A 230,686-nucleotide genomic window follows, 5' to 3' on the forward strand; every position below is an offset into this window, starting at 1 on the left:
AATAATATCATATCTTGGTATTATGAAGGTATTTCCAACTTCCATACATTTATTTAAAATTTCTTGTTTAAAGTTACCATCATATTTAGATTTTTTATATCAATTCGTACCTATTCTACAGCTTAAACAGGAAATAAAATTCTAGCTATGTATATAGCCGATGTAAGTGTAACAGCACTATAAATAGTTGATGCCATTACCTCCTGAGATGCAAAGTCCTGATTATTATGGCATTCAACAGCAATTAAAGCTGTATTGACAGCTGTTGGTACTGAATAAGAGATAAATGCTGTCTGTGCAATAACTCCTTTAAACCTGAATACATATATTAAGCCCAATGCAAGCACAGGTCCTATAATAAGCCGTGCAAAAACTGCTGTATTTACATTGTTGTCTCTAAAATCAAATTTAGTCTTTGAAAGCTGGGTCCCTAACGTTATTAACGCCATTGGCACCAGCCCGCCTTTTATATATTCAATTGCAGGCCATAATGGTGTTATAGTTATGTCAATTTGAATATATTTAAGCAGCAAAGCAATAAGTATTACATATATGGATGGCATAGTAAATATTTGGTGCATTGAATCTTTTATATCCATATTGGCTCTTCCTGCATTGTAGAAACCAATTGTATTCATTGTAATATTCATAAACACAAGAATCATAATCTGAGCTGCAAGGGCTTGACTCAAATAAGGTGTCTTACCATCAATTACAAAAGGTGCACTCCCAAAAATAAGAGTAACAAGAGATACACCTATATTTCCTGTATTATTAAACATAATGGAATTTTTAAAGGCATTTTCCTGGCTCAAATCATATTTGCGAATTTTAGAAATAACTCTAGCTATTAAATCGTTGATTATTAGATTCACCATACAAAAAAGTAAAATCATAAGCATACCATAAGATAAATTAGTTGTATAAAGATTATAAAATATAAATCCAGGTATAAATATGTAAAAATTTAATTTACTAAGTGTAAATACGCTTAGTTCAAATTTTTTGTTTATTATAAATCCTAATCCAATTAACATGAAAATAGGTATAATATTATTTCCTAGTATATATAAAAAAATAGACATTGTTATATCCCCCATTGTATTTTGCTGGCATTTCAAAAAAACCAAAACAGCAAATCCTTCTAAAAAATCATCTCACCCGGTTTATAACCCTCAGGCAATTCTTCTTCACTTAAAAACTTGAAATTGTCATCACCCAGTATGGGTAAAAATGCTTCATATGGAATTCTGGAAAACTCACAGGCATAATTACTGGCTCCGAACCATTTGCCCTCTTTGCTGCTCAGGTTCAAATCCCTGGCAAATTTTGTATAGTTCGAGCAATCATGAACCACTAAATCCCACTTTTCTTCATCGGCTGTTTTCATGAATTTCAGAGTTAATTCTCTGCTCCAAATTGGAGATATGTATCCCTGCCTGGAAATATACATGTCTTCCCCATAATAATTGTTTATGTTATTCTCATTTAAATGTAATTCTGCACAATTGATAAAATCAAGTTTTGTATCCAAGATGGCCTGCTTTTTTTCAAAAAAAATTTCGAAAAACTCGGGAGTCATTGGGGTTTCAATACCTACACTTTTAATATATTTTTTCGCTGTTCCGATATTTTCAATCACCTTGTCTGAACACTCAGAAGCACCCAGGTTGAAACGTATCTCGTCAAGGCCGGCTTCACCTAATGCTTTCAATGTCTCCTCTGTAGCTAAAATACCATTTGTATACAGATGTTGATGAACTTGAGCATCACTAAATTTCCTTATTACCGGATAGTATTTTTCAATTTCCATGAATGGCTCTAAATAAACATAGCAAATGCCAGTGGGTTTCTTCTGAATGGAAAGAAGCAGATCAATATCCTTATCATAAAATCTTGTGCCTCCAATTTCCCACATACCTTCGCCAATTGGAGGAATATCTTCCAGCTCTCCATAATCATAACAGAACTTACACTCCATGTTACACTTGTTGGTTTTTCTGATTGCATTCAGACCAGTACCCAGCAGACAGGAACGACACCCCTGGGGAAATTTACTTTCATTTCCCACAAAAAAAGTTCTGTTCTTCAAAGTTTTCAAACTCTTAATGTTCGACATCAATATATCATTTCTATTATCAACGGCTGCCTCAATTTGTGCAAAAGCAGAATAAACTATCTCCTGCTGTTTTGTCATAATTTCCTCTTCCTCAGGCAGTGTTGAAAAAAATTCAAACCATTTCAGCGCATCTTTCTTTGAAATCTTCATAATATATCCTCCTCTATCACACAAAAACTAGCTCAATATCAACATACCAAGCTAGTTTCACTTTAGAATTTTTTCAATCCATTTAGGCATATTTTTACTTTTCCATTTAATAGTCCCATTAATCAAATAAGCTATTTTGTTGATTTATTTTCTCAATAATAATTCTCCAGCAAATAATATTTTATTATATTATAGCCTAATACATCACTTATATAAACAACTTTCCCGGTAACAAAATATATTTTCCGGCATAGTATGGTAAATGAGAGATAAATCTCCATATTAATTTTATAAAGGGAAAATTTTTATGAGATATAATTATTACAGGCAGTGTTCTGCAAATCATTATCCTTATACCATACAGCCAGGTGATACTTTATACAGTATTTCACAGAGATTGGAAGTAAGTCTGGAAAGGTTAATTGCTGCAAATCCCGGAATAAATCCATATTATCTTCAGGTAGGCCAGATTATATGCATACCAGCTTGTATGCCAAGTTATACTCCAAGAATAATTCGGCCAGGTGATACCCTGTATAAAATTGCCCGGGAATACAACGTGAGTATAGGCAGTATACTGGAGGCAAATCCGGGTATTGATCCAAATTATTTGAGGGTAGGCCAGCGCCTGTGCATACCATCGGCAAACGGAGAATGCTCAAATTGCCGGGAAACTGTAGAAGCACTACAGGAAGATGTTGATATGCTTATACCTGAAAGCAGTGTCCAGCAGACCCATGAATCAAATTACGGGGATTCCACTCAAACAACTGCCGTGCTTATGGTAAACAGCAGTAAAATACATTTTGATGCGGTACCTGTAATTTTTTCCGGCAATTACACTAGACATTATACAGAGGATAAAAGTTATCCTTATTATGCTGATGCAGCTTCAGGAGGCCAGCGAGGCATAAATGTAAAGGATAATTTTGGGGTATGGCATTCTTTTGGATATAGAGTACCTATAGCTTAATATATGTATTCATGAGATTACTTATCGGTAGATGGGAGCATACCAATTCCATCTACCGCCTCATTTACAAATGGTAAAATCAGCCCTCTTTTTTAGTTGAGAGGGCCTATTATGTGTTGCTTATATATTCGTATTAAACATATTAATTACTATTTCTATTTTTACAATTTTATTATTTTTGTTGCAACATTCTCACAAAATGCAATATCATGCTCAACAAACAAAATTGTCGGTTGATATTCAATCAACAATTGCTCAATCTGCATACGGGAAATGACATCGATAAAATTCAGCGGTTCATCCCAAATATACAAATGTGCCTGTTCACACAAGCTTTTTGCAATCAATACCTTTTTCTTCTGTCCTCCACTAAAATCCTCGATATTCTTTTCAAACTGCTCTCTTGAAAAATCAAGCTTTCTAAGAATTGATTTAAATAAACTTTCTTCAATACAATACTTCTCTGCATACTCGGATAAGTTACCATATAAATCTGATGTATCTTGTGAAACATACGAAATAATTAACTGACGATTTTTTCTCACAATTCCATTATACGGGATGTCTTCTCCATAAATCAACTTCAATATACTTGATTTTCCGCTTCCATTTTTCCCTTGAATAGCAATTCTTTCACCTTGCTCTATGGTGAAGCTTACTGCTTCACAGACAATTCTATTATCATATTGAATTGAAAGATCCGCAAGTTCCACAAGCTTTTTATCATGGAAAGTAAGCGGTGCTATTTTCAAGCTTTCGTTAGATTCAATATTTTTAAGAAGCCTTGATTTTTCCTCAATCATGTTCTGTTGTCTGGCTTCTATATTTTTAGCACGCTTCATCATTTTTGCAGCTTTATGTCCAACATATCCTTTATCTAATTTACTCCCAGAATTAGTAGTTCCATATTTGCTGCTTTCAACACTATTTGACCATGCAGATGTACGTTTTGCCGAACTGGAAAGCCAGCTAATATCTTTCTTCAATCTTTCGTTTTCTGCCAGTTCAAAACCATCTTGTAATTCTTTGTTTCTCCACCATGAAGAAAAGTTTCCCTTCTGTATTTCAATATTACTTTTATTAATGGCCAAAATATGATCAATACAATTATCCAGAAAATACCTATCGTGTGAAATCAGAATGAATCCTTTCTTTTTTTTCAAGTAATTACTTAGTTTTTTTCTAGCTTGAGCATCCAAATGATTTGTAGGCTCATCAATAAGCAAGAAAGAATTCTCCTTCAAAAACATAGCGGCTAACAATACTTTGGTCTGCTCTCCTTTAGATAGTGTATAAAATTGCCTGTATAAAGCATCCGAATCCATATCTAATAATGATAATTCTTTAATTATTTCCCAATCCATTGAATTTGGACTGATTTCCCTTATGATATCTATTGCAAAATTTTCTTGTTCATTCACCTTATAAGGAAAATATTCAAAAGTCACATCAGCTGAAATGTTTCCATTATATTCATACTTCCCAAGTAAAAGATTTAGAAAAGTAGTTTTTCCTCTTCCATTTCTTCCGGTAAATCCCAATTTCCAATTTGTATCAATTTGAAAGCCTACATTTTCAAAAATATTATCATAACTACCTTCATAGGCAAATGTTAGGTTCGTAACATTTATTAAAGACATATTTTTGTCCTCCTTTGTAATAATATAAATAACAAAGTCGGAACAACAAGCGACTTTTTGTTATTACTCCATATAAATGTCGCTTTCAGTATCCGGCTTTATATGGAGATTATCATGTGTTAGCAAAGTGTCTTTATCTTTCATAATATTAATTATCCTCCTCATTCTAATTATCTACAAAAATAATAGCATACTATTGTAAAATATCAAGTTTAAAAGTCAGGCACTTAAATTTCATCCAAAGATTTCTGTTTTGTTTCAACTCCTAACACAGCAATAACAAATGCCACTACTACAAGTATACAGCCAAGCACTATAAAAACAGTTCTGGTATCATAGTTTTTAAGTATCCATGCTACTCCATAAGGGCTGAATATAGTTGCCAGCCTTCCTACTGCATTACAAAATCCTGAACCTCTAAGTCTTATGTCTGTAGGAAACAGTTCCGGGACATAGATAGCAAGTCCGAGTGTAAGAAGTATATATATAATTACAGTGAGGAAAAAACCCATAGTCAATATTACATCCATAGTATTTTGTGAAGCATATGCATATCCAAGTGCTCCTGCTGCAAGCATAAATACAGTAAGACACCATTTACGCCCCAATTTGTCCACAATAAAACTCCCAATTAACGCTCCAAGAGGTGCACCTATCATCATTATAGTTGTATATCCTAATGATTTAGAAACATTTATGCCTTTTCTCAGGAAAAATGTAGGTGCCCAGCTTACAAAAGTATATATCAAAGTATTTATTGCAATCAGTACTACACAACCTACAATAGTTCTCGAGATCATATTTTTACTGAATAAATCACTAAACTTCCCCGATTCTTTATTATGTTCCTTCCTTATGACATTAGGTTGTGCTATAGAATTATCAGCTTCCTTTTCTGCCTCATCGTAAAATATATTTACAACATGCTGTGCATTTTCTTCCATTCCTTTGGATTCATACCATCTTGGGGATTCAGGCATACTTTTTCTCATATACCATACAATTACGGAAAATACACCTACAAATACAAACATCCATCTCCAGCCAAACCGTGGTATTATAAGATATCCCAGAAATGCAGCCGCCGGTGTAGAAACATTTGTTATAAGCGAAAGCATGGACACCCACTTTCCCCTGGTTTTTGAAGGCACAAATTCTGCAAGTAATGCATATCCTGTAACAATTTCAGCACCAAGTCCAATTCCCATTATTCCCCTGCAGGCTATTAAAAAAATCATATTTGGGGAAAATGCAGCTACAAGGGATGCTCCACCAAATATCAAAAGGTTCAGCTGATAAGAAAATTTACGTCCAAAACTGTCTCCTAAAAGTCCAGTGATAAGCGACCCTATCAAAAGTCCTAAAAAAGTTACAGAAATAAAAACAGCATTTAAGCTTATGCTCGACCATCCACTTTTTAACAGCACACCTAAAACTCCACCTGCCAGATATACATCAAATCCATCTAAAAATATTCCAAGACCGATGAGCCATAAAATTTTATAGTGTAATTTGGATATTGGAACATAATCCATTTTTTCAGAAATATAATTGACTTCTTCCATTAAAATACCTCCATTTAGTAAACAAAAATTTAATATTTTTAATATATAATTTCACTGGCCAGTAAAAATTATTTTCCAAAATTAAGCATAAAAAATAGACCTTTCCATGGGGCGAAAGGTCTATCGCGGTACCACCCAAATTTATAGCTTGAATATTTTAACGGCATCATTGCCGGCAGAATCCTACTAATTTTCAGACTGCAGTTTAAGGGCGAGTTTCAATACAGTATAAATGTGCTTTTTCACCATGAGCACTCTCTTTAAAAGTATATCCATATTTACTTATCCCTTGCATTACTTTTACAATATTAGGTTTTCATCAAAATAAAAAAGCGGTATTGCTTCTCTTGGAGCGAGAAACAATACCGCGGTACCATCCAAATTTTTTTCTTTATAAAATAACGGATTCACCCGATACAGCCTACTTGTATTTCAACCGATAACTCAAGGACGAGTTTTCAATATATGAGTATTGTGAATTTGCAGCAAACATCACTCTCTTTAAATATCATATATTTACTTGATTCCTGTCATAGTTCCTAAATTTAATTTTTTCTAAATTATAGTACTAATTTTATGTATTGTCAAGAATTTAGAACTGTCCAATCTGCTGCATGCATTCTAGCATCCCAAAGGTTCTTATAAGTACCCGATTTTTTAATCAATTGCTTATGTGTTCCATGTTCAGCAACTCTTCCATTCTCCATTACAAGAATCTGATCTGCATCTCGAATTGTAGAAAGTCTATGAGCAATGACAACCACCGTCTTATTTCTAACAAGCTCATTTATGGCTTTTTGTATCTGTTGTTCATTCTCTGGGTCCAGGCTGGAAGTCGCTTCATCCAGAAGTATTATTGGAGCATCTTTTAAAATAGCACGTGCAATGGATATTCTCTGTTTTTCACCGCCAGAAAGATTTCCGCCTCCTTCATCTACAACCGTGTCATAGCCATCATCCAGGTTCATTATGAATACATGACAACGAGCTTTCCTTGCTGCTTTTATTATGTCTTCTCTTGATACATTTGGATTTCCAAATTTAATGTTATTTAAAATACTATCATGAAAAAGATAAACATTTTGAAATACCATTGTAATATTTTGAAGCAAACTATCACAAGTCATATTTTTCACATCAACTCCACCTATTTTTACTGAGCCTGACTGAACATCCCAAAATCTTGCAATCATACGCATAATAGTTGTTTTCCCACAGCCTGATACTCCCACAATAGCAGTCATTGTGCGTTCAGGAATTTTAAAAGTTAAATCAGATAAAATATTGTTTTTGTCTTCATATGCAAAAGAAACATTTTCAAATTCAATATCATGTTTTAAAATAGGAATATTACCTGCTCCTCTATCTATTTCAGGAAAATTTTTAACTTTTTCTACTCGCTTAAGAGATGCTTCCAACATATGCATCATGCTATATATACCGCCTATTGCTTCAATTGGAGCAAATATACTGAATGTTGCAATAACAATTATCAACATCTTCACAACAGACATTTGTCCATTTAATGATAAATAAGCTGCAGTAAATATAATTACTCCGCATATAATTTTAAGAATACTCATAAATAAAATGTTAAATGGTACAAACTTTAATTCTATTTCACAAGATTTTTTATCATAAGTTTCATAAGCCTTTTTTGTACGATTAGTATGATTACTTCCTATATTAAATAATTTAAAAACTGATATGCCTTGAATAAACTCCAGTGTTGCAGAAACTGCTTCTGTCTCAGCAAATTTTTGTTTTGGAAAAAGTTGTATGGATTTTTTTTGCATTATATTTATAACTATTAATGATAATAAAAGACCTATTATAAATAATATCCCTATTCTCAAATCAAAGATGCAAATAATAATACTCGTTGCTAATACATTTATAGTACAGTTTGAAATTTTATCCAATAGAAATGCTGCGTGTTTTTCTATATACTGCAAATCAGTTGTAATTGTTGTTGTTATCTCCCCCAGATTGTTCTGATTAAAAAATCCCATAGGAAGTCTTCTAAGTTGATCCCCTATTTTTAGTCTTTCTTTTGCTACCATACTATATCCTGCTGTTCCCTGAAATCGATATGCAAAATATTTAAAAATAATTCTTCCAATCAGGCCACAAAATAATATGCCTATACTAAGCCATATAGTATTACTTGAAAGCTGTATATTTTCTCCTATAGCTTTTTCAATACCATCAAACAAATAAAATATTGCTAGAATAGGAAATGATTCAAAAATTCCATCAACAGAGCAGAATAAAAAACTTACCTTGATTTTATTGGCATAATTCCCGGAAAGATCTAAAATTCTCTTTACTATTTTCCACATATTGTTTTTCCCCCTTCATTCATACTCCAGCTTCTTGCACCAATATGAGATTGCCACATTGAGTTGTAAAGTTCAGACTTCTTCAGCAATTCACCATGTGTACCTTGAGATACAATATTCCCATTTTCAAGAACTACTATATTATCTGAGTTAACAATGGTAGCTAATCTATGTGCAATGATAATCAAGGTTTTATTTTTTGTCAGATTATCAATAGAATGCTGTATCTTATCTTCACTTTCTGCATCCACAAATGCTGTGGCTTCATCTAAAACAATAATCGGAGCATCTTTTAATATAGCCCTTGCAATAGCAATTCTCTGACGTTCTCCCCCCGATAAACGGTTTCCTGCATCACCAACTCTTGTATCATATCCCTCTGAAAATCGTGAAATAAATTCTGTGCACTCAGCCTTTTCAGCAGCCTCTTCCACTTCTTTATCTGTAGCCTGAAAATTTCCTAATCTTATATTTTCACGAATTGATACATCAAATAAATAATTATCCTGAGATACAAAGCTAATGTTATCCATAAGCTGTTTAATTGGTATTGTATTAACATTTACACTACCTATTAATATGCTTCCCCCATTAACATCCCAAAATCTAGCGATTAGTTTTGCGATTGTAGATTTTCCTGAACCTGAAGGTCCAACTAATGCGGTGGTAGCATTAGGTTTCACTAAAAATGATATTGAATGAAGAACCTCTTTTTTTTCATAACCAAATGTAACATTTTGAAAAACAACTTCATTACTACATATGGAAGCCTCATTTAATGGTTGTTCTAATTCATTTTTTGATAAAATATCATATACTTTATTTTCCATAAACATAATTGTTGGTAGATTATCAGTAAATTCTACTAATTTCATTAGTGGAGGTGCAATTCCTAAAGATAGTACCATGCACATTATAAAATCCGAAATATTTATTACCCCATGTTGATAAAGTACTGAGCCTATAGGCAAAACAAAAGCTATGCTAGCTGGCATGATAACATTATATCCACTCAAATAAGGCCAGCAGTGGGCAAACCACTTAGTCATTACATCTCGAAAATTATTTACTGCATATTTAAATTTTTCCATAGAAGATGCTGTTTGATTGAAAGCTTTGACCACTTCCATACCATTAACATATTCAATAGTAGTTGAATTTAAAAGAGCACTGCCCGAATTATATTCTTTAAATACTTTCATTGCTCCTCCTTTCATCATCATGGCTATAATTAAGATCCCGATAAATATAGAAATTAAGCCAGCAATAGCCATACGATAATCTATTGTTAGCAAATAAACTATTACAATAATTGGAGCTAGTGCATTAGAAATAATCTCTGGAATAGCATGAGCCAACGGATATTCTAATTTTTCCACATCATCCATAATAAGCTGCTTGTAATCTCCAGATATCTGACTTTGCAAATCTCCCATAGATATTCTTGATAATTTTTCTACTATAGCTATACGAATATTTTTAAGTATTTCATAGGTGGATTTATGAGATAATGCGGTTGCTAAATTATAAAAAACGATTTTAAGCAGGTAACCAGCTGTTATTAAAACTGAACATAGCAAAATATCATGAATAGTTGCTGTGGAAAGTATCATATCTGATAATATTTTAGCCGTCATAACATAAGGGAAAAATCCTGCTGCGACACTAAAAATAGATAAAATAGCAGACAAACTCATTTGTTTTTTATATCCATCTGCAAAAGAAATAATACCTGAAATAACATTATGTTTTTTATTTTGCATAATATAATCCTCCTCTGTTAAATGACTATTTTTATATATTTAGTCATTTAATGATTTTAGGTTAGCATTATATAACCTGGCTGTCAAGTGTTTGACAAGATAAAAATTGTATGATATTTTATAAATGACTAAAACCAACTATTAATTCATATAAAAAGGAATGAGGAAAATTATGCCTCAAATATTTGATGAGGAAAAAAGAGCAGCTTTAAGGAAGCAGATGCTTGAAAATGGATTTGAACTAATAAAGCGATATGGATATAAAAAAACCTCTGTTGAAGACATAACAAAAATGTCTGGAATTTCCAAAGGAACATTTTACAATTTTTTTACTACAAAAGAAGAATTTGTACATGAAATCATTGTGCATAAGAGAGATTGTGTTAAAAATGAATTTCAGAAATTGCTGGATAAAGAAGGGTATTTGGATAGAATATCCTTCAAGAAATATTTAAAAAAAATCGTTTTTAATGATAATAACCTATTTACATATTTGAATGAAGACGAAATTGCAATCTTAAATACTCGTTGGCCAAAAGAATATTTTATTAATGATACCAACGATGAGAAAACAAGTACTTGGATTTTAAGTCATATAACTGGACTTTCTCCAAAATGTGATTGGAGAATTTTTGCTAATTACATGAAAGCAATTGCTATTTTTCAAGCTAACAGCCAAAAATTTATTCAAGAAGCTTATATTGAAACTCTAAATTGTCTAATTGAAAATGTATTAGACTATGTTTTTAAATAAATAATTAGTTCCATCTTCATTTTGAATAAAATTAGCATGGCAGAATAATCAAAAAGTATGTAAAATTTTTTCAGGCTCGGCTCAAAATTCACCTATTAATTTCCAAATCCTTAAATTTATACCATTCTTTTTCTACATTAAATCTTATGACTGCATCCTTAAATCTCCTAAAAGCTCCCTTTCCATTTAATGCATTCAATAGCTTATTGGATATTTTATCATTATCTATTGATTATCTTATCTGCAATTCCTATGTTTCCACTTATTATGGAAGTAAATGTCAAAGATATTATATCCTGCTTTGTAAGTTCCATACCTGTTCATTGATTTCCATTCTATACTAAAATATAAAAACAAATACTATTATAACAGTCAATTAACTGGCTATAATGTTGTAATAGAGGGAGGAATTATTGATGTTAAAAAAAGTAAAAGGAACCGATTTATTTTACCAATATTATTCACAATGGATTACAGTATACAAAGATGGTGCTATAAGAAAAGTAACCATGGATAAGTATCTTATGACGAAAAAGTGGCTCAAAAAACTTATTCCAAATCTTATAATTTCCGATTTGAATCGTATAACTTACCAGCAATTACTTAATGACTATGCTGCGTGGCATGAACGTCAGACAACAATGGATTTTCATCATCAATTAAAAGCCGCAATTTTGGATGCGGTGGATGAAGGTCTAATTGATAGAGATCCTACGCGAAAAGCAATAATCAAAGGGAAACCTCCAAAAGATAAAAAAACAAAATATCTTAATCAATTTGAGCTGCATACTCTATTAAGCAATCTTGATTTAAAGTCTGAAGTAAACTGGGATTGGTTTATACTATTAGTTGCAAAAACCGGGATGCGATTTTCGGAAGCATTGGCGCTTACTCCTAAAGATTTTGATTTTTCACATCAGATTCTTTCAATTAGTAAAACATGGAATTATAAAGGAAACGGCGGCTTTCTTCCGACAAAAAATCAATCCTCTGTACGCAAAGTAGCAATAGACTGGCAAACAGTAATTCAGTTTTCTGAGTTACTAAAGGGATTGCCGGAAGATAAACCTATATTTACAGAAAACAAAGTATATAATTCAACTGTTAATGATATATTAACAAGACACTGTAAGAATGCAAAGATTCCAGTAATTTCAATTCACGGATTACGGCACACCCATGCCTCTCTTTTGTTATTTGCCGGTGTGTCAATTGCAAGTGTTGCCAGAAGGTTAGGGCATGCTAGTATGACAACAACCCAAAAAACCTATTTACATATCATTCAGGAACTTGAAAATAAAGACGTAGATTTGGTTATGCGTTCATTGTCAGGGTTAAGTTAACTGGAAATCATTATCAGAAATGACTCACGCTGATGAAGGGTGATAAGATCGTCAAGATCAATAAAAAATGTGCCTATCTTCTTCTGTTCTTCATAACTTGGTAACACTACTTTAATAGTATAAAATTCAGAATGGTTCAAATCTGGTATTGTAGACGTTCCCGCTCTAGATAAAATTTCTTTTTGTATACAGACTGTATTTAAAAGATAATACAAAAACATTTTGTCATACTTTGAATGATTGAAATCAATCTTAAAAAAGTTATTATGATAGGCACCACTCACATTTGTAACTATTTTCCCAGTATTTCCCGTTCTAGTCATTAATATATCATCTTTTGTTGCTAATACATTTTTAGGTGGATTTTTAATGTAATATTTTTTATTGCTTTTAGGATTTAGAAATTCATTTGTAATGTAAAAGTATTTACTACCATCTATATTTTCTGTATATCTTTTACTTATTGCAATCTGTAGCCCTTGTGATAATTTTGTAAAATCTTCAAACTTACGCTGTTCCCAAGCAAGTGTTGGAAAGTAAATGTATCAGCTCCAAATTCAATTTTAAACTGATCGAATTCGACCAGTTTAAAATTGGGTATAATCATACTTCTAAATTCGTTTATCCGTTTAACTGTCTCGATAAGCACTGTGGAATTCATAGTATCGCCATTTTCTCAAACATAATAATAAACATCTACTATAAAAGTAAGTACCTATTTATGATTCAGTTCCTTAAAAGCTTCTATATTTTCTTCAATAATTTTATCTGCAATCCTATCAAGGGTCTGTTCTTCAGATACAGCTTCTTTAGTGAATTCTTCGAAGTCCAAAACCACATAAATTGGAGTTTCTTCTTCAAAAGTGTGAACATAACGTGATAACGTGGAATATTCAAGTTAAACTCATTTTACCCGATTTCCTCAATTGATGTCACATGGGCATTATTTAACGTCATATTGTTATATAGAACAAACTGTCCTAAAAATCTTTTATATAATAAGTTTCACTTATAACTTCATTTTTAGCCTTCTACGAAGATTCTAATAACCCTATCTGTTACCTCTTTTATTTTTTCTTCATTCAAATGCCCAATTTTATACAAAACTATATCCCTGTCAGCCGTAAATATCTTATTAGGTCTGATATTACTATTTTTTATCAATGATCCCTCTTCAAAGTCACTATTCTTCAATTTTATTGAATATGAATCAAATACATTTTGACTTGTTATTTGGGAAAGAATTAAATCATATCCTTCTAGATCAGCTAATACTAAGGCCGGTCTCTTCTTCGATTGCGATAAATCTGAAAAGGGGAAAGGTACAACGACTACGTCACCCTTTATAAGTCTTTCCATGCTTTATCCTCCTCAGGTTTAAGCCAATCTTTTGCTAGATTCTCTTCACTTGCTAATGTTATATCATCTATCTTTAAGTTGCTTTTTCTATTTTTTTTAAATTCTATATAATCTATATAATCAGCTACTTCCTGCAATAAGTAAGGTGGTAATGTTTCAATTTTTTTTACTAAGACATCCTTATTAATCATATAAATCACCTTCCTGTATATTCTTTATTTTACTATTATTATACCATATTAACTAAAATATCATTGTCTAACTTCGTTGGTTTCATATTACAATGCCGTACCTTTTTTCGGAATATAGAAAAAATCCTGATATTCCCTTTCTATCTTTAATAACTCTATTTTTCTGTCTATGTCGCCTGCATATCCCGTAAGGAACTTACCACCACTCACCAATGTTATTTTTCCAAGTGGTGAATTATATCTTTCTATATAATTTCATATTCTACACCTCGTCCATTTTCCCGTTTTTATTGTTCCAACGGGAAAAAGTTTGAAATCCGTATTCTTTTCAGTTACTTTATCTGAAATTGCACCTAACTTACACTGTTCCCAGCACCAGCAAATCTAAATTTTTACACCTAAAATCTTCAATTTTTCATTAATCTTTGCTTCAAGTTCTGCAATTTCTTTATTGTCTTGCTCTAACTGCTTATTTACTTCTTCCAAATCAATTGGAGCTTCTTCTTCAAAAATATCAACATAACGTGGAATATTCAAGTTAAACTCATTTTCCCTGATTTCCTCAATTGATGCCACATGGGCATATTTATCAACATCTTTGCGTTCCTTAAATGTATTGATGATTTTATCTATATTTTCATCATTCAAGTTATTTTGATTCTTTCCCTTTTCAAAATCATTGCTTGCATCAATAAATAATATGTCTTTAGTTTTACGATTCTTCTTAAATACTAAAATGATTGTAGGTATACTTGTCCCATAGAATAAGTTAGCTGGCAGGCCAATAACCGTATCAAGGTAATTTTTTTCAATGAGAGTCTGACGGATTTTGCCTTCTGCTGCACCACGAAACAGCACACCGTGAGGCAAAACAATAGCCATTGTGCCAGTGTTGTTTATATGATATATACCGTGCAATACAAAAGCATAATCTGCTTTTGAGGCCGGTGCCAATTTCCCATAATCGCTAAAACGTGGATCTTTTAATTTGGTTTTATCATTATCCCATTTCGCAGAATATGGCGGATTTGCAACTACTGCATCAAAACTGCGCGGGTGGTCAATCCCTTTTCCATCTGGTCCATCCGGCCAATCGTTTTCCAGAGTATCAGCATTATTTAGTGTCATATTGTTATAAGACACATTGTGCATCATCAAGTTCATACGAGCCAGATTATACGTTGTTGTATTCAACTCCTGACCAAAATACTTCATAGGAGTACCATCAGGCAATTCTTGTCCAACAGTAAGCAGCAAGGAACCCGAGCCCATTGCCGGGTCATATATATTGAAAAATTCATCTGATTTTTCTACACCTCTGGTGACTATTCTAGCCAAAATCTTACTTACTTGATGAGGTGTATAGAATTCCCCACCCTTTTTACCAGCACTTGCAGCAAATTTACCGATTAAATATTCATAGATTTCACCTAGAACGTCTTTTCCATCATCTCCCTTGTATTCAATTTCATCCACTAATTTAACTACATTGTTAAGTGATTTTGCCCGTTCATTTGTAGAACTTCCAAGACGTGAATCTCCCAGGTTAATATCGTTGAATATACCACGAAAATCCTTCACTGCTTCTTTATTTAATTCCGCATTTTTATTAAAGTTATCAAAAATAGTCTGGTAGTCGCTGGGAATAACTTGTGAATCATTAATTTTATTAATCAAAGACTCCCATGTATCATTTGGCGCAATTGCATACCCCAAACTTGATGAAATATCCTGTAAATAGTCATCCAAATCTGCACCTGCCGCCTGTTTTAGATAAGCATCATTGATAGATTCTCCCTCTGCAATGTCAATAACATTATTTTTCACTAAATACTGCTCTTGATGTTCCGAAAGATATCTATAAAACATAAATGCCAGAATATAGTTTTTGTACTCTGATGCATCCATTGTGCCGCGCAGTTCATTTGCCATAGCCCAAAGTTTACTTGTAATTGTTTGTAGATTATTGCTCATTGTTTTAATTCCTTTCTTTTAAATTATTTCATATAAACATCTGTTGTAGTAATGCTTTCTTTTGTTCCTGCAAATGATTTAACTTACGTTGATGAATCGTAATGAGAGTGTCAAATTGTTCAAAGAAGTATCCAATTTTTTTCTGTTCTTCCAAATTGGGAAATGGTATTGGCATTTCTTTAAAAACAGAATCTTTAATCGCAAAACGATCAGCACGTGCTCCCGAATCTCCATTTATTTTCATGAATCTATGCCAGCAAGTTGCATCGAAATAATGCTCTAAGTAGGTTTTATCAATATCGTGTGTTCGGAATACATAGTAAAGTGGCGACATTACACCTGTTCTTGCTAATTTATTCCTTTTTATTGGTCCCACAGGGGCAAAATTTGAAATTCGTGGATTATAAACAAAATCATCGTTTTGAACTACATAATATCCATTCAAATTCTTTGTATTGGAGATATCTTTGTCAAAAAAATATCTTTGGGTGACAATACCAAACTCTGCTGAATTAGTAAAAGTTTCATTATAAAAATTTTCCGTATTTTTTTCAGTTACCTTATCTGAAATCTCCCCCAACTTACGCTGTTCCCATGGGTCAGTAAATCCCGGGAAACGAAGTTCTGGAAAATTTTCGCCATTTTTAGGGAACATTTTTTGTAACAAACCTTTCTTCTTATCCTGCAGGTGGTTTAACTTACGCTGATGAAGGGTGATAAGTTGGTCAATATTATTGAAAAATCGTCCGATTTTCTCTTGTTCAGCCTTATCTTTTGGTATTGTTAATTCTGTTTCAAAGAAATCTGAAGCGGCAATATTTAATAGGCCATGATTTCTTGCTCCCTCAGCTGCGTGTTTTGAAACCTCATGATACCAGTATGTCGTATCATAGTATTTTGTCAAGAAATCACTATTCACATCAGTTAGCTTGAAAACGATGTAAAGCGTTGATAATACGCCCATATCATAACGATCAAGACGTTTAACTGCACCCCAAGGATAACCATTTGAATATGATTTGTTATAAGCAAATTCACCATTTTTCACTAGATAATATCCACTTACATCACGACTCGCAATAGTCTTATTAAAGAACATGTTTTGGTCTACTAATCCATCTTGTGCAGAAATTGTTAGCGGTAATGTTGACTCTAAATCTTTGTTCTTTCGAGTAACACGTTCAGCAACTTCACCCAACTTACGCTGTTCCCAAGGGTCGGTAAATCCTGGAAATCTTATTTTAGGTACATTAGCTTTATTTTTATCCATTTTATCTCCTATCTTAACTGTCAATTGATAATTAGCAGTTCAATAATTAATTTTAAAGTTTTATTAGATATAAATTAGCTTTCAGCATGCTCATCAGCCAATTCATAGATGGCTTTACGCAAACCATTACGGTACTTGATTTTAGACAAAGATTGTATCTTTTCGTCATGTGCCAACGTCTTATAGTCAACGCTTGCTTTGGCAATTATATCCCGTATTTGACCAGCATCATCTAAATCCTGCATACCATAACGATGATGACTAAATAATTCACGCATCTGGGCACTTGTGATAATATCTGTAATTCCCCACTTCACCCGAAAATCCAGGAACATTCTATCAAGGCTGACATTGTTGGCCGCTTGAATAATTTGTTCACTATCTCTCAATTTTACTGGATATTTAAGATTAAAGCCTTCCGGTGGAAAATGCCCTTTAATAATAGCGATTGCTGCATTCATGACCTTTACAGCATAATTTCTGTCTTCCAAACCAGTGGCAAACTGATCAATTTTCTCTTTCGTAGCTTGCGCCTCCTGGCTCTTGCCCTCATGCACCTGGTTTAATAATTGTTCAACCAGTTCAGTTAGATAATCATAATCTATTTTCACATCCTTCACATGGGTCATTTTCAACTCAATTTGATAAAAAGGAATTTTCTTTTTCTTTGACATATATTGTTTAAGCTCATTGGTTAAAACTGTGGTAAGCATGGTTTCCTGAGCACTTGTCATACCTAATTTTTCAACTAATTCATCAGGGTTGTCGTAATTGAAACCTACTGTATTTCCATCAACTTCTTCAGGGGTATATTGTTTTAATTTAGCCATGCCAGCATTATAATCACGCAGCAAATCAAACATATATTCTTTTTGTTTCTCAGAATATGGTAATTGCTGGAATTCATTAGTTAAGCTGTCTAATTTCTCAACAAACTTTTTAACTTCATTAAACTCATCTTCAAAAGGTTTAGCGATAATACCATCTTTTTGATTGGATTTACGCTGCTCATTTTCTGATAAAATTGCGGAATCTTTATTGGCATAAATTGCGAGAGCTTCATTCATCAGCTTCTCATTTTGAGCAGGCCAGCGATAATTTATAATACGCCCCCAGGGTTTTTCCTGCATGTCAGCAATACGGTTTGTTCTTGAATAGGCTTGAATAAGTCCGGCTCCTTTAAGTGTTCTATCTACATAAAGTGTATTAAGTTCCGGTGCATCAAATCCAGTCAAAAGCTGATCTACCACAATCACAATATCCAGGAAGTTCTTATCTGTAGCAGTTTTATTCAAACGACTAGTAACATCTTGTGTATATCCAGCTGCATCATCCATTCCAAAGCTTGTACCAAATTCTTTGTTATAGGCCTCCATAGCATTATATAAACCTTGATTGGCGGCAAGCATACTATCATTATTGGATGCGTTCTGGCTGAATGTAACTGCTACTTTTAATGTCTGACCACCACTTTTTCTATTCTCATCATTTACCCGCTGAAATTCATTGAAATACATCATTGCCATTGGAGTACTGGCTTTCCCGCCGCCAACATGAGTGGTAAAGAGGGCATTATACCTACCTTCATTTGAACGATTTCTCCAGTTCTTGAAAATATCTTCAACTACTAATTTGATATGATCCGGATTTTCATCATAAAAGCTTGGTTCAACCGCGTCATCCATATCTTCCTGACTTAGATTATTGATCTTATCTTTAATTTGTCGTTCAGTCCACTTCGAATAGCGTTCCCGGTAGAAATTTGGCAGATATTTGGTTTTCATCTGCTCTTCATCAATGGTGGTTTCAAAATCCACTTTAAAACCTAAAACATTTCTGTCTGCAATTGCTTCACGAATAGTATAGGCATGTAGCAGTGGTCCAAAAATATCTTTAGTTCGCAAACCGCTGGTAGTTTCATCGAACATGGGTGTCCCTGTATAACCAACCCAGGCGGATTTCCTGAAAGCCTTTTGTATCTTTGCAAAACTTTCGCCGCCAGTTGAACGGTGTGCCTCATCCACGATAAATACAATATTTTTATCAGGTGCTTTAAAAGATTTACGTTTCACTAAAGTATCAAGTTTTTGAACAGAAGTAACAATGATACTATTATCTTTGCTCTTTAATTTACGGCTTAAATCAGTAGTATTATTGGTATCTTGAACACTTCCAATCATATCTTCACCAGCATCCGGGTCATAGGCCCTGTAATTTTCATTTGTCTGTTTCGTTAAAGCAATTCTATCTACTACGAAGACAACTTTGTCAACTTTGGGCATGCGGCTTGCAAGCCAGGCTGTTTTAAAGCTGGTTATAGTTTTGCCGGAACCAGTGGTATGCCAAACATAACCCACTTTATTCGTACCAAGTTCAAAATCAACTTGCTTTAATTTTTCAATTACATTCTGAGTGGCATATACTTGATACGGACGCATTACCTTTAACATTTGTTTGTTTTTTGTGCCATCCAGAATCATATAATTAGTAGCCATCTGATGTGCCATTGGAATACTTAGCATTGAATCAGCAAACTCCTTCCAATTGCGAACAATAGTATTATCACTTTTACGCTGCCAGTTAAAAGCAAAATCCTTATTGAACTTATCCGGCGTGGTATTTGCCATATACTTCACGTTATTTGGCGTAATTGCCACCAATATCTGCAATGTGGAAAATATATCACCATATTGGTTTTCTTCGGAATATTGATGCATTTGATTCAGCGCTTCATTGACATCATGTGTATCACGTTTTTCTTCAATTTGTATGATAGGCAAACCATTAATAAGAAGTGTAGTATCAAAACGACGATTTTGTTTCCCTGCGATAACTGCAGGGCGTCCAATTTGATTAACTACCTGATACACTGTATCTCCGGCACCAATTTGTTTTTGATCAAAAACTGTTAAAAATACGTGACGACCGTCATCCAAATCAATCTCGATCTGTGATACACCATTGAGTCCATATAAAAATTGTCCAGCTTCATATGGTGTTTGAATATCAGATATAATCTTTTTAACTTGATTAAATTCCACAATACTCAGTGGATGATCAAGTGTATTTTGATTGTGCCTCTCAAGAATCTCTTTGAAGTTATCCCAGAGCTTTTCTGTAGTTTTAATCTCTGATTCATACTTCCACAGCTTTGTTTTCACACAGTAATCGGCAGGTTTTTCACTAACCATAAAATCTCTGGTTCCTTCCAGGTGTTCAGGTTTAGTTATGGTTCCACTGGTAATATATTGTATTAGTTCACTTTCAAATTGCTCTTCGTTCATCCCTCACTTGCCCCCTCTAACTTGTATAATACGATTTTTGTTTCAAGTTCTGCTGCCCTATTTTTAAGGGTTTGCAGCCTTAACTGATTAAAATAGACTTGTCCTATAATTTTTTGCTTATCTATGGGAGGCATTTTCGGCATTTTAAGCTCTTTAAGCTGCTTGAGAGTATATTTTAAAACCTGCGAACCCTGCAGTCCCAATACAAACTGTTTTTTGATTGTTTTGTTTTCATTAATAAGATAGACCAAAAACTTGGGATCAATGTTATTGCCAGGTAATAGCTTAACATAGTTTTGCGTGTAAACATATCCTTCATGCTCTTTTCTTACCATCGCTGCAGTTCCCGTGATTAAACTAAACACCACATCACCATGGCACAAGGTATTTACTTTATCATTGGTTCTGACTTGTTTATTGTCAGCACCGTTTGAAACAATACCTGCCAGATCATCTGCTAAATCCGTTTGACTATAATAGGTAAAAAGCGGTGTTTTCTCATCAAACACTTCAGTAATCCTAAATTGGGGAGATCCACTTACTAATTCAACTAATTCGCTCAACTTTTTCATAAAATATTGTGCCTTTCTAAAATTAACTTTATTTGCTATGATGTAATCATATCACAGGAGGAATTTTATTGCAATTACTAAAAGTGTAATTTTTAAAAATTACACTTTTAGTTGAATTTATTCTTGACACAAACAATTTTGAAAAGTTATTGACAAGTGCAATTAAATTGTATACAATTTAATTGTTTGCAATGAAGGAGGAAAATATGATAAAAATAGCAGTAAGATATTATACAAAGACAGGCAATACAAAGAAACTGGCAGATGCCATAGCAGAAGCGGTAGGTGTAGAAGCAAAAACAGTAAACGAAAAACTAGCGGATGATGTGGATGTACTGTTTCTTGGAAGCTCTGTATATGCTGCAGGCGTGGATGTCCAGGTTAAAAAATTTATTGAGGATGTAGATGTTCATGTTGGTAAGATTGTAAATTTCAGTACCGCAGCAATCATTAAGTCCACTTATTCACAAATAAAAAAACTTGCAGATAAAAAAGGAATAAATGTAAGTGACAGAGAATACCACTGTAAAGGTTCATTCGGCCCTCTTCATAAGGGGAAACCAGATGCTGCTGATTTAAAGAAAGTAAGTCAATTTGCAAAATCGTTTTTGTAGAAAAATGACAAATTTAATTGTATATAATACAATAATACTATAAAAGGATGGAGTACATATATTGTGAAAGATAGATATGACATTTTAAAATTAGAAAATCAATTGTGTTTCCCAATTTACGCATGTGCAAGGGAAATAGTTAAAAAGTATAAACCATTTCTTGATAAAATGAACCTGACATATACACAATATATCACTATGATGGTAATGTGGGAAAGAAAAAAGTTGAATGTTAAGGAACTTGGAGAATATCTTTACCTCAATTCTGGTACCCTGACACCGGTTTTAAAAAAACTGGAATCTAAAGGATACATTACACGTACCCGTTCAAAAGATGATGAAAGAAACCTACTGGTTACACTAACTGAACATGGAGATAAACTTAAAAATCAAGCAGTTGAAATTCCCGCACAAGTTGGAAAGTGTGTGAAACTTAAGGTAGAAGAAGTAAGGGAACTATATAAACTTCTTTATAAAATGCTGAACAATATGGCAGAATAATCAAATCCTATTTTTACATTCTCCTTTTACCACGTTTCCGGATATGAACCTGCCTTTCAAACCCCGCCGATTCATTTATTGTGCTGACTGGCAGCTGGTATCATCCCCACTTTTAACTATTGTTCTAGAACAATAGTTACGATAAATGCAATCAACATACTGGTCAAGGTACCCACCAAATATTTCTCCGCAAAATTTTTATCTTCAAGCTGCTTGTAACGTGCAATACTTTTTGCAGTCAACACAAATCCAATTGCTCCAAATTGATTATATAAAATTAAAACTGAAACAATGATTCGTTCAAGCTTTCCAATTATACGTCCTGCTTGAGGATCATTCTCTTCCTGATCACTGCTGTTTTCATCAATAATATACGAGAATAATTTCTTTATAAAAACTGCTGCAGGATCCCATATTATCACAAATATCAATGAGCAAGCAACTAAACTGTTAAAATGCCGCCATTGCTGTATATGTCCGTATAGTGAGGTTGTTTCTTCACCTAAACCAAACGTATAATATAAGACGGCAAGAATCAAAACGTGTAAAACTTGATCCACTATAAAAGAGGCAAATATACTTGCTTTCCTACTAAATTTCTTATCTACACGCTTTCTTGTCCAATCAATAAAAAAGTGTGAACTTATAATTATTATGTAAGGTAAAATGGCTTTTTCGAATTTTACCAAAGGAAAAATTGTCATTAAAAATATGACAGCATAAATTAGTGCATGATATAAAAGATATTTGAAATTATCACGTTTCCTCTGTGCCAATTTTGCAGTCTGAAAGGTAAAATCGGCAAGGAAATGAGCTATAAGCAAGAAATATATAATCATATTTTACCTCTTATAAGTACTTATCCATAAATTTTAAAGCTACAATAGTTAAATTTCTGGCTTCGTAGATATTGGCCGTTTTAAAAGTTTTTTCAATACTTTGTCTACTTATATTTAAAATTTCAGCTAATTGTGTAGTCATTCCTCTTTTCTTTCCACTGGAAACATAAAAATTACCATCATCATTAGCTGCATCTATTGGAATAGGCTCTAAATTCATAAATTCAATTTCATCGAAGGGATATCTTTTTACCGATTTACTTTTCTTATAATACGTATAATAATGGAGTTTGTTTTTTGATGCTGCAAGTTTTGAAATGAGGTTAATTTTACTATGATCAATCACCTGGCGATAATCAACAGGATACAGCAATTCTGAAATTAGCATAAGTTCATTTTGGTATTCACTATGGTTACCGGTTAATACAAAAGAAGTATTAATTAAAGCGTTTAAAAATAAATCAGCCTCAGTTCCCGAGTAAATAAGTACGGAATATCCTAGTGAATCCTTTATGTTTTGAATGGCATTACGTGCATTATGATATACCGGACCATCTTGAGCAGTGGTGCTTGCATTTTCAATTTTTATATTCCACTCGCCTATGCCAATTCCCGCTCTGATTTCCACAGGAGAAACAAGCATGCAAAACATTCTAAAATAGAGATATGCAGATTCTGGAGAAATGAACAAGCCTTGGATCTCATCTCCTGCACTGAACTCCACATCTCTGGCCAATGAACTTGAAAACACCTCGTTTAATTTTTTGATTACTATGATAATGTAGTTCTGTATAGAATTTCTATCTTCAACTAAATATGATCGAGACTTTTTCAGATCCATTATCAATACAGTGTAATTTTTCATAACATCACTCCTGACAATCATTGTAACACAATTTAGCAAAAATGCAATCGATATAGGTTGCGTTTTTAAAAAGCAACCTATATTGATTGTATAAGAGCGACTATATTTCCTCTTATGTTTATTCTTTTTGACTTTTATCTCTTTAAGTATATATTTTGCTATATTGTATCCTAATATAGTACTTTCATAAATCACTTTTAAAATAAACTTCTGCAAAAGTTATAAGAATTGTTCGTGAACCTGTTCCAAAAACTTCTCCATATCTTTTGATTTTTGTCCAATATCGATTTCAACTTGTTCTTCAAAGTGTTTCTGCCTGGAATGATCAAAGTCGACCAGTTTTTCCAGAAATCGTCGAAACGCTGCGATTTCTTCTTTCGTAAAACCTTTAAAAAGATCCAGAAAATACCGGTTGGAATAAAGTGTGTTTTTTCGCATCATGGATAACCCTTCTTCAGTGATACTAATATTGACGCTTCTCTGATCCGTTGGACTGGGTATGCTGCAAAGGTATCCTGCTTTCACCAGACAACTTACGAGACGGGTCACGTTCTGCTTGCTTGTTCCAAGAGTATTGGCTATTCTTATAATTGTTGCTTCCTGAGGCTCCAGATGGGCGATTGCAATCATCAGCATAAGTTGCCTTAATGTAAGATTCTCCAGATGAGAATCCGCTTCTACCTGTATTTTATTGATAGCAATAAATAAAAGGCTATATGCTTGGTGCATATCGTCCAAAATCTCAAGTTCTTTTTGATAATGACTGTTGTCCATTTTAAGTCCCTCCAACATTTCGTGCCGTCAAACAGGCTGTATTGTTACATTCAAGAGGAAACTGGAAACGTAGCATAGATCAAAATGGCCTTGTTATCCGTCATTACGGTCAAATGCATACAACAAAGGATACAGTGAAAAAAGTAGAAGAACTGGACGCAGACGATAAATATGATTTGATTTTTGTGACTATGCAGTACAACCAAGTGCTGGATATCCTACCGCAAATTGCAAAGAATGTAAGTAGACACATCGTGCTCATGGGAAACAACATGACGCCCTCGCATTGTCAGGAACAGATTAGGAATCAGTTGGACGTGCAAAAAGAAATTGCTTTTGGATTTCAGGGAACCGGTGGTTATAGAGAAAGTAAAAAAGTAGTTAGCATGCATCCGTTTCATGTTGGAATGACAATCGGCGGACTAAGGGAGCATCTGACTTCAGATTTTCAAAAGAACATCTTTACCGCATTTGAGAGCACGGGATATCAACTGACATGGGAACAAAATATGGAAGGATGGCTACTGTCTCACGCGGCACACATCTTACCGACTGCATACCTTTGCTACAATCTGAATTGTCATTTGAGACGCGCAAGTAAAGAACAAATCCAATTGGCCGTTGATGTAATCGCGGAGGCTCATAAAATGCTTAAAAAGCTTGGGTATCCGATCCGACCGGATGGAGAAGAGGAAGCTTATAACGAGAAGCGTAAGAAAAAGCAGAGAGCACTTTATTGGATGGTAAAAACTCCAGCTGGGAAATATGTCATTAGCACTCACTGCGCTCATGCAGTCGCGGAAATGACTGCATTGGATCAAAATTTTGAGAAGTTAAAACAAAAAGCAAACGTGTCCATGCTAGCCTGGGATAAACTCCATACAGGAGCAATGTCGGTCATAGGTAATGGTTGATAATATTGATGTCAACTCAAATTCATATAAACGTCACAGCATCTGTCATCTTTTCAAATTTTCTCAAGCTTCTCGACTGTCTTATCGTTTAGTACATTGCCAGTATTCAATGTACTTTTGGGTTCGATTAAAAGCACATGAACTTCTTCGTCAGCAACAGGCATATGATCAGTCCCCTTTGGTATAATAATGCTTTCCCCTTCTTGTAAGCATATATCCTTATCCCTTAGCTTTACTGTTAATATGCCTTTGATTATATAGAACATTTCATCTTCATTTTTATGATTATGCCAGGTAAATTCTCCTTTGAACTTGGCAATTTTCACATAAGAGTCATTAAATTCTCCAATAATTTTAGGACTCCAATATTCATTAAAAAGCTGAAATTTTTCTTCCAGATTAATTTTTTCCATCTTCATACCCCTTATTATAATTAATTTTTAAAATTTCGCTACTACCCGACAAGGCAATCCAGTCGTAATTGAAACTGTCAAATCAACAAACATTAATTTTACCTCTTTCCTTTTGACAATAATTCTATTTGCTTTCCTAAATACGTGTTAAATTCTTCAAAAAACATACAGATTTTAGATAGCTCATCTTCTGAATACTTATGAAAAAATTCGGAGTCTCGCTTTTCCCATATTTTGTGCCGTTTTTTTATGCTCGTTAAATAATTTTTCTCCTTTATCAGTTAATCGAAAATAAACTTCTTTTTTGTTGTTCTCTAAGAAATAACTTTCAATTAATTCCTTGGCCATTAGTTTTTTAGACATTCTACTAATTGCACCACGTGTCATATTCAAACGATTGGCAATATTTGTGACATTTGGTTTGTCCAATGTACCAATTGCATCAATGCAGTGTATTTCAGAGTAACCATGGCCATGAAGAAATTCTTTTTCTGTTAGCTTGGATAATAAATCTTGTTTTTCAAGATGTTCAGCCAGCAACGCAAGAATTGGAAAATTCATAAGCTCCTCCTAAAATTGTTTCATTGACGACATTATAATAATTTTTTGGTGCATAGTCAACAATAATTATGATTATTATTCTATACAAACACTTTTATAATATATAAGATTCATGTAAAAGTACATGTATCATTATAAACATCTACCTATTCATTTTTGTTTTGGAGATGAAAAAAGAGCCCTGTTATGCGCTCTCAAATTAATCATTTTGCCTATCTATATCAAGTATTTCTCCAATAATTATCCTATAAATTATAAAAAGGAGATCTATGAAATTATTGTCCAATGGTGGTTGCATTTAAGTTTATCGTGTCCTGCAACCACAGGCACCAGTCTGGTAATTACCATTACTTTTTCTCATGTATGTAAATCTATTATTTTCATTTCCTCTAAGGTATTTCCTTAGGACACTTATTATAATATAGGTTTTATGTTACAGCTTAACGTCATATTAATTAACTATTTATTTAATTTTTTAAGATCTTATAAACAATATGAATGAGTATAAAAATAGACATTCATTTCTGAACGTCTAAAAATAAAGAAGTGGATACCGTTTTTTTACTTGACATCCATATGGGTTTTGAATCAAGTCATGTCATCTCTAAGTGCATCGATGATGTTTTCCTTTTTGATCTTGCTGACGGCATACATCATGGTGACAAAGATGACAAAAAGCACACTGAACACACTGATTGCCATACTGCCCCATAGAAATACAAAATCGATATTCTCCGCCCCACCGACAACCATCCCTTTGTAGATCAACCAGGAGAAGATAATTGCCAGGGGAAGGCCGACAAGCAGTGCCCTCATTCCATAAAAGGCACACTCAAAACACATCATTTTATTGAAATTGCGGTCGGACATTCCCACAGAGCGGAGCATGGCAAGCTCACGCCGGCGCAGCTTGATATTCGTGGAAATCGTGTTGAACACATTGGCAACCGCAATCAGCGAAATCATAATGATAAAAGTATAAGCGAACACGTTGGCAATGAATATCATATTGCGGTTCTGATCAAGCATTTCAGACGTATTCAAAATGATGTACGAGACTGTGATTCCCGCGCCCTCAATCATCGTTTTCATCTGAGACACTGACTGCGATGGATTCTTTGACTGAAAGGTCATACCCTTCACCATGATATCCGGCGAGATATCTGAGGGAGCAAGCTTCTCCTTGAGCGAATAGGGAGCCATCACATTAAAAGTGTATGGCCTCCGCCTGGAGGTTTCTGTCATCGGGGGTGTATCAGGCGGCACGATATTGACAAACGTAATTCCTACGTTTTGCCCATGTTCTGTTTTCGGCTCGCCATTTGTTTCAGGAGTAATGGTAAAGTTCATGGAAGAACTTGTGAATACATCGGGAAGCTGGTCGACCTTCTCCTGATTGCCGCGCACTTGCATTTTGGCAACAGCAATTATTTTTGCATTTTGTCCGGTGTATTCCTCATTGGACAAACCTAGTTCTTTGATAATATTCAGATAGGTACTGTCATCAAGAAACTGGATTGTCATTGGCAGATTTACCGTTTCGTCCGACGAATGTAACCCTGCGGATTTTCTGTAAGCGTCTGAAAGGTCGCTGCCCTTGGCAGCGCAGAAATACTTCATAACAACTTGATACGAGCTTTCGTAAACGCCATCGGCGGTTTTTAATTTGTTGTAAAGCTGCAGCATTTCGCTGTCGTTCATATCATGTGTGCCAAAACCGATATCATAAGTAGTACCCTCCTTTGCACCAGCGGACGCCTGTTTCAAATCTGCTACAAATGCACTGGTGGATATAAATAGCACTACGCTTAAAACAAGTGACAGAACAATGCTGCGGTGGCGCTTTTTATTTCTCTTAAAGTTCTTTAGTGCAAGAGTTCCCTCCAAACCGTAAATATGCTCCGCTAACTTTGAAATTTTCACGGCTTTGGATTCGATTTTGACCTCATTCGTCTGGCGAATACAATCCATCACGGGCGTATTGGCAGCCTTGCGAGCTGGAATATCAGCCGAAACCAGGATTGTGATCATGCTGGTGACCACTGCTGCGAGGATTGCGGGAGCGGACACCGTCAAAGTCAAAGGTACATCGGCGTAGAGAATATTTGCGAAGTTCTTGGCGACAACGCCAATCACAAGTCTGATGCTGGCTATGCCGACGATAACACCAATCGGGATGCCAATGGTGCTGATACAAAGCCCTTCGAACAGCACCGAATAGCGCAGTTGCTTTGCTGTGGCTCCCACCGACGATAGAATCCCGAACTGGTGTGTGCGCTCGTTCAAGGATATGTTGAATGAATTGTAAATTAGAAAAATCGAACCAATCATGATGATAAGAACTACAATACCACCGACTGAGTACAGGAGTGCATTGAACACCTTATCACCCGGATCATCCGAAAGACCCATGAAGCGCAGCACATCATTATTCAAGATGTAAGTATGGCTTCCAGCTGTACTTTTTGCGTAAGCATGAACTTCATGCGGTTCTTTCAGTGTGACAAACAAGCTGAGATCATCCGCCGTGTCTGCTGCATCTGCGGTTGTGATCAATGTATATCCCGGCGCAGAATCTTCATCAAAGTGGGGAGTTTGGCAGATACCGACCACCGTGTAAGTCATCTCTGCTTTTGGCATAAAAGTTTCTTTCCCGGAAATGTAAGGGTCGTGTTGACCGAGACTTTTGTTGACCTCCATGCGGTCCCCGACAGCAAGGGTAATCGTCTCGCCTACCTGGAACTGAACACTGCTCTTTGTCATGACACTCCCCGGAACAATAATCTCCCCGCTGTTTTTCGGCAGTCTGCCGGAAAGCAGCGTGATAGGCAGAGAATTAAAGGTTTTCTTGCTGAATCCTGCAATAAAAAAATAGGGCTTGTCGTGATTTCTCCCACCGTCAAGTTTTGCATAGCCTATATTTTCAAATGTTTCGATGTTTGCAACTTTGTCGTTACTTGCCTGTTTCGCTGCGAAAGAAGAATCCACATCCTCAAATTTGACGTGCCAGTCGCCGTATTTTTGAGCTGCGCCGTTTGCCATATAGTTCAGCAGTGAAACGCCAAAGGTAGTGACTGCCGTAATCAGGGCGGCAGACAGGACAACTCCGATTACCGTTACAATCGTTCGTGTATGGCTCTTTTTCATACTTTGCATGGTGATTTTGTTAAAAATATTCATGTTCTCACCTTCTCGTCTCGTACTACTTTGCCGTCTGATATGCCGATAATGCGGTCTGCCTGCAAAGCGATGTTTTCATCATGTGTAACGATAATAAGGGTTTGATTGTATTTTTTATTGCTTTCTTTCAGCAGTTTGATGATTTCACATCCATTTCGTTTGTCCAAACTGCCAGTGGGTTCATCGGCAAGCATGACCGCCGGGGCATTCATCAAAGCGCGCCCGATAGCGACACGCTGCTGCTGACCACCTGAAAGCTGATTGGGTAAATGTGTTTTTCGGTCTTTTAGCCCAAGCAGTTCCAATAAGTCATTCAACCGTTCCTCGTTGACTTTCCGTTTGTCCATCAGAATAGGCAAAGTGATGTTTTCCACCACATTCAGAGTGGGAATGAGGTTGTGAAACTGGTAAATCAGCCCGACCTGCCTCCTTCGAAAGATGGCGAGCTTTTCATTGCTTTGGGCATATACATCCTGCCCGTCTAAATACACCTTTCCGCTTGTCGGCACGTCCACGCCGCCGATAATGTGAAGCAATGTGGATTTGCCTGAACCGGAGGAGCCGATGATTGCGGTAAACTCCCCTTTTTGGATTGTAAGCGAAACATGGTCAAGTGCAGTAACCTTATTTTCACCCTTGCCGTAGACCTTGCATAAATCTTCTGTTTTTAAAAACTCCATTATGTGATCCTCCTTTTTCATAGCTTACCCATATAATAGAACTTTCAACTTACATGTCTGTGACTTTCAGGTGAGAGATCCGTCACTTTGGAAAACGAATAAAAAATATCGCACCGCCCTGCGGATGATTTTTTGCAGTAATCGTTCCTCCCTGCCGTGTTATAATCATCTTGCAGAGAGACAATCCGATCCCGTATCCCGTAGCGTTTGTTTTTTTCCCACGATAAAACCTGTCAAATAAGTATGGTAAATCTTCTTTTTCAAAACCTGCGCCGCTGTCGTGGATAGTAATCTCAGTAAACAATGGATTGCTATCACAAACGATCTTGATTTTTCCGTTATAACCTGCACTTTCCATGCAATTTTTGAGGATGTTTTGAATTGCTTCCGAAAGCCAACGTAAATCGCCCTGAATAATAATTCCTTTCGGTGCATCTATTTGCAAATCAACACTGTGCAGTTCCATTGGGATTAGGAACGGGCGAAGTGCGGAGCATATCAGGCTGTTGACATCTATTTGCTCGTTTTGAAATATCACAATGCCAGCATCCAGACGGGATATTTTCAACAGGGAAGTAAGCAGCCAATCCATATGTACAAACAATTCCTTTGTTTCCAGTATTAATGTTTTCCGTTCATTTTCGTCCGGGTTATTTTCTAACAATGACAAAATAAGGTTTACGGATGTGAGAGGGGTGCGGAGTTGGTGGGCTATGTCAGCCAGCGAATTGGCAAGATGTTCTTTTCCTTCTTTCAGTGCGTCGTTTTGCTCCCGAATACGCAGCGTCATTTTTGTTATCTCGCTTTGTAGAATGGAAAGTTCGCCCTCCTCCGATTCACCAATATACAGACGGTCAGCGTTATGAAGCACAAGATCGATTTGATCTGAAATCTGTGCAATACTTTTATATCGGGCTTTGGTAAACGCAAAAAACATTGTTCCAAAGGCGGCGGCGGAAGCAATAGCAAGGATTCCAGCCGACATATTGATTGCAAATCCAAGCGTCACAACAACGGCAGCTATTAAGGAGAACAAAATGACAAGCTGCCGGAATTCTCTATTTCGAAGCATACCTATCTCCCAATCTATATCCCGTCCCGCGAACGGTCAGAATTATTTGTGGGCTTGCTGGGTTGTTTTCTATTTTTTCACGCAAGCGTTTGATGTACACGGTCAATGTATTGTCATTGACAAACTCGCCTGCAGCATCCCACAATTCGTCAAGCAGCCTGCTCCTTGTGATAATACTTTTAGGGTTGTTGATAAATACCAACAACAAGCGATATTCTAAAGCTGAAAGAAAAACCTCTCTGCCGTTCTTTTTCACAACACCGCTTGTCATATCCACATAAATCCCGCAGATTTCGAAAGTTGATGGAGAACGTCCGCTTTTTCTCAGGGTCGTTCTGATTCGTGCGATCAGTTCACGCGGACGGAAAGGCTTGGTGATATAATCGTCCGCCCCCATGTTCAGCCCGGTAACAACACTTGCTTCATCGCCGGAAGCCGTCAGAAAAATAATGGGAATATCCTGCGTTTCTTTGATTTCCGTGTAAACCGTAAAACCATTTCCGTCAGGCAAAGAAATATCAATCAACGCCAAGTCAAATTTATTTCCAACAAGTGCAACAAAGGCGTAACCACGCGTAGAGGCATGGGTAACTGTAAATCCCTCTGAGCGAAGCAAAAGCACAAGGTTTTTGGCAATTGCCTTATCGTCCTCAACCAAAAATATCCGTTTCATTTATTTTCATCATCCTTTGCTCTACTGGTTTTATACCTTCCATCAGCTGCTTTTTCCAATACTTCTTTCGTCGTTATATAATCCACGCATAACACCTCCATAATTTTATTATACTTCTTTTCACGGGAATGTATAAGCTCAGGTATTTCTAATACATTTATTTTAAATTTCCTCCTAACTATTACGCACTCAACATGCCAGTAGCCAAGCTATTGATAATGAATCTTCATTTAATGTAAAAATTCTACTTTAATACTTTCCTTATCAATTCAATTTCATCAATGTTCAAATCTGCCAGTTCTTTTATTGTTTCGTTGTCCATACCTTTTTTAATAGCTCTCTTGATTATCTCTATAGTTTTTTCTTTTTTCCCCTCATCTTTTCCTTTTTCAATTCCTTCATCTATTAAGCTTTTGCCAAGTTCAGTCATCTTCAATTTCTCCCTCTATAATCTTTAAATTTCTTTAATATACTAACTTATTCTTAGATTTTCATAATTGACAAAGTAGAGCTCCTTATATAATTCTAAAATTTCACAGACTTTTTCAAAAAATCTTTCCCTAACAGAAGCTGGAGAAATAATCTTGATATTTCTTCCATACTGCAGCAACCAATAATACAGACCCTCGCCATCCATAACATTTACAGTAAGCTGATAGAGGCTGCTCTTCATCCGTCAACCACAAGATTTCCAATATTTTAAGCAGCTTTAATTTCGCATTTGCTAATATACTTCACCTACTTTTGATTACATTATAACGCAAGATGCATACCAAAAATGGTATGCATCTTGCGCTATAAACGAAATAATTAAAAGTTTTCTTATTTAGTATTTTAATATCTTCATCTATTATGTTTCCTATTCCCGCGAGTACAAATCTATACATATTCTCTCATTCTTTTATATCTGTCTACAATTGTGGCAATGGCCCGGGCAGCACGTTTTAATTCATCCTTGTTGTGAGTTGACATCAAAGCTACACGAAGCCTTGCGCACCCTTTCTTAACAGTTGGATAACGAATTGCCGAAATATAATAACCTTGTTCAAATAATTCCCTTGATATCTCCATGGCACTTTTTTCATCACCTATAATAATAGGAATAATAGCAGTCTCAGAATCTGCTTCAATTCCTGCTTCTCTTAAACATCTGCAAAAATATTGAATATTTCCCTGTAATGCCTGTACTCTCTGTGGCTCATCCATGATTAATTCAATGGATTTTATTGAAGCCGCCATAACAGCTGGAGATAACGACGTGGAAAATATAAAACTGCGGGATTTATTTTTTAGATATTCAATCAATTCTTGTTTCCCACAAACAAATCCTCCCTCGCTGCCAATGGCCTTGCTTAAAGTACCCATTATAATGTCAGGATTTCGCGTCATATGAAAATATTCCATTGTTCCACGGCCATTTTCTCCAATTACTCCTGTGGAATGTGCTTCATCAATCATAGAAAATAATCCATGCTTGTTCGCAATTTCTACCAATTGCGGCAAATTCACAATATCTCCATCCATGCTAAATACGGCATCACTTACCACTAAACCCTTACTACATGGATTTTGTTTAATTTTATTCTCCAAGTCATTCATATCATTGTGGCGATACACTACAATTTTTGCCTTACTTAAACGACATCCATCAATTATACTGGCATGATTCAACTCATCACTAAAAATAACATCATCTTTTGAACACAGCGCAGAAATTATCCCTATATTTGCCATATACCCAGTATTATAAACTAAAGCTGCCTCTGTTCCTTTAAATACCGACAGAAGCTCCTCCAATTGATTGTGTAAGTTTATAGTTCCAGTAGTTAGTCTGGAGCCGCCAGAACCAGCACCATATTTTTCCATAGCTTTTAGTGAATAAGCTTTCACCTGTGAATCATTAGACATATCCAGGTAGTTGTTAGAGGCCATCATAATCATTTCTTTTCCCTGGAAAGTGACATGTGCACTTTGTGCTGACTTAATCTCATTCATAGTTCGGTACAAATTATTATATTTTAAATTATCCAATGCCTTATCTATAAAATTCCATTTATTTTTTGTACTTTCTTCCGTTTTATACGGCTTATTTAATATGGAAGATACATTTTTAACCAATACCTTCCGTTTTTCTATATAATCAATGCAATCTTGAACTTTGGAACAATCTCCCCTATAAAGAAAAATCCGTCCCCCCTCCTCACTTCCCATTTCCTTCAATTTGGTAATGCGCATATATCCATTTTCCTTTGATGCCACATAACCTGTTACATAATCAGGATCATCGGAAATGCAGATTTCACCAATAATATTAGGCGCATATGCTACTTTAGTAGCTAATACAATTGCTTCATTGTAGTGATCCTTTGTATCCTTTTTTTTCATAACAGAATTAACTTCATCCATATAGGTAGCTCGAATTCCTCTGTCTTTATCAGGTTCCAATCTTTCTAATGTATCTACGTTTAATAACATAGCACCCCGCATATTATAAGTATCCTTTAATTTTTCTAAAACAGCAGAAGCATTAGTAATGCCTATTTTTTCTAACATAGCTAATAACTTTTGAATGCCCTCCTGGTAACTGCTTACATTTACCGTAGTAACAGGCAATGCATCAAGAAATAAAATATCTTCTCGATTTACTTTTTCGATTTTCATATTTATAAAATCTGCTTTGCCTTTTGAGTGATATAATGCCCTAGTCAATAAAGCTTTAGAATATATATAAAGACTGTCTTCTACTGTTATTTTTTCTGCACCTGAAATATGTTTCTCTATTCCATCTTGACTTTTACTTGCCCTCATTTTTAAACTATATAAATCCATTGAATTCACCTTATCCACATTAGTATTTAAATTTAAATATTTGACACTGCATAAGAATATAATTAGTATAAATATATTTTACATATTTGTCAACCTTGTAGTGCATATATGGTTGACAATTGGAGCCTCATTTTGTTCCAATGTTTTCTTAAACTCTTTCAAACGGCGTTTAATATTGTGGTTATCCACTAGAAAATTTGGTTTATTGCAAAAATTTGTGTTAAGGCAGAAAAGGTATGGTAGAATAAAATTATAAAAGTTACAATTTTAGATGTAAGTATATTTAAATTAAATATAAATAAAGGGGAAACACAGATGCCTAGCTATCATTTTTTGAGCTTTAGGAAATCGATTACAAACTATTATTTATATTTAGTGAAACATACTGGGATAAGTATTTGCAATTTCCTGAAGCAATTAAAGAAATGAAATCAACGAAGAAAATTTAAAAGCAACTAATGCAGATACTTCAAGAATTACATCCTTGGTAGTATCTTTTACAAATACCTCTCTGAAAGAACAGAGTCATATATGGATGATCTGCTGCCGCTAGCGGTGACGATGAATGACGGCTAAAAAAGGGTTGCTGAATGGAATGGAGGAATATACCATGAAATATGAAAATGCCGGCCAGATGAATTTTCTCTTGGAAATATCAGAACGTCAAATCTCAGCACGTGAATTCTTCAGTAACGTTCTGCTGGATTCTCTGGATAGAAATTTCGGCTTGGGAAAGGTACTGATGTTGTTCTTTGATACGCATGGAAAATTTCTTTCATGGATAAACTCGAACGGTATTCTGGTCGACTGTAAAGAACATCCATACAGGAAATTTATTGCGAACGATATAATCAGGCATATAGTTTATGAGGATGCGGTTCGTGACCATTTGACTTATTTTAATGTCATCTCTAGACTGTATAAATCCACAGACATAATCAATCCCGTTGACTATGAGCACTCTGCATATGTTCGCTTTCTAGAGGAAAACTTTCATGCTCACTACAGTGTGACTATGGCTTTTGGCATCAATGCCTACATCCAAATTATTTTTTTCAAGTGTGTGGAGAAAGGTGATTTTACAGATGAAGAAATTGAGGCACTGAATAAAATATATATTTATGTAGCCAATTCCTATAAAAATTTCAAAAAGTATGAACAGGCAAAGATAGTATCAAACATTCAGAGCGAAATCATTTCCTCAGGTGAAAAAGCTTATCTTGTGACTGATGACTTCATGCACATCATGAGCTATAACAAGACGGCGCAGAATTATTTAAAAGATATTCTGGGACCGTCCATCGACAAACGGATTAGCAGCATAAGCTCTTGCAGCTGGCTGCCTTTTCTGCTGGGAGGTGAGGAAGATAACATTACGGAAAATCGTGTTTATACACGTGTTATCAGAAATTATATTTTTAAAATATATACCTATGATCAGCACTATTCGCACGGAATCATAGACAGATATCACTGGATTACTATTTCCAGGAAGGAGCAGGGAAAGATTTCGCGCTATTCAGGGACAAAGCTACCTCTGACACAGGCAGAACAGAGAGTGGCGGAGCTTATGTACAACGGCCTGACCTACAAGGTCATCGCCGATGAACTTGTGGTTAGCTACCATACCGTTAAAAAGCATGTACAAAATATATATACCAAATGTGGAGTAAAAAGTCGTTTTGAATTATATAAATTGCTTGATAATAAAGAACAATAATTGCTATATCCGAGCTACTCTTACAATACAAAATAGGGAATATTCCCTATATAAAATAGTACGGATGCCCTATTCTTTTTTAATATTGGTTTTGATAAGCTTTTCATAGAATAGTTGTTCCGGAGCAATTATTTTAATAGCCTGCTCTATTTGCTTTTGGCCAAAGAAACAGAGTTCAGATATTAAACAGAAAGGAAGATTCAAGTGAATTCTAAAGCAAAAGCTTACTGGGCTATCTGGGTTGGCATCTGGACAGTAACTTATCTCCTTTTTTATCTTGTCAGTCCGTTAGCAAAATACGGAATTATCTGGTGTAGCTTTATAGCCAATTCGCTTTCTTGCGGCTCCTTTACAATCACTTGCTGTGGGAAGCAAACTGATGAGATAATTATGTATTGTATCGGCTACCAAACCATCAAAGGGGATCAGTGGATTCCGCCCGAAGCTCAACTTTGGTCCACCGATCGTTCTTCCCGGACTTTGTGTAGATCCTGTTTCCTATAAAGCAAATATTGCTCGTCTTCAGAAGATGAGAGAAGAGTACAATGCAAAGATGCGGTAGGAAGAATGACTTATTTTTTGAAAATGAATATCTAACTATATCAATATAAGGAAATAGCAGTTACTGTTATTTGAGGGAGGGGATCAATTGTCACAGCAAGGAATTATATTCAATATTCAGCGCTTTACAATCCATGATGGACCGGGTATACGTACAGAGTTGTTTTTGAAAGGATGCCCATTAAGATGTGAATGGTGCAGCAATCCCGAGAGCTGGATGGCTTATATACAACCGGGTGTATATAAAACCAAATGTATTTCACGTAAAAAATGTGACTTGTGTGAGGAGGCTTGTCCTGAGAAGGACATACTGAATTTTACCCGCGGTAAACTCACTTCTATAAATCGTAGTAAATGTACGAATTGCCTTGCCTGTTATAATGCCTGTCCTTCAGACGCAATCAAGCAATGGGGTAAGTCTATGTCGGTTGAAGAGTGCATGAAGGAGATACTCAAGGATAAAGGATATTATGAACGTTCTGGAGGCGGTGTTACGGTTTCAGGTGGAGAACCTCTGCTTCAAAGTGACTTTGCCGCAGAACTTTTTAAGGTTTGTAAAGACGAAGAAATCCAGACTTGCTGCGAATCTACTTTCTACGCTGACTGGAAAGAAATCGAAAAGATTTTGCCTTACACGGATATTATAATTTCAGATATAAAACATATGGATACAAATATCCATAAAAAATATATCGGGGTGCACAATGACAGGATTTTGGAAAATCTGAAGAGGCTGACAAGTGAAAAACGAGAGCTTATTTTACGAATTCCGATTATTCCAAATGTAAATGATAATATGGATAATATGGAAGCCACGGCTGATTTTATCATCCATGAGCTCGGCAGTCGTGTCAGAACGCTGCAGCTTTTGAGCTTTATGCGTCTTGGTGAAGAGAAATATTGTTCATTGGGCATACCTTATAAAATGGAGGATGTGAAGGTCAACAGAAAATCATTTCAGAAGCATGTCAATGAGCTTGCAAATTATTTCAATAGTCGAGGCATCCACTGCCTGGTAGGCACGAAAGAAAAACAGTAAAACAATTTTGTAAATAGGAGAGAGTCATATGAAACTGTTGCAGGTAGTACCTGAAATTTATAAGTTTGACAGCACTAAGGAATTTGTACAATTTTTCAATATTGGAAAAGGTGACCTGATATTGACCAATGAGTTCTTATACAAGCCATTTCTGGAGAAATATGAAAAAGGAGCATATGTTGTATTTCAGGAGAAATATGGTAATGGAGAGCCATCTGATGAAATGATAAACGAAATAATCAGGAATATAGGAGATAAGAAATATGACAGGGTAATTGCTTTAGGTGGAGGTACGGTTATAGATATATCCAAATTATTGGGACTCAAGTATACAAAGGATTCCTTGGATTTATTTGATGGAAAAGTCCCTCTGGTAAAAGATAAAAAGTTGATTATAGTACCTACAACTTGTGGAACAGGATCGGAAGTTACAAATGTATCTGTTGCCGAACTTAAATCAAAACACACTAAAAAGGGAATTGCAGGAGAACAGTTATATGCAGATTATGCGGTACTCATACCTGAAGTTGTAAAAGGTCTGCCTTATAAATTTTTTGTGACTAGTTCTGTAGATGCTCTTATTCATGCATCTGAATCCTATTTGTCTCCAAAAGCTACTCCTTATACAGAGATATTTAGTGTAGAAGCTATAAAATTGATATTGAATGGATACATTAGTATATTGGAAAAAGGACAGGATTATAGAACAAAGATAATTGAGGATTTTGTTCTTGGAAGCAATTATGCTGGTATTGCTTTTGGAAATGCAGGTTGTGCAGCTGTGCACGCACTTTCCTATCCAATAGGAGGCAACTATCATGTACCTCATGGAGAAGCCAACTATCTTTTCTTCACTGAAATATTCAAAACTTATATAAAGAAGAATCCTGAGGGTAAAATCAAAAAGCTGAATAATCTATTATCAGACATATTACAATGTAATGAAGATAGTGTATATGAAGAATTGGCAAAGGTTTTGGATAAATTATTACCGAGGAAGCCTCTTAGAGAATATGGAATGAAAGAAGAGGAAATCGAAATTTTTACTGATGAAGTTATAAAAAGGCAGCAGAGACTACTTGTAAATAGTTATGAGCCTTTTTCAAGACAGGATATAGTAGGGACGTATAAAAAATTATATTAGGAGGGATTTCAATGAGTTTCAATAACACAAATGCATGTGGGACAGAGCCTTTTGATCATACTTACAGTCTGGGTTATCAGGTTCATCATAAAGACTGGTCTCCATTTCCGCGCGTAAATTATCTTAGACAGAAATTTTTGGACAGACCATATGAGATTGATGTTGAGAGATTAAGATTAGTCACAGAGGCTTATAAGAAACATGAGGTATGTCCACGCAAGCTTCAGTGCGCATATGCCTTTGAGAATATCCTGCTGAATACAAAGCTGTACATCCATGAGGAGGATCTGATCCTGGGCGAGATAGCTGCACCGGCCAAGGCATCACCGATATATCCGGAGTTCTCTGTAAACTGGATCATTGATGAAATACTGCATTCCCCATTTGAGGAGCGTGCACATGATCAGTTCTATATAAGAAACGATGAAGAAAGAAAAGAAATCGTAGAGCTTTGCAGATATTGGGAAGGCAAGACAGTTGATGATCTTATCAATTCAAGACTTGAAGAAGATCAGTTCAAGGGTTCCGAAGCAGGCAAGAAGATATTCCAAACAAATCTTTATCATTATGCAGGTACCGGCCATTTGGCTATAGATTATGCAAAGCTGATGAAAGTCGGCTACAACGGCCTGATTGAAAATGCCAAGGCAGCTTTTGGAAAGCTGAGCAAGGAGGACCCGGAATATGCTGATAAGAGAGATTTCTATATGGCAATGATTATTATGCATGAAGCTGCTAAAAAGTATATTGAACGTTATGCAAAGCTGTCTGAAGAGTATGCCGCAGAAGAAAAGAATCCTAAGAGAAAGAAAGAGCTTGAAACCATGGCAATTAACTGCCATGAGATAGCAGGAGGTCCCGCAAACACTTTCTGGCAGGCGCTGCAGTTATTCAATTTCGCAACGACACTCATTCAGATTGAAAGTAATGGACATTCAATTTCCTACGGCCGTATGGATCAGTGGCTGTATCCATACTATGAGGCTGATATGAAAAGTGGTACTCTTGCCAAGGAATTTGCTCTTGAGCTTATCGAAGTTGAATATGTTAAGATGAACAACCCAACCAAGCTGAAAGATAAAGGTACTGTAGTAGTACGTAATGGCCGTGGTTTCGGTGGCGAGAGCCTTACTATCGGCGGAGTAGATCGTGATGGCAATGATGCCACTAACGATCTGACTATGCTGATGTTGGAAGGTTCTGCACATACACGTATGATGAATCCATGGGTTTGTGTACGCATGCATGAAAATACACCTTATGAATTAAAGGTTAAGACGGCTGAGTGTATCCGCGCAGGTTACGGACATCCGAAAATTTTTAATGATGGTCCAGCTATCAAAGGTATGATGAGAAAGGGAATGACTCTTGAGGAAGCAAGAGACTATTGTGTTGTAGGCTGTGTAGAAATTGATCTTCCTGGTAAAGAATATGGTTGGCATGATGCTGCTTATGTGAATACAGCGAAGATGATGGAAATGGTACTTAATGGCGGACGTTGCCTGGATTGTGGTCCTCATTGTTCAAGATGGGAAAAATGTGGAGCTCTTGGAAAACACCTTAGCCCCGATACCGGTAGTCTGAATACTTATAAGAGTTTCGATGAGGTTCTTGAGAGTGTTGACAAGCAGTTTGCTTACTGGACCGATCAGATGTGCAGCAGTCTGAATATTATCGACAATGCACATAGAGCACTCAAGCCTATTCCATATGTTTCTGCATTTTATGAGGATTGTATTGAGGCCGGTAAGGATCTGACAGAAGGTGGAGCTAAGTATAATGGCACTGGACCGCAGGCCAGCGGCATAGCTACCTGTGCAGATACTCTGTCCACTATCAAGCAGCTTGTGTTCGATGAAAAGCGTTATACCGGTGCTGAACTACTTCAGGCAGTTAAGAACAATTGGAAAGGTCACGAAAAGATCCATGCTCTTGTAAACAGCTCAAAGGTTCATCACTATGGTAATGATGACGATTATGCAGATGAACTGTTCAAGTACATGTTCGAGTGCTACTGCAGACATATTAGAGGAAGAAAAAATCCTAGAGGCGGTGAATTTAGTCCGGGAGTATACTCTGTAAATGCAAACGTAGGTATGGGCTTGAATACCAACGCTTCCATTGATGGCCGTAAGGCAGGCGAAGCTATATCTGATAACATGGGACCGGTTCATACTGATGGTGGTTCTCACGATATTTACGGACCCACTGCTATTGTAAATTCCCTGACTAAGGTTGATCACAGTCTTGCGACCAACGGTACTCTTATGAACCTTAAATTCCCGCAAGAAGCTGTTGCAGGTATAGAAGGGAGAGACAATCTCGTAAGTTTTATTGATGAGTATATTGCTAAGCAGGCAATGCATGTTCAGTTCAATGTTATGAGTGCTGCAACGATGAGAGCTGCACAGAAGAAGCCAGAAGATTACAAAGATATGCTTGTACGTGTCGCTGGATACAGTGCGTACTTTGTAGAACTTGGCAAACCATTACAGAAGGATTTGATTCAGCGTACAGAGCTTCATTTTTAATTATCCTTATCCAAATCACAAATTACTACTACCCCTTTTACCAAATGTTCTGAAAGAGACGTAATCATTGAAAACATGGACTCTCAGTTCTCTCTAGTAAAGAGGAACTGAGGGGTCTGAGAAAATATTTATATAAGTGAGAATATAATTGCCACCAAAAAATAAAAAGCGGTGGCAAATGAGTGGCAAAAGATGATATTTTTACTATTTAATTTCTTCTAATCATTGGTATTTCTTACTATTTTCACAATACACTCAGCAGTAGACTGCTGCCAATCAGCCATCGCCTTAACTCGTCTTCTTGGGCAGTCCTTGCATGGTCAATTGTAAACTACTTACGTCGTCTTTTCAATCCTAATAAGCAGAACAACTGTCTCAACGTGCATTAATGCTACTATAAGAAGATAATTTATTTAGCTTCTACTTCATGAAAATGTACTTCATATAAGTTTTTTCCGTGAATCTTTACTTCTGCTTCTGCAACCTTCATAAATATATCCAGACTAAGTTTCTTAACTTTATCACTTAAACCACTCGAATTTATTATTTTCTTTATATCATTTAAATTTCTATGATGATGTCCATGCGTATGGATATGACCTTCGTGGCTATGTTCATATAGATCTTGTTCTGGAATATGTATATTATCTTTTAACATAACATCTACCCTAGTTCCTGTTATTCCAAGTTTCATAGATTTCTCAACTTTTATTTCATATTCAAAATTTAGATTAAGCTTTGAAAGTTGTTGGATTAAGTATTCTTCAGGAACTCCCAAATCTATTAATGCCGCCAAGTTCATATCACCGCTTATTCCACAGAAACAATCATAATATAAAATCTTCATGTTTATAGCTTCTCTCCTTCTCATCATTTCAATTTCAGATGTTATTTTATTTATTAACGATTTTCGAATGTACGTGCCACTTCTTCTAAATTTTTTGTAATCTCAATATGCTGAGGACAGATTTTCTCACATTTTTTACATTTAATACAATCAGATGCTTTACCATATATTTTCGTATAATTATCATAATACACATTGTGTATTGAAAATTGCTGTTTCAATGACTGTTTTTCCGCATTATATAGTGCAAAGTATTTCGGTATTGCAATATTCTTTGGACATCCATCTACACAGTATTGACAGGCAGTACAAGGTATTGCAATGGCTTTATTAATAATTTTGACCGCTTTGTTTACAATCTCGTATTCTTCTGGAACAAACGGCTTAAATTCCTGCATATATTTGGCATTTTTGTAGCTACTGTAAAAGAATTTCTTGGATGACGTTTTACTAATGCTTCCTTTAAAACAACTTCACTTTTAAAATTATGGTACATGTAAGCCGTATCAAAATAAGTAAACCCCCTTTCCAGAAAAGTATCCACCATTTTATTCAATTGCTCAAAATCAATACTCGTCTGATCTTCTTTATCTATAATTGGTAAGCGCATAAATCCGAATCCTAATTTTTTAGCCATAATTGACATCCTTTCTGTTCATAACTTGCAATTTTATAATCCGGGTACTGCAGCATTTTCTTTTTCTACATATCCCCTATTATAATTACCAGCTGCTCATGCTGTTCAATTAAAAGTTTTTTCTTGTTTCGATAGTTTCATTATCCTGCTGAGACATATCAACATATTCAATCAATACTTCAATGGGAAGACCCTCATTTTGCATAGATTTGATAAAGCCTATCCAATTTCATCCAGCCATTTTAAAACATCTTCTTTAACATTTTTTATGCTGCTGCCTGAGATTGCCAAAGCATTCAAAACAGTTGATTGAGGGCAACTTCTTTTAATATCCTCAACACTACTGCCTAAACCACCACCACCATGTGTACAAAACGGTATAATAGTTTTTCCTGAAAAATTATATTTTTCAAAGAGGCTAAATATTATCATAGGTATAGTTCCACACCAATTGGAGTAACCAACGAAGACGGCATCATAGGAATCCATATTCCTGATCTCTGTTTCAATTTGTGGCCTGTAGTCATTTTTTTGTTCCTGACTTGCTCGATCCACCACTGCACTATAGTCATTAGGATATGGATTCACCGGTACAATTTCAAATATATCACTATCTGTAATCTCATGAATTTGATTGGCAAGCACTGCGGTACTTCCAGAATGTGAAAAGTATGCTACTAACTTTTTCATAAATTTCCCTCCTATAATTCTTTTTATTTTTTAACTTCAATTTGTCAATTATTTTCCTCTTATAAAATGAGCTCATATGAAGAAATATCAACCTACCTAAATTTATACAATCTCTGTATTTTACTTCCTTTTATGCAGTTTAAATTCAGATAAAGATTTAACTCCACCTCCTGAATTTAAGAATTCTTTATACCGCTTAACCTTCTCTTCTCTATCGTTATATTCTACAATAATTTCAAAGATTTTTCTTCATGAATTATAATTTATACAAACCTCCCAGAACAGAAAAAGCTCCATACTTATACATAGCAACTTGGATACTGTGGCTAATATAGAACTTTTTCGAATAGTACTATAATGAATTTAGATATTTATAATCTCATACTCTCTTACACCGATACCATGTGCAGCAGCTGTTTCGACCGTATGAATTGCGTTTCTGGAATTCATTCGTTCAATGAGCGCAGCTTTACCCGGATCCGGTGAATTAACAATAGCATCGTAGCAGGCCTGATCAATGGCTACCGGGTCTGTTGATGCAAAGATACAATATCCGCCATCTCTGGCTTGTGTGGATGACTGTCGCAGTCACAGCCAACAGACAATCTGTTGGCTACATTGATGTATACGATATTCTCACTGCCCATATATTCAACTACCGACTTATCCGCATCTGCCATACTCTCTAAAAAGGAATCATGATCAGCTGTCCATATTTTCTCCAACTTACCAACACCATGGATATTTGCCTTTCCATGAGAGGATGCCACCCCAATGGACGTATTCTTAAGAGCTCCACCAAAGCCTCCCATAAGATGTCCTTTAAAATGAGATAGCATCAACATGGAATCATAGCTTTGTAAATGAGAACCAACGAAGTTTTCCCTCAGATGAGTTCCATTGATGACAGGAATGGAAATTTCACCATCCTCATCCATGATATCACATGGGGCTATTTCAGGAAATCCATGTTCATGGATAGCCTTCCAATGCTCCTCTGTAGTATTTCGCCTACCTTCATAGGCTGTGTTGCACTCTACAATTGTACCCTCTAGTTCCTGCACAAGATTCTTAATCAGGGACGGCTGCAGGAAATTATGTCCACCCGGTTCTCCGGTGGATATCTTAATGGCCACCTTTCCTTTCAATTTCACATCCATTACATGATATATCTCCTGTAAAGACTCCGGTGCAATCTCTGTGGTAAAATAAACCTTTGATTTTTCCATAAAAACCTCCTTCTTATTGTTCAAAACGGATATTATAAAGCCTATACACTTCCTCCAGGCTTACAATAACCAGTATTAAACTTTTTCCCAAATCTATGCTTTCCACCCGTTGCATGTCTTGTGATATAAGGTTAAAGTCATCTATATCAAAATTCTACTCTATCCTCTCTTCATGAACAGATTTTGGAATAGCAATGATATTACTTTGTCTGAGCCAGCGTAAAATCACCTGTGCCGGTGTCTTATTATACATATTTCCTATTTCAGACAGCTCCTTATTTTGAAAAATTCTTCGATTACCATCTGCAAACGGAGCCCACGCCATTGCCTTAATATCATATTTTCTCCATGGCCTTACGAAGCTTCTTCTGCTGGCAGAACGGATGCAGTTCTATCTGGTCCACTACTGGGACAACAGAATTATTCAATATCAAGTCCACCAACCGATCTTGTAAGAAATTACATACTCTAATCGCTTTTATTTTTCCTTCCTTATACAACTCCTCCATTGCTCTCCATGAACCATAATAATATGGATAAGATACAGATGAAATTATCGTCTTGCCCGACAAATCATATTCGGATAAAAATGTTACAACTGCCGGTGCATATGTATACCACCACACCGGTATACCCAAGATAATCGTATCATAATCTTCTAGATTTGCAGAAAGCGGCTTGATCGCTGGTTTATATCCACTGTCTACTTCCTGTTTCCCCCGGTCTACTACTGAATTGTAATCCCCTGTATAAGGCTTTACTGTTTCAATCTCACAGATATCTAAACCAGTAGCCTTCTGGATCTTTTCTGCAACCTTCTTCGTGTTATTTGTATATGAATAATACACAATCAACTTTTTATCCATAATATTTAGTCCTCCCATTTTTTATATTCTTCATCCGTTACTGGTTCACACCACTCATTGGAACTACTACCTTCCGCTGGAGCAGATAAAGCTAGATGTGCAAAAGCCTCGTCTTTTACAGCACCATGCCAGTCTTTAATTTCTGGAGCAATATATACCACATCTCCATTCTTTAAAAGCTGCGGATTTTTACCCATCTCCTGATACCATCCATGACCACCTACACAGATTAATATCTGTCCGCTGCCATGATGAATATGCCAGTTATTATGACATCCTGGTTCAAATGTAACGTTACAAATGGTTACTTCCTTGTTATTCAAAAGACTTAAGTAGCTTTTTCCAATAAAATATTGTGCATAAGCTGTATTTTCTTCACCGAGCAAATAATCAGATACCTTCTCCAGTTCTTTTCTATCCATAAATTTTTTCTCCTCATATTTAATTTTTATCTGTATGCTCTGTCATATATCTTCACGCAAGCCTCATGTGACAATGGACATGGATCACACATAAACAAACCACTCACAGTCCCTCTTGCATTTTAGACTTGCATAAGTTTCTTTCATATACTATGATAGATATATTCTAATGCCTAAACCTAACCTTAGGTCAATACTTTCTTGTAAATTTTTTGGAGGTGCTTTATGACTTATTCCATTGGAGAAATATCAAAAATGCTAAATATATCCATATCAGCACTGCGTTACTACGACAAGGAAGGACTGCTTCCTCTTGTGAATAGAACTCCTGGAAATATAAGGATATCAAACAATTCCTTGAATGGTGTGAAGAAGGAAATTCAACAATTGAACAGCGATATGATCTATTCATTCATCAAAAAGAAAAAACTGAGAAACATATTGCTCTCCTACAAAATGCACTTGACCGAATCAATTATAAATGTGAGTTTTACAGAATAGCAAAAGAAAATGAGACAACCAACGTTCCTGGATTACGTGAAGAACTGGCTATGAAATTTCTGAATAAAGACGCAAAAAAAGGATATCAGAGTAATCTGTTGTCCCTCTGCTAATTATATGCATTTGAAATTTATCTTACAGGTATTTACCCTAAAACCATCTTGATATGTGGAATTCCATCTTCTAAAAACTCTTCTGACATTTGCTTAAATCCTGTTTTTTCATAAAATCCTTTTGCATAAGATTGAGCCTCTATTTTTATTTTTCCTGCATTCATCCTCTGCTTTGCAACCTTTATTCCTTCCAAAAGAATTCTATTTCCTAATCCACATCCTCTTTTTACTGTCAATACTCTTCCGATGGACACCTCTTCAAAAGACACTCCCTTGTCAATTACTCTTAAATAGGCCTTAATACCTGTATTATCTTTTAAAAACACATGGTAAGAATATCGGTCTTTATCATCCATTTCCTGATATGCACAATTCTGTTCCACAACAAATACCGCAACTCTGATTTGCAATATTTTATATAATTCCTCAAGGGATAATTCTTCAAATCGTTTCACAATTAATTCCATATATTTGCCTCCGTCAAATTACTACTTTACATTTTTTTATATCCAAATTACAAATTAAAATTTAGCTGTTCCATTTTTTTAGTTATTTCATCCAATGAAATACATTCTGCATATCTGCCATTCCACATAAATTCATTGTAATACTGATAGCTTTGTTCTGATGACATAAATTTATTATTAACAGTTGTATTTGCATGTGCTGGAACTATAACATTAAATCCATATTCAAATCCACTTTTTATAGTAGCATCAATACAATAATCTGTTTGAAGTCCTACAATAATTATATCTTTTTCTCCCCTATCTATTAAATATTCTAATAATCCTGTCCCTCTAAAAGCACTATTAGCCTTCTTATCAAATATTTTTTCATCATTCATCGGTTCAAACTCCTCATATATTTCAAAGCCATCATTTCCTTTTGCCAATTCATTTCCTATTCCATCATCATGACGTACATATATTACTTCTATATTATTTGCCCTAGCCCTACATATTATTTCTTTAACATTAGATACAAACATATTAAACTCATATAATTTTCATTTGTTATCAACTTTTGCGTATAACTACTAATAAAACCATTTTAATCTCCTTTTCAAAATTGGAATTTATCAGTTACAATTCTATACTTTATCTTTCTTTCATTACTACGCTTTTACCTATGATAAATTTGCAAGCACTATATATAAAATATTCCACCAAGCTTTTATCAATACAAATCATATTCATCTTCAATATTAGCCATAACAAATTTTTCTTTCCAAAGTATTCTAACAAAGCGACTTCCCTCATCATATTTGGTATCGCGATATGAATATACTCCAATTGCATGTATATGTATATCTCCAGCTGAATATCTAAGTTCAGCTAAATAGTTTAATATGTCCATGTCTACTTTTTACTGTGCCATCTCTTCTTCTTTTTCATCAAAGTCTATACCACTAAAAAAGGCCTGCTCCCTAGTATCACTAAAAGCTTGATAAATTCCGTATAAATTAGTATAAACAGATATATCGTAAAAATCTGTATATTGTTCATCTTGTCTAAATCCACAACCACATTGCTTGTAAACGTCTAATCGAGTTTGATAATCACTTTCTTGAGAAATAATACAAATATTATATATAGGTGTTTTACAATATTCACAAAGAGGTGGTTTTTGAATTGCAATTATGTCTTCTCTCGATAAATTAGATAAACAACTAAATTCATATTTAAACTTATCCACAACATTCTGTTCATCACAAAATGCTAGATATTCAAAATTCTTATTTGCATTTTTTGACCAATTATATGATCCAAAGCAAACATAAGCAGAATCAATTATAACAAATTTTCATGCATATACTGTCTATTAGATGCCATGCGAAACTTCTTAATTTTCGCACCATATAACTTTAGGTCTTCTATTATGCTATCATATCTGCTATTTATAAAATCGTCATTAATAACTATTTTAAGATTAATCCCATTCGTTAGCAGTTGTTTAAATAATTTCTTATAAACTTCAAAATTAATCCATGCAACAGCTATTTTTACACTTTTTTGTGCACAATTTAATTCATTGAAAATTTCATTTTGCAAGTTATCAGACATTACATCTGTCATAAAATCACCTCTGTTTTGTTATGTAAAGTTTAAAACAACTAAATAGCCACATTTGATATACCATCACAGTCGAGTAGACTTACACCTCACAATGTAAGCCCCTCACAGAATCCGTACGTGCGGATTTCCCGCATACGGCTCCTCATAATAACATTCACAGTTAAAACAGTTTAAAATATATCTTTGGTTTTGCTAGCGGATAATACTTTAGCATTTCTGTATATCCATCCCAGCAGTAGCTTTTCTTATCACTTCGTCTGTTAAGAGTCTTACATAGAAATTTCTGTACTCTATGCAAAAAGTTTGTTATCATCTTACCATTGAAAGATACGCCATAGTACCTATAATGCCCAACCAATTTCAGATTTAATGCCTTTATCATTTCTTTAACCGGCATAATTTAATGAACCTCCCGCTCGATGAAAAGTAACATTTATTCATTAATAATTAGGTTTAATATCCGAAATAGTTGCCTTTTAAATTTCAATCTTTTTAAATTGTTTAAGTATTTCTACTTGATTTTTTATCGAATATAACTCCATTTGATAGCCATATTCAGTTTTTTCGGCTATCCCGTAACATATTATAAGTGAGTTCTTTATTTCATCTACTAAATTAGTGTTTTTTTCAACATATTCATAACTTATAAATAAGTTAAAACTCTTAGAATTTTTGTACTCTGGATTTTTTCCCTTTGTCATAGGAATTACATAATTTGAACCTCTTTTATATGGTCTACTGGTGTTACCTCTTAGGATGCATATAACTTCATTACCATTACTTTGATCTATTATATCAATTATCTCATCTTGTGTCTTAATTATATCTTTTATACTAACTTGCTTTCCATCTTCGACTAATAATTTTAAATCTTCATATTCTGGTTTGATGTTAAATTTATTCTTAGAATCTAAGAGATTCTTAATTTGATAAATAAATTTTTGAGTTGTTTTTCCTCCAAATCTTTTGGCTCTCTTACCTCTTGAAACAGAAGGCGGAGTATTAGGGGTATCCAGTCTCATTGATCTTGGTAGTATAGTTGAAACAAGTACTTCCAAGTCTACATCTCCGCTAAAAGTATTCCTTTGTTTTTCAGCATTAGGAACACAGCACCCGTCTTTATGATTAGTATTAGGCCAATTTTTAAAATGTGGATCATCATGTGATTTACCTCTTGAAAATTGCACTTGTGAATTGCAAAATATACACTTAAACTGCCTTCGATCTTCTTCATTATATGAATTATAATTTTCATCAATTTCAATAGCGCTCACAGGATCTTCAAAATTTCTATACCTTGCATGGCTCATTCTAGACACAGTTAGCCATCTCCTTTTTAATGCATTCTCTATGATTCGTTTATTACTAATTTTTTTGCACTTTTATGTGTATCAAAATTATATCAGTTATTACCAGACTCCTTTAGCTTAAAAATCAGATGACACTGTCGCATTTCTTCGATCAACTCAAGAACAGCTTCTGCATCAACTTCTGCAACTTTAAATGAAATGCCGATTATATGTAAATCTGTCTTACGCGAATCCAATTCTTTTTTATTTCTTATCCATAAATGAAAATTCTCTTTGTACTTATAGGTGCCTACATTTCCTTTTACATATGTAAAAATATCTTCATTATCCGATATCACAGAAGAAATTGCTGCTTCATCATTTAAGCAATCATAAGTTTTATTGAGATAAAACTCCATACCCATCCACTCATTACAAATTCCTGCTTTTAAAACCACTTCTTTCAATAAATTGAATGACTTTGCAAAATTTTGCGTTGATAGCTTTATTATAAGCCTATGATTTTGATTCGGGTAACCATTCGTTGGTTCCTTTTCTTCTCCCTCGATTTCAATTTGTATACCCCCAACAAGAACTTTCTTGTGATAAGCCGCATATTGAATATTTTGGGAATCAAGATATTCTTTTATATCCGAAAAATACTTATCAATATCATATCTTATAATATTTTTATTGTTAGTTGAATCATAATATTGAGAACACCTTTCATATTTAATATATGAAAAAATATCACTTAGTTGTAAAGACAAAGAGGGTTCTGTAACAGAACTAAAGACTGCCTTATAATCTGCCTCTGTAAATGCCTCACTAAACTTTAGATTGAACTTTCTGTTTATCACAGTAATGAAATTATTAAGACTATCCGCCAAATTAATGTCAAATCCCTGCAATAAATTGAGTGGTGCTTTAAGCTGACCAATGTTTACACCTATACCAACAGGTATAACTTCAATATTTTTAGAGTAAGCAAATCCGGCCTCAAAATATATCCATGCGGAATCAATCGAGGTAGGAGTAACAAACACAAACATTATTTGGGCATTATTAAGTCCCTCCTCAATCTTATGTACCCAATTGTGCCCAAACGGTATGCTTTGTCCATCACTAGACATAAAAATATCTAGGACATTAGCAGTTATTGCAGTAATTCTATTTTTTATCGGTAGAATGGTTGAACTATCTAGGCTCGAATGACTAAAGAAAATTGTAGGTTTATACATATACTCATCTTCTTTCAATATAATCTATTTATTTAATTTAATTGTCCAAATATTTTCTAATTGATTTTATCTATAAATCGACCTTTTTTCACATGATAAACACTAATACTCATTGTGCTATTCCATAAACCTTGTTGAACTTCCGGTTATTAGCCTAACAGGAAGCTTATTAATCTAGCTGTTTTATGACACCCTAAATTTTACTAACTTTGATAATAGAAGCATATATTCTTTTATATCTCAAGATCTTGTTTTATATCTTTAATTTCTTCAATCTGTTTTATTGAATCTGCCATTTTTGATAATAAAAATTTATCTAACAAATCATAACAAAATTCATTCCAACTTCCTGGTTCATTAATCGTTTCTCCGTTAAATCCAAAGCCTCTTCTATATTCAATTACGTTGTTTCCTGTAAACCATAATATATGTGTTTTAAGAATCTCAGCAAGTCCTGTTTCAATATCTTCTTCAGAAAGATTTTTATAATAAAAATACGAAAAATATTCCAAGTTACTCTTGATTGAACTAAGTCTTACATTATTATCTTCCTCACTTTTGTAATCTTCAACAATTCTGCTTAATACTTTTAATATTTGTTTGTCATCTAAAAAAGTAAATACTGCTTCATATGCACGATCAGCGCCATCAAAATCCCATGAGTATTTATATTTTCTTTGAAGCAATGTATCTAACAATGGCAATATATGATTATCAATATTTAGTTTTCCATCATACTTTTTAACTATTTCACTTATATAATCCCATCTAAAATTATTATCCATTTCATCCTTATTTCTTTGTTCATTGTAATCGTTTATTACATACATAACAGCTTCTTCGCAAGACATACTTTCTATTTTCTCGTTAAGTTCCAACAAATCTCTTTTAAATTTATTTTTATCTTCAAACCATCTATCAGGCAATCTATAATCATAGGTTCCTTTATCTGCAAGATACTCCTCTTCTGCAATTTCTTTTAATGAATTATCCAAATCCTTATATCCAAATTTCTTTCCTACTAACAATATACATGTTCTTAAATCATGTATATAAACCTTTTTTATATTATTTGAACTATCATATTTATTGCTATACTTATTAATTTTAAAAATAGCTGCACTCACTCTCCAAATGTTTTTAAGTTCGTTATTACTAATCTCTGCAACTTCAAGTAAAGATATTAGACCATCATAAACAGTATATAACCAATCTTTATCCCATTCTTCTTGTAAAGAAGCAAATCTCCATAGGTTTCCATACCCCATTTTTCCTGCACTAGATGCTATTGAAGCATTAATAAATACACCTGCTCTATTATCTCCAAGCTTTGATGCATTTTCAGAAACATTAAGTAATTCAACTCCAATATCCTCCCAGTGATTGTTGCTATAATTTGTTAATGTTTCAAACCATCTTAAAGGCATATATAAAGAGTATTCCTTTCTTCCTGTATATCCAATAGATTTTCGATTTAGCTTCTCTCTAACTTTCTCTATTCTAGATGACCATTTAACCAGTCCACCAAGAAAAATAAATTTTTCTCCTATATCATACATGTCAGATATTTCTGATTTCCAAATTTCTCCATTATCTCCAACCCAGTGTTCAAACAAATCATCTAATAACTTGATTTCATTTTTATCTTTTAAGTAATTCCAATAAACATCAATATTCTTGCTATAGTCTAGCTTAACTACTTGTTCTTTTATTACTTTATATAGAACACTATCAAAATAATTGCTAACCTCATTATTAATAAACATAAATACTCTAACTAATAGTTTTTCAATTTCAAAGCCACCCACTTCATGACGTCCGATTGGATTATCATCATTTACTAATACTCTAAAAATTGATTCAAACTCATTATGTTCACTATTATTTAGTTGTAGTCCACCTTTAAATTTTCTAATTAAATCTCCAAGATAGCTGCTGACTGTAACTAAATCCATTATAGCAATTTTCTCTCTTTTTGAACTTTTGCCTTCTCTATACGAATTCAAAACCTTATTAATAATGTAATCAAAATTCTTATGTAAGTACGCCAATATAAAGGAAATGATAACATAACCTTCAAACGAATCTTTAGTTAAATCGAAATACTCATCTTTAATATAATCGAATTCCTGTTCTTTTATATCCTTAATCCATTTATTAAATCTAACTGAATCTCCAGATAATATAACCCACAATAAACATCTTAAAATAAACATTTTTGAACCATTGTTTCTTGAATAAAAATTATCTAATAGTATTTTTGCATGCTCAATTTTGTTTTTATCAATTAAACTTAAAACAAAATCCTCCATATCCCTACTATAATGTATCCTCAAGCTACTCAATGTTCTCGCAAGGCTCTCTTCATCACAAAATAGTTCTCCTTCCTTAAGCCAGCCCCTATAAAATAATGCTTTTGCCTTTTTATAATAATCAGGAATATTATCATCAATTTTTTCTTTTTTAAAGTTAATACCTGTGTGTTGACATACTTCACCCCATTTTTCTAATATTGGTCCAATCGAATGTTCAAATATATATCTACCATCTTTTATTTCGATTTCATTGTTGCTACGAAGCAAATCAAAAATATTTTCAGGACTATATGTACTAAACCATCTATCCATTATGCTTTTAGCTCTGGAGATTTCATTTTCATTTATAAGCCAAAGTACTTCGTTCAAAACATCATTTAAATCATACTTAGTTAATAAGTCCTTACTTTTTACCTTACTTTCAGATTGCAATACAGAAGGTAACTTAATAGTACCTTGGTAATCTTTATCAAGCCATTGCATAGATTGTTTGAACTGATAGAATGTCGAAATAGCACAACTAAATGAATTTATTTTTCGTAAATCAGATACTTTTGTAAGTGATTTTATTGTTAATTCTAATTGATCTTCAATTTCAATAATTGGTCTTGATAAAGCTATTGCCTCCATAACATACTGCGCAGTAAATACATCAATAAATTTATCTTCTTTTTCTGCCAATTTTAACATTCTAAACACAATTTCATGTTTAGATAAAAAATCATCACTCCTACTAGTATAGAAATTAGCTATTTTATAAGCTATTTCTTTCATTTCTTTTGGACTTTTTCTCAAATATTTTTCTAAATATATTCTGAAATCATTATGTAAAATTCTAAAGCCATCCTGTTCTTCTATTAAGACAGGATATAACTTTCTTAATACACTCTTCCAAACTCTTTCTTGTATATTTGCATCATCATAAATACTTGCTAATAACTCCGAACTAAGTTTTCTATTTATTAATCCAATTGCACCTGCTAATAAATAATCTACAAAAAGGACTGACGGTATTAGTTCAAGGGCAGATTTCCATGTATATTCATAATAAGCCATTAACCCCGAGGACAAATTCTTTTCTCTCAACCTCAATCCTAGTTCTTCTATACTTTTACATTGTTTGGCCTCATATATCGCATATATAACAGGTAATGTGTTCCCTTCAAAAATATCCATTATTAACCTAATGACTGATTCAGTATATTCTTTACTTATTGAGGTGATTTCTTTTTTATAGAGCTCTATAACGTCTGATTTACCCAACCTTGGAATTTCAAGCTTAAGTAATTTATCATTTTCATAACTTAGCCAATCAGGATAAGATGGATATTCAAGTATAGGTTGTCCTACAATAAGAAAACACACTTTATCAGGTACGCCTTCTGGAGGTATTATGGCTTTCAGCTCTTGCAGCATGATCAATTCCATCTATGGCAATAACAGTTGTTCTATTTTCTTCATTTGCCAAAATCTCAGCTAATCTTAGTACTTCTTTTCTCAATGTATCATCAGAATCTATAAGCTCATTTGATATTGGAACTCTATATTTTGATAAGTTTCCTTTCAGCCTACTTCTAAGCTGGATTAGTAAATCACCCCATAGAGCTCTTGGACTACTAACACCTTTATCTGCTGGTAAATATTTATCTTCTGGAGTTATTGGTTTATACGAATAAAATCTCAGCGAAATCACAGAATCAATTTTATTAGTTAGATAGCTTACAATACTGGTTTTTCCACTACCTGGGTCACCAGATAAAAATATCACCGGCTGTTCTCTGTTTCTAAGCTTACTCTCTAAATCATTAATAAATTGAATCCTACTTGGAAAGAATGGGCTTGGAACTTTTAAGTCATGTATACCTTGAAATGAATCAGAATGTAATGATAATGCTTGATATACATCTTCTTTGTTTATCTCTTCACTCGTTCTAAATGTTGTAGTCCAGTCCATTAAAGAATAGCACAATTTCTGGTATTGTCCTATAGCAATATCTTCACCAACACGAAAAGTATCTCTGATTTTATTAATAATCTCTTTTCTAACAATATCTAAATCACCTTCATTTGCTTTAATATCAAGACACTTAAGAAATTCCATTTTTTCATCTTCTGAGTCGAGTACAGACAGCTCATTTATCCACTCATTCCAAGCAATTTCCCAAGTTTCTTCAACTGCTATATCTTTTAATGATCTGGCAACATTAATTTTATTTCTTATATATGGCCAAAAATCTTCGAGTGCAGGACGCTCGTATTTATTGTTTTTATCTACTACCTTCGTATACTTATTTTTCCCAAACTTTCTATTAGTAAACAAGATAACTTTACAATAGATTCCTTCGTCTTTCTTGATTTTTTTCCAATCCCTTGCAAATTGAGACAAATAGGAATTACTCTTATCTCCTTTTAAAATAAGATCAGTGAAAGTTAAAGAATCATTTTCTCTCGTATGCTTAATTTGCATACAATCTTTTCTTCCATCACTATAATTGATAACAACATCATCAAGCCCTTGTAGTTGAGATGCTTGCAGTATTACAGATTTGATATTAGTATCTTCGTTTAACATATCAACTACATATAGTAATCCTATAGACCATTCATACCAGTATGGATCAGCAATTCCTGCTGATAAATTACTCGGAATTGTCATACTTTTTACCTCCAATACTTCGATCATTTTTCATACTTTTAATAATTATTACTTATTTATGAAAGAACAAGTATATTACTGATGCCACTTTTCTCCATTTACCACTTTTCTCCATTTACCACCTATCATTTTTTAGCCCCAATAGTTTTATTAGTCTTATGAACTTCACATTATAGACATAATGATAAGCTGGTCTGATTTGCATCATTTCGAATTTTACTCATAATAACTGTGTTATACATTACGCCCTCCTATACCATTATTCTACAAATTGTAATATTTCCCTTTAAATTATTATACCTTTTAGCTAAAAATAATGAATAAGTGCATTTTTAATATTCTTTTAAAATAAAAAAATTTATTAACTCTAGTAAAATCCATAAAAATCCCTTGCTTTTTCTCATGAAATAGCAAGGGATTTTAGATGATATTTTTAATTTTTGTACTTCTTATCATGTATTGATATTTTTCACAATATCTCTTTTTTCTAACTCTATTCTTTTGTGTTCCCACACTCCAAATCAATAACCACAGAAACGTTAATATATTTTTTTAACTGTTTATTACGGATTTTATCCCCTTCACTCGTAAAAACAAAATGGGTGAAGAAGTGCCTAAAATTAAGGATTTCTATATAATTTTTCGTTGTATCAACACTATAGTCTCCACATGGCTCGAAATGACAGAATGAATGACTTTGGTCGATTTTATCCCCTTTACGTTCATGGGAACATATCAATAGCCTTTTGGCTTTTTTCCCGAAAACGGACGTTCAAGGGAACATATCAATCTTTTACGAATCACCATGCAACATCTATTTTTCCATAACCTTAATTCCATATATAGTCAGTATACAATTAACTTTGTCATTTATGTTTTATGCTATTGCGTTACTCCTTCTGATTTCTCGGCATTCATACAAAACATGGTTACGAATTCTAAATCTCCCATATAGATTTTTACTAAGAGATACGCAATACATAAATTTATGTATTGTTCTTTTTGAATTTCAAACTCTGCATCAAGATTTTTAAATCTTTCATCTAATAAATTATTATCTAATGAATTAACAAAATTTGCTACAGCTTTCAAAATGTCAGTAACTGATAATATAGCACCAACTGGAGTAGTTCCTGCAATTGACTTTATTAATTCAATAACTTTCTCTGTTCTTTCTTTTCTGCTTATTTTATCGGTATCATCATAAGCTTTATCAACTTCTATTGATAATTCAGTAAACATATCAAATTTTGCTAGTATACTTGCCCCATATTGGTCATGTGATAATAAAACACACTTCTTATTAAAATTATATAGACTCTCAAGTTGATGAAGTTTTTTCTGCATTTCTTGTTTGCTCATATAATCATGATTTTTTTTAATTTTCTTTTTTAACTCTCTTATCTCTTTATTCAAATCGTCGTTTTGTTTTTCTCTTGCCCTATTATGTTCTTCATTTTCAGTAAAACCCTCTGCAAATTCTTGAATTTCATGCTTATGCTTTTCCTTAGCAATATTATATAAAGTCATCAGTTCATCTCCTATATCGATATGTGCTTTATAAATATTTTTTAACTCTGTTGCATACTTAATACTTTCACATCTTTGTCTCATCAATTCAATATCATCGATAAACCTACCCATATGAACCATATCAATATTATCGATAGATACTGATTTTAATATATCTTCTAATGTCTCCATTTTTTATCCTTTCTTAATCAGTGAGGGGGGTTTTTATGAATAAGGTTATTACAAAAACCCTTATACTAATATTCGTACTAAATATCGGGAGATTTCAAATATTTATGAAATATTTGAAATTATATATTTATCAATTTATTTAACAAATTCATTTATGTATGGAAAATTTTCTAAATTAATATTATTATCTTTGCATACTTCTTTTATTTTATCTTTACTACTTTCAATAATTTCTTTAAAAGTTCTAATTCGTTCATGTCCATTATATTTTGAATCACTATTCGTTCTACTTTCAATATTATCCTTTAGATCTTTAAAGTTATTTTCTATTTTTTCTATTAACTTAACATCCCATGTAATATAATCAAAGCATTTGATTATATAAGTATCATCTTTTCCATTACCCCACGCATAGTAATCCCAATGCGCATCACCAGAATTATTAAACAAATCCTTTCCGGCATTCCAAAGAAACGAATTAAATACTCCATATTGTTTGAGAATATTGATTTTAGTTGGTGCTAAGTCAATGGTTTCTATCATCTTAAATTTATTATAATCCGAGGTTATTTTATATAGATTTAACAATTTGGCATCAAGCTGCAAAATATCACAAAGTAAATTCCAGAATGTATTCTGATCAATATAATATCCTTTTTCTAACATAGGTGCTAAAGATTCTTGAATAAAGACATCATGCTTACTTACCATCATATAAAATAATTTAGGGTGTTTCGTATACCAATCTAAAAAATAATCATTATGGCTATATAAAAAATCAATGAACCCATCTGTTACATTTGCATCATTATAAACGAGGACAGTGTCCCAAAATTCAACATTGCTTTCATTAATACTTATACATGATTTATCCTTCTCATAAAGTTCATCAAAGCATTGCTTTACATTATTCTTATAAACAGAAGAAATATCTTTTAATAATTTGTTTAAGTGGGAACTTTTAAGAGAATAAAAATACCTGTAACTACGATATAATTCATCCCCTAAATATTTCTTTCCACCTAACACATAATACTCCGGCAAATCATCTTGCATGTAATTCCAAAACTGCTCTACAGTAGCGGAAGAAATCTGTTCTTCTTTTCCGTGCGCACAACTATGCCGTGTATATTTCCATGCTTCATACCTGCTTTTTACCTTTTCTCTATTAGTAAACACAAAAACCTTACCTAAACAATTTTTGGGATTATCAGGAGCAGTAGTCAACATGTTATTTATACAATCTTCCCATTTGTCATCATTTCTTAGAACTGATATAACTTCATTATTCCAACTTGATTCACTTATACTATCTGGCTTTGTAATTGATACAAGTACCCGTTCTCTTATTGTCAACTTAAATGCTAAGTATGACATTAGAAACGCGGATCTATAAGCTCTTATTTTATAACACATAACTGCTTCTTTCATTATTTCAATTGTATTGTCACTTAGATTATTTTCTGCCCATTCTTCAATTAGCAATTTCATCACTTACTTCCCCCTTACAGCTATATCCCTTTTTCTTATATTTCATCAATTGCTTAAGTATGGTTCGAAATACTATTATATGGCTTTGATAGATATCCACGACATTTATAGAATTATCAGTATACTGAAACATATCCTCTCTTTCTATTTAGTCTTCCTGCTACAAATGCAACTTTCTCTGATTTTCTATTCTCTCTAGTAATTCTTGATGTTTCAATGGTAGTGTTAACAACTCAGTACAGTCTGTTTGGTATATAATACATATGCTTATTGTTCTTGCAAGTGTCAAACCATATATATCTGAATACTGTCTGCAGACTTGTAATGAGTTAACTTTATCTCTTTCATCTTCACTACGGTCATATCTTTCAAATACATAGTTTAAGCCATCATAATCCATATGAACAATATTACTCATCATTCCATAAGGATAACTTAATACTGTTGTATTTACTAATTCCTTAATACCACTATTTTGAATGGCTTCTATCATGGCAATAAAATCCCATTTCCTTTTAATTTCATTACGATTTTTTCTATTAATATTTTCATCAATATCAGGAAGTTCACAATCTAAGATTTTTTTGTAAATATCAGCATCCCTACTTCTTTCTGATAAATCAGTAATATAATATATTCTCGATTCTTTTATTACGTTTAGTGCCATTTATGTATGGGAGAATTTGAGAAAATTCAAACATTTTATTTTCTATTTGATCTGGCTCGCAAGCTATATAAGCTAGTTTAATACTTCCCTCCATTACAGTCCTTAACAAGCCTTCTGTTTCCCATAAGAAATCTTCTAAAATTAAATGTAACAAAGCTTGACTATATTGTGTACAAACCGTGTTAATTTGCTTAATTGTAATTCCAATATCTGCATCTAGTTTATCAAAATTAACATTACGCATATATATAAGAAAATCTTCAAAAGCATCGACCATTAAATTTGATATAAGTGCTCTTTCAGCTTTATTAATCATATCTTCTCTCCTTCTATTTATCGTTTTCCTATGCGTATGGATCTAAAAGGAGACTCTTTGTTCCTTTTTTATTTTCTTCATCAATTATTAAATCACAAGTTAATTTATCTATATCGCTAAAATTCATATCTGGTTTAAACCCTTTATCTGGTTTCAACCAATGATTCATCATCAATCTGTCAAATGTTGCTTCACAACTTCTTCTAGGGCATCTTCCTATTGTTGTTGTAAAAAAGTTAGAATGGTATGAATAATGATGCGTATGAATAAAATCGTCCCATGATTCGATAACCTCATTTTCATTACGCAAATCAACAATTTCTATTTCTTCAAAATTTCTATCTTTCACTGCACCCCATGCTTTTTTCAACATCTCAATAGCTTCTACATCACTCTTTGGAGCGCTATATCCAAAAATAGTAACCATATATGCTACCTCTAATGCATTACTCAATGATTTCCATGACTTTGATATAGCTGTATCACTGGCATAATCTTTATTCTTTATTGGAAATAAGAGTTTTGTTGGTGCCAGGGGTTCCCCACATCTACACGGTATCCCTACATTGCCCATGACATTATCCTCGAAGCAATATCCTACTGCAACATTTCCATGCAAAAAAGCTAACTGTGGCAAATTAGTAGTATAAGCCATAGCACGGGCATAAGCTTGAATCAATAGCGGATCCCAATTAAATGTTGCAATCAAATCTTTTGAAGTTAAGCCCATAATTAAATAATCATAAACTGTAGGGTTGCTTGGTAATTTATAATCCGACATATATTCACGTATAACCTTTTCTAATTCTTGCTTAACTTCCATACAATTAGGTTCTATTTTACAACGTTCATCAAGTTCCATATAAATATCTTCTAAATTATCAGAGTTCGTATGTATAGCTACTTTTCCAAGTATACCAGACAATCCTAATTTTTCAATAAATCCACTCATTGCTGATATTTTTTTACCATTCCTGTCTCCATTCGGTATAGCAGCACAACTAGCTCCTGCACCTAATAAAACAACATGTGGTCTACGTTTCATATTATATTCATATTCGTATAAATTTTTTTCTGTTAGATAAGCATCAACCATACCTATTCACACTCCTTGAATAAAAGCATTTTTCCTGTGCTAAAAGTTTATTATTCTTCCTTAAACATTTCAAAAAATAAATCTCTAAATGGTTCATCAAGTGTTGCACATACAAGTTTACTCCATGTATCTACTCCAATATTAGTTCCTTCTACACACCAAATTTTATAATGTTCATCCCCATATCTATCAATAGATACTTGAGTGTCTGTCACTGCATCTTTATATTTTTCATTGAACACATTAATTGAATACTGATTTACTGAAAAATCTATATGATTAAAAGATTTATCATCTGGATAGTATTGTGCATGAATATAATTTGTGATTACAAACGCATCTGTACATCGCTCTGGATTCCATAATTCTTCTACTTCAATATGGTAAAAGTTATTGTTATATTTGTCTTTATCTGGTTTTATTGTCATAAGCACTTTATCCAGTCGTTCTGGATTGTAATGGACTATGATTTCTTTTTTATTAACCATCTTTTCAACATTAGCAAAATCAACTGTAATGCCACGGTATTTTTGAGAATCCATCGTAGCTGTACTTATTAACTTGTCTTTAGGTACAGCCAATCTCTCATCACACCTAATATACAATTTTCGTGTTTTTATCTCTTCATTAATAATTTTTATTGTGTATGGGACATCATCTAAGGCTTCCCCTATTGTGGTATCAAAAAATATGTTATATAAATAATAGCTATCACCAAGAATAAATCCTTGTCGCATAAATTTAGCATCTGTAATTAGGCTTAACCCATATTTATTATGTGACTCTTTTAGTTGCTCGTGTGATAATATTTCTGATATACCATTAATCTGTACCATTTTGCTTTGAATTAAATAACATACCAGCGCATACATAAGCATTTTTAAATCAACATCAAAATAATCTTGAAATCTAAGCTTATTTGATACTATAGTCCATAATAAAGGAGCTTCTTTATTTAATTCCTCATATTCCTTTTTGGGTTTTAGTAACCGAAATCCTGCATACCAAAAGTTATCATCATCAAAACATAGCCAACATAATTCTTCAACATCAATATCACAATTTACACACTCTTCATAGGCTTTATCAACTAATCCTTCTAAGAAAAAGGGAATTTTTTCAGAATTTTGTATGAATAACTGAAAGGCGTTAGCTGGATAATACTTAAGATATATATTAGGGCAGAGAATATGTGCTACACCACCGTGTAGTTGTTTTTTCATACTTCTAAAATAGTAATTTGCATCCCAAAACAAACCTAATTCTACTATTCTATCAATTAAATATGATAAATCTTTCTTTATGTTCACTCCAAATACACCCCCAACCTCTTTATTAAACATTACAATTTACATAGCTTTATTTCTCCTGTTTTTTCGCTTGGTTCAACTCCATAGATTATTGTAATGTCTAAATTCTTAGTAGTCTCATAAATTTCTGGATACAATTCTTTTGTCTTGGCTAGATTCTTAGCTGTTCTATGATATTTATCATTAGGCAATTTATGATTTTTAGCATGGACAACTTCCCAATTTGTTAGTCCAATAGGATATATTCCATCGCTCTCATTATCTAACTTGTCGTATCGTAGGATTGTTTTTCTTTTTTCATCCGATACGCGGTACTCCAAAGGAACCTGTCCACTTAAGTGCCTTACAAAATCTTTAATACTAAATTCTCCTTTGCCACTACCAACTCCAAAATATTCTCTAAACTAGTTATAAGCCATATTTCCTTCAATAGTAAATCTATATCCTCGCTGAATTTGAATTTCAAGAACATCTCCATCTATACGTTTAATAAAAATTAATTTCCATCCATCCGAACTCCTAGTATCAAGAATAACATCAGAAAGCACAGTATTATACTTATGCTTAAATGTTCCTATTTCCACATTAATATTTCGCATTGAAGAATAGAACTCTTTTAATCCTTCCACTACTCCACTGTATGAATATCCCATAACTACCTCCTTATGTTCGATGATAGATTACCTACTTTTATTTTGACTCCATCAACCAATATAAAAGACTGCTCAAAGGTAATTCCAAGAGCATCTGCAATTGCCATCAGTTCATCTAAGCTCACGGTATTTCTCTTTAGTTTTTTGTTGAAATTTTGCGGGATCTGACCAATACGTCTTGATACCTCTGCAATACTTATATTCAGTTTTTCACATAATTGTATTACCATATCAGATGCTGTCATAATTTACCTCCATTGTATTTATATATTATAAACCTTTTGGTTGATAGCTTCAATATAAGTAACCAATATCTAAAAAAATTAAAAAGCACCTTGCAAGTTTCATCAACCCACAAGGTGCTTCTAACCATTATGCTTTCTATATCTGGACCTCTATCTCAACCCCAGACTTAAATTCTACCGTGAACTTATCCTCATGCACCGTAATTTTTCCAATCAGTCTCCTTATTAACTTCTCATCACATTCATCAATAAGTGTTGATTGCTCCTTTAGAAAAGCTGTCATATCCATAAGTCTTTGACCCACCGCTTTCTTTTCTGCATCTTCTACTAAAGCATTATGCTTTTCTTCCCTCAGGCGATAAATCTCATCAGCTATATCGTTATAATCCTCTTTAGAATTGGCTCGTATTAGTAGTTGCTTTTGTAATTCTTCCAGCTTTTTCTCTATTTCAGCTACTGCACTGGTATCCTGTTCATTAATTACTGTTTCTATATTATTTCTAAGAACTTCTAAAAAATCATCCTTTTGCCCCAGCAAATCATTAATAGCTTTTACAACGACATCCTTCAATAAATCCTCAAGCACCGTCCTTGAATGGCATGCTAGACCTGTATTCTCAAGTCTACTGACGCATCTCCAAACAATAGATTTCTTGCCACGGTTGTTCCAATGAACTCTGCGATATATCTCTCCGCATTCCCCGCAGAAAACAATCTGTGAAAATGGATGGCTGCAGCTAAAGTTTCTTTGCTTCCCACTGCTGCTGATATGACCTGTACTTCTTCTAATTAGTTCTTCCTGAACCTGCATAAAAATCTCTTTTGGAATTATAGCTTCGTGGCTATTTTCTACATAATATTGAGGCACAGCACCATTATTTTTAACTCTCTTTTTAGTGAGAAAGTCCACCGTATACGTTTTTTGGAGCAGCGCATCGCCCATATACTTTTCATTCCTTAGTATTTTGTTTATTGTACTAGTATGCCATCTTTTTTTACCTGCACTTGTCAATATCCCATCGTTTTCAAGTCCTTTTTTAATTTTGTCCATGCTGGAGCCTTCAAGATATTCTCGATAAATACGCTTTATTATCTCTGCCTCCTCAGGCACAATTACAAGGTGCTTATTTTCATCTTTTGTATATCCTAAAAACCTATTAGTATTTATTTGAATAATGCCCTGTTGATATCGATACTGAATACCAAGTTTTACATTCTGACTTAAACTCTGACTTTCTTGCTGGGCAAGTGATGCCATAATGGTAAGCATAATCTCTCCCTTAGAATCCAAGCTATTAATATTTTCTTTTTCAAAATATACTGCAATGTTTTTCTCTTTTAGCTTACGGATATACTTCAAACAATCCAAAGTATTCCTAGCAAATCTTGAAATTGACTTGGTTATAACCATATCAATGTTTCCGGCCATGCATTCCTCAATCATTCTATTAAACTCATCACGCTTTTTAGTATTAGTACCACTGATGCCATCATCTGCAAAGATACCTGCAAATGCCCACTCTGGGTTCTTTTTTATAAATTCTGTATAATGCTCAATCTGCACTTCATAGCTACCCGCCTGCTCATCACTATCGGTAGAAACTCTGCAGTAAGCAGCAACACGAAGTTTTGGCTTTTCATCTGCTATGTTATTTCCAACACGTTTTCTTGCAGGAATAACCATTACATTTCTACTGACTGCCATTCACAGCACCCTCACTTTCTATTAAACTGTAAGCATACTCTGCCTGCTTTAATGGATTTTTGTATTTTTGCTCTACTGCTCCAACCTTAAAAGTCGTTGGAAAATATGACTCCTCTACTGTTTCTTTTTCATTCCAAACCCTGCCAAGAGCTGTAGCTCTCTTTATTCGCTCTGCTTCAGCCTTTTCAAATGTATCCCCATCAATAACAGCTGGATAATAATCATCACCTAGGTAACGCTTATTCCTTAGCATTTTTCCTGCTGTTCCATGATATGTGTCTATACCTGCCTCTTTAGCTGATGCTAATAAAGATAGACCTCTTAAATAGCCTTGATACAATTTCTTTACTTTATTTGCTTTTTCCTCATCAATTAGAGCCTTTCCATTTTCAATTCTATAACCATATGGTATGTGCGACATTTCCTCACAACACCTCTCTTAGTGTAATTCCACATTTCATTTGAAATCCAACCTCTTCTTTTGAGTAAACAAATACTTGATTTGCAAAGCTTTCAAATATCTCTCCATCAAAGGTTGTAAGCATTTGAGCTTTATTTGTAAATTTCAATAATTCTCTAACTTCATGGGTCTTTGATATTTCGCTGTTCATAACAAAATTTAGGCTTTCTATTTCATCACGATAGCTTTCTGCCTCTATTTCAAGTTCATTATTTTCCTTATTAAAAAGAGCTGGTTCAAGGTATCCCTTTGCCATTAGCTTTATCAGCATTTCCTTCTGCTCTGTATTTTTCTCTATCAATTTTTCAAGCTCTGAAATTCTTGAAATGCTATCTGCTTTCCTCATATCTCTTAACCCTTTAAGAAGTGGCTTTAAAATAAATTTGCGTCCAAAGATCAGCTTGTTCATCATCGTTATAAACGCTCTCTCTAGATTATCTTCCCGAATAAATTTCATTGAACATTCATCTGCCTGAGTAATATGTTTTTGGCAGCACCAAGCTACATATTTTTTATTTCCATTTGTATGAATTCTTCGTTTAAAGGTACTGCCGCACTGAGAACATTTTAATTTTCCTGAAAAAGGATATCGGTTTTGATATTTGCCGCTTCCTTTTACAATACCCTTTTCTTTACCACGCTGATTAATTAATTTATCCACCGTTTCAAAATCTTCTCGACTGATAATAGCCTCATGGTGATTTTGAATATAATATTGGTCTTTTTCTCCATAATTGGCATGCCTATTAAAATTATCATCTGTGTAAGTCTTTTGCAAAATAGCATCTCCAATATACTTTTCATTTGATAGCATTCCTCTGATAGTCGTGGAGGCCCATTTGTTACCCCTTTTAGGTTTAATGCCTTTTTCATTCAATTCATCTGCAATCTTTCCGGCACCCTTTCCTGCCAATGTCTCTTTAAAAATAAATTTCACAACCTCTGCTTGCTCTTTATTTACCGCCATCTCGCCATTTATATAGTCATATCCATATGGTGGGTAGGAAATCTTATAAGTCCCATTTTGAAATCGTCTTTGCACTGACCATCTGTTATTTTCTGCAATGGATAATGACTCATTTTCTGCTAAACCACTTAGAATGGATAGCATTAGCTCACTTTCCATTGACTGTGTATTTATATTCTCTTTTTCAAAATAAATATAAACTCCAAGATCAACTAATTTACGCACCAATTCCAAGCAGTCTGTAGTGTTTCTTGCAAACCTGCTGATAGACTTTGTAACAATAAAATCTATCTTCTTTTGTTCACAATCTGATATCAGCCTTAAAAGTTCTGAGCGTTTTTCCTTTTTTGTACCAGAGATACCTTTGTCATAATATATCCCTGAGAACTCCCATTTAGGATTTGCTTTTATATAAGCCTCATAATGTAACTTCTGGGTTTCAAGGCTTACAAGTTGTTCCTCGCTATCAGTTGATACTCTGCAGTAAGCAGCTGCACGGAGTTTCTCTTTCATAACTGTATCTTTAGAATTCTTAACTATCTTCGTTATCTTTTTCATCGTCTCACCTCGCTTTCGTTACGTCACATGTTACCTCTCAAGCCTATATATATCAACGATTTAAGGGCATAATCTCCGCTAAAAACGGGGAGAAAGTTTTACGATTTAGTTCTGTTATTTTATTAAATTCCAAAGGAGTAATAAACCCTTTTTCAAGCAAAGTTTTCAATAATCTTTCTGCCCTAAAATAATCAAATTCTCTTTGCAATTGTTCTGCTGTAATTTCCCTTGCAGGAGTTGAATTTTTTATATGTTCCTCTAAAATTTTTGTTACCTTCATAAATCAAACCTCCATTTCTGCAAATATGACTTGCACCTATATGCAAAAAACCGAGGATAATCGAACCCCTAAAAGTCCTAAAATTTTCAGTACAAAATAAAAAAAGCCTGCGAGAGTGATTAAACTCCTACAGGCAATTCCTTATTCGTTATTTATAAAATTTCTACTTAATTATATATCATTATGCAGGCATCAAAGCCTGCTGCCTTTAACTTTTTCAGTTGAACTTCAGCATTTTCTCTTGATGAAAAAGAACCCGACATAATTCTGTAAACAGTTTTTTGGGTGGATATCTGCTTTGCCGGTATTTTTTCTGTATAACTGATCCCTAACTGGGATAATATAGCTTTGGCTATCGCCCTTATTATTTCATTTCTCTTTGCATCAAACAGATTATTATCTGCACTGTTATCAATAAAACCAACCTCAATTAAAACAGCAGGTGCCTTGGTCTCCCTGAGAACATGGAAGTTTGCAGTTTTCACTCCCCTGTCTATAAAACCTAAAGCTGCAAGGGAGGTCTGTATGCTTTGTGCCAGTGACTTAGCCTTTGTTCCTGTGTTTATATAAGCATAAGTTTCTACTCCTTTCGCTTTTTCAGGCTGGTATGCATTTCTGTGAAAGGATATGAAATAATCATAATTGCCTCTGTTTTCAAAGCTGCTCCTCTTTTCAAGACTTACCGTGACATCTGAAGTCCTTGTTTCATCCACAGTTACTCCGTATTTTCTGACTTCTGCCGCTGCAGCTTTTCCTATACTCAAAACATCATAACTTTCTTTCCTGCCTTTGTAGCAGGCACCGCTGTCTAATCCACCGTGTCCATAATCAAAGCATAATCTTGCCATTATTTATCTCTCCTCTCATTTATCTGTTCTAAAATATTCTTCAGTTTTTCAGGTACAGGAACTCCAACCTTAGCTGAATTTTCCATTATACTGATACCTTCATTGGAAATGTAGAAAAAAATAACAGCAATGCGTACTGCACTGCCGTTTTTAATCAAATGCACATCTATTATGTTTCCTATTCCCACAAGCACAAATATCAGCACTTTTTTAAATATTCCCCTGAAGCCAATTTCACTTGAAAGCTTTTTCTCAAGAACTGCTGACATAAGTCCTGTGATGTAATCAACTGCCACAAAAGCAACCAGTGCATACAAAAAGCCATCGAAGCCTCCCAGGAACCACCCGGTATATGCTCCGACAGCCGTAAATACTAATTGAAAACTGTTAATTAAATTTTTCACTTTATCTCCTCCATATATTATTAATGCTGTGGCATATCCAGTGGATACACATAGTCACAGGTAAAATCATACTGTATTTTCATGGTATTTGTAGGGGTTTTGGTTACTGCTTCCGGAAGCAGCGTATGCGCTGAAGCCGGTACAATATACTGCTGTTTTAACTCTCCATAACTATCACCGCTGAATGTGAACAAATTTGAGGTATCTTTGTCCCAGACAATACTATCGTAATCAGTAGATGTAAAATCTGAAGTGCCGTAAATACTCATATCGCTGTTAAGCTGCAGGCAGGCACCATAATCTATTATCACCCACAATTTATTGTTGGGTATTTTAGTCAGAGTAATCTCATTGTAATTTCCAGAATATATTTGAGCTTTATCAGAAAAAGTGCCGTCTTTATTATATTTAGCTATACAGCTCTTATATTTGGACATTGAGCCGGAAGAATCTGTACACCCGTTGTAAGTTATATAGACATTGGCAGCATTTACTGCTATATCATAATAATGCACACCATGTACAAGATCCCCCGGAACAGCAGCACTTTTAGGATAAGACTCTATTACTGCAAAATTTTTATCCAGCTTCTTAAAAGAACCGTCACTTATAAGTATCCAGAAATTCGTGCCGTCATAAGCTGCAGCCTTGGCGGCTTCAGGAAGTGCTGCATCATTTTTCTTGTCACCTGTGATCTTGTCATATACATGCAGTGTTTCTGAATTAATTTCCAGGGCATAAAGATTTGTTTCATCTGTGCATAAGTTATAATCGGACAGATAATTTCCACTGCTGCCTTCTTCTAAAGTTTTCCTGGCATACAGCGGATTTATCCTGGGAACTTGAGCACTGCTCCCGGTTCCTGCACCGCCTGTCCAGTATATGCTTTTAAAAGTTCCGTTAGCTGCATTTGTCGGAAAATCCATGACATAGTGTTTTGTGTTTTCATTTCTTGTTGTTTCAGCACTATTTACATTACCATTTAAGCTGTCACTGATGCTGTACTTATATAGGCTGTCAGCATAACCTACGATGCTTCCCCAGGTAAAATAATCATACGGATCTTCTGCAATATCTCCTGTAGTGAGAACCATTATCCTGAATGGATAAGTTGTATATATTCGTGTGAGCAGATTATCCTGATCATTATCCAGCATAGGATAGTAGAAACCGTCAAGATAAGCTATGCTGCCAAATACAGCAGATATCCTGTTTTCACTTTCAGCTTCATAGGTCTGTTTTCCTGTAAGTGAATCATACAGCTTTACTGTAGCTGCGCCTGTGAAAGGCATTATCAGTTTTTTCTTCAACACTTCTATTTTAGTTCCCTTTATTAAATCTTTGCTGTAAGCTAAACTTTGTTTATAGGTCATATACGATTCCTCCTCTCTAAAATTTTGAATATAAAAAAGCCTATACCATTTTGATATGGGCCTTTAGTCATCTAATAAGAAATATTTGTATTAATCCTTAATAACAATTTTTATTAATCATTTTCTTATGTGTTCTTTATTGATTTTATTGTATCCATATTAGTCTCCCTAAAATCTGAATGACACTCTGCTTATTTTTTCATAGTCTCAAAGATTCCAATCGTCTTTAAAGCATCCTTATAAGCACGTATATAAATCTCCCTGTATATAACAGCCATCTGGGCATTTATAATATCCCCGTATTCTACAAATAATGCCTGTAATTCTTCATCAGTCTTACTTATTAACTTATCTTGTACTTCCGATAATGTAATTTCTAATTTTTTGTAATTGTCATCTTTCTTCCCTAAACCAAGTGAAATATCATTAAGTCTTTTATCAATAAAGAAATCAATAAACTCCTGAAATTCTTCCAGCATATCCATACCTCCAAATCTTATGTTTGTGGTATGTTAACTCTTAATTGATATGCTTTCAAGTTATACTTATTAAATGCAAAAAGAAACTTATAAAAATTAATTAGTGATATCATACTGATGACTCTCATATTGCACATAATAAGAATATAGTATCTATACAAGTTTAAATAGACATTATTACCCAATGCTAGTTTTATTCAATTATAAAAATTGGAATTTATCCACCACAAATTATAATTAGAAGTTTATATTCCTATTAACAATTATAAAGTTAATTACTTCAAATCCTCATACATTATACCCTAAACCTTCTGGTAAAGAACCTATTTTCTGGTACTCATTAAAAATCATAAAACATAACTTAAGACCTATAATATCGTATCCTTCAATAGTTTTTTGCCAGCAGTTACTACAATTTTCTATTGCTATCATCTTTTCAGAAAATAAATCACCAAAGTCTACATTCACCGGAATTCTTTTTATAATAATTCTTTTTTTACCACTTGGGGATTTCTTTATTTTCTCATGTATTTCTGGCTCAACTAATCCAGATTTTCGAATTATAATGGCACCATCAAATATATTACTAACATCTTTCAGCTTAGGTTCATTGAGATTATAAGCCGAATATTCATAAATAACTGTTTTTTTATCTTCAAGTACCTTTCTGCAGGCACCTCCTATACCTTTACTCACTTTAAACACCTCAAAAATACTTACTCAATAAACTTTAAAACAGTTTATTGAGTGATAAAATTACTATTCATAATTCTAAACTTCAAATTAGGAATTTGTTCTATTAATTTAGCCTATTTTTCATTCTAAATATGCTCATTAAATTTTATCTTTATAGTATTAGAATCTTTAGTTTTATCTGATTTTGACACATGTATATTTTTTCCTACTTCAAATGGAACATAATCATTTGAATCAAAAAGTTTTCCATTATTCATCTGTTCTTCTAAGTCTTTAAGTGTACATCCTGTCAGTATTTTGTTTTTTTCATTACCATATGAATATATTACTCCCCAAACGTCAGTTTTATATTTTAAAATAATTTCTGCTAATTGCCTCAATTTCAATGGGTTAATTATTTTAGTTTCTCTATTTCTAACAATATACCCTGATTCTGTTGAATCCTCTATAAAAATAATAAGTTTATATACTTTTTCATTACAATCGTTGATATTTAGAATATTTGTTTTATAAGATTGAAAGCTATTACTATGAGACTTTAAATTTCTTTCTAATGAAACAATCAAATTATGAACACTTGGTTCTAAATCAAAGTTTCTGTCATCATTCATCTTTTCTCTATTTTTTTGTGAACCTTTTGCAATTCTAGAAACATCCTGATTTTTCCTCAATTTATATTGTGAAATTTGAAAATGTTCAATTGCGTAAACGGAATTCTTTTTTAGTAAATATCCATCTGGTTTTTCAAATGAATTGCAATTTCGTATATAATTTAAAACCATTTTTAATTCTTTATCATTTCCAAAAGTATCATCTATTGTTATTACATAGTTTTTAAAAAATCTATCTATCTCTAATTTTGTATCCATGATTTCTTCATACCTTTCTATTAACATTTATACGTAAATTACTATTTTACAGTAACTAATTCTAGTATATCATGAAGTTTGAGGAAATTTAAATCACTCCAAAAATTTTTAGACCACTTCCTCTTCTACACAGTATTATAATTAACCCTTATCTCCTTCAACTTTAAAACATCCGCACTTGAACTAACTTCCATATACCAGGCAAACCTTATCCTTTTATATGAAAGTCCGAGAGATGTCCATTGTGCTTCAGTAATTCCCTGAAGATCTGCAGCAGACATTCCTTTTGATTTCACATCCTGCATATTTGTTATATCCACCAGTATCCACGAACTTCCGTCCCATGCTTTCCATGAAACTCCACTGTCTGTGCTTACTATAAAAGCTATGATTCCGCTTCCCGTATTGTCCATGGTCAATACAACATTTGCAATATCCTGTATATAGGCTTCACTAAATGAAACATCCTCCAGCATTCCTACTATTACAGGTTTAGGAACAACTGTCTGGATTATTTTTGGTGCAGGCAGTTCTTCTGAAGGCGACCATATTTTTAAAATCGGAGATGAGGATACAAGTCCTGTTCTTTCTTTACGGCAGATATCATCACCATAGGTTTGAAATTTTTCTGCTGTCAGCGGCAGTTCTGAAATTTTGACATAGCTTTCGCTTACAGTATCCCAGTGCTTGATATCACTTCCGTCAGCTACAAGATATTTTATGTCGGTCTGAATATAGGAACCTTCCTTGACAGTATACGCTTTTCCCTGTTCCTGCCCGGGGATAAAAGCATAAGACTTATTGTTTTCAAGAGTTAGAACAGTAGTTCCAAGCACAGGATTTGCAAAGGAATTCGTACCTGTATTAGGTATTTTGTCAATCACAAGCACCATGGCACTGTCATCAAACAGTATAAGCTCCCACACAAGATCAAGAGTGCCCCAGCTGCTGTAGCTCTGATGTCCTTCCCATCTGATTCTGAATGTCGTTCTGCCGTTCGCTGTTTCTTTTGCATAGCAGATATTATCCGCCCCGGCATCTCTCCTGTTTATTTTAAGCTGTTCAGCTGCACCGGTGAAACCAACCCAGGAATTTCCGCTTATGCTGATTGCAGTTCTGCAGTTTGTTCCATTATAGAAAAAATCGAAACCAATGTCCGGGAAACTAACTGTGCTGTCATCATTATGAGAACTCAACAAAGTCATGCCGCTGTTTCCCTTTGGAGAAATCACAGCTGCAGTGTATATACCCAATTATTCCACCTCCAGTTTTTCAATGCCTGCAAAATTACCGCTGTCCAGAAGTTCAAAGCTGTACATTTTACCTGAATCTACAGACTCACTTGCTGCCGTTCCCTCGTAAATTGTCCTGAAGCAGAGTCCATCACTGTCCAGTATTAATACATTTTCATCTATTGAATACCTGTACTTGTACTGTGGAATAAAATACAGGATATCCCCGTACTTTTTAATTGAAACAGCATAGTTTGTGTTCATTTCTCTGCCGCTTATAATTGCTGATATATCTGCTGTCTTATGAATTCCGATTATCTGAGTAAGAGGATTCTGAAATTCCGTTTCTATATAGTTACTTGTCACCTTACTTAAATACAAACTGTTTATATTCACAAGTTTCTGACTCTCAAGACATTCTGCATGTGGGTGCTGAGCACTTAATCCACCCTGGAGATTTCTTCCGTCAATCATACACTGAAGATTGAACATCGGTATATTTATCGTACCTGTATCCACCTTTAAAAACACAGCTATATAATGCGTCCCCTGCGGAACCTGCGGTATCCCAAGAGGCATACCTACAACATTATCACCCTGCTGCAATTTCTGCCTGGGTGTAAATACAATATCTGCATTGTCCAGCTGAATCTGAATTGTTACTGTGCACGAACTTTCCGCTGTGCAGTACATGCTGAAATTCATTGACAGATTTGTATCCGCCACTGCCGTTATCCCAAGATAAACCGGTTCAACAGGAGATGTACCTACAGTCAGCGGCACAGGATTGGCATAATAAAGCATTGAGCTGAAAGATGCGGCCACCTTATTTCCCAGTTCATCCAGGGTTGTTTTAATATTTGCCGTATCAAGCTTGTTAAATATGCTGTCCTTTGGCTGTCCCAGTTCAACTTCAGCATTCACACCTGCCAGAACATCTTTTTTTATTTTAATTACAGGTACTTTTACATCGATGTCAAAGTCTTTATGTCTTACTATAACCAGATCTCCTATGCTTACTGTCTGGAGATGTTTATAATTTTCATACTCCTTTGTCCTGCTGAGTTCAATAAAATCCACGTCAATGTTCACCCTGCTTAAGCCTGTCACCTCTGCCGCTTCCTGTGCCAGCAGCCTTAATGTAACCTCATCTTCTGCATCCTTGAATTCCACCTTTTTTATTATGGGAAAAGGCGGATAATCGTCACTGTTCCAGTTGGGGACGCTTATATATTTTTCAGTAAGTTTTACACCATTTTTACCTACGGGGTAGAGTTTTGTCACAACACTTGTCGTATCTGTATTGAACTTCAGTCCCGTTATATTCTTACCCCGGGCAATGAGAACTCCTGCATCTCTTCCCATGGCTTTTAATATCCTGATATCAAAGTTGTCCCTTTTAAGTTCCCCGCAGCCCCATATATCAATTATTGAAAATATGGCTTCCACAGGATTTTTCTCCGTAACGCTTATGGAGTTTGAAGTTATAATATCACTGTCTGCAGAATATATAGTTATCAGGTCTCCTACAAGGGACTTCTGTAGAGCTGTCTTAACACTGCAGTTTTCAGCCTGCATATCTTCTATGAAGTAATACAAGAGATCATAAAATATGTGTTTTGCCCACACTTTGATGACATTTTTAACACCGCTGCTTTTTTCCGCTTTATATATCCTGAAAAGCTGCCCGTCCGCCTTGATGATATTCCACTCTGTAAGGTATTTTGCCTTTTTAGAATTTGCAGGATACTCAAGTTCTAATGAATAATCACCGTTTAATTCTTCAGTTATATAACAGCTCACAGCGTCACTTAATACTCCGAGGCCGCTGTTGTCAAAGTTCCCTTTGGCAGTCTTCTTATCATAAACACATATCATCACAGCCACCGCCAGTTTGGCAGAAGTTCAGCTTTAACAACATCTCCGTTCCATTCCATTATATTTTCCCCCGGTTTCAGTTTTGGAAACTCCCCTGCCATCTTTGCATTAAGATTATTTCCTTCATCATCATAGCAGTCCTGTATAACTGAATTCATTATAACTTTTTCAGTTACATCTTTGAGGTTTATCTGCTGTCCATTTATTTTAAGAACTATATCACCAGAGCCGTGGATGCTTATTATGGGTTCGCTTTCCATAGTTCCCGGGTTCATTACAGCCGTACCTGAATTTATTATATTCACCATGTCATTCTCCACTGCATATTTAAAAGGTCTGCAGTTAAATATTACAGGAAACTCACTGAAGTATTTATACACCTGTTTAAAGTCAATGGCATTTACTACCTGGGCAATATATTTCTTATCAGGCTGGAAGCTGAATATCAAATCACTCTCGCCTGCTGTAAAAAGCCAGGCTTTTATGTCATCAATTTTATCTGCAAGATTCTGCGTATCCTTTACTGAACACTCAACCGTTAGTGTTATATCATCATAGGTTTTTTCATCAAACCTTAAATTAGAATTTCTTCCGGGAATATTTATCATATTTACTCTGCGTTTAGGAGAAGGAATAACTGGTCTTTGAGCTATTAAAATGCCATAATCATCATAACTGTTCCTGCCAGCAAAGTTAAAACTAAGCATTCTAAATTCCTCCCTTTCCCATAGAAATTTTCCTTCTGTAAAGCTCCAGTTCATAGGCCAGCTGTTCTATATCCTTTTGGGTATAATTATTAAAGTTATCTATATGCAAAATAACTCCACTTCTATTGTTTAGATTTTCATTTTCATTTAAATTATTATAGGGTACTGCTATTTCTCCTATATTAGAGTTCACTTTCATATCTAAGGACAATCCATTTACAGCCTCAGCAACAATGTATTTGCTCTTATTTATTCCTTCTGCTAAACCAACCATAAAATCTGGCATCCATTTTTCATAGTCGGTAAGTGGTCCTTCATCCGGAACTGAAAAGTGAAGATAGCTTCTTATTTTAGCAGCCAGAGCACTTACCGCATCTTCTACCCTTCCTATGGCAGATCTTATGCCGTTAACAATTCCATTTACGAAATCCACTCCGTAGCTCCATGCTCTGCCCGGTAAACCTGCCAGATAACTTAGTGCGCTGTTTATGCCGCCTTCTATGGAACTTCTTACGCTTCCTATGGTGCTTTTAACTCCGTCTCTCATCTTGGTGAACATGCTTGAACCGTAATTATAAAGTTTACCAGGAAGTTCTGAAAACCAGGACAGCACCGAATTCCAAATATTAATCACAGTTTCTTTTATACTGCTGCACAAGCCTGTCACAGATTCTTTAAGTCTGGTCCAGGCATTTACAGCAGTATTTTTTATGGTTTCCCATATATTTGTTAAAGCCGTTTTTATATTTGTCCATATATGCTCCGTATCAGATTTCAGCTTTGTAAAGTTTCCGGTAACTATATCAAGGATTATAAGAACCGCTCCTGAAACAACATTTTTTATAATGTCCCAGGTATTCTGAAATATTGTCCTGTAAAAATTCAAAGCGGGCTCCAGAAAACTCTTTATGCTGTTAAGACCGCTGATCATTGTATTTTTTAAAGTCTCCCAGGCAGCAAGTGTAACAATTTTTACATTTTCCCAGGCACCGAATACAGACATTTTGATATTTTCAAAAACAGCAGTAAGATTGTTCCAGAGGTCAGAAGCTCCCTGTTTAATAACATCCCAGTGTTTATAAATTTCATAACCTGCAAGTATGGCAAGTCCTATGCCGATAACCCAGGGATTAAACACCATTCCTAATATCTTAGACATGCCGCCCAATTTTCCTGCGGCAGCTGATACCTTAGAAATGGCTGTAGATATCTCACCTACAGCTTTTATCACACTTCCAACTGCAACAAGAACCGGACCAGCTGCAGCAATTAATGCCCCTGTGATTAGTATTATCCTCTGGGAACCCTGGTCAAGTTTTCCAAATGCCTGTATCCATTCATTTAATGCAGCAATTATGGGAGTTATTACAGGGAGTATATTCTGTCCCATTGCAGCACCAAGCTCCTTTAAACTCTCCTGAAATACTCTCATCTGGTTGGCAGTGCCTGCACCTGTACGCTCAAAATCGCCGTGGGCGTTTTTTGTCTTGTCCAAGACATAGTTATACCTGAGCTGTACCTTTTCCGCTTCGGTCATATCCTGGGTTCTCTTCTGTATTCCCTTAGAATAGGCATACTGCTGGAGATTTGTGTCTGTCATAACTACACCCAGCATTTTCAGGCTCTCAGTCTCTCCTGTGAATATGCCGTTTAAAGCTTCCTCCGCCTGCTTTATATCTATGTTTTTAAAACTTGAGAGATCTCCGGCAAGTCCTACAAGGGACATGGACATCTTTGCAGCTTCTTCCTGGCTTAATCCCATGCTTGTTGCCATATCTCCGTAGAGAGCTGACATATCAAGTGCTGTACCCTTTGCTATGCCGTAGCTTTTTAAAGTGGTATCCGACCAGTCTTTTACCTTTTGACTGATGCTTCCAAATGCAACCTCCACTTTGTTCATGCTCTCCGCTGTGTCTGAGGCAAGCCTTACACTTGCAGCTCCTGCGGCGGCAATAGGGGCAGTTACTGCAAGTGAAAGTTTAGATCCCGCACCTGCCAGTCCGTCACCTATGGATTTCATTTTACTTCCTATATTCTCCAAACTTTTACTTAAAGAAGTCCATCTGCTGCTCTGTGTCTCTATTTGTTTATTGGTCTTTGAAAGTTCATTTTCCATCTGTGACAGGGTTTGTCTTGCCTTATTTAATTTTATCTCAAGGTCTTGGGTGGCTTTGCTGTCTTTACCTTTAGTTTCAGCACTTTTGGTATAGACATTTTCAAGGGTGCTTACTTTTTGCTTTTGAAGATCCAATTGCTTTGAAAGGCTTTGTGATTTCAGCTTAAGTCCCTCAAGACCTTTTCCATTTTCTCTAAGTGCCGCAGTGTTTGCCTTAAATTCACTGTCAAGCACTCTTAGATTTCTGTTGATACTGCTTATGCCATTTTGAAACCCGCTTGAATCCAGTCCTATCTTCACAGCCAGACTTCCCAGTTCTTCAGCCACTCTCTCACCTTCTTTACAATATATTTAAAATGGCATCTAAATTTTGCTTATATTTCTTATTTGCCCTGTAAATTAAGATATCAAAGTAAAAAAATATATCCATTTCATCAACATCATTTAGTGTCCATCCCTGCTCTAAAAGCTTAGAATAGATCTCCTTTATAAAATCAAGCGGAGAAAGCTTTTCATCTGCTTCTCCGCCTACTTGTTTGGGAATTCATTTAATTTATTTCCCAGGTTTCCCACTATTCCGTTTATGCTGCTGTTAAGAGTTTCTATCAGTTTATCTGCATCCAGTCCGTCATAAAAATTGTCTCTGGTAAATTTATTACCATATAGCTCCACTATAAAATCCACAAGTCCATCTAAATCTTTTGTCTTCATATTGCTAAAATCTATATTTTCGTTAATTTCAATAGCCTTTCTAAGCATTCTTGTTTTAACTTTAGGCATTACATAAGTTTTATTGTTCAATGTTATCTCCATAGACTTTACCCCCCTATCAATGAATCTTACTTATCGGATAAATTAACCTGCAGTATATGCTAAAGTTGAACTTAATACTAATCCCGCTGATCTGCCAGCTTCCGCATCTGCCTTTACCCTTACTTGTATTTTTCCTAAATCATAAGCACTATTTCCAACATTTTGTGGATTTTCTGTTACTGCTGACCATGTTGCTCCTCCATCTGTACTGTACTCATAATCTGATGTATTATCATATCCGCTAACATTAGTCCATCCAAAAGTATTGGCTATATCATCCTGTACTGGATTAGTCGGTGCCGCTGGTATCGTTACTTGTTTATATACACTGCCAAACCATGCGGCTCCACCTGTAAATCCACTATCTTCATCAGCTGTATATTTCCACTTGCCATCAGTTCTTGTAACAAATGTACCTTTAATTTTAGGTGTCTGAAATTTTGTTTTGTCTTCCTGTGATGAATGTTCTTCTTCCGGTTCACTAAATTTGCCTTTAAGAAGCCATACATATCTATACTTGGCATTAGCTTTTTTAATTTTAAAGCCTACAGCAACATATGGTGCTGAATCTTGAACATCAGAACACATAACTTTAGTTGTTGAATCAATCGTATGTCCAAGAAGTGCCGCCTGTACTTCAAGTGGTAAATCCTGTGTTTCAATTTCTACATCTATCTCACCTAATGATGTAGCTGTTTCTACAGCTTTATTATCAGCATACAGCGTATCCGAATTGCTCTTTGGACTTATTTTTACATTTATTGCTGGTGAAATTAAAGCCGGCGTACCATAAATTGAAGCAATTTCATCTGTTAAAACTGCATAGACTAAATTTTCTACTCCTATAGGAGCACTGTTTACTATTTCTGACATAAATTATTGTCCTCCTTCCATATGAATAAAGAACCTTATTATCTTGTGATATATTTTAGTATCATCCTCAAATAAATCAGCCGCGGAAGTTCTCATAAACCCTGCGGCTTTCATAACATTTTTTACTTTTTCTACAAGCTCTGTATAATCGTTTTTGCTCCATACATCTATCTGAATATAATATCCTATAGCTTTTTCTTCATTATCAGCATACTGCTCACCCTGTTCCAGATAATTAAAAAAAGTTATATAGGTATTTTCTTTCCCTTTATACTTTTGAAATGAAACAGGTACATTAAGAGGTTTTAAAGCTTCTACTACTAATTTGCTTATCACTTTAATCCTTCCTTTAGAGTCTCAGCTATAATTCTTTTTATATCATCTTTATTTTTTTCATAAGCAGGCTGCAGGAAAGGATGTGCAGCTCTTTTACTGGTTCCAAATTCAATAAATTTTCCATAAAATATTTCTGAATTGTCTCCTTTATCCACACCTACAAGGATGTACTTTACCCCTTCCTTCTTTTTAACATTAGTTATCTTAAGACCTTTTTTAAGTTTTCCGGTTCTTACAGGAACATTTGTCTTTGCATCTTCAAGTACAGGTTCTGCCGCATTTTTTAATGCTTTATTTTCAAGCCTTCCTACATTTGAACCTATCTGCTGAAGTTTGTTTAATATTTCATCAACACCAATAAGTTCTATATTACCCACTATTCTCAACCTCCAAAGCTTTTATTTCTATATATTTGTTTCTATATTTAATATTATCTATGAAAGTTATATTGTACTGCTTGTCTTCAAACAGTATTCTCATATCATCTGTTATGCCATGTAAATATCTTATAGTGAATTTAACAGTTTTCTCTGCCTGCACTGCTGCAGCTGCAAAATATTCTCTTCCCATCAAATTTGATATTGATGCCCAAACAGTTGAGTAATCCTCCCATATTTCAACTTCAAATCCATTTTCATTTGTAGTTGCTGTAAGTTTTTGAAAGATTATTTTATGTTTCAATTTCTCAGTTCTCATACTGGTATCACTCTATTCATACTCAATAATGAGTTTCTTGCTTCTTCAATTTTAGTTCTTTCATCAGGCTTATAATCATCATAGAGAAGCCTCATATGAAGAATCATTGCCCATTTAACTGTTTCTGGAATATCTGCTCCTTTATCTCCAAAACCAGCTGTAAATCTAATTCTTACAGCATTAGCAGTTTGTAATGCTATTGTTGGCCATAATTTACAGTATCCAAGTACAATTCTATTAACAAAACTATCTGTATCAACAATATAATTACTTGAATCAAATATATACTCCTGTCCACCTGCATCATAGTACTTTACACTTTCTACACTTTGAACTGGTGAACAGTTTTTAAATGAAATACAATTATCCTCCGGGAAATAATCCCGCACCATTTCTAAAGTTTGAGTAATATACTTTCTGTTTTGAAAGTCCTCACAAAATTCTCTAGCCTGCTTGATCATGCTGAGTAAAATAATATCATCATCACTTCCGGTTACTCTTAAATGCTGTTTTGCTTCCTCCAAAGTTATGGGTTCAGCTGCTGGTGGTGTTATAATTTTTAATGCCATAAAATCACCCCAAAAAACAAAAGAGCCTAAATAGCTCCCCAAAATTTAATCAACTAATATCTAATTTTTTTCATCCCCAGCATATTTGTTCTCCAATATAAATTCGCCACTTGCAAAGTTTGTAGCCTGTGAACTAGCTCCAATTCTCACATTTAAACAAGTAAACCCATTATTTATATCAAGTTTAGCTGGATCAACGTGAAATATTACCTGCTTATTCTTTGCAGTATTTACTACAGTATAGCTTACTCCATCTGCTTGCCTTAATAATATATCACTTGCTGAAACATCTTCATTTGCAAGTATAGGGACATCACTTGATAAAGGCTTTGCACCTGTCCCTTCTATATCCTGTGCTTGATATAAAGATACTTGAGTTGTATGCCCCACTGTTTGAGCTAAATTTACAACAACTGTTGCTGTAATAGAATTCTTTAAAGTTATATAATTACTTGTTATTGCAGCATTTGTCGTCCTTGGTTCAAATGCTTGTACTAATTTATATTTTTCAATTATTGCCATATTGTAATAACCTCCCTCAATTATACATTATTAATATTTTGAACATAAAAAACTAGCTTAATATTCAATATACTAAGCTAGTTTCACTTTAGAATTTTCCTACTCCATTTAGGCATATTTTTACTTTTCCATTTAATAGCCCCATTAATCAAATAGGCTATTTCCTCAATTTGTTTTGTATTATCATATATATTTGTTTCATCACAGACAAGCATCAATATCTTTAAATTTTCTAATGATTCATAATATCTTCTTTCCACAGTCTCTTCTGAAATTCCATGCCCACCTTCTAAAACTCTAATTCTAACTCTTTCTTTAGCAACTTCAGGACTATCTACTCCAATAAAATTCATAACTACATAAAATCCCTTTTCTTTTGCTTTTCTTATATTTCTAACAATACTTTTACCTGAAAGAGTAGTTTCTTGGTTAAATGATATATTATTTTTAATATAATAATTTATAAGTTTTACAGCCTCTCTTGCACACTTAATTTGAAGATTGCTATCTTTCCATGAACCTATTCTTGCTACCATCTCATCTGTATTTATCCTTTTTTCATTTTTATTTCTTTCATAATAAATGGATTTATATATTGATGTCTTTCCAGCACCATTAACACCAGCAAATATGGTATACGTAGCCATCTCTATTTACCTATTATCCTTTTTTGTTCTTTTTGCAGCACCATATTTGATAGATTCATATAAAAATCTTGTTCTTCTTTTGTTTTTGCCTTTTTAAATAGTTCTTTTAAATCCCAATATGAATATTTTAGGAATTGTTCATATAAGTTATTTTGTTGATTTATTTTCTCCATAATAATTCCTCCAACAAATAATATTTTTTATTATATTATAGCCTAATACATCACTTATATAAACAATTTTTTATCTGTCAGCCAAAGTAACAAATGGACTTAAAGAATTAGCTCCCTTATAAGGCGTAATTGGTTTATTTCTATAAGGAGTACCATTGAATTTATAAATAAATCTAAACACCTGCTCATCATATAAAAATCTCACATGTATTGATACATCTGCTGTTGGTGCTTTTTTATCTATTCCTATATACTGGGTTGGATCTGCAAGTATGATGTCTCCTTTTTTACCAAGCACAGAACACTGCTCTATTGGAATTATTGGTCTATTTAAAAGAGTGCTGTACTGTGAACTTGAAGCTCCTCCAGACGGTAGAAATACTGGTGCTCCTCCTGTTCCTATATTAAGTGCCATTGTGTAAAGCTGTGGTTCTATTTCTTGATTAATATACCACACAGCATTAGCTCTAAGCCTTGCAGGCACTGAACTCCACATTTTAAGTATATTTTCATACTTTATAGTTCCTGCTGCTTGATCTTTCTCTTTTGCTACAGTTACAAGTGCATCTGAATTTAACACCCCAAGCGGCATTCCAACACCACTTCCATTAATAATTGCATCATCAATCTTAAAGCTCATTTCATCAGCATAAGCTTGTTTTACTATTGCCTCAAGAGCTGTTGCATCCTGAAGTAAGTCATCTGTAACATAACAAAGTGCCAGTAATTTCTGAAGTGCCATATCAATTTCTCTAAACTTAGGCTTTGACTTTGTAACAGTTTCTGCTTCAGCTATCCAGTAAGCCTGGACTCCACCCCACCTGCTCCCGTTAGCCCTGCTGGTTTCATCAATGCCGAGAGCCCTGAGTCTGTTGGTATTTGCACCTATTGGAATCATCCTTATTCTATTTGCAACCTGGCTTTCTGACATCATAACATCAAACATATCCTGTATAAAATCATTTTCCAGCATAAAGCCGCCTTCAGACGTTACACTTTCATTCAAACCTGATGCTGAATTTTGATATATGAGTCTATTATCCATTATTCCACCAGGTGAAGATGCCTTTGCTACAGCTTGAAGAAATTCTCCCATGCCGCCTTTCCATTTCTTTTCATTAGGATCTTTAGGTTTAGCATATATAGGTTCATTGACTGGTGTCTTATTAAGCTTTTCTCTTTCTTTTAGCTTGTCTTCTGCTTCTATTGTTTTTTCAAGATTTTTAATTTCTACCTCTAAATCATCATATAACTTTTGCTCCTCTTCATTCATTGCTCTTGCTGCATTAATTGCGCCTTGTACTATAGCTGCTTGTGAGTCAAGTTTTTGTTTTAATATTTCTTTTAAACTCATATACTAAATCTCCTCTCATGAATTTCATTTAACTTTTTATATAAATCTATAGGAACCTGCTTTTCATCCTTAGCTGCCGAAATTTTATTATTATCTGTAACTTTTTCTTTAATTTCTTCTATATTAACAGGCTGTTCTTTTTTAATCTTATTAACTTTACTTTCACTTGGAATTGACTCTTTAAACTGAATTTTGCCTACTTGAAGATTTTTATATCTAGTAATATCAACTTTTAATCCATCAATAGCAAATATTCTATTATTCAACGAAGCTGCTACTTGTTTTTCTTCTTCAATTTCATCTGCAAAGCCAAATTCTACTGCTTCCTCTGCTGTCATCCAAGTTTCTGCATCCAGCAGTTCAACTATACTTTCTTTCTCCATTCCTGTTTTATCTTCATATACTGAGATCATACTTTCTCTTACTTTATCTAAATCATCAGCTAATTTTCTAAAATCATTTGCATTACCCATACCAAAAGACCAAGGATTATGCACCATAAGCATTGCGTTTTTAGGCATTTTAACGTTATCTCCTGCCATAGCAATTATTGAAGCTATACTTGCTACAAGTCCATCCACATAAACATTAACTGTTGCACTATGCCTTTTTAGCATTGAATATATCGCCTGTCCTGCAAATACATCACCGCCGCCGCTGTTTATATAAACATTTAAGGTTTTAATATCCCCAAGTGAATCTAATTCTTCCTTAAAATTTTTAGGTGTAATTTCGTCTCCCCACCAAGTAGAATCACTTATATCTCCATATAAAAGCAGTTCTCCTTCATTACTATTTTCTTTTGCATTAAATGTCCAGAACTTCTTACCTTTACTCATGTTTCTCACCGCCCTTTGAAATCATTTCATATATTTTCTCTGCCAATTCCTTATCTTTATTTTCTATATCATCAGTACCAGCTTCACTCATATTTAAAGGCTGTAAATATATATCTCCATTTTCAATCGGGTCCATGTTTTCAAGTCTTCTTATATCATTTACACTTAGCCAACCCCATTGTCTGCCCTGTGCATAAGCTGAAGCTCTAGTCTGGGCATCTCCTCTTAAAAGTGCGTCCACCTTAAACTCGAAATATCTATTTTTTCTTTTTGATTCATTTGAAAGCAGCTGCAAATTCAAGTTTTCTTCCCATCTTTTAAACCAAGGGAGCATAGTATAAACAATAAACTCTAGGCTCTGATGTTCTATATTATTGTTCGTGGATCTTGTTAAATCTTGTACCAAATGAAGTGGTATTCTAAATATTCTACATACATCTTCTATCCTAAATCTCTTGGATTCTAAAAACTGTGCATCAGTAAGTTTCATAGTAACTTCTTTAAATTGACCTCCACCCTCAAGTATCATTGGTACTCCTGCATTGGAAAGTCCCGTATAATTTTTCTTTATGTCTTTTTTTAATCTCTTAAAAGCTTCGTCTCCTAGTTCATTAGGATACTGAAATATTCCACTTGTCGATGCCCTATTAAGATAAAAATTTCTTTCAAATTTGTCTTGAGATAATCCAATATCAATAGTTAATGCCGCATAAGTTAAAGGTGTTACTCCTATATAACCATCTAAAGTTAAACCCGGTATATGCAGTATTTCATCTCTTGTCTTCGGCTCAGTTTTACCATCAATAAAATAAAGCAGCTTTCCTGTGTCTTTATCTATATCAATCCTTACTCTGTTCCATAAAATAGGTCTGAGTTCTAATAAATCACCATGGAGATTGAATACCTTCTGAGCTATAAAGTTTCCTCCTAAGTTCATATTGCTCATTCCTGTTTCCTTAAACTGACCCGGAGTCATTTCTGGATTTGGATTATAATGCATCAACTGATATTCTGGAGCATCTGTAACTTGAATTCTATTACCTTTACTGTCTTTCTCATATAAAAATATAGGACAACTGGCAAGAGTTTCTGAAAGTACCCTGTTACAAGCAAAAACTGCTGTAAAACTCATAGCTGTATTGGCATCTATGGTTGAATTATCTGCTGTAGGAACATCTTCACCAGCTAAAAAATCCTGAGAATATTTCTGCAGGACTTCAAATAATGCATTTTGTGGAGTAAGAAAAAGCTTACATCTATCTATAAATTTCAAAACATCACTTCCTAATCAAGTAAACTTCTCATTCCTCTTTTTTCATAAACTGATTCTTTAGATTCATGCCTTATTGCTCTATCAAGAGCCATTATTAATGCAACAGCTCCATCTATTTTTTCAGTAGACTTTTCTTTATCCGGCTTTATGTTTCCAGCTGGATCTGTTCTTACAAATATGTTGTCCATCATCCAGCTTAAAACTGGATGTTCCCCATGAGCTATTTTCTGTTCCAGAGTTATTTTCATAAGTTCTTTTGTTGGTGGGCTCATATCTTTATATCCTTGTCCAAAAGGAACTACAGTAAAACCTAAGCCATCTAAGTTTTGAACCATCTGCACAGCTCCCCAGCGGTCAAAGGCTATTTCCTTTATATTAAATTGTGTTCCAAGTTTATCTATAAAATTTTCAATAAAAGCATAATGAATAACATTTCCTTCTGTAGTTTCAAGAAAGCCCTGCTTCTTCCATACATCATAGGGAACATGATCTCTTTTTACTCTAAGTTTCAAATTATCTTCTGGTATCCAGAAGAAAGGTAAAACATAATATTTATCATCCTCAGTTATTGGAGGGAATACTAAAACAAAGGCAGTAATATCATTAGTACTTGAAAGATCCAAGCCGCCATAACATTCTCTGCCCTTAAGTTTTTCAATATTAACTTCAAAAGAGCACTTGTTCCAAACATCCATAGGCATCCATCTTACAGACTGTTTAACCCATTGATTAAGTCTAAGCTGCCTGAATATATTTTCTTCAGCTGGATTTTCTTTTGCACTATTAAAAGCATCCCTAACCTTTTCAATAGGTATGGTATATCCAAGAGAAGGATTCGCTTTATACCAATTAGCTTCATCTCCCCAATCTTCGTTGTCTGCAGTACCATAAATTACTGGATAAAAAGTTTTATCGATTTTCTTGCCCCTTAAAATATCCTCCGCCTTTTGATGTACCTCATAGCATATAGAATTTCTATCTGTTCCAGCGGTTGTAATTAAAAAGAACAGCGGCTGCATTCTTGCATCACCACTGCCCTTTGTCATAACATCATATAATTCTCTATTAGGTTGTGCATGTAACTCATCAAAAATTACTCCATGAACATTAAGTCCATGTTTACTAAATGCCTCTGAAGATAGAACTTGATAAAAGCTTCCAAGAGGTATATAAACCAATCTCTTTTGAGATATTACAGGCTTTATTCTTTTCTTAAGTGCCGGACATTGATCCACCATATCTACCGCCACATCAAAAACAATTGAAGCCTGCTGCCTGTCCGCGGCACATCCATAAACTTCAGCTCCCCATTCATTATCTGCACAGGTAAGATAAAGAGCTATAGCTGCGGCGATTTCACTTTTTCCATTTTTCTTTGGAATTTCTACATAAGCTGTATTGTATTTTCTATATCCATTATCCTTAACTGTTCCAAATATATCTTTAATAATTTTATCCTGCCATGGTAATAAATGAAAGGGAACTCCATGCCACACACCTTTTGTATGCTTTAAATTATTTATGAAATTTACTACCCTTTCTGCTTTCTCCTCATCAAACATCTTTACACCATCCTTAGAATGTCTTCCATAGGATCATCAGTTTTACCTGTTTCTGTACCTACTCTAATCCTAGTACGGGATGATGGTGTTAATCCAAATTCAGAGCAAAAGTCCTTCATAATTTTAAGATAGGTTTGAGCAATAGAAACCTGGGGCACCTGTTGAATATATCCTGATGGTGTTTTAAAAATAGTCCCATGCTTTGTTAAAAATTCTTCTGCTTCCTTCCACCTTGCATAAGCTTGACAGTACCCAGCAAAAGCGGCTGCATCAACTTTGGTAAGTACACCTATTTTCTCTAATGTCTTTGTCATTCTTCTCCATTCTTTTTTAGCTTCCGGTTCAAGCCATGACGGACATTTTGGAGCTTTCTTTTCAGGTTTGGGTTCATTTATATTTAATGGTCTTTTTCCTGGATTTCCTTCAAGAACTTTTAGAGCCGTTGGTTTTGGTTTTCTTCCTCTTGTCGCCATGGTTTCACCTCCAATTTTTTAAAAAATAGAGCTTATACTTAAATAAACTCACTCCACAAAATATAATGTTTATAATTAATTCTGCATCCAAAGCTATCTTAGTTAAATTATCTGATTACATTTTTATCTTCATATATTTAGATATTATTACATCAAATTTTTGTTCATTAAGTTCTAACTTTCCATATTCATTTTGACTTGAAATATTATATACCTCATCACTTTTATACAATATATGTTTCTTAGGATAGAAGCTATATATCTTTTCAATACCATCTGGCTCTTCAAAAAATTTAATATTTTCATCATCTATACTAATAATAGATATAATATCTCCTTCTTCATTGGTTAATATAATTGCTTCATTTATTTCAGAATAAATAAAATTTAACTTAATAGCTTCTTTCCCTGATTTTCTAATAACTTGAAACTTTATAGTTTGATAGAACTCATATTCCTTATCTAGTTTATATTCTACATTTTCAATATTTTTATTTTCCAAGCACTTATCTATAATATCATTCACCCAAGTTATAATTAATTCATTACTAGCTAACCACTGCTCATGTGTTTCCTTTTTAGCCTTTTCTAAAGTTTTATCCATGATATTCATAATAGAATCGTCAAAATATCTATCTGCATTAAGTATATTTTTTACGTAAAACTCTTTTATAATATATAAAGTGTCATTAAGAGTAATTAAAATCTTGTACCACTCATAAACTGATGTATATCCTAAATGAGTGAGTGTATTTCTGTATTGTGCTAATTTATCCAATGTTTTATACTGCCTATTTGTAATATTTTCTTTAAATATTTTATTAATTAAGCTGATACACTTATTATAATCTATTGTTTTATAATCATTTTCCCTAAAAGTAGCATGGTATGATAGTCCTGCTTTTTTTCTTCCTTTAATATACTGATTATGAAGCATCCTACAAACGGCTTCGTCACTTTCAATATCTACCTTAAATATCAAAAATTCATTAATGTCTGAAAGAATTTTTTTAGTAAATAGTTCTATTGAATTATGTATTGCTATTACTGAAAATTTAAGATTACCATAGTGATCTACAGAAATATCTAAACTATTAAGATTATCTAAAAATTTGTTGTAAAAATCTAATCCCACTTTTAATGAATTAATCCCATTATCCATTATATGAAGTTCCATATTATCCCCCACCATATTATTATTCTTTATAAGTTAAATTGTACCATAATAATTAAAAACAAAAAATTAATATTGAGAGAAAAATTATGTTCTTCAATCTATTTTGTTTTGCTTTTAAATTTCTTACTTCTAAAAGCACTGTTGCCATCTAGCTTACTAAGTAATTGATTTCTTGCATCTTTATACCTATCTCCTATAAATCCAAGCCTTAAAAGCCAGGTTCTGAAGGTGTATTTCTCATTATCTGTTTGCCTTTCCTTCGGAGAAGAATGTTTAAACTTCTTTGAACTTTCATTAAGTGCCTCAGCAAATTGGGCAGCAATTTCAGCATTCTCAAAACCTTCTATAAATTTAAATTCTAAAGTTTCCTTTTCAAAATTGAAACTAATACCCGGACACTTTTCTACTCCAATTTCTAAAGCTGCTGTTTTAAAATCTTCAATACTTACAAGCCTTACATTGTTTATGCCATCTACAAATTCTCCTGTAACAATATCCGTTTCAATTGCTAGTGCCTTTTTTATAAGGGTCTGCTTGCTATTTATCATATTTATTAAATTTCTTAATGTAATCCCCGTATGCCCATCCATTGGAAAAGTTAATTCTGTGGCTATGTTTTTTTCCTTTATTGGTTCTTCCTTAAAATTATTTAACAATTCTTCAAGTTTCACTTCTATGCCTTCTGAATTTTTAATCCCACCTTCTTTATCAACAGTTATAATTCCTTGTGGTGATTTAATTTGGTAAGCAAAACTCGGTACTCCCATATATTCCGGTTTCACCCCAAAATGCTCACCTAATATTTTTACAGTTTCTTTCCTTTCCAAATCAATTACCTCCTGTGCTTTTTTGTTATTACATTAATCACTCTAAAGCACAGATATATCAAGTTATTTATAAATGTTTATTTCCTTTGAATAAAGGCTAATATGAGTACCAAGGCGGTGATATCAATGAAAAAATCAAGTTTCATAAGAATAGATACCCTTATAACTATTTCAGCAATTATGATTTTTATATTAGCAGCAGTTAAATTTATGCACTAAAAAAAGCCCCTGCAGGCTTTTTACTTTTCTATGGCTGTGTATCTTGGGTATGTATATCCTTCTGAATCTGCCAGAATGCTCTTATTTGTTTTTATATTTTTTACTCTTATGCATCTCAATTCACCCTTTTCGTTGCAGCCGCCATCTTCTTCTGATATCCATGTTTGATCCTTCCAAAACTCTTTTACAAATTGCTCAAATTCAGCATCACTCAATTCTATTTCTTTTATAACTTCATAAGCTGTTCCTTTCATTCCATCTTTTTTAGCTTCTTTTGTAAATTCCTCAAGTTCCCTTAAATTCAAAACCTTTCTCCCAAATAATGCTTTCATTTTGTTTTCCTCCATGTGCTTTTTTGTTATACTATATATCACTCTAAAGCACAGTAATGGCAAGTGTTTCATTCAACTTTAAATACATTTTTATATTCTATCTTTTTGCCATCTCTAATTAGAAAAACTCCTTCATCTCCAGCATTTTCTATATATCTTTCTACAATAACATCACAATATTTTTCATCAAGCTCTACTGCATAACATATCCTGTCTGTTTGTTCACAGGCAATTAAAGTAGAACCACTTCCTGCAAAAGGCTCGAATACTATACAGTTTGTCATGCTGCTATTCTTAATTGGATATGCTATTAATGGTACTGGCTTCATTGTTGGATGATCCGGACTTTTGCTCGGTCTATCAAAATTCCACACAGTAGTCTGTTTTCTATCTGAATACCATCTATGCTTCCCCGTTGGTTTCCATCCATAAAGTACAGGCTCATGCTGGAATTGATAATCACTTCTTCCTAAAACCAATGACTGCTTTACCCAAACACATACACTTGAAAGATGAAAGCCAGCTTCTTTAAAAGCCTTTCTAAAGTTCAATCCTTCTGTATCCGCATGGAAAATATACACTCCTGCACCATCATCCAATACTGAATAGATATTTTTAAAAGCAGCCAATAAAAATTCATGGAAACTCTTATCATCCATGCTGTCATTTTTTATAACTCTCTCATTTTCTTTTCCTGCTGAATAATTAACGTTGTAAGGTGGATCGGTAACGCATAGATTAGCTTTCTTTCCATTCATAAGCTTTTCAACATCAGAAGTTTTAGTGCTGTCACCACATATTAACCTGTGTTTTCCTAATATCCACAGATCACCTGCTCTTGTTATGGGTTCTTCTATTTCTTCAAGAGCTTTATCTGCATCAAAGTCATCATCCTTAACTTCTTTATCATGAACTTTTGAAAATAAATTTTCTATTTCAGCGGCATCAAAGCCTGTAAGAGAAATATCAAACATTGATTTATCAAGATCCTCTAAAATATCAGCTAACTTTGGCATATCCCATTCTCCACTTACTTTATTAAGAGCTACATTCAATGCCTTCTCCTCATCTGGACTTATATCAACGACTACACATTCAATTTCCTTCGCACCTTCATGTTTTAAAACTTTAAACCTTTGATGTCCCCCCACAATATTTCCTGTTTTCTTATTCCAAATTACAGGTTCTACATATCCGAAGGTTTCAATTGATCTTTTAAGTTTTTCATATTCAGGATCTCCCGGCTTTAAATCTTTTCTTGGATTATATTTAGCTGGATTAAGTTTTTCAACAGCTATCTTCTGAATGTCCAAATTATCACCTTCCTTAAGAGCAAATAGAAAACACCTTAAAAAGTATATTTTTCATTTAACTTCTTAAGGTGCAAAACCTTCTGTAATTCCTTTAAAATTCAGCATTTTTATATTTAATTTTTAGCCTATACCCCCCTATGGAATTTTGCGATTTTTCACAGGTCGGGGGCCACCCGGCCTTTCCGGCATAACTTCAGAGGAAATTATACCCCCTACCTCTTCAAAAAAGTTATCAACAAGTTGTTCACAGGTTATTGACAGGTTTCTGTTGATAACTTAATAAGAATAAACTTTATTCTTATTTCCAAACCTACCATCTTCCTTTGCAGTCTTAACATCATGATGATGCTTGCATAAAGACTGCCAGTTGCTCTCATCCCAGAAAAGTTCTCCATTACCTTTGTGAGGTATAACATGATCTACTACTTCTGCGGCAGTAATTACTCCTTGTTTCTTACATTCTTTACAGAGAGGATGCTCTTTTAAAAATTGTTTTCTAATCTTTCTCCACCTGCTGTTGTAGAGTTTCTTAAAAGGTCTGCTTGTTTTGTTGTACTTACTTTCTATTTCTTTTTGATGCTTGCTGCAGTATCTTTCACTTGTAAGTTCAGGGCATCCTTGATAACTGCAAGGTCTAGCTGGTTTTCTTGGCAATTGATTCACCTCATTTTTATCAAAATAAAAAGTCACCACAGTTTGTCTGTGATGACTTTTTGCATTTTCTTTTTACTTTTATATTATAACTATATCATTTTTCTAGGGTGTCTTTCAGTGTCTTTTAGTGTCCTCTTTTAAATTTATCTCACAATTTTCTAATGCCTTTCCATGAAGTTTATGAATATAACGTAAGTCATACCCCATCTCTACTGCTATCTGTTCCCAGGTCTTAAAGCAAAGATATCTAAGTTCCAGCAATGTTTGGTATTCAGGGTTGCTAATCTTTTTTATAATAAATACGAATTCCCTCTTTAAATCAACTAATGTGTTTATATCCGCATTTATTTCATTTTCTAAATCCACCATCTTAGTTATTGTGTCCTCCATAGAATGCACATTACGTGTTCCACTAGGAGGTGTATCACTTAATGTGGATGTAGCTTTTGCAGCTAATGCCCTTAAGGAAACTATCTGCTCAAGTTTACTGTTTATCCTTTGGTCAATTCTGTATGCCTGTGATAAATATTGTTTCGCTGTCATCTTACTTGTCCCCCTCTATCCAAGGCATTTTGCCATTGTAATAAGTATCAGCAATACTTTTTTGAATTGCCTTATCTAGTGAAGCAATACGAGCATTTGCTCTATTAATGCTTTCCTCTTGCTCCTCTTCAGTTTTGAAGAATGAACAACTATTATTAGCACACTGTATATTGTTAAGGATTTTACACCTATTGTTTTTATTTGCAAAGCAATTTTTATTCATAAGCTTTGTCCTCCTTTAACTTAGCCTTTACCGCATCTATTAAATCTGACTGTACTCTTTCTTTTCGCTTTAAAGCTCTCACTATATCCTCATCAATAGTCCCTTTAGTAATAATATGGTGGATAACAACTGTTTCATTTTGTCCTTGTCTCCACAATCTTGCATTGGTCTGCTGATAAAGCTCTAAGCTCCAAGTAAGCCCAAACCATATAAGAGTTGAACCTCCTGCTTGAAGGTTTAGTCCATGTCCTGCTGATGCAGGATGAATTACTGCTGCTTCTATTTCACCATTATTCCAATCCTTAATATCTTTTGAAGTTTTTATTTCACGAACCTTAAATCTCTTTTTAATTCTTTCCAAATCATGATTAAACCAATAAGCCACAAGCACTGGCTTTCCATTTGCTGATTCAATTAAATCTTCTAGTGCATCAAGTTTTTTATCATGTATTTTAAATACTCGCTTGTCCTCACCATACACAGCACCATTTGCCATCTGACAAAGTTTATTTGATAAAGCTGCAGCATTTACAGCATCTATTTCTTCACCTTTGAGGGATAAAACCAAATCCTGCTTCATGCCATCATAAGCTTTGCGTTCTTTTTCTGAAAGAGTTACAACAACCTCATTTATAACACATTCCGGCATTTTCAAATAATCTGTGCTTTTCATAGAAATGGTAATATCTGATATAAGGCCATAAATTGCATCTTCTGCACCAGCTTTTGGTTTATAACTAAATACCATCTGCTGATTTCTTTTATCAGGGTCAAAGAAGTTATTACGGTAATAAGTGATAAATCTTCCCAGTCTTTTGCCCATATCAAGAAGTCTAAACTCTGCCCATAAATCCATCAAGCCGTTACTGCTTGGGGTTCCTGTAAGTCCCACAATACGTTTTACTTTAGGTCTTACTTTTAATAGGCTTTTAAATCTCTTAGCACTATAAGATTTAAAGGATGACAACTCATCTATTACCACCATGTCATAGTCAAATGGAATGCCACTTTCATTTATCAGCCAGTCCACATTTTCACGATTGATAAGATAAATATTTACCTTTTGCATAAGTGCTGATTTTCTTTGTGTTTCACTGCCTACAGCTACTGAATAAGTAAGTCCTTTAAGATGATCCCATTTTTTTATTTCTAAAGGCCATGTATCTCTAGCAACTCTAAGTGGTGCAATAACTAAAACCTTTGAAATTTCAAAGCTGTCAAGGCAGAGGTCAAATATTGCCGTTAATGTGATTACACTTTTTCCAAGACCCATATCCAGTAATACTGCTGAGATAGGATTTTTTAATATGAAATTAGTTACAAAGTTTTGATAGTCATAAGGATTGTATTTCACTTAAAATTCCCCCAATCTTACCTGCATCATCTATGCAGTAAACCAAAAAGCCTAACTGCTCCAGCCGCATTTTTCTATTTACTTGCAGTGGTCTCATTTTCTTACCTTTTGCCTTTAATTCAACAAAGGCGAACTTGCCATGTGGCAAAAGCACTAGTCGGTCTGGCACTCCATCAAATCCAGGAGATACAAACTTAGGACAAATGCCTCCCATCTTTTTAACTGCTGTTACAAGTTTATTTTCAATATATTTTTCAAGCATAAATGCCTCCCAATTTTTAAATCAGAACAGGAAAACAAATTTGAACTAATTTCCTATATGCGCGCATACATACACCTGCACACACTCACTTCTTTCTTTTTTATTATTTTTTGTTTATATAGACTTTAACTTGTTCCACCTATTCTATATAGCTTATTTTTCTTTAATTCACTAGCTTTTTAAGTGAACCAATTTAGAAACAAAGTATGGTACAGCCCTGCTAACGTTCCTTTACTCTGGAATAAGCACGCTGCTTTCCATAGATAGGAAAATTGCTTGTTCCGTTTTTGTTTCCACAGTACTTGCTCCAGTCACTGATTTTTCTCATAATGGCTCCAATCGTATAAGAATCTGCTGTTTTCATAGAAGATGCATCTTTGCCAAAACACTCACACCAAATTTCCATGTTGCAGACAAGGTTTCGTTTTACAGTACCTACACGGGTGCTGCCTCCAAATTCGCTGCCTCCAAGAAAATTTCTACGTTCGTATAAAGACATTATGCCCCAATCCTCTGGCAAAAGAATATCAAGATAAGTACGCACCAAGCCTTCACGCTCGTCAGTTTCCATGGCATCAGCTTGTTCACCTCTCGCAAGAACATCATCATCACCTTCAAGATAAAGTTTTTCGCCTTGTTTATATAGATAGCTAGTCTCTGCCCAAATCTGCTGCACTTCTTCAGTAGTAATTTGCCATGATTTTTTAGTAGAATTGCCACTGATACGAACTGGCCAAAATCTTCGGTTGCCTGAAATATCTCGTAAAAATCCATTCTCCGCATTAGTAGAACCGACAATAATGCACTGTCTTGGATGGTTTTCTACATTTACTCCATAGCTTGCTCTATATTTATCATCTACTCTTGAAATAAAAGATTTAACAATTTCAACATCTGTCTTACGCATTCCAGCAAGTTCACCAAGCTCAAGCATCCAATATCCCTGCAGTTTTTCTGGACCTGCCTTATCTTTCATATCTGTAATGGTTAAGCTATCTGAAAACCATTCTCCGGCTAGTTTTGCAAAGAATGTGGATTTACCAATACCTTGTGGTCCATTTAAGATAAGTACGCTGTCAAATTTTGTTCCTGGTTGATATATGCGTGCAACTGCCGCCACCATTGTTTTTCTAATCACTGCTTTTGTATATGTGCTGTCAGCTGCTCCAAAATAATCTATCAAAAGATTTTCTACACGGGCCACACCATCCCATTTGGGCAAATTATCAAGATACTCCCTGATGGGATGATAAGCTCTTTCCGCAGCTACTGCCAGCACAGCATCTTTTGTTTTAGCAGGAGCATAAATTCCATATTTACTGCTTAGATACACCTTTAAAGATGAGTTATCTGAATCATTCCAGCCGTACTTAATTTGCTTCCAAGGCAACCCGCCTTTGGCATCTATACCATCACGATGGCAGTTAAAAGCAAGTGACTTTAACCTGTCATCATTACGCAAAATCAGCACAATATTATCCAGAGTGCCCTTTACTTTACCTTGCTTATCAAGTTCTAAAGCAGTCTGCCAATCATCCTCTGAAAATTCATCTTCTGCCTGTGCTTGTCTTTCTTTTGCAAATTCTTCTTTTACTGCAGTATCCTTAATTGCAAAATCACACATTGCCACATAAGACGGCAGTTTACCTGCAGCTGTATTTACAGCCGCCTTATCATCGAGAGAACAAAATTTATGGATACGTACAAGGTCAAATGCATTTAGAAGCAAACCACTTGCCGGATCTGTAGCATGATGGCTGTATGCAAATTTATCATCATAAATTATTACACCAGCACTGCTGTCAGCAGGAATATAATCATAGCGGCCTTCAATTGCAGATGGTGCATAAAAATCATTTAAGAATTTTTCAATTACATCACGAATTGAATAAGTACGGCAGAATGTTCCTACTACACCTTCCTTTAAAAGAGGATCTGCTTGTTCTTTTAAACTTCTTTTAATAATTTCAGATTGACGTGAAGATACTGGCCAAGTAGTGGTATCTTGCCAATTATCATATTTGGCAAGATATAAATCTGGATCAAGTAATGCTCCATCATTTTCTTTATATACAAATACACCATTTGAAGATGTGGAAGGCCAGTACATGAGACGTTCTGCCTCATAGGTTGTATCATCAAAAAGGTCAATGCCTATTTCTTTTGCTACCATACGAGCAGCAGCTGCATACTCTTCTTCACTAATTTCACGAGCAAGTGGAATGATTAAACGGAATCTTGGATTTTCTGGTGTATATTTATGGGTTGAATACATACAGCATTTAAAATCAAAAAGCATTGTAATTTCCTCCCATATATCTGCTGCTGCATAATCCATATCTAATGTTAAAATAGAACGGCAAAGCACATGCCCTTTCTTACGTCTGCCCTGCCTTAAATAGCCGCCCACAAATCCACCCACATCTTTTATATCATCCTGCTGTCCCCTTTTTAGTTTGCGGTATTCTTCTATGGTTTCTGTTGTTTTTTGCGTAGTCTTTACACGAGAGCAAAAGTCCTCCCATGAAATATCTGTGTTTTTCCACTTTTTATCCATACGGCTATTGCCGACTGCAATTTTCATAAACTTCCTACCTCCTGCAACTTCTCATTAAAATATCTGATTAACTGTTTGCGTTTCTTTGCCTTTTCTATTTCCTGTGCCATCCCATTTGATATGGTATTTCCAAATACCCACAGTTCATTACATTTTCCAAGTAAGATCACATTCATAAACATAGCTAATTCCCGCTCCTGCGGATTTTCATCATCCATAAACTGAGGGAAAAGCAAATGTGGAGCAAGCGGGATACAATTCATCTCCAATGCAAACCTACAGAAGGCACGTGCCTTTTTTACATTTTCCTCAATATTGCCAGAATAAGGAGAACAAATATACACAAGAGGCTTAAAAGCAAAATTCCTTTCTGCCTTCTCCTCTTTGATAACATTTGTAATTGCAGCATATGGAGTAGGATCATAATAACCCTCGGAGTTAAATTTATTTATCTTCATAATCCTTTCCCTCTCTTACCTTTTTGCTGCATTCACTGCAGTAAACAGCAGTACCGTATAAATCTGCATTAACATTACTAAATACTTCTGAAAGGTCAACATTAACTTCACATCCACAGCCGGGACAGGTGCAGAATACATTTTCATCATTAATTTCAACCACCGCTTCCACAGTATCACTAATCTTTTCCTTTACATAAAACATTGATTTTCCTCCTCTTATATATCCTTGTCCTTTATCTTTGTAACGTACCATTCAAGATAGCGCTTACGTTGCTCATAATCTGGCACTGCCACGAGCAAACCTACATCAACTTTTTGTAAGGTTTCAAGCATACTGATTTGCTCATCACTGAGATATGGTCTAATACTTTTTCCTTTTTCTATGCCGTTTGCCAGCCTGAACTTCTTTGCTGACATCCCAATTACAATGCGGTTAAGCATATCACACTCGTTGCTGAAGTGATAAGGTTTTGGATTTTCATGTATTAACTTGATGTTTTCTGTTAGTAATGGGAATTCCTTACGAGCAGAGACTAATGTTTTTATAAACTTATCCATTTCATTAAAGCGTCTAATGTACAGTTCCTTAAGATGCATTGCTTTTTGACCTGTGTATCCCATAGCCAACATAGTGAAACCATCACGGGTTACAGCATAACAAGGCAACTTTCTTCCAGTACTGTCCTTGTAATAGGTCAGATCAAAATTGGACTGAGTAAATTCTTTACTAAGCCCAGATTTGGGCTCAGTGATTTTTGCAATATCACGCAAAACATGCTTATGCTGTTTTTCAAAAAACTCTGCCACAAACAAGCTATCCACTCTTGCGGTGTCTTTTGTATCGGCAAATATGCCATATTTATCTTTGGGTATTAATTCTTTCATTGGAAAACCTCCTGTCATATAGTCTGAGAATTTCTCCTCTGCCTATATGCCAAAAATCTCAAACAATCGAACTCCCTAAATTGAATGTTTTTTATTCTTTTTTATAAAATTCACACTCATAGCCATCAGCATTAAGAATCAGTCCTTTTGCCCATGCTGGTGTTTCACTCATAATCCTACATACTTCTTCTACAGAAGATATTTTATTTTGTACTTCTATTACCACTTCATCATGAACGTGCATTACAATTTCAAATCCATGGGCAGCTAATTTAAGCATTGCTTCTGCTAAAATATCACGGCTAATTGCCTGAACAATATTCTCTGCAAACTTAGAACCATAACTTTCTATTCGTTCCCATTTTTTCGTGCCGCCAACACCTTCATAGGTGACAGACTCACCACCGAATCTGTTCTCTCCAATAAGAGGTTTCACATATGCAAGCCTTCTTCCACTTGGCAGCTTAATAAATAGAATTCCACTTTGATAAAAAATTCCGATACCATATATCTCAATTGGCTGTTTTGTTTTTACTACAGTTTTTACTGCACGGTCTATCTTCCACCACAGAGAAGTTATATTAGGATTAGAATTTCTCCACGCATTGACGATAGGTTTTAATTCATCTTCAGCAAATCCCATTTGAACTGCTCCCATTGCTTTAAGTGCTCCTACTGAGCCGCCATAGCCTAAGGCTAATTCTGCTATTTTACCTTTCTGCCTTAAATGCCCGTTAATACCATTTTTTTCAACAGGAACATTAAACATCTGTGATGCTGAGGCACAATATATATCTCCACCACCTGCAAATACATCCATTCTCCATCTCTCACCAGCAAGCCACGCAATAACACGAGCCTCAATTGCAGAAAAATCTGCTACAATAAACCTACTCCCATACATTGGTATAAAAGCTGTTCTAATTAATTCTGACAGCACACTTGGAATACTGTCATAAAGTAAATCTAAAGCTGTAAAGTTTCCATCTTTCACTAAAGAACGAGCCTGTTTTAAATCTGGAAGATGATTTTGAGGCAGGTTTTGCACCTGGATTAGCCTTCCAGAATATCTGCCTGTTCTATTTGCACCATAAAACTGAATTAAACCTCTAGCTCTGCTGTCTCTACAAACCACATTTCCCATTGCTGTATATTTCTTTACGCTGCTCTTTGCAAGCTTCTGCCTAATTGAAAGCACCTCATGTATTTCTCCATCTGAATCTTCAAGCAACTCCGAAACTACTGCCTTAGAAAGAGAATCTGTTTTCATACCTTGCTCAAGGAGCCAATCCTTTAATTGTGCAGGAGAATTAGGGTTTTCAAGACCAGTTAATTTCTTTGCTTTTTCAATATTTTCTGTTTTGAATTTTTCATCGCAGGAAATTGCCTGTCTTACAAAATCCATATCAAGATTAATACCACAGTCATTGATTATCTGGTCTAAGCGGTAATTCTTCCACTCGCTTTTTGATACAGGAAATTTAGATAATTTATTTTGTATTGCCATTTCTGTTTCCACATCACGCTTGTTATAGGAGATGAACGTTTCCCATTTTTGTATATCATGCTGTGGTAAATTACTAGTACGACCCCCGTTAGATTTTGTTGGGGTGCAGGGAATACAAAAATATTTAATTAGATTTTTACCTTCTGATAATTTTTGTTTTTCAAGACCCAATACCGCTCCAACACCCTCAAGGGATAATGGAAGTCCTAGAGTTGCCGCCCATACCATGGTGCAGTGCCATGACTTTGGTGAAAGATAAGTACCTGCTTTCATACCAAGCCACTTTGATAAGCATATTCTTTCAAACTGTGCGTTGAATGCCCATTTAATAACAGAATCATCAGTAAGAGCATTTATAATTTCAATTGGAATTTTCTCACCTCCAGCAAGTTCAATCACCTTCACCTCTCCTCCATCTGCTGAATATCCAAACAGAAGAATGTCAAAATCCTCACTCTCGGCATAACGGTATACACCTGACTTTTGAAGATTGACACTGGAAAAAGTCTCAATGTCTATTGAAATAAATTTCATATAAATACCATCCTTTCAAAAGCAAACAAGGCAGCAGAAAATATCCTCCGCCACCTCGTCTTTATATTTATTTTTCTTATGCTAAAAAATCATCATCTTCCACAGTTGTGAAATCATCAGCTGCATTTGTTCTGCCGCCTAAAACCTCGCCATCCTTAATCTTTTGAATATTGCCAAGTCCACAAGCAACACCCTTATTTCCATTACTGTTAAAAGCGTAGAAATTTAAAGACACTCTTGCGTAGCATCCGCTATACACTTCATTGCGGTCAAGGATAGGTCTTACTGCCTTATCCACAATCTGAGGTGCAGTTATACTATTTGCATTTACAAAATAATGTCCTTTATATGCCTCATCATCACGCTCTGCGTCACCATCTCTTAAAGGCAGTTTAATAGCTGCTTTATTTGGTTTTTTACCACCAAACTTTGAAATTCCTTCTTCAATTGCTGCATCTATTGCTGCATTAACAGCATTGATAGTTTCTGTATCCGTCTTAGGGATAAGTACTGATACGCTGTATTTTTCAGCACCCCCATTAATTGATGCCGGTTCCCAGCCGTGAAAGTAGCTTAGACGTGTATTTACACTTGTAACAACCTTAGTTTTGCTTTGATTTATCATAATTTTCATCCTCCATAATTTCATTAAATTCGTTATTTGCATTTGATGTATTCATAGCCGTTCTTTTATCTGTAATTGGAACCAATATCGGCTTTCCCGGTGGTTTATATATGAGGTCACCAAGAATTTTCTTAAATTGTTTCTTACCCATCAGTTTCTGCATTTCCGTAATCGTAATAAGTCTCTGATGGAATATGTCCTTGTAGCCATTTGCCTTAGCTGCATCTGCCACAGCATCTTCATTTTTATACTTGCGATTAGAGCGACCTTCGACTACTTTAAATCCACTCCACTGTTTACCATGGTTGATGGCAGCATCTGTGGCATATGCCATAATTTCATTTGCCCATTTAGTTAAGTCAGGTATCTTATGAAGAATTTCTTCTACCTCCATATCCGTTAAAAGTGGTGGAAGCATGAATTCAGCCTTTGCAAGTTCCAATTTTGCCTCTGCTCTTGCACGACATTTTACTGATGCTTTGCAAAAAGTACACCATTCTCCAGGTAGGTATTCTCCCTCACCATTTATAGCCATCTGAGCCTTTGGCTTTAGTTCATTTTCTGCCCAATCCTTTAATTCTTCCACTAAAATTGTCCATGTTCTGATATTTTCCCTGCGTGGCTGAAATATGGTCATGGATACTTCCTTAATGTCATAAAGACTATCATAGATTTCCAAAGCACCCAGTGCATACAGTTTCATCTGTGAATTATCTACTGCATCTACCAAAACTCCCATGCCATATTTAAAATCAATAATATGGAGTTTCTCATCAGCAATAATAATACAGTCACCTGTCCCAAAACCCTGCGGCACATAACAAGAAAAATCTAATTTCTGTTCTATAAGTACCAGTGGATCACTGCAGCATTGTTTTGATATTTCCAACTGCTCCATTACAAAATCCACATAATTATCTGTGTATTCCTCCATATCATCAGAATCATAGTTTGAAATAGGTCTTTTACTCCTCATCCTAAGTGCTTTGCGAAGTTTATGCTCACAAAGAGCATGGGCGGCACTGCCTTCTGCAGCCGCTGTGCTTTCTTTACCTTCAAATTCAAATTCCAGTCTTGCCGATGGCAGGCAGTTGAGCCACCTATGTGATCCTGATGCAGAAAGTATCGCATGATTACCCATTTACAAGTTCCTCCGCATCTTTCAAAATATCAGCATAATAATTAGGCTCAATCTCACTTAGTTTTGCCGCACCATATTTATGAATAATTTCACGCACCTTGGCAGTCATGCCAGCTTGACTCTTTTCTGCAAGGACAGCCCTTACATCCTCAAGCTTAATTTTCTTATCAGCTGACTTTGCTGTTTTCTTTAGTTCTGCCTCTTTAACCGGAGCAGGTTTCTTATCTTTATCTGCAGGTTCGCTTTCTGCCATTGCATCACAAACAGCCTGCAGGCTGTCTGCCAAGGATCGCATATCTGAAACCACATCAAGCAGCAGCCTGATTTCACTCACAGCTTTCACCTCCTTTAAGTTCACGGATTTCCACGGTTTCAACCGAATCACCCGGTGCAAGAACAAGTACATTCACTTTTTCACCGAAAAGAAAATTTAACAATCTTTTACGGATTTGCATTGTACCACTCTCAATAACAGGATTAGGGTTATCGCTTGGATGTGCAATGTTGATACATACTTTATGTTTTAAACTCATAGCTTTTGCTCCTTTCTGAAGGGCTTTATTTACCCTCTGTCCATATGCAAAAAATCTAGGGGAATCGAACCCCTTTTTTTGAAAACTTTATTTAAGAGGATTTTAGCCCCCATTTTTCAGATTTTTTTACTAAGGTTGTCATAAATCCTTTTTAGGCGGTTTCTAATAGCTGCTTCACTAACGCCTTCCTCAGCCGCAATAGAAACATTGGTACGCTTTTCATAGAATACTTTTTTGATTAGTTCCTTCTGCTGAGGTTTTAAAGTTTCAATAGCTGCTCTTAGCCTGTCTATCTTTTCCGCATGCTCAGTTTCTTCAATGGATTGGATAATACTTTCCAATGGGTTAGAATCATTATCAGTAAGATAGGCATTACGATCAGCTGCATCATCCTGATTCTTATCATGATAGGCATCAATGTGCATTGGAGTATGATAGTTCTCACGGCGATTAGCATCTACTTCTGCATCATCCAAATTATGTAGAGTAGCAATGATAGCATCTGTTACACCATTCTTATTTGGCACGATTTTTATTGTCTCTCCATCAGCTGAGTAATAAATATAATTTGTTCTGTTCTTTTTGCTTGTTTTGTAATTTCTTAACATAAGTGCATCCTTTCCGCCGAACTGCATTGGCAGCAAAGGATACAAAAATAGGTCTGTGCCTCGAAGTACACAGACCCTTTGTCCTGAAAATGAGCGCAACAAGGTAAGGTACTTCTTATTGCACCACCACAGTCCTTGCGGACTGGATCGAGACAATATGATGTATCCTTTGCCCTTATTGCAAATCAGGCATTTGATATTTTTTTGTAGACAAGGAATGGTCTAATTCTTGCTAACTACGAAGAACCTTTCCTTCGTCTATCATTATTGTAAGTGAGAATTGGACAGCCTTGGCGGACACCTCATGCCCGTTAATTTCAGGCTCAAAATGACGCTTTTCCCCACAAAAACACCTAAAAACAACAATAAAAAAGCCATACACAAACCCTTAAAAGGATTCATGTATGGCTCATATATTTAATAACTAAAAAAACGGACATCCCGTGTCCGCTTTTTCAAAAATATTTTGATTTTTTATAATGGCTCTGCGCCATGTTTCTGTAAAAACATTCTAATCTCATCCATCGATTTTGGATATAGGTGAGTCAATGCAAAATCATACCAGATATGACTATTGTTATTGAAGTTCAATGAAAATGGAGAATTGCGAATTATATGACTGCTAATTTTAGGTGGTAGATGAAGTCCAAGGCAAATTAAAACTATGGAATTAATAGATCCCTGTTCTTCCCCATTAACGATTCTTCTTATGGTGCGCTCATTGACCATTATTTCCTCTGCTAATTCGTTATAAGTTACTTTTCTCCACTTACGCACCATTTTAAGAGAGCTGGTATAGCTATTTGATAATTCATTATAGACTCGTATTTCTTCCGCTATTGTATCAGCTAGTAATTGGGCCTTCTTTTCTGGAGCCGCATACTCAAAGCCATTACAATATTTTATATCAAAATCAATATTTGATGTCTTATCACGATTGAGAAAACATTCAGTATAGTATCTTTCCCTACACCCAGTTTTGACTGATAACTCGAAAACCAAGCAGCACTCTTCCATATGGGTTCGTGCATAGTCAGTAAGTAGGGTCTGTCCAAATATATCCTGTATTATATATTTTGGGTGGTTTAAAACAAAGTGGGAATCTGCATATATATAACTTCCGTCCCTAACTAAAGCGGCCATTTCCGTATTGGTTATGCTTTGGATGGCAGCATCCTCTGCACCTATAGAAAAGGTCTGATTTCTTTCAAGCGCACCCTTCTTAAATCTATGAGGCTTGACGTAGCGACCATCTATGTAAGTAAAGGTTCCGATTGCTTCCTCATATCCAGCATCAATCATACGGATTTTAGCTGCTAACCTTGACACACAGAAGAATGCTGCCAATGCATCAATAACTGGTTCCATTACATCTATAAGTTTAGATGTTCCAAGTTCAGTTCTAAACTGCTTGATAAATTCAAATGCCTTGGTCTTAAACATAATCAGCGGCATTTGAATCCTTGGTGCAAGTGCATTTGCCTGCCACTCCATCCAGTCAGTTGCATCTCTAATGTTATCTTTTATACCGCCTACTACTTGACACTTAATTTTACTAGCACTGCTGTTATATAATCGCTCCAATTCAAATGCTTTCCTATGTTTGTCCCAATGAACGCACTCGTGCACAATGGTGTTATTGACTGATCCAAGATTACGAAGGAAGTACGCTTTTGGATCCACAAATATAGTACTGGCATCCACATGGGTCTGCAGCATTTCATCGCTGTTTTTATCATAAAATTCTGCATCACAGTCATGAAAGTATATCTGTCCAAAAACAGAAAAATCCTTTGTAATCTCTCTCATTTCCACGACGAGGCCCATTTTTTCTGCCAACACTTGTGGTTCAACTGCCATTGGGGTTTTTAATGCTTCTGGGTAATGTCTGCGAAGGAAGTCTGCGGCAGCAGACTCTAGTTGTTCTCTATTAATGATAGGGACAAGAGAATCCGACATAGGTTTTAACTGTTTATTTTTGCTGGTATACTCTGTTACACTGGAGATTGTAAAATCATCCAAATTGCAATCCAGATCTCCAGAACACTTCAGCATAAACCACTGCCTGCAATTTTCGGATTCATCATAGTGATAATCTGACTCCCGGACCCCTAGTTCAGCTTCAACGGCAACATCAAATTCTATTTTCATATCTGGCAAGTCATTAACGGATACAAACTTTACTTCTATATCTGATAATTCAATGCCACCAATATTTCGAACCTTGTATAGCCTTAAGTCCAAATCATCGTAGTTATCCGTGGTGTAACTTTGTATAGCAACAAATACTTCATTATAGAATCTATCTGCCACATAGTCTTTAAATGAACGATTACCTGCCAAAGCACTTCCTCCTCACCCCATATGAAATTAATATCTTTAATAATTTTCATTGTTTCAAACATTCAAGCATTAGTTTATAGGTAAATTATAGCATATATTACACCTATCTCAATGTTTATTTTGCATTCATGAATTTTAATTGTTATATCGCTAATTTTGTGATAAACTTTATTTTGTAACTAAAATGAGTAACTAAGGTGAGGTGGCATTATGTCCATAAGTTATAAAAAACTTTGGAAACTTCTAATTGATAGAGACATGAAAAAAAAGGACTTAAGAGAAGCCGCTGGTATTAGTACTGCTTCAATGGCTAAACTCGGAAAAAACGAGAATGTTAATACTGACATTTTAATAAAAGTATGTAAGGCTCTTAACTGTGATATTTCAGATATTATGGAAATTAAAAAAACTGAGGAAACCCATTAATCACAAAGGAGTGAGCTAATGAAACTGTTGTATTCAGATATCCTGCCCCTTGCTACATTACAGGGTCAAGAAACAATTATTGACTGTTTTAACGAACAAATTGCAAAGTCAGACCGAGTTGAAATTGCAGTTGGATACATCTCCCGTGTAGCATTGGAAGAACTAGGCCGCCTGGTCGAAGAACTCAATATATCCAGTATATGCCTTACTATTGGTATGTACTTCATCGAAGGAATGCCGGAAGGATCATACAATGCTGCGCTTGAACTGAATAAAAAATGGAGAGAGGCAGGCATTGGCGAAATTAAGATTGTAAAGGCATTTAAATACCACGGTAAATTATACTGTTTCTATAAAGATGGACAGCCTTTTTCAGCTATCATTGGTTCTGCAAACTTAGGTGTAATCAAATTAGATGCGAATAACCGCCGACAGTATGAAATCTCATCAATTACTGATGATGCTGCTGAATGCAGAGAAACTGCAGATTTTATAGAGAGGCTAAAAATGCAGAATTGCTCAGATAATATTGCCAGCATAACGGGAATGCCAATAATCAGGGAAATTAACACATCACTTAGCGGCATTGATATGGTAACACAAATTCCCCAAACTGGTGTACAGCTTTATGCACAGCATAAAACAGGTGTTTCTTTTGTGTTGCCGTTAAAAGTTCCTGCTTACAAAGAGCGGCACATGGACGATGGCAAGCATTTCACGAAATCAAATATTAATGTTAGCTATGCCGCACCAAGAAGCAGGAGAAAATCCCGTGATTGGTATGAGACCCAGCTGACCGTGAGCAAAGAGATAACTCGTTCCAAGGGATACCCTGAAAAGAACAAAATTTTCTTTGTTGTTACCGATGACGGCTATTGGTTTAAAGCTCATACTACAAGTGATGGCAATAAACAGTTCAGCGCTGTTGGCGATGAACTTATTCTTGGCCGTTGGATTAAGGGCAGACTTGCAGCTGCAGGACTTGTAACACCTGTAAATGATACCCAAGCTGATACAGACCGTAAGGGCATGATTACGAAAGAAATGCTGCAGGCATATGGCTGCAATAGCCTTGTACTTTCTAAAACTGACCAGAAAGCATTGGACGAAGACGGCTCTGAACTTGATGTATGGGTTTTATCATTTGAAACAACTACTAAAAAATGAGAGGTGCGGCTATGCAATACTTAAAAACATACCTTCAAAAAATTACAGACCGAGGCAATGTAAAATTGGCGGAATCTATTTTAAAAACTGCTGAAGATGTTGGCGAACAGTATATTCGCAATTTTTCATTTACAAGTCATGAGATTGGCCTGTTGTTTGGAAATATACAGTCCGGAAAAACTGGTCAGATGTTTGGCATCATGTGCAAAGCCGCTGACTTAGGTTTTCCGGCATTTATCCTGCTCACTACTGACAATGTTGCTTTGCAGCAGCAAACTTTGGAACGTGTTAGAAACGATTTAGATGGTTTCTGTATTTGCGGTGAAAACGACTCAGGATTGTTTATTGAGAATAGCCTTGTAAAGCCAGCGATTGTCATCTTAAAGAAGAATTCACGAATGCTGAGACTGTGGGCGAATGTATTTAACTCCACGGGCTTTATGAAAGGAAATCCTCTTTTTATAGTTGATGACGAGGCAGATGCCGCTTCTTTGAATACACTTGTAAACCGCAATGGTCAGTCATCAATTAATAGGTATTTAGACTCTATAAAGAATGGTGCATCAAGCAGTCTATACTTACAGGTTACCGGTACTCCCCAAGCAGTCTTACTACAAACACTTGCTTCCGGATGGCATCCGTATTTTACATATTACTTCCATCCCGGCGATGGCTATTTAGGTGGAGACTTTTTCTTCCCCTCAAGCGGCAAACCTGAATGCATTGATTATCTTGAGACAATCAAACAACCAACAAGAAGTGTTGTTATACGACATATAGCTGTTTCTGCCCAAATTTTAGCATCCAACGGCAAAGTGTCAAACTGCCTTATACATCCGAGTGTACGTCAAGCTGTCCACCAGCGTTTTGCTGACAACGTCACAAAAGAAATAAATTGGTGTATTGAACATATCAATAATGAGTTCATCACTGAATTACAAAGCCAATACAATGCTTTAATGCCTGACAGAAGTAAGAAACTTTCTTTCGATATTATATATAAAACTGCTGGGGACTTGATGGAAAACAAGTGTATAAAAGTCCTTATAATGAATGGAAAGACAGATGTTGAAAGCCATGAATATGCGGCAGGCTGTAATTTTATCATTGGAGGAAATACTCTTGGCCGAGGCGTTACTTTTCCCGGTCTGCAGACAATTTACTATACAAGGACAAGCAAAAAACCTCAAGCTGACACTATGTGGCAGCATAGCCGGATGTTCGGTTATGACAGAGACCCCGGCATGATGAAAATATTTATAAATGAACAACTCTATAAATTATTTGCGGATATTAATGCTACTAACAATGCCATAATCGCCCAAGCAGAACAGGGAATTGATAATATTAAAATCTATTATCCAGTTGGATTAAATCCAACTAGAAAAAATGTTCTTAATAACAAACGAGTCAACATTCTCTCCGGTGGAACGAACTATTATCCATTTTATCCTGATAATGACTCTATAGAGGATATATCAAAGCTGTTGGAGCCTTTCTCTGATGATGAACCTTATTACCAAGTAAGTTTAAGATTTATTAAGAAAATTTTGACTCATATTATTGCCAGTCCGGATTTTAAATTAGACGCATTTCTTTCGGTCATTGACACATTTCTTTCAGAGCAGCCTGCTGGACAGGGTATTTTGATAGTTAGAAGAGAAAGGAATGTAGCACAAGGCACAGGTGCGTTGTTATCTCCAAATGACTGGACACTTGGCGGCACTTTTCTCAATAAAATCGTCCTTACCATGTATCAAGTGACTGGTACTAAGGGATGGGGAGGGAAAACTCTCTGGGTTCCGAATATTAAACTTCCTCACGATACAATGTATTATGATGTGTGTGAAGATAATACAGAAGCATAGGAGGACAAGCATAAATGTTTACCAATAATATAGCACAAAAAATTTTATTTGCTCCTCCACTTCAAGGAGCAGATACATTATTAATATTAAGTGGATATGCTACTCCTAATATGGCATCGTGGCTAATAAAGAGTTTTCAGGAGCAAAATATGCACCTTGTCAATATTTCATTGCTTATAGGGATGGTACCTTACGATGGGTTAAGTGTTCCTATACATGAAGGTTTTAAGGAACTCCATGGCAAGGCATATCCAAATGCTGTGGATAGCTTTTCCTGCAGCTATGTTTGCGAAAACCCTCCGGTCCATGCAAATTTGTACATTTGGCTAAAAGGTAAATTGCCAATACAGGCATATACAGGTTCTGCTGATTTTGTGCAGAATGCATTTATTCCATCTCGAAAGGAAATCGTGGAATGCTGTAATCCAGAAGAAGCACATAAATTTTTTGAGGAAATTGAGGCAAATTCCATCTACTGTAACCATGCAGAGGTTGAAGACCATATTGTTCTCCATCCAACACATCAAATTCTAGATGCTGAAAGTAAGCCAATAACCACTTTAGCTGGGGAAGGTATTATTTCTACAACACTATCTCTTCTTACAAATAGAGGTGATGTTGGAGAAAAGTCCGGTTTAAATTGGGGGCAACGTAAGGGCAGAAATAGAAACCAAGCATATATACACCTTCCTGCTAAAATTGCAAGAAGTGGTTTCTTCCCGCTTGACAAACAGCATTTTACTGTTGTTACAGACGACAGTCACACGCTTCTTTTAAGGGTAGAGCAGCAAAACAACAAGGCAATTACAACACCTCTCAGCAATGCTCAGCTTGGAGAATACTTTCGAAACCGTTTAGGTCTCGGAAATGGTGCATTTGTTACAAAACAAGATTTATTGAACTATGGAAGAACAGATGTTACCTTTTACAAAATCGATGACGAAGAATATTATATGGATTTTTCTCCGCATCCCTCAATATGAAGGAGGTGATAAACTTATTATGTCAGATAATCACTCAAAAGAAGTTCGCAGCATGAACATGTCCCATATTCGAAGTACAAACTCTAAGCCAGAAGAAATTGTCAGAAAATATTTATTTGCCTGCGGATTAAGATATAGAAAAAATGTACGAACTCTTCCCGGATGTCCAGATATTGTTTTGCCAAAATACAAAACCATTATATTCGTAAATGGCTGCTTTTGGCATCATCATGACTGCGGACGTTTTGTCTGGCCGTCAACAAATAAAGAGTATTGGTACAAAAAAATAAACAAAAATGTTGAACGTGATAAAAAGAATTTTCAGCTACTTAAGCGGCAGGGTTGGAATGTCCTTGTTATTTGGGAGTGTCAATTAAAAAAATCTGTTGCTGAATCCAATTTATCTTCACTCTACAATGATATTATTGCACAGCAACATTAAAAAACAGCAAAGAATAAGTTTTCATCTTGCTTACTGCTTTGCTGTTTTTATTCATCAATGTTAGGTTCTACTGACTCATAGGGAATCCCTGCAAAACTTTTTAGAATAGATTCAAAGATAATTTTTGCTCCTCTGCACGGAACAGCCATACCAATTTGCTTTCTGACACTTTCCTTGCTTCCAATAAATCTATAGGTATCAGGAAAAGTCTGAAGCCTTGCTCGTTCTCTGTTTGTTAATGCACGTGCTTCATCCCAATGGTATATATGGGTTCCGCCGCCTCCGCTTCCAGTTACCGTATAGGATGGTTTATTGGGGTCAAGCCGTTTGTAAATTTGGCTGATTTTTGCACCCGTTATATTAAGTCTCAGATTTTCAGGTAAATCAGCTGTAAAAGCGTTCTGTCCTGGACGAATGCACTGCAGTCTTCTGATAACAATTTCTGAATGCCTCGTTCTCTCATTGTTATATGCATCTTCAGGGATAGGAGGAACTTCAATTGCTGTTCTGCAAGTATTATCAGCATCTGCATATGGTTCTGCAGACGGAACTCTGTATTCAACATCAATATCATTTCTAATTCCTACAATAATCAGCCTGTGTCTCGTCTGCGGAACTCCATACTCTTCAAATTTGTATAAATGCGGTGTTATGGTATAACCTGATTTACGCAGCTCCGTTAGAATTTTTGTAAATGCCCTGCCATCATTTGCGTTCCTAAGTCCTCCTACATTTTCTGCCAGGAACCACTGTGGTCTAAAATGCCTCAGCGCCTTAACACCATATGAATACAACGGGCCATATACCCCATCCATTCCTTTCTGTTCACCTACAACACTATAATCGTTGCACGGAAATCCGAACGCTAAAGCATCAATGGGAGCAAGCTTTGACATATCAAATTTTCGAATATCTTCATGGTAAACAGTCTCCGGTGCATCTGGGCAAATATTTTTACGATATGTTTCACAAGTATCTGCATCATAATCATTTGCCCATTGATGTGTAATTATAAATTCTGGATTTCCAATATCGGCGTGCATTGCCCCCCAAGCTATTCCACCCGGTCCGCAGAATAATTCACCTAATCTAAATGGCATAATTACAGCCCTCCTTCTGAAATTCCATCGGTGCTTTTTCTTGATATCATAAAATCTATAAGCAGCTGCAAATATTCCATGTCTTTATCGCTCAATTTCTCCAGACCACGAAATTGTGTACTCGAATAAATATCATTTTCGGAAATATATCCTGCTGCTAAAAGCAGTTCAAATGGATGGAATTCGAGTGCTTGAGCAATCTTACACAGATTCTCCCAGTTCGGTTTCTTACGAATACCCTTCTCAATTTTCATTATTTCGCTGTCGCTTAATCCACAGGCATTTCCTAATCTTTTCTGAGACAACCCTGCAGCTTCTCGACGACTTTTAATTAATTGACCTACCTCAGGCATATTCTCACCTCTATATTAGAATAGCACATACGCTGCTTATTGTCAATATATTTCTAATTTATGCTGCCTAAAAGCAGCATACAGCAATTATTATAGTTTTTATATATTCCATACACTTAAGTATACTGCTGCCTTTTTATTGAGTTCTATTTTAGCTGGAATATATATTGCCTTTGGTTTTAAACTAATATTTACCATAACAAAACCTCACTATTAAATCTAGACTAATTATCTTTATTATTCCCAGCTAAATGATAAGTAGTCTAAAAGAGTACTTATTTTATCCATAATTTTCTTTGACATCTATCTTGCCTACTCTTGAAACCCACATCTATCCTAACTTCTCAACCCTTATAGCATCTATCCTGCCTACTACACTATACACATATTATAATAATTAAAATATTTCTCTGCAAAATAAAAATAAGAATTTTCAAATCAGAAGCACCAAAAATAAAATTCATGGTACTACTCTTAAACTTGAAAACCCTTTATTTATCAGTGTTTCACACACTTTTATTTATCTATTCGTGACATCAATACAACGCACTCCACGTGTATCAACGCTATTATGAGAAGACAATTTATTTACCTCGTTATTATCATGGGAGCACAATTTGTCAGTCTTATTTTTATCCTTAATATTTCTTCTTTGTGGCTTAAATTTATTTCCATTCATATTATTTTTCATACCTGTTTTATATACAAATGTAAGTTGTGCTGGATCTTTATTGCCATCTTCATCATATCCACCAACAATCACTTTTTCCACAACACTTTCAAAAACATATCGGTCAAATTTATTTAGGACCTCATTTTGTTCCAATGTTTTCTTAAACTCTTTCAAACGGCATTTAATATTTTTCTCATCACCTGCCGTTTCTTGTAACTTCTGACGCTCGTTTAAAAGTTGTTCCTGCTTTTCCATCAATACAGAATATTTTGTTTCATACATATCTTTATCTATAACTTCTTCCAGAAGCATATCTACTAACTTATTTTTCTTGTTTTCTATTGCACCTATCTCTTTTTCTACTTTAGCAAGCTGTTTATTTACAGTACTACTGCTTAGTGTGTCATCCATCCTTTGAAGGAATTCATTTAATACATCTTTGTTATCGCTGCATAGCAGACGATAACTTTGAACAAAAGCGTCCTCAATTGCTTTTTCTGATATACCTTTGCTATCTGGGCAAAACTTCTTACCATTTTTGGTAGCTACTACACACTGCCAGATAATCTTGCTGTACTTGGAACTGCTATGCCAGACACGCCTTGACAAGTTGCTGCCACAGAATCCACATTTCAGCATACAGCTAAAAGCATATTTTCTGCTGTATTTTTCTCTCTTTCCAACACCTACTGTTGTTCTGTTTTTGCTTCTTCTTTTAAGTATTTCATGTGCTTTTTCAAAGACTTCTTCACTTATAATGGGTTCATGGTGATTACGTATATAAAACTGATCTTCCTCTCCCATATTTTCAAGCCGCCTCTTTGAAATTGGGTCGACAGTAAAAGTCTTACCCAGCAACAGATCACCTTTATATTTCTCATTTTTAATAATTCCAATAACTGTAGATGGTGCCCATGTTGAGCTCCCATATTTTGTCTTGTACCCAAGATTCTCTAGCTCATGTCCTATCACAGAAGCACCAGCACCATCAATATAACGCTTGAAAATGTACTTGACAATCTCCGCCTCTTCTTTATTTATAGTAATAGTCTTGTCTTCTGGATGATAGTCATATCCAAGACAGCCTTGAAATCCTACCAATTCTCCACGTTTCATTTTCATTTTTAATCCCTTTTTGACATTGGAAGAAATGTTTTCAACTTCCTGTTGAGCTACAGAACTAAGTACAACAAGCAGCAATTCTCCATCCATCGTAAGGGTGTTTATTTTTTCATCTTCAAAATAGATGGCGATATCTTTTTCTTTGAGCATACGGACATATTTTAGTGTATCCAAGGTATTTCTGGCAAACCTTGAAATAGATTTTGTAATAATCATATCAATATTTCCATTCATACAATCGTTAATCATACGCTGGAAATCTTCACGTTTTGTGACTTGTGTACCTGTAATTGCTTCATCTGCATAGATATCTACCAAGACCCACTCTTTATTCTTATTAATCAAATCAGTATAATAATTGACTTGTGATTTATAACTATTCAATTGATCTTCGCTATCTGTACTGACACGGCAATAAGCAGCAACACGTAAACGTTCTATCTTTTTCCCGCGTATTCGTTTTGTCAATGCATTTCTTGCTTTTATAACCTCAACTTCCTGCATATAACATCCTCCTTTGTATCTACTTTATAGTATTATGATACTACATAAGACAATACATTTTCAAGCTGTTATATCAGAAAATATTTTATAGTCTTTCATAAGTCGGCTTTTAACGAGATTATATTCCTTCTTTGAAATTAGCTTACAGGAAAGTAATTGTTTTAGCATAGCAATTTGCATACTGTATCGAATTAATTTTTTATCCATTAAAAACCTCCTTGCTTTTAAATATATAAAAAATCAACAAATCGGATGGCTTCGGCAAAGCTCCACAGGACTTTGGCCTTATCCCATGCTTATGGGTATACCGCCCAATGCCGTGCAGACGTTCAAGGCGGGAGTATCATTATCCCAATATGCAGGTCATGGCAGCAACCTTGCCAAAGGTCACTTGCGAATCACTGGAATAATCGCTCACTTTTTATTTCCCCCTTTAGTGGTCATGGCGCTCCAGTTCGCCGGCTCTCTACATATTGAATGTATCCGATTATTTTATGCTATGCCACGAATGGCATTTTCTTTGTCAAAGAACAAATAGGTTTTATCAACCCGTAAAAGCATACTTAAATAGACAATATGCTTTTACAGAATGACAACTTCAAAGTTAGGGCGTATTGGAGATCCATACGCCCTTATATGTTTAGATTTTAAAACTTAAAATCATTTTCAGTAGGGCAGTGGTAATCTGTTCTTGAATGTACTTGTCCACAAAATAATATCCATTACCATATTCATCAGTAACCACCTTTGTAGAAAGTTTTGCAATATATCCTTGGTAGTGATCCAGTATATATTCAATTGCCACAGCATCACCATTACTTGCTGCTTTTATTATAGGAAAGGGAATCAACTTTTTTGTTTTTTGCATAACTCTTCCTCCAATAGTGTTTTTATGATTTTTAATGCACTAGTACGGTTGCGATATACTGTACTGCGGTTTACACCTAATTCATCCGCAATTTCTGCATCCGACATTTCCAGATAGTAAGACATCAGAATGATGTCACGCTTACGTTTTGGTAAAATATCCAGTGCCTCTGCAATCTGATAATCAATAACTTCCACATTCAGCGACAAGATCTTATAAATTCGACTATCAAGATGATAGGTATCAAAGGTTTGTAGCTTGTTCAATTCCAATTCCGACATTTCTGAAAACAGACATTCACGCTTACTTCGTCTACCAATAGAACGATAGCAATTACTTCTGGTACGTATCATAACTTTTCTTGCTATATAGTCAAATTGGAATTGAATGCTTGTCTGAAAATCTTCCTGAATCTGATGGTTAAGTTTTTCGAATGGTACTTTGCTGAAAGAAGATGGCTTCATAGAATATCACCTCCTTTCTTAGCCAGTGAGAAAGGAGAAAATTTTGTTTCTCTTTTCCTCTTTCACACTGACTCTCACCAGGGAGGTAATATTTGTTGCAGAAAATGTTTTGTATCTGAATAAAAGTTTTTAGGAATTGAAAAAAGCCCGAATGGATTCTGTTATCCAAACGAGCTTTTAATATGACATTATTTTCTATAATATGATATGATTCTACATAAAATAAACCATAACTATCCCAAAATGAAAATGAGCTTTTTTTAGGAAATTACCTCTTTCATAAGAATGAGATTTGTATCTAAATCTCATAAGAAAAACCTCCTTATCTCATCATTATCTAATAGTTACTGTTGCTGTGATAACAGAAGTGCTTGTTCTTAATAGAAATAAAAAACAGTGGCTTTAACAAATAAAAAAGCCACTGTCAGACAAATTAACTTAGATATGTGATATAAACTATTTCCGTCTAATAACGGCTTTTAACAAATAAAAAATATTATTCTTGGTGTCCCATAAAATTTTCATTATAAAAATAGGTTATTTTAAAGATATAAAAGAAAATATTTAAACACTTATATTTTCTTTTTTTGAACAATCTCTCTTTAAAATCATTCAAAAATGTATATACAACCGGAACAAACAATAATGTCAACAATGTTGATGTAATTAATCCTCCAATAATTGCAAAAGCCATTGGTGCACGTAGTTCTGAGCCTAAACCTGTAGCTACAGCTGAAGGAATCATACCAAAAATCATGGCCAAGGTAGTCATAATAATCGGCCTTAAACGCGTATGCCCAGCTTCAATCAAGGCTTCATTCAAATTCATTCCCTTTCTGTGGTTTTGTTTTGCAAAATCAATAAGTAAAATTGCATTTTTAGTAACCAGCCCCATCAACGTAATAACTCCTATGGCAGACATCATACCAGCTCTTTATGGCCAATAAACAATCCTAAATATGATATCTCGCCCCTCAGCAGGCAAACTCTTTGACACTAAAGGCGAAAATGCAATAATCTATCCTGGGATTTTGATAAATGCGATATGGTTGTTATTATTCGCATTAAGTGCGAGTTTCATGATGCTAGCGGCAGCAGTCCTCATTGGTCTTGGGCTCGGGGCCATACAGTCTGGAACACAAACGCTGGTAGTAAAGATCACGCCGTCTCACCATTTAGCACCTGATAATTCAACATTCTATCTGTGCACAGATTTGGGCAACTGCATCGGGCCTCTGCTCACGGGCGCGCTAATAACATTCCTAGGATATCGTGGAATGTATATAATTGTGGCAGTAATCGGGTTCTTAACGTTATTAATATACTGGTTTGCATATACCAGAAAGGCTAGTCGGGCTTTATAAAACCAGTTTATTACACATCTTTTAGGTACTGCAAAAGCGCCCCCGTTACTGGCCCTGCTTCGGCGGGGCTTTTCGTGCAAATTTTTTCTTAAAAGATATGTTTAGAGTTTACTTTCTTCTATATCGTCGTCCGTCATGCCAAACTGCTTTAAATAGCTCAGTCGAACGGCAGATTCCGTATCCGTTATAAATCGAAGGACAGAATAGTATAATTGGATGTCTTTCAAAACGGTGGAGTGGTACATTGCCTTTCCGTAGATACGGGCATAGTGTTTCAGGTAAATGCTGTCCTGAATCATATATGTTCAGATTTTAAAATTTAAAATCATCTTTAGCAGGAAGGTGGTAAGCTGTTTTTGAATATCCTTGTCCACAAAATAATATTTATTTCCGTATTCATTAGTAAGTACCTTTGTGGAAAGCTTTGAGATATATCCTTGCTAGTGATTCAATATATATTAAATTGTCACAGCATCGTCCTTACTTGCTGCCTTTATGATAGGAAAGGAAATTAGCTTCTTTGTTTTTTCATAACTCCTCCTTCAGTAGTGTTTTATAATTTTCAGTTGCTATATACTGTACTGCGGTTACACCCAATTCGTCTGCAATTTTCGCATCTGATGCAGTCAAAACAGAGTATCTTCCCTTTCCTATCCAGTGATGAATAGGGGATTTTTCGTTTATCTTCTCCTCTTTTACATTGGCTCTCACCGATAGATCGATACTTACTGCAAAAGATACCTTTTATTTAAAAAATATTTTAAGAGCTGAAAAAAGCCCAAATGGATATTACTATCCGAACAAACTTTTAATATAATATTATTTTCTAATATGTAATATAATTCTATATAAGATGAGCTGTATTTATTTTTAAATGGAAATAAGTTTTTTAAGATAATACCTTGCTTATAAGAGTACAATTTATATTTTAATCCCATAACAACGATCTCCTTATTCCATCGCTGTACTAGTCACTATTGTTGTAATAGAAAAGTGATTGTCCTTAACAAAAATGTAGTAGCCTTAGCATACAAGATTATTGTTAGGCAAATAAATTTAAATGTGAGATAAAAATGTAAATCTGACTAATAGTGAATTATTTTTGAAACTTCTACACATACATCAGTTTTGAGAGATCTATCATCGCCTTTTATATAGCTTAAAGCAATTCAATTTGTTTATTGAAAACATACGAATGCTACGACTTTTTTAAACATTCTATTTTTTTACTTCTTTAAGTAGTCTGCTAATCTTATTTATGGATTCATATTTCTGTTTAATTCTGTGATTTGTCTGTTATTCTTAGTAGAACTTCCTTACCCATATGGATACTTGCCCTTGAAATTTCATACTTTGAAACGTTTATAACAAACTGGATCAACTTTTTAAGAGCATATACAATAAATAAAAAAATAAAAGAAAAAATAATTTATATCAGAAAAAATTGAATATTTTTAAATATTTATTTCTAAGGTTCTTATTAAAGTTTACACAATATTCCGTAGTTTTATATATTTTTAACTTTCATTACTCTCATTGCATTTATTATAGCAAGTATAGTAACACCTACATCAGCAAAAACTGCCTCCCACAAAGTCGCTATTCCTCCAGCTCCTAAAATAAGAACTATTATTTTAACTACCATAGCCAGTATTATATTCTGCCATACTATTTTTCTTGTTCTTTTAGCAATTTTTACAGCAGTAACTATCTTTGAAGGTTCATCTGTCATTATCACTACATCAGCGGCTTCTATTGCAGCATCCGAACCAAGTCCTCCCATAGCTATTCCTATATCTGCTCTTACTAAAACTGGTGCATCATTTATTCCATCTCCTACAAAGGCAAGTTTTCCTTTGGCCGATTTCTGTTTATCTAGCTTTTCTAGTTCTTCAACTTTTTGATCAGGAAGAAGCTCTGCATAAACTTCATCCAAACTTAAGGAACCTGCTACTTTCTCACCAACAGCTTTAGCATCTCCAGTAAGCATAACAGTCTTTTTTATTCCTATGGTCTTAAGGTTCTTTATAGCATCTTTTGAATCATCTTTAACTTCATCGGATATTATTATATAACCTGCATATTCCTTATCTATTGCTATATAAACCACAGTTCCAACAATATCTAATTCATCAATCTTTATATTTTCTTTATTCATTAATTTAACATTTCCAGCTAAAACTTCTTTACCTTTTACTTTAACTTTAATACCATGACCTGATATTTCATCATAGCTTCCAATTTTTTCTTTATTTACTTCTTTTCCATAGGCCTTAAGTATTGAAACTGCTATAGGATGATTTGAGAAACTTTCTGCATAAGCCGCAAATTCAAGCAACTCATCTTTATTGTATTTTTCAGTAGTTTTTATTTTTGTTACCTCAAAGACGCCTTTTGTAAGTGTTCCTGTCTTATCAAAAATAATGATTTCTAAATTATTTAGGGCCTCTAAATAATTCCCGCCCTTAACCAATACTCCATTTTTTGAAGCTCCTCCTATTCCGCCAAAAAAGCCAAGGGGTATTGATATAACTAAAGCACATGGACAAGATATAACTAAAAACACCAATGATCTATAAATCCAATCTGAAAACATTGCCCCTCTTATAATCAACGGAGGTACAATAGCTAATAAAGCTGCTATTATCACAACTATAGGGGTATAGTACTTTGCAAACTTAGTCATAAAATTTTCCGTAGGAGCTTTTCTACTGCTTGAATTTTGAACTAAATTTAGTATTTTCGATACTGTAGATTCTCCAAATTCTTTAGTAACTTCAACAGTTAATAGTCCGTTCTTATTAATAAAACCTCCCAAGACCAAATCTCCTTTTTGTACTGATCTTGGCACTGATTCTCCTGTTAAAGCTGAAGTATCTACCATAGATTCTCCTTCAATTATACTTCCATCAAGTGGAACTTTTTCTCCAGACTTTATAACTATCTTATCTCCTATTTTAACTTGATCCGGAGAAACCTTTTTAAGCTCTTCTCCTTGTTTTAAGTTTGCATAATCAGGTCTAATATCCATTAATGCTGCGATAGATTTTTTTGAACGATTGAGAGCAGCATCTTGAAAGAATTCACCTATTTGATAAAATAGCATTACTGCAACCCCTTCTGGATACTGTCCAATAAAAAAAGCACCTATTGTAGCTATAGACATTAAAAAATTCTCATCAAAAACTTTCCCTCTAGCTATATTTCTAACAGCTTTTAAAATAACTTTCCATCCAACTAGTACATAACTTATTAAATACAATATAAACTCAATATTGCTAGTAAATTTAAATAAAATAGGAACTGAAAAAAATAATATTTCTAATATCATTCCAATCATTTTTTTTCTATTCTGCCCTGCATTATCATCGTGAAAATATGCTTTACTATTTTCCTTCTTATCTACATCTACAACATTAACTCCGGGTTCAATTTTTTTAACTATTTCTGCTGCTTCTTCAGTTATTTTTTCTAGATCATGTTTATTATCAATTTCTATAATTAATTTTCCAGTAGGAAAATCAACATGAGCATTTTTTACACCATTTAACTTACCTACCTGCTCTTGAATTTTAACACTGCAATTCATGCAGGATAACCCCAAAAGTGCTAACGCTTTTTTAGGGGAATTTAAATATGATTTTTCCTTTACTATCACATCTGGCTCTATCTTTTTTACAATACTTCTTATTTTCGTAATAATATTGTTTATTTTATTTATATCATTAGTTTCTATAGTTAAAGTTTTGTCGGCAAAATTTACTGATGCTTTATGCACGCCTTCTACCTTACTTGCTTCGTTTTGTATTTTTTGAAAACAATTTGCACAATTTAACCCTTTAAGTACTAGCTCCTTTTTTATCCCTTTTTCCAAAGTATCACCTTCCCTTTTACATTTAGTATTTACATTACTTTAAAATTTATGAAATACTAACAAAGAGTAGTTCTCAAGGCTTGGGTATGATAAAACTTGATAATAGGCAAAAAGTAATCTAGAACTAAAAGTTTAGTTATCATAATCATGTACTGAAAAGTAAATACTTAGATTAAAAAGAACATTCTTAAAGTATGTTGTTCAATTCATTTTGCAGCATAACTCCAACTGTATCAGCAAATCTCTTTGCAGATTTTATATGCACTAAATTACGTCCATATATTTTTTGAGCAGCAGCAACATCTTCATTACGTCCTGTGAAAACACCAAGAATAGAAATTCCTTCCTGCAAGCCTTTTCTCACTTCCAAAGCAGTATCATTTACACCCATGTTATCTGAATAACTATATTCAATATGATTAATTCCACTCGCTGGTATGCACTGCATATCATTGGGTTTCCCATCAGATAAGACTATGAGCATCTTACGGTTACAGCTTAAATTTTTCATCATATAAAGTGCAGCACGAACAGCCAAGCCGTCCCTATTACACCCTGAAGCTGTATAATTGAAGATCTTATTATTCTTGTAAACTTCATCATAATCACGAAAAAGATTGATAATTGTATAATCGTGAAAACTGCAAAAAGAGTAGACTTTTACAGGAATTTGACAGCGTGTAAGGCTTTCAGCTATGATATACCCTTCTGTTGCAATAATTTCCTGACGATTTTTTTGTGACAACGATGCATCCAACATTATATCCACCGTTAGATCTCTGACATCATTTTTAAGATTTTTTATAAAAATTTTATTGTCATGAACATAAAAGCTTCTCCAAATATCTCCTGCTACAAGTTTTCCCTTTTCTGATCTGCAGGAAGATTCACGGTTAACAAGCATCACATTTTTAATTTTATCTGTCAAATTTGAAATGCTATTATTATTTCTCGCAAAGTTTTCATTATAATGTATATTATTTTTTTCTCTTTGTTTTAAAATATCATCTTGATGTTTAACTGTACTTGTATTATTTTTAATATGAACATCAAAATTCCCTCTTGTAAAATGAACATGACAATTTTTATGGTTTCCAATACACAAAATTTTTTCTAAAGCCTTTACCCGTGGTTCTTGCAAAATGGAAACCCCATAATACCCCTGCATAAATTTTCTATCGTATTTATTGATTTGATCTACAGATTTAAGCCAACTAAAAGCCCTTCGTAATTCATTTTTAGAACGTTTAAAAAATGAATTACGCCTAGAATTTGATCCCTTCACCTTTACTTGAAAAATACTTTTGCCCCTATGTGACGTTGGAAGTATATTTTTTGCTAAAAAGTGAGGTCCATATTGAAAATAAACTTTTATAATCTCCTTCATACGAGATATAATCTGCTTTGTATTCATATGTTCATCAAACTCTAAATCATTTAAAATGGTAAGTGCCAGATTTGTCGTATTAGGTTTTTCACCCAATGCTCTTTTAAAATGAGCTATCTTGACTTGATCTATAATGTTAAAAGATAAATCTGGATTACACCTGTTAAGAAATTTTTTTGAATAATCACGTCGCAGATTTTCAAGAACCAGTCGTTCACTTTTTGCTTTTTTATAAGTACAATTTTCTAAAGCTATCCATGTAAGTTCTTCTAATAATTTACAGTTAGTATCTTTTTTAAGATAGTTAAAAAATTCCTCTAAAAGTGAATAGTTATAGTATTTATGAACAGATCCTATAATATAATTTAAATAAAGATCGGCTTTTCCATTTTTATCATATGCTTTTATTTCTGAGTTTAATGAGTAATCAGATGAAGCATTCCATATAATATTATCAGCTCTTTTTATCTCTTTATTTTGTTCCTGCATAGTCAATCTGTAAAAATTTCACTCCTTTCCACCCCTTCCGGTATTCTCAGGTGAATAACGTCTTCTATAATTTCTCTTTCAAATCTATCAAAAGATTTATTTGTAATGCCCATCTTCAAAGCCTCAGATGTCTTCAGACCCTTGCCTATGAGATGAATAGAAGAAATAAGTCCCCTTAGATCTACGGATTTTGTAGAGATCTCCGAGCTTTCGCTTTTATTTTGAAGATCCTTAAACAGGCCTATAAATTGTTCAAGATATTTATCTTTCATATTAGGGAATTCTCGCCTGAGCAGTTTCATAAGATTTCTGGAAGAAATTGTTGGCATTTCAATAACCATAAAACGCGAAACCAGAGCTTCATTAAGTTCTCTAGTGCCTGCATATCCATAATTCATTGTAGCAATAAACCTGGTAGCATCTTCCATAGGGATTCTGTCATAACCTGGTATGTCAATAATTCTTCGAAAATCCAAGGTAGCATGAAGAAGCGCAATGGATTCATTCCTCGCCATATTTATTTCATCAAGAACTCCAAAACCTCCCAACGTGGCACATTCATAAATTGGACCTTTTCTAAAAACAACTTGTCCATTTTCAAATGTATCAGTCCCAACAAGAGATGAAAAATCCGTGTTGACGTGAAATGAAATATCCCAGCTGGGCCTCCCAAAAGCAGCTGCCAAGTTTTCTGCGAAAACATTTTTTCCACTTGCCTTAGGACCAACTAAAAGAATATTTTCGCCACAAAGAATAGCCGTAATTGCTCCCTCCCAAATTTCTTTTCCATAATAATTATATTTAGGTTCTGGTATTCTGTATTTAATATCAGGATTTACATTGTAAAAATTTCGGTAATGCTCTATTTCAGCAATTAATTTTTCATCAATTCTTTCTTCTCTTAAAAAATCTAACATACTTATCACCTCCAACTATTATGCAGAAATAATGCGGTAATCAAACTATATTTCTTACAATACTAATCAAGCAAATTTCAAGTAATAAATCCTTTACATTTAAAGTTTCATTGCTCTAATATTTATCTTGTAAACGTTCCAATCCTAATTTTAAAAAATCCTTTTCTACATCATAAATACTTTTGTACTTCTCATTCAAACCTAATAATTTTTTCAAAAAATTCACCTCATTTAAGGATAAATCAAGTTCATCATACCAAGGTTCTGACTTTTTACTAGTTTTTTCAAAAGAAGAATAGTACAAATAAAGAAGTAGATGTCCAAAATATAAAAAATCAACAGAAGGAATATACTTTTTACCATTTATTAATCTTGCAAGTCCAAAATCAATGAGATACACTTCTTCTTCGTTAATAATTACATTCGGTACTCTTATATCTCTATGCACAATGTTTCTTTCATGCAAGTATTTTATTATATCTATAATTTTAATTCCTACTTTATAAATTTCAGATGGAGTAAATACATAATTGTCTCCAAAGAGCATTTCTTCTATTGTCTTTCCTTTTTTATATTCTAAAATATAGGCATACATTTTATCATTCTTTATTGTATCAACTATTTTAGGAATTAATGGATGATTAATAGATGAAAGAATTTTTTCTTCAAATATAATTTTAGTACCACTTTTTTTTATAACTTTAGGTTTAATCTCTTTTAGAACATATTTCTTATTATCTAAGTTAACCAAATAACACATACCAAATCGGCCTTCACCTATTAACTTTACAACGCTATATCCACCAAACAAATAATCTGTTGGATATATTTTCCTTCTAAAAAACGACATTATGACCATGAACTCTTATATTTTCTTCTTTTACAATGTCTTTCACCAGAATAATGATTTGGATATGAATTATTATGAGAATAATATTTATTATATTTTCTGCCTGAGCGAGAAAATGAACCAAACATACCTAATATACGGTTTAAAAATCCTTCTCTTTTATAATAACTGCTCCCTCTATGATTATTATCATGATGCCTCTTGCCTGATGATCTTGAAAATAAGCTCATCTAATACACCCCTTTTCAATTTACTTTTATTAATATATACTAAATTTACTATATTATGAATTTTGTGCTTTCATAGCCCTCATGGAATTGAATACTGCAAGTATAGTTACTCCCACATCACCAAACACTGCTTCCCACATAGTGCCTAAGCCCATAGCTATAAAAACTAATAAAATCAGTTTAGTACTTAAAGCAAAGATTATATTCTGCATTACTATAGTTCTTGTTTTCTTGGCAATTTTTATTGCTGTAGTAATTTTTGATGGCTCATCTGTCATTATTACTACATCAGCAGCTTCTATTGCAGCATCCGAACCAAGTCCTCCCATAGCTATTCCTATGTCTGCTCTTGCTAAAACTGGTGCATCATTTATTCCATCTCCTACAAATACCAACTTCCCCTTTTCCGATTTTTGCTTATCGAGTAATTCTATATTTTCCACCTTTTGGTCCGGAAGTAATTCAGCATGAACTTCATCAAGTCCTAATTCTCTAGCAACTTTATTTCCAACAGTTTTATTATCACCAGTTAGCATTACTGTTTTCTTAACTCCGATAGATTTCAAAGTTTTAATTGCTTTTGCAGAATCTTCTTTAATTTCATCAGATATTACTATATATCCTGCGTATTCTTTGTCAACTGCAACATGAACTACTGTACCTACAGTTTCTACTTGTTCATACAATATATCTTTTTTCTCCATTAGTTTATAATTGCCTGCTAAAATTTCTTTTCCCTCCACAACAACCTTTATGCCGTGACCTGATATTTCTTCATAATTTGATATTGCATCACCAGGTATTTCTTTACCATAAGCGTTTAATATGGAAACTGCTATCGGGTGATTTGAATAGCTTTCTGCATAAGCTGCATAGGCTAGAAGTTCATCACTTGGCATATTATCTCGAGGTTTTAATTCTGTAACTTTAAATACGCCTTTTGTAAGTGTTCCAGTTTTATCAAAAACAATGATTTCCGAATTGTTTAATGCTTCGAGATAATTACCACCTTTAACAAGTATACCATTTTTTGAAGCACCACCTATACCTCCAAAGAATCCAAGTGGTATAGATATAACTAATGCACAAGGACAAGAAACTACTAAAAATGCCAGTGCTCTATATAGCCATTGAGAAAAATTTGCTCCACCTATAACAAGAGGCGGTATAACAGCTAAAGCTACTGCTGAAAAGACAACAACTGGTGTATAGTACCTAGCAAACTTTGTTATGAATTTTTCTGTTGGAGCTTTTTTACTGCTTGCATTTTGAACTAAGTCAAGTATTTTTGCTATAGTAGAATCTCCAAATTCCTTTTCTACCTCTATTGTTAACAGTCCATTTTTATTGATCACTCCACCTAAAATATTATCTCCCGTTTCTGCTTCTCTAGGTACTGACTCTCCAGTTAAAGCTGAAGTATCAATCATAGAGCTGCCTTCAAGCACTTTACCATCTAATGGAACCTTTTCTCCTGGTTTCACTACAATAATATCACCTATGCTAACCTCTTCCGGTGATACTTTTTTTAGCTCGTCATCTATTTTCAAGTTAGCAAAATCAGGTCTTATATCCATAAGAGCTGCAATAGATTTTCTTGAGCGATTTACAGCCATATCCTGAAACATTTCTCCTATCTGGTAGAAAATCATAACTGCTACCCCTTCTGGATACTCACCAATAGTAAAAGCACCTATGGTTGCTATACTCATTAGAAAGTTTTCATCAAATACCTGTCCCCTGCTAATATTTTTTATAGCCCTTAATACTACTTCTCCACCTACAATTACGTAACTAATTAGATAAAGTATCAGTTCAACAGTATTTGAAAACTTGAAAGCAGTTGCTATCCCAAATATGGCTGCACCTAATGCAAACTTGACTAATTCACTCTTATCATTTTCTTCTTCACTCTCTTCAATTTTACTATTTACTTTTTTACCCTCAAGAACAACCACATTAACATCAGGTTCAATTCTTTTAACTATTTCTTTGACTCTATCAATTATAACAGTTTGCTCAGATGAATTATCTATTTCCATAATAAGCTTTGTTGCAGCAAAATCTACAATGGCGGATTTTACACCCTCTATATTATTTGATTCCCTTTCAATCTTTGAGGCGCAATTGCTACAGCACAGTCCCTTAAGCAAAATTTCTTTTTTTAATAATTTACCCGATTGTTTTTCCACTACTCTTACATCAGGTTCCAAATTTCCAATTATCTCAGTAGTTACTGCGATTAACTCTTTTGTTTTATTAATTTCACCAATTTCCAAAGTTAAAGCTTTCGTGACAAAGTTTACATTAGCAGAATCAATGCCTTTAATTTTACTAACCTCTTCTTCTATCTTAGCTGCACAATTAGCACAATCTAATCCCTCTAGTATAAATTCTTTTTTTATACATTCTTTACTAGTTTTCTTTAAATTAGCAAAGTTATTGTTTGTGGAAATACTTTTTTTTACTAGTTTTATACTGCTTTTGCCGGGGTCTTTAAGTGCTTTATCCATTACCTTTTCCTCCTTTTACTGGCTTAAGTTTGTTTCCCTATATGAATTAATTCTTATTCAAAAATATTTTTAATAAAATTGTTTTTATATATGAATATATGTTCATATATTCATTATATATGATAATATCTTATTTTGTCAATAAAATATAGAAATTGATTTAAAAATAAATCTCCTATTAACCAAATATATAGGATATGTGGATTAATCCCCATACCCTTTATGTTTAAATTCTAAAATTTAGAATCATCTTCAGCAGGAGATATGTATCATCAATCCTCCTTCCATATAATCAAACTGATATTGGATAATAGTTTGAATTCGAGAAAAATATTTTAAGAATCGAAAAAAGTCCGAAAGGATATTGTTATCCCAACGAACTTTTAATATGACATTATTTTATATTAATTGAAGACTTTAAATATGAATTTCGGAATGTAGTTATTGCTTTTTTATAATTGCAGTTTGTGGAGCAGCATTTCATAAAAGTGAAATTCAAATAAATAAGGTTGGTGTTAGAATAAAAATAGTACAAGAGAAATTGAGAAAGTTCCTAATAAGTTTTAGAATAAATATAAGAGATTGGGGAACTTAATCATGAAAAAACAACATGACAAGCAGTTCAAAGAAGATGCTATAAAATATTACATGGATCATAAAGAACTTGGAGTAAGAGGTTGTGCTCAAAACCTTGATATAGGTGGTAGCACTTTGTCAAAGTGGATTAGAGATTCTAAAAGCGAAAATGGTATTCAAGTTCGAGGTTCAGGTAATTATTCCAGTGATGAACAAAAGGAAATTGCACGATTAAAGCGTGAACTTCGTGATACAAAGGATGCTCTTGATGTATTAAAAAAAGCCATAAGCATTCTCCGAATCAATTGACATAAGCTCACCAGCTAATGAAACTGTAATTATTTCACTATCACTCATTATTGAATGATTACTGTTTCTTCGATTTTTAATATATGTTGGAGTTACTTCTTGGTAAATATCATCAACTATAACAAATATGACAGTTATAAAATCTTTTAAATCTTCTATAATTGTGATAGAATCATTGTTATAAATCTCTAGCATATATGTTTCCCCCTTCATTGAATTGGTCGTGCTTTTCAATGATAGGTTAACACATTGTGCTGGAGGTTTTCTATTTGTAAATGTTGCTAGTGATTTAACTAGCACAACAGGTTAATTAATTGTGTATTAGATGCTTTAACAAATTTATTTTTCTCAATTTCAACTGCAATTGCATCTTTTGTGTTAATATTAGGAATCTTGTATAATCCAGTTCCAACTTTAAAGTAATTTGAAAAATTATTTGGATCGAAATCTTTTTCATTAGTTGAGTAGTGTCTAACTTCTCCAAGTTTACTATCGACTTTTTCAATTTGCTCAGATGTAACAACATAATTTATTTTATTTAGTGTAATCATTTTTTCATAAGCCCAGCTATCTGTACTTATGCTATTCTTGGTGGAATGTAGTTTTCCACATCCGTTACCTAATAGAAGTAGTATTAAAAGTATTGATATTTGTAAAAACTTTTTCAAAATAAATCACCCTTTCCATCTAAGTATCTTATATTAAATTTATCATTCTTTTTATTATTCTATACAAATTTAATAGTGAAAAGAATGATATCGGATATAATACCGGCATCTGTGATATGAATTGCAAAGTAATTTTAATAAATCTAATGATAATTTTACATTTGAAATTTTTAATTTATGACCATTAAAAATCTATTATATATATATAATTACATATAATATAATTTTAGGGAATAGCTTTTTACAAAAATAATTAATTTATGTATAGCATAGTTTTGTGTAATTAGATTTTTATAAAATTCCTATTATATAATAATAATTTGGTTTTATATTGAAATGTCATCTCCCTTGGTACTCTCTAGTTATAATACCATCAATTAATGATTCCATTATTAACGATACAGCCAATGTCTGTACGACAAATTTAATGTATTATAACTTTGAATGCCATTGTTTATAAGTTCCACACAATACATATTGTGTGAAATTGGTTAAAATAGTGTGAAGTCTTATGTATTAAGGCTTTGAACTATTTTTTTAGTATTTAAAAGTTAAAATTGCAAAAATAAATTCAACATATTATGATAATATCATATATTATGCTGAATTAAACAAACACAGTGAAGCTACATAAAATAAGACTTTGAAATATGAAAAGAGGTTAAATATGGAAAAGGTAGAACTTATAAGATCAGAGAAAAAATTAAGGATTAAAAAAATCTTTTAGGATCAAGAAATAGGGGGTAATACAAGCGAACGTGCTACCAGGGGCAAAATAGATGTAATAATATGGTAACTAAATAATATTCTTTCTACATTTAGTTATTGAACATGTCAAAAATAAAAAAAGGCATAACTGCCTTTTTAATTGATGAATGATAGAATTTTTTACAACATTTAATGTGATTTAATTCTTCTATCTTTTATTTATCTGAATACACCAATTACTAATAATATTAACCCAAGAATAAATAAAGTTGCTCCCAAGTACCTTGAAGAAGTTTCGTTTGGTAAAATCCTATGCCATTTAAAAAGCCAGTGGGAAAATATATTATCAAGTACAGCTATCAGTCCTAAAGAAATAAGACTGCCATTTATTAGAATTCTGTTTCTTTCATTGTTTCTCACACTACTTTCTAAGTATTTCTTCCTTTCTCAATTTATATTCTTCAGAATCAATTTTCCCATTAGCATACCTTTTATTTAATATTTCTATAGCTTCGGATTTATTATCGGAATCGTGGTTTGATTTTCTATGAAATCTTGGTATTCCACAGCCTCCACTCCATCCACACCCACGTAGAAAAAACATACCAACAAAAATCGATATTATAAATATCCAACTAAAATCGTTAAATCGCATAACCAACCCTCCATAAAAACTCTACTAAAGCTTAAATTATTCAAAAATTTTAATACTATTCATATTATTTCTAACGGTGAAAAAAAGGTGATCGAAGCAGAACATATTCTAGTTGCTACTGCACGGAAGTTACGGAAAAGCAAATAAAAGATTACATTTTGAGAGAAGATAAAGCTAGAACTGTAGATGATATAATTTTTATTGACTTAAACTGTGTATACATATACGAAGTTTGAGTAAGGCATAATAAATGTTTATTGATTTAAATTCACAAATATTGTTAATTTTCATTATCAATTGATAATAAATCTATATAGGATAAACATTGACAAATAAAACATATAGCAGTAGCATTATATTATTAATTGATAATGAGGTGAAAAAATGACAGATAGAATTAATGGACTTACAACGAAAGAAGTTTCAACACTACAGGAAAAATATGGATTAAATGAACTGATTAAAAATGAAAAACCAAATCCACTTAAAAAATTTATTGGAGTTTTTAAAGAACCAATGTTCTTATTATTAGTAGGAGCTTCCACACTATATTTTATTTTAGGACAGCCTAGAGAAGGCATTGTAATGTTAGCATTTGTAATATCAGTTGTATCCATAACTTTCATTCAGGAATGGAAAACAGAAAAAACTATGGGTGCATTGAAAGGCTTAACATCGCCTCAAGTTTATGCACTAAGAGATGGTAAGAAAGGTTTGATAAAAAGTTCTGAACTTGTTCCAGGAGATATAATTTATATTGCGGAAGGAGAAAGAATACCTGCTGATTGCCAGGTAATAGAGGCATCTAATTTTTCTGTAGATGAATCTATTTTAACGGGAGAATCAGAACATGTATTTAAGTTACCCAAGGAATTGAGTGAAAGCTCTGATGATCATTGGAAAAAATATATGCTTTATGCAGGAACGCTATCAGTTTTTGGAAAATGTACTGCAATAGTAAAATTGACAGGATTTAATACAGAGTACGGAAAAATAGGAAAGGCTGTCAGTGAGGCTAAAGATGAATTAACTCCTCTTCAGAAGAAAATGGGGGAACTTGTAAAGGCTATTGCCATTACGGGGATAATTTTATGTTTCTCTGTAATGGTGCTATCTTATTTCTATAATAGAAATTTATTAAGCAGCATATTATCAGGAATTACTTTAGCAATGGCATTGATTCCAGAAGAATTTCCGGTTGTGTTAGCAATATTTTTATCTCTAGGGGCATCTAGATTAGCAAAGAAAAATGCATTAATGAGAAAGATTTCAGCTGTGGAAACATTAGGTTCTACCAATGTGCTTTGTGTAGATAAGACAGGAACTATTACTCAAAACAGTATGAAGATTAAAAAAGTATATGTTAATAATGAACTTCAAGACAGCACAGCTTTTACAGATGAAAATTTAAGCAAAATTACTATATTAGCTTGCGAGAAAGATCCTTATGATCCTATGGAAAAAGCTATAATTGAAAATGGAGAAAGAAATATTTCTTTAAATGAATTATATAATTTGGAACTTTGCCAAAAATTTGCCTTCGATTCAAAGACGAAGAGAATGGCTAATATTTTTAAATTAAATGAATATTATTATGCAGCAGCAAAGGGATCTCCGGAAACCATAATGCCACTTTGTAACTTAAGCGATGAAGAAGTCAAGAAAATTGAAGAAGCAATAGATAAAATGGCCTCTAAAGGCTTAAGAGTGTTGGCCTTTGCAGAATGTAAAAATGACAAACTTCTAGAAAAACTGGAGGACTATCTATTAAATTTTAAAGGATTAGTGGGACTTCAAGATCCTCCTAAAGATGGTGTTTTAGAGGCTATAAAGACTTGTAATAATGCAGGTATAAGGGTAGTTATGATAACTGGTGACTACAGTAAAACCGCAGTAGCTATAGGTGAAGAAATCGGGCTTAAATTTGCCAGTAAATCTATAACTGGGGATGAAATAGATTGTATGAGTGAACAGCAGCTTTGTGAAGCTGTAAAAAGTTGTGATGTATTTTCAAGAGTAATTCCTGAGCATAAAATGAAGATCATTAAAGCATTAAAAAATAATGGTGATATTGTTGCAATGACTGGAGATGGAGTAAATGATGCACCTGCACTTAAGAATGCTGATATCGGGATAGCCATGGGAAAAAGGGGAACAGAAGTTGCTAAAGAAGCAGCTCATATGATTCTGATTGATGACAATTTTACAACTATTGTTGAATCTGTAAGAGATGGAAGGAGAATATTTGATAATATCAGAAAGGCTATAGTATATATTATGATAATTCATATACCTATAGCAGCTCTTGCACTGTTTGCTCCAATATTCAATCTTCCACAAATTTTACTGCCAATGCATATAATGCTTTTGGAATTAATAATTGATCCTACCTGTTCCATAATATTTGAAGGAGAACCTGAGGAACCTTATATTATGAATCAGCCACCAAGGTCTCCAAAAGAGCCACTTTTAACGAAGGAGTTAACCAAGAAAGTTATAGCACAGGGAGTTACAATGTTTTTAGCTGCTTTCTTACCTTTTCACTATTTGGTTGATACAGGAAGTTCTGTGGAGTATGCAAGGAGCTTTTCTCTGATAACATTAATAGTTGCAAATGTTATTTTAGTATTAGTAAACAGATCAAATACTCAATATTTAATTCATATTTTTAAGGAGAAAGAAAATAAAGCACGGCTTTTTATAAATAGTATTTCTTTAGTCATATTAGCATGTATTGTTTATATACCAATTTTGCAACCACTATTTAAAACAAGTGCAGTGCATTTAAAAATGTTAATAGTAGCTGCATTCATAGGTATTGCATCGACAGGATGGTGGGAACTAGTTAAAATATATAAAAATGTAAAAAATAAAAGATGTTGAGAAGTTTAAATAAGCTTATGAAGAAAAAAATGAAATAATATAAGAAAAACATAAAAGAACAGATTCATGATTGAAAATTTTACGATAAATAGTGCAACAGATATTAATATACAAGAGGACAGCGTAAAATAGGTAATCCTACAAAATGCGCATTATTAAAAGTCTTTAGTGAAACAGAGTGCTCAAAAAAAGACTGGTAATAGTGCGAAATTTTGATATATTCTCAACTTTATGATATTATCATATTATAAATAAGGCTGATTAGTATGCCTTAAGTTAATTTACAAACTCTAATTAAGGTAGAAGATACAATAATAATTATCATGATTCAGATAGAAAGTAATATGTTTTAAATGAAACGGAGTGAATATTGCCTTGGAACTTAATCGAAAAAATATGGAAAAAATTTTGACAATTGGAGAATATAGACAGATTTGTGTAAAATAGATTTGATTTAGTTTTATATAACTGGAAATTTTGATTTTCGGTTATATTTTTTTATATTTGAGTAATACTAATACTGATTAATATTACATTCTTAATTGTTTATATAATATACTTAATTATGCAATAAAATAAGAAAAAATATAAAAATTTTAACTAAATCTTAGAGTATCTCTTCACCTAGTTTATCATTAAACACAATAGTTAATTGTGCTAATGTCATTCCCCAATTTTGGGCTGGAGAAGTCCATTTTTCCATGACTTTCTCAGTAGCTAAGTAAAGAGATTTTCTAAGTGCTTCATCATTTGGAAACACTGTTCTTGTCTTTGTGAACTTTCTCAGCTGTCTGTTGAAACCCTCTAATGCGTTTGTAGTATAAATAATCTTTCTGATTTCCGGTGAGTAATTGAAATATGTTGATAACTTATCCCAGTTATTATACCAGGATTCAATTACTATACTATACTTGTGATCCCACTTTTTCTTTATATCATCCAGGCCATTAATTGCAGCATCTTCAGTAGGTGCCTTATATACACATTTTAAATCTTTCATAAATTCCTTTTTATCTTTGGAAGCTATATACTTAATGGAATTTCTTATTTGGTGTATTATACAATTTTGAATACTAACATCCGGAAATACTGATTTTATTGCATCTGGAAGTCCTTTAAGTCCATCCATGCAGGCAATCAGTATTTCTTTTACCCCTCTATTTCTTAAATCATTGAAAACTGACAGCCAGAATTTTGGGGAACGTACTTAGATTTGTGTAAAATAGAATAGATGGGATAAAATTTATTTGGAAATTGCTATAGGATTATAATCCTATAGCAATTTTTATTTTTTAGGGGATAACTAATAATAGTGTGTTATAACTTTCTAATAATATTATTATTTATTTTTATACAAAATAGTACAAATCTATGAACGTCCTCGCTATTTCAAAAAGGGTGATTTTCACTCTTTTTTATTATTAAAAATTTAAAATTATTCAGTACATCGATCCTCGTTTTTTATTATTTGTTATAATTTAATTGCTTTATTTTCTATTTTTTTTATTAGATTCTTTACGTTCTCCTCAATTATTTTAGCTGTTTTAATGAATTCCTCGTCATTTTTTCCTGTAGGATCTTCAAGTCCCCAATCTTCTTCATATTTGGATGGCAAGAATGGACATGCTACATTACATCCCATTTTTACTACTACATCAATTTCGGGTAAATCATCAATCAATTTGACATGTTGAGTTTCACTTATGTCAATACTATATAATTTTTTAATTACTCTAATTGCATCTTTATTTATTCCGAATTTAATCTCCGTTCCAGCTGAATATGAATCAAATACCTTACTTCCATATAATCTTCCTATTGCTTCAGCCATCTGTGATCTGCATGAATTATGAACACATATAAAAGCTACTTTTGGTTTCATCTTATTCCTCCTGTGTTAAATTTTAATATTATGATTTATATTCCGATTTTTTAAACACTATTAAATCACTTTCTAATTTAGATATTTTTCCTAATGTTTTATAAGAATTTTGTAAAATCCCTACTAATTCCCATCTATCTTTTCCATATTTATTTAGCAATTCTTCTATGCTTAAATTTTCTTCTGAACTTAAAAAATGATCAACCGTAAATACTTTATACTTCCATTCCATATTAACAATACCCCCTTAAAAATTTCTATCTTTTTAATGCAAAATACTTTTTTCCCCAGTGCAATGCTACATTTACAAGCCCTATCATTACAGGCACTTCAATCAAAGGTCCTATTACTGCCGTAAAAGCTTCCTTGGACTCTATACCAAATACGGCAACTGCCACAGCTATGGCAAGTTCAAAATTATTGCTGGCAGCAGTAAATGAAAGTGTAGCCGTCTTTTTATAGTCTATACCCGATTTATAACTCATAAAAAATGAAACTGAAAACATAACTACAAAATAAATCACAAGTGGTATGGCAATCCTAATTACATCTAAAGGTAATTCTATAATATATTTTCCTTTAAAAGTGAACATCACAACAATAGTAAACAATAATGCTATTAAAGCCAGTGGACTTATTTTAGGAATAAATTTTTTTGTATACCAATCAGTACCCATTTTAGGTTCTAATAGTAACCTGGTTAACAGTCCAAGTGCAAAGGGAATACCAAGATAAACTACAACAGATGAAGCTATTTTTCCCATTGAAATATCCACGCTGTAGCCAGTGAGACCAAGCCAGGTTGGAAGTACTGTTATGAATATATAGGCATATATGGAATAAAATATAACCTGAAAGATAGAATTAAATGCCACAAGCGCAGCCGCATATTCCGTATCACCATCTGCAAGACTGTTCCATATGATGACCATGGCAATACACCTGGCAATACCAATAAGTATAAGACCTGTCATATATGCAGGATAAGCATGTAAAAATATTACTGCAAGTACAAACATCAGTATAGGCCCTACTATCCAGTTTTGAACAAGTGATAGAGATAATACCTTGGGATTTCTAAATACTTTGCCAAGTTCTTTATAGTTTACCTTGGCAAGCGGTGGATACATCATCAAAATGAGTCCAATAGCTATAGGAATGGATGTAGTGCCAATGGATAAACTGGATAATCCCTTTGATATTCCCGGTACTCCCCATCCCAATAAAATTCCTACAAACATAGCAAGAAATATCCAAAGTGTCAAATAACGATCAAGTAACGACAATCTAGATGATTTACTTTTCATATACATTCCTCCTGTTTTCTTTAACCTAATAACTCGAATAATTTTTCATCTTTAATCTCTTCTGCTTTCCATTCTATCAATGCAAAATTTCCGTTGGAGATTTCATTAACTTTGTTGATCCATGGTATTTCATTACTTGCTTTAGCCTTGAGTACACTATTTGTAGTATCAGCTGCATACATGCTGGAATTTACAATCCACCACTTACTTGCAATTCCTGCACGTTCTAGATCTGCTTCAAGACGTATAGATTCGTAAACTGGAGTATCCTCAGCTAAAGTTACAATAATAACTTCTGTATCATTAGCGTTTTTAAGTTCAGGTAAAAGATCTTTGACAGATTGAGGTATATCACCTTCTGAACGCTTAATTTCTCTATTATAGCTTTCTGTGGAATCTAATAGTAATAATGTATGACCTGTAGGTGCTGTATCTATTACCACAACTTCATCCTTTGATTTCTCAACTATATCTGCAAAAGCTCTGAATACAGCTATTTCCTGTGTGCACGGAGATCTTAAATCCTCTTCAATATATGCTATATCGCTTTCATCCATAGTTTTTCTGGCATTATTTAATACTTCTGTTTTATATTTTTCAAGTTCTTTTTTTTCATCAATATGACTTAATGTAATGCCATAATTTTTGTCTAAGACAAATTTTAAATGTGCTGCAGGATCTGTAGTAGTTAGATGAACCTTTTTACCTTTTTTTGAAAGTCCGAGAGCAATAGCTGCTGCAACTGTTGTTTTACCTACTCCACCTTTTCCCATAGTAAATATCACCTTTTTATCATTATTGTATAGATCATCAACTATATCTTTCAGCTTATTTATTTTATTTACATTTAATTCTGCAACTTTATATTCAACGTTATCTTTTTTTAAAAATGCTCTTATATTTTTAATTCCTGTTACATTATATGGCCTAAGTGGTATTTCATAAATTTCAAGATCTTTTAAGCTTTTAGGCATATTCTCTAAAGCATTTTTCTGCTTTAAATAAATTGCGTTTGAAATATTGTCATCATGAATTTCAAGTACACCATTTATAATCATTGACTGATTATTTATACCTATATCTCTTAATTCTTTAGATGCTCTTTCTGCTTCTTTAAGAGGTGTAATTTCAGGCCTTGAAACAAGAACAAGGGTAGTCGTTGTTCCATCCGATAAAGTTTCAACCGCGTTTTTATATAATGATCTCTTATCTTCAAGTCCTGATAACTGCCCTAAACATGAAGCTCCATGAGTACTTTCTCCTATAAAATTACTCCAAGCCGAAGGAAGTTGAAGCATCCTCAAAGTATGCCCTGTAGGTGCTGTATCAAAAATTATGTGATCAAATTTTTCTTCAATTTTTTCATCAGTAATAAAAGTTGAAAATTCATTAAAAGCTGCTATTTCCACAGTACAAGAACCTGAAAGTTGTTCTTCCATATTCTTGACGGCTGCTTCTGGAAGCTTACCTCGATATGGAGCTATTACACTTTCCCTGTACTCTTGAGCAGCCTTTTCAGGATTGAGGTTTGCTACTGTCAAATTTGGTACCTCTTTAATTTCAACTCCCTTATTATCGAGATCTGTACCAAACACATCCTGTAAATTGGAAGCTGGATCTGTACTAATGAGCATGATTTTTTTACCCTGATCTGCAAGGGTAACAGCAGTGGCGCAAGCAGTAGAAGTCTTGCCTACGCCGCCTTTACCTGTAAAAAACAAATATTTAGTTAAGTTTATGCTGTCAGGATTAAATTTTTTAAACATTAACAACATCCTCCTCCACAATCACAACCTTTAGACGTTATCTTAAGTCCAGTTTTTAAATAATCTTCTGATATACCTAGTAATTCACAAAATTCCTTATTTGTCGGATATGTTTTTGTCTTTACTATTACACCATCTACCATAGTTACTGGAAGTATTTCTGTACCTTCTTTATTCAATATTTCATTAATGGTCTTATTGTCAACAAATATCTGGGGATTACTGGTCAAATTATACCTTTCAACCAATATTCCTTTCTTTTGAAGTGTGTTAATAACAGTGGAAACCCTTAACAATTCTGGATCTATAGAAGGTCCACATACACCTGTAGAACAGCACATTGCCGGATCAAAAATTATCATTTTTTTCATATAAATCTCTCCTTATCATATAAATTTATTTTTCATTGTCAGTTTTACATAAACCAGTACTCTGGCCCTTACAGATACATTCCTCTGTATCCGTCATAATATTCATTAAAAACAGCACCAGCTTATTTGCATTAGTATTATCCAACGAATAGTGACTCCATACTCCTTCTTTTCTACATTTAACAAGTTTACAGTCTATAAGCACTTTCATGTGATGGGATAGAGTAGGTTGTGTAAAATCAAAATGTTCCAGTAAATCACAGGCGCATTTTTCACCACAAGAGAGTATGTCAATAATTTTTAATCTATTTTGATCTGACAGTGCCTTGAATATTTTTGCGTTTAGTTCATAATCTAAATTCATAAAGTCACCCCCTATATAGATAATCATCTATATTTATAATATAGACCATCATCTATGTATTGTCAATATAATTATTTAAATAATTAAAAACAATAGACTATTATATATATAATAGTCTATGTTATGAGCATTTATTTGTTACTTGCATTTATTAATTTTTAATAAATGTAATTTCAAAGTAAATATATATTGTAGTAGCTTTCGGATATCAACTAAAATACAATAATACACATTAAGCTTTTCTAGAAACTCTATTAAATTTATTTACAACATGAACTACCTTTATCCTTTGGAGATTTTTTTTCACCTTTATTATTTTTTTCTGGTATCTCCTCAACTTCAAAATTGCAGCAGCTTGAGTTTTTCTTGGCTTTTTTATTTTGTGCTAAGCGTTCAAATAATCCTTTTTTCTCATTTTCTTTTTTTTCATTCTCTTTTTTCATAATCATATTTCCCCTTTCAATTTTTATTTTAATTTATTATAAAAATATACTTATATAAGCATATTGAAAACAAATCCCGATATTACAGATGTAACAAATACTATTACTACAAATGCAATAATTATTTTTTTCTTAAATATGCTGGAAAGCATTGTCAACTCCGGAATAGCTATACCGGCACCACTAATTATAAATGCTATTACAGCTCCAATACTTGCACCTTTATTTATTAATGAAAGTCCAATTGGAATAGCTGATTCTACACGAATATATAATGGCATACCAATCAATGCTAAAACAATAACAGCAAACGGATTATCAGGTCCTGCAACTTTTGCCAGAAGCTCAGTAGGCATATATCCATAAATAGCTGCACCAATTGCAACACCAATTACCATGTATATAAAAACACCCTTGAAGTCTGTCCATGCTTTTAATAATGATGCTTTCAGTCTGTTTTTAAATCCGATTGGCAATCCTCCATTATGTTCATGTTTACCACCTTTAATACGAACACGTTTGACTTGATCTGCCCATCCAAATTTGTCAAAGAGTAATCCGAAAATAACGGCAAAGATAGATGTCAAGACTAAAAATCCAATAGCAACCTTCCAGCCCATAAATGTTCCAAGTAATATAAATACCAAAGGGTCCATTAAAGGAGATGAAATTACAAAAGACATAACTGTTCCAAATGATACTCCAGCTTCAAGTAATCCAAGAGTCATCGGAACCGTAGAACATGCACAAAAAGGCGTGACAGCCCCAAAAAGTACCGCCATTATATTACCTAATATACCTTTACCTGATAACCAATCTTTTATTTTATTCTGTGGTATATACATTAATAAAAATGCAATAATGGTACTAATTCCAATAAACAGTACAATAAGCTCTGCCATTATCGTTATAAAATACTGGATTGTGACCACAAAACTATTCATTAAATCCCTCCTTTTATTGTTTGTAATTAAAGTTTTTATGCATTTCTTTTTTTTGTGCGGCGATCGTCAAAATTTTCAAAACAGATTTAATATTTTCAATGGTGTCAGAATCAAATTCTTTTAACATTTCATCAACATAAATTGAATACTCTTCAATTATATTTTTTATTATTTCTATCCCTTTTGTGGTTACATTGACACAGCACACACGTCCATCTATTGAAGAAATTTCTCGTATAACATATCCTTTGTCCTCTAATCGATTAATAATTTTACTTGCACCACTCTTTGTAAAGTTTAAAGCATTTCCTATTTCTTGAATCGTAATAGTATCACTTTCTTGTATCTTTTTGAGTGCCATAAATTCAACTAAAGATAAATCTTTACAGCATTCACCATTAAATCCGTGATTTCCAAAGTGCCAAGCTAGTTCTTGGATCAAATTATAAATATCCGGTATATTCTTATTCATTTGCTACCTTCTTTCTCGTAAATTAGTTTCCACTGTCAATTATTATATTATATTTAGTTTCTGCTGTCAACTATATATTTCATTATGTACTAGTATATTTAATACACTTTCTACATCAGCTTCTTAATATTATTTATTTACTCTGACATCTATCGTCATGATATTTTCTATTTTCTGTAAGCCCATCACATCTACATATCAGTAACTAACAAATTCCTTTCTTTAATTCTGATATACAATTACCTAAAATCATATTAACAATTTTACTTTTTAGATATTTCTTCAAACATAAAGCTTATCCAATCAAATTTAGGGATAAGCTAATTTTAAAGCTTTTTAAATTTTCTGATATTTATTAAATACTTCTTAAATGAAATACATTGCTCTTTTATGTACCTTCTATATTAGGCACCATGTATATTATTCCTTAAGACATTATCTTTATATTTTTTAATCTCTCACTATAGCCATATATTAAAAAATAAAATATTATTTTGAAATTATTTCATCTAATCTTTTTCTCAATATTACTTTGTCTAATTTATCTACTGGTAGATCAATAAATAAATTAATTCTTCTAGTTAACTCATTTCTAATTTTTTTAAAGTGATTAACTGTCTCTTCCTCATTTCCCTTAAAGTCTCTTGGGTCAGTTATTCCCCAGTGTACATAAATTGCATCATTCGGTAAAGTAGGGCATTCATTTTTAGCCTTATCACATAATGTAATAACAAAATCAAACTTCTCATTTAAAAATTGTTTTATTGATTTAGGTTTGTAATTACTAATATCTATACCCATTTCTTTCATGACAATTTTGGCATAAACATTAATATCATCAGCCGGCTGACTTCCTGCACTAAAACCAATAAATTTACCTTTACCCTTATCATTTAGTATGGCCTCCGCCATTTGGCTTCTTGCAGAATTTTGAGTACATAAAAATAATACTTTCTTTTGCATAATATAATATCACTCCCTAATTCTTTTATGTAATTACTTACTCATAATCATATGATAGATTATATTAGTTATCAATAATTATAGTAACTATTTAGCATACATTTAACATTTAATATATCATTTCATAATAAATAGTATTAAACGAATTCTTTACTCCATAAACAATCACAGGTAGAGTGTGGAATAATTATACGGTTAATTCTTTATCATCTTAAATAGTCTTAAAATTTTATAGGACTAACTAAATAATTTCACCAGTTAGGGAGAATGAAACCAAAAAGTTAATCCTATACTTTATCAATTGTAATTTAGTAAAATTCATATTAATTTAAAAAAGTTTTCTACTTTTATTTTAAGAATCTTAAAAATTAAAAATTTTTTGTGTTTAACTTTCAATCCCAAATCCATAAAATATTTTTACATAGATAATAGTCTATATTCATGAATATAGACTATTATCTATGTATTGTCAATAAAATTATTGAAATAATTAAAAATAATAGGCTATTGTATCTATAATAGTCTATGTACTGAAATTGTATTTGTTACTTAGCTAGTATAAATATCAAAATAATTTTTATTATATGAATCTAATTTACTCCTACTAACTTACTTCTAAGTTCCATCAAAACCACATCATGCCATATGCCATTTTTCATTTTTCCTATTTTTTCTCTTATACCTACTTTTCTAAAGCCGTACTTATTATGAAAATTTATACTTTCAGCATTCTCTTTTATAATTACAGATTGTAAAGTCCAAAATCCATTTTTTTCGGATAATTCAATTAAATTTGTCAAAAGAACAGTTCCTACGCCTCTACACCTGTATTTTTCTTCTATATATGCCGACTTCCGCTACACCTTCATAAACACATCTACTTGAAATTGGGCTTAAAGCTGCCCAATCCAATACTTTATTATCTAAACGTGCTACTAATCTACATAAATCAATGTAGCTGTTATTCCAATCCTATCTATTACATAAATACTTTTATCTGAAATTTACTTTTACCTGTATTAATGCTTTTCGATCTTTACTTCTAATGGCATTGACTAATTAAAACAGTTAAGGTATACTTTATATAAACATATAAACGTATGCTTATATGTTTATATGTTTAATGAATGGAGGTAAGATGATCATGAACTATGATAAAGAAAATATCGAAATTTGCAGCTGCCATATAATACATGAGAATATTGTCAGCAAAGTTAAAGAAACTATAACCGACAATACTTCAATATGCAATATGGCAGAATTTTTCAAAGTGTTAAATGATCCTACAAGATTAAAAATAATTAATGCACTAATGCTGTCTGAAATGTGTGTATGTGACATTTCTGCTTTACTCAATATGAGCCAGCCTGCAATATCACATCATCTAAAAATACTCAGGCAGTCAAAATTAATTAAATATAGACGGGATGGTAAAATTGTATACTACTCATTGGATGATGAACATATCAAGCCAATATTCAATCAATGTTTAGCTCATGTTGATGAAAAATAATCAAAAAGATTTTAAGGAGATGAAATTTCATGAATTCTACAATCAAAAGGAGATTTATACTTCAAGGTTTAGATTGTGCTAATTGTGCAGGAAAAATCGAAAATGAGGTCAAAAATTTAGAAGTAGTTAGGTTTGCTTCTATAGATTTTGTTTCAAAAAAACTTACTTTGGAAACCAATCAAAATGTCAGTACTTCCGAGTTAGATGAAAAGATAAAAGGTATAGTAAAAAAAATAGAACCGGATGTCAAAGTTATTTTTGAGGAAAATACTTCGACGGCTAAAGCAAAAGAAAATGATAACGATGAAGACGAAGAAAATCACAAAAAAGAAATAGCAAAACTTGCAATTGGGGGAGTTATATTTGCAATAGGCATAATTTTTAATTTTAAGAGCTGGCTGGAGCTTACTATCTTTTTGATAAGCTATATCATAGTTGGAGGAAATGTGGTTCTACTGGCACTAAAAGGTATTGCGCGTGGTCAGGTATTTAGCGAGCACTTCCTCATGAGTGTTGCTACAATCGGTGCTTTCTTTGTTGGAGAATATCCGGAAGGTGTGGCTGTCATGCTGTTCTATCTTGTTGGTGAATTATTTCAGGATACTGCTGTAGATCATTCCAGAAAGTCCATAAGCTCCTTAATGGATATAAGGCCTGACTATGCAAATTTAAAAGTTGGTAAAGAACTGAAAAGAGTATCTCCCGAAAACGTAAGTGCAGGTGATATCATCGTTGTAAAACCTGGAGAAAAAGTTCCACTGGATGGTAAAATAATAGAAGGAACATCAATGGCTGATACGTCTGCATTAACAGGTGAATCCGTTCCACGCAAATTGGAGCCAGGAGAAGATGCCTTAAGCGGATTCATTAATAAAAATGGTTTGCTGACAGTCGAAGTAACAAAAGATTATAGTGAATCAACTGTATCTAAAATTCTGGATTTGGTTCAAAACGCAGGCAGCAGAAAAGCACCTACTGAGAACTTTATAACAAAATTTGCAAGATACTATACTCCGGTAGTAGTGTTTGGTGCTCTGGCACTTGCAGTAATACCGCCTCTGGTAATTGAAGGAGCGGCTTACTCCGATTGGATTTACAGAGCTTTAGTATTCTTAGTAGTTTCTTGCCCCTGTGCATTGGTGATATCAATACCTCTGGGTTTCTTCGGGGGAATTGGGGGAGCTTCAAAGAGGGGAATACTGGTAAAAGGCGGCAACTACCTTGAAGCTTTAAACAACGTTGAAATAGTTACTTTTGATAAGACAGGTACATTGACCAAAGGTGTATTTAAAGTTACAGAAATAAATTCTCGAAACGGTTATACAGATAAAGAACTGCTAGAATATGCAGCTTATGCAGAAAGCTATTCAAGCCATCCCATTGCACTTTCAATTACAAATACTTATAATTCCGAAATAGACAAGAACAGAATTGAAAACTATGAAGAAATTGCAGGACAGGGTATTAGAGCAGATGTAAACAACAAAGAGGTTCTTGCCGGCAATACAAGATTGATGACCGGCAAAAATATTGAATATAATAATACTGAAACTTCAGGAACTGTAGTACATGTTGCAATAGACAAGAGATATGCAGGTAATATTGTTATATCGGATGAAATCAAAAAAGACTCAGCAGGTGCAGTTAGAGAACTTAAATCCCTTGGTGTCAAGAAAACGGTAATGCTCACTGGAGATTTGAAAACTGTAGCTGACAAAATTGGAGGACAATTGGGGCTGGATGAGGTTTATTCAGAGTTACTTCCCGCTGACAAGGTAGAAAAACTTGAACTGCTGAATAGTAAAAAATCCACCAAAGGAAAGCTTGTATTTGTTGGTGATGGTATCAACGATGCACCGGTACTTGCAAGAGCCGATATCGGTATAGCTATGGGTGGGCTGGGCTCGGATGCAGCAATTGAAGCTGCAAACATCGTAATAATGACTGATGAGCCATCAAAAATATCATCTGCAATAAAAATAGCAAAAAGGACACGTATTATAGTGTATCAGAATATTGTATTTGCATTAGGTGTAAAAGCAGTATTTCTTGTATTAGGTGCACTTGGAATGGCATCAATGTGGGAGGCAGTGTTTGCAGACATGGGGGTTGCCATAATTGCAATTTTAAACGCAATGCGGGCAATGAATACAAAATCCCTATAAAAGTTTACCTGCAATCTATGAAAATTATCCATTAAGATATCTCATTTGAGATAGGAGATTAATGTCTTCGGCTAGTCTGAATCAGTTAATTGATTAATCCCAATATCATACCTAACGGAAGGATCAAATGTAGCAGAATAAAAATAATAGATTAGATCACCTAGTGGAAAAGTCATTCTTAAATTAAAGCCGTTACCAGACGGAAATTTACAGTAATCTCGGCTTTATGTTATCCTATTATTAAAAGCACTATCAATCACAATAATTAGATGAGGCATATGCCATATATGTTTAGCTTTATCTGAGGTATAACTATACTATTAGTAATTATCTTAGAGATAAATGATTTTCTTATACTTTGAGAGTATAAGAAATGATAATAACAAAATGTGATTGAAAAGGAAATTTTTAAGGTTAAAAGGGAATAGCTACCTAATATATTGGTGATAAAGTCAACATACTGATCTTTGATCTGGCTTTGTCATGGCTGATTCTGGCCAAGCGAGACTTTTAACACAATGATTCTATCGTTGTGCTAAAAGTCTTTTTTAGTGTAATTATTACGTTAAAAAAGACTTTTAAGATGGAAAATCACTGTGTCAAAAGTTTTTTTGTTTATATGAAAACTTATTTAATTTTACATATAGGACTCAATCTTAACTTAAAAATTATTTGATAAGGAGGTTCGTTATGTAAAAATTATAAAAAACATTTTAAATTGTTATTAAGCCCTGTAGCAACAGAATTGCCTGAGATATTAAATGCGCTTATATGGGTGAAACAGTGAAAAGAGAGTTTAGCTCTTTCTAACATTAGCGGTTCTATGATGGATACAGGCTACTGTTCCAAGTGCTCTTGGTATAATGTTTACACCATGGCTCTTTGATAAATATTTAATAATATCAGCGATTATAACATTTATAGCTATTTTTTCTTTATGGATGACTTTGAAAAAGAAACATTTATCTGATAAAAGATTAGCCTGTAATATTTTATTATATGTTTTGTTTATAATGTTGATAATTTTTACAAAAAATTAATTGCAAATAAAATACATAATAATCTATAAAGTTTTCTTCAAATGAAGCTTCAATAAAAAAGAACTTAAGGCTAAGTTAATTTTGATTTTAATAATTGATAAGATAACGAGAATAAATATTGGATGAATTACATAGCAAATAATTGTATATTGTTAAGTACTTTAAACTTTCTAGAGGGCGTTCACATTTATTAGCTACTAATGAAAATTGAATATAAACTAATAATTTCTATTTGTGTAAAATTTCCTCTTTCATAAATTGAGCAATTAATTTATCCAATTTCCAGCTTATATTTAATATATCTGTATCTATCGTATCCTTATTTAATGTATTCTGTAATAATTTATTATTTAAAATCTGCCTAGTTTCTTCTATTTGATACCTTATCCCCATTTTCTTATCCATATAATCCTCCACATAATTAGTAAACTTGCTCTACAAGCAAATTATAACATTATTTCTCACATATAATCAATATAGATAAAGGATTATTTTGGAGGATTAGCTTGGATGGTATATACTAAAAATAAAAACAAAAATTTAATTGGTGATAAAGTCAAATATGCAAGGCTTAAAAATAAGCCCAAAATAACTCAAAACGATTTACTTGCCAGACTCGCAGTAAGAGGGATCACCCTTGAAAAAACAGCAATATCCAAAATTGAATCCAAAACAAGACCAGTTACAGACAAGGAACTTGTTGCCATAGCTGATGCTTTAGGTGTAAGCATATTATGGCTACTTGGGAGAGAATAAGAATGTTTTTCCTATTTTAATAATTAATTTAAGTCATTAATAAGTATTAAAATATACCAATCCTTTATTTTAATATTATATTATTTCTCCAAATATTTGATATATTATAGCAGGCACACAAAAACTTAATGTTAGTATGTGCCTGCTATTTTTCATTTAACAATCATCCAATTTCTATCCTTCTCCAAAGTCAAATCAAACTGTGAAATCTGCATCGCTTTCGTCTGTTGATCCAGATACTTAACGGATACCAATACCTGCACTTTATCACCAGCTTTTTGATATACCGGATTAATAAGCTCTGAAAATACATATTTCTTGCCAATCGGTTTAATCACATCATCTTTGACATAGTAGGATAGTTCTTTTCCACTTGCAGTAGGATAGAGTTTAAAGAAAGTCTTTAAAAATTCATTGATTTCCTCCGTAGTAGCTTCATTCACCCTACCATCACTTTCTAATGTTTTTGGTTCATAACTTGATTTTGCTGGAATTCCACAAATAGTAGGGTTCTTGATGATAACCATATTCCCAGACTTATCTACATAAGCTGCCACTTCATAAGAGGAATCAACCATCTTTTTTGTATTACTTTCAGTTATCAACTGGTCAATAGAAAAAGTAACTCCATATTTATTATTATCTACCTTTTTTACTTTCCAAATTTCCACGTCATTAACTGTGGAAGATGTTGGTATATCCCTGCGAATTGCATCGGTGTTTAAATCCTGCAATTCTTTGGTCATATACCCTTTGAGATTTTCTGTTCGCGTATCTATAGAATTCTGATTATTTTGCCATGAGTAATATACTTTAGCGAAGTTTTTCACGAAATTTTCTATCTGATTGGTATCTACAACCTGTTTTTCCATGACCTTTGTTTCATGAACAGTTTTTATATCTATGGCAGTAAAATTTTTGTAAATACCAAAGATAACACTGCCAATCAGGAGTACCCACAAAAAAATGATAGATTTCCTGTGGGTACCAACTTTCATAACATGTATCTTTTTAGTTCTATACTGTTTCCCCTTTTTCCATATTTTCATATCTTAAATTTTCCTTTCTATTTATTTTTGATTCTGCCTGCACTTACTAGATGCTCACGCCAGTATGAAGTAGTGAGATCAGCATATCCAATAGGGTTACCTGCATTGTACATACGATTGTTTCCAACAAAAATTCCTACATGCGTGATATAAGTTCCTGCATTATAGGTACCATGAAAAAATACCAGATCACCTGGTTTTGCTTCTGATAGGGAAATGTGCTGCATCATATCATATTGCTCCTGAGCTGTCCTGGAAAGTTTAATTCCAGCCTTTCCAAAGCACCATTGAACAAGTCCACTGCAATCAAATGAAGTGTTTGGGTTGCTACCACCAAAAACATACTTCCAGCCTTGATATTTAAGGGCCTCTGTCATAATTATCTGAACTGTGGCATTATCAAAACGATGAGCAGTCAGACATTGTGATACTAGAGGTACATAAAACATATTCCCATAGCTATACATCCAACCGCCGTTTTTTCTTACAGCAATAGGGTTTGTATAAGTGACTTTATTTCCACCTGATTTTTCTCTTGCAAAGCTCTCTGCAAGTTCAAAGGTGTATTTTTTGCCATGGCCGGCGACATAGTCTATAAAACCTTCTCCATAGTTGTAGGATTGGAGAACAGTATTTATATCACAGCCTTTTTTCTTGGAATACTCAAGCAAGGAGGCAAAATATTTGCAGCCTTGCTTTATGGATTCCTCTACAGAAAAGGAATTCTGTAACACTCCTGCGGATTCAATTGACTGCATTACATCTACGCCTTGTCCGCCACTTTCTACCTGCATGATTGCAAGTAGATAACCTACATATTCTTCAATCCCATATTCCCTGGCATACTTCTCAACCATAAGTTTGTGTGCCAGCACTTCCTGTGATAGATTGGAACCTGCAAGATCAATTTCACTGCCATTTTCACTGTCTTCATCTGAAATAAAGACAGCAACAAAGATGAGCAGAGAAAGCAGTACAGCAAATACAACACCAAGGACAATCAAATGCTTTAGTTTCATTTCTCACGTCCTTTCTGCCTTTTGCCCACTTGCTCTTTTACTTCTTGACGCAGCTGTGTGGTATGTCTTAAAGTAGTAGGCTTTACAGCTGGCTTTTGAGAAACATTTTCCGGTTCTTTCCTTTTTTCATAGAAACGCTCTCTGCTAGAAACACAATTTTCTGGATCTTGATTTGCTGTAAGCTTTGGTGCATTGGCTAAAGGACGGTTCATAGCAGGCTTTTCAATACTATTTGTTGCTATCCGATCAGTAGATGAGTTTGTTTGATTCATGTTTGTCCTGTTTGTAGTGGCAATATCACTAGATGTTACAGGTCTAGTACGTACCGGAGCAAAAGTTGATGTTTTCTGTCTCTCTAGCCGTTCTGTTATAGGCTGCTTTGTTGCTCTTTGCTGGTGTGACCTGTCAAGCTCAATTCGACGCTTTGCAATTGTTTCTCGCTGCCTATTTCTGTTCTCCGCACGTTCCTGCTTTTTATCTTCTAGTGTTCTTGCTATGCCACTTTTGAAGCCATCCACATTTTTTGCTACCTTGCCTAATACTTGCTTTTTGCCATGATAGAGAGCGTAACGTGCATTGACTGGTAAATCCTTTGCCTGCTCTTTTATTTGTCCTGCTTTATCTGCAATGTGATCTTTCGTATCCATAACTGCTCCAACTCTCTCACCGACACGCTCTCCAAAACTTGGCTTACCTTCAGATTGTGCAGTAGAGCTACTAACCGGACGCTTGTGGTTTGTCTGTGTCCTTCGGGAAGTTTTTGATTTCTTGGAAGCTACTGCACCGGCCATAGCTCCAGCTGCTGCACCAGTTGTTCCGGCAACGATGATGCGGCCAATTTTCCTTTTGAGTCTTCGTGTCCCACGGTTTAACAGCATATAAGGTTTTTGAAAGATTCTATGTTCCATTTGCTTGGAATCATTTGCCTGTAAATTGAACATTCCCATTAGATCTCCAAGCTTCATATAGATACCAGCAAATGTAACTATCTGCAAAAATGCAATCAGGAAAAATGGGAAACCTTCCGACAGGGTATAGAGCATTGTGGAGATGGAAAAGGCAGTAGTTACAATAAGTGTAATACCCGCCCGTGTCATGATTACATTAAAGAGCTTCATTATGGCGCGCTTTCCCATATTATCAAAACCAGGTATCATGGATAGTAGAAAACTCATAGGCAAAAACATTGCATAGATTATAAAAAGTATCTGTGAGAATATCATTATACCTGTCAGCAAAAATACGAAAATGGAAATTCCTATATTGAAGATAAACAAAAAGAACACCATACCAAGTCGTGTAATGGTCTTTGTTATAGTAAGATTCATGTTGTTCTTGTCCTCAATTTCCTCCTTTACAACCGTTTCTCTATCTTTGCCGTTGTTTTTATCCGGGTCCGCAGAAAGCAGCTTTTCAACTCGTTTTTGTCCGATTTTATCCATATCGGAATTGCCATACTGTAGTAGAAACCAGGGCTGTTGCACCTGTATGGAAAATAGGTTGTCCCTTATCATATCCACACTGTCTTTACCTTTACTTTCCGAATTTGGCATGACAATTTTTCCACCAATAGACAGACTGGCACTGCTTACATCAGATGAAAAACCATTGATTTTACCAATATAGTCCGGAGCATAGGCAATAAAGGAAGCAGACAGTATAAAAACCACTACTAGATTAATTACTGCATGAACAGCTTTAGTAGTTTCTTTCTTGATAAGCCCTACATAGGCAACATATATACCAACTATCAAGATGAAAATCAGAAGAAATCCCACATAAAAGCCGGAGCTTTGAAAGCCATTTGGTGAAATACCTGCCAAAGTCTGCATGTTCTTACCAATGGCATCCGAAGTCTTAGAAATAAAGTCCAGCGAGTAGGCTTCCTGCACCAGATACCCTGTGGCATTGGACAAGTAGAGTGAAATTGTCCATATAAAATTGGTGATTGCATATAGTCCATACATCACCTGTTTTCCTATGCCATCTGTCCAATTCCAGGGCAACCAGTCCCAGGAATTATCCACGTAGAAATCAAGTTGGTAATTGCCAAGAGGATATTTGGAGTAAATATTCTTGGAGCTTACTGTATCATCTACAAGACCTGCCGCATGTGCTATAGTTCCAACAAGGGCTAAAAAAAGAAAGGATATTACAGTGACCAGCAAGATAGCTATGAAGATTTTCCATATCTTTTTTATCTGTATCTTTTTAAAATGCATTTAGGTCACCTCTTTCTTAACAGGTGGTCGGGTGTCAAAAGCATGGAGCAATTCTTCAAATACCGGATGAATCTGAATAACACCTACACGGCCATAAAGATCGGAAATTAAACATTGACCATTTTCAAGGTCTCGCAACCGTTTCTGGTTATTCTCATCTTCCTTGTCCACTCCAAAGAACTCCAATGTCTTTTTTATCTCATTTATATCTGTAGAGCGAAATGCAAATTTGAGGCCTATATTATTTTTCATTTTTTCATCAAGCAGGTCGTCCGCATTCTGCGTTACAAAATAAACACCTGCATTCATAGCACGGCCGGCCCTTACAAGCTTATTGGAAAGCGTCTTACCCTGTGACACCTGCAAAAAGCTCCATGCTTCGTCCAAGTCTACAATTTTAAATACACTTCGGTCGGAGTGAATGAAATCAAGGGCAAAGGTGCTTATTACAATTAAAATGCCTACACTCAAAAGCTCTACGGTGGTATATTCCTTAAAATCTGTTTCTGCATCCGGCAGTACCAAATCCGCCACTTGTATGATGTTTAGCTGTTTGTCAAGACTTATTGACTGAATAGTAGTACCATCCGAAAATAGAAGCTGGCCAAGATTGCTGTCCTTAATGCTGTCTATATGATCGGCAATGCTGCTGGCAACTTGCGTGTCTTCTTTATGCAGCTCATCAATGACGCGTAAAAGGCCTCGACTTTCACTTTGTGTTACTCTTCGGATGGCTTTACGAAGAACTGGAAACTTTTCACCGTCACGACTTGAAATTCCGGTTAGAAAAGTAAGAATGTCAATTGCAAGACTTTCTGCATCCTTTGTTTTTTTCATAATCACATAAGGGTCAAGCAATCCCTTGTCACTTTCTTCTCTTGTAAGGTTAATAATATTGATTTCATCGGCAATTTCCAGAAGGTTTTCTTTCCACCTGCCACGCTCGGACTTTGGATCAACAATTACTGCCTGACCTCCATAGAGAACAGCATAATAAACAAGCAGATTGTTTGAAAATGATTTACCACCACCAAGTGAACCAAGAAAAGCTGCTGCAAGAGCATTAGTGACAGAACCTTTCACGCCCTGGGCTGCAAGACTAGGCTTCAAGTACACATTGCGCCCGGTGTCAAGATTGTATCCAATATAGATACCTTCTGTTTCTCCAAGCATCTGTGTAGCACCAAAACCCAAACCGGCCAGAAAATCACTGGTAACATACTGGATATAATCATTCATATAGCGCTTGCTGGCAGGGAGAAATTCACCATGCAGCCCCAGCATATCTCCAAAGGGCCGCACCAGCTTAATGCTTAAATCATCGTAAAAGTCCATGACTTCATTACAACGTCGTTTCAATTCATCAAGACTTGGAGCTGATACCCTTATAACATAGCTCAACTTATACATGGCTTCCTTTGTCTTATCAAGACTGGTTTCCAGCTCATTTACATTATCAAGGGCCTCTAAAACGTCATTTCCTGTATCATTGTTGGACTCCCAGGCATGATTGTCCAAATCTTTAAGCTCTTTTTTCTTGTTTCTAACGGTAGCCAAAGCTTTTTTATTAGTAACAATTTCTACATTCATAGATGTGTCTATAGGGAAGGTGAATTGCTGCTGTTGATAGTAGAAAATTTCCGAGGATGGAAAATCAAGCTCTCTTACAATAGAATTGATAGTAAAATAGGAAACATAGGTCGTCTGATCTTCATGTTCGATTTTCAAGTATCTCTGTTTTTCTTCAACCAGGCAGCGAGTAGGTTTTATAATGTCATATCTTTTTACCAGAGTTTCCTGCTTTAATTTTTCTATAGACAAATGGTATTTGTACTCCTCATAAGGCGTACCTGTCTTTCCATAGAGATGTTCAATTAAGTACCCAAAATCATTCTTATCTAGCCTTCTAAATTTGAATCTGCGGGAAATTTTGCTTTTTAATAAGCGTTCCATCTTCATAAACCTGTCAATTTCCTTATTGCTCATGCTGACGAAATCACCCATGAGCTTGTGATTGACCTCATGTATAAAATCAGAAAAAGTCATAACTATGGACTCACTTATAGTTTTAATGCTAACTTCCTGCTCGTTTAAAAGAAGCTTGAAGCCAATAAAAAAGCGATAGTCAATCTGGTTTTCACCAATCATATCAACTAAAGCTTCTGTCTGCTGGTCTATTTTTTGATAGGCAACTTTCCTTAATTTTCCGCTAACTTCTCTCTTGCTGTTTTCCTGTGTTACCCTTATACTTGATTCTGTTGCAATCTGCAGGGCATGTATTTTCCCATCACGGCTCTGAGCTATAAGCTGACGAAAACTGTCATGGACCTGATATTTTTCTTCTGGACTGAGAAATGAGTAATTATAAGGTATCATCTCATAATAAGCATAGCATTCTCCATCATGATTAAATACAAGGTTGTTTTCTATATACTTAATGGGATACGTCATAAATTTCACTCCTAACTGAGGTAATAACTTCGTCTACAATTTCTTTTTTAAGTCTCACTGGTTTTCCTGCATAAGTGACTTTTGGTCTGATGATATATGAAAGCACGGATTTTAAAAAGCCAAAGGGCTTTTTACCGTCAAAAGTCTTTTGTGACATAAACCATGTAAGCACAGCCGGAATTCCCACATATTTAAGAAGTTCTCCGTGAATCATTGAAAGAGGCGGAACATTTGCAAACATAACCACCAGAAGCAGGGAGCAGACAAGCCATGCCATCTGCGTGAATGTAACTGGAAAAGGCAGCTGAAAATCATTGATGGCATATATAACTTTCTCCACATTCCAAATACTTGTATAGCTTTTGATTTTCTTCACATGTAACAATCCTTTCTCTTTTTAATTTTCAATAGGAAAGGTGGCCAGTGCATAAATTGACAGGGGACAATTAGAGCACTGGCACCTTTTCTGAAAACTTTTTAACTAACCTGCATATTCAAAAATACCGTGTGGAGTGACAAGAAAATTTCCTTCAATCTCCAGGTCTCGTCCATAGGCTTTATAGTCAATATAGTTTTGTAAATCGGAGGGGATCTCACCAAGCCTTCCGGATTCCTCAAGAATATAGTAGGCAACATCCTCCATGTCGTCACAATCAGGATAACAGATGATATCATCCTTATGCTCAACCATTTCCTCAAAACTGCCAAAGAAAGTTCTTTGGATTTCCCTCATTTCATCCTCGATGGGAGTTCCTTCCAATTCTTCTGCCATAGAGCACAGGCGGTTGATTTCATCAATGGATGTGTATTCGTCAATGTCAAAGGGAAGCTCATAATCATGTATGGCATATTCTTCATACTCACCATTTAAGCCGATGCGCTCCTTGACATCTTCCATATCTATAGGTGGAGTGAACCATGCACCCACTGATTCACCTTCGTTGTATTTACCAAGATTGGCAATATAGACTTGCATTTCCATAGCTTTCACCTCCCTATGCACCAACAACTCTGTTAAACAGATTCAAGAGTACATCCTTGACACCAGAAGCATTGAATACCAGTCCTACGGCAATAAGTGCAATTATAAGAAAACCGATGAGCTTGGAAAACTCTCTCTTGAAACCAAGGTAAAGTCCGATTACTACAATTGCCATGAGCACAAGTGACTGGGCATTGCTTAAAAACCAGTTGTATAGATTCTGTCCGAAATTCATTGCACATTTCTCCTTCCATAATCTTTCATTATATAATCAAATAAAATTCTATTTATCACCTGCAGTTAGTTACCATCTGTTCGGCAGTATCTACCTGCTGCTGTAGTATTTTCTCATGCCTTTTTGTGAGTCTGGCATTTTGTATAATGTCATAAATGACGTTTGTGTTACGTATCTGATCGATTAAAAGTGCCACCTTTAATGTCGGGGCAACTTGTCTTTGCAGCCAATTTAAGGTACGTACAAAAGAATAGGGCTCCGGTTTGGTGGTAAGTTTCAACTTTTCACGATCCTTGCCTATAAACCAGGCCCAGTTTTTATTTATTTTCCATTCACTGCGCCTCTTATTTTCTACTTTGTCAACAAAACGCAGGTAACGGTTTATAATGGAAAAGGCTGTACGATCTGCATCCCTATATGACAGTAGGTCAATGATTGCATGATAGGCTCTATCATTTTTGAGCCTAATTTCAAAACGATTCTTAACCTCTGATTCCTCTATGGGAACGCCGTTTTTTACGTACTGTTCGTAGTCCTTTTCATATATACAAAAGTAAATTTCACTTTTCAGTGAACCGATATAAAGTGTATTTCCCATAGCTTCTTTTTCCTCACGGTGTATAAGCTCACCACTTCGATAGCTCTTGAAGCTACGAAACACTGAAATACATTCTTCATTTCGACATTTTTCAGTGAGCTTGGGGATATCAAGTATACCTGCCTTGTCATTTATAGCTAGATCCAGCCGCTTGAATACACCGCCTTCACTGATTGCACACATGAAAAAATCGTACCAGCTTCTGTGCTGCGCCAGAAGGAATCCCTCAAATTGCCTGCAGCCCCGTCCTTTAAGTTCCAGAAGTACACCTTTCTTTTCATCATGTGATACCATTACAAAAATATCTCCCAAAGCATAATGCTCTGCATAGGAATAGAAACCATAGTCCTCATGAAGCATATACTTTATTTTGAGAAGCAGTATATCTTCAATAACATGCTTTACATTTACAGTAGGGAAGCGTATCCTCACATAGTCAAACAACATTTCAAGAGGTGAGTCAGGATTAAAGCGTTCCAGTGATTTTAAAATAGTCTCTTTGATGTCTTCCGACGGTGAAGCTCTGCCATTTTCAATGTCGCTTAGATACTGTCTTGTGATTCCTGCTGTAACTGCAAGGCGGTTTTGTGAGATACCATAGTAAGTTCTCTTTTCCTTTAGTTCCTGCAACCATAAACTGTTTTCACTCAATTACATCCCTCCAATAAAAAAAGGATGTCAACTGAAAGGGTTGTAGTTGACATCCTTAAAAAATCCCGGAAACCTTTATATACTAAGGTATCTACAGGATTTTAAAACTGTTTTTTATTGTATTTGTGCCCCCCTGTTAGATACGGGGGGCTAATCGCTGGTGTGGCTAACGCCACACCAAAAGCAGGTCAGTCCGTCCCTGCGGCTTTCGCTTCGCACGCCGCCTGGCCGTTCTGCCTGCTTTTCTCTAGTTTTTCTATCTCTTTTATAAAATCATGTCCTTTTGGTACAAGTGGAGTATAAAACTCCGATATTACACTTGTACCTGTATCCACATAACCACGTCCTTTTATCTGTTTTAGGAAAAAATCTTTGTCAGTCTCGCCAAACATCATACCGTATCCCATTTCTGACATACGGCCAAGTGCTACACGAAAATTAAACTGATCCCTAATTCCATCTCCTAAATATTTTGCATCTGGTCTCTGACAAGCTAAGACTAAGAAGAAACCACTTTGGCGCCCTAACATGACAATTTGTTTTAGCTTGCTCATAACCTGCGTACTTTTTTTACCTATCATCTCCATAAATGAAGGGTACTCATCAAAAATGAGGAAATGAGCCGGCAGTCCTAAATAGGCATAGTTTTCACCTGTTTTGTAATTCGCCATCAACTTCATTTCTTCATTTTGTTTCATCATATTATCATAAAACTGATACAAACAGTCAATCATATCCTGCTGTTTGTAATATACATTTAGCATAACAGAAGAAAGATCGGCAAGGTCAGCATTTTTGGGATCAAGAACATAAAGGACGGCATTTGTATGCAGTAATGCTTCAATAATGGAGAAGATGAAGTACGTCTTCCCTCCACCTGTGCCTCCGGTTATAAGCATATGAGGGAGTTTGTCATATTCCCACCAGATATTCTTCATGAGCCTTAGCCTTCCGTGTTCTGCCTTTACCTCATCAATAGTAATTCGGTTGGCAATCATATCATAGAGCAGGGTGTATTCCACATAAGAATCCTTTAACTCTTTGTCCACCAATTCACAGTACAAGCCACTTTCCAGTTTCTTTTCCAGGTGCAGAAGCTGATCTTGATACTTTCCAAGAGTAATTTCCACGTGTATATGAATCAAGCCATTTTTTAGCAGATAATACATCTTCGGGAAATGACTGATTTTCTCTTTTGATCTGCCAGATGGCAGGTCTTTAAAGAGTCCATCACTTTGTATCTGTTCAGATTCATACCATTTATTTTCAAGTATCATTCTTGCCAGCTTTTGACGGTGCATTAGCTGTTTCACATAGTCACGCCGAAAATGATAATAAGAACAAGCCCCAACCAGACTTACTGCTGTAGCAATAATTATACTAAATATCAGATAGGACGTGATAGAAAATTGAAAACTGCCATCATGTGTGAGACTAACCTTTTGCCAGTCCATTGTCATGAGACGTTTCCCATGAAAAACCAATAACACCAGTATGAAAACTATAGTAAGTGAAATAACAGCAAACCGTAAGACCAAATTTTTATCACTTGCTCTAATTCGTCTTCCTTTATAGATGAAATGTTTCATAAATCATCCTTTCCGAGAAATATAAATGCTCTATTTCCCTTTATTTTGAGGCTGTGGCTGTTGGTTTTTAACATGAGAGATTGCCTGTTTGTTTTTTAGTACAATATCATCGGCTTTTATATACCAGTCCACGTCTGCTCCTCTAAAAGTGGCAGTTGCCACCGTATCTGCTACAGGATTTACAAGTTCCACTTCGGCGTTATAGTCAAACTCTTTTAAAGGAACAGCAGCTGGAATACTCACCTGTATCATACAACCCTGTCCACGGGATTTAAGGTCATAGGTACGTTCCTTAATTTCATCACTTACCGTACCATCTTCATTGTTGATATGCACCTCACGGCGAAGTGCAGAAAACTTCAACACTCCAAATGTCTTTTCCTTGTCAATTACAATTCCTTCAGCTAATCTCATTTTTTCCACCTCTCTTTCTTTATGCTTTCACCATATCATCTGCGTTCAGAATATAATTTGTAAAACCACGATTTCCAATTTTATATCCTTCTGCGGTGATACGAGGATTGATAAGTTTTACTTTTTCTTCTACTTCAAAATGTTTTTCACCAGCTTCCAGTGGCAATATAACTACAATATCATCAGCTCTCTGAATGTCGGAATATAAATTATAACTACGAGAAAGAATTGACATACGACCGTTCATTCTGCGCTGTTCAACTTTTCCTTCTCCTGCATACTCCAAGTTTCCAAATGTTTTTTCCATGTTAGGAATAACATATTTTAGTTCCATATATTTTAACCTCTTTTCATTTTTATTTATAATAATTAAATTGTAATTGTTTCCTTATTCTGCTGCATGAAGCATACCTTTCTACCCGTTCTTTATCAAGGGCAAGCTTACGTGCTTCACACCCTTGACAAAGCCCGGTCAAAAAGGTAAATAGCAGGTAAGCAGAATAAGGAAACATTATACTAACTGTTCTCTCAATTCAATGGTGGAGAGCGTGATTTCTTTTTGTAATTTAAATACAACAATATAAACATTATTACCATTTCCTTTTTAATTTAGGTATAAAAATAGACGTTCATTTCTGAACGCCTAAACATAGTATCTTTCCATTGATTTTTTCTCACATATTGACCATTCGCCTTTCGATAGGCTGTTGCTATTAAATTCTACTTATTATTTTTCCAATTTTTTATAAAAAGTAACTTATCTTTTGAAAGCTGTAATACCTTATGCTTATTTATGATGCGAGTTGCTTTTTCATCATAAGAACTCAATTTGTCAATAGCAATGAATATTTGTTTTTTACTTTGACTGTAAATTGATATGATATTTTCTAAAGCTGCATTTTCAATATTCTTTAATAAAGGTAAATCATGTGCTATGGCTGGTAAACACGTTAATTCCAATAATGCAAGGTCAAATGAAATTAAATTGGCAAAAGCTGTCCCTGTTCCTGTATCTCCAGCAGTATTAAACGAATATTTATTTCCATGAATATTTAACGTTGGTGATCTTCTTCCATCAACATAAATTTGTTTATTTAATTCATACATTCTAACATTTATTTTATTACATATTTCATCCAATGCCTTTTCTTTTAATTCACTTAAATCAAGATTAGCTTGAGATATAGATGCTTCCAACTGCTTCTTCTTCGTATAATAACCATTTTCATCACTAAGCTGTTTGATTTGTGCAACCAAATCAACCACTTCATCCACTGCTAATTTAGGAGCATCTTTAATTGACAGCTTCTGTTCTATTTGCTTATCTATTTCTTTTATCTGATTGTCAAATTTTTTTATTTTTGCTTTTAATTCCTTCTCTACTGTCACAAGTTCGCTTTTTAAAATTTTAGTTATATTTTTATGAAATTCTTCGACCTTATTAATCTGCTCTACATTAAAATTCGGAAAATAATATACAAATTGTTCTAACTCGGCATTAATTTTAACTGGTTTGTTTTTTATATTATTCTGAGTTCGGAGTAATCTACTACGATGTGTGTTTACTTTAGTAGTGAGCAAGCTTTTTTCACGCTTAAGCTTTAATACTTCTTGTGAGACCATTGACTCTAAATCAAGAGAAGTCATTACGATTTCTTTCTTTATTTTTTCTAATCGTATATTTAGTTCAGCAATTTTTTTTTCATTTTTACTAAATAAACTTTTTGTACTTACATTAGGTAAAAAATTCTTTTTGGCAGCATTTGTTAATGTCAATTTATCTTTTTTTAACTTTTCAATTTGTTCCTCATATGCTTTTAACGATTTATATTTATCAAATAATTTTAGCAAAGCTAATATTGATTTTGGAGCACTTTCTTTCTCAAAATATTGAATTGGCTTTTTTTCAATTAGGTTCTCTTTACCATAAACTCTAAAATACCTTCCAACAATATTTCTAAATGATAACGATTCTAATTGACACTTATAATTTTTCTGTAACCATGCAGTATATTCTTCTGTTGATATACTTTCTAAAACTTCAAATTTTTCATTGCAAATTGAAACAGATGTATATTCATTTGTACTCCTAATAAAGTAATAATTATGGTTATCGAAATTAAAAATAAATCTAAAATTATGATGTCCTAACTGTTCTACTACATCGTGGTTTTTATTTATATAATCATTGCCACCAAATATAAAATCAATAATCATAAGCATGGTTGATTTTCCTATTGAATTAGAAGCAACGTCATCTCCTACAATCGCATTTAATCCTTCATGAAATATAACTTCTTTTTCCAAAAATATATCACAAATTATTTTTTTTAACATACTGTATCACCTGTAACTCCTCATTATATTCTACCTTTTCAAGAACATATAAAACATCTAACGCTAACATATATTCGTTCAAATCCTTGAAATACTTTTTTACAACTTCATATAACTCACTTACTGAATAGTTAGTATCACATATCTTTTCTAAAATATACACTGTTTTTGCAAGAATGCAATCTTGGAAACTTATTAACTTATTAGGCAATATCATGAAAACACCTCACAATCTTGTACAAAATATGCAATCACAATTTCGCAGGCTCTCCTTGAATATGAACCTGTTTTTTCGTTTAACCAGTCAACTAAAGAAGAATATACAAATTCTTGATTAGGATTGATTTGCATGGTTTTACAATAAAAACTTTTTATTTGAGCTGCTAAGGTATCAAATTTATATGGAGTTACTTCATCCATTTCAACAAATATCTTATGGATATAATCAAAATAGTCTACCACATCATTTTTGATAGTACGCTTTATTGCAAAAGGTAATGTATTATTAGCTTTTTGCTCTATTCTTAAAGATTCATAACTTAAACGAACTAATTCCTCCTCCAAAGATTCATCATTTAAATTTTTCAATATCTCCTTTATTTCTTCCTCTATATTAAAAAGTGCATATGTATTTTTTAATTTTGCATCCTGCAACAACTTCTTTTTAAGTCTTACCCATGAACGATATTCTTCTATAGTTCGAGGTGTATCAAATTTTTTATGACATATTCTACATACTGCTATAACATTGTCTAAACTATTAATATCCTCACTTAGGCGTTCCTCATTTTCCAATAATTTTTCTTCCTCTGGATGTGGATTTGCAGGATATATATGTGCCACTTCAAACATTTTAATAATTTGTCCACTTTTCTTATTAGTTAAAGCTTTTCCGCAAATTGGACACCGGCCATCCACCTCATTAAATAAGAGCATCTTTTCATTATCAGAAAAAATCCTTCGATTATCTCCCATATTTATCACCTGCACTCATAAAATTACAACTTTATTTAATTTTACCACATGGAATTGTAAATGTCTCTTTGTATGCTATGTTTAGCTTTATAATTATGGACTAATAGAATATCAATATTATCTTTCTCTATATCTCAATGTATCCTTTATCGCTTCCACTTTTTCTTCAACTTCAAAGTGATTTTCACCAAATATCACTACAATATCATTTGCTCTCTGAATGTCAGAATAAAGATTATAACTGCGAGAAAGGATAGACATACGACCATTTTAACTACGCTATTCAACCTTGCCTTCTCCTGCATACTCCAGATTTCCAAATACCTTTTCCATGTTTGGGATTACGTGCTTTAATTCCATATACTTTACCTCTTTTTTATTTATAATGTTTAATTTACAATTATTTTCTTATTCTGTTGAATAAAGCATACCTTTCTGTCCATTCTTTATCAAGGGCAAGCTTACGTGCTTCACACCCTTGACAAAGCCCGGTCATAAAGGTAAATAGTAGTTAGACAGAACAAGGAACTATTATGCTAAATGTTATCTACAACTTAAGTGATGGAGAACCTGGCTTCTTTTTGTGATTTGAATACAGTAATATAGGCATCATTATCACTTCCTTTTTAATCTGGGTATAAAAATAGACGTTCATTTCTAAACGCCTAAAAATAAATAAGGGAGATACCATTTTTACTCAATATCCCATCCCTTATAAACCTTATTTTATTGTATCTCCACACTCTATATCAACTACTACTGAAACATTAATATAATTTTTTATCTCTTTATTTCGGCTTTTATCACTATTTTCTATAAACACGATATGTTTGAGAAAGTGCTTAAAATCAAGGATTTCTACATATCTTTCCTTTGTAGCGAAACTATAGTCTCCACATGCCCTGTCTGCGGAAACATATCCATGAGCTTCACCTTATCCACCCTGTATCCAAAATGTATAAATCCATTCAGATCCTGTACAAGGGTTTTTGGATTGCATGAAACATAGATTATGGACTTTGCACCAAATCCAGCTATCTGTCTCAATGCTTTTGGATGGATACCGGGCCTTGGGGGATCAAGTATTATTACATCCGGCATGAAATTCATTTCATTTACAACCCTGCCCACATCCCCTGAAATAAATTCGCAGTTTTCAATGCCATTAAGTCTCACATTGTCATTTGCAGCTTTCACTGCATCCTCTATGAGTTCAACACCTATAACTTTTTTTGCATCTCCTGCCACTATCTGTCCTATTGTTCCGGTGCCGCAATAAAGGTCAAGTACAGTTTTGGAAGAAACATCACCTAAAAACTTTTCTACTATTCCATAGAGTTTCTCAGCTCCACGGGAATTTGTCTGAAAAAATGCCCCGGGAAATATCTTGAACTTCAGTCCCGAAATTTTCTCAGTTATATGGTCATCACCATAAAGTATGTTCAATTTTTCTATTTTGACTATATCTGAAAAGCTGTCATTTACACTGTGCAGTATTCCTTTTATGTTCCCACAGAGATCCAATTTCAAAAGTCTGTTAACCATTTCACCGAAATCAAAATTCATCTGTGAAGTCGTAACCATGTTTATCAGAATTTCACCTGTATTTTTTCCCTTTCTTACAACAAGGTTCCTCAGATAGCCCTTTCTGCTCTTCACCCTGTAATACGGAAGATCCTCTTCCCTCAGATAATCTATAATCCCACTTAATATGTTTCTAAAATCGCCATCTACAATTTTACACTGGTCTACATTTACAATTCCAAAGCTTTTTCCCTTCATGTGCATTCCAACATTTAAAACTCCACCTTTTTCTGCATCTCCAAAGGTGAACTCCATCTTGTTCCTGTATTCAAATTTTTCAGGACTTTCTTCTATGCCCAGAAATTCAAAATCTTTTATATCCGCCCTTCGAAATAGATCCAGAACCTGACGTGTTTTCAGTTCAAGCTGTATCCTGTGCGGTAAAAATTGTGAATTGCAGCCTCCGCATAAATTGAAATGTGGGCATTCGGCATCAACAGAATAATCTATATTTTGGGATATTTCCAAAAGTTTTGCCTCCAGATGATCCCTTTTTCTTTTGGTTAACCTTGCCAATACCTTCTGTCCCGGAAAGGTATTTTTTATAAAAATTTCTTTCCCCTCCATCACAGCTATGCCTGTAGAAGGGAAAGAAGTTCTTTCTATGCGGAATTCATAAACATCTCCAATTTTCAATTTTTAATCTTTCCTTTCTTAAATGTAATTCTTACTCGCCGAATTTTTGTCCAAGAGTAACCTTGTATTTCGTCTTGCTCATTACAAATGGATAAAGCACAAGTACTATTATAAATATTATTATGAACATACCCTTCATGTCTACAATGTGATATCCAAATATAAGGCGCAGTATGAGATCAAACAGGTACAGTGCTATTACGGATACCACGGATGTTGTCAAAGTATCTACAATGGACGCCTTCAATTTTTCATTGAACAACTTAAACGTCTTCTTGTCTTCTGGTTCCTTTGAAAAATCATCTTTTTGAGGCTCACTATCAATTATTTCCGTGTTCTTCTCACTTTCTTGATTGTCGTCCTCATTATTATCCTGCTTTAAATCTTCAAGCTTCTTTTTTTCCTCCTGGTTCTTGCTTTTTAATTCTTCAAAAAACTGTTTTTTGGCTTCATTTTCATTTGCTTTATTTTTACTATCATCCATTTAAAATACACTCCTATTTTATTATTTAACTATTTATATATTACACTATAATCAGGTGAAAATTTCATTTTTACATATCCGCAACAAATATATTATGCTACAGTAAAACATTTATGTAAATACGTATACACAAATACTTTGACTTTGTTAACAATTGATTTACAATTACAAGTTTAAGATTTATAATTTAATTCAATATAAAACACACTCAGGAGGAGCTATATAAATGAAGATTTTCAATTTTACAGATATAATAATATTTTTGGTTCTGGTTTCCTGCAAAATATTGAGCTTCGGCAGGCAGATAAACACGGCACATTTCCCTGTGATCTCCCTTTTGATTCCCTCATCTGCTTCAATACTTGTCCTGATGTCCATAGCCTTACTTCTTGGAAGGAAAAAGCGTTCAAGATTCCTTTATATATGCAATATTGTGATAAGTCTGCTCATAATAAGCGACCTGAACTACTTCAGATATTTCAAGGATATAATATCACTCCCGGTATTGGTAAACGGCCTTCAGCTTGGTGCTGTGGGATCAAGTGTAAAAAATATAATACGTCCTGCAGACTTTCTATACACGGTGGATTTGTTTATAATTCCATTTATAAACAGCTGCATGAACAAACATAAGGAAAGTTCACCTCTGTCTTTCAAGTTAAAACTGCCACTTTTCTTGTGTATAATGATATTATCCATATATGTAAACTTCAATTTTTTCTATAAATTGTCCAAAGAGCAGCCCAGGCTTTTAAGCACAATGTATAACAAGGTATATATAGCAAAGCACCTTGGAATAGTCAACTATCATTATCTTGATATATACAATACTGTATACAATAAGCTTGATAGATTGAAGCCTGTTCCGGAAAGCAAACTGGCAGAAATACAGGATTTTATGGATAAGAATAGATCTTCAGAGAAAAACCTTCACGGAGCTTATGAAGGAAAGAACCTGATTTTAATACAGGTGGAGGCACTTCAGGGATTTGTAATAAACAGCTCAATCAATGGAAAAACAATAACCCCTAACTTGAATAGGTTTGCAGAAAGATCCCAGTATTTCGATAATTTTCATTATCAGGTTGCTGCCGGCGGTACTTCCGATGCTGAATTCATGGCCAATAATTCCCTGTATCCTGCCGAATCCGGTGCAGTATACTTTTTATATTCCGGAAATAAATTTCAATCCATGCCGGAGTCCTTCATAAATAAAGGTTACGATACGGCGGCATTTCATGGATTCAGGGAAAGCTTCTGGAACAGGAATGTCATGTATAAAAATTTTAACTTCAACCACTTTTACGGCGAAAAAAGTTTCAAACAGGATGAAACAATAGGTCTTGGATTAAGTGACAGATCCTTTCTAAACCAGTCCGTAGATAAGCTGAAAAATTTAAAAAGCCCCTACTATGCTTTTCTGATTACGCTGAGCAGCCATTTTCCCTATGACGATGTAAAAAATTACGGAAATTTCAACGTCGGAAATCTTGAAGGCACACTTATAGGAAATTATATCAAATCAATACATTATACCGATACCCAGCTCGGTACGTTCTTTGAAAAACTGGATAAGGAGGGGATATTGAAAAATTCCGTGATTGTGCTTTATGGAGACCACTATGCAATTCCCAGGAACAAGCAGGATCAGTTTTTGAAACTTTACGGAAAAAACTCCATGTCCGACGTGGACTGGATAAACCTGCAGAAGGTTCCTCTTATAATTCATTTTCCAGATGAACACATAAAGAGGGTAAATCATATAAACTCCGGTGAGATTGATATTTATCCTACAATAAGTAATCTCTTCAACCTGTCCGGCAGTCACATGATGGGAAATGACCTTTTTAACGAGCAAAAAGGCGTTACAATATACAGAGATGGCTCCTTCATATACGGAAACTGCTACTACATGTCCGAAAACAATGCCTACTATGACATAAACACAGGGGCAAAGCTTCCCGAAACCGAAGAACTTGTTCATGAAAAAAAATCCGTTCTCAACCAGCTGGAATATTCGGACGATATACTAAAACACAATCTGCTAAAAACACAGTTGAAATAAAATAATATGCCTGCCGATTTTTCCTCCGGCAGGCATATCCCCTACTTAACCTAATCAAGCTGCCTGATCAGATTTGCCATTTCTATAGCGGCCATGGCACCATCATATCCCTTGTTTCCTGACTTGGTACCTGCTCTTTCTATTGCCTGTTCTATATTGTCCGTAGTAAGTACGCTGAATATGACAGGCATATTTGCCGAAAGAGAAACGCTGGCCACACCTTTTGAAACCTCATTTGATACGTAGTCGAAATGAGGCGTCGCACCCCTTATAACCGCTCCAAGGCATATGATTGCATCATATTCCCCGGACATGGCCATTTTCTTTGCAACAAGAGGTATTTCAAATGCCCCGGGAACCCAGCTTATACTTATGCTGTCTTCATCGGCTCCATGACGCCTGAGACAGTCCAGTGCACCTTCCAGCAGTTTCCCGCTTATGAATTCATTGAACCTTCCAATTACTATACCAAATTTCAGATTTTCTGCTGTCAATTTTCCTTCATATGTTTTCATATATAAAACCTCCATAAATGTATTAAATTTTAAAATTTCAATAGATGCCCCATTTTTTCTTTCTTGGTGTGCATGTACTTTGTATTTTCCTTGGAACAACTTATTTCAATCGGCACTCTTTCCGTTATTTCGAGTCCATAATCTGAAAGCCCCTCTATTTTTTTAGGGTTGTTTGTAAGAAGTCTCATCTTCCTTATTCCAATATCCTTCAGTATTTGTGCTCCTATGGAATAATCCCTCATGTCTGCCGGAAATCCAAGAGCCAGATTTGCCTCTACTGTATCCATTCCATTGTCCTGAAGATTGTAGGCCTTTATTTTATTTAAAAGTCCTATTCCCCTGCCCTCCTGGCTCATATAGAGAAGAACTCCCTTTCCCTCTTTTTCTATCTGCCTGAGTGCAGCCTGAAGCTGGTCTCCGCAGTCACACCTGAGGGAATGGAATACATCACCTGTAAGACATTCCGAGTGTACTCTCACAAGAGTATTGTCATTTTCGAAATTATCCCCCTTTACAAGACATACATGCTGCTCTCCATTCAATATATTCTCATATCCGATAATTTCGAAATTTCCGAATTTAGTTGGCAGCTTGGCAGAGGCAACTCTTTTTACCAGTTTCTCGGTTTGCCTTCTGTAGGCTATAAGATCGACTATAGTTACAATTTTCAGGTCATGTTCTTCTGCAAATTCAATCAGATCATCTCTTCTTGCCATAGTCCCGTCATCTTTTATTATTTCGCATATTGCAGCTGCACCTTTGAAGCCCGCAATCCTGGCCAGGTCAACTGAAGCTTCCGTATGCCCGGTTCTGTCAAACACCCCATTTTTTCTGGCTATGAGAGGGAACACATGTCCAGGTCTTCTAAAATCACTGCCGCAGTTTGAAGCCGCAATCATGTTTATTGTATGCGCCCTTTCAAATGCAGATATGCCCGTTGTAGTATCCTTGAAATCAACAGTTACGGTAAATGCCGTTTCATGATTGTCAGTGTTGTTCTGCACCATTGGGTTGAAGCCGAGCTTCAGCGCTATTTCTTCCTCTACCGGTGCACACAGAAGCCCTTTTGCATATTTGATCATAAAATTGATGTTTTCTCCAGTTGCCTTTTCAGCGGGTATTACCAGATCTCCTTCATTTTCCCTTCCCTCATCATCTACAATTATGATCATCTTTCCCTTTTTTAAATCTACTACTACATCTTCTATGGAACTAAATTTATAATTCATACTTTTATCCTCCCAAAGCTATTTTTTATTTCTATATAAATCCATATTTTTTCAACATTTCAGAATCCAGGTTGGATTTGTTCTGGACTTTTTCATCTGGAATTCCCATCAATCTTTCAACATACTTTCCCATAAGATCACACTCGATATTTACCAGCTCTCCTGTTTTCTTATAGTTTAGGACAGTTTCTCCCTTTGTATGCGGTATCAAAGATACACTGAAACTCCTCCTGCCCAGCTTTGCAACTGTAAGACTCACTCCATCCAGGGCAACGGATCCTTTAAGTACTATATATCTCATAAGATTACTGGCTGCTTCAATTTCAACCCAGGTGGATATGTCTTCCTCATGAATCTCAACTATCTTTCCCACACCATCTATGTGACCGCTTACTATATGTCCACCAAGCCTGTCTCCTACTCTAAGAGCCCTTTCAAGATTCACCCTGCTTCCTGTCTTCAAACTTCCGAGGCTTCCCATCCTGAGTGTCTCAGCCATGACATCAACTGTAAATAAACTGCTCCCCAAATCCACTACTGTAACACATGTCCCATTTACAGCAATACTGTCCCCCAGCTTTGTTCCATCTACTACCTTTTCAGCCTCTATGGTCAATTTTGAAGAATTTACGCCCTTAGATATTTTTATGACCTTTCCTATTTCTTCCACCAAACCTGTAAACAAATCTGTCACCTCCCGGCTTGCTGTATTTTGTCAACATAGGCTTCCAGCATTAAATCTTCTCCAATCTTCTCCCAGGAAATATCCCTCAGTTTTATTTCATCGCATATATTTTGAATACCACTGCCATCCACCGAGGTTCTGGCATCTCTGCCTCCAAATATCTTCGGTGCAATGAAATAAACAACCTTGTCCACAATTCCCGATTCCAGTGCGGAGAAATTAACATTTCCTCCACCCTCCAGAAGTATGCTGTCTATTCCCATCTTTCCAAGTTCCCTGACGAGAAATTTCAAATCAACCTTGTCTTCGCTGTTTTTGGGACAAACAATTATGTGTATCCCTTCCTCACTCAGAATATTGTAATTGTTTTTGTCAAAGTCCTCTGTACAAGCTATTATTATTTCTCTGTCATTTATAGTGCTGAAAATTCTCGACTCCGGTGATACACTCAGCTTTGAATCAAGGATCACAGCCTTGGAATCCCTGCTTTTACCTTTCAGTCTTGTAGTTAAAAGCGGATTATCTTTGACAATAGTGCCTATTCCTGCCATGACCGCCATAACCCTGTTTCTCATCTCATGGACTTTTTTCCGTGAAGCTTCACCTGTTATCCATTTTGACTCCCCACTTGCTGTAGCTATCTTTCCATCCAGAGTAACTGCTGATTTCATTATGACGAACGGGATTTTTTCTGTAATGTATTTTATGAATATTTCATTCATTTTTAGAGCTTCATCCTCCATTACCCCGGTGACAACCTCTATGCCTGAATCTTTCATCATTTTTATGCCTCTTCCGGAAACAAGTGGATTCGGATCAAGACTTCCCACCACAACTCTCTTTATTCCGGATTTTATTATAGCTGCCGCACAGGGTGGTGTTTTCCCGTAATGGGAGCAGGGTTCCAATGTGACATATAAATCAGCTCCTCCTGCCTTCTCGCCTGCATCCCTTAAAGCATATACCTCTGCATGAGGTCCTCCAAACAATTTATGATATCCTTTTCCTACAATTTCTCCATTCTTCACAACCACAGCTCCAACCAGTGGATTGGGATTTACAAAGCCTCCGCCTTCTGACGCAAGTTTCAGGGCTATTATCATATATTTCTCGTCATACTCCCTGTTTTTCACAATTCATCACTTCCACACATAATATTTATGGTAAACTCAAAAATCCCCCGAAGACAACCTTCAGGGGATAGCACAATCGAAAAACATCAAAACCTACATATGAAAATAATAAAAACCATATATAAACATTCTTTACTTTCTTCCATCCAGACTTTACTGTCGGTACTGGAGTCAAACCAGTTCATGCTTGTAAAAGCTTGCGGACTATACCGCCGATCGGGAATTTCACCCTGCCCTGAAAGTTACTATTTAATTTTGACTATACTATATACCCTTTTTTCAACATTGTCAATATGAAATTTTTTTATATTAAGCTTTTCATTTATTATTGATTATATAATAAAATATTAAAAATAGAAATTAAACGAAAATAAACGAAAATCACGAAAAAACCAACTTCCATCGCAATAAATTGGCCTGACGGTCAAATTATATGTTTGGAAATACTTATCTTAAATGATAATATAAATATAAATAAAACAATAAAATTCAATAATCAATGAAACAATACAAATACAAAAAATTAAATTTCTTGAAAGGAATGATCGTTATGAAAATAGCTGTAGGCTGTGATCAGAATGGATACGCACTGAAACTGCAATTAATGGCCTTCTTAAAAGAAAAGAATATTGAATATGTTGATTTTGGTTCAAATGAAGGACAAACAGTATACTATCCTAATGTAGCTCTAAAAGTAGGTGAAGAAGTGGCAAAAGGAAACTTTGATAGAGGTATACTGGTGTGCGGTACAGGAATAGGCATGGCAATAACTGCTAACAAGATTCCAGGCATACGGGCTGCTGTATGTCATGATATCTACTCGGCAGAAAGAGCACAAAAAAGCAACAATGCCCAGATAGCAACTTTTGGTGCCGAGATAGTAGGACCTTCTCTGGCAAAATATTTGTTGAACATATGGCTCAATTCCGAATTTGCCGATGGCAGGTCCACTCCAAAAGTAAAATTAATAAATGAAATAGACGAAAACTTCAGAAAAGAGTTAAAATAAAACAGGAGGTACTGATATGAAACTTTTTATAGATACAGCCAATGTAGATGAAATTAGAAAGGCAGATGAAATGGGTATTATATGCGGTGTTACAACAAACCCGTCCTTGATTGCAAAGGAGGGCAGAGATTTTAAAGAAGTAGTAAAAGAAATCTCAACCATAGTAGACGGTCCTATAAGCGCCGAGGTAGTCGGCCTTAAATACAATGAAATGGTTGAAGAAGCAAAAGAACTTGTAAAAATACACAAGAATATAGTAATAAAAATTCCAATGACCATAGATGGATTGAAGGCAGTAAAAATACTTTCAAAAGAAGGTATAAAAACCAATGTCACATTGATATTTTCAGCAGCCCAGGCTCTCCTTGCCGCAAGAGCAGGCGCTTCCTATGTAAGTCCCTTCCTTGGAAGACTGGACGATATAGGGGCAAACGGGATAGAACTTGTTGAACAGATATCCTCCATATTCAAAATATATAACATAAATACGGAAATCATATCCGCCAGTGTCAGAAGTCCCCTTCATGTAATAAACGCTGCAAAAGCAGGTTCTGATATAGCTACAGTTCCATATAAGGTTCTAATACAGATGACCAAGCACCCTTTAACGGATATAGGTATAGAAAGATTTTTGGAAGACTGGAAAACGGTTCCTAAAAAATAGCAAAGGATGTGTTTTTAATGAAGGAAAGAGAACTGGATCAACTGAGCATAAACACTATCAGACTGCTGTCTGCAGAAGCCATAGAAAAGGCCAAATCAGGACATCCCGGGCTTCCGCTAGGCTGTGCACCTATTGCATATACCCTATGGGCAAATGGAATGAAACACAATCCCGAAAATCCAGACTGGGTTGACAGGGACAGGTTCATATTGTCTGCAGGACATGGATCTGCACTTCTATATTCTCTTCTTTGTCTGTTTGAATATGGCATAACCGTAGATGATCTGAAACAATTCAGACAATGGGGAAGCAAAACTCCGGGCCATCCTGAATATGGACATACCATAGGTGTTGAAACAACAACAGGTCCATTGGGACAGGGTATTGCAAATGGCGTAGGCATGGCAATTGCGGAAGCCTATCTTGCTGAAAAATTCAACAGGCCGGGTTATCCTGTAGTCGACCACAATACCTACTGTCTTGCAGGTGACGGCTGCATGATGGAAGGCATATCTTCCGAAGCTGCATCATTGGCAGGTACTCTTGGCCTCGGAAAGTTGATTGTATTTTATGATTCAAACAATATTACCATAGAGGGAAATACGGATATGGCCTTTACGGAAAATGTCGGCAAAAGATTCGAAGCCTACGGATGGCAGGTTCTAAGTATCAATGATGGAAATGATATCAACATCCTGGAAACAGCTATTGACGTTGCTAAAAAAGAGAAATCAAAACCTACTCTTATAATAGTAAAAACACAGATAGGCTATGGATGTCCTGAAAAACAGGGAAAGGCGTCCGCACATGGAGAACCCCTTGGAGAAGAAAACATAAAGGCCACAAAGAGATTTTTAAAATGGCAGTATGAAGGTAAATTCTTCATTCCAGAGGAAGTAAAGGAACACATGAAGAATATAATAGGAAATTTAAAATCGGAAGAATCCAGATGGAATACATTGAAGGCGAAATATGATAGTAAATTTCCAGAGCTGGCCAAAGAGTGGGATATATATCAAAGCAGAGATCTCCCTGTAGATCTTCTCCATGATGAAGATTTCTGGTCATTCAGCAAGGAAATGTCCACTAGAAGTGCCTCCGGAGAGATAATCAACAAACTTGCAGACAAAATTCCAAATTTGATAGGAGGTTCTGCCGACCTGGCCCCTTCAAACAAAACCAATATGAAAAACAAGGGCGATTTTTCCAGAGAAAACAGATCGGGCAGAAATTTGCACTTTGGGATAAGAGAACACGCCATGGCTGCAATTGCCAACGGAATATACCTTCACGGCGGACTTAGACCTTATGCGGCAACCTTCCTGGTATTCAGCGACTACATGAAAGCATCCATGAGACTGTCCGCCTTGATGAAACTTCCTGTAATCTATATATTGACCCATGACAGCATAGGAGTAGGGGAAGACGGACCCACCCATGAGCCTATAGAGCACCTTGCCTCCTTGAGAAGCATACCAGACATGACAGTATACAGGCCTGCCGATGCAAAAGAAACAGCTGCTGCCTGGTACTATTCACTTACAAACGGAAACAGCCCTACTTCGATAGTGCTTACAAGACAAAATGTTCCACTCTACAAGGAAACTGGTAAAGATGCATTAAAAGGTGCCTATATTTTAAAGGACAGTGATAAAGAAATACCCGACCTGATATTAATGGCTTCAGGTTCCGAAGTTGAACTCATATACAAAGCCGCGAAAATACTGAAAGAAAAAGGAATAGATACAAGGGTTGTAAGTTTCCCTTCTTTTGAAGTATTCGAAAAACAGGATGAGGAGTACAAAAATAGCATACTTCCATTTTCCATAAAGAAAAGGCTTGCCGTAGAAGCCTCCTCCTCCTTTGGATGGCATAAATATGTGGGATTGGAAGGGAAAATAGTATCAATAGATCACTTTGGAGCATCTGCTCCTGCAGAAGAGCTTTTCAAGCACTATGGCTTCACAGTTGAAAACATAGTAACCATGGCTGAGGAACTCCTATAGTTTCAAAAGCTATCCGGATCAATCCTGGATAGCTTTTTCCATATCCCTTTGTGCAACTATAACATCTATTCCGCATTTCTCGTACTTTTCAAGAATATCCTTTTGTGAATTGTAATCGGTAATTATAGTATCTACCTGTTTTGAATCTGCAAAACTTGATATTGAATTGACTTCAAGCTTGGAAAAGTCCAGCATGGCCACAACTTTCCTTGCTCTTGATATAAGAAGTTTTTTCAATTCCGCCTCATATATATTGAATTCCGTAAGTCCTTCCTCCATAGTAAATCCTCTTGCAGACAAGAATGCCACATCGGCATTGATCTGTGAAATCAGATTTTTACCCATAAGCCCCTCTAATGAACCGGACTTTGGTCTTACAACTCCTCCTACAAGAATTACATTTATATTGTTGTTGTCCTTTAGTTCAAGTGCAGTATATATTCCATTTGTTATCACAGTGATTCTAAAATCAGTTTTATTCAAATACTTTGCAAAAGACATTGATGTAGAACTTGCATCTATTATGATACACTGGCCATCCTTTACAAGATCATAGGCCTTTTTCCCTATTGCATTTTTTTCATTCTGATTTTTGCTTTTTCTGCTTGGAAAACTCAGCTCTCTCTGTATTGTCTGTGGAAGCACTGCTCCACCATGAATTCTCTTTATGAGGCCGTCCTTTTCCAGTTTGTTCAAGTCGTTTCTTATAGTGCAGGCAGAAACATTTATCAGCTTACTCAGCCCGTCAGTAGTTACTTTTTTATCCTTATACAACAACTCCAATATTTTATTGTGTCTTTCAAAAGCAAGCATTATTGACCCTCTTTTCTTTTATCCTCTAATCTAAATCAACAAATAAAAAACAATAAACAAGTCTAATAAACGAAATCATACAAAATTAAAATGAAAGAAAAACCTTATTAAATAATTATATCAAATAATAACGCCAATAAAAACTATAAATTTTATATTTATATAAAATTATGATGGTGTATAATAATTAGTAAATGTTCTACCATTCAATTTTTCAGCGGGGGTATCCAATATGACCGTAATTACGGATTTTACATTCAAATTAAATAAACTCCAGACTATAAATTCGCTCCTTGGCTTTGAGAACTTCATGGATAAAAATGAATTGTCCATATTATATGATTCACTTTTACCGGTACTCTATGATACTGTACATCCCTATGGAATTTTCAATATTGAAAAAAGTACTGCTTTTCCCTGCATGGATAAATACACATATGCAATTCCCTGTATAATTACCTTGGGTGCCCACATAGGTGAAAAAATAGATGACTATTTCTCCCTTAAAAAACTGTCTGAGGGAATTATGCTCAATTCCATGGCAAATTCCTATTTATTTGAAATAAGTTCTCAGTTGTTTGAAAAAATATATATGAAAACCTTTATGATTCATATTGGATTAAGCCCGAGGCTGTCACCCGGGGGCTGTGAACTGCCAGTTGAATATGGAAAATTTATATTGGAAAACCTGAAAAGCTTCAGAATTTTTGATATTACTGTAAACGAAAATTATATGTTGAATCCTCTACATTCAATGGCCTATATGTATGGAGCGGATGAAATGATACCTTTAAATAAAAATGACCATGACTGCGGCAGCTGTCCATCAAGAAAATCTTGCACCATGAGAAAGGATCTGATCTAGATGAATTTAAACAAAATAAATGGCAACACATATTATGTAGATGCAGCTACGAATTCCGGAATATTCAAATTCAAAAACAGAAACTGCCTTATCGTAGATACAGGCCTAAGCAACAGTGCAGCAAAAAAGCTTGACCTTATACTTGTAGAAAACAAACTTCACCCAAAATATATAATAAATACGCACAGCCACCTGGACCACTGCGGCGGAAATACATACTTCCGTCAAAATTATCCCGGTATAACCGTATATGCTTCAAAAAATGAAAAGCTGTTTATGGAAAATGAATATCTCCATCCATCTATTCTGAGTTCAGCCTATCCCCTGAAAATGCTTAACAAGAGCAATAAACCCATTGATGTGGATTTTGTACTCGACTACGGAGTAAACAAGATTGGAGATGACAAATTCAATATAATACCATTGCCCGGACATTCAGTAGAACACATAGGAATAATAACTCCTGACAGAGTCTGCTTTTTAGGTGATTCCATATTCAGTTCCGAAATACTGGACAAATACTCTTTTCCATACTTGTACAATATATCGGATAGTCTTGATTCCTTGGGAAGTATCAATGAAATTGATGCTGATTATTTTTTAATAAGTCATTCTGAGAGGCTGATTATAAAAGAGGATATGCCTTCATTAATAGACAAAAATGTTAAAAACATAGAAAATTACAGGGATGAAATACTTGAACTTCTGGAGCAGCCGCTTACAAGAGAAGAAATTCTTGAAAATATAACCATTTTAAGCAGCTTGAAACTTGACTTCAATGAATATTATCTCAATTTTGCCGGAGTATCCGCGTTCATATCATACCTGTACAACAGCAGGCTGATAGACTGCACAATAGAAGACGGGAAATTATATTATTTCAAGTCAAAAAATAGTTAAGCCCGCAATGTCCTCATTGTGGGTTTAACTCTATTCAAACAGGCTTCCTAAAATTTTGTTTCCATCCCTGCTCACTACTCCATAATTGTATACTCCAACCAGGTATCCATCATAATGTACTGATTTTCCAGTTGTCAGCTCTGTCACGGTATTTTTGCCAGGATCATTTATATATATCCTTCCATCCCTGACTACGTATATATTCTTTTTGTCACAAGCAGATGACAATTGATATGTCTTCCAGCTGCTCCTTGGTTGAGTTAAATCAGCTACAAATATCTTGCTTATCCTGTTATTCTCCCCATTTCCTATGTATATACGGTCATTATTATCCGTATCCAGCAAATAATGCAGGCCATTCTCACCGGTAGCTATTACTTCCTGACTTCTTCCAATCCTTATTCTATTTGTACTTCTGTCCTCATAGACGATCTGGTCTCCATCCTGGTTGTTTATGGCAGCTATATTACCAAGTTGAATACCGCCGAATCTCACAAGATTCATCTGAGTCATACGATTTATCCTGTATATCCTGCTCGTCTGTCCCTCTGCTCCGGATGTTACATAAGTTACATTGCTCGCCCCCGAAAAAGTTATCTTCTTTACTTCATAGTCGCTGTCCGGCAGAAGTATTTCAAGCACCTGATTTGAATCATTTTTTCGCTCCGTAGTTGAATCCCTCTTTGCGTCATAGGCAACAAATTTCAGATAACTCGAACCCGCCCTTGAAAATTTTTCTGCCATAAGTATTACGTCACTGTCAAGATCCCACCTGTAATAGGACAGTTCTGAGCCGTCCTCCATAGTTACTTCTTTTTTATCGTCTTTATCTGTATCGATTACGTATATACTTTCACCTTCACAATAGGATATATAGTTTCCATTGTGGGATACCTTTATATCCTCTGCATCTTCAGGAACCTTTACTTTTATTTTTGTATGATTCTTTTTAGATGATATGTCAACTTTTTTTATGCTGAAATTCATCTCGTCTCCCATATAAAATCTGTCTATGAAAAACAAACCTGCCAGTTCAAAAATTACAGGTATCAAAGTCCAGACAATTATCCTCTTAAGTATTTTCATCGAGACTACACTCCTCTAAGGTTTTACATATATTGCGGTAGCTACAGTTCTCTCACCATTCCAGTCACAAGGATTGTTTATCACCTCGCCGTCAAAATACATGGTAGCAGATGATCCTCCGTCAAGACTCGTTGCATTTACTACTCCCCTCTGAAGGAGTATGGTTTGAACTTCCTTTAGTGTGGCACCAAGCTTTATACCTCTTCTTCCATCAATTACAACCATTACGATGGTACCATCAGCCTTTTGACCTATGGCAGTTCGAGGATTTCGTCCCACTGAATCCACAGAAACAGTTTTACCGTTTATAATAAGTGCATCCTGAAAAGAGAGGGCTTCCGTCACACCCTGGGACAGTAGATCATTCAAGCTGTGCCTTCCCACTATCAACTTTCCATCCGGAGTAAATGCCGCAACACTTGCCATCTTCTCGGAAGAATTAACAGGGTTTATACTCTTGCCCTCGGAGATTACAATTCCCTCGGGTATTCCTCCCGTACCTACCCATTGTTTGCCGTTTGAGGCCCTGTCTGTAAATCCACCGCCATTTATTGCTGCAACTGCATTATGGTCCTGGGCTATTTCACTGGTTTTCTCACCTACCTGTCCAAGTCTTTTGGTATATCCTATTCTCATTCTTGTGGGATCTTTTACTTCAAGTATGTACCCGTCAAATCTGCTTCCAGCCCTGCTTGGTATGTCATATCTCTCTATTCCCTTGTCATTTCGGTGTTCTATGCTGACACCGCTTTGATCCTCAGTTTCATCCCCGGATATTTCACCGCTTCTATTTTTGGCCATTATTTCATCTATTTTTTCTTTTGACAAAAATGCAGTTGCTATGTATTGATGGGTAAAGGTTAGCATTGCCGTGTTTACAACCATATCCCTCACTCCTGTAAATGGTCCGTAAAATACCAGCAGCGGTGATGTTACTACAACAACTATAAGTTCATATATTATAAAAAGCAGAAACATCCTGAAAGTCTTTTTCTTTTTTTTCCTGGCCCTTTTTTGGCTCCCCATATAATCTTGCCTCCATAAAATAGGTATAATCTTCTGCAAAACACTACAAGTCATATTTTACTATTATCTATAAATTATTTCTACTAAATATAATAATATTTAAGACAATTGTAACTTTTTGCTCTGTTGGACATGGCACGGGAAAGTATTTTATCGTAAAAACAAGCAGACCAACTGGTCTGCTATTCTCCAATATCAGTTCTAAAATATTTTCCCTGAAACTTTATTTTATCCAGTTTGTCATAAGCAATTTTGACAGCAGAGTCGAGATCATTACCTACCCCATAAGTGCATAATACTCTTCCACCGCTTGTTTTGAATACTCCGTCTTCAAATTTTATGCCTGAAGCAAAAACATCGCCTGCTCTTTCTATTCCATCTATCTTGAATCCTGTTTCATATTTCAATGGATAGCCCTCAGAAGCCGCAACCACGCAGCAGGATGCCCCCTTCTTCCATTCAAGGTGGAAATTTGACAATTTTTCATCAAGTGCCGAACTTATAAGTTCTACTAGATCACTTTCCATAAGCGGTAATACAGCCTGTGTTTCAGGATCACCCATTCTAACATTATACTCCAAAAGATATATACCTTTTTTTGTTATCATAACTCCAAAAAATATTATACCTTTATAGTCCATGTGCTCGCTTTTTATACCTTTTAAAGTTGGTTCCATTATACTTTTTCTGAAGTCCTCAAGTACCTCTTCACTGCAGTATGGGTTCGGAGCAATTGCACCCATTCCACCGGTATTAGGTCCCTTTCCACCATCATATATCTGCTTGTGATCCTTGGCAGATATAAATGGAATTATGCATTTCCCATCGGTTATTGAAAGTATGGATGCTTCTACACCCTCAAGGAATTCCTCTACAATTATCTTTTTTCCGGAGCCCTTGAATATGTCATTGACCATAAAATCCTTTATACTCTCATAGGCTTCCTCATAATTCCCACATATGGCAACACCTTTTCCCGCAGCCAGACCATCGGCTTTCACAACTACAGGATATCGGCATCTTTTTATATAGTCAACTGCACTGCCGGCATCTTCAAAGCTTTCATATTCCGCAGTCCTTACCCCGTATTTTCTCATAAAATTCTTGGCATAGGTCTTGCTGCCCTCAAGTTTCGCAGCTTCTGCATCAGGTCCGAATATTGCAAGCCCCCTGCTTCTGAATTTATTTACTATTCCATCAACAAGAGGAACCTCCGGCCCTACAACAGTCAAATCTATGTTTTCTTTCTCCGCAAAATCACAGAGCCTCTCTATGTCGTCATCTTTAATATTCAAATTCAAACATTTATTTTCTAAATCCGTACCACCATTTCCAGGAGCACAAAATATGGTATCCACTTCTTTATTTTGTGACAGTTTCCAGGCTATGGCATGTTCTCTTCCTCCTGATCCAACTACAAGTATTTTCACAGAACCTTCCTCCCGTATTTCTAATGTTTAAAATGTCTTATACCGGTAAATACCATGGATATACCATGCTTATTGCATCCTTCTACGGATTCCGCATCTCTTATGGAACCGCCAGGCTGCATTATAGCTTTTATTCCATATTTTGCAGCTTCCTCAACTACATCTCCGAATGGGAAGAATGCATCCGAGGCAAGAACAACACCGTCACCGGCCCTATCCAGCGCCTGACAGGCAGGCCATATTCTATTGACCTCTCCCCCGCCAATTCCCTTTGCCATAAAGTCTTTTGCTACTACAATGGCATTTGATTTCACATATTTGCATATCTTCATGGCAAAAATAAGATTGTCTATTTCATCTTTAGTCGGTTTCTTCTCCGTAACTACATCCATCTTCTCAGTAAGTTCATTATCCGAAGACTGGAGCAGAATCCCTCCGTCAACCTTCGCAATTTCAAATCCGGCAGTAGGTTTCACATTACATTTTATTACTCTCAGGTTTTTCTTCTTTCTAAATATTTCAAGCGCTTCATCTTCAAAATCCGGAGCAATGACTATTTCAAGAAATATCTTGCTTATCTCCTCCGCCGTCTTTGCATCCATCTTTCTGTTTACGGCTACAATCCCCCCAAATATGGAAGTGGAATCACAGCTGTAGGTTTTTATATACGCCTCATGCAGGGACTTCCCTATGGCCGCACCGCATGGAGTGTTGTGTTTTACAGCTACACAGCATATCTGTTCAAATTCGTTTACTGCCTTCCATGCAATATCCATGTCCTTTATATTGTTGTATGACAGTTCCTTGCCATTTAGCTGCTGGAAATTTTTCATGGGAGCCCTGCCTGAAGTTTGAACATAATAGGCTGCACTCTGATGTGGATTTTCACCGTATCTTAAACCTGAAGATTTTTTATATGAAAGAGAAAGATACTCCGGATACTCCTCATCCAGGAGAAAATTTGAAATGGAAGCATCATAAGCCGACATCAGATTAAAGACCTTTCCTGCCAGTTTTTTTCTCGTATTGAAATCTACTTCACCATTTTCCTCCAGGTCTTTTATAACCCTGGAATAATCCTCTACGTCCGTAAGCACGACTACATCCTTGAAATTCTTTGCTGCCGCCCTTATCATGGTAGGTCCGCCTATATCTATAAACTCAACCTTTTCATCAAAAGTTATATCACTGTCAACCTTGTTGAAAAAAGGATATAAATTTACTACAACCATGTCTATTGGAGTTATATTCTTTTCCTTCAAAGTATCCATGTGTTTCTGGCTGTCACGTCTTGCAAGTATTCCTGCATGGATTACCGGATGAAGTGTTTTTACCCTTCCATCGAGTATTTCATCAAAGCCTGTAATTTTGGATATCTCTACAGCGGGAATATTATTGTCCTTCATGTATTTGTAGGTACCGCCTGTAGATATTATTTCCACATCTTTACTTGCTAAAAACTGTGCCAGTTCCAAAAGTCCGCTTTTATCATATACACTTATCAATGCACGTTTTATCATATTATATGTCCTCCAAAATTTTCACTCTTCTCCCGGAAATTTTCACCTTTCCAAGGGAGATAAGCTTTATAACCTCAGGAAGCACCTTGTGCTCCTGTTCCAGTATTCTTCCCTGCAGAGTTTCTGCCGTATCGTCAAAATATACCGGAACTACAACCTGTTTTATTATAGGGCCGCTGTCAGTACCGGAATCTACAAAATGCACCGTACATCCAGAAACCTTTACTCCATATTCAATGGCCCTTTCATGAACCTTGATTCCATACATACCCTGTCCGCAAAAAGAGGGTATGAGTGACGGATGAATATTTATAATTTTATTTTCAAACTTCGAAATCAATTCACCTTCGAGTATGGAAAGCCACCCCGCACATACTATGAGATCAACCCTTCCATCCAATACATCCAATATATGTGATGAAATATTGCCATTGTATACCTTTCTGTCAAAAACATATGTGTCTATGTCATTTTCCCTGGCTCTCGAGATGGCATAAATTCCATCTCTGTCACTTATCACAGCTTCTATAGAGCAATTTGAAATATAGCCGCTGTTCACTGCATCAATTATGGACTGAAGATCCGTCCCACCGCCAGATACCAAAACAGCTATTTTAAACATACCTTTTTATCTCCTATTTCTACATTTCCAATTATAAAAGCTTTTTCTCCCAGCTCTGAAAGTTTACTGATTATCCTGTCGGTATCCTGAGAAGCTGCACATAATACAAAACCAATCCCCATATTATATGTATTGTACATTTCCTCTTCAGTCACTCCGAGACTGATCATATATTTAAATATTTCCGGGACTTCAAAACTCTTTCTATCTACAACTGCTGTAAAATTATCTTTGAACATCCTCGGTATATTTTCAAAAAAGCCCCCTCCTGTTATATGAGCCATTGCCTTGATGTGAAAGTTTTTTACAAGCTCAAGTACTGGTTTTACATATATCTTTGTTGGAACAAGAAGCTCATCTGCAAATGTCCTGTCTAAAAAGCTGGCATCCAGATCCGGTATAAGCTTTCTTACCAGCGAATAGCCGTTGCTGTGAACTCCGCTTGAAGCTATTCCTATAAGTACATCCCCATCTTTTACTGAACTTCCATCTATTATATCTTCCTTTTCTACAACTCCCACGGAAAAGCCTGCTATATCGTACTCACCTTCAGAATAGAATCCTGGCATTTCGGCAGTTTCTCCGCCGATCAATGCACATCCTGCCTGAATACATCCATCGGAAACACCTTTTACAAGGTCAGCAGAAATTTTTGAATCAAGCTTTCCACAGGCTATATAGTCAAGAAAAAATATCGGCTTCGCACCATGACATAATATGTCGTTTACACACATGGCTACACAGTCTATTCCAACGGTATCATACTTTTTCTTGTGAAATGCTATTTTCAATTTTGTTCCAACTCCGTCCGTTCCAGAAACCAGAACCGGATTTTCATACTTTCCAAGCTCGAACATTCCCGCAAAACTTCCGAGTCCATTTAAAACTCCCGGAATAAAAGTAGAAGCTGAATACTTTTTTATCAATTGTACAGATTTGTACCCCTCTTCAATATTTACGCCGGAATCCTTATAGGTTATCATTAACTTACCACCCCTCAAAATATTTTTGATTCTATATTAATTATACCAAAGTTTTATATTCTTTATCCGGAGTAGGCATTGGATATTCTCCATTGAAACATCCAAGACAATAATCCTTTTTCTTGTTCTTTTCGAATGATTCTATCATCCCGGAGATACTTATATAGGCCAGACTGTCCGATCCTATCTTTTCATTTATTTCCTCTATGGAAAAATTGGCCCCAATAAGTTCATTTCTGTAAGGAGTGTCAATCCCGAAATAACACGGACACTTTACTACAGGTGAAGACACCCTGAAATGAACCTCCTTGGCACCTGATCTTCTAAGTATTTCAACAAGTCTTTTACTCGTAGTTCCCCTTACAATGGAATCATCCACAATAACCACTCTTTTACCTTCCACATTCATCTTAAGAGGATTCAGTTTAACTGAAACAGCCCTTTCCCTCAGCTCTTTGGAAGGAGCTATAAAAGTCCTTGCTATATATTTGTTCTTTATAAAACCTATTCCATATGGTATCCCTGATGCCTCCGCAAATCCAACTGCAGCAGGTATTCCGGAATCCGGAACTCCTATTACCACATCCGCTTCCACAGGACTTTCCATATAGAGTATCTTCCCTGCTCTTACTCTCGAAGAATATACATTTATACCATCTATGGTGCTGTCCGGCCTTGCAAAATACACATATTCAAAAGCACAGGTCTTGCATTCTATCCTGTCTGTAAATCTGTCAGAGGTTATACCCTGATTGTCTATAATTACAATTTCACCAGGAAGTACATCCCTTATGAATTCCGCTCCTACAGCATCCAATGCACAGCTTTCAGAACACAGTATATAACTGTTGTCTATTTTCCCGATACAAAGAGGTCTTATACCGTTTGGATCTCTTATACCGATCAGTTTATCTTCAGTCAGAATAGCAAGGGCATAGGAGCCCTTCACATTTTTCAATGATCTGGAAATGGCATCTTTGATATCCTGTTCCTTGCTGTCTACAATGAGACTCAATATAACTTCCGTATCAGCTTCACTTTCAAAACAGCAGCCGCACCCTGAAAGTTCTTCCTTCATGAGCTTCGCATTAACCAAATTTCCATTATGGGCCATGGCTATGCTTCCTGACTTATACTTTTTAACAAGGGGCTGGGCATTTTCAATATTGCTTGATCCAGCAGTAGAATATCTTACATGTCCGATAGCACTTCTACCTTTCAGTTTGCCCAATATTTTCTCGTCAAATACGTCGGCAACAAGTCCCATTCCCTTATAGCAGTCCAGTTTATATCCATCGGATACGGCTATACCCGCACTCTCCTGTCCTCTATGCTGCAGTGCATATAATCCATAATAGGTTATGGAAGCTACATTTATATCATCTTCCGTACAGAATATGCCGAATACCCCACACTCTTCTTTAAACTTATCATCTGAAATGTGCATTAGATTCTTTCCTTTCCATTAATTATTTTCCACTTATTCTACTGAGTATTTCCTCATAAGCCTCTTTTACATTGCCCATGTCTCTTCTGAATCTGTCCTTATCCAGTTTTTCATTGGTCTTTGCATCCCAGAATCTGCATGTGTCTGGTGATATCTCATCCGCAAGAACTATCTTCCCATTGAACTTTCCAAATTCAAGCTTGAAATCTATCAGCCTTATTCCCTGTTTGATGAAAAATTCCTTCAGCACTTCGTTTATCCTGGCTGTCATCTTGTATATCGTATTTAATTCATCTTCCGTCGCAAATCCAAGGGCAATTGCATGATAGTCATTGATAAGTGGATCTCCCAGTTCATCATCCTTGTAGCTGAGTTCAAACACAGTAGTCTTGAGTGCAGTACCTTCTTCCACACCCAGCCTCTTCGCCATACTTCCTGCTGCTACATTTCTCACTATTACTTCAAGGGGAATTATACTAACTCTTTTGCAAAGCTGCTCCCTGTCACTCAGCTTTTTTTCAAAATGAGTGTCAATTCCATGTTTTTCAAGGAGTTCAAACAGCATTGATGTAATAGTATTGTTAAGCACGCCCTTGTCTGATATCTGCCCCTTCTTTTCTCCGTTAAAAGCTGTGGCATCATCTTTATAATAAATTATAACCCTGTCCTTATCATCCGTTTCATATACCTTCTTTGCTTTTCCCTCATATATCATATTTTTCTTTTCCATAATTTATAATTCCACTCCTTCTCCATTTTCTTTGATGAATTTTTCCTTCATGTTTTTTCTGTATTCAAGCAACTTGCTTTTGATTTCAGGATATTTGAGTGCCAGAATTTCCACTGCAAGCATTCCTGCATTGTAACTGTTATTTATTCCAACTGTAGCCACAGGTATTGATTTTGGCATCTGGACTATGGAAAAAAGGGAATCAAGTCCTGATACAGCTGCATTAAGCGGGACCCCTATAACCGGCATGGTCGTATTGGCTGCAATAACACCTGGAAGATGTGCTGCAAGTCCGGCACCTGAAATAATACATTCAAAACCTTCATCCTCAAGTTTTCCAATTGTTTCTATAAGTTTCTCTGGAACCCTGTGTGCAGACAGTACATAAGCTTTATATTGAATACCAAATTCCTTTAGAGCCCTGGCAGCCCCTTTCATTTTTTCTGTATCTGAACTGCTGCCAAATATAATTGCTACCTTCATATTCGTCCTCCTTGAATTTTGTAAATAAAATTTATTTTAAAAGTATAAAAAGGCTCAAATAAATCCATATACGAATCTATAAGAAGCCCCAAAATCGATAAACAAATTCAAAGCTTGGTTTTGCGGCAAACTTTAAATGAATTTATCCATAGACGGGAAATTTACGGCTTCCTGTAGAAACTCCTAAACCACATTATTAGGATTATATGGATACTTAATGTTTATGATATAATTATATTAACATAGGAAATTACATTATTCAATATAATAATCCAAATATATTGAATAATGTTCGACATGATACGAATATTTAAAGGAAGTGAACTTGCATAATGAAACTAGTATGCATAGGTGACAGTCTGACAACAGGATATGGAGTTTTTACGGAAAATTCCTGGATATACAAACTCAAGGATGCCCTTAAAATAGAAATAATAAATAAAGGCGTCAATGGAGATACTACTGCAGGTATGCTCTCAAGATCCTTCAGTGATGTAGTAGGCCTGAAGCCGAATTTTGTTTTCATAATGGGCGGCTGCAATGATATAATGTGTCTTCATCCCCTAAAAAATATAGAAGACAATTTTTCCGAACTGGTAAGAGAAGCTGTCAAATACAGCATAGTACCCATTGCAGGCATAGAACCTCCCGTTATTGGATCACTGGCAAGTATTCACTGGGCCAATGATCTGAATTATACTGAAGTAAACAATATACAGCAGCAGTACAGGAACTGGCTGATAGATTACTGCAGCCAAAACAGAATTGAGTACATTGATTTTTTCGAATTGTTTTCTGAAGAACTTAAATATACAGAACCTGAGAAGTTGTTTATAGACGGAATTCATCCTTCTCCATTAGGTCACAGTATAATGGCAGATATGGCAGTTTCAAAAATGCTCAGTATACTTGCCCGTATCAGGTAATATTGCCAGAGAGCCGGGATTTCCCTTATATAACCTTTAATTTCATGGGCTTTGTAATCCGAGACAAAAACTCCTGAATAGCTTGCATTGATATCTTGTTTTCTTGCCATTAAGGAAGCTCTCTTCAAATGAAACTTATTGGATACTATAATCGCCGTTTTAAAGCCTTCTTTCTTCATTATACGACTGGAATTTGTCAAATTATCCATGGTGGACATGGACTTGTCCTCCATTATTATTCGTTTAGGATCAACTCCTCTGGAAATCAAATAGTTTCTCATGGCCATTGCCTCAGATATGTTCTCTCCATTACCCCTGCCGCCAGAGACGATAATATAACTTCCATAACCTCTATTGTACAATCTCAAGCCCTCGTCGGTTCTTGCCGCCAGAAACGGGCTTGGCGTACTGCCATAAACTTTGCATCCCAGAACAATTATACAGTCCGATTTTTCCGGTTTGGAGTTTTCCCCAAAAAATATGACTTCAAATCCAGTTATAAGCACAGCTACAAATACTACAGTAATAATGGACAATATAACCTTTAGAGACTTCTTCATATAAAATCACCTGCCTTAAACTATTGTCAATATAATAACACATTTAAAGACAAAAATGACCGATTAAAGTCAAAAGCTTCAATCGGTCGTACTAACTATAACTACGAAAGCATTGCAAATCTAAATATAAAGAGCGCTGCCAGTACATATACTATTGGATGAACTTCCTTGTATTTTCCTGTAGCCACTTTTACTATTGGATAAAATATTATAGCTGCTGCTATACCATTTGCTATACTGTAGCTAAAAGGCATAAATGCTATTGCAAAGAAGGCAGGAAGTGCCTCTGTAAAATCATCGAAATTTATTTTTGTAACCGCACTCATCATAAGTACTCCAACAATTATAAGGGCAGGTGCAGTAGCTTCAGTTGGAACAATTCCTACCAACCCGCTGAAAAACAGTGAAAGTATGAACAATATTCCTACTGTAACAGAAGTAAGTCCTGTTCTGCCGCCTGCTGTTACACCCGATGTGGATTCAACATATGTATTGACAGTACTTGTACCAAGAATTGAACCTATTGTAGTTGCAAGTGCATCTGACAAAAGAGCCTTGTGCATATTCTTGACTCTTCCATTTTTGTCAACCATTCCTGCTCTTTCAGCTGTACCCACCAGGGTACCTATAGTATCAAACAAATCAACAAGTGTGAATGTTATAATTACCATGATCAAACTCGTAATAGCACCAACTGCCCCTGCTTTCCCTATATCTAAAAGGCCTCCAAAATCAAAGGACATAAATGTAGGCGCAAGTGAAGGCGGCCTGCTTATAATATGTATGTCTGAAAGATGTGTCACCCCAAAAGGTATACCGACTATTGTAGTCAAAATTATTCCAATGAGTATTGATCCTTTTACCCTTCTTGACATGAGTATTGCAGTAATCAAAATACCTATGATTGCAACAAGTACATGAGGAGTAGTCAATTTTCCGAATGCCACCAGCGTAGCCGGATCTGATATTACTATACCTGCATTTTTAAGACCTATAAGTGCTATAAAGAGGCCGATACCTCCGGATATGGCCAGTTTAAGGTTGTGCGGAAGTGCATCCACAATTTTCTCTCTTATAGAGGTTACTGTAATTATTATAAATATTATTCCCGATACAAGAACTGCCGCAAGTGCCTGCTGCCATCTGTATCCCATTCCAAGGCAAACACTGTAGGTGAAAAATGCATTCAGGCCCATTCCCGGTGCCTGGGCAAAAGGAAGATTTGCATAAAGTGCCATTACAAAAGTTCCAACAGCTGCTGCTATACAGGTTGCAGCAAATACCGATGCCACTATAGGATCATTGATTGCGGAAAGCCCGGCCTTGACAGCTGCATCCCCCATAAGACCCTTTGTATTCATTCCAGCCTGCATAAGTATGCTTGGATTTACAAAGATTATGTATGCCATAGTGATAAAAGTAGTGATTCCTGCCAGGATCTCCGTCCTAACTGTAGTATTGTTTTCTGAAAGCTTAAAAAATGATTCCAAAAAAGATTTCTGTTGTTCATTTGAATCCTTAGGTTGTTCCATGTTTTCTACCTCCAAATTATATAGATGATATCATAAATTTCATGATATCATCCTAGCATATACAAGTCAATCTATTTCCCAAACAATTTCAATATTATACTTCTGTCATTTTGCTTCACTCCATACAGTTCAAATATGCTGGAATCCAGTTCCTCCTGTATTAAATTTCTTTTAACACCGTTACTGCAATTAAGTATGTCTGAAACCATATTCTCAATTCTGTATTTTTTATTGCCGCTGCATATTTTTATGGGGATTCTGTCCAAATTGTATTTTTTTATCTGCGGCATTGATCTGTAATTGGTAACAAGAAAACTTCTATAATACCATTGAATTAACTTGGAATTGAGTATACCTAGAATATACTCAATTGAATACTTTGTATCCTTCAATATAATACCATATAATGACTGTTCTATGACATATCCCCTGCCGTCTAAAGCAGCTTCTATACTTTTGCCTGTCTTTCTCAATACTATTTTATTTTTGTATGCCAGTTTTTCAATATTTTTAGTACCGCCTTTTATATTTTCATCCACAAAATCATAATAGTAATTACCCGATATACTGTATCTGCCTACGTTCCTGCCTCTTAATATCTCTATCTGTGTCTTGTTGTGCCTGACTTGTGTAATCATACTCTTACTGCCTATAAAGCCGGTAAATGTGGTACATATGCTGCCGAGCCTGCAGCTGTCAAATTCAACACCCTTCCTTATTTCACCGTACCCGCTGTCCAGATCATGGAAGAACTCAATATTGGGATTTTTTTTATAGTCGATCTGATTTATTTCATATTTTGCCTCATCCTTGACATCCACTATGATTTTATTGTTCATATCATACTTATTTTCGGCTATAAAGATCATAATATCCGTGCTTATACCAGGAAACTTTATTCCAAATACAAGACGGGCGATATTATATCTTTCCAGTATATATCTTCTGAATTTTCCATACTGCACATTGCTTGCAAATCTATCAGGAACTACAATTCCTATTTTCCCATTTTCATTTAACAATTCCAGGGATCTTTTTATAAAATATTCATATAGATTAGGAAGATATCTGTTACCATCGTATCTGTCAATATAATATTGAAGCATATTATCATCTACTGAATTTTTGAATTTTCTGCTAAGTGACACCCACGGTGGGTTACCAACAACATAGTCATATTTTTTACTCCAGAAATCAACCATAACTTTGATATCAGTGCCTTCAATGCAGCTGTCATAGTCTTCATCCCATTTTATAAGGCTGTTACAGCATACTATATTCGAGCTCAAGTCAATTTTATCCCTGCAGAGAGAACACAAATTGTGCTTCGTAATCTCAACGGCATTTGAATCTATATCGGAACCAAATATACAATTTTGGAGCAAATGGCGGCTTAAATTGCCTTCATTCCAGTATCTACAGCCAGATAGAATGATTTCTTTCCCGTTTTTATCAATTTTATATAATTTACTTCCGAACTTCTTTCTCAATTGTCCAAGGTTCTCCTTAAACTTCACAAAGAGCACTTTATAGGCACTTACGAGAAAAAATCCGCATCCGCAGGAAGGATCGAGTACTTTTACAAATGGATTTTTTAGTACATCAACATCCTTCATTGTATTTTCAAGCAGAAAATCTACAATATAATATGGAGTATAAAAAGTACCATTCTTCTTTCGCAGTCCTATTCCCAACGATTTTTCGTAGTCGTGTCCCAATACTTCTCCCTGTTTATCCATAGCTCTTCTTCTCCATAAATCATCTTATTTAAATTTAATTACGGCCTGAACAATCTGTGATTTGCTTCCGAGCCTTATTGGCGGTCCCCATGTTCCAAATCCCGAAGATACTATGCAGTTGAATCTGCCTTCTTTCAAGTACCCATTGTCCAATTTGAACACCCGCCTTGTAATTAAATTATTGGGATATATCTGTCCCCTGTGAGTATGTCCGGAAAACTGAATATCCACATTGTTTTTTATTGCACTGTCAATATCTATAGGCTGATGATCTACAAGTATTATTGGTTTTTCCATATCAATATTCTCAAGAAATTCTTCCACTTTTCTTCTTCTTTTCTGATTGAATATTTCACTGTACTTGTCATCTCTTCCAGCTATATAGAATTCATCATTTACAAGAATTATATCATCAACGAGCAGATTTACACCAAGGCTTTTATAAATTCCCCCAAGCTTTTTTGTGTTTGAACCTATATACTCATGATTTCCATAGACAGCATATGTTCCATACTTGCTGTCCACATCTTGAAGAGGTTGTAAAATATCATAAGCTTCATCCATATCAATGTCATCATCTATTATGTCCCCGCCGAGTATTAGGATATCCGGTTTCAACTTGTTGATTTCAGCCACCATCCTAACAAGTCTCCCTTTTACCATCAGCCTTCCCATATGAACATCCGACACCATTATGATATTCAATTTCCTGATTTTACCTGAATTTTTATCAACATCAATAGTATAATTTGCTATTTTCAGATGTCTTGCATTATAAGTCCCATAAATCAATATGAGAACTATTATTACAGCCATGCAGAGATCAATATATACAACATAGCTGTTGAATATTCTTCCATAATGTGGAATAAAGTACAGGAACATCTTTAAAATTCCCATTACAGCCAGGTAAATAACTTCATATACAAGTGCTCCAAGCCAGTAGGCTCCAATTACATACACAATTTTATTAAGAGGAGCCGGCAGCAAATTTTTATTATATCTCCCTATAAAGAAGGAAAATACAATAAAAATGAATACAACCCAGTAAACATACAAATTGAATTGTGGGAAAAAATACTGGATCACATTTGAAAAGCTAAAGCCTATATATATATTTATCAAGGTATATACTGCAAAAAATACACTCTTTTTTAAAAACATATATGATCACCCTATTACAATTGCATCCCGATATCTCCGGATGTTTTATTTTGTTGAAAATTAAGTTTTTTAAGTTCAAGTGTCAAAAATACTGCTGTAAGCATTGAAGATATTGTATCGGATACAGGCGCTGCCATCCAGACACCGTTGAGCCCAAATATTCTAGGCAGTATAAGCAGCATAGGTATAAGCACTATTACCTGTCTTGAAAGTGCCAGAAGCATTGATATTTTGGCCTTTCCTATTGCCTGAAAAAAATTGGAGCTTACTATTTGAAATCCAACAAGTGGAAACATAAGCATGAATATTTTTATTCCATTTACAGATATATTGGTCAAATTAACATCTGCTTTGTTAAAAAGACTTACAAGTGCATGGGGAAAAATATGTGCTGACAGAGTTCCGGTTATTGCTATAAAGCTTGCCGCTATGACTGCGAGTTTCAGTGTCTCTTTTACACGCATATACTGTTTTGCCCCGTAGTTGAAGCCAATTATAGGCTGAGATCCCTGGTTGATTCCGAATATGGGCATGAGTACAATAGTAACTATGCCGTTTATTATACCCATGGCTCCTATGGCCAGATCTCCTCCATATATGCCAAGGCTTCTGTTGAATATTATATTTACAACACTTGCTGCCAGCTGCATGGCAAAAGGCGCCATACCTATAGTAAATATACTCATTATTACATCTTTTTTCAATACCATATTTTCTCTTTTTATCTTGAGTATGCTGTTTCCCCTCAAGAAATAATACAGAACCCATACCATGTTGACCAGCTGTGAAATTACAGTTGCAACAGCTGCTCCTCTTATACCAAACCCGAGCACATATATAAATATGAAATCAAGTATTATATTGCATATCGCACCTATGAGCATTGTACTCATGGCCTTTTTGGGATCTCCTTCGGAACGTATTATATTATTTAGTCCGAACCCTATAGTCTGAAATATTGATCCTGCAAGCAGTATAACGATAAATTCTCTTGCATAATCTATAGTGCTTTCACTTGCGCCAAAGGATTTCAGCATTGGATCTACAAATATCAACCCAAAAGCAGTGACAATTACAGATACTATCACAAGCAGCACCAGGGCATTGCCCAATATGAGCTCAGCTTCATCTCTCCTGTCCTCCCCCAACTTTATGGAAATTCTTGCAGCTGCACCAATGCCCACAAGCATTGCAAAGGCCATTATAAGTATTACTATAGGAAAGGTTAAGCTAACTCCTGATATTGCCATGGCACCTACTACTCTTCCTATAAATATCCTGTCTATTACGATGTACATGGAATTTACAAGCATACCTATTATAGCGGGTATTGAAAATTCCATAAGCAGTTTGCTTATTTTCTTATCTCTTAATTTATCTGAACGTTCCAATCTATTTACCTCCTATTCACAACACAATAACCCATATTCATAAATTTTTAAAGTATTTAGCCTCCTAAATATAATAAGCGGACTATTCCATGTTTTCATATATCCTCTTCAGCCATACCAGAAGAAGCTGTTTTTCTTCTTTTGAAAACCCTCTGCTTAAAAGCTCCTCCATTTCATCATTTATATGTGCACATTTAGATCTGAAATCCCTTCCACTGTCAGTTAGATATATCCGGTTTATCCTTGCATCTTCCCTATCTCCCTTTCTTATTGCCCATCCTTTTGAAACAAGTGTATTTACAAGCGCTGTAAGTGATGCCGGTCTTATCTGAAGTTCCAGAGCTATTTCCTTTTGTGTAAGTCCGTCTTTAATCCACAGTCTTGATAATACACATACCTGCGAAATTGTTAATGACAGTTCATTTAACTTACAATTATATAAATTAGTCATATTCCTATAAATCATTCTTATCCAGTGAGTTATTAAAATTTCGGGTATATACTGATGATTGTCTTCGTCATTACACATAATATTAATTAGCCTCCTAAATAAACATACAATTTATCCTATAACAATAATAAATTATTGTCAATATGTTTCGAAAGCACAGAATTGTAATACCTAATTAACATTTTTGACATAGGGCTGTAACAAATCAAAAGTATTATATAGATATAAATTTGACAAGGAGGTTAACTATATTATGGAGAATTTTAAAAAAGAAAAGGAGAACTCCTTTAAACATAGATTCAAATTTAAGGGAGGAAGATTATTATCTTATATTGCAGTGGCAGTAGTAGCAAGTTTGATTGGCGGAAGCATATCCGCAGCGGCATTTTTGTATATACTACCAAATACAGATTTTTTCAAAAACACCCCACTGTATGAAAGTGTTGCAAATTCAGTTAAGATTCCACAATCCCAGGTTTCCAATGTATCTACAAACTCCAGCTCAAATAAAAGTAGTGGCCTAAGTGTAGCTGAAATAGCCAAAAGGGTAAGTCCTGCAGTAGTCGGTGTATCTGTAAAGACAATTTCCCAGGGCAGCTATTTTGGATTTTCAGGCAATGGAGGCATGCAGGAGGAGGACGGCATGGGTTCCGGTATTATTATAAATTCAGATGGATATATACTTACCAATTATCATGTAGTACAGGGAGCCCAAACTGTAAGTGTAATACTTAACAACAAAAAGGAAGTACCTGCCAAAGTAGTAAACTATAATGCAAATCAGGATCTTGCCGTTATAAAAGTAACCACCAAAGTTGCAATGCCAGCTGTTGCTGAACTTGGCGATTCTTCAAAGCTGCAGGTAGGTGACCCGGTAGTTGCCATTGGAAATCCTCTTGGCAAGGAACTTCTGGGATCTGTAACAAGCGGAATCATAAGCGCTACAAACAGAGAGATAAGTGTTGGTGATACTTCTCAGAGTTTTTTACAGACAGATGCGGCTATAAATCCCGGAAACAGCGGTGGAGCCCTCGTAAATTCACTTGGACAGGTAGTAGGTGTGAACTCCGCCAAAATAGGTGGTGACGTGGAGGGAATAGGATTTTCTATTCCAATAAATACCGTAAAGTCTAAATTGAGCGGACTTTTGAAGCCATCATTAAAGATTGGGATTGCATGTATAGATTCCGATCAGGGTGTTTATATAGCAGAAGTTGAAAGATCAAGTCCTGCCGAAAAGGCCGGTTTGCAGGTAGATGACATAATACAGAAATTTGACGGAAAAAAAGTTACATCGGTAAATGAAATAAATGAGATAAAAGCAAAACACAAATCCGGTGACACTGTTTCCATTGTAGTATCACGTGACGGCAAGATAAAAACTTTAAATCTTACATTAGTAGAATCCGAATAATAAATATCACCACTGCATTAATTTATCAATGCAGTGGTTTCTGTTTTTTTGATCTGATTACTATAAGAAATACAATACTGAATATTATACCTAAAATACTTACAAGCTGTGCCATTCTAATGGGGCCAATCATGAGGCTGTCAGTTCTGAGCCCTTCAATAAAAAATCTTCCGAGAGAGTAAAGTCCTATGTAAGCTGCTATCACAGTACCTTTCTCATGCTTTCTTCTGAATATATATACAAGAACAATACATATCAGCAAATTCCATATGGATTCATACAGGAAGGTGGGATGATAATAAACTCCATCTATATGCATTCCCCTCTGTATAAATCCAGGGAATCTGCTGATGAATTCGTAACTTACCTGGCCCCCGTGTGCTTCTCCATTAAAAAAATTTCCCCATCTTCCAATAGCCTGTGCAAGTACTATGGAAGGAGCGAGAAGATCGGCTATTTTTGCAAAATCCTTGTTCTTATATCGTGTATATATATAGGCGGCAGTGAGGCCGAATATAAGTCCTCCATGTATTGCAAGTCCTCCCAGTCTTATATTGAAAATATCCGCTAAATTTCCCCTGTAGTCCTGAAACTGAAATATGACATAGTATACCCTTGCACCTATTATGGCAAATGGAAATGCAATTAAAAATATATCTACAATAGTATCAAAATCATAATTTCCCTTTCTGCAATTTATATTTGCCAATATAAAGGCAGCCACAATACCAACAGCTATTATTACACCGTACCACCTTATTTGAAATCCACCTATTGAAAAAGCTACTGGATTCATATGAAGTCACTTCCTCTACTAAATATAGACCTATTGTAGCAATATTTACATTTAAAAACAACCCGTAATGAAATTAAGTGTCAAAAGTACAATTACAGTTACAAGTATCATTACAACTACATTTGCCCTTATATTTACAAATACTCCGTTTACATACTTCCCCATAAGTTCCTTCTTGTTGGTCAGCATCAACAGGAAAACAAGTATCGGTACCATGAGGAAGCCACCTATAACTTGCGTTAAAACAGCCATATAGTTCAAGGGAAGATTCGGTATCAAGGATATGATTGCCGCCAGGATCACGCTTCCAATATAAACTGCATAAAACCTTGGTGCTTCAGATATTTTTGAATTCAAGCTGTGATCCCAATTAAAGGCTTCCGATACACACCAGGTTGTAGAAAGGGATATTGTAATTGAAGCCAGAAGTCCTGCATTAAAAAGTCCAATTCCAAATAAAATTCCGGATATACTTCCAATGTTGCTGCTGAATGCAGTTATAACTGCAGCAGGTCCCATACTGTCCAGATTACCTACTTTGCCAAACAGTGCTGCCCCGGAAATAATAACACATATAGCAACCGCTGCCTGTATCACACAACCTGCCGCTGTATCTATACGTCCAAATTTTATATTGTTCTTCACAATTCCCTTGTCTATACAGGCACTTCCCTGAAAAAAGATCATCCATGGAGCCACTGAATTTCCAACTATGGCGGCAATATACCATAATATATTCCCATTTCCCTTTGTATAGTTCCAGCTGACAAACGTATCAATTATTTTTCCTGTATCAGGATGTGTCATGAAAGCTATTATGACAAATACTATGTTAAAAAAACCAATGAACAGAGACAACCTCTCTTTTGTCCAATACCCTGAAAAAGTTATTACAGACAATACCAGTGCAAGACTTACCACAACACCAATCCACATAGGTATTCCAAGTACAATCAATCCGGCAGACATTCCTATAAATTCTGTGGTAAGCATCAATATATTTTCTATGAAAATGGCTGTGACATTATATTTCATCCAGAACTTGCCATAATATTTTCCTATAAGAGCTGTAAATCCTTTCTGTGTTACAACACTAAGCCTCATGGACATCTCCTGAATTGTATAAGTAATAAAAGCCAGGCAAATGGAAAGTGGTATAAAAAAACTTGTTCCAAATTTGGCTCCAGTTATACAATATGAAATAAGCCCACCTGCATCATTGTCTCCCATAGCTGCCAAAAATCCCGGTCCTATAATACTAAAGAGAATAAGTAATTTGTTTTTATTACATTTAGTGTCACTGACAATATTAAAATCTTCCTGTAACTCACTCATCTTTTTGTCACCTCTCAGGCTCAATATTTAATCCTAATACATAATATACGAAAATCTCAAAATTGTTTCTCATCTGTCAACTTAATGTTGAAATTATATAAACACTTAAATATTGAACAATATACTGCATATAATGTACTAACAATACTTTTATGAGGTGATAAATATGGATTCAAACTACCAGAAATCCCAATTGGGTGGAATGTTAAAATCGATTTTAAAGGATAGATCAATCTCAATGAGAAAATTGAGCAAATTAACAGGTATAGATACCGCAACTATTTCCAGAATTATAAACGGGAAACAGAGAGCAAACATAAATCATATTGAAAAACTTTCAAGACACCTGAATGTGCCCATGGAAGTGCTTTTGAAATCTGCTGGCTACAACATAGGAGAAAGTAATACAGACTCATCAGAAATATTAAATGTGATGAATTCATTAAACTATAAATGTGACATAGACAAAATAAAAGCAGAGCTGGAAAAATACGAACAGTATGCATTGACTCCGGAAGGTAAAAATATAATATATAAGGATTTTCAAAAAAAACTTGAGGGTATAAACGGGAGTGGATTTTTTGTAGAAAAGCTGCAAAACATGTACAGCGAGTTTGTGAAAAAAGATATTTCCAGGGAAAAACAAGCCATACTCGGCAGCTGTCTGCTTTATTTCATACTTTCTGCAGATATTATACCCGACTATGTTTTTCCAATTGGATACATCGATGATATCAAGGCCCTTGAACTGGTTGAACAGAAAATGAAATCATAATTACAACATTCTGAATTTTTCAGGCTTGTATCCATGTTGTCCCTTTAAAACCCCGTCAATTATATTTATTAACTTCTCTTTGTCCATTGATAATGTTCCTCCCAGGGATACATAATTCGAGGCATGGTTACTTCTGAAAATACAGTTGTCAACATCAATATTTTTAACAAGCTCCCTGGTTTCAAGCATAACCTCTTCAGGGCCTAGAAGTCTAAACCGTCCGCATTCTATATCTGCATACATCTGAGTTCCCTTTTCAACCATAAGAGTAAGCAGTCCTACATAATCAGGGCAAATGGAATTTATGACTTTCGCAGACTCTCTGGCATTCTCCCTCCACTTGTCCTTTCCACCTATTCCAGAAATAAATGTAGTAGAAAGCTTGATTCCGCTGCTTTTTACCTTTCTCCCTGCTTCTATTATTTCAGAAGCTGCAGCCCCTTTCTTTATTTCATTCAATATTTTATCACTGCCACTTTCAATTCCCATATACAAAATTCCTACCCCAAGATTTTTCAATTCCCTGAGTTCATCCAGTGACTTTCTTAAAATATCTCCTGGAGTTGCATAGGCTGAAATCCTCCTGCACTCCGGGAAAAGTGTATTTATCTTGAACAATATTTCCTTTAATTTTTTCATTGGAAGTACCAGCGCATCTCCGTCTGCAAGAAATATTCGATCTACATAACCATAGATCCTTCTGGCTTCATTCAGATCCTTATATATTTCTTCTGTACTTCTTATTCTGAATCTCTTATTCCTGTACATACTGCAGAAACTGCATTTATTATGTGCACATCCTATTGTAACCTGAATTATAAGGCTCCTAGCTTCACTTGGTGGCCTATATACAATCCCTTCATATTCCATGACAATTTCCTCCTTTAACTTTAGTCCATTATATCAAAAATACAGTAAAATAAAAAATATCAGGCCTGTAAAATCCTATTTATTGTATGTTTCTCCGGTCTTCCACCGACAATTCTGTTGATAAAATCAACCGGGAGTAGTAAAATTTATACATAACGAAAAAGGTAATAAATTTGAACTTGGAGGTTTCTTATCAATGAAAGATAATGATAAGTATGCTATGTCCTTTTTTGGTGGATTTGTAGACAAGGATTTAGAAATGGAATTTTTACATTACGATATCAATTATTCTTCAAGGCTTACAGGGAATATGGCTCTTATATTTGGAGCTATATATATGTCGTTTATAATTTCAGACTATTTTGTCATTAAAAGCCTGTCTTTATTCATGACTATATCGTTCATCAGAGTAGTATTTTTTATTTTGTCGATAATTATATATTTTAGGGTAAAGAAAATCAACAGCTATTTTAGTATTATCCGTATAACAACAGCATACGAAATTGTATTTTTTATTTCTTTTATAGTTTTGGTATTTGAATATGGACCCAACGGTTTAATACCATTCTTCAGCATAATGGCTATTACTTGGGGAATATATATTATGCCAAATAAACTCATCAATACACAAATTATTTCTGTCTTTTTCAATCTATTTTTTTTGATTATCTACACTAATTGTATAGAATACATAGAAACGGATGTACTTTTAAAAGCTGTTAAATACTGTATAATATTCATTATATTTGGAAATATGAAAGCATATATGAGCAATTTTTATAGGAGAAAACAATTTGCAAATAGCAAAAGACTTTTAAGATTGTCAGCAACCGATCCACTTACAGGAATATATAATAGAGGAAAATTCGATCAGGAACTCAACTGGTGGACTGAGTATTGTAATATGTATGGGAAGCCCCTTTCACTGATTATCTTCGACATTGACGACTTTAAAAAAATCAATGATAATTACGGGCATCTTGTCGGTGACAGTGTCCTGAAAACTACAACATCAATAATAAAAGATGAGCTTCGAAGTACTGATATCTTTGCCAGATGGGGCGGTGATGAATTTGTAATACTTTTCCCCGATACTGCCATAAATGATACTTTGAGAATAACGGAAAGAATAAGGGTCTGTATCCTGAAAAATAAATATGACAGAATAGATAATATCACCTGCAGTTTTGGACTGGTATCACTTCAGAAAAATGAAAATACACAGTCAATGCTGCAAAGAGCAGATAAGTTTCTTTACAAAGCCAAAAGTCAAGGGAAAAATACTATTGCAGCAGAAACAGGCAGCAAATCGGTGGCAAAATAAAAAGCACCGAGCCGTGAGCCCAGTGTTTTCAGTATCTGAGTAAATCTATAAGCCGAGTTCTGTATTAGACAATCATCTATCTAGACCTATTGTTGCCAATAGATTCCAGCGATACTACCCGAAAGCAAAGCGGGCCACTTTTTTAATGCTTTCCTATTCGATCTTGCTCCAGATGGGGTTTACATAGCCGCAAAGTCACCATTGCGCTGGTAAGCTCTTACCTCACCTTTCCACCTTTACCGAAAAAATTCGGAAGTATATCTCTGTTGCACTATCCTTCAAGTTACCTTGACTGGGAGTTACCCAGCATCCTGCCCTGTGGAGCTCGGACTTTCCTCTCCTGTATAAAATACAGCAGCGATTGTCTGACTTACTCGCAAGTAAGATAATATCATACTATTTTTGTTTTTTCAAGAAGTTTTTTATCATTGCAGTTACAATAAATTATCCTTCCGCAGTTGTCACAATATACTATACTTCTATTTTTGCTTATGTCATCCAGTGTTATGGCCGATACTTTCATTCTGCATCCCTGGCATATTCCTCCCTCAAGCTGTGCTGCTCCTGTTCCCCTTACTTTCAATATTTCATAGAATTTATCCAGTATTTCTTTGGGAATCTTTTTTTCCAGCTTGCGTATATTTTGTTCAGCCTCCTTTACTTTTTCTCTAGTCTTCAATATTTCTTTATTGTGAATTTCCTTGCATTTATAAAAATTATCCTTAAGCACAATAAGCTTATCCTTACTTGTAATTTTCTTTTTGGCGAATTCATCTTCCTCATACAACAACTCCAGATTCCTATCCTCCGTATTCTTCAATTCCTCTTTTTTTACTTCAATAGATTTTCCCAGCCTGTTCATCAACTTCAAATCATACTTTAAATTGCTGTAGAGCTTATTTTCATCTTCCGAGATTTCCCTCTTTATACTTTCAATTTTGATATCTATAACTTTAATGTTCTTCTCTATATTATTGAGTTTTTCCTTTATAATCATATAATTCTTCTTCTCTTCTTCAAACTCTTTTTTGATTTTTTTCATATGATTCAAGTTCTCATCATTCTTGGGCTTCTTTTCTGAATTTTTTACTATTTGTATGTTCTCCTGAATTTGAATTAATAGATCTAGCATATAATAAATTCCTCCTTATTTTCAATTTGCTTGTTTCAAGATAAATGGGGACAAAAAAAGTAGAAATGAACATATAATTCACTTCTACTTATCACTTATATTTGTACGGATCTGCATTTGTCTTAGACAAAATAACATTATTTTGAAATCCCATAGCTTCTATTCTATTCTTCAAATAATCTGCTACCCTGGAAATAGCTGGCCACTCAGTTCCAAAATGTCCTGCATCTATGACAGCTATACCTTCTTCATTAAAATCACTTACATAATGATAGGTTGTATCTCCTGTTATAATACAATCTGCCCCCAACATTTTTGCCTTGTAAAAATAGTCCTTTCCACTTCCATTTATAACAGCAACCTTTTTTATGATTTTATTGTCATCTCCAACATATCTCAAATGCTTGATTTGTAATTTTTCCTTTACTTGAACACAGAGTTCTGCTAGGGTAATAGAACTTTCAAGCTCTGAAAACCTTCCTATTCCTGAATGTGATGTAAAATAATCCCTGTCAATGCAGCAGTGTTCAATAATACTGGAGTTTTTAAAATTCAGCATCTGCATTATTATATCATTCAAGCCCCCAAAAGTAGAATCCAGATTAGTATGACTTGAATATACATTTATATCATTTTTTATAAGTTTAATTATCTTAAGTCCGGTAAGCGTATCTGTGGTTATTGATTTAGGTTTTGAAAACAGGAGTGGATGATGGGTAAAAATAAGATTGCAGCCGTTATTTTTTGCCTCTTCAATTACCTCCAGAGTGCAGTCCAGTGAAACCAGAACAGACTTAACTTCATTTTTCATGTTTCCTATCATCAAGCCGACATTATCATAGTCTTCCTTCAATCTTGAAGGTGCATATTGTTCCATTATGTCGTGTATATCCTTTACTTTCAGAGGCATTTAATCAACTCCTGTAATCTAATTATCTTTCTCTCCAAATCTGACTTTTTCTTTTTGGCAGACTTGCTTTCTTCCCCTATATAACCAAGTATATTTTCATACTTTTGTATCTTTCGGTTTATAAATTTTGCGAGAAGTGGATGTTTCTTTTCCAATAATTTTTCACCGACTTCATAAAATATACAGTCTGATTTTCTTATATTGTTACCATACTCTATTTTTATTATCTCATAAAATATATTTTCGTCAATACACAAATCTTCATCAATTATTTTAAATCCTGCATTATATATGTACTTTCTAAGTACCTCGGGATTTTGAACAGGCTGGAGTATAAAATTTTTAGCACTTTTAAATACAGAAATATTCTCATTTATTATGTCTCTTATGAGATTCCCGCCCATTCCTGCAATTACAATCACCTGGGCCTCTCCCGATGTTATGGTATTAAGACCGCTTCCAAGCCTGCACTCTATTTTATCCTGCAGTCCTTCCACCCTTATGTTTATATTGGCCTTGTTTATCGGGCCCTTGTTTATGTCTGACGCTATTGCCCTGCTGCATATGTTGTTTTTCACAAGATATACTGGAATATATGCATGATCGGTACCTATATCAGCCATACAATCGCATCTGTCCACCATATCACATATACTTTTCAATCTTAAACTGAGATTCATGTTTTATCTCCATTTCCAATGATCTAAAATTCTATTTAAAAGTTAATATTACTCTCATCTGCATCATTAAAAACACAACAGCTGCTATTATGGCTATGAGCATAAACTTATAGGAAGACTTTCTGTCGTATTTTGCATATAAGAAACCTGCATAATACATACAAAACAATATAGCCATATTAAGCAGGCCGTAACTCATCTGTTTAAATGCAAACTGCTTTCCCGTTCCGAATTTTTCAGGTGTAAAATCCGTATTGAATGTCAAAGGCATTCTTGCTGGAATTGTATTGCTGAAATACATTATTATAGGATTTAGGGTAATTATAATTACAACTACTGCTGCTATTGAAAAAAGCAGTAGAAATTTCCTGTCCCTTTTGATGCCTGGGGTTTTCACAGCACTGTTTTCCCAGCTTGATTTTTTTACACCCCTGAACTCGATTTGTTTTTCAAAATCGTCAAAATCATCAGGTGAAATGCCGTAATTGGCAGTAATGGTATTTAAATATATTATATTTTTCATAGAGGTAACAAACATATATGTAGTTCCAATTTTATCTATAAAGGATTTACCAATGGCAAAATTATTTTTTCCATGCCCCGACAATTTTACACCTTTTATATGTCCATGAGATTTTTGATATGCATTAATCGAAGAAAAAGGTATCCTCTCTTTCTTCAATCCAAATATACTGTTTATATATACAGCCGATTCATCTATAGAATAGCTGAGAGTCCTGCATAGGGCAATATAATAGATCTCATATATATTGAATATTATCAAAGTCAATTTTAAGAGATTTGACAGTTCATAGGAATCTATAAAATAGTAAATCAGCAAAAATATGATATTGTACAGCACAGTTATTCCCAAAATGTAATATATTCCCATACCCTTTGCAGATTTATAATTTTTCAAACCATCACCTCCCTGAATACAATTATAACATATATCTGATTTCAGTTATAATTAAAAGCACCTTTACAGGGTGCTTTAATCCAGATAATCCTTTAATTTTTTGCTTCTGCTTGGATGTCTCAGCTTTCTGAGTGCCTTTGCCTCTATCTGTCTTATTCTCTCTCGTGTAACGTTGAATTTTTTCCCCACCTCTTCCAAAGTCCTGGCTCTGCCGTCATCAAGTCCGAATCTCAATCTCAGCACTTTTTCCTCTCTTGGAGTTAAGGTGTCAAGTACATTTATAAGCTGTTCCTTGAGCATGGTAAAAGCTGCAGCTTCTGCAGGGGCTGGTGCCTCATCATCCGGTATAAAATCTCCAAGATGGCTGTCTTCCTCTTCACCAATAGGTGTCTCCAATGATACTGGTTCCTGGGCTATTTTCATTATTTCTCTTACCTTATCCACCGGCATTTCCATTATTTTTGCCACTTCTTCAGGCTGCGGCTCTCTTCCAAGTTCCTGGAGGAGCTGTCTTGAAACCCTTATAAGCTTATTTATTGTTTCTACCATATGAACAGGTATCCTTATGGTCCTGGCCTGGTCTGCAATAGCTCTAGTTATAGCCTGCCTTATCCACCATGTAGCATAGGTACTGAATTTAAATCCCTTTCTGTAATTGAATTTTTCCACTGCCTTTATAAGTCCCAGATTTCCTTCCTGAATAAGATCCAGAAACAGCATTCCCCTGCCAACATATCTCTTGGCTATACTGACAACTAATCTTAAATTTGCCTCTGCCAACTTTTTCTTCGCAATTTGATCTCCATTTTCAATCCTCTGTGCCAGATCAACTTCCTCTTCAGGAAGAAGCAGGGGCACTTTCCCTATTTCTTTCAAATACATTCTAACAGGATCATCTATTGCTACTCCCTCAGGTACGGACAGATCCAAATTCTTATCTTCTTCTGCATCTTCATGCATGTCACCTATTACTTCAATACCCATAGATTCCAGCACTTCATATATCTTCTCTATTTGTTCCGGATTTAAGTCCACTTCTTCCAGTTCATTCATTATTTCTTTGTAAGTTAGGCTGTTAGTCTTCTTACCTTTTTCTATAAGTTTTTTGACTATCTGCATTTTTGAACTTTTATCCTTCATTTTTTTGCCTCCCTTAACCATTACTGTATTTCACCAATCCTTTTTTGAATTTTTATAAGTTCCTGTGCCAATTTAAGTGATTCATCAAATTTTCCCTGGATTTCATACTGCTTTATCCTATCAATAACCCTTAATTTATATTGTTCCAATCTATGTTTTTTTATCTTGTTTACAAAACTATCTACCATATATTTATAATCATAATTTCCATATATAATCTGCGTATCCAATATATTGACCCATTCTTTGGATGTATCAACATCATTGCATTTAGCTTCTATATGAACAATTCTATGTGATTTATCCAAACTCGAACTTTCAAAAATATATTTATAAATTTTTTTATGACTTTCAAGTATTAGTTCATCTTCATTTAAATTGTCCCGTACATATTTCAATGCATCATTGTCCTGCAATATCAATTTGAGAAGTGACCTCTCCGCTTTTAAATATGCAGGTTCTAAATATAATTTTTGTCCAAAATACTCATCTGTATTCATATTTGAAGCTTTTTTTGTATTTTTTTGAATATTTCCATTTAGCATGTCATAAAGTACCTGAAGCCTTATTCCGGTTTCTTCAGATAACTTTTTTATATAGATTTCATTTTCTATTGGATCAACATCTTTTAGTACAGTTAAAACACGTTCAGTATATTTTATTTTACTCTCATAATCATCTGGATTTAAACTCTTTCTGATACTTTCAATTCTATAGTCTGTAAGTGGAAGGGATTTTTCAACCAATTTCAAGAATTCCTCTTTCCCATTTTTCCTGATAAATTCATCCGGATCTTTCCCACTTGGTATCATAAGAACTCTTACATCCAGTCCGGCATTTTTCAGTATGTTCAATCCCCTTAAAGTCGCCATCTGTCCTGCAGTATCTGCATCATAAGCTATTATTACCCTATCCGCATATCTCTTCATGAGCTTTGCCTGACCTGTAGTAAGGGCAGTACCTAAAGATGCCACAGTATTTGTAATACCACCCTGATGAAGTGATATGCAGTCCATATATCCTTCTACCATGATCAAGCTTTTAGATGTATTGTCTTTTATTGCAAAATTCAATCCGTATAGATTAGTACCCTTTTTAAATAGAGCAGTTTCTGGAGAATTCAAATACTTAGGTTTTGAATCATCCATAACCCTTCCTCCAAATCCTATAATCCTCCCTCTATAATCAAATACCGGAAAAATTATCCTATTCCTAAATCTATCATAATAATTTCCCTGACGATTTTTTATTATAAGTCCATCCGATAACATATCCAGTTCAGTAAAACCCTTTCTCTTTAAATATCTGAGCATGGCATTCCAGCTGTCAGCAGAATATCCCAGCCCAAATTTTCTCATGGTATTTACTGTTATTTCCCTATTCAAAAGATAATTCCTTGCTCTTTCATTCCTATTAAGACAGGAAAAAAAATATCTGGCAGCTTCAACATTCAATCTATATAATTTTTCAAAACTATTTCCTCTGCTCCCGTTTTTATTCCCATCATACTCCAAATCTATGTTTGCCCTTTCAGCTAATAGCTTAACTGCCTCCGGAAAGCTCATGTTTTTTGTCTTCATGACAAAGGTTATGACATTTCCCGCTTCCCCACACCCAAAACATTTATATATCTGTTTTTCTTCAGATACGCTGAAGGACGGAGTTTTTTCATGGTGAAAAGGGCATAACCCCACATAATTTCTTCCGGTTCTTTTTAACTTTACAGTTTCAGATATTACATCAACTATATTATTTTCATCCTTTACTTTTTGAATGACATCTTCCGATATCACAAAGCAACTACCACCTATCTGAAATTATTGTACCAAGTTTTAATATATTCGACAGAAAATATTATATTCCTGCTTTATATTGTATTTTTTATTTTTTTAACTTGTTAATCTACTATATATATTCTTTACAAATACTAAATATCCTTCAACAAATAAAATATTTAATACGAACATTTCTATTTTACCCATATGCTATTAAAAAATATTCCTAATATACCATATTTTTAGGTATGTATATGTCATTGAACAACATCAAACAATAATCATCACTCATCCCTGATATATAATCAGTTACCCCCCTTAAAAGTCCTTCCATTTCGACTATCTTTCTATAAAACCCGGGCATTTTATCGGGATATTTATAAAAGTGATTGAATACCTGCCTTAATACAAACTTTGCCTTTTGTCTTTCCTCCTTGAGGAAATTGCCATGATATATTTCTTCAAACATGAAATTTCTAAGTTCATCCAAAGCCTTAAATACCTCGCTGCTCAACGAAACTTTCATTATTCCCTTTTTAATATTCTCTATAGTTGTATATATGCAGTCGGTAACCAATGTATTAATTCTCTCGCTGTTTGTTTTTCCAAGAATGCATCTGGGATTTTGCGGCAGATCGTCTGACTTCAAAATACCTGCCCTTATTGAATCGTCTATATCATGATTTATGTAAGCTATTTTATCACTGTACTTAACTACCTGTCCTTCAAGGGTAAATGCCGCTATTTCAGGATTTGAAAATCCACTGTGTTTTAAGACACCGTCCAGCACTTCCCTGGTCAAATTAAGTCCTTTTCCGTCTTTTTCTATTCTCGTCAATACTCTTATACTGTTTTCAGTATGTTTAAAACCTCCGGGGACTAATTCATTCAGCACCTCTTCGCCGCTGTGTGCAAAAGGTACATGTCCTATATCATGCGCCATGGCTATAGCTTCTATCAAATCTTCATTCAAGCCAATTCCCTTGCCTATAGTTTTACCGATCTGATTTACTTCCAGCGTGTGGGTAAGCCTTGTTCTATAATGATCCCCATATACTCTTATATATACCTGTGTCTTATGCTTGAGCCGTCTAAATGATTTACTGTGGATGATCCTGTCCCTGTCAACCATAAACGCAGTTCTTATGTTGTCACTTTCTTCATATTCATATCTTCCTTTCGTCCTGCAGGAAAATGCTGCCTGAGGTATCAATATCAATTTTTCCTTTTGTTCTATCTGCTCTCTTATTAGCATATAAATCACCCTAGATTATTAATTCTACTTTTACTTTCAAAATTCCTTTTTAATGATAATGTATAATGTAAAAAAATATTTAATATTATTATAGAGAAGTATTTTTTAAGGGGTCTGGTAAATGGATATAAATTTATTATCTGAAGAAAATGTAAAAAAATACGTACTTCCCTATTATGATCTTCAGAATGCTGATATAAATAGAATAAAATTCAAGAATACAGAAAAACAGAGAGCCGTATATAAAGTGGATCATTCAGGTAAGAGCTATTGTTTAAAAAAAGTATATTTTGATGAAGCTGAACTTCTATTTGTATATTCTGCAGTAGAATGGCTTTACAGAAATAATATAAATGTTCCCAGAATTCTAGCTACAAATAACCATGGCAGATTTGTAAAATATGAAAATATGCTTTTTATACTCACTCCATGGATATTAGGTGAAAAATGCAATTATGACAGTATAAATGATGTAATCGCTGCAATTTCAAATTTGTCCCATATGCATAATGCGAGCAGAAATTTCAGTCCCATTTCTGGAAGCAGTATAAGAAAAAATTTTGAACACATAAGTCTATCTTTCCAAAAACACCTTAATCAACTTTTAAATTGTTCAAATTTAGCTTTCCATCATGATGACAATTTTTCAGAGCTGTTTATGGAAAATTTCGACGAAAATTACATTCTGGCTGAAATATCTTCCAAGATATCACAGACTATAGATTATGACAAATTACATTCGTCACTGTGTCATCTTGATTATGTAAATAAAAATATAATATTTGATAGCAGCAGAAATATCTGGATAATAGATTTTGACAAATGTACTACGGCACACTGCTCTCATGATATATCCTATTTTTTGAGAAGATTTTTAAAAAGGACAAATACAAACTGGAACCTGGATTATGCAGAAGCCTGTCTGGAAGCCTATGAGGAAAATTCCCCCCTGAATTTGGACGATTACAAGTATATAATTTCATATTTGTCTTTTCCTCAAAAATTTTGGAAAATATCACGGGATTATTACAATAATATAACCAAGTGCAATCACAATTCTTTTTTTTATATACTTAAAAAAACATCAGATAATACAGCTGCGCAGTTAGAATTCATAATTCAATTTGGAAAATATGTTGAAAAAAAATTTAATACAATGCTGAAGTAAACTTGAAAAACGCCATAAAATAAATTTTACGGCGTTTTAATATATAACTTTTTAATATTTATCTAGGATTTTTCACCTGTGCCTGAGCTGCTGCAAGTCTTGCCAGAGGAACTCTAAACGGTGAACACGAAACATAATCAAGTCCTATATTGTGACAGAACTCTACAGATGATGGATCTCCTCCATGTTCTCCACATATTCCAAGATGTATGTCAGGTCTTGTCTTTCTTCCCAGCTTGACTGCTATATCCACCAGCTTTCCTACACCCTTCTGGTCCAGTCTCTGGAATGGATCGAATTCATATATCTTATTATCATAATAATAATTCAGGAATTTTCCAGCATCATCCCTTGAAAAACCGAATGTCATCTGAGTCAGGTCATTTGTTCCAAAAGAGAAAAATTCAGCTTCCTCCGCTATTTCATCTGCTGTAATAGCAGCTCTAGGTATTTCTATCATAGTACCAACCTTGTACTTTAAATCAATTCCAGATTTCTCTATTATTTCATCTGCAACTCTTACAATTATATCCTTAACATACTTCAATTCCTTGAGTTCTCCCACAAGAGGTATCATTATCTCAGGAACAATATCATATCCTTTTCTCTTCTTAACATCTATTGCGGCCTCGATTATAGCCCTGGTCTGCATTTCCCCTATTTCAGGATATGAAACTGTAAGTCTGCATCCCCTGTGTCCCATCATAGGATTGAATTCATGAAGTGATTCTATTGTTGACTTTAATTCCTCAAAACTTATATTCATTTCCTTTGCCAGACCTTGTATATCTTCATCCTCTGTCGGCAGGAATTCATGAAGAGGAGGATCCAGAAATCTAATTGTAACGGGTCTTCCTTCCATTGCCTCATATATACCTATAAAATCCTCTTTCTGCATAGGAAGTATACTGTTCAGTGCCGCCCTTCTCTGTTCTTCATTATTTGATACTATCATCCTTCTAACAGCTGGTATTCTATCTTCATCAAAGAACATATGCTCTGTTCTGCAGAGTCCTACACCTTCCGCACCAAATTTAACTGCCTGTGCTGCATCTCTTGGAGTATCCGCATTTGTTCTTACCTTTAATTTTCTAATACTATCAGCCCATCCCATGAATATTCCAAAATATCCCGTTATTTCCGGTGCAGTTGTCTTTATTGCTTCTCCATATACATTTCCAGTGCTTCCATCCAGTGATATGTAATCACCCTCTTTATAAGTTTTGCCAAGCACTTCAAGTATCTTTTCAGTTTCATTTACATTTATATCTCCACATCCTGCCACGCAGCATCTACCCATGCCTCTTGCTACAACCGCTGCATGGGATGTCATTCCACCCCTTACTGTAAGTATTCCTTCTGCTGCCACCATCCCTTCTATATCTTCAGGAGATGTTTCAAGTCTTACAAGTATTACCTTTTCACCCTGATCATGATGCTTTTTTGCGGAATCCGCTGTAAAATAAATCTTTCCGCAGGCAGCTCCTGGTGATGCAGGAAGTCCAGTTGCAATTACAGCAGCTTTTCCCAGTTTATTTTTATCAAAATTAGGATGCAGAAGAGTATCAAGCTGTTTAGGTTCAACTTTCAAGAGAGCTTCCTCTTTAGTTATAAGGCCTTCATTTACCATATCAACTGCTACCTTAAGTGCAGCCTGTGCAGTTCTTTTTCCATTTCTAGTCTGTAGAAAATACAATTTTCCCTGCTCTATGGTAAACTCCATATCCTGCATATCCTTATAGTGCTTTTCAAGATTATGTGCAATCTTGACAAACTGATCATAACATTCAGGAAGATCCTCTTCCAATTTGGCTATTGGCTGGGGAGTTCTTACACCTGATACAACATCTTCACCCTGGGCGTTTATAAGATATTCACCAAATATATTTTTTTCTCCCGTCGCCGGATTTCTTGTAAAAGCAACTCCGGTACCTGAAGTATTTCCCATATTTCCAAACACCATGCATTGAACGTTTACAGCAGTCCCCCAGTCCCCAGGAATATCATTCAGCCTTCTATATACTACTGCCCTTGGGTTCTCCCATGATCTGAATACCGCCGTAATGGCTTCAATAAGCTGTTCTCTTGGATCCTGCGGGAAGTCACTTCCTATATCATCCTTGTATATTTTTTTAAATCTTGCAATTGCATTTTTCAAATCTTCCGCAGTTAATTCTGTATCGTACTTTATTCCCTTGGAATCTTTTATTTCATCAAGCACATCTTCAAATTTTCTCTTTTCAATTCCCCTGACAACATCTGAAAACATCTGGATGAACCTTCTATAAGAATCATATGCAAATCTCTCATTATTTGTAAGCTTGGCTACTGCCTTTACCGAATCATCGTTTAATCCCAGATTCAATATTGTATCCATCATTCCAGGCATTGAGACTCTTGCTCCTGATCTTACTGAAACAAGCAAAGGATTGTCCAAACTTCCAAACTTCTTTCCTGTAGTCTCTTCAAGCTTTTTCAGGCTTGAGTAGATTTGATCTGTAATTTCATCATTTATTTTTTTCTTGTCTTCATGGTATTTGGTACATGCCTCTGTAGTTACAGTAAACCCATGTGGAACAGGTATTCCCAAATTAGTCATTTCTGCCAGATTGGCACCTTTCCCTCCAAGCAGATTCCTCATACCAGCATTTCCTTCACTGAAAAGATAAACATATTTTTTTCCTTCCATGAAATGTACATCCCCTTCTCTATAATATTTGCATTCAACTATATTGATTATATATAAACGGAATAACCCGTTTACTTGCCTTAATTATTTGTTTTTTCCCATTTTTACAAAGAGTCTTGTTATATTTGTTTTTGAAATCTTTCCCACTATCTTGAGTTTATCTTTAGAATCATTTTTAAACTTTTCAACTACTGGAAGGCTATCTACTTCATGTTCGATAATCTTCCGGGCTGCCAGATAAGCAGAATCCTTTCTCTCTACAAATATTATGTTAGGCATTCTGGTCATTATTATTCCAACAGGTACTTTGCGCATGTCAGTACCCCCTATAGCTATTTTCAAGAAATCCTTACGTGAAACAGCTCCGGTCAGGATACCTTCATTCTCTATAAAAAGAGTCCCAACATCATTTAAAAATAAATTGACTACTGCATCATATATATTAGTATTCTCATCAACCACAATTGGTTTTGACATTATGTTCTCAACACTTATATTCCTTATATAATCATATAAAAGACTATATGAAGGTTTTTTTGAATATATATAACCAACCTTTGGCTTAGCTTCCAATATTCCTGTCATAGTTAATACTGATAGATCCGATCTAAGTGCCGCTCTCGTAACTCCAACTCTGTCTGCTAGCTGCTCACTTGTTATAGGTGCATTTTCCTTGACTAATTCTATTATTTTATTTTGTCTGTTTGAAAATTTAATACCATCCACCTTCTTTCCACATAGTAAGCCATTGTTGAAAATCTACAGATTCAAATTTGCTTTTAAAGTTATTATACCACATATATATAATAAATAGTATAGCATTTTTATTTTTGTTCATACATTAATACATCTAGCCTAACAATATACTTTGCACTGTTCTGTTATAACTATATGCAATATGTGTTACACTAATTAAAATCCATATTATAGAAATAATTCCCCAATATTGTCCCGCCATAAATTGGCGGGACAATACCTAGCTCCTAATTTTCATTTTTATCTTCATTATCATCTTTTTTATCCTTACTATCATTATCATCTGTATCTATATCATCAAACTTTACAGTATACCTATAGGTAGTTTCATCACTGTGCTTTTTTGCAAATTTGTCTTTTACTGATGCAGCTGTATCGAAAACTTTGTCTTTAACATCATTTACAGTAGTTTTGACTCCATTTTTGATTATCTTGTTGACTACTTCCACGGTTCCGTCATCTTTAGTTATTTCTATAGTCACCTTTGTAAATACGGCTGTAAGTATTCCAATGGCAATCAGCGGCGGCCATACAAGTGCCGTAAGAGTAGCTACAATACCTGCGTTTACAGGAATATCTACAACAACTTTATCATCCCGCTTTATTTTTATTCTGTTTACATTGCCTTTTTTTACTGTATCTTTAAGCCATTCCATGAATTCATCCCTGGTAGTATAAATACTGTCCTTTGCAGTTTTCTTATTGTTTTCAATGTATATAAGAGCATCCACCACATTTCCATCACATGCTTCAAGTGCTTCCTTTGCATCGGCATAGCTTACACCAGTTCTTTCCCTTATAATATCGATTTTCTCCAATGTTATTTCACTCATTTTATCCTCTCCTCTTAATAATTTATTCTTTTATACTAGAGATGTAATTTAAAGTTTCAAGACTTTTGGGTTTTCTAAAGTAATTCTGAGATATAATAAGTTTAAGAATTCCATATATCTCACCTTTTATTTCCCTTGACAAATTTATCCTATATACTTTTTCAAGTGGTATTTTTGAAATATATTTGAGAGCATTAAAAGAAGCGTTCTTTACTGGCAGGCCGCCTGTTTTCTCGCATTCATCACATATACCTCCCAGATACTGCATGCTCAAATAATTGGAAGTATTTATCTTCTTTCTGCATATTGCACAATTTTCAAAATTTATTCCATAACCTGTAGCTTCCAGAATCTTTAGTTCAAAAGCTCTTGCAAGGGTTTCCATATCAACAGCATTATTTTTCATAAGATAAAGTGCAGTGACTAAATTTACAAACAAAAATCTGCTGCTTTCATGATCCTCCATTGCTATGTCAATTAATTCGCAAAAGTAAGATGCATAAGTTAAAGTATCCAAATCTCCAAGGAGATTCTGGAAGGAGTCTATTATACTGCCTTCATCTATAATATAAAACTTTTTTCCCCTGTAAAGTATATAATCACCATAACAGAACTGAAGTGTTGCAGAAAAAAGTTTATTTCTAGTTTTCTTTGCTCCTCTAACTATTGTAGATATTTTCCCCAATTCCTCAGTAAATAACCAGACAATTTTGTCATTTTCCCTTATATCCTGAGTCTTGATTATAACTGCACGTGTTTTTAATATAGTCAGAAAACCATCTCCCAATTTTTATTGTTTGTACCCAAGTTCTCTCAAAAGTCCACTGCTGTCTCTCCATTCCTTTTTAACTTTTACCCATATATTCAAGTACACTTTTGAATCTAGAAATTTCTCCATATCCTGCCTTGCATATGTGGATATCTTTTTTAGCATAAGCCCGCCCCTGCCTATTATTATTCCCTTGTGGGACATTTTCTCACATAGTATGGTGGCCTCTATATTGTAAATACCCTTTTTATTTTTTTTCATCGACATTATTTCAACAGCTATACCATGAGGTACCTCTTCAGACAATAATTTAAGAGCCTTTTCTCTTATAATTTCAGATATTATAAATCTTTCCTGTTTATCTATTATCATATCGTCAGGATAATATTTAGGTCCTTCTTTCATGTACTTTACTATGAGACTTTTAAGTTCCTCTATATTATTGCCTTTAAGTGCAGAAATAGGTATGTATTCTTTAAAATCAAATTCTTCCGAATACACTTTGAGAGTTTGGGCCACTTTATCCTGGGAATTCTCATCCACCTTGTTTAATACGAAAAATACCGGCACTTTGAATCCCTTCAAATCCTGCAATATACGTCTGTCTCCATTTTTCACCTTTCCTTCAGGCGTGGTCAGGAACAACACAAGATCCACATCTTTTAGTGATTCCATGGCAGATTTCACCATGTACTCTCCCAATTTGTGCTTTGGATTATGAATTCCCGGTGTATCCACAAATACAAGCTGGAAATCCTTCTCCGTAAGTATTGCCTGTATATTGTTTCTGGTAGTCTGCGGTCTGCAGGATACTATTGAAAGTTTTTCTCCGATTAACTTGTTCAGCAATGTTGATTTCCCTACATTAGGCATACCAACTATGGTTATAAATCCTGATTTAAACATCACACAATTCTCCTCATAAATAAATTATATCATTTATCCAAACACTCTAAAAAGCAAAACCGTTATGAGCACTCCAAAAACACCTCCTAAAAAAACCTCCAGTATGGAGTGCACTTCTGAGTCAACTCTGCTCTGTGCAACTATAAATGCCAGCAGATAACTCAATATTACTATTTCAAGTTCTTCTGCCATAAGCGCAATTATGGTAGCTATTGAAAAGGCAATTGCACTGTGTCCGCTTGGCATTCCTCCTTTTAGAGGAGTACCTTCTCCGAATATGGCCTTTACAACTATAGTTGCTATACACACTATGACAAGCATTATAAATATATTATATGGACTTGTAGTCCTTATTTTTCTCATAAGTATAAAATTGATGTAATTCAATTTATCCCAAAATATTATATAACCAACAAGGATAGCATTGATTGCAGTTATGAGAACACCTCCTGCGGCCACATTCTTTGCTATTTTAGCAAGAGGATGATAGTAATTCGTAGTGGCATCTATGGCAAATTCTACAGCCGTATTAAAGAGTTCCGCCATTATAACCATGGTTATGGTTATAGTTATGGCCAGCAGCTCAATTTTACTTAAATCATAGAAAAAACACAATACAAGAACCAGGAGTGCCGCTATCATATGTATCTTCATATTTCTCTGGGTTCTAACTGAATATATTATTCCCTGTATGGCATAATTGAAACTGTCCAAAAGCTTTTTAACCTTCATAGTGAATTCCTCTTTGCAAATTGAAATTTTGCCAGAATTTCTTCTTCCCTTTCTCTCATCTTCCTTTTCTCATCTTCCTGCATATGGTCATATCCTAAAAGGTGAAGCACGGAATGAACAGTCAAATAACATGCTTCCCTGAGAAAAGAATGTCCGAACTCCACTCTCTGTTCTTCTACCTTTTCCAGAGAGAGTGCAATGTCACCCAGTACCAAATTCCCGCTGTCCATGTCACTTTCCTCAAATTCATCTCCCCGATAAGTTTCTTTAAATACCTTCCCTTCAGGATATTCCAGCATTGGAAATGAAAGCACATCAGTAGCACTATCTATTCCCCTGTTTTCTCTATTTATATTTCTTATACCTTCATTGTCTACAAATATGACACTTACTTCACAGGGTACATCCACTTTTTCCTCTTTCAATGCATATTCTATAACTTCTGTTATAGTATTCTCAAGTCCGCCTGCAATATCTATTTTTTTCTGTCTATTGTCTATAAAAATCATGTTAGTCCTCCGTATGTTTGTGCATTTCTTCTATTCTCTCTAAAATTTTATCATCAATGATTTCATCGCTTTTTTCTTCATATTTATCCTTGGGATATTCTATTCTATGATGATATATACCGAGAAGTACTTTTAAAAAAGCCTCCTTTATTTTTCCTATATCCTTTAGTGTCAAATCACAGTTGTCAAGCTGTCCCTCCTCAAGTCTGTCTCTGATTATACTGTTGACCATATTTTCTATATTCTCTTTGTTGGGCTCATTAATGGATCTAACTGACGCCTCCACACCATCTGCCAGCATTATTATACCAGATTCCTTAGTTTCGGGTATAGGTCCCGGATATCTAAAATCTTCCTTCTTTATTTTCTCTGGATCATCACTTGAATTTTTCATTGTAACATAAAAATATTTAACGAGAGATGTTCCATGGTGCTGTTCTATAACATCCTTTATAACCTTTGGGAGCTTATATTCTCTGGCCATCTCCATTCCATCTTTTACATGAGATATTATTATAAGGGCACTTAATGCCGGTGTTATTTTATCATGCGGGTTATCATTTCCAAGTTGATTCTCCTTGAAAAAATATGGTCTTTTAATCTTTCCTATATCATGATAATAGGCAGCAACCCTTGAAAAAAGTGAATTTCCGCCTACTTCTTCGGTAGCCATTTCAGCAAGGTTTCCTACCAGTATGCTGTGATGATAAGTTCCTGGAGCCTCGATAAGCAGTCTCTTTAGAAGCGGATTATTTGGATTGGACAGTTCTAGAAGTTTTATAGTGGTTACTATATTGAATGTGCTTTCGAAAAGTGGTAAAAATCCTATTACAAGTATTCCCGAAATTATACTTGCTGCTCCTGTAAACAATGTTTTCCTTGCTACATCCACTATATTGTTGCTCAGTAAAAATCCCATGGATGACGTAAGTATTATATTTATGACAGCAATATACAGAGATGCAATCAATATGTCATTCCTCTGCTGCAATTTTCTAAGAATTATAGAACCTACAACTGCATTTATTATGGCAAGCACAGTTATCTCTATGTTGAATTCCACTGCAGTACTTATCAATACGCAGGCAATAGTATTCAATACGAGTGATACCTTTCCATTTACAAGTATTGAGAACATCAATGGTATAAACGCAAGGGGTATGAAAAACGGCGATGCAAGCCCGAGTACCCTTGCAAAAAGCACAGCCATACAGTTCAATATATTTATCATGGTAAGCATGTTCACATTGTCATACAATTTCCTATTGTATATACTTAAATATGCCCACTGTAGAAACAGTATTACACCTACAAGTACACCCAGTGACAAGTATATATACCACCTGAAATAAGATCCGTCATTTAGAAGTCCCAGATCCTTTAAAACTCCTATCTGATATTTAGTTACCGGTTCTCCTTCTTTTACTATTATCTGATCCTTTTTAACCATTACAGGTGGAACTTTTTTTGCAGTCTCCTCTTTTAGTTCTTCAGTTTTATCCTTGTCATAGAAAAAGTTTGGAGATATCTGTGTATAAGCTATATTTGCAGCCAGATCCCTGGTTGACTTTGTAAAATTCGAATCTCCTATCTTGATCATTATGTTTTCCTGCGCCTTTTTAATGTCCTCCTTGTTGTCCTTCTGGCTGTTGTCACTTATATTGTCATTATCATATAAATCGGACATTATATTAACTAGAAAACTCTGAAGCGTTCTTATATCATTTTTATCCATCTTTACAATTGAAAGATAATCATTGTCAGATAATTTTATTGCTGAATTACTCTTGAGTTTTTGCTGTTTCTGGGTTTGATTCAGCTGGTTGTCTGCCGATATCTGCTGAACCATGGTGAAAAATTTATTCAGCCTATCCACAGTCTGTGTTTTTATCTCAGGATTTTTATTATACTGAATTGGAACAGAATCCAATACCTGATTTATTCTGTCCTGAGTAGAAAGTTCATCCTTTACTTCCCTTGGAGCTTTGATGTCAACCTTTGCTATCTCCCCAACCTTCAGATTATATCTTTTAATAGTGAGTCCCGTCAAAAGTACAACATATATAAATATAAAGCTGATTACGAATATAATAATCTTGTTCTGTCTTCCTTTTACAAGGAATTTGTCCAATCTTAGTTTTTTCATTAGAAATCATCCTTTGTACACTAGTTACCGTTATTTCCAATATTGTCCTTTTCCTGCATATCTTCTTTATGCTCCACCTGTGACACTATATTTTCTTCTGCTACAACCAGCACTCTCACCTTAAGAAATTTATCCTGTTTTTTATCCACTATCTTATTCATTATCTTAACAGACTTATCTAGATTTGAACATATTTTCCTGTAAAGTTCTCCGGATATTTCAGCAGTTATCCTTTCTATATTGCCTTTAACTGGAACTTCTTTTACTTCATAGAAAGTTTCTTTTTTTAAAAATATTTTACTTTCCTCTATTTTATCATATTTACTAAAATTATTTGCATGTTTTTTTAAATATAACTTCCTTCCATTTATATTTATATAGTAATTTTCTATTTTCTTTCCCGTTCTAACTCTCTTTATAGTATCCACCTTTACACTTTTACTGGCTTCATAAAAGGTTCTGCATATAACCTCTCCTGCAGCATGTACAGGATACGTTGCCCCCTCCTTTCCCTGTATTCCTCTTACAAGAATCTGTCCTTTTTTAACCATATCTCCTATATTTACAACAGCCGTACCTGCCGTAGTATAAAGTCTGACCACTTCTCCATCTTTTGATGCTGCAAGGTCACATGGTGAATTGTCCGAGATTATATTGGGAGGTGATTTTCTTTCTTCTACACTTATTATAAGTCTTGAACCATCAATCCTTGCTTTTACCCACATTATATTGTCATCACTTTTTATGAGAAATTCTTCTATCTTGTACACATCCAAATGTTTTTTATTGATTCCAGGGACTATTCCAGACTTTTTTAATTTCTGTCTTATTTCATAAGGCGGCAGATTTGAATCAGAATTTATCTGTATCTCCCATATGAACGTTGACATATAATATATTATTCCTATAAATAATAATACTCCTATAACCATCATTCTATTTTTCTTAAGTCTCAATATAAAAAAAGAAAGGCCCCATCTTTTCACTATCTTTATTCTAGCACTGCTTCTCTTTGCAAATTCCTCTATTTTATAATAATCTTTCAATTTTATATCCATCATCACGGTGGTTACACTTTTTTTTCTTATGTTTTTTATATAGACATTGTTCTTCCATATAAGATTTATAAATCTTTCAGGTATAATGGATTGTATCTCAATTGTTATATAGGCATTTTTATATTTTCCAAAATTGAATCTGCTAGTTTCCTTCATAGGTTATTGACTTAAATTTTCCTCCTACTGTTATTGTACTTCCGCCCATAAAAAGTACTTCAAAGTTTTCTCCATATATTGAGATCAATCCTACACCTGAATTAATTTTTATCTGATCCTTTTCAAATAGCACTATACCCCTATGATTTTCTATTACTATTTCTTTGTCTCCCGTTACCAGAATCCTTGGCATGTTCAAAATTATATCCCTTGGAAGATCTAACTTATCTGCAATATTCTGTTTTGTATTGTATAATTTATCTCCCACAATATCACCTCTAAAAATTTATATGGCTTTTCTTCTTTATTAATTTATGAATTATAAATCTAATAAATTACTTAAAGGCAATACTCAAAATAAATAAAAAAATAAAACCTTCTGAAATACAAAGGTTTAGAAAAACAAGAAAGGCTGAGAAAACCCAACCTTTTATTTATTCAAATATTGTTTTACAATTTGACCAACAAGCCTGCCGTCTGCCCTGCCTTTTGTCTTAGGCACAACATATGCCATAACTTTTTTCATATCCTTTATACTATTTGCCCCGACTTCATTAACTGCTTGATCAACAATCTCGGTAATCTCTTCTTTACTCAACTGCTGAGGAAGGTAATCCAACAAGATTTTTATTTCCTTTTCTGTATCGTCAACCAAATCCTGCCTATTCCCTTTTTTAAATTCCAGTATGGCTTCACGCCTTTGCTTGACTTCCTTTGCCAGTATATCTGTAACCTGTTCATCGTCAAGTTGCTTGCCATCGGTCTTTTCGACCAACAGTACAGCGGCTCTTGCCATACTTATTGTATTAGCCTTAAATTTGTCCTTGGACTTTAAAGCCTGTTTCCAATCCTCTTGTAATCTTTTTTTAAGAGACATTGATTTGAACCCTCTTTCCAAAAGAACCCTACTTAAACTTTCTCTTTCTAGCAGCTTCTGATTTCTTTTTTCTCTTTACACTTGGCTTTTCATAATGCTCTCTCTTTCTGACTTCTGAAAGAACACCGGCTCTAGCGCATTTCCTTTTAAATCTTCTTAATGCACTTTCTATAGTTTCATTTTCTCCAACTTTTATTTCTGACATATTATATCCCTCCCTCCGCTAGCCCAATTTAATTTTAAAAATTAAATACAGTTAACATAGGTCAAATAGCACATAGATTATTATACAACAAATGTTTTTGTACTGTCAACATATTGAATTTAACCTGGAGGCCAATTGAGCGACCTTCCACCCAGCAGATGAAAATGTACATGAGGTACGGTCTGTCCTCCATATCTTCCAGTATTTGAAACAATTCTGTACCCATCTTCTGCTATGTTTAGATCACCGGCAATTTTTTTTGCTGCCATAAATATGTGTGCTATAATATTTGAATCCTCTTTATCAAGGTCATTAATACTTTCTATGTGCTTTTTGGGAACAATAAGCACATGAACCGGAGCACCGGGATTTATATCCTTAAAACTCAATACCAGATCATCCTCATACACTTTTTCTGAAGGTATCTCACCCTTTACTATTTTACAAAAAATACATTCTTCCACATGTTCACCCCCTTTACTGAAATGGGATACTTGTTAGTCTATCTTACTTATAGTATTCAATATCAATAATAAATATCCTTCTGAATTCAATAAAAAATTTACAGGATTGTCAGCTCACCTTTCCATTCATGTATCCTTTTTCAGTTGAAACCAATCTTGTTTTAATTATACTGTCTTCCAGGTTTTCAGCTGATTTTGCAATAACTTTTATGTAATTGGGTGTATAGCCTTCATAGAAATCCTCTCTGCCTGGAAGCTGCCTCTCATACAATACATCCATATCCCTCCCAAGAAATTCATCCATGAATTTCTTTTCCAGAATTCCATCCAATTCTATAAGCCTTGAACTTCTTTCTTCCTTTATATTTCCATCAACTTGATTGTCCATCACCGCTGCTTTGGTTCCCTCCCTGGGGCTGTATTTGAATACATGCATTTTTGAAAGCTCTATTCTTTTCAAAAATTTATATGTATTATCAAATTCCTCCTGTGTTTCTCCAGGGAAACCGACTATAACATCAGTAGTTATAGACAATCCTGAAATATTTTTTCTCAAATTATTCAAAACATCTTCATATTCGGAGGTTGTATATCTCCTGTTCATTCTTTCAAGTGTTGTGTCACAGCCGCTCTGAAGTGAAATATGGAAATGGGGACATAGTTTTTGGAGAGAACCTATTCTGTCTATAACCTCATGTGTAAAAAATTTAGGATCAATAGATCCTATTCTCACCCTCTCCACTCCATCTATTTTGTCTACTTCCTGCAAAATACGCATAAGATTCCAGTTTCCCTGCAAATCACTACCATAGGAGGCTATATGTATACCGGACAATATTATTTCCTTGAAATTATTCTCTGCCAGTTTTTTAACTTCAGTTAAAACTGCCCCAGGCTCTTTACTGCACACTGCCCCTCTTGCAAATGGAATCAAACAGTATGAACAAAACCTATTGCAGCCATCCTGTATTTTTAAAAAGGCTCTGGTTCTATGCTGGTACTTTTCAATATTCAAGTTTTCAAATGTATTGTTCTTCAAAACCCCGTCTATCTCAATAAAGCTTTTATTCTCTTTTTCTGCACGATTTACCCAGTATAAAATATCGCCCTTGTTCCTCGTACCTAAAACTATGTCTACACCTTCTATTTTAGAAACTTCCTGAGGTGAGACCTGTGAATAACATCCTACAACAGCTATTATGGCATTTGGATTTTTTCTTCTTGCCCTGTGAATCATCTGTCTTGATTTCTTATCTCCCATATTGGTCACTGTACATGTGTTTATTACATATACATCCGCACATCTGTCGAAATTTACAACTTCATAACCCTCTTTTATAAATTTCTCTGTCATTGCCTCTGTTTCATACTGGTTTACCCTGCATCCCAGAGTCATCATACCTACTGTTCTCTTTCCACTGCATGCACAAGAAAACTTATCCAACTAATTCAGTCCTCCTAAATCACCTAATTCATACATGAGCAGCGATATGCACACAAAGCCTGCTGTTTCAGTCCTGAGTATTCTTGGACCGAGAGTGACTATATTTGAATGAACTTCCCCCAAAGCATCTATCTCGGATTCTGAAAAACCACCTTCGGCGCCGACAATTACTGCTACACTTTTTATACTGTATCTATCTATTTTCCCCATCATACTTTTTATGCCGAGCTTTTTCTCATTTTCATATGGAACTACGACAAGATCCATGGATTTCAATTTTTCTATTGTTTCGTCGAAATTAATCGGTTGATCGACTTTTGGAATTATCCTTCTCCTGCACTGCTTGCACGCCTCTTCAGCTATTTTGTTCCATCTCTCCACTTTTTTAAATTCCCCATTTTTGTTTTTTATAACCACTCTTTCTGTAAATATGGGTGTTATTTGCTTTACTCCGAGCTCTGTAGCCTTCTGTACAATCAAATCCATCTTGCTTGACTTGGGAAAGCCCTGAAACAGATAGATATCTATATTGCTTTCATTATCAGAATCAATTTCGCCCACTATATTTATCTGAACCTGATCCCTGTCTATTTTATATATTATTCCATAAAACTCCTGACCGCTGCAATTGTTTATGACCACCTCATCGTCTTTTTTCAGTCGAAGTACCTTGTTTATATGTTTGACATCACTATCTGAAATATAGGCAATCCCGTCTGTTATATTTTTTTCAGGCACAAAAAATTTATGCATTTAAACAACCTCTTCTATCCATTTATATATCATGTCAATCTTGCAGTGATACAGAACCATTCACCATCTCTGTCTATGTTCTCTATGTTGAAATAATCACACTTCTTCAATTTGTCTATCACTTCATCCTGTCTTCCTTCGATTATTCCAGAAGATATAAAAATTCCATCTTTATTCAGAAAAGATTTAACTTCATCACTCAATGGTATTATAATATCTGCAATTATATTTGCAACTATGATATCTGCCTTGCCATGGACTACATCCATAAGATTTCCATGGAGTATTTCTATATTTGAAATATCATTGTAATTTATATTTTCCTCTGCAGATTTCACAGCCACTTCATCAAAATCCACACCCACAACATGCCCTGCTCCAAGCCTGGCAGCAGTTATTGAGAGAATGCCCGAACCTGTACCTATATCAAACACGGTACAGTTCCCATCAACATACCTTTCAAGCTGTTTAATACACATTCTTGTAGTTTCATGAGTTCCGGTTCCAAATGCCATTCCTGGATCCAGCTTTACTGTTATATCACCTTTTTGCTCCTCATAATTCTCCCATATTGGAACAATTACTATGTTTTTTCCTGCCCTTGTGGGCCTATAATATCTTTTCCAATTGTTTTCCCAGTCTTCTTCATTTACCTTACATGCCTTAACTGTTCCCCTGCCTTTGTCTATACCAAACTCAGACAAATTGTCTATTGAACGTCTTATATAGCTTAATTTTTCTTCAAAATCCCCATCTTCCTTAAGATAAGCCTTTATTAACGAATAATCTTTTATTTTCAAGAGACTATTATCAAAATAATCCCAATCTTCAGGGTGTTTTCTTTTAAATTCAATGTCCTCGGGATCTTCTATAGACACTCCGGAAACACCTGTATTATACAATATCCCTGAAACTGCTTCCACTGCCTCACTAGTAGTTGCAATGGAAACTTCCATCCAATCCTTATTCATAATACACCACTTTTCAATAAATTTATACAGCCAGTTAGAGCTTACGTTTTATCTTATTTATAAATGTTTCCTTTCCACTTCCCCTGTCTATAGTTTCACCGCCGGCTTTCATAAAATCAACCAGCAGTTCTCTCTGCTTCTGGTTGATATTTTTAGGAACATCAACTATTACATTGACATATTGATCTCCCCTGCCATGTCCATTTACTCTCGTTATACCCTTGCCTCTCAGTCTGAATACAGTTCCTGACTGAGTTCCTGGCGGAACATCGTACTTTACTTCCCCATCTATAGTAGGAACCTTTAATGTAGTTCCAAGGACTGCCTTTCCAAAGCTTATATGCCTATCTAAATATACATCAAATCCTTCTCTTCTAAACGTAGAACTTGGACTTACCCTTATGTTTATATACAGATCTCCGGATGGTCCTCCGTTGGAACCTGCTTCTCCCTGTCCTCTTATAGGTATTATATTGCCGTTGTCAACCCCAGCTGGAACATCTACATTTATTTTTTTACGCTTTCTCACCTTTCCCTTGCCCTTGCAATGAGGACACGGATCACTTATTATAGTTCCTGTTCCACCACACTTGTCACAAGTACTCATAGTCACAAAACTTCCAAGGGGAGTGTTCCTCTGTGTTCTCATCTGACCTGTTCCACCGCACTTGTCACAGGTACGCGGCTTGCTTCCAGGCCTGGCACCTGTACCATGGCAGTACTCACAGGTCTCATTTCTATTTATGCTTATTTCCTTCTTTATCCCAAAAGCTGCTTCTTCAAAAGTCAGATTCAGAGCATACTCAATGTCCGCTCCTTTTTGCGGAGCATTTTTTCTTCTGCTGCTCCCGTGAGAAAATCCACCTCCAAAAAATGAGTCGAATATATCTCCAAAACCACCCAGATCTGAAAAGTCAAATCCTCCGAAACCTGATCCCTGTGCTCCTGCACCGCCAAAATCAGTTGTGCCAAACTGGTCATATTGTGCCTTTTTCTGTGGATCTGACAAAACCTGATAGGCTTCATTTATCTCTTTAAATTTTGCTTCAGCTTCCTTGTTATTTTGATTCCTATCCGGGTGGTATTTTAAAGCCATTTTTCTAAACGCTTTTTTTATTTCATCATCACTTGCACCTTTATGAAGCCCCAATACCTCATAATAATCCTTACTTGCCATTTTTATACTTCACCACCTAAGAAAATGTACTAATTTCATCAGTACAACTAAAATTAAATTATTACTTAAATTAAGGGAAGAGCAGTAACTCATCCCTTAACTATTACCATTATACACATCTATTATAAAATCGTGAAGAGAAAATACTATTTATCATCATCCACCTTGTAATCTGCATCAACTACATTGTCGCCATTTTTACCTGAATTCCCCGATCCGGCATTTGGATCTGCTCCCGGATTCGGACCTGCCTGAGCATTTGGACCTGCCTGAGCATTTGGACCTGCCTGGGCATTCTGACTATATATCTTGGATGAAATTCCATAGAAAGTCTGTGTCAGATCTTCGGTAGCTTTCTTTATAGCATCCAGATCCTCTCCGTCCTTGACCTTTTTCAAAGCATCTATCTTTTCTTCTATAGCTTTCTTATCCTCTGCAGACACTTTGTCACCCAGATCCTTTAATGTCTTCTCAGTCTGGTACAGGGTCTGATCTGCATTGTTCTTGATTTCTATAGATTCTTTTCTCTTCTTGTCCTGATCACTGAATTTTTCTGCATCCTTAACAGCCTTATCTATCTCATCATCTGTCAGGTTAGTGGAAGCTGTAATTGTTATATTTGCCTCCTTGCCAGTTCCCTTGTCTTTGGCTGATACATTTACAATACCATTTGCATCTATGTCAAATGTAACTTCAATCTGAGGAACTCCTCTTGGAGCTGGTGCTATACCTGAAAGCGTAAATCTTCCAAGAGTTTTATTGTCGGCCGCCATCTGTCTTTCACCCTGAACTACGTGAATTTCAACGGAAGTCTGTCCGTCTGCTGCTGTGGAAAATACCTGACTCTTCTTGGTTGGTATCGTAGTATTTCTTTCAATAAGAGGTGTAGCTACTCCACCTAATGTTTCAATACCAAGAGTGAGAGGCGTAACATCAAGCAGCAGCACATCTTTTACATCTCCTGTAAGAACTCCTGCCTGAATAGCTGCTCCTACAGCTACACATTCATCCGGGTTTACTCCCTTTGACGGGTCTTTACCGGTAAACTCCTTGACAGCCTCCTGAACTGCAGGAATTCTCGTGGAACCACCGACTAATATAACCTTGTTTACATCATTTATTGTAAGTCCGGCATCACTTAATGCCTTCTTCATGGGTTCTATTGTCCTCTGGACCAGATCCTGGGTCAGTTCATTGAATTTTGCCCTTGTAAGGTTCATATCTATGTGCTTCGGCCCTGTAGCATCTGCCGTAATAAATGGAAGATTTATATTTGTCTGCATAGATGATGACAGCTCAATTTTAGCCTTTTCAGCTGCTTCTTTCAATCTTTGAAGTGACATCTTGTCATTTCTCAAATCTATTCCATTTTCAGCCTTGAAGGTATCTGCTATATAGTCTATTACCTTTTGGTCAAAGTCATCTCCACCTAGATGTGTATCTCCATTTGTAGCCTTGACCTCAAACACTCCGTCTCCAAGTTCAAGTATGGATACATCAAAAGTACCACCACCCAGATCATATACAAATATTTTCTGACTTGTTTCGGTTTTGTCAAGCCCATAAGCTAAAGATGCCGCTGTAGGTTCATTTATTATTCTTCTTACATTGAGACCTGCAATCTTGCCCGCATCCTTAGTTGCCTGTCTCTGGCTGTCATTGAAGTATGCCGGTACTGTTATAACTGCTTCAGTAACAGTCTCTCCCAAATATGCCTCTGCATCAGATTTTATCTTTTGAAGCACCATTGCAGATATCTCCTGCGGTGTATACTGTTTTCCATCTATATTTACCTTATAATCTGTTCCCATGTGTCTTTTTATTGACATTATTGTCTTGTCAGGATTTGTTATTGCCTGTCTTTTTGCTACCTGGCCTACAAGTCTTTCTCCGTTTGCCTGAAATGAAACAACCGATGGAGTCGTTCTTGCACCTTCGGAATTCGCTATAACTACTGGATCTCCGCCTTCCATAACGGCAACACAAGAATTTGTTGTACCTAAATCAATACCTATTATTTTTGACATGTTTAACCTACCTCCTAAATTGACTAACTTCAAAGTTCTCTTGATTAAATAATTTATTGTTTTGAATTAATTTGCTACCTTGACCATGCTGTACCTTATTACCTTATCTCCTTTTTTATATCCTTTCTGAAATACTTCCACAACTGAATTTTTGGCATAACTTTCATCCTCAACATGCATTACTGCATTATGTAGATGAGGATCAAATCCACCATCTACCGGAATCTCCTCTACATCCAACTTTTTCAGTGCATCATTGAACTGTTTCATTGTCATCTCCACACCTTTTTTGAGGTCATCCGCACTTCCATCTATTGAAACAGCCCTTTCCAGATTATCAAGTACGGGGAGTACTTCCTTGAGTACATCTTCACAAACGTCGGTATATATCTGTTCCTTTTCCTTCGCTGTCCTCTTCCTGAAATTGTCATACTCTGCAACTGTCCTTGCCAATCTGTCCTTCAGAGTTGCAAGCTCATTTTTGATTCTACTGTTTTCCTCGTTCAAGTTTTTGTTTTCATCTTTCAGAGCTTTTATCACTTTCTGGTCTTTCATGCTCTGGACATTATCGGATTCACTTTCCTTCTCACAGCTGTCCTCATCACCTTGCTTTTCATTATATTCCTCATATTCTTCGGAAACCTCTGCTTTCTCATCAACCTCAGACTTATCTGTGTCTTTGTCCGAATCCTTTTCCAGCTTTTCATCTTCTTCAATATTATTGGCTTTAATATCTTCCTTCTTTTTAAACATCTGATTGTTTCCTCCAATCTCAAACTAGTATTCATAATTTTATTAAAGACAGGGTTCAGCAGAACTCAATCATCATCAAAATAAGTATCAGTAATAATATAATTCAATTCTCTGACCACATTTGACAATACAGATATGACTTTTGAATAAGGCATTCTCGTAGGGCCTATCAGCCCTATCTTTCCTATTGGTTTGCTGCCCAAATTATAGACTGCTGACACAACACTGCAGTTCTCTGCTCCCTCTATATAGTTTTCATTTCCAATTTTCACTGAAATATTCGATGAATCATTTAAAAGTTCATTGACTTTATCTTTATTATCCAGCATGGATAAAAACTCTCTTGCTTTTTCAACATCTTTATATTCCGGATAGTTGAATATATTTACAGTGCCTTGCATGTATATATCGGAATTGTCTGCACTTCTAAGATTTTCATATAATACAGGGATTATTGCATTAAATATATCTTCATATTCCCTTAAATCATTTTTTATATTGTTTATTACCTCTAAATTTATTTGTTCACTATTTAACCCTCTTAATCTTTGATTGAGAAGATTGCTGAGCTTTGTGAGGATTTTGTCGGAAACACTTTTTTTCACCTTTATTACATTGTTTTTTACAACACCATTGTCTGTAACCAAAATCAACAGTATATTATTGTTGAATTCCATATTTACAAGCTGCAAATGTCTTATATAGCTTTTACTCACAGATGGCGTCCTCACTATACATGTAAGTTTGGTCAATTCAGCCAGTAGAAAAGTTGCCTGCCTTATAGCCCTATCCATTTCAAAAATTGCACTGTCCAAAATTTTCTTTCTTATTGCATACATTTCCTCTTCAGTTAAGTTTGGCACCTGCATTAGTTTATCAACATAAAGCCTGTAGCCCTTATTTGACGGTTTCCTTCCAGAGGAACTGTGTGGTTGCTCCAAATATCCCATATCTTCAAGATCTGCCATCTCATTTCGTATAGTAGCCGAACTTATCCCGAGATTATACTTTTTT

At 34.7% G+C, this 230,686-nt stretch carries 224 protein-coding genes, 1 other RNA gene, 9 pseudogenes, 2 riboswitches and 2 other annotated features (1 of these 238 running past the window's edge); of the genes and pseudogenes, 33 read left to right on the plus strand and 201 right to left on the minus strand.

Features of this window, described 5'->3' with window-relative positions:
* Positions 1 to 122 precede the first annotated feature (122 nt).
* Positions 123 to 1,100, minus strand: coding sequence for an AEC family transporter (locus LKE46_RS09390; protein ID WP_366843191.1), 978 nt, complete (start codon positions 1,098 to 1,100; stop codon positions 123 to 125).
* A 44-nt stretch (positions 1,101 to 1,144) separates the two neighbouring features.
* On the minus strand, positions 1,145 to 2,269 hold the full coding sequence (locus LKE46_RS09395) for a radical SAM protein (RefSeq protein ID WP_291721054.1): 1,125 nt from the start codon (positions 2,267 to 2,269) through the stop codon (positions 1,145 to 1,147).
* 307 nt (positions 2,270 to 2,576) lie between these two features.
* On the opposite strand from LKE46_RS09395, the gene LKE46_RS09400 reads away from it, so the two are divergent.
* Complete coding sequence (locus LKE46_RS09400; protein ID WP_291721056.1) at positions 2,577 to 3,242, plus strand: LysM peptidoglycan-binding domain-containing protein; 666 nt, start codon at positions 2,577 to 2,579, stop codon at positions 3,240 to 3,242.
* Between the two features lie 161 nt (positions 3,243 to 3,403).
* Here the strand turns inward: LKE46_RS09400 and LKE46_RS09405 are convergent, their stop codons facing one another.
* The 4 genes from LKE46_RS09405 to LKE46_RS09420 all read right to left on the minus strand — a co-directional run bounded on the left by LKE46_RS09405 (position 3,404) and on the right by LKE46_RS09420 (position 10,552).
* On the minus strand, positions 3,404 to 4,882 hold the full coding sequence (locus LKE46_RS09405; RefSeq protein WP_291721060.1) for an Lsa family ABC-F type ribosomal protection protein: 1,479 nt from the start codon (positions 4,880 to 4,882) through the stop codon (positions 3,404 to 3,406).
* A 227-nt stretch (positions 4,883 to 5,109) separates the two neighbouring features.
* Positions 5,110 to 6,447, minus strand: a complete 1,338-nt coding sequence (locus LKE46_RS09410; protein WP_291721063.1) for an MFS transporter — start codon at positions 6,445 to 6,447, stop codon at positions 5,110 to 5,112.
* Between the two features lie 104 nt (positions 6,448 to 6,551).
* Positions 6,552 to 6,751 (minus strand) — a binding site (T-box leader).
* A 41-nt stretch (positions 6,752 to 6,792) separates the two neighbouring features.
* Positions 6,793 to 6,990 (minus strand) — a binding site (T-box leader).
* Positions 6,991 to 7,031: 41 nt separating this feature from the next.
* Positions 7,032 to 8,789, minus strand: coding sequence for an ABC transporter ATP-binding protein (locus tag LKE46_RS09415; protein WP_291721066.1), 1,758 nt, complete (start codon positions 8,787 to 8,789; stop codon positions 7,032 to 7,034).
* Entirely contained in the window at positions 8,777 to 10,552 is a 1,776-nt protein-coding gene (locus tag LKE46_RS09420) for an ABC transporter ATP-binding protein (protein ID WP_291721070.1), read from the minus strand. Before LKE46_RS09420 ends, LKE46_RS09415 begins: the two co-directional genes overlap by 13 nt.
* Before the next feature lie 172 nt (positions 10,553 to 10,724).
* On the opposite strand from LKE46_RS09420, the gene LKE46_RS09425 reads away from it, so the two are divergent.
* Together LKE46_RS09425 and LKE46_RS09430 are read left to right on the plus strand one after the other, a co-directional pair.
* Entirely contained in the window at positions 10,725 to 11,306 is a 582-nt protein-coding gene (locus LKE46_RS09425; RefSeq protein WP_291721073.1) for a TetR/AcrR family transcriptional regulator, read from the plus strand.
* 416 nt (positions 11,307 to 11,722) lie between these two features.
* Positions 11,723 to 12,649, plus strand: a complete 927-nt coding sequence (locus LKE46_RS09430) for a site-specific integrase (protein ID WP_291721076.1) — start codon at positions 11,723 to 11,725, stop codon at positions 12,647 to 12,649.
* Here LKE46_RS09430 and LKE46_RS09435 read toward each other — a convergent pair.
* From LKE46_RS09435 to LKE46_RS09470, 8 genes are all read right to left on the minus strand, one after another.
* On the minus strand, positions 12,646 to 13,191 hold the full coding sequence (locus LKE46_RS09435; RefSeq protein ID WP_291725640.1) for a restriction endonuclease subunit S: 546 nt from the start codon (positions 13,189 to 13,191) through the stop codon (positions 12,646 to 12,648). The genes LKE46_RS09430 and LKE46_RS09435 overlap by 4 nt on opposite strands.
* A 481-nt stretch (positions 13,192 to 13,672) precedes the next feature.
* Positions 13,673 to 14,008 (minus strand): type II toxin-antitoxin system PemK/MazF family toxin, encoded by a 336-nt coding sequence (locus LKE46_RS09440; protein WP_106011074.1) that lies wholly within the window; start codon positions 14,006 to 14,008, stop codon positions 13,673 to 13,675.
* Positions 13,993 to 14,199, minus strand: coding sequence for a DUF2281 domain-containing protein (locus tag LKE46_RS09445; protein ID WP_150358254.1), 207 nt, complete (start codon positions 14,197 to 14,199; stop codon positions 13,993 to 13,995). The genes LKE46_RS09440 and LKE46_RS09445 overlap by 16 nt, the downstream gene beginning before the upstream one ends.
* 87 nt (positions 14,200 to 14,286) lie before the next feature.
* Positions 14,287 to 14,409 carry a hypothetical protein gene (locus LKE46_RS09450; protein WP_291721090.1) on the minus strand — a complete coding sequence of 41 codons (123 nt, stop codon included), beginning with the start codon at positions 14,407 to 14,409 and terminating at the stop codon, positions 14,287 to 14,289.
* Positions 14,410 to 14,583: 174 nt separating this feature from the next.
* Positions 14,584 to 16,173 (minus strand): type I restriction-modification system subunit M, encoded by a 1,590-nt coding sequence (locus LKE46_RS09455; protein WP_291721093.1) that lies wholly within the window; start codon positions 16,171 to 16,173, stop codon positions 14,584 to 14,586.
* Between the two features lie 28 nt (positions 16,174 to 16,201).
* Positions 16,202 to 17,443, minus strand: coding sequence for a restriction endonuclease subunit S (locus tag LKE46_RS09460; RefSeq protein ID WP_291721095.1), 1,242 nt, complete (start codon positions 17,441 to 17,443; stop codon positions 16,202 to 16,204).
* Positions 17,444 to 17,517: 74 nt separating this feature from the next.
* Positions 17,518 to 20,727 (minus strand): type I restriction endonuclease subunit R, encoded by a 3,210-nt coding sequence (locus LKE46_RS09465; RefSeq protein WP_291721099.1) that lies wholly within the window; start codon positions 20,725 to 20,727, stop codon positions 17,518 to 17,520.
* The gene (locus LKE46_RS09470) at positions 20,724 to 21,299 is read right to left on the minus strand and encodes a restriction endonuclease subunit S (protein WP_291721102.1); all 576 of its coding nucleotides are present in this window, start codon (positions 21,297 to 21,299) and stop codon (positions 20,724 to 20,726) included. Before LKE46_RS09470 ends, LKE46_RS09465 begins: the two co-directional genes overlap by 4 nt.
* Before the next feature lie 206 nt (positions 21,300 to 21,505).
* Between LKE46_RS09470 and LKE46_RS09475 the strand changes: the two genes are divergently transcribed.
* The gene (locus LKE46_RS09475) at positions 21,506 to 21,913 is read left to right on the plus strand and encodes a flavodoxin family protein (RefSeq protein ID WP_291721106.1); all 408 of its coding nucleotides are present in this window, start codon (positions 21,506 to 21,508) and stop codon (positions 21,911 to 21,913) included.
* A 63-nt stretch (positions 21,914 to 21,976) separates the two neighbouring features.
* On the plus strand, positions 21,977 to 22,414 hold the full coding sequence (locus tag LKE46_RS09480; protein ID WP_291721109.1) for a MarR family winged helix-turn-helix transcriptional regulator: 438 nt from the start codon (positions 21,977 to 21,979) through the stop codon (positions 22,412 to 22,414).
* A gap of 116 nt (positions 22,415 to 22,530) precedes the next feature.
* Here the strand turns inward: LKE46_RS09480 and LKE46_RS09485 are convergent, their stop codons facing one another.
* The 3 genes from LKE46_RS09485 to LKE46_RS09495 form a co-directional block, all read right to left on the minus strand.
* Positions 22,531 to 23,253, minus strand: a complete 723-nt coding sequence (locus tag LKE46_RS09485) for a DUF3307 domain-containing protein (RefSeq protein ID WP_291721112.1) — start codon at positions 23,251 to 23,253, stop codon at positions 22,531 to 22,533.
* Between the two features lie 10 nt (positions 23,254 to 23,263).
* Positions 23,264 to 24,118: a SatD family protein gene (locus LKE46_RS09490; protein ID WP_291721115.1), complete on the minus strand. Its 855-nt coding sequence runs from the start codon at positions 24,116 to 24,118 to the stop codon at positions 23,264 to 23,266.
* Between the two features lie 219 nt (positions 24,119 to 24,337).
* Positions 24,338 to 24,892 (minus strand): MarR family winged helix-turn-helix transcriptional regulator, encoded by a 555-nt coding sequence (locus LKE46_RS09495; protein WP_291721118.1) that lies wholly within the window; start codon positions 24,890 to 24,892, stop codon positions 24,338 to 24,340.
* 41 nt (positions 24,893 to 24,933) lie between these two features.
* Here LKE46_RS09495 and LKE46_RS09500 point away from each other — a divergent pair, with 41 nt between their 5' ends.
* Complete coding sequence (locus LKE46_RS09500) at positions 24,934 to 25,806, plus strand: 2-dehydropantoate 2-reductase N-terminal domain-containing protein (protein ID WP_291721121.1); 873 nt, start codon at positions 24,934 to 24,936, stop codon at positions 25,804 to 25,806.
* Positions 25,807 to 25,859: 53 nt separating this feature from the next.
* Here LKE46_RS09500 and LKE46_RS09505 read toward each other — a convergent pair whose 3' ends face one another.
* The 9 genes and pseudogenes from LKE46_RS09505 to bioF all read right to left on the minus strand — a co-directional run bounded on the left by LKE46_RS09505 (position 25,860) and on the right by bioF (position 35,214).
* Positions 25,860 to 26,219, minus strand: a complete 360-nt coding sequence (locus tag LKE46_RS09505) for a cupin domain-containing protein (protein ID WP_291721124.1) — start codon at positions 26,217 to 26,219, stop codon at positions 25,860 to 25,862.
* A gap of 198 nt (positions 26,220 to 26,417) precedes the next feature.
* Positions 26,418 to 26,780, minus strand: a complete 363-nt coding sequence (locus LKE46_RS09510) for a MarR family transcriptional regulator (protein WP_291721127.1) — start codon at positions 26,778 to 26,780, stop codon at positions 26,418 to 26,420.
* Positions 26,781 to 27,368: 588 nt separating this feature from the next.
* Positions 27,369 to 29,960, minus strand: coding sequence for an ABC transporter permease (locus LKE46_RS09515; RefSeq protein WP_291721130.1), 2,592 nt, complete (start codon positions 29,958 to 29,960; stop codon positions 27,369 to 27,371).
* A complete protein-coding gene (locus tag LKE46_RS09520; protein ID WP_291721133.1) occupies positions 29,957 to 30,640 on the minus strand; it encodes an ABC transporter ATP-binding protein in 684 nt (227 codons plus the stop codon). The genes LKE46_RS09515 and LKE46_RS09520 overlap by 4 nt, the downstream gene beginning before the upstream one ends.
* Positions 30,641 to 30,722: 82 nt before the next feature.
* Positions 30,723 to 31,712 carry a sensor histidine kinase gene (locus tag LKE46_RS09525; RefSeq protein ID WP_291721136.1) on the minus strand — a complete coding sequence of 330 codons (990 nt, stop codon included), beginning with the start codon at positions 31,710 to 31,712 and terminating at the stop codon, positions 30,723 to 30,725.
* A complete protein-coding gene (locus tag LKE46_RS09530; RefSeq protein ID WP_291721139.1) occupies positions 31,699 to 32,385 on the minus strand; it encodes a response regulator transcription factor in 687 nt (228 codons plus the stop codon). The genes LKE46_RS09525 and LKE46_RS09530 overlap by 14 nt, the downstream gene beginning before the upstream one ends.
* 244 nt (positions 32,386 to 32,629) lie before the next feature.
* Positions 32,630 to 32,830: pseudogene (locus tag LKE46_RS09535) on the minus strand (hypothetical protein); the annotation flags it as partial.
* 27 nt (positions 32,831 to 32,857) lie between these two features.
* Positions 32,858 to 33,058 (minus strand): WYL domain-containing protein, encoded by a 201-nt coding sequence (locus LKE46_RS09540; RefSeq protein ID WP_291721144.1) that lies wholly within the window; start codon positions 33,056 to 33,058, stop codon positions 32,858 to 32,860.
* A gap of 206 nt (positions 33,059 to 33,264) precedes the next feature.
* Positions 33,265 to 35,214 (minus strand): 8-amino-7-oxononanoate synthase, encoded by a 1,950-nt coding sequence (gene bioF / locus LKE46_RS09545; protein WP_291721147.1) that lies wholly within the window; start codon positions 35,212 to 35,214, stop codon positions 33,265 to 33,267.
* Between the two features lie 565 nt (positions 35,215 to 35,779).
* On the opposite strand from bioF, the gene LKE46_RS09550 reads away from it, so the two are divergent.
* The 4 genes from LKE46_RS09550 (at position 35,780) to hpfG (ending at position 42,209) form a co-directional block, all read left to right on the plus strand.
* Positions 35,780 to 36,934, plus strand: a complete 1,155-nt coding sequence (locus LKE46_RS09550; RefSeq protein ID WP_291721150.1) for a response regulator transcription factor — start codon at positions 35,780 to 35,782, stop codon at positions 36,932 to 36,934.
* Between the two features lie 649 nt (positions 36,935 to 37,583).
* Positions 37,584 to 38,534 carry a (2S)-3-sulfopropanediol dehydratase activating enzyme gene (hpfH, locus tag LKE46_RS09555; RefSeq protein WP_291721153.1) on the plus strand — a complete coding sequence of 317 codons (951 nt, stop codon included), beginning with the start codon at positions 37,584 to 37,586 and terminating at the stop codon, positions 38,532 to 38,534.
* A gap of 28 nt (positions 38,535 to 38,562) precedes the next feature.
* Positions 38,563 to 39,678 (plus strand): 4-hydroxybutyrate dehydrogenase, encoded by a 1,116-nt coding sequence (locus tag LKE46_RS09560; protein ID WP_291721156.1) that lies wholly within the window; start codon positions 38,563 to 38,565, stop codon positions 39,676 to 39,678.
* Between the two features lie 11 nt (positions 39,679 to 39,689).
* Positions 39,690 to 42,209 carry a (2S)-3-sulfopropanediol dehydratase gene (gene hpfG, locus LKE46_RS09565; protein WP_291721159.1) on the plus strand — a complete coding sequence of 840 codons (2,520 nt, stop codon included), beginning with the start codon at positions 39,690 to 39,692 and terminating at the stop codon, positions 42,207 to 42,209.
* A 415-nt stretch (positions 42,210 to 42,624) separates the two neighbouring features.
* On the opposite strand, the pseudogene larC reads toward hpfG, so the two are convergent.
* From larC to LKE46_RS09600, 7 genes and pseudogenes are all read right to left on the minus strand, one after another.
* Positions 42,625 to 43,056 (minus strand): annotated as a pseudogene (larC, locus tag LKE46_RS09570) (nickel insertion protein); the annotation flags it as partial.
* Between the two features lie 53 nt (positions 43,057 to 43,109).
* Positions 43,110 to 43,702 (minus strand): annotated as a pseudogene (locus LKE46_RS09575) (aldo/keto reductase).
* 210 nt (positions 43,703 to 43,912) lie between these two features.
* Positions 43,913 to 44,383, minus strand: coding sequence for a flavodoxin (locus LKE46_RS09580; protein ID WP_291721162.1), 471 nt, complete (start codon positions 44,381 to 44,383; stop codon positions 43,913 to 43,915).
* A gap of 521 nt (positions 44,384 to 44,904) precedes the next feature.
* Complete coding sequence (locus tag LKE46_RS09585; protein WP_363316040.1) at positions 44,905 to 45,612, minus strand: DUF362 domain-containing protein; 708 nt, start codon at positions 45,610 to 45,612, stop codon at positions 44,905 to 44,907.
* A gap of 154 nt (positions 45,613 to 45,766) precedes the next feature.
* A complete protein-coding gene (locus LKE46_RS09590) occupies positions 45,767 to 45,937 on the minus strand; it encodes a hypothetical protein (protein WP_291721165.1) in 171 nt (56 codons plus the stop codon).
* 10 nt (positions 45,938 to 45,947) lie between these two features.
* Positions 45,948 to 46,478, minus strand: coding sequence for a flavodoxin (locus LKE46_RS09595; protein WP_291721168.1), 531 nt, complete (start codon positions 46,476 to 46,478; stop codon positions 45,948 to 45,950).
* A 5-nt stretch (positions 46,479 to 46,483) separates the two neighbouring features.
* Positions 46,484 to 46,900, minus strand: coding sequence for a cupin domain-containing protein (locus LKE46_RS09600; protein WP_291721171.1), 417 nt, complete (start codon positions 46,898 to 46,900; stop codon positions 46,484 to 46,486).
* A 225-nt stretch (positions 46,901 to 47,125) separates the two neighbouring features.
* Here LKE46_RS09600 and LKE46_RS09605 point away from each other — a divergent pair, with 225 nt between their 5' ends.
* Positions 47,126 to 47,401: a MerR family DNA-binding transcriptional regulator gene (locus tag LKE46_RS09605; protein WP_291721174.1), complete on the plus strand. Its 276-nt coding sequence runs from the start codon at positions 47,126 to 47,128 to the stop codon at positions 47,399 to 47,401.
* Positions 47,402 to 47,546: 145 nt separating this feature from the next.
* Here the strand turns inward: LKE46_RS09605 and LKE46_RS09610 are convergent, their stop codons facing one another.
* From LKE46_RS09610 to LKE46_RS09945, 68 genes and pseudogenes are all read right to left on the minus strand, one after another.
* Entirely contained in the window at positions 47,547 to 47,981 is a 435-nt protein-coding gene (locus LKE46_RS09610) for a GNAT family N-acetyltransferase (protein WP_291721177.1), read from the minus strand.
* Positions 47,982 to 48,028: 47 nt separating this feature from the next.
* Positions 48,029 to 48,566 (minus strand): annotated as a pseudogene (locus LKE46_RS09615) (cysteine hydrolase family protein).
* Between the two features lie 127 nt (positions 48,567 to 48,693).
* The gene (locus LKE46_RS09620) at positions 48,694 to 48,873 is read right to left on the minus strand and encodes a hypothetical protein (protein ID WP_291721180.1); all 180 of its coding nucleotides are present in this window, start codon (positions 48,871 to 48,873) and stop codon (positions 48,694 to 48,696) included.
* A 9-nt stretch (positions 48,874 to 48,882) separates the two neighbouring features.
* Complete coding sequence (locus LKE46_RS09625; RefSeq protein ID WP_291721183.1) at positions 48,883 to 49,212, minus strand: hypothetical protein; 330 nt, start codon at positions 49,210 to 49,212, stop codon at positions 48,883 to 48,885.
* 33 nt (positions 49,213 to 49,245) lie between these two features.
* Positions 49,246 to 49,311 (minus strand): annotated as a pseudogene (locus LKE46_RS09630) (hypothetical protein); the annotation flags it as partial.
* A complete protein-coding gene (locus LKE46_RS09635) occupies positions 49,308 to 49,592 on the minus strand; it encodes a hypothetical protein (RefSeq protein WP_291721186.1) in 285 nt (94 codons plus the stop codon). The pseudogene LKE46_RS09630 and the gene LKE46_RS09635, both read right to left, overlap by 4 nt.
* 160 nt (positions 49,593 to 49,752) lie before the next feature.
* Positions 49,753 to 49,989: a hypothetical protein gene (locus LKE46_RS09640; protein ID WP_363316041.1), complete on the minus strand. Its 237-nt coding sequence runs from the start codon at positions 49,987 to 49,989 to the stop codon at positions 49,753 to 49,755.
* 79 nt (positions 49,990 to 50,068) lie between these two features.
* Positions 50,069 to 50,911, minus strand: coding sequence for a hypothetical protein (locus LKE46_RS09645; RefSeq protein ID WP_291721188.1), 843 nt, complete (start codon positions 50,909 to 50,911; stop codon positions 50,069 to 50,071).
* Between the two features lie 83 nt (positions 50,912 to 50,994).
* Positions 50,995 to 52,122 carry a toll/interleukin-1 receptor domain-containing protein gene (locus tag LKE46_RS09650; protein ID WP_291725642.1) on the minus strand — a complete coding sequence of 376 codons (1,128 nt, stop codon included), beginning with the start codon at positions 52,120 to 52,122 and terminating at the stop codon, positions 50,995 to 50,997.
* A 233-nt stretch (positions 52,123 to 52,355) separates the two neighbouring features.
* Positions 52,356 to 55,853 (minus strand): hypothetical protein, encoded by a 3,498-nt coding sequence (locus LKE46_RS09655; protein ID WP_291721191.1) that lies wholly within the window; start codon positions 55,851 to 55,853, stop codon positions 52,356 to 52,358.
* Positions 55,807 to 57,093 carry an ATP-binding protein gene (locus LKE46_RS09660; RefSeq protein ID WP_291721195.1) on the minus strand — a complete coding sequence of 429 codons (1,287 nt, stop codon included), beginning with the start codon at positions 57,091 to 57,093 and terminating at the stop codon, positions 55,807 to 55,809. The genes LKE46_RS09655 and LKE46_RS09660 overlap by 47 nt, the downstream gene beginning before the upstream one ends.
* Positions 57,094 to 57,975: 882 nt before the next feature.
* A complete protein-coding gene (locus LKE46_RS09665; protein WP_291721198.1) occupies positions 57,976 to 58,797 on the minus strand; it encodes a hypothetical protein in 822 nt (273 codons plus the stop codon).
* A gap of 135 nt (positions 58,798 to 58,932) precedes the next feature.
* Complete coding sequence (locus LKE46_RS09670) at positions 58,933 to 60,288, minus strand: hypothetical protein (RefSeq protein WP_291721203.1); 1,356 nt, start codon at positions 60,286 to 60,288, stop codon at positions 58,933 to 58,935.
* Positions 60,289 to 60,448: 160 nt separating this feature from the next.
* Positions 60,449 to 60,955 (minus strand): hypothetical protein, encoded by a 507-nt coding sequence (locus LKE46_RS09675; protein ID WP_291721206.1) that lies wholly within the window; start codon positions 60,953 to 60,955, stop codon positions 60,449 to 60,451.
* The gene (locus LKE46_RS09680) at positions 60,909 to 61,271 is read right to left on the minus strand and encodes a hypothetical protein (protein WP_291721209.1); all 363 of its coding nucleotides are present in this window, start codon (positions 61,269 to 61,271) and stop codon (positions 60,909 to 60,911) included. The genes LKE46_RS09675 and LKE46_RS09680 overlap by 47 nt, the downstream gene beginning before the upstream one ends.
* A gap of 28 nt (positions 61,272 to 61,299) precedes the next feature.
* Entirely contained in the window at positions 61,300 to 62,367 is a 1,068-nt protein-coding gene (locus tag LKE46_RS09685; RefSeq protein ID WP_291721211.1) for a hypothetical protein, read from the minus strand.
* A 50-nt stretch (positions 62,368 to 62,417) separates the two neighbouring features.
* Positions 62,418 to 63,710, minus strand: a complete 1,293-nt coding sequence (locus tag LKE46_RS09690) for a hypothetical protein (RefSeq protein ID WP_291721214.1) — start codon at positions 63,708 to 63,710, stop codon at positions 62,418 to 62,420.
* Positions 63,710 to 64,069, minus strand: a pseudogene (locus LKE46_RS09695) (DUF6037 family protein); the annotation flags it as partial. The pseudogene LKE46_RS09695 and the gene LKE46_RS09690, both read right to left, overlap by 1 nt.
* Before the next feature lie 12 nt (positions 64,070 to 64,081).
* Positions 64,082 to 64,330, minus strand: coding sequence for a hypothetical protein (locus tag LKE46_RS09700; RefSeq protein WP_291721217.1), 249 nt, complete (start codon positions 64,328 to 64,330; stop codon positions 64,082 to 64,084).
* A gap of 2 nt (positions 64,331 to 64,332) precedes the next feature.
* Positions 64,333 to 64,575 carry a helix-turn-helix domain-containing protein gene (locus tag LKE46_RS09705; protein WP_291721220.1) on the minus strand — a complete coding sequence of 81 codons (243 nt, stop codon included), beginning with the start codon at positions 64,573 to 64,575 and terminating at the stop codon, positions 64,333 to 64,335.
* A gap of 136 nt (positions 64,576 to 64,711) precedes the next feature.
* Entirely contained in the window at positions 64,712 to 66,280 is a 1,569-nt protein-coding gene (locus LKE46_RS09710; RefSeq protein ID WP_291721223.1) for a recombinase family protein, read from the minus strand.
* A complete protein-coding gene (locus LKE46_RS09715; RefSeq protein ID WP_291721226.1) occupies positions 66,267 to 66,701 on the minus strand; it encodes a recombinase in 435 nt (144 codons plus the stop codon). Before LKE46_RS09715 ends, LKE46_RS09710 begins: the two co-directional genes overlap by 14 nt.
* Positions 66,702 to 66,705: 4 nt before the next feature.
* Entirely contained in the window at positions 66,706 to 68,265 is a 1,560-nt protein-coding gene (locus tag LKE46_RS09720) for a recombinase family protein (RefSeq protein ID WP_291721229.1), read from the minus strand.
* Positions 68,266 to 68,317: 52 nt separating this feature from the next.
* Positions 68,318 to 68,545, minus strand: a complete 228-nt coding sequence (locus tag LKE46_RS09725) for an SHOCT domain-containing protein (protein WP_291721232.1) — start codon at positions 68,543 to 68,545, stop codon at positions 68,318 to 68,320.
* A gap of 167 nt (positions 68,546 to 68,712) precedes the next feature.
* Complete coding sequence (locus LKE46_RS09730; protein ID WP_291721234.1) at positions 68,713 to 69,393, minus strand: N-acetylmuramoyl-L-alanine amidase; 681 nt, start codon at positions 69,391 to 69,393, stop codon at positions 68,713 to 68,715.
* Positions 69,393 to 69,797 carry a phage holin family protein gene (locus LKE46_RS09735; protein WP_291721237.1) on the minus strand — a complete coding sequence of 135 codons (405 nt, stop codon included), beginning with the start codon at positions 69,795 to 69,797 and terminating at the stop codon, positions 69,393 to 69,395. The genes LKE46_RS09730 and LKE46_RS09735 overlap by 1 nt, the downstream gene beginning before the upstream one ends.
* Before the next feature lie 20 nt (positions 69,798 to 69,817).
* Positions 69,818 to 71,170, minus strand: a complete 1,353-nt coding sequence (locus tag LKE46_RS09740) for a hypothetical protein (RefSeq protein ID WP_291721239.1) — start codon at positions 71,168 to 71,170, stop codon at positions 69,818 to 69,820.
* A 191-nt stretch (positions 71,171 to 71,361) separates the two neighbouring features.
* Complete coding sequence (locus tag LKE46_RS09745) at positions 71,362 to 71,649, minus strand: hypothetical protein (RefSeq protein ID WP_291721242.1); 288 nt, start codon at positions 71,647 to 71,649, stop codon at positions 71,362 to 71,364.
* Between the two features lie 288 nt (positions 71,650 to 71,937).
* Positions 71,938 to 72,345: a hypothetical protein gene (locus LKE46_RS09750; RefSeq protein ID WP_291721245.1), complete on the minus strand. Its 408-nt coding sequence runs from the start codon at positions 72,343 to 72,345 to the stop codon at positions 71,938 to 71,940.
* 125 nt (positions 72,346 to 72,470) lie between these two features.
* Entirely contained in the window at positions 72,471 to 73,214 is a 744-nt protein-coding gene (locus tag LKE46_RS09755; protein ID WP_291721248.1) for a hypothetical protein, read from the minus strand.
* A gap of 125 nt (positions 73,215 to 73,339) precedes the next feature.
* On the minus strand, positions 73,340 to 74,467 hold the full coding sequence (locus LKE46_RS09760; protein WP_291721251.1) for a hypothetical protein: 1,128 nt from the start codon (positions 74,465 to 74,467) through the stop codon (positions 73,340 to 73,342).
* Positions 74,468 to 76,324 (minus strand): phage tail spike protein, encoded by a 1,857-nt coding sequence (locus LKE46_RS09765; RefSeq protein WP_291721254.1) that lies wholly within the window; start codon positions 76,322 to 76,324, stop codon positions 74,468 to 74,470.
* Positions 76,324 to 77,031, minus strand: coding sequence for a distal tail protein Dit (locus LKE46_RS09770; protein ID WP_291721257.1), 708 nt, complete (start codon positions 77,029 to 77,031; stop codon positions 76,324 to 76,326). Before LKE46_RS09770 ends, LKE46_RS09765 begins: the two co-directional genes overlap by 1 nt.
* A gap of 1 nt (position 77,032) precedes the next feature.
* On the minus strand, positions 77,033 to 79,474 hold the full coding sequence (locus tag LKE46_RS09775; protein ID WP_291721260.1) for a phage tail tape measure protein: 2,442 nt from the start codon (positions 79,472 to 79,474) through the stop codon (positions 77,033 to 77,035).
* Between the two features lie 201 nt (positions 79,475 to 79,675).
* Positions 79,676 to 79,960: a phage tail assembly chaperone G gene (gene gpG / locus LKE46_RS09780; RefSeq protein WP_291721264.1), complete on the minus strand. Its 285-nt coding sequence runs from the start codon at positions 79,958 to 79,960 to the stop codon at positions 79,676 to 79,678.
* A gap of 42 nt (positions 79,961 to 80,002) precedes the next feature.
* Positions 80,003 to 80,833 (minus strand): major tail protein, encoded by an 831-nt coding sequence (locus LKE46_RS09785; RefSeq protein ID WP_291721267.1) that lies wholly within the window; start codon positions 80,831 to 80,833, stop codon positions 80,003 to 80,005.
* A gap of 3 nt (positions 80,834 to 80,836) precedes the next feature.
* On the minus strand, positions 80,837 to 81,169 hold the full coding sequence (locus tag LKE46_RS09790; RefSeq protein ID WP_291721270.1) for a hypothetical protein: 333 nt from the start codon (positions 81,167 to 81,169) through the stop codon (positions 80,837 to 80,839).
* The gene (locus LKE46_RS09795) at positions 81,166 to 81,546 is read right to left on the minus strand and encodes an HK97-gp10 family putative phage morphogenesis protein (RefSeq protein WP_291721273.1); all 381 of its coding nucleotides are present in this window, start codon (positions 81,544 to 81,546) and stop codon (positions 81,166 to 81,168) included. Before LKE46_RS09795 ends, LKE46_RS09790 begins: the two co-directional genes overlap by 4 nt.
* A complete protein-coding gene (locus tag LKE46_RS09800; protein WP_291721276.1) occupies positions 81,539 to 81,865 on the minus strand; it encodes a phage head closure protein in 327 nt (108 codons plus the stop codon). Before LKE46_RS09800 ends, LKE46_RS09795 begins: the two co-directional genes overlap by 8 nt.
* Positions 81,862 to 82,434 carry a head-tail connector protein gene (locus LKE46_RS09805; RefSeq protein WP_291721281.1) on the minus strand — a complete coding sequence of 191 codons (573 nt, stop codon included), beginning with the start codon at positions 82,432 to 82,434 and terminating at the stop codon, positions 81,862 to 81,864. Before LKE46_RS09805 ends, LKE46_RS09800 begins: the two co-directional genes overlap by 4 nt.
* 60 nt (positions 82,435 to 82,494) lie before the next feature.
* On the minus strand, positions 82,495 to 82,956 hold the full coding sequence (locus tag LKE46_RS09810) for a hypothetical protein (RefSeq protein ID WP_291721284.1): 462 nt from the start codon (positions 82,954 to 82,956) through the stop codon (positions 82,495 to 82,497).
* An 83-nt stretch (positions 82,957 to 83,039) separates the two neighbouring features.
* Positions 83,040 to 83,603: a zeta toxin family protein gene (locus tag LKE46_RS09815; RefSeq protein WP_291721287.1), complete on the minus strand. Its 564-nt coding sequence runs from the start codon at positions 83,601 to 83,603 to the stop codon at positions 83,040 to 83,042.
* 2 nt (positions 83,604 to 83,605) lie between these two features.
* Entirely contained in the window at positions 83,606 to 83,776 is a 171-nt protein-coding gene (locus LKE46_RS09820; RefSeq protein ID WP_291721290.1) for a hypothetical protein, read from the minus strand.
* 70 nt (positions 83,777 to 83,846) lie between these two features.
* Positions 83,847 to 85,130, minus strand: a complete 1,284-nt coding sequence (locus LKE46_RS09825; RefSeq protein ID WP_291721293.1) for a phage major capsid protein — start codon at positions 85,128 to 85,130, stop codon at positions 83,847 to 83,849.
* The gene (locus LKE46_RS09830; protein WP_291721296.1) at positions 85,127 to 85,969 is read right to left on the minus strand and encodes a head maturation protease, ClpP-related; all 843 of its coding nucleotides are present in this window, start codon (positions 85,967 to 85,969) and stop codon (positions 85,127 to 85,129) included. Before LKE46_RS09830 ends, LKE46_RS09825 begins: the two co-directional genes overlap by 4 nt.
* Positions 85,962 to 87,242: a phage portal protein gene (locus LKE46_RS09835; protein WP_291721299.1), complete on the minus strand. Its 1,281-nt coding sequence runs from the start codon at positions 87,240 to 87,242 to the stop codon at positions 85,962 to 85,964. Before LKE46_RS09835 ends, LKE46_RS09830 begins: the two co-directional genes overlap by 8 nt.
* Before the next feature lie 11 nt (positions 87,243 to 87,253).
* The gene (locus LKE46_RS09840; RefSeq protein ID WP_291721302.1) at positions 87,254 to 88,804 is read right to left on the minus strand and encodes a terminase large subunit; all 1,551 of its coding nucleotides are present in this window, start codon (positions 88,802 to 88,804) and stop codon (positions 87,254 to 87,256) included.
* 2 nt (positions 88,805 to 88,806) lie between these two features.
* On the minus strand, positions 88,807 to 89,277 hold the full coding sequence (locus LKE46_RS09845) for a phage terminase small subunit P27 family (RefSeq protein WP_122057954.1): 471 nt from the start codon (positions 89,275 to 89,277) through the stop codon (positions 88,807 to 88,809).
* A 115-nt stretch (positions 89,278 to 89,392) separates the two neighbouring features.
* Entirely contained in the window at positions 89,393 to 90,454 is a 1,062-nt protein-coding gene (locus LKE46_RS09850) for a hypothetical protein (protein ID WP_291721311.1), read from the minus strand.
* Between the two features lie 98 nt (positions 90,455 to 90,552).
* The gene (locus tag LKE46_RS09855) at positions 90,553 to 91,281 is read right to left on the minus strand and encodes a virulence-related protein (RefSeq protein ID WP_291721314.1); all 729 of its coding nucleotides are present in this window, start codon (positions 91,279 to 91,281) and stop codon (positions 90,553 to 90,555) included.
* A 239-nt stretch (positions 91,282 to 91,520) separates the two neighbouring features.
* On the minus strand, positions 91,521 to 91,832 hold the full coding sequence (locus LKE46_RS09860) for a hypothetical protein (protein WP_291721317.1): 312 nt from the start codon (positions 91,830 to 91,832) through the stop codon (positions 91,521 to 91,523).
* 68 nt (positions 91,833 to 91,900) lie between these two features.
* Positions 91,901 to 93,145 (minus strand): site-specific DNA-methyltransferase, encoded by a 1,245-nt coding sequence (locus tag LKE46_RS09865; RefSeq protein WP_291721320.1) that lies wholly within the window; start codon positions 93,143 to 93,145, stop codon positions 91,901 to 91,903.
* A 276-nt stretch (positions 93,146 to 93,421) separates the two neighbouring features.
* Entirely contained in the window at positions 93,422 to 93,799 is a 378-nt protein-coding gene (locus LKE46_RS09870) for an HNH endonuclease (protein ID WP_291725644.1), read from the minus strand.
* 114 nt (positions 93,800 to 93,913) lie between these two features.
* Positions 93,914 to 94,342 carry a DUF1492 domain-containing protein gene (locus LKE46_RS09875; RefSeq protein ID WP_217821423.1) on the minus strand — a complete coding sequence of 143 codons (429 nt, stop codon included), beginning with the start codon at positions 94,340 to 94,342 and terminating at the stop codon, positions 93,914 to 93,916.
* Position 94,343: 1 nt separating this feature from the next.
* Positions 94,344 to 94,565 (minus strand): hypothetical protein, encoded by a 222-nt coding sequence (locus tag LKE46_RS09880; RefSeq protein WP_291721327.1) that lies wholly within the window; start codon positions 94,563 to 94,565, stop codon positions 94,344 to 94,346.
* Positions 94,558 to 95,919 (minus strand): DEAD/DEAH box helicase, encoded by a 1,362-nt coding sequence (locus LKE46_RS09885; RefSeq protein ID WP_291721330.1) that lies wholly within the window; start codon positions 95,917 to 95,919, stop codon positions 94,558 to 94,560. Before LKE46_RS09885 ends, LKE46_RS09880 begins: the two co-directional genes overlap by 8 nt.
* Positions 95,900 to 96,181 (minus strand): VRR-NUC domain-containing protein, encoded by a 282-nt coding sequence (locus LKE46_RS09890; protein WP_217821426.1) that lies wholly within the window; start codon positions 96,179 to 96,181, stop codon positions 95,900 to 95,902. The genes LKE46_RS09885 and LKE46_RS09890 overlap by 20 nt, the downstream gene beginning before the upstream one ends.
* A gap of 220 nt (positions 96,182 to 96,401) precedes the next feature.
* Entirely contained in the window at positions 96,402 to 98,765 is a 2,364-nt protein-coding gene (locus LKE46_RS09895) for a virulence-associated E family protein (RefSeq protein ID WP_291721335.1), read from the minus strand.
* Complete coding sequence (locus LKE46_RS09900; RefSeq protein WP_291721338.1) at positions 98,762 to 99,196, minus strand: DUF7768 domain-containing protein; 435 nt, start codon at positions 99,194 to 99,196, stop codon at positions 98,762 to 98,764. The genes LKE46_RS09895 and LKE46_RS09900 overlap by 4 nt, the downstream gene beginning before the upstream one ends.
* Positions 99,183 to 99,401 (minus strand): hypothetical protein, encoded by a 219-nt coding sequence (locus tag LKE46_RS09905; RefSeq protein WP_217821429.1) that lies wholly within the window; start codon positions 99,399 to 99,401, stop codon positions 99,183 to 99,185. The genes LKE46_RS09900 and LKE46_RS09905 overlap by 14 nt, the downstream gene beginning before the upstream one ends.
* A 14-nt stretch (positions 99,402 to 99,415) precedes the next feature.
* The gene (locus tag LKE46_RS09910; RefSeq protein WP_217821430.1) at positions 99,416 to 100,084 is read right to left on the minus strand and encodes a Rha family transcriptional regulator; all 669 of its coding nucleotides are present in this window, start codon (positions 100,082 to 100,084) and stop codon (positions 99,416 to 99,418) included.
* A 91-nt stretch (positions 100,085 to 100,175) separates the two neighbouring features.
* The gene (locus LKE46_RS09915) at positions 100,176 to 102,125 is read right to left on the minus strand and encodes a DNA polymerase (protein WP_291721345.1); all 1,950 of its coding nucleotides are present in this window, start codon (positions 102,123 to 102,125) and stop codon (positions 100,176 to 100,178) included.
* A 76-nt stretch (positions 102,126 to 102,201) separates the two neighbouring features.
* Positions 102,202 to 102,750 (minus strand): DUF2815 family protein, encoded by a 549-nt coding sequence (locus LKE46_RS09920; RefSeq protein WP_291721348.1) that lies wholly within the window; start codon positions 102,748 to 102,750, stop codon positions 102,202 to 102,204.
* Positions 102,728 to 103,891, minus strand: coding sequence for a DUF2800 domain-containing protein (locus LKE46_RS09925; RefSeq protein WP_291721351.1), 1,164 nt, complete (start codon positions 103,889 to 103,891; stop codon positions 102,728 to 102,730). The genes LKE46_RS09920 and LKE46_RS09925 overlap by 23 nt, the downstream gene beginning before the upstream one ends.
* Positions 103,884 to 104,225, minus strand: coding sequence for an rRNA biogenesis protein rrp5 (locus LKE46_RS09930; protein WP_291721354.1), 342 nt, complete (start codon positions 104,223 to 104,225; stop codon positions 103,884 to 103,886). Before LKE46_RS09930 ends, LKE46_RS09925 begins: the two co-directional genes overlap by 8 nt.
* On the minus strand, positions 104,218 to 104,424 hold the full coding sequence (locus LKE46_RS09935; protein WP_217821435.1) for a hypothetical protein: 207 nt from the start codon (positions 104,422 to 104,424) through the stop codon (positions 104,218 to 104,220). Before LKE46_RS09935 ends, LKE46_RS09930 begins: the two co-directional genes overlap by 8 nt.
* Positions 104,425 to 104,540: 116 nt before the next feature.
* Entirely contained in the window at positions 104,541 to 105,032 is a 492-nt protein-coding gene (locus LKE46_RS09940) for a sigma-70 family RNA polymerase sigma factor (RefSeq protein WP_291721357.1), read from the minus strand.
* A 474-nt stretch (positions 105,033 to 105,506) separates the two neighbouring features.
* The gene (locus LKE46_RS09945; protein WP_291721360.1) at positions 105,507 to 107,375 is read right to left on the minus strand and encodes a helix-turn-helix domain-containing protein; all 1,869 of its coding nucleotides are present in this window, start codon (positions 107,373 to 107,375) and stop codon (positions 105,507 to 105,509) included.
* 210 nt (positions 107,376 to 107,585) lie between these two features.
* Here LKE46_RS09945 and LKE46_RS09950 point away from each other — a divergent pair, with 210 nt between their 5' ends.
* Genes LKE46_RS09950 through LKE46_RS09970 form a run of 5 tightly spaced genes read left to right on the plus strand, consistent with a single transcriptional unit; the run spans position 107,586 to position 112,261 of the window.
* Positions 107,586 to 107,801: a helix-turn-helix domain-containing protein gene (locus LKE46_RS09950; protein ID WP_217821438.1), complete on the plus strand. Its 216-nt coding sequence runs from the start codon at positions 107,586 to 107,588 to the stop codon at positions 107,799 to 107,801.
* Between the two features lie 18 nt (positions 107,802 to 107,819).
* A complete protein-coding gene (locus tag LKE46_RS09955; protein ID WP_291721365.1) occupies positions 107,820 to 108,968 on the plus strand; it encodes a restriction endonuclease PLD domain-containing protein in 1,149 nt (382 codons plus the stop codon).
* An 11-nt stretch (positions 108,969 to 108,979) separates the two neighbouring features.
* The gene (locus LKE46_RS09960) at positions 108,980 to 110,836 is read left to right on the plus strand and encodes a Z1 domain-containing protein (RefSeq protein WP_291721367.1); all 1,857 of its coding nucleotides are present in this window, start codon (positions 108,980 to 108,982) and stop codon (positions 110,834 to 110,836) included.
* A gap of 14 nt (positions 110,837 to 110,850) precedes the next feature.
* Positions 110,851 to 111,819, plus strand: coding sequence for a restriction endonuclease PLD domain-containing protein (locus LKE46_RS09965; protein ID WP_217821441.1), 969 nt, complete (start codon positions 110,851 to 110,853; stop codon positions 111,817 to 111,819).
* 19 nt (positions 111,820 to 111,838) lie between these two features.
* Entirely contained in the window at positions 111,839 to 112,261 is a 423-nt protein-coding gene (locus LKE46_RS09970) for a very short patch repair endonuclease (RefSeq protein ID WP_217821442.1), read from the plus strand.
* A gap of 47 nt (positions 112,262 to 112,308) precedes the next feature.
* Here the strand turns inward: LKE46_RS09970 and LKE46_RS09975 are convergent, their stop codons facing one another.
* The 7 genes and pseudogenes from LKE46_RS09975 to LKE46_RS10005 form a co-directional block, all read right to left on the minus strand.
* Positions 112,309 to 113,361: a DNA cytosine methyltransferase gene (locus LKE46_RS09975; RefSeq protein ID WP_217821443.1), complete on the minus strand. Its 1,053-nt coding sequence runs from the start codon at positions 113,359 to 113,361 to the stop codon at positions 112,309 to 112,311.
* 2 nt (positions 113,362 to 113,363) lie between these two features.
* Positions 113,364 to 113,714, minus strand: a complete 351-nt coding sequence (locus LKE46_RS09980; RefSeq protein WP_217821444.1) for a helix-turn-helix domain-containing protein — start codon at positions 113,712 to 113,714, stop codon at positions 113,364 to 113,366.
* A gap of 520 nt (positions 113,715 to 114,234) precedes the next feature.
* Positions 114,235 to 116,013: a recombinase family protein gene (locus tag LKE46_RS09985; protein ID WP_291721380.1), complete on the minus strand. Its 1,779-nt coding sequence runs from the start codon at positions 116,011 to 116,013 to the stop codon at positions 114,235 to 114,237.
* Positions 116,014 to 116,073: 60 nt separating this feature from the next.
* Positions 116,074 to 116,220, minus strand: a complete 147-nt coding sequence (locus tag LKE46_RS09990; RefSeq protein ID WP_058953099.1) for an SHOCT domain-containing protein — start codon at positions 116,218 to 116,220, stop codon at positions 116,074 to 116,076.
* 433 nt (positions 116,221 to 116,653) lie between these two features.
* Positions 116,654 to 116,881, minus strand: coding sequence for a helix-turn-helix domain-containing protein (locus LKE46_RS09995; RefSeq protein WP_063600307.1), 228 nt, complete (start codon positions 116,879 to 116,881; stop codon positions 116,654 to 116,656).
* Positions 116,860 to 117,345, minus strand: a complete 486-nt coding sequence (locus tag LKE46_RS10000; protein ID WP_082853490.1) for an RNA polymerase sigma factor — start codon at positions 117,343 to 117,345, stop codon at positions 116,860 to 116,862. The genes LKE46_RS09995 and LKE46_RS10000 overlap by 22 nt, the downstream gene beginning before the upstream one ends.
* 496 nt (positions 117,346 to 117,841) lie before the next feature.
* A pseudogene (locus LKE46_RS10005) lies at positions 117,842 to 118,302 on the minus strand (efflux RND transporter permease subunit); the annotation flags it as partial.
* Positions 118,303 to 118,304: 2 nt separating this feature from the next.
* On the opposite strand from LKE46_RS10005, the gene LKE46_RS17725 reads away from it, so the two are divergent.
* Entirely contained in the window at positions 118,305 to 118,709 is a 405-nt protein-coding gene (locus LKE46_RS17725) for an MFS transporter (RefSeq protein WP_082853528.1), read from the plus strand.
* Between the two features lie 101 nt (positions 118,710 to 118,810).
* Here LKE46_RS17725 and LKE46_RS10010 read toward each other — a convergent pair whose 3' ends face one another.
* From LKE46_RS10010 to LKE46_RS10040, 8 genes are all read right to left on the minus strand, one after another.
* On the minus strand, positions 118,811 to 119,008 hold the full coding sequence (locus LKE46_RS10010; protein ID WP_153042941.1) for a hypothetical protein: 198 nt from the start codon (positions 119,006 to 119,008) through the stop codon (positions 118,811 to 118,813).
* Between the two features lie 6 nt (positions 119,009 to 119,014).
* Complete coding sequence (locus LKE46_RS17730) at positions 119,015 to 119,140, minus strand: helix-turn-helix domain-containing protein (RefSeq protein WP_153042943.1); 126 nt, start codon at positions 119,138 to 119,140, stop codon at positions 119,015 to 119,017.
* 97 nt (positions 119,141 to 119,237) lie between these two features.
* Positions 119,238 to 119,420, minus strand: coding sequence for a hypothetical protein (locus tag LKE46_RS10015; protein ID WP_063600913.1), 183 nt, complete (start codon positions 119,418 to 119,420; stop codon positions 119,238 to 119,240).
* Positions 119,421 to 120,216: 796 nt separating this feature from the next.
* Positions 120,217 to 122,583: a heavy metal translocating P-type ATPase gene (locus tag LKE46_RS10020; RefSeq protein WP_063600915.1), complete on the minus strand. Its 2,367-nt coding sequence runs from the start codon at positions 122,581 to 122,583 to the stop codon at positions 120,217 to 120,219.
* A gap of 187 nt (positions 122,584 to 122,770) precedes the next feature.
* Positions 122,771 to 124,459 (minus strand): hypothetical protein, encoded by a 1,689-nt coding sequence (locus LKE46_RS10025; protein ID WP_156496371.1) that lies wholly within the window; start codon positions 124,457 to 124,459, stop codon positions 122,771 to 122,773.
* 2 nt (positions 124,460 to 124,461) lie between these two features.
* Complete coding sequence (locus tag LKE46_RS10030; protein WP_082853529.1) at positions 124,462 to 125,376, minus strand: AAA family ATPase; 915 nt, start codon at positions 125,374 to 125,376, stop codon at positions 124,462 to 124,464.
* A 115-nt stretch (positions 125,377 to 125,491) separates the two neighbouring features.
* Positions 125,492 to 126,235 (minus strand): serine/threonine protein kinase, encoded by a 744-nt coding sequence (locus tag LKE46_RS10035; protein ID WP_063600917.1) that lies wholly within the window; start codon positions 126,233 to 126,235, stop codon positions 125,492 to 125,494.
* 274 nt (positions 126,236 to 126,509) lie between these two features.
* Positions 126,510 to 128,969: a heavy metal translocating P-type ATPase gene (locus tag LKE46_RS10040; protein WP_063600919.1), complete on the minus strand. Its 2,460-nt coding sequence runs from the start codon at positions 128,967 to 128,969 to the stop codon at positions 126,510 to 126,512.
* 597 nt (positions 128,970 to 129,566) lie between these two features.
* Between LKE46_RS10040 and LKE46_RS10045 the strand changes: the two genes are divergently transcribed.
* Complete coding sequence (locus LKE46_RS10045; RefSeq protein ID WP_063600920.1) at positions 129,567 to 129,854, plus strand: transposase; 288 nt, start codon at positions 129,567 to 129,569, stop codon at positions 129,852 to 129,854.
* Here the strand turns inward: LKE46_RS10045 and LKE46_RS10050 are convergent.
* From LKE46_RS10050 to LKE46_RS10060, 4 genes and pseudogenes are all read right to left on the minus strand, one after another.
* Positions 129,825 to 130,049, minus strand: a pseudogene (locus LKE46_RS10050) (IS982 family transposase); the annotation flags it as partial. The gene LKE46_RS10045 and the pseudogene LKE46_RS10050 overlap by 30 nt on opposite strands.
* A gap of 98 nt (positions 130,050 to 130,147) precedes the next feature.
* Positions 130,148 to 130,522: a hypothetical protein gene (locus LKE46_RS10055; protein ID WP_082853530.1), complete on the minus strand. Its 375-nt coding sequence runs from the start codon at positions 130,520 to 130,522 to the stop codon at positions 130,148 to 130,150.
* A 927-nt stretch (positions 130,523 to 131,449) separates the two neighbouring features.
* Positions 131,450 to 131,650, minus strand: a complete 201-nt coding sequence (locus LKE46_RS17735; RefSeq protein ID WP_063600923.1) for a DUF2243 domain-containing protein — start codon at positions 131,648 to 131,650, stop codon at positions 131,450 to 131,452.
* A gap of 1 nt (position 131,651) precedes the next feature.
* Positions 131,652 to 131,885: an SHOCT domain-containing protein gene (locus LKE46_RS10060; RefSeq protein ID WP_063600924.1), complete on the minus strand. Its 234-nt coding sequence runs from the start codon at positions 131,883 to 131,885 to the stop codon at positions 131,652 to 131,654.
* A 384-nt stretch (positions 131,886 to 132,269) separates the two neighbouring features.
* Between LKE46_RS10060 and LKE46_RS10065 the strand changes: the two genes are divergently transcribed.
* Positions 132,270 to 134,768: a cation-translocating P-type ATPase gene (locus tag LKE46_RS10065; protein WP_063600925.1), complete on the plus strand. Its 2,499-nt coding sequence runs from the start codon at positions 132,270 to 132,272 to the stop codon at positions 134,766 to 134,768.
* A 607-nt stretch (positions 134,769 to 135,375) separates the two neighbouring features.
* On the opposite strand, the pseudogene LKE46_RS10070 reads toward LKE46_RS10065, so the two are convergent.
* The 12 genes and pseudogenes from LKE46_RS10070 to LKE46_RS17740 form a co-directional block, all read right to left on the minus strand.
* Positions 135,376 to 135,963: pseudogene (locus tag LKE46_RS10070) on the minus strand (IS256 family transposase); the annotation flags it as partial.
* A gap of 276 nt (positions 135,964 to 136,239) precedes the next feature.
* Positions 136,240 to 136,650, minus strand: a complete 411-nt coding sequence (locus LKE46_RS10075; RefSeq protein ID WP_063600926.1) for an arsenate reductase ArsC — start codon at positions 136,648 to 136,650, stop codon at positions 136,240 to 136,242.
* Between the two features lie 28 nt (positions 136,651 to 136,678).
* A complete protein-coding gene (locus LKE46_RS10080; RefSeq protein WP_063600927.1) occupies positions 136,679 to 136,882 on the minus strand; it encodes a DUF4177 domain-containing protein in 204 nt (67 codons plus the stop codon).
* A 25-nt stretch (positions 136,883 to 136,907) separates the two neighbouring features.
* Positions 136,908 to 137,957, minus strand: a complete 1,050-nt coding sequence (arsB, locus tag LKE46_RS10085) for an ACR3 family arsenite efflux transporter (protein ID WP_063600928.1) — start codon at positions 137,955 to 137,957, stop codon at positions 136,908 to 136,910.
* A 20-nt stretch (positions 137,958 to 137,977) separates the two neighbouring features.
* Positions 137,978 to 139,723: an arsenical pump-driving ATPase gene (gene arsA, locus LKE46_RS10090; RefSeq protein WP_063600929.1), complete on the minus strand. Its 1,746-nt coding sequence runs from the start codon at positions 139,721 to 139,723 to the stop codon at positions 137,978 to 137,980.
* Positions 139,723 to 140,094, minus strand: a complete 372-nt coding sequence (arsD, locus tag LKE46_RS10095) for an arsenite efflux transporter metallochaperone ArsD (protein WP_063600930.1) — start codon at positions 140,092 to 140,094, stop codon at positions 139,723 to 139,725. The genes arsA and arsD overlap by 1 nt, the downstream gene beginning before the upstream one ends.
* 25 nt (positions 140,095 to 140,119) lie before the next feature.
* Positions 140,120 to 140,458 (minus strand): ArsR/SmtB family transcription factor, encoded by a 339-nt coding sequence (locus tag LKE46_RS10100; RefSeq protein ID WP_063600931.1) that lies wholly within the window; start codon positions 140,456 to 140,458, stop codon positions 140,120 to 140,122.
* A 260-nt stretch (positions 140,459 to 140,718) separates the two neighbouring features.
* On the minus strand, positions 140,719 to 140,901 hold the full coding sequence (locus LKE46_RS10105) for a hypothetical protein (protein WP_063600932.1): 183 nt from the start codon (positions 140,899 to 140,901) through the stop codon (positions 140,719 to 140,721).
* 50 nt (positions 140,902 to 140,951) lie between these two features.
* Positions 140,952 to 141,845, minus strand: coding sequence for a permease (locus tag LKE46_RS10110; RefSeq protein ID WP_063600933.1), 894 nt, complete (start codon positions 141,843 to 141,845; stop codon positions 140,952 to 140,954).
* A gap of 13 nt (positions 141,846 to 141,858) precedes the next feature.
* Complete coding sequence (locus LKE46_RS10115; protein ID WP_063600934.1) at positions 141,859 to 142,317, minus strand: MarR family winged helix-turn-helix transcriptional regulator; 459 nt, start codon at positions 142,315 to 142,317, stop codon at positions 141,859 to 141,861.
* A 489-nt stretch (positions 142,318 to 142,806) separates the two neighbouring features.
* The gene (locus LKE46_RS10120; RefSeq protein WP_063600935.1) at positions 142,807 to 143,280 is read right to left on the minus strand and encodes an arsenate reductase ArsC; all 474 of its coding nucleotides are present in this window, start codon (positions 143,278 to 143,280) and stop codon (positions 142,807 to 142,809) included.
* Between the two features lie 590 nt (positions 143,281 to 143,870).
* Positions 143,871 to 144,080, minus strand: coding sequence for a GNAT family N-acetyltransferase (locus LKE46_RS17740; protein WP_337955828.1), 210 nt, complete (start codon positions 144,078 to 144,080; stop codon positions 143,871 to 143,873).
* A gap of 344 nt (positions 144,081 to 144,424) precedes the next feature.
* On the opposite strand from LKE46_RS17740, the gene LKE46_RS10130 reads away from it, so the two are divergent.
* Both LKE46_RS10130 and LKE46_RS10135 read left to right on the plus strand, forming a co-directional pair.
* Positions 144,425 to 144,793 carry an ArsR/SmtB family transcription factor gene (locus LKE46_RS10130; RefSeq protein ID WP_242866909.1) on the plus strand — a complete coding sequence of 123 codons (369 nt, stop codon included), beginning with the start codon at positions 144,425 to 144,427 and terminating at the stop codon, positions 144,791 to 144,793.
* Between the two features lie 29 nt (positions 144,794 to 144,822).
* Positions 144,823 to 146,958: a heavy metal translocating P-type ATPase gene (locus LKE46_RS10135; RefSeq protein ID WP_273334967.1), complete on the plus strand. Its 2,136-nt coding sequence runs from the start codon at positions 144,823 to 144,825 to the stop codon at positions 146,956 to 146,958.
* Positions 146,959 to 148,226: 1,268 nt separating this feature from the next.
* On the opposite strand, the gene LKE46_RS10140 is transcribed toward LKE46_RS10135, so the two are convergent.
* Complete coding sequence (locus tag LKE46_RS10140; RefSeq protein ID WP_082853531.1) at positions 148,227 to 148,403, minus strand: Spo0E family sporulation regulatory protein-aspartic acid phosphatase; 177 nt, start codon at positions 148,401 to 148,403, stop codon at positions 148,227 to 148,229.
* 105 nt (positions 148,404 to 148,508) lie between these two features.
* Here LKE46_RS10140 and LKE46_RS10145 point away from each other — a divergent pair, with 105 nt between their 5' ends.
* The gene (locus LKE46_RS10145) at positions 148,509 to 148,754 is read left to right on the plus strand and encodes a helix-turn-helix domain-containing protein (protein ID WP_063600938.1); all 246 of its coding nucleotides are present in this window, start codon (positions 148,509 to 148,511) and stop codon (positions 148,752 to 148,754) included.
* Positions 148,755 to 148,906: 152 nt separating this feature from the next.
* On the opposite strand, the gene LKE46_RS10150 is transcribed toward LKE46_RS10145, so the two are convergent.
* The 17 genes from LKE46_RS10150 to LKE46_RS10230 form a co-directional block, all read right to left on the minus strand.
* Positions 148,907 to 149,797, minus strand: coding sequence for a conjugal transfer protein (locus LKE46_RS10150; RefSeq protein WP_434735183.1), 891 nt, complete (start codon positions 149,795 to 149,797; stop codon positions 148,907 to 148,909).
* A gap of 23 nt (positions 149,798 to 149,820) precedes the next feature.
* Positions 149,821 to 150,822, minus strand: a complete 1,002-nt coding sequence (locus LKE46_RS10155; protein WP_063600940.1) for a lysozyme family protein — start codon at positions 150,820 to 150,822, stop codon at positions 149,821 to 149,823.
* Positions 150,819 to 153,044: a CD3337/EF1877 family mobilome membrane protein gene (locus LKE46_RS10160; protein ID WP_273334963.1), complete on the minus strand. Its 2,226-nt coding sequence runs from the start codon at positions 153,042 to 153,044 to the stop codon at positions 150,819 to 150,821. Before LKE46_RS10160 ends, LKE46_RS10155 begins: the two co-directional genes overlap by 4 nt.
* Positions 153,045 to 155,495, minus strand: coding sequence for an ATP-binding protein (locus LKE46_RS10165; RefSeq protein ID WP_063600941.1), 2,451 nt, complete (start codon positions 155,493 to 155,495; stop codon positions 153,045 to 153,047). It abuts the gene before it with no gap.
* Positions 155,479 to 155,871: a conjugal transfer protein gene (locus tag LKE46_RS10170; RefSeq protein WP_063600992.1), complete on the minus strand. Its 393-nt coding sequence runs from the start codon at positions 155,869 to 155,871 to the stop codon at positions 155,479 to 155,481. The genes LKE46_RS10165 and LKE46_RS10170 overlap by 17 nt, the downstream gene beginning before the upstream one ends.
* A gap of 105 nt (positions 155,872 to 155,976) precedes the next feature.
* The gene (locus LKE46_RS10175) at positions 155,977 to 156,477 is read right to left on the minus strand and encodes an antirestriction protein ArdA (RefSeq protein WP_063600942.1); all 501 of its coding nucleotides are present in this window, start codon (positions 156,475 to 156,477) and stop codon (positions 155,977 to 155,979) included.
* Positions 156,478 to 156,490: 13 nt separating this feature from the next.
* On the minus strand, positions 156,491 to 156,712 hold the full coding sequence (locus tag LKE46_RS10180; RefSeq protein ID WP_063600943.1) for a hypothetical protein: 222 nt from the start codon (positions 156,710 to 156,712) through the stop codon (positions 156,491 to 156,493).
* A gap of 55 nt (positions 156,713 to 156,767) precedes the next feature.
* Positions 156,768 to 157,961 carry a MobT family relaxase gene (mobT, locus tag LKE46_RS10185; protein WP_063600944.1) on the minus strand — a complete coding sequence of 398 codons (1,194 nt, stop codon included), beginning with the start codon at positions 157,959 to 157,961 and terminating at the stop codon, positions 156,768 to 156,770.
* Positions 157,962 to 158,149: 188 nt separating this feature from the next.
* Positions 158,150 to 159,550 (minus strand): hypothetical protein, encoded by a 1,401-nt coding sequence (locus LKE46_RS10190; protein ID WP_063600945.1) that lies wholly within the window; start codon positions 159,548 to 159,550, stop codon positions 158,150 to 158,152.
* Positions 159,551 to 159,580: 30 nt separating this feature from the next.
* On the minus strand, positions 159,581 to 159,964 hold the full coding sequence (locus LKE46_RS10195) for a YdcP family protein (RefSeq protein WP_063600946.1): 384 nt from the start codon (positions 159,962 to 159,964) through the stop codon (positions 159,581 to 159,583).
* A 19-nt stretch (positions 159,965 to 159,983) separates the two neighbouring features.
* Complete coding sequence (locus LKE46_RS10200) at positions 159,984 to 160,298, minus strand: YdcP family protein (protein ID WP_063600947.1); 315 nt, start codon at positions 160,296 to 160,298, stop codon at positions 159,984 to 159,986.
* Between the two features lie 386 nt (positions 160,299 to 160,684).
* Entirely contained in the window at positions 160,685 to 162,301 is a 1,617-nt protein-coding gene (locus LKE46_RS10205; RefSeq protein ID WP_063600948.1) for a DUF2326 domain-containing protein, read from the minus strand.
* A complete protein-coding gene (locus tag LKE46_RS10210) occupies positions 162,279 to 162,518 on the minus strand; it encodes an ABC-three component system middle component 7 (RefSeq protein ID WP_063600949.1) in 240 nt (79 codons plus the stop codon). Before LKE46_RS10210 ends, LKE46_RS10205 begins: the two co-directional genes overlap by 23 nt.
* Positions 162,515 to 163,276, minus strand: a complete 762-nt coding sequence (locus LKE46_RS10215) for an ABC-three component system protein (protein ID WP_063600950.1) — start codon at positions 163,274 to 163,276, stop codon at positions 162,515 to 162,517. Before LKE46_RS10215 ends, LKE46_RS10210 begins: the two co-directional genes overlap by 4 nt.
* A 117-nt stretch (positions 163,277 to 163,393) precedes the next feature.
* A complete protein-coding gene (locus LKE46_RS17795) occupies positions 163,394 to 163,537 on the minus strand; it encodes a DUF961 family protein (protein ID WP_430392616.1) in 144 nt (47 codons plus the stop codon).
* Between the two features lie 597 nt (positions 163,538 to 164,134).
* On the minus strand, positions 164,135 to 165,496 hold the full coding sequence (gene rlmD / locus LKE46_RS10225; protein ID WP_291721467.1) for a 23S rRNA (uracil(1939)-C(5))-methyltransferase RlmD: 1,362 nt from the start codon (positions 165,494 to 165,496) through the stop codon (positions 164,135 to 164,137).
* A gap of 31 nt (positions 165,497 to 165,527) precedes the next feature.
* Positions 165,528 to 165,980: a hypothetical protein gene (locus tag LKE46_RS10230; protein WP_291721470.1), complete on the minus strand. Its 453-nt coding sequence runs from the start codon at positions 165,978 to 165,980 to the stop codon at positions 165,528 to 165,530.
* Positions 165,981 to 166,206: 226 nt separating this feature from the next.
* Here LKE46_RS10230 and LKE46_RS10235 point away from each other — a divergent pair, with 226 nt between their 5' ends.
* Positions 166,207 to 168,045, plus strand: a complete 1,839-nt coding sequence (locus LKE46_RS10235) for an LTA synthase family protein (protein ID WP_291721472.1) — start codon at positions 166,207 to 166,209, stop codon at positions 168,043 to 168,045.
* Between the two features lie 50 nt (positions 168,046 to 168,095).
* On the opposite strand, the gene ribH is transcribed toward LKE46_RS10235, so the two are convergent.
* From ribH to ribD, 4 genes are read right to left on the minus strand one after another with little or no spacing between them, the layout of a single operon-like run.
* Entirely contained in the window at positions 168,096 to 168,560 is a 465-nt protein-coding gene (gene ribH, locus LKE46_RS10240; RefSeq protein WP_291721475.1) for a 6,7-dimethyl-8-ribityllumazine synthase, read from the minus strand.
* Positions 168,561 to 168,589: 29 nt separating this feature from the next.
* Positions 168,590 to 169,789: a bifunctional 3,4-dihydroxy-2-butanone-4-phosphate synthase/GTP cyclohydrolase II gene (locus LKE46_RS10245; protein WP_291721478.1), complete on the minus strand. Its 1,200-nt coding sequence runs from the start codon at positions 169,787 to 169,789 to the stop codon at positions 168,590 to 168,592.
* Positions 169,790 to 169,820: 31 nt separating this feature from the next.
* Positions 169,821 to 170,474: a riboflavin synthase gene (locus LKE46_RS10250; RefSeq protein ID WP_291721480.1), complete on the minus strand. Its 654-nt coding sequence runs from the start codon at positions 170,472 to 170,474 to the stop codon at positions 169,821 to 169,823.
* 5 nt (positions 170,475 to 170,479) lie between these two features.
* The gene (gene ribD / locus LKE46_RS10255) at positions 170,480 to 171,577 is read right to left on the minus strand and encodes a bifunctional diaminohydroxyphosphoribosylaminopyrimidine deaminase/5-amino-6-(5-phosphoribosylamino)uracil reductase RibD (RefSeq protein WP_434735217.1); all 1,098 of its coding nucleotides are present in this window, start codon (positions 171,575 to 171,577) and stop codon (positions 170,480 to 170,482) included.
* Between the two features lie 160 nt (positions 171,578 to 171,737).
* A riboswitch (FMN riboswitch) is annotated at positions 171,738 to 171,854 on the minus strand.
* A 303-nt stretch (positions 171,855 to 172,157) separates the two neighbouring features.
* Here ribD and rpiB point away from each other — a divergent pair.
* From rpiB to tkt, 3 genes are read left to right on the plus strand one after another with little or no spacing between them, the layout of a single operon-like run.
* Positions 172,158 to 172,616 carry a ribose 5-phosphate isomerase B gene (gene rpiB, locus LKE46_RS10260; RefSeq protein ID WP_291721483.1) on the plus strand — a complete coding sequence of 153 codons (459 nt, stop codon included), beginning with the start codon at positions 172,158 to 172,160 and terminating at the stop codon, positions 172,614 to 172,616.
* A gap of 16 nt (positions 172,617 to 172,632) precedes the next feature.
* Positions 172,633 to 173,280, plus strand: coding sequence for a fructose-6-phosphate aldolase (fsa, locus tag LKE46_RS10265; protein WP_291721486.1), 648 nt, complete (start codon positions 172,633 to 172,635; stop codon positions 173,278 to 173,280).
* Between the two features lie 17 nt (positions 173,281 to 173,297).
* The gene (tkt, locus tag LKE46_RS10270) at positions 173,298 to 175,286 is read left to right on the plus strand and encodes a transketolase (protein ID WP_291721489.1); all 1,989 of its coding nucleotides are present in this window, start codon (positions 173,298 to 173,300) and stop codon (positions 175,284 to 175,286) included.
* 18 nt (positions 175,287 to 175,304) lie between these two features.
* Here the strand turns inward: tkt and LKE46_RS10275 are convergent, their stop codons facing one another.
* On the minus strand, positions 175,305 to 176,099 hold the full coding sequence (locus LKE46_RS10275; RefSeq protein ID WP_291721492.1) for a DeoR/GlpR family DNA-binding transcription regulator: 795 nt from the start codon (positions 176,097 to 176,099) through the stop codon (positions 175,305 to 175,307).
* A 232-nt stretch (positions 176,100 to 176,331) separates the two neighbouring features.
* Here LKE46_RS10275 and LKE46_RS10280 point away from each other — a divergent pair, with 232 nt between their 5' ends.
* Together LKE46_RS10280 and LKE46_RS10285 are read left to right on the plus strand one after the other, a co-directional pair.
* Positions 176,332 to 176,964 carry a 5-methyltetrahydrofolate--homocysteine methyltransferase gene (locus LKE46_RS10280; RefSeq protein WP_291721495.1) on the plus strand — a complete coding sequence of 211 codons (633 nt, stop codon included), beginning with the start codon at positions 176,332 to 176,334 and terminating at the stop codon, positions 176,962 to 176,964.
* On the plus strand, positions 176,965 to 177,864 hold the full coding sequence (locus LKE46_RS10285) for an MBL fold metallo-hydrolase (RefSeq protein WP_291721498.1): 900 nt from the start codon (positions 176,965 to 176,967) through the stop codon (positions 177,862 to 177,864).
* A 30-nt stretch (positions 177,865 to 177,894) separates the two neighbouring features.
* On the opposite strand, the gene LKE46_RS10290 is transcribed toward LKE46_RS10285, so the two are convergent.
* The 9 genes from LKE46_RS10290 to purE form a co-directional block, all read right to left on the minus strand.
* On the minus strand, positions 177,895 to 178,950 hold the full coding sequence (locus LKE46_RS10290) for a hypothetical protein (RefSeq protein ID WP_291721501.1): 1,056 nt from the start codon (positions 178,948 to 178,950) through the stop codon (positions 177,895 to 177,897).
* A gap of 15 nt (positions 178,951 to 178,965) precedes the next feature.
* Positions 178,966 to 179,976: a phosphodiester glycosidase family protein gene (locus LKE46_RS10295; protein ID WP_291721504.1), complete on the minus strand. Its 1,011-nt coding sequence runs from the start codon at positions 179,974 to 179,976 to the stop codon at positions 178,966 to 178,968.
* A 182-nt stretch (positions 179,977 to 180,158) separates the two neighbouring features.
* A complete protein-coding gene (gene purD, locus LKE46_RS10300) occupies positions 180,159 to 181,406 on the minus strand; it encodes a phosphoribosylamine--glycine ligase (RefSeq protein ID WP_291721507.1) in 1,248 nt (415 codons plus the stop codon).
* 20 nt (positions 181,407 to 181,426) lie between these two features.
* The gene (purH, locus tag LKE46_RS10305; RefSeq protein WP_291721510.1) at positions 181,427 to 182,926 is read right to left on the minus strand and encodes a bifunctional phosphoribosylaminoimidazolecarboxamide formyltransferase/IMP cyclohydrolase; all 1,500 of its coding nucleotides are present in this window, start codon (positions 182,924 to 182,926) and stop codon (positions 181,427 to 181,429) included.
* Position 182,927: 1 nt separating this feature from the next.
* Positions 182,928 to 183,548 (minus strand): phosphoribosylglycinamide formyltransferase, encoded by a 621-nt coding sequence (purN, locus tag LKE46_RS10310; protein ID WP_291721513.1) that lies wholly within the window; start codon positions 183,546 to 183,548, stop codon positions 182,928 to 182,930.
* A complete protein-coding gene (gene purM / locus LKE46_RS10315) occupies positions 183,536 to 184,531 on the minus strand; it encodes a phosphoribosylformylglycinamidine cyclo-ligase (RefSeq protein ID WP_291721515.1) in 996 nt (331 codons plus the stop codon). The genes purN and purM overlap by 13 nt, the downstream gene beginning before the upstream one ends.
* Positions 184,532 to 184,571: 40 nt before the next feature.
* Complete coding sequence (gene purF, locus LKE46_RS10320; RefSeq protein ID WP_291721518.1) at positions 184,572 to 185,978, minus strand: amidophosphoribosyltransferase; 1,407 nt, start codon at positions 185,976 to 185,978, stop codon at positions 184,572 to 184,574.
* Between the two features lie 22 nt (positions 185,979 to 186,000).
* Positions 186,001 to 186,708, minus strand: a complete 708-nt coding sequence (purC, locus tag LKE46_RS10325; RefSeq protein WP_291721520.1) for a phosphoribosylaminoimidazolesuccinocarboxamide synthase — start codon at positions 186,706 to 186,708, stop codon at positions 186,001 to 186,003.
* A 3-nt stretch (positions 186,709 to 186,711) separates the two neighbouring features.
* Positions 186,712 to 187,191: a 5-(carboxyamino)imidazole ribonucleotide mutase gene (gene purE, locus LKE46_RS10330; protein WP_291721523.1), complete on the minus strand. Its 480-nt coding sequence runs from the start codon at positions 187,189 to 187,191 to the stop codon at positions 186,712 to 186,714.
* Positions 187,192 to 187,320: 129 nt separating this feature from the next.
* Positions 187,321 to 187,421: riboswitch (purine riboswitch) on the minus strand.
* Between the two features lie 102 nt (positions 187,422 to 187,523).
* On the opposite strand from purE, the gene LKE46_RS10335 reads away from it, so the two are divergent.
* Complete coding sequence (locus LKE46_RS10335) at positions 187,524 to 188,117, plus strand: GDSL-type esterase/lipase family protein (protein ID WP_291721526.1); 594 nt, start codon at positions 187,524 to 187,526, stop codon at positions 188,115 to 188,117.
* On the opposite strand, the gene LKE46_RS10340 is transcribed toward LKE46_RS10335, so the two are convergent.
* The 6 genes from LKE46_RS10340 to LKE46_RS10365 form a co-directional block, all read right to left on the minus strand.
* Positions 188,054 to 188,677, minus strand: a complete 624-nt coding sequence (locus LKE46_RS10340) for a YdcF family protein (RefSeq protein WP_291721529.1) — start codon at positions 188,675 to 188,677, stop codon at positions 188,054 to 188,056. The two genes, LKE46_RS10335 and LKE46_RS10340, sit on opposite strands and share 64 nt — an antisense overlap.
* A gap of 101 nt (positions 188,678 to 188,778) precedes the next feature.
* Positions 188,779 to 190,209, minus strand: a complete 1,431-nt coding sequence (locus LKE46_RS10345; protein WP_291721532.1) for an NCS2 family permease — start codon at positions 190,207 to 190,209, stop codon at positions 188,779 to 188,781.
* Positions 190,210 to 190,280: 71 nt separating this feature from the next.
* Complete coding sequence (locus LKE46_RS10350) at positions 190,281 to 191,948, minus strand: TaqI-like C-terminal specificity domain-containing protein (RefSeq protein ID WP_291721535.1); 1,668 nt, start codon at positions 191,946 to 191,948, stop codon at positions 190,281 to 190,283.
* 24 nt (positions 191,949 to 191,972) lie between these two features.
* Positions 191,973 to 193,112, minus strand: coding sequence for a metallophosphoesterase (locus tag LKE46_RS10355; protein ID WP_291721538.1), 1,140 nt, complete (start codon positions 193,110 to 193,112; stop codon positions 191,973 to 191,975).
* 14 nt (positions 193,113 to 193,126) lie between these two features.
* Complete coding sequence (locus tag LKE46_RS10360; RefSeq protein ID WP_291721541.1) at positions 193,127 to 194,503, minus strand: MATE family efflux transporter; 1,377 nt, start codon at positions 194,501 to 194,503, stop codon at positions 193,127 to 193,129.
* An 82-nt stretch (positions 194,504 to 194,585) separates the two neighbouring features.
* Positions 194,586 to 195,032 carry a MarR family winged helix-turn-helix transcriptional regulator gene (locus LKE46_RS10365; protein WP_291721544.1) on the minus strand — a complete coding sequence of 149 codons (447 nt, stop codon included), beginning with the start codon at positions 195,030 to 195,032 and terminating at the stop codon, positions 194,586 to 194,588.
* 175 nt (positions 195,033 to 195,207) lie between these two features.
* Between LKE46_RS10365 and LKE46_RS10370 the strand changes: the two genes are divergently transcribed.
* Positions 195,208 to 196,368 (plus strand): S1C family serine protease, encoded by a 1,161-nt coding sequence (locus LKE46_RS10370; RefSeq protein WP_291721547.1) that lies wholly within the window; start codon positions 195,208 to 195,210, stop codon positions 196,366 to 196,368.
* Positions 196,369 to 196,393: 25 nt separating this feature from the next.
* Here the strand turns inward: LKE46_RS10370 and lgt are convergent, their stop codons facing one another.
* Both lgt and LKE46_RS10380 read right to left on the minus strand, forming a co-directional pair.
* Entirely contained in the window at positions 196,394 to 197,164 is a 771-nt protein-coding gene (lgt, locus tag LKE46_RS10375) for a prolipoprotein diacylglyceryl transferase (RefSeq protein ID WP_291721550.1), read from the minus strand.
* Positions 197,165 to 197,215: 51 nt separating this feature from the next.
* Entirely contained in the window at positions 197,216 to 198,499 is a 1,284-nt protein-coding gene (locus LKE46_RS10380; protein WP_291721555.1) for an NRAMP family divalent metal transporter, read from the minus strand.
* A 166-nt stretch (positions 198,500 to 198,665) separates the two neighbouring features.
* Here LKE46_RS10380 and LKE46_RS10385 point away from each other — a divergent pair, with 166 nt between their 5' ends.
* On the plus strand, positions 198,666 to 199,274 hold the full coding sequence (locus LKE46_RS10385; RefSeq protein WP_291721558.1) for a helix-turn-helix domain-containing protein: 609 nt from the start codon (positions 198,666 to 198,668) through the stop codon (positions 199,272 to 199,274).
* On the opposite strand, the gene LKE46_RS10390 is transcribed toward LKE46_RS10385, so the two are convergent.
* Entirely contained in the window at positions 199,275 to 200,144 is an 870-nt protein-coding gene (locus LKE46_RS10390) for a radical SAM protein (protein WP_291721560.1), read from the minus strand. It lies immediately after the preceding gene.
* Positions 200,145 to 200,340: 196 nt separating this feature from the next.
* On the opposite strand from LKE46_RS10390, the gene LKE46_RS10395 reads away from it, so the two are divergent.
* Positions 200,341 to 201,468 carry a GGDEF domain-containing protein gene (locus LKE46_RS10395; RefSeq protein ID WP_291721563.1) on the plus strand — a complete coding sequence of 376 codons (1,128 nt, stop codon included), beginning with the start codon at positions 200,341 to 200,343 and terminating at the stop codon, positions 201,466 to 201,468.
* Between the two features lie 32 nt (positions 201,469 to 201,500).
* Here LKE46_RS10395 and rnpB read toward each other — a convergent pair.
* The 8 genes from rnpB to LKE46_RS10435 form a co-directional block, all read right to left on the minus strand.
* Positions 201,501 to 201,845: RNase P RNA component class A (gene rnpB, locus LKE46_RS10400), an RNA gene on the minus strand.
* 14 nt (positions 201,846 to 201,859) lie between these two features.
* Positions 201,860 to 202,600, minus strand: coding sequence for a zinc ribbon domain-containing protein (locus LKE46_RS10405; protein WP_291721566.1), 741 nt, complete (start codon positions 202,598 to 202,600; stop codon positions 201,860 to 201,862).
* Positions 202,601 to 202,691: 91 nt separating this feature from the next.
* The gene (locus LKE46_RS10410) at positions 202,692 to 203,510 is read right to left on the minus strand and encodes a Nif3-like dinuclear metal center hexameric protein (RefSeq protein WP_291721569.1); all 819 of its coding nucleotides are present in this window, start codon (positions 203,508 to 203,510) and stop codon (positions 202,692 to 202,694) included.
* Entirely contained in the window at positions 203,501 to 204,190 is a 690-nt protein-coding gene (locus LKE46_RS10415) for a tRNA (adenine(22)-N(1))-methyltransferase (RefSeq protein WP_291721574.1), read from the minus strand. The genes LKE46_RS10410 and LKE46_RS10415 overlap by 10 nt, the downstream gene beginning before the upstream one ends.
* 31 nt (positions 204,191 to 204,221) lie before the next feature.
* Positions 204,222 to 205,109: a PH domain-containing protein gene (locus LKE46_RS10420; RefSeq protein WP_291721577.1), complete on the minus strand. Its 888-nt coding sequence runs from the start codon at positions 205,107 to 205,109 to the stop codon at positions 204,222 to 204,224.
* A 75-nt stretch (positions 205,110 to 205,184) separates the two neighbouring features.
* Positions 205,185 to 206,249 carry an RNA polymerase sigma factor RpoD gene (gene rpoD / locus LKE46_RS10425; protein WP_291721581.1) on the minus strand — a complete coding sequence of 355 codons (1,065 nt, stop codon included), beginning with the start codon at positions 206,247 to 206,249 and terminating at the stop codon, positions 205,185 to 205,187.
* 20 nt (positions 206,250 to 206,269) lie between these two features.
* A complete protein-coding gene (dnaG, locus tag LKE46_RS10430; protein ID WP_291721583.1) occupies positions 206,270 to 208,042 on the minus strand; it encodes a DNA primase in 1,773 nt (590 codons plus the stop codon).
* Between the two features lie 208 nt (positions 208,043 to 208,250).
* Positions 208,251 to 209,279 (minus strand): deoxyguanosinetriphosphate triphosphohydrolase, encoded by a 1,029-nt coding sequence (locus LKE46_RS10435; protein WP_291721585.1) that lies wholly within the window; start codon positions 209,277 to 209,279, stop codon positions 208,251 to 208,253.
* Positions 209,280 to 209,400: 121 nt separating this feature from the next.
* On the opposite strand from LKE46_RS10435, the gene LKE46_RS10440 reads away from it, so the two are divergent.
* On the plus strand, positions 209,401 to 210,447 hold the full coding sequence (locus LKE46_RS10440; RefSeq protein WP_291721588.1) for a CotS family spore coat protein: 1,047 nt from the start codon (positions 209,401 to 209,403) through the stop codon (positions 210,445 to 210,447).
* A 58-nt stretch (positions 210,448 to 210,505) separates the two neighbouring features.
* Here LKE46_RS10440 and ppdK read toward each other — a convergent pair whose 3' ends face one another.
* The 20 genes from ppdK to hrcA form a co-directional block, all read right to left on the minus strand.
* Positions 210,506 to 213,136: a pyruvate, phosphate dikinase gene (ppdK, locus tag LKE46_RS10445; protein ID WP_291721590.1), complete on the minus strand. Its 2,631-nt coding sequence runs from the start codon at positions 213,134 to 213,136 to the stop codon at positions 210,506 to 210,508.
* Positions 213,137 to 213,220: 84 nt separating this feature from the next.
* A complete protein-coding gene (locus LKE46_RS10450; RefSeq protein WP_291721593.1) occupies positions 213,221 to 213,862 on the minus strand; it encodes a helix-turn-helix transcriptional regulator in 642 nt (213 codons plus the stop codon).
* Between the two features lie 257 nt (positions 213,863 to 214,119).
* Positions 214,120 to 214,725 (minus strand): DUF4342 domain-containing protein, encoded by a 606-nt coding sequence (locus LKE46_RS10455; RefSeq protein ID WP_291721596.1) that lies wholly within the window; start codon positions 214,723 to 214,725, stop codon positions 214,120 to 214,122.
* Between the two features lie 22 nt (positions 214,726 to 214,747).
* Complete coding sequence (gene recO / locus LKE46_RS10460; RefSeq protein WP_291721599.1) at positions 214,748 to 215,512, minus strand: DNA repair protein RecO; 765 nt, start codon at positions 215,510 to 215,512, stop codon at positions 214,748 to 214,750.
* A 3-nt stretch (positions 215,513 to 215,515) separates the two neighbouring features.
* A complete protein-coding gene (gene era / locus LKE46_RS10465; protein ID WP_291721602.1) occupies positions 215,516 to 216,400 on the minus strand; it encodes a GTPase Era in 885 nt (294 codons plus the stop codon).
* A 33-nt stretch (positions 216,401 to 216,433) separates the two neighbouring features.
* Complete coding sequence (locus LKE46_RS10470) at positions 216,434 to 217,132, minus strand: diacylglycerol kinase (RefSeq protein ID WP_291721604.1); 699 nt, start codon at positions 217,130 to 217,132, stop codon at positions 216,434 to 216,436.
* Complete coding sequence (gene ybeY / locus LKE46_RS10475) at positions 217,129 to 217,641, minus strand: rRNA maturation RNase YbeY (protein ID WP_291721607.1); 513 nt, start codon at positions 217,639 to 217,641, stop codon at positions 217,129 to 217,131. Before ybeY ends, LKE46_RS10470 begins: the two co-directional genes overlap by 4 nt.
* Position 217,642: 1 nt before the next feature.
* Positions 217,643 to 219,787 carry an HD family phosphohydrolase gene (locus LKE46_RS10480; RefSeq protein ID WP_291721610.1) on the minus strand — a complete coding sequence of 715 codons (2,145 nt, stop codon included), beginning with the start codon at positions 219,785 to 219,787 and terminating at the stop codon, positions 217,643 to 217,645.
* A 20-nt stretch (positions 219,788 to 219,807) separates the two neighbouring features.
* Positions 219,808 to 221,001, minus strand: a complete 1,194-nt coding sequence (gene yqfD, locus LKE46_RS10485) for a sporulation protein YqfD (RefSeq protein WP_291721612.1) — start codon at positions 220,999 to 221,001, stop codon at positions 219,808 to 219,810.
* The gene (gene yqfC, locus LKE46_RS10490; protein ID WP_291721614.1) at positions 220,988 to 221,269 is read right to left on the minus strand and encodes a sporulation protein YqfC; all 282 of its coding nucleotides are present in this window, start codon (positions 221,267 to 221,269) and stop codon (positions 220,988 to 220,990) included. Before yqfC ends, yqfD begins: the two co-directional genes overlap by 14 nt.
* Before the next feature lie 162 nt (positions 221,270 to 221,431).
* Complete coding sequence (locus LKE46_RS10495) at positions 221,432 to 221,878, minus strand: GatB/YqeY domain-containing protein (protein ID WP_291721617.1); 447 nt, start codon at positions 221,876 to 221,878, stop codon at positions 221,432 to 221,434.
* A 28-nt stretch (positions 221,879 to 221,906) separates the two neighbouring features.
* Positions 221,907 to 222,083, minus strand: coding sequence for a 30S ribosomal protein S21 (gene rpsU, locus LKE46_RS10500; protein WP_007061146.1), 177 nt, complete (start codon positions 222,081 to 222,083; stop codon positions 221,907 to 221,909).
* 119 nt (positions 222,084 to 222,202) lie between these two features.
* Positions 222,203 to 222,547 (minus strand): histidine triad nucleotide-binding protein, encoded by a 345-nt coding sequence (locus LKE46_RS10505; RefSeq protein WP_291721686.1) that lies wholly within the window; start codon positions 222,545 to 222,547, stop codon positions 222,203 to 222,205.
* Positions 222,548 to 222,656: 109 nt separating this feature from the next.
* Positions 222,657 to 223,946, minus strand: a complete 1,290-nt coding sequence (mtaB, locus tag LKE46_RS10510) for a tRNA (N(6)-L-threonylcarbamoyladenosine(37)-C(2))-methylthiotransferase MtaB (protein WP_291725649.1) — start codon at positions 223,944 to 223,946, stop codon at positions 222,657 to 222,659.
* A gap of 45 nt (positions 223,947 to 223,991) precedes the next feature.
* The gene (locus LKE46_RS10515) at positions 223,992 to 224,744 is read right to left on the minus strand and encodes a 16S rRNA (uracil(1498)-N(3))-methyltransferase (protein ID WP_291721688.1); all 753 of its coding nucleotides are present in this window, start codon (positions 224,742 to 224,744) and stop codon (positions 223,992 to 223,994) included.
* Positions 224,745 to 224,773: 29 nt separating this feature from the next.
* Complete coding sequence (prmA, locus tag LKE46_RS10520) at positions 224,774 to 225,715, minus strand: 50S ribosomal protein L11 methyltransferase (RefSeq protein ID WP_291721690.1); 942 nt, start codon at positions 225,713 to 225,715, stop codon at positions 224,774 to 224,776.
* Between the two features lie 34 nt (positions 225,716 to 225,749).
* A complete protein-coding gene (dnaJ, locus tag LKE46_RS10525) occupies positions 225,750 to 226,892 on the minus strand; it encodes a molecular chaperone DnaJ (RefSeq protein ID WP_291721693.1) in 1,143 nt (380 codons plus the stop codon).
* Positions 226,893 to 227,038: 146 nt separating this feature from the next.
* Entirely contained in the window at positions 227,039 to 228,919 is a 1,881-nt protein-coding gene (dnaK, locus tag LKE46_RS10530; RefSeq protein ID WP_291721696.1) for a molecular chaperone DnaK, read from the minus strand.
* 66 nt (positions 228,920 to 228,985) lie between these two features.
* Positions 228,986 to 229,672: a nucleotide exchange factor GrpE gene (grpE, locus tag LKE46_RS10535; RefSeq protein ID WP_291721699.1), complete on the minus strand. Its 687-nt coding sequence runs from the start codon at positions 229,670 to 229,672 to the stop codon at positions 228,986 to 228,988.
* A 65-nt stretch (positions 229,673 to 229,737) separates the two neighbouring features.
* Positions 229,738 to 230,686 carry the 3' portion of a heat-inducible transcriptional repressor HrcA gene (gene hrcA, locus LKE46_RS10540; RefSeq protein ID WP_291721701.1) on the minus strand. Its footprint extends 92 nt past the window's final position, so only the last 949 of its 1,041 coding nucleotides appear in the window; its start codon lies off the right edge, out of view; it ends in the stop codon at positions 229,738 to 229,740.

Source organism: Clostridium sp., assembly GCF_022482905.1.
Taxonomy (GTDB): domain Bacteria; phylum Bacillota; class Clostridia; order Clostridiales; family Clostridiaceae; genus Clostridium_B.

What these genes read in the sequence shown, in the direction of transcription:
- LKE46_RS09390 (WP_366843191.1), bottom strand. Translation starts at nt 1,100, where the DNA reads ATGGGGGATATAACAATGTCTATTTTTTTATATATACTAGGAAATAAT.
- LKE46_RS09395 (WP_291721054.1), bottom strand. Translation starts at nt 2,269, where the DNA reads ATGAAGATTTCAAAGAAAGATGCGCTGAAATGGTTTGAATTTTTTTCA.
- LKE46_RS09400 (WP_291721056.1), top strand. Translation starts at nt 2,577, where the DNA reads ATGAGATATAATTATTACAGGCAGTGTTCTGCAAATCATTATCCTTAT.
- LKE46_RS09405 (WP_291721060.1), bottom strand. Translation starts at nt 4,882, where the DNA reads ATGTCTTTAATAAATGTTACGAACCTAACATTTGCCTATGAAGGTAGT.
- LKE46_RS09410 (WP_291721063.1), bottom strand. Translation starts at nt 6,447, where the DNA reads ATGGAAGAAGTCAATTATATTTCTGAAAAAATGGATTATGTTCCAATA.
- LKE46_RS09415 (WP_291721066.1), bottom strand. Translation starts at nt 8,789, where the DNA reads ATGTGGAAAATAGTAAAGAGAATTTTAGATCTTTCCGGGAATTATGCC.
- LKE46_RS09420 (WP_291721070.1), bottom strand. Translation starts at nt 10,552, where the DNA reads ATGCAAAATAAAAAACATAATGTTATTTCAGGTATTATTTCTTTTGCA.
- LKE46_RS09425 (WP_291721073.1), top strand. Translation starts at nt 10,725, where the DNA reads ATGCCTCAAATATTTGATGAGGAAAAAAGAGCAGCTTTAAGGAAGCAG.
- LKE46_RS09430 (WP_291721076.1), top strand. Translation starts at nt 11,723, where the DNA reads ATGTTAAAAAAAGTAAAAGGAACCGATTTATTTTACCAATATTATTCA.
- LKE46_RS09440 (WP_106011074.1), bottom strand. Translation starts at nt 14,008, where the DNA reads ATGGAAAGACTTATAAAGGGTGACGTAGTCGTTGTACCTTTCCCCTTT.
- LKE46_RS09445 (WP_150358254.1), bottom strand. Translation starts at nt 14,199, where the DNA reads ATGATTAATAAGGATGTCTTAGTAAAAAAAATTGAAACATTACCACCT.
- LKE46_RS09455 (WP_291721093.1), bottom strand. Translation starts at nt 16,173, where the DNA reads ATGAGCAATAATCTACAAACAATTACAAGTAAACTTTGGGCTATGGCA.
- LKE46_RS09460 (WP_291721095.1), bottom strand. Translation starts at nt 17,443, where the DNA reads ATGGATAAAAATAAAGCTAATGTACCTAAAATAAGATTTCCAGGATTT.
- LKE46_RS09465 (WP_291721099.1), bottom strand. Translation starts at nt 20,727, where the DNA reads ATGAACGAAGAGCAATTTGAAAGTGAACTAATACAATATATTACCAGT.
- LKE46_RS09470 (WP_291721102.1), bottom strand. Translation starts at nt 21,299, where the DNA reads ATGAAAAAGTTGAGCGAATTAGTTGAATTAGTAAGTGGATCTCCCCAA.
- LKE46_RS09475 (WP_291721106.1), top strand. Translation starts at nt 21,506, where the DNA reads ATGATAAAAATAGCAGTAAGATATTATACAAAGACAGGCAATACAAAG.
- LKE46_RS09485 (WP_291721112.1), bottom strand. Translation starts at nt 23,253, where the DNA reads ATGATTATATATTTCTTGCTTATAGCTCATTTCCTTGCCGATTTTACC.
- LKE46_RS09490 (WP_291721115.1), bottom strand. Translation starts at nt 24,118, where the DNA reads ATGAAAAATTACACTGTATTGATAATGGATCTGAAAAAGTCTCGATCA.
- LKE46_RS09495 (WP_291721118.1), bottom strand. Translation starts at nt 24,892, where the DNA reads ATGGACAACAGTCATTATCAAAAAGAACTTGAGATTTTGGACGATATG.
- LKE46_RS09505 (WP_291721124.1), bottom strand. Translation starts at nt 26,219, where the DNA reads ATGGAAAAAATTAATCTGGAAGAAAAATTTCAGCTTTTTAATGAATAT.
- LKE46_RS09510 (WP_291721127.1), bottom strand. Translation starts at nt 26,780, where the DNA reads ATGAATTTTCCAATTCTTGCGTTGCTGGCTGAACATCTTGAAAAACAA.
- LKE46_RS09515 (WP_291721130.1), bottom strand. Translation starts at nt 29,960, where the DNA reads ATGAATATTTTTAACAAAATCACCATGCAAAGTATGAAAAAGAGCCAT.
- LKE46_RS09520 (WP_291721133.1), bottom strand. Translation starts at nt 30,640, where the DNA reads ATGGAGTTTTTAAAAACAGAAGATTTATGCAAGGTCTACGGCAAGGGT.
- LKE46_RS09525 (WP_291721136.1), bottom strand. Translation starts at nt 31,712, where the DNA reads ATGCTTCGAAATAGAGAATTCCGGCAGCTTGTCATTTTGTTCTCCTTA.
- LKE46_RS09530 (WP_291721139.1), bottom strand. Translation starts at nt 32,385, where the DNA reads ATGAAACGGATATTTTTGGTTGAGGACGATAAGGCAATTGCCAAAAAC.
- LKE46_RS09540 (WP_291721144.1), bottom strand. Translation starts at nt 33,058, where the DNA reads ATGAAGAGCAGCCTCTATCAGCTTACTGTAAATGTTATGGATGGCGAG.
- bioF (WP_291721147.1), bottom strand. Translation starts at nt 35,214, where the DNA reads ATGGATTTATATAGTTTAAAAATGAGGGCAAGTAAAAGTCAAGATGGA.
- LKE46_RS09550 (WP_291721150.1), top strand. Translation starts at nt 35,780, where the DNA reads ATGACGGCTAAAAAAGGGTTGCTGAATGGAATGGAGGAATATACCATG.
- LKE46_RS09560 (WP_291721156.1), top strand. Translation starts at nt 38,563, where the DNA reads ATGAAACTGTTGCAGGTAGTACCTGAAATTTATAAGTTTGACAGCACT.
- hpfG (WP_291721159.1), top strand. Translation starts at nt 39,690, where the DNA reads ATGAGTTTCAATAACACAAATGCATGTGGGACAGAGCCTTTTGATCAT.
- LKE46_RS09580 (WP_291721162.1), bottom strand. Translation starts at nt 44,383, where the DNA reads ATGAAAAAGTTAGTAGCATACTTTTCACATTCTGGAAGTACCGCAGTG.
- LKE46_RS09585 (WP_363316040.1), bottom strand. Translation starts at nt 45,612, where the DNA reads ATGGAAAAATCAAAGGTTTATTTTACCACAGAGATTGCACCGGAGTCT.
- LKE46_RS09590 (WP_291721165.1), bottom strand. Translation starts at nt 45,937, where the DNA reads ATGGCGTGGGCTCCGTTTGCAGATGGTAATCGAAGAATTTTTCAAAAT.
- LKE46_RS09595 (WP_291721168.1), bottom strand. Translation starts at nt 46,478, where the DNA reads ATGGATAAAAAGTTGATTGTGTATTATTCATATACAAATAACACGAAG.
- LKE46_RS09600 (WP_291721171.1), bottom strand. Translation starts at nt 46,900, where the DNA reads ATGGATAGAAAAGAACTGGAGAAGGTATCTGATTATTTGCTCGGTGAA.
- LKE46_RS09605 (WP_291721174.1), top strand. Translation starts at nt 47,126, where the DNA reads ATGACTTATTCCATTGGAGAAATATCAAAAATGCTAAATATATCCATA.
- LKE46_RS09610 (WP_291721177.1), bottom strand. Translation starts at nt 47,981, where the DNA reads ATGGAATTAATTGTGAAACGATTTGAAGAATTATCCCTTGAGGAATTA.
- LKE46_RS09620 (WP_291721180.1), bottom strand. Translation starts at nt 48,873, where the DNA reads ATGGACATATTAAACTATTTAGCTGAACTTAGATATTCAGCTGGAGAT.
- LKE46_RS09635 (WP_291721186.1), bottom strand. Translation starts at nt 49,592, where the DNA reads ATGACAGATGTAATGTCTGATAACTTGCAAAATGAAATTTTCAATGAA.
- LKE46_RS09640 (WP_363316041.1), bottom strand. Translation starts at nt 49,989, where the DNA reads ATGCCGGTTAAAGAAATGATAAAGGCATTAAATCTGAAATTGGTTGGG.
- LKE46_RS09650 (WP_291725642.1), bottom strand. Translation starts at nt 52,122, where the DNA reads ATGTATAAACCTACAATTTTCTTTAGTCATTCGAGCCTAGATAGTTCA.
- LKE46_RS09655 (WP_291721191.1), bottom strand. Translation starts at nt 55,853, where the DNA reads ATGCTGCAAGAGCTGAAAGCCATAATACCTCCAGAAGGCGTACCTGAT.
- LKE46_RS09660 (WP_291721195.1), bottom strand. Translation starts at nt 57,093, where the DNA reads ATGACAATTCCGAGTAATTTATCAGCAGGAATTGCTGATCCATACTGG.
- LKE46_RS09665 (WP_291721198.1), bottom strand. Translation starts at nt 58,797, where the DNA reads ATGGAGACATTAGAAGATATATTAAAATCAGTATCTATCGATAATATT.
- LKE46_RS09670 (WP_291721203.1), bottom strand. Translation starts at nt 60,288, where the DNA reads ATGAAATTGCTAATTGAAGAATGGGCAGAAAATAATCTAAGTGACAAT.
- LKE46_RS09675 (WP_291721206.1), bottom strand. Translation starts at nt 60,955, where the DNA reads ATGGCACTAAACGTAATAAAAGAATCGAGAATATATTATATTACTGAT.
- LKE46_RS09680 (WP_291721209.1), bottom strand. Translation starts at nt 61,271, where the DNA reads ATGATTAATAAAGCTGAAAGAGCACTTATATCAAATTTAATGGTCGAT.
- LKE46_RS09685 (WP_291721211.1), bottom strand. Translation starts at nt 62,367, where the DNA reads ATGGTTGATGCTTATCTAACAGAAAAAAATTTATACGAATATGAATAT.
- LKE46_RS09690 (WP_291721214.1), bottom strand. Translation starts at nt 63,710, where the DNA reads ATGTTTAATAAAGAGGTTGGGGGTGTATTTGGAGTGAACATAAAGAAA.
- LKE46_RS09700 (WP_291721217.1), bottom strand. Translation starts at nt 64,330, where the DNA reads ATGGGATATTCATACAGTGGAGTAGTGGAAGGATTAAAAGAGTTCTAT.
- LKE46_RS09705 (WP_291721220.1), bottom strand. Translation starts at nt 64,575, where the DNA reads ATGACAGCATCTGATATGGTAATACAATTATGTGAAAAACTGAATATA.
- LKE46_RS09710 (WP_291721223.1), bottom strand. Translation starts at nt 66,280, where the DNA reads ATGGCAGTCAGTAGAAATGTAATGGTTATTCCTGCAAGAAAACGTGTT.
- LKE46_RS09715 (WP_291721226.1), bottom strand. Translation starts at nt 66,701, where the DNA reads ATGTCGCACATACCATATGGTTATAGAATTGAAAATGGAAAGGCTCTA.
- LKE46_RS09720 (WP_291721229.1), bottom strand. Translation starts at nt 68,265, where the DNA reads ATGAAAAAGATAACGAAGATAGTTAAGAATTCTAAAGATACAGTTATG.
- LKE46_RS09725 (WP_291721232.1), bottom strand. Translation starts at nt 68,545, where the DNA reads ATGAAGGTAACAAAAATTTTAGAGGAACATATAAAAAATTCAACTCCT.
- LKE46_RS09730 (WP_291721234.1), bottom strand. Translation starts at nt 69,393, where the DNA reads ATGGCAAGATTATGCTTTGATTATGGACACGGTGGATTAGACAGCGGT.
- LKE46_RS09740 (WP_291721239.1), bottom strand. Translation starts at nt 71,170, where the DNA reads ATGACCTATAAACAAAGTTTAGCTTACAGCAAAGATTTAATAAAGGGA.
- LKE46_RS09745 (WP_291721242.1), bottom strand. Translation starts at nt 71,649, where the DNA reads ATGCTGGAAGAATTTCAGGAGTTTATTGATTTCTTTATTGATAAAAGA.
- LKE46_RS09755 (WP_291721248.1), bottom strand. Translation starts at nt 73,214, where the DNA reads ATGGATACAAAATTAGAGATAGATAGATTTTTTAAAAACTATGTAATA.
- LKE46_RS09765 (WP_291721254.1), bottom strand. Translation starts at nt 76,324, where the DNA reads ATGATATGTGTTTATGATAAGAAGACTGCCAAAGGGAACTTTGACAAC.
- LKE46_RS09770 (WP_291721257.1), bottom strand. Translation starts at nt 77,031, where the DNA reads ATGCTTAGTTTTAACTTTGCTGGCAGGAACAGTTATGATGATTATGGC.
- gpG (WP_291721264.1), bottom strand. Translation starts at nt 79,960, where the DNA reads ATGGAGATAACATTGAACAATAAAACTTATGTAATGCCTAAAGTTAAA.
- LKE46_RS09785 (WP_291721267.1), bottom strand. Translation starts at nt 80,833, where the DNA reads ATGTCAGAAATAGTAAACAGTGCTCCTATAGGAGTAGAAAATTTAGTC.
- LKE46_RS09800 (WP_291721276.1), bottom strand. Translation starts at nt 81,865, where the DNA reads ATGAGAACTGAGAAATTGAAACATAAAATAATCTTTCAAAAACTTACA.
- LKE46_RS09805 (WP_291721281.1), bottom strand. Translation starts at nt 82,434, where the DNA reads ATGGCATTAAAAATTATAACACCACCAGCAGCTGAACCCATAACTTTG.
- LKE46_RS09810 (WP_291721284.1), bottom strand. Translation starts at nt 82,956, where the DNA reads ATGGCAATAATTGAAAAATATAAATTAGTACAAGCATTTGAACCAAGG.
- LKE46_RS09815 (WP_291721287.1), bottom strand. Translation starts at nt 83,603, where the DNA reads ATGGCTACGTATACCATATTTGCTGGTGTTAATGGTGCTGGAAAGACA.
- LKE46_RS09820 (WP_291721290.1), bottom strand. Translation starts at nt 83,776, where the DNA reads ATGGAGAAAATAAATCAACAAAATAACTTATATGAACAATTCCTAAAA.
- LKE46_RS09825 (WP_291721293.1), bottom strand. Translation starts at nt 85,130, where the DNA reads ATGAGTTTAAAAGAAATATTAAAACAAAAACTTGACTCACAAGCAGCT.
- LKE46_RS09830 (WP_291721296.1), bottom strand. Translation starts at nt 85,969, where the DNA reads ATGAGTAAAGGTAAGAAGTTCTGGACATTTAATGCAAAAGAAAATAGT.
- LKE46_RS09840 (WP_291721302.1), bottom strand. Translation starts at nt 88,804, where the DNA reads ATGTTTGATGAGGAGAAAGCAGAAAGGGTAGTAAATTTCATAAATAAT.
- LKE46_RS09845 (WP_122057954.1), bottom strand. Translation starts at nt 89,277, where the DNA reads ATGGCGACAAGAGGAAGAAAACCAAAACCAACGGCTCTAAAAGTTCTT.
- LKE46_RS09850 (WP_291721311.1), bottom strand. Translation starts at nt 90,454, where the DNA reads ATGGAACTTCATATAATGGATAATGGGATTAATTCATTAAAAGTGGGA.
- LKE46_RS09860 (WP_291721317.1), bottom strand. Translation starts at nt 91,832, where the DNA reads ATGAAAGCATTATTTGGGAGAAAGGTTTTGAATTTAAGGGAACTTGAG.
- LKE46_RS09875 (WP_217821423.1), bottom strand. Translation starts at nt 94,342, where the DNA reads ATGACAGCGAAACAATATTTATCACAGGCATACAGAATTGACCAAAGG.
- LKE46_RS09880 (WP_291721327.1), bottom strand. Translation starts at nt 94,565, where the DNA reads ATGAATAAAAATTGCTTTGCAAATAAAAACAATAGGTGTAAAATCCTT.
- LKE46_RS09890 (WP_217821426.1), bottom strand. Translation starts at nt 96,181, where the DNA reads ATGCTTGAAAAATATATTGAAAATAAACTTGTAACAGCAGTTAAAAAG.
- LKE46_RS09895 (WP_291721335.1), bottom strand. Translation starts at nt 98,765, where the DNA reads ATGAAAATTGCAGTCGGCAATAGCCGTATGGATAAAAAGTGGAAAAAC.
- LKE46_RS09900 (WP_291721338.1), bottom strand. Translation starts at nt 99,196, where the DNA reads ATGAAGATAAATAAATTTAACTCCGAGGGTTATTATGATCCTACTCCA.
- LKE46_RS09905 (WP_217821429.1), bottom strand. Translation starts at nt 99,401, where the DNA reads ATGTTTTATGTAAAGGAAAAGATTAGTGATACTGTGGAAGCGGTGGTT.
- LKE46_RS09910 (WP_217821430.1), bottom strand. Translation starts at nt 100,084, where the DNA reads ATGAAAGAATTAATACCCAAAGATAAATATGGCATATTTGCCGATACA.
- LKE46_RS09915 (WP_291721345.1), bottom strand. Translation starts at nt 102,125, where the DNA reads ATGAAATTTATTTCAATAGACATTGAGACTTTTTCCAGTGTCAATCTT.
- LKE46_RS09920 (WP_291721348.1), bottom strand. Translation starts at nt 102,750, where the DNA reads ATGATAAATCAAAGCAAAACTAAGGTTGTTACAAGTGTAAATACACGT.
- LKE46_RS09925 (WP_291721351.1), bottom strand. Translation starts at nt 103,891, where the DNA reads ATGGGTAATCATGCGATACTTTCTGCATCAGGATCACATAGGTGGCTC.
- LKE46_RS09935 (WP_217821435.1), bottom strand. Translation starts at nt 104,424, where the DNA reads ATGAGTTTAAAACATAAAGTATGTATCAACATTGCACATCCAAGCGAT.
- LKE46_RS09940 (WP_291721357.1), bottom strand. Translation starts at nt 105,032, where the DNA reads ATGTTAAGAAATTACAAAACAAGCAAAAAGAACAGAACAAATTATATT.
- LKE46_RS09950 (WP_217821438.1), top strand. Translation starts at nt 107,586, where the DNA reads ATGTCCATAAGTTATAAAAAACTTTGGAAACTTCTAATTGATAGAGAC.
- LKE46_RS09955 (WP_291721365.1), top strand. Translation starts at nt 107,820, where the DNA reads ATGAAACTGTTGTATTCAGATATCCTGCCCCTTGCTACATTACAGGGT.
- LKE46_RS09960 (WP_291721367.1), top strand. Translation starts at nt 108,980, where the DNA reads ATGCAATACTTAAAAACATACCTTCAAAAAATTACAGACCGAGGCAAT.
- LKE46_RS09965 (WP_217821441.1), top strand. Translation starts at nt 110,851, where the DNA reads ATGTTTACCAATAATATAGCACAAAAAATTTTATTTGCTCCTCCACTT.
- LKE46_RS09970 (WP_217821442.1), top strand. Translation starts at nt 111,839, where the DNA reads ATGTCAGATAATCACTCAAAAGAAGTTCGCAGCATGAACATGTCCCAT.
- LKE46_RS09975 (WP_217821443.1), bottom strand. Translation starts at nt 113,361, where the DNA reads ATGCCATTTAGATTAGGTGAATTATTCTGCGGACCGGGTGGAATAGCT.
- LKE46_RS09980 (WP_217821444.1), bottom strand. Translation starts at nt 113,714, where the DNA reads ATGCCTGAGGTAGGTCAATTAATTAAAAGTCGTCGAGAAGCTGCAGGG.
- LKE46_RS09985 (WP_291721380.1), bottom strand. Translation starts at nt 116,013, where the DNA reads ATGCAGGAAGTTGAGGTTATAAAAGCAAGAAATGCATTGACAAAACGA.
- LKE46_RS09990 (WP_058953099.1), bottom strand. Translation starts at nt 116,220, where the DNA reads ATGGATAAAAAATTAATTCGATACAGTATGCAAATTGCTATGCTAAAA.
- LKE46_RS09995 (WP_063600307.1), bottom strand. Translation starts at nt 116,881, where the DNA reads ATGCAAAAAACAAAAAAGTTGATTCCCTTTCCTATAATAAAAGCAGCA.
- LKE46_RS10000 (WP_082853490.1), bottom strand. Translation starts at nt 117,345, where the DNA reads ATGAAGCCATCTTCTTTCAGCAAAGTACCATTCGAAAAACTTAACCAT.
- LKE46_RS17725 (WP_082853528.1), top strand. Translation starts at nt 118,305, where the DNA reads ATGATATCTCGCCCCTCAGCAGGCAAACTCTTTGACACTAAAGGCGAA.
- LKE46_RS10010 (WP_153042941.1), bottom strand. Translation starts at nt 119,008, where the DNA reads ATGATTCAGGACAGCATTTACCTGAAACACTATGCCCGTATCTACGGA.
- LKE46_RS10025 (WP_156496371.1), bottom strand. Translation starts at nt 124,459, where the DNA reads ATGCAGGAACAAAATAAAGAGATAAAAAGAGCTGATAATATTATATGG.
- LKE46_RS10030 (WP_082853529.1), bottom strand. Translation starts at nt 125,376, where the DNA reads ATGTTAGATTTTTTAAGAGAAGAAAGAATTGATGAAAAATTAATTGCT.
- LKE46_RS10035 (WP_063600917.1), bottom strand. Translation starts at nt 126,235, where the DNA reads ATGGTCATAATGTCGTTTTTTAGAAGGAAAATATATCCAACAGATTAT.
- LKE46_RS10040 (WP_063600919.1), bottom strand. Translation starts at nt 128,969, where the DNA reads ATGGATAAAGCACTTAAAGACCCCGGCAAAAGCAGTATAAAACTAGTA.
- LKE46_RS10045 (WP_063600920.1), top strand. Translation starts at nt 129,567, where the DNA reads ATGAAAAAACAACATGACAAGCAGTTCAAAGAAGATGCTATAAAATAT.
- LKE46_RS10060 (WP_063600924.1), bottom strand. Translation starts at nt 131,885, where the DNA reads ATGCGATTTAACGATTTTAGTTGGATATTTATAATATCGATTTTTGTT.
- LKE46_RS10065 (WP_063600925.1), top strand. Translation starts at nt 132,270, where the DNA reads ATGACAGATAGAATTAATGGACTTACAACGAAAGAAGTTTCAACACTA.
- LKE46_RS10075 (WP_063600926.1), bottom strand. Translation starts at nt 136,650, where the DNA reads ATGAAACCAAAAGTAGCTTTTATATGTGTTCATAATTCATGCAGATCA.
- LKE46_RS10080 (WP_063600927.1), bottom strand. Translation starts at nt 136,882, where the DNA reads ATGGAATGGAAGTATAAAGTATTTACGGTTGATCATTTTTTAAGTTCA.
- arsB (WP_063600928.1), bottom strand. Translation starts at nt 137,957, where the DNA reads ATGAAAAGTAAATCATCTAGATTGTCGTTACTTGATCGTTATTTGACA.
- arsA (WP_063600929.1), bottom strand. Translation starts at nt 139,723, where the DNA reads ATGTTTAAAAAATTTAATCCTGACAGCATAAACTTAACTAAATATTTG.
- arsD (WP_063600930.1), bottom strand. Translation starts at nt 140,094, where the DNA reads ATGAAAAAAATGATAATTTTTGATCCGGCAATGTGCTGTTCTACAGGT.
- LKE46_RS10100 (WP_063600931.1), bottom strand. Translation starts at nt 140,458, where the DNA reads ATGAATTTAGATTATGAACTAAACGCAAAAATATTCAAGGCACTGTCA.
- LKE46_RS10105 (WP_063600932.1), bottom strand. Translation starts at nt 140,901, where the DNA reads ATGAAAAAAGAGAATGAAAAAAAAGAAAATGAGAAAAAAGGATTATTT.
- LKE46_RS10110 (WP_063600933.1), bottom strand. Translation starts at nt 141,845, where the DNA reads ATGAATAGTTTTGTGGTCACAATCCAGTATTTTATAACGATAATGGCA.
- LKE46_RS10115 (WP_063600934.1), bottom strand. Translation starts at nt 142,317, where the DNA reads ATGAATAAGAATATACCGGATATTTATAATTTGATCCAAGAACTAGCT.
- LKE46_RS10120 (WP_063600935.1), bottom strand. Translation starts at nt 143,280, where the DNA reads ATGCAAAAGAAAGTATTATTTTTATGTACTCAAAATTCTGCAAGAAGC.
- LKE46_RS10130 (WP_242866909.1), top strand. Translation starts at nt 144,425, where the DNA reads ATGAACTATGATAAAGAAAATATCGAAATTTGCAGCTGCCATATAATA.
- LKE46_RS10135 (WP_273334967.1), top strand. Translation starts at nt 144,823, where the DNA reads ATGAATTCTACAATCAAAAGGAGATTTATACTTCAAGGTTTAGATTGT.
- LKE46_RS10140 (WP_082853531.1), bottom strand. Translation starts at nt 148,403, where the DNA reads ATGGATAAGAAAATGGGGATAAGGTATCAAATAGAAGAAACTAGGCAG.
- LKE46_RS10145 (WP_063600938.1), top strand. Translation starts at nt 148,509, where the DNA reads ATGGTATATACTAAAAATAAAAACAAAAATTTAATTGGTGATAAAGTC.
- LKE46_RS10155 (WP_063600940.1), bottom strand. Translation starts at nt 150,822, where the DNA reads ATGAAACTAAAGCATTTGATTGTCCTTGGTGTTGTATTTGCTGTACTG.
- LKE46_RS10160 (WP_273334963.1), bottom strand. Translation starts at nt 153,044, where the DNA reads ATGCATTTTAAAAAGATACAGATAAAAAAGATATGGAAAATCTTCATA.
- LKE46_RS10165 (WP_063600941.1), bottom strand. Translation starts at nt 155,495, where the DNA reads ATGACGTATCCCATTAAGTATATAGAAAACAACCTTGTATTTAATCAT.
- LKE46_RS10175 (WP_063600942.1), bottom strand. Translation starts at nt 156,477, where the DNA reads ATGGAAATGCAAGTCTATATTGCCAATCTTGGTAAATACAACGAAGGT.
- LKE46_RS10180 (WP_063600943.1), bottom strand. Translation starts at nt 156,712, where the DNA reads ATGAATTTCGGACAGAATCTATACAACTGGTTTTTAAGCAATGCCCAG.
- LKE46_RS10190 (WP_063600945.1), bottom strand. Translation starts at nt 159,550, where the DNA reads ATGAAACATTTCATCTATAAAGGAAGACGAATTAGAGCAAGTGATAAA.
- LKE46_RS10195 (WP_063600946.1), bottom strand. Translation starts at nt 159,964, where the DNA reads ATGAGATTAGCTGAAGGAATTGTAATTGACAAGGAAAAGACATTTGGA.
- LKE46_RS10200 (WP_063600947.1), bottom strand. Translation starts at nt 160,298, where the DNA reads ATGGAACTAAAATATGTTATTCCTAACATGGAAAAAACATTTGGAAAC.
- LKE46_RS10205 (WP_063600948.1), bottom strand. Translation starts at nt 162,301, where the DNA reads ATGTTAAAAAAAATAATTTGTGATATATTTTTGGAAAAAGAAGTTATA.
- LKE46_RS10210 (WP_063600949.1), bottom strand. Translation starts at nt 162,518, where the DNA reads ATGATATTGCCTAATAAGTTAATAAGTTTCCAAGATTGCATTCTTGCA.
- LKE46_RS10215 (WP_063600950.1), bottom strand. Translation starts at nt 163,276, where the DNA reads ATGGGAGATAATCGAAGGATTTTTTCTGATAATGAAAAGATGCTCTTA.
- LKE46_RS17795 (WP_430392616.1), bottom strand. Translation starts at nt 163,537, where the DNA reads ATGTCTATCCTTTCTCGCAGTTATAATCTTTATTCTGACATTCAGAGA.
- LKE46_RS10230 (WP_291721470.1), bottom strand. Translation starts at nt 165,980, where the DNA reads ATGGATGATAGTAAAAATAAAGCAAATGAAAATGAAGCCAAAAAACAG.
- LKE46_RS10235 (WP_291721472.1), top strand. Translation starts at nt 166,207, where the DNA reads ATGAAGATTTTCAATTTTACAGATATAATAATATTTTTGGTTCTGGTT.
- ribH (WP_291721475.1), bottom strand. Translation starts at nt 168,560, where the DNA reads ATGAAAACATATGAAGGAAAATTGACAGCAGAAAATCTGAAATTTGGT.
- LKE46_RS10245 (WP_291721478.1), bottom strand. Translation starts at nt 169,789, where the DNA reads ATGAATTATAAATTTAGTTCCATAGAAGATGTAGTAGTAGATTTAAAA.
- ribD (WP_434735217.1), bottom strand. Translation starts at nt 171,577, where the DNA reads ATGATAATAGCCCTGAAACTTGCGTCAGAAGGCGGAGGCTTTGTAAAT.
- rpiB (WP_291721483.1), top strand. Translation starts at nt 172,158, where the DNA reads ATGAAAATAGCTGTAGGCTGTGATCAGAATGGATACGCACTGAAACTG.
- fsa (WP_291721486.1), top strand. Translation starts at nt 172,633, where the DNA reads ATGAAACTTTTTATAGATACAGCCAATGTAGATGAAATTAGAAAGGCA.
- tkt (WP_291721489.1), top strand. Translation starts at nt 173,298, where the DNA reads ATGAAGGAAAGAGAACTGGATCAACTGAGCATAAACACTATCAGACTG.
- LKE46_RS10275 (WP_291721492.1), bottom strand. Translation starts at nt 176,099, where the DNA reads ATGCTTGCTTTTGAAAGACACAATAAAATATTGGAGTTGTTGTATAAG.
- LKE46_RS10280 (WP_291721495.1), top strand. Translation starts at nt 176,332, where the DNA reads ATGACCGTAATTACGGATTTTACATTCAAATTAAATAAACTCCAGACT.
- LKE46_RS10285 (WP_291721498.1), top strand. Translation starts at nt 176,965, where the DNA reads ATGAATTTAAACAAAATAAATGGCAACACATATTATGTAGATGCAGCT.
- LKE46_RS10290 (WP_291721501.1), bottom strand. Translation starts at nt 178,950, where the DNA reads ATGAAAATACTTAAGAGGATAATTGTCTGGACTTTGATACCTGTAATT.
- LKE46_RS10295 (WP_291721504.1), bottom strand. Translation starts at nt 179,976, where the DNA reads ATGGGGAGCCAAAAAAGGGCCAGGAAAAAAAAGAAAAAGACTTTCAGG.
- purH (WP_291721510.1), bottom strand. Translation starts at nt 182,926, where the DNA reads ATGATAAAACGTGCATTGATAAGTGTATATGATAAAAGCGGACTTTTG.
- purN (WP_291721513.1), bottom strand. Translation starts at nt 183,548, where the DNA reads ATGTTTAAAATAGCTGTTTTGGTATCTGGCGGTGGGACGGATCTTCAG.
- purM (WP_291721515.1), bottom strand. Translation starts at nt 184,531, where the DNA reads ATGATAACCTATAAGGATTCCGGCGTAAATATTGAAGAGGGGTACAAA.
- purF (WP_291721518.1), bottom strand. Translation starts at nt 185,978, where the DNA reads ATGCACATTTCAGATGATAAGTTTAAAGAAGAGTGTGGGGTATTCGGC.
- purC (WP_291721520.1), bottom strand. Translation starts at nt 186,708, where the DNA reads ATGGAAAAGAAAAATATGATATATGAGGGAAAAGCAAAGAAGGTATAT.
- purE (WP_291721523.1), bottom strand. Translation starts at nt 187,191, where the DNA reads ATGAAGGTAGCAATTATATTTGGCAGCAGTTCAGATACAGAAAAAATG.
- LKE46_RS10335 (WP_291721526.1), top strand. Translation starts at nt 187,524, where the DNA reads ATGAAACTAGTATGCATAGGTGACAGTCTGACAACAGGATATGGAGTT.
- LKE46_RS10340 (WP_291721529.1), bottom strand. Translation starts at nt 188,677, where the DNA reads ATGAAGAAGTCTCTAAAGGTTATATTGTCCATTATTACTGTAGTATTT.
- LKE46_RS10345 (WP_291721532.1), bottom strand. Translation starts at nt 190,209, where the DNA reads ATGGAACAACCTAAGGATTCAAATGAACAACAGAAATCTTTTTTGGAA.
- LKE46_RS10350 (WP_291721535.1), bottom strand. Translation starts at nt 191,948, where the DNA reads ATGGATAAACAGGGAGAAGTATTGGGACACGACTACGAAAAATCGTTG.
- LKE46_RS10355 (WP_291721538.1), bottom strand. Translation starts at nt 193,112, where the DNA reads ATGTTTTTAAAAAAGAGTGTATTTTTTGCAGTATATACCTTGATAAAT.
- LKE46_RS10365 (WP_291721544.1), bottom strand. Translation starts at nt 195,032, where the DNA reads ATGTGTAATGACGAAGACAATCATCAGTATATACCCGAAATTTTAATA.
- LKE46_RS10370 (WP_291721547.1), top strand. Translation starts at nt 195,208, where the DNA reads ATGGAGAATTTTAAAAAAGAAAAGGAGAACTCCTTTAAACATAGATTC.
- lgt (WP_291721550.1), bottom strand. Translation starts at nt 197,164, where the DNA reads ATGAATCCAGTAGCTTTTTCAATAGGTGGATTTCAAATAAGGTGGTAC.
- LKE46_RS10380 (WP_291721555.1), bottom strand. Translation starts at nt 198,499, where the DNA reads ATGAGTGAGTTACAGGAAGATTTTAATATTGTCAGTGACACTAAATGT.
- LKE46_RS10385 (WP_291721558.1), top strand. Translation starts at nt 198,666, where the DNA reads ATGGATTCAAACTACCAGAAATCCCAATTGGGTGGAATGTTAAAATCG.
- LKE46_RS10390 (WP_291721560.1), bottom strand. Translation starts at nt 200,144, where the DNA reads ATGGAATATGAAGGGATTGTATATAGGCCACCAAGTGAAGCTAGGAGC.
- LKE46_RS10395 (WP_291721563.1), top strand. Translation starts at nt 200,341, where the DNA reads ATGAAAGATAATGATAAGTATGCTATGTCCTTTTTTGGTGGATTTGTA.
- LKE46_RS10405 (WP_291721566.1), bottom strand. Translation starts at nt 202,600, where the DNA reads ATGCTAGATCTATTAATTCAAATTCAGGAGAACATACAAATAGTAAAA.
- LKE46_RS10410 (WP_291721569.1), bottom strand. Translation starts at nt 203,510, where the DNA reads ATGCCTCTGAAAGTAAAGGATATACACGACATAATGGAACAATATGCA.
- LKE46_RS10415 (WP_291721574.1), bottom strand. Translation starts at nt 204,190, where the DNA reads ATGAATCTCAGTTTAAGATTGAAAAGTATATGTGATATGGTGGACAGA.
- rpoD (WP_291721581.1), bottom strand. Translation starts at nt 206,249, where the DNA reads ATGAAGGATAAAAGTTCAAAAATGCAGATAGTCAAAAAACTTATAGAA.
- LKE46_RS10435 (WP_291721585.1), bottom strand. Translation starts at nt 209,279, where the DNA reads ATGCTAATAAGAGAGCAGATAGAACAAAAGGAAAAATTGATATTGATA.
- LKE46_RS10440 (WP_291721588.1), top strand. Translation starts at nt 209,401, where the DNA reads ATGGATATAAATTTATTATCTGAAGAAAATGTAAAAAAATACGTACTT.
- ppdK (WP_291721590.1), bottom strand. Translation starts at nt 213,136, where the DNA reads ATGGAAGGAAAAAAATATGTTTATCTTTTCAGTGAAGGAAATGCTGGT.
- LKE46_RS10455 (WP_291721596.1), bottom strand. Translation starts at nt 214,725, where the DNA reads ATGAGTGAAATAACATTGGAGAAAATCGATATTATAAGGGAAAGAACT.
- era (WP_291721602.1), bottom strand. Translation starts at nt 216,400, where the DNA reads ATGTTTAAATCAGGATTTATAACCATAGTTGGTATGCCTAATGTAGGG.
- LKE46_RS10470 (WP_291721604.1), bottom strand. Translation starts at nt 217,132, where the DNA reads ATGAAGGTTAAAAAGCTTTTGGACAGTTTCAATTATGCCATACAGGGA.
- ybeY (WP_291721607.1), bottom strand. Translation starts at nt 217,641, where the DNA reads ATGATTTTTATAGACAATAGACAGAAAAAAATAGATATTGCAGGCGGA.
- LKE46_RS10480 (WP_291721610.1), bottom strand. Translation starts at nt 219,787, where the DNA reads ATGAAAAAACTAAGATTGGACAAATTCCTTGTAAAAGGAAGACAGAAC.
- yqfD (WP_291721612.1), bottom strand. Translation starts at nt 221,001, where the DNA reads ATGAAGGAAACTAGCAGATTCAATTTTGGAAAATATAAAAATGCCTAT.
- LKE46_RS10495 (WP_291721617.1), bottom strand. Translation starts at nt 221,878, where the DNA reads ATGTCTCTTAAAAAAAGATTACAAGAGGATTGGAAACAGGCTTTAAAG.
- rpsU (WP_007061146.1), bottom strand. Translation starts at nt 222,083, where the DNA reads ATGTCAGAAATAAAAGTTGGAGAAAATGAAACTATAGAAAGTGCATTA.
- mtaB (WP_291725649.1), bottom strand. Translation starts at nt 223,946, where the DNA reads ATGATGACTCTGGGATGCAGGGTAAACCAGTATGAAACAGAGGCAATG.
- LKE46_RS10515 (WP_291721688.1), bottom strand. Translation starts at nt 224,744, where the DNA reads ATGCATAAATTTTTTGTGCCTGAAAAAAATATAACAGACGGGATTGCC.
- prmA (WP_291721690.1), bottom strand. Translation starts at nt 225,715, where the DNA reads ATGAATAAGGATTGGATGGAAGTTTCCATTGCAACTACTAGTGAGGCA.
- dnaJ (WP_291721693.1), bottom strand. Translation starts at nt 226,892, where the DNA reads ATGGCAAGTAAGGATTATTATGAGGTATTGGGGCTTCATAAAGGTGCA.
- dnaK (WP_291721696.1), bottom strand. Translation starts at nt 228,919, where the DNA reads ATGTCAAAAATAATAGGTATTGATTTAGGTACAACAAATTCTTGTGTT.
- grpE (WP_291721699.1), bottom strand. Translation starts at nt 229,672, where the DNA reads ATGTTTAAAAAGAAGGAAGATATTAAAGCCAATAATATTGAAGAAGAT.